A 230,686-nucleotide genomic window follows, 5' to 3' on the forward strand; every position below is an offset into this window, starting at 1 on the left:
CGGTTTACAGGCAATGGTTTAAAATGTCTGTTAAATAAATTCTGAATTAATCTTTTCCATTTTGCCAGGACGTTTTACCGCAATGAAAAAAAAGTGTCAATTAAATATAAACGGCAATAATAATTTTTGCCGTCCGGCTGGGGCGGTTTACAGGCAATGGTTTAAAATGTCTGTTAAATAAATTCTTAATCAATCTTTTCCATTTTGCCAGGAAGGTTTACCGCAATGAAAAAAAAGTGTGAATTAAATAAGCGGCAATAACAATATTTGCCGTCCGGTTGGGGCGGTTTACAGGCAATGGTTTAAAATGTCTGTTAAATAAATTCTGAATTAATCTTTTCCATTTTGCCAGGACGTTTTACCGCAATGAAAAAAAAGTGTCAATTAAATATAAACGGCAATAATAATATTTGCCGTCCGGCTGGGGCGGTTTACAGGCAATGGTTTAAAATGTCTGTTAAATAAATTCTTAATCAATCTTTTCCATTTTGCCAGGAAGGTCTACAGCAATGAAAAAAAAGTGTCAATTAAATATAAACGGCAATAACAATATTTGCCGTCCCATCGGGACGAATCATGGGTAGAAAAAAAATATATGTTTTTTTCGTTCCGTAGGAACGTTTGGTAAGTGGTAGATTTATTTTTTTGTAAACGTTCCCCTGGTAAAACCCTCGCCAATTAAGGTATGGTCATCCCTGATCAATAGCATAATGGTGTTTTGCTGATCGTATAATTTGATCATATCACCATCAATTACATATTTAGAGGTAAAGATTGAATCCTTATAAGCATCGGCAACCGTTACAGAATCTTTCGATTTAAAATTGAAGGTTTTGTATTGTATGTCTTCAGTGCTGGCAAAGGTGCCCGAAACTATTTTCTCTTGTATAAAGGTGATGAAACAGAAATAACCGATTACCAGGATCACAATAACCGCAAAACCGATTAGAAATTTATTTCCACTCGCATATTTGATCGAAAAATATAATATTGTGATCAGTATTAAGGCAACAACGGCAAAAAAGATAATGTTGGTATAACTCTTGGTTTGTAAAGGTACCGATGCGGCAACTGTTGTTTTATCTGCGGGTTTAACTACAGGAGAAATTCTTACTAAAAACTCTTTACTAACCCATCCTTCGCCATTGGTTACTTTAATTTTATAGAAACTTGTGTTTGATGAATCGATAACAGCAACATTTTCATCTTTAGGCAGGTGTCCAATAATTTTGCTTTTCGGATCTGCTTTTTCCCTAACCCGCAAATCATCGGTTGTCGTGCGGTACATATCATTGCTTGTAGCTGTTGGAGTGGTGGCACTTGGCTGCGGTGTATTGGCTTGCGGAGTAGTTGGTTTAGCTGCCGGAGCAATTTTTTCTAAGAAATCTTTACTGGCCCAACCTTCGCCGTTTTTTAATTTTACTTTATAAAATTTAGCATCACTAGCTTCTAATACAGCTATATTTTCATTTTTAGAAATCGATCCAATAACCTTGCTTTTCGAATCTTTAGTTGCCCTAACACGTAATTTATCGGCGGTAACTCGGTACATATCTTGCGCATTTACGCTGGTAGAAAAGATAATGAGGGCAAAAAATAGGAATAAGATTCTAGTCATGTTGTTGTTTTTGATAGATGCTTTAACAGAGCGTTAACTGCATAAAAGGCATCAAATTAAGATGCATAACGAGCCATTATTATGCCAAAAATAGAAATTCTTTTAGTAATGGTTCCAGAAGATGGGAAAAGATTTTTTTTATAATTTTTATCCTACACCAGATCAGGCGTTAGAAAATGACTGATCATTATTTTCTTTTAATCTCATAAAGTCCGTTTCCACCACGGTCGCCTATATTTGTTCCATAAGAAAGGATAATAAAAGCAACATCCGATTTATTTTCAAATGCCTGTGGTACCTGATATAAATCAAGGTTAATTTGTGGTTCAGTAGAAAATCCAACGTCTTTAACCGCAATTTCTTTAAACCGGATTGATTGATTTTTATGTTTTAATGTTAAATAAGCGTCGCCACCCCAGGTTTGAGGTAGTCCTGTATATGGCGCCCGGCCCTGTAAGTTCTCCTTTTTAAAATACTTTAAATTGATGGGGTTTTTAGGGTCTTTCCAGTTGTATGGGCTATTTTCTCCCTCATTTCGATTTTTGTAGCTCAATAATGGGTATTTTCCGGTCATACTGCTTTTTAAAGCAACAAATCGATTTCCTTTAACCGGATAACCCTTAAAATCAAGTTCATTTTCCGAACCCATATCCTGATAAATCCGCTCATCATTTTTGAGGGTATTCATGGCCAGCCAGCCTTTCTCCGTTTTAAAATAAAAAGTTAAAGAATGCCAGTCTTTTGATGGTTTATAAGTTACTGCAGTTGCATTTTTGTAATTGGCTTCAAAAATTTCTTCCCATACCTTTTCATCCATTTTAAAATCATGGTTCAAAAAATCAACAAAAGGCTGTCTGTTTTTATTGCCCGATGTACACCAATCGATAAAATAATCTTCGCCAAAAACTACGCCTTCGTTATGAAAGGTGTGAATGGCACTACTATCGTTAACCAGTGAATCTGTTGCATTTCCCTTTGCATCGAGTTTATGGTATACTTCGAAATCCTGGTTTACATGTGCCGTGGTAATGATAAAATTACCTGTTTTGGTATCGTAATCTATATTTGCCGGATCGTAGAAAAGATAATCCACTTCAAAATTTTCTGATTGGGCGCCTTGATTCAAATAGGGGTAATGTTTAAGACGGCCAGGGAATGATAGATTAGATAGCGCTACATTAATAGCCGTAAACTTAGCCAGATAGATGACGAGCAGAACAACGAATATGGCTAGTGTGATCAAAATGTTTTTCCTGGTCATTTAATTTGAGTTAACACTACCAGCTTCCGCCTGTACCACCACCACTACTGCTTCCGCCACCCCAGCTACTGCTTGATGAAGAGGAAGAGCTGCTGCTACTGCTTGAAGAAGAGGACGATGAACTGGATTCGACCAGCATGGCCAGTGTAATCCACTTTATAAATTCTGTTTTTTTGCAAAAACTACATTCATTTATCAGTTTCGCCTGCCCCTCATGACTATAAGTAGCCTGTTTTGTGGTTACGCGTTTGTTGAGTTGGTAGGTTCTAAAATAACAATCTGGGCATTCAGTGTAGCTGTTATAAGCTTCGGCGGGCCATGCTTTAATGATATGTTCCTTATGGTCTGTACTTTCCCAAATATCGTAATCATAGGCTTTTACTATTTCCTCTTTGCGTTGCCCTCTTGTTAAAAAAGGTTCACCCTCAATATTTAGGTCGCGGTCTACACGCACCATTTCCTGATTTTTGCTATCCAGAACTGGTTTAAAGCGACTGATATTTTTAACCCTTTTGAATAAATAGGTAATAATGGTAATCAGGACAAGTGGAGAAAAAATAATCAGCCAAAAATTCTTTTTGTTAAAGGTGCTTACCGAATTAAAGAAGTTTTTATCGTCATTGTGCATTTTCCGCAATGCTGAGATGTGGAAAAGGTACCTGCCGAAAAGTACAATAGCCAGAATAACATATAAAATAATTGGAATATCTTTCAGCCTTATTTTTTCAATTAATTCAAAGCCCCTAAAAAAGAAAAATATAAAGCAAGTTACAAAAGTGATCATCATGGCCACTGCACAGCCTTTACCAATCTTATCATATTTGCTATTATCTGCTTTGGGTGTTATGATTGTATTTTTAGCCTGCCTGTTCACAATTTTAAATACTCCCCAAAAAAGCAGGCAGATTACCCCGGTAGGTAACCAGAAATTTTCTAAATTATTACTGTTGTCGTGTTGAGTGAAAAATTGATTAAGCTCCGATTTATTCTCCGGGTTTAAAATAATTTCACCAATGGCATTAATGGTATTGGTAATTCCGGTGGCAAAATCGTTTTCTCTAAATGCCGGTAAAAGCTGCTGCTCAGCAATATGTTTCAGTTTTACATCAGGCAAAACACCTTCAGCACCAGTACCTGTAATAAACCGGTATTTTCGGCGCTCTTTCGAAATAAATAATAGCAGGCCATTATTACTGGTCTTCGAACCTATTCCCCAGGTGTTAAACAACTCGTAAGCAAAATCGAAATCCTCTTTATCGTGGTCGAAATCTTTAACCACCACCACTGCCACCTGAACATTCGTTTTTGTTTCGAAGTCTGCAATGGTACTATTAAGATGCGAAACGGCATCGATTCCTAAAATGCTATCAGGGTCGCTAACATAACCTCCGCCATTATTTTTAGGATCGGGAATATCTTTTACCTGATAGGCTTTTTGTGCAAAGGCAATGTTGGCAACAAAAAGAAAGAATAATAGGGTAACGCGTTTAAATAAAGGGATATTGAGCATCGTGTAAATTTAGGTGTAAGGTTTTTACATCATCATTTAACAAATGAGTACCGATATGGTTTACTCTTTTAATATTTTAGCCAATACTTTATCCAGCTTTGCTTTATCTTTCATATAAGCTTCTAAATCATAAAGTTGTACCGTTTTAAATTCTATCGGATGACTTTCGCTTTGCAAAGAAATATAACCAGAAGTTAAAGGTTTACCATCAATTTTAACTTTCGGATCGAAATTAGAAACATTGCCGCCACCAATCTGAGGTTTGGTATATTCTAATACCACTTCGCCGGCAATGATATGTTTAACAACCGAATCGCCCAGTACTAAAAATTCTGCTGTTACCCATTGGTCGCCTGCATAGGTTTTCGATTTAGAATCTAAACAATGTGGCGTAAACAATTTTCCATTATAATTAATCAGCGTTCCCGGTGTACATACATTACTGGTATGGCGCTCGTGTTCGCCATCTCCACCTAAAATCTGCCCTTCGATAGAAATGGGGAAATCCTGGTTTTTTAACATCGTTGCCGGATCCTGGCAGTGCAACATGGCGCCGCTGTTACGGGTGGCCCAGCCTTCGCCGCCTTTAGCCTGTTCGCCAACAAAACGATAAGTTACTTTTAAAAGATATGCTGAAAAAGGTTTTTTGTAGAAAATATGTCCGTACTGCTGGTCAAATTCTTTGTAGCCATCATAACTCACTTTCATTACACCGTTTTCTACACGGAAAGTGTTGGCATAATTTTCTTTATAGTCGTGTTTTGCAATTTTAATGTTCCAATCTTTTAAATCTTTTCCATTAAACAGGTTGATCCAGCCTTTTTGGGCATTCACATTTAAGATAAAGAGGGATAGAAATAATACGGTAAGGTAAATTGATTTTAATTTCATAGCAACATTTGGGTTAGGTGCTAAAAATATGAATTTTTTTCTGAAGTCAAAGGTCAATAGTCTGATGGTTCACGGGTGATAGTTAGGTAGCCGATCAGTTTGGAGTTGAGCGTTTGGAGTAAATGAAATATAGGGTCGATGGTTAGATAGTTAATGGTTGATCGTCTGGTGGTAGATAAACTGACTAAAATAAACAATCAGCTATTTCCTCGGTATGTCACCCTGAGCGGAGTCGAAGGGCTGCTAGTTAAGTCCGGTAGCATAGCTCGGGTGTCGGTTAACCGATTTAAACAATTAACCAAAATCTATTTTAAGATTCTTGGCACTTCAGAATAATGAATTGGGCCATTAACCATCAACTATTAAACCATTGACCATTGAACTAATGAACCAAAAACGGCTGCACCCTTTCCAACGCAAAATCCAATTGTTCTTGTTGGGTAAGATCAGTATTATCCAGTATCACGGCATCGTCGGCCCTCACTAACGGACTTTCTTTACGGGTGGTATCGGCATAATCGCGGTGGGCAAGGTTTTCGAAAACTTCTTCCAGGGTAGTTTCGTTATTGCCTTTGCTTTCCAGTTCTTTAAACCTGCGTTCGGCCCTGATTTTTGGATCAGCCGTCATAAAGAATTTTACCGGTGCATCAGGAAAAACAGTGGTGCCAATATCACGGCCATCCATTACGATGTTTTTAGATTTACCCATACGTTGCTGTTGTTTCACCATTTCATGGCGTACAATTTTATGTGCCGAAACTTCGCTTACATTTTCAGAAACAGGCATTAAACGGATTTCATCAGAAACTTCTTCGCCGTTAAGGGTAATGTGCGATTCGTAATCGCGGGAGTGGAAATTCAGTTCAATGTGCTGTAAAGCATCAACAACTTTAGCGTCATCAGCAACATCAATATTATTTCTTAAAAAATAGAGCGTAACGGCACGGTACATCGCCCCGCTATCTACATAAATGAAACCTAATTTTTTAGCCAGTGCCTTTGCTAATGTACTTTTTCCGCAAGATGAATAGCCATCTATTGCTATTACCAGGTTTTTCTTCATCGTAGCACAAAGGTAAAAAATAGAAACAGAATGCTGAATTTTTTAAGGATATAAAGATAGATTCTAAACAAGATAATGCTAAAACATTGATTTACCGGATGTGTTTATAGTTAAATTAAATACACCATTATGTTGTTATCAGAAAAAATGCAGGCGGCCCTGAATAACCAGGTTAAACTAGAAGCCGAATCATCACAAGTATATTTGGGCATTGCCTCATGGTTGGAAACACAACCCGGTTTAGAAGGTTATACTGAGTTTTTCTACCGCCAGAGTGATGAAGAACGCCACCACATGCTTAAACTGATCCATTATATTAACGACCGCGACGGACATGCCATTGTGACGGCTTTAGATATGCCCAAAAACTCTTTCGGACAAGTGATAGAAGTTTTTCAGGATTTTCTGGATAATGAATTATTGGTATCGAAGAGTATTAACGATCTGGTAGAACTTTCGCTAAACGAAAAAGATTACCTCACCTTTAAATTCCTTCAATGGTATTTAGATGAACAGTTGGAAGAAGAAAAAATGGCAAAAACCATGTTGGAAAAACTGCAATTAGTGGGCAACGACAGGGGAGGAATTTACCAGTTGGATAAAGATATTGTTGGCCTTAGAAGTAAAGTTAGCGAAACCAAAGAAGGAGAGTAAGTTATTTTTATTTCCAAATTCTTACTTTTGCAGCATGTTGCCTACAAAAGAAGAAATTTTACGGTCAGTTACTTTCAAAACTTCCAGAAGTGGGGGCAAAGGGGGACAGAATGTAAATAAAGTTTCGAGTAAGGTAGAGCTTATTTTTAGTATTGATGCTTTCGAACACTTTAATGAGCAAGAGAAAGCACTTTTAAAAGAAAAACTTCAGCATCGCCTTGATACTGAAGGACTTTTGCACATCGTTTCGCAGGAAGACAGGAGCCAGCTGTTAAATAAGGAAAAAACCATTGTAAAACTGATCGATTTATTAAAAAGATCACTTGTTGTACAGAAAAAACGAAAACCAACTAAAATTCCTAAAGGTGTTATCGAAAAAAGGTTAAAAAATAAAGCTTCAACGGCTGAGAAGAAGAGAAATAGGAAAATAATTGATTTCTAATGTTTTAGTTGTCTTTTTCTACTACTTTTTTTTGGTTTAATTTGTCTTTTGGAAAAACATAGCCAAGTTTGAAATTTGTGGATGTCAATGGCATAAAAATTGACGGTACTGGGCACACACACAAATATTAAACCAAATGAAAAGAACTATTTTAGCGCTGGCCCTCATGGCCACACTTGCCGCCTGCAAGAAAAACTCCGAAGAAATTCCAAATCCTGTTCCCGAAGAAAAACTATCGCCCGATATTGCCTTTACCGTTAAGGGAGCAACACAGGATACCCAACCTTTGTACCCATCATCAACAACCTTTAATTTTTTAGGGTTCGGATATGATGTTACAGACAAATTTAATGATCTATCTTCTGTAAGGGCCAATGTAGTCGATATTTCTGCTTATGATGCCGACAGAAAATATAACGTTGTATCCATAAGAGGTACGGAATCTTCCTGGAGGACTATTCAGGCAGAAAGTGCCGTTGATTTATCAACAAAATTCTCTAATTCATATAATACAACAAAGGGCTTAAAACTCTTTGGAAACACCATTAATCAGGTATTCCCGGGAACAGATGCTACTGATAAAAAGTATGTTTACGGACACTATTCATATTACATGATCTGGAAAGTATATAAGTTTTATTACGAACAGTCGGTAAATAATTTTTTAACTGCTGATTTCAAGAGGGATATTACTTTATTATCTGCTCAGGAACTTGTTAATAAATATGGAACACATGTTTTAACAAACATAAAAATAGGTTCTAAATTCGACGTTGTTTACCAGGCAGAAGCACCTCAGAACGAGAGACGGGGGGCGATTATTATGGAAGGATTACGTTATACGTTAAAAAGGACATTTGGCTTGCCTACCGGCTACCTGGATGAGCCTATCCTACGCAATTTAAATGATAATACTTCTGCCCAGATTTATTATAGTTCAACAGGAGGTGATATTAGCAAATTAAAACCCGAAACCATAAATAACAGGGTTATTGTGAATCTTAACAATTGGGTGGCTTCCACTACAGAAGATAAAGCAACTTTTATAGGCGCTTCAGATGACGGTTTGGCTCCGCTATATAGTTTTATTGATAATGCCGCTAAAAAAGCTGAAGTAAAAGCTTACCTCGATCAATATTATGCAGCTAAAACAGTAAAACTCACAAATTAGTAAAAACAATAAAGGGCGATTTTAACCGCCCTTTATTGTATAACCTATTCTCTCAAATCCAAAATAAAATTTAAGGTCTGATGTCTATTTTAGTGCCGATTTTTACGGCATAATACAATTCATCTACTTCCGTATTGGTTAAAGCCATACAGCCATTAGTCCAATCAAAAAGCCTTTGAAATTTACCAATAAAACCCATATGGTTTCTGATTCCATGTATTTTAATGTCGCCACCAGAATCCTTGCCTAGTAATTTGGCTTTTTCTACATCTTTTATATTTGGATAAGATACGCCAAGATTTTTGTGGTAACCGCTGTTGGGGTTTTTGGCGTTGATGGTATAAACTCCCTCTGGGTTTTTTTCGTCACCTTCATATTCTTTATGTCCAATAGGACTATTGCCTAATGAAATTTTATAGGTTTTAACCAGCTTTTGCTTTGAATAAGCCAATAATTGCCGGTCAGATTTTTTTACAAGGATATAATCAATTTCCGCATTGGCAGGCAATTTCATTTCAGGATACAAATTATAGATAAACACACCGAGTATGAATAATAAAATTGTACAGAAAATCACTTTTTTCATAGTCTGTAATTATCGATTAACCAGTTAAGCAATTTAAAAAATTAACCTTTATCAGGGTCCAATTATCAGTTAATTACCAATTAACCAATTAACCTAACTCTTCCCAAACCTGTAATATAAGCTCAAACCACCGTAATTCTGTGCTTTTGCAACGCTTTTTACCTCTTTTGTTTTAAAAATCACATTAAAATCAGCTGTAAAGCGTCTGGAGCTATAATTAACCCCGAACTGTTGCTCATAAACAATCGGTTTTACGCCAAATGTAACCGGACTGTTATTATTAAATAGACTTCCCTGTATCGTAGCATCATAAGCCACAAAATTAAGCTGTGGTTTTACGTAAAAGAAAAATTCCGATTTATTTAAACTTTTTGTTTTAGAATTTCCGATTACGGCATTGTGGTAAGCACTGTTGAATAATTGATTTAATTTACCAATCCTTAAAAGTGCTGATGCGCCCAAACCTGAAAAAGTTGTGCCTAAATTGGCATAACCCTGTCCGCTGATATCAAAAATAGGGTCCTCTGGTCTGAAAAGCAATTTGCTATAATTGGCCGCGAAATTTACAGCTACTTCATTTTTAATCTGATAATCCCAGCCTGCAGGCGTATAAAAGCCTACTGTTTTGTGCAGAAAACGTTGCGCATCCTGGGCAAGTGAATTTGGTCCAACCGTCCCCAATTCTATACTGGTTTTTAAAACACTTTCATTTTTATAAAAAACAGAATAGGCACCACCTGCATACAGGTAACCTGCAAAAGGCCTGTCCTGATCTGCTTTGTTGGGCACCTGCCCCCAATAAGGCGTGTACATTTTCTGTCCGGCAGAAATTTCGTAGGTTTTTTTCTCTATTTTATCCGATAATTTTTCGGTATTAATTGTATGGCGGAAATAGATAAACAACCCATTGGTATAATAACGGTCGTTTAAAGTAGCCAGATAAGCATCGTTTTCGGTTTTAAAACCAAATTCGTTTTTAAAAGATTGGGCAAAACCGGTAGAAACAACCAGGCAAAAAATTATTGTAGTTAAAATTGATCTCATAAAAAAAGTCCCGATGATTATCGGGACTATAAAAGTATTTATTGTAATTGGATTTTTGATTGTTAATCCAAAAGATTTACCAATTAGTTTACAATCGGAGCAATTTTAACGCTTAAATCTAATGGTTTTTTAACCTTATTCTTCGTAAGGGCTAAATCGATTACCTCGCTCATTTCGGTTACATAGTGGAATGTTAAATCTTTAATGTAACTCTCTTTAATCTCTAAAATATCTTTACGGTTGCTTTTGCAAAGGATAATTTCTTTAATATTTGCCCTTTTTGCAGCCAGTATTTTTTCTTTTATACCACCTACCGGAAGCACTTTTCCACGCAAGGTAATCTCACCTGTCATGGCTAAATGTTGTTTTACTTTACGTTGTGTAAATGCCGAAGTTAAAGCAGTAAGCATGGTTACACCTGCTGAGGGGCCATCTTTTGGCGTAGCACCAGCCGGAACGTGAACGTGAACATCCCAGTTATCAAATAAAGTATAATCTATGCCAAATTCTGCCGCATGGGCACGTAAGTAAGCTAAAGCAATCACTGCCGATTCTTTCATTACATCACCCAGGTTACCCGTTAAAGTTAATTTCCCTTTTCCAGGACTTAAACTCGACTCGATGAATAAAATATCGCCACCAACACTTGTCCAGGCTAAACCTGTTACTACACCAGCAACTTCATTGCCTTCATATAAATCCTTATCGTAAATTGGTGCACCTAAAATACGCTCTACATCATCGTTGGTTAAATTTGCTTCGTAGGTTTCTTCCATGGCAATTTTTGTAGCTACACCACGCACCAACGAACCTATTTTTTTCTCTAAACCACGAACGCCCGATTCTCTTGTGTAATCTTCAATCACTTTCTCAATCAACGCAGGTTTAAGGCTGATATCCTTAGTTTGCAAGCCATGATTTTCTTTCTGTTTAGGCAACAGGTATTTTTTAGCAATCTCTATTTTTTCTTCAATGGTATATCCGTTTACCTCAATAATCTCCATACGATCTAATAAAGCAGGTTGTATGGTGCTTAATGAGTTTGCTGTGGCTATAAACAAGATGTTGGATAAATCGTAATCCACCTCTACATAATGATCATAAAAAGCATTATTCTGCTCAGGGTCTAAAACCTCCAGCAAAGCTGATGATGGATCGCCACGGTGATCAGTACCTACTTTATCAATCTCATCTAAAACAAAAACAGGATTATCTGCCCCAGCTTTTTTGATTGAAGAAATGATACGGCCTGGCATTGCACCAATATAGGTTTTACGGTGACCACGTATTTCAGCTTCATCACGGATACCACCCAAAGCCATACGTACATATTTACGGCCTAAAGCTTTTGCGATTGATTTGCCTAAAGATGTTTTACCAACTCCCGGAGGGCCAACCAAGCATAAAATCGGCGCTTTCATATTACGCTTTAGTTTTAGTACGGCCAGGTATTCGATAATACGTTGCTTTACTTTTTCTAAACCAAAGTGATCTTTATCTAAGATGCGCTGTGCTCTTTTTAGGTCGAAATTATCTTTTGTAAACTCACTCCACGGTAAATCTAAAAGTAGTTCCAGGTAATTTAACTGTACCGAATAATCAGGAGCAGCAGGGTTCATTCTACCCAACTTATCTAATTCCTTATCAAAATGATCTGCAACTGCCTGAGCCCATTTTTTCTTTTTGGCTTTTTCCTGTAAAGCATCAAACTCCAAATCGGCAGAATTACCACCCAGTTCTTCCTGAATGGTTTTTAACTGCTGATTTAAGAAATAATCACGTTGTTGCTTATCAAGATCGGTACGCACTTTAGATTGGATCTGGTTTCTCAGTTCCAGCATTTGCAGCTCAACCATTAAAAGCTCCATTACTTTTTGCGCCCTTTCCTGCAATTTATCCATTTCGAGGATTTTTTGCTTATCGGCCATTTCGGCATTCATGTTTGAAGAAATAAAATTGATCAAAAATGAATTGCTCTCTATGTTTTTAAGCGCAATACTGGCCTCACTTGGGATATTTGGAGAAAGCTGGATAATCTGTGCAGACATCTCGCGGATAGAAGCGATCAACGTTTTGAACTCTTTATCTGCCTTGTGTTTCTGCTCTTCAAACTTTTTAACAACTGCTTTAATATAAGGCTCGTTCTGTACCTCTTCAATCAGGCTGAAACGTTGTTTACCCTGTATAATTACAGTGGTATTTCCGTCAGGCATCTGCAACAGCTTAATGATGTTTGCAACGGTACCAACAGTGTTAAGTTGCTCAAAAGTAGGATCTTCTATCGAAACATCCTTTTGAGATACCACTCCGATAATTTTATTTCCCTTGTAGGCTTCCTTAATTAATTTAATTGATTTATCTCGCCCAACCGTAATGGGAATCACTACACCCGGAAATAAAACTGTGTTGCGCAAAGGCAATATGGCCAACGTTTCAGGTGTTTCCTCATTGTTCATTTCCTCTTCGTCCTGTTGAGACATTAAAGGAAAAAACTCAGTATCTTCATTGATGATTGGCATTGCCGTATGGAAATCAAATATATCTTGTTTACTCATTATCACATTTTTCCGCTAACGACAAACTGGCAGTTTAATCGTATTCACTTTGTTTAATTTTTGTATTAAGTTAATAAATTCAACTCTTGTGCCAAAGTGAAAATAGTATTAATCTTATGTTAAAAAGGCAGAGTAACATAAATATTTCCGTTAATATCATATAAAGCTGATTTTAGCGTTAAAGCTAATGTTTGGCGCGTTTGGTTTTGAATGAAAGAAAATTAAAAACTTTTAAATTATCAGAATAGAATTATATTGCGAAAAAATTCTCCTATAATTTTAATAGGCGTTTGATTTGTTAAACTTATTACTCATACATGAACTATTTTAAAAAGGCAATTTTAGGACTCATTATTTTTTCATCAACGGCTAGTTTTGCACAAAGCAATTATGAAAGAAGTATGCAGTCCATGATGAAAGGAGACTATAAAACTGCCGCTGCGCAACTTGAAAAAGCCGATGCCAAAACGCCTGATAATGCACAGGTTTTACAGATGCTTGGATATTCGTATTTTCAGAACCGCGAATATGAGAAATGTATTGCTACTTACAGCCGTTTATTAACTGTTAAACCAACCGAGGTTTCAGCTTATTATTACCGCGGAATTGCAAGATTAAAAATTGCTAACGACCCAAAAGAATCGTTAAATACAATGCGTGAAAACTTTTATCTGGCATCTCTCAAAGATTTTACAAAAGCAATCGAGATTAATGGAGATGAGGATGCCCAGATGTTTCAGAACCGTGGCTTAGCATACAAGGACTATGCGATTTTTAAATCTTTTAAAGCCAAGAAAAAAGAAGAAAAAACAGCTTGTGTGGCATTATTCAATAACTCTATAGCAGACTTTCAAAAGGTATTGACTTTGCAGCCGTTAAGGAAAGATATTATTGATTGGGTTACTTATGATAAAGCGCAGATTGCGAGTTTGAAATAAAATTTAGCCTAAGATGAAAAGGGGATCCGAATATTTTTCGGGTCCCCTTTTTTTATTTCAGCTTTCCAATAATGGAATATTTCTTTTCGTTTAAAAGCTTTATTTTCTGTTTCTTTTTGATGGCATATACACTATCGGGATAATAAGTTAAAGTGTCCTGCGATTGATAAAGGATATTTTTATTGTCGATAATGATCTCTATTTTATCCACCTGCTGTCCATGCTGTGTTACAGAAATTTTCTTGATCGGGATTTTCTTACTGTCAGAGGTATACACATCAGTTCCATTCTGTTTAACCGTTTTAAAACTTCCCTTCCATGAAGTTTTATTGATGTCGGCATTAACAAAAATGGCTAATTCTTTGTTCCAGTCCGCAATTTTAGACTTTTTGTTTTCTGAAGCTTCATTTATGCTAACGGTTTTGTCCACATCGGGGTTTAATTGCTGCATACGCGAAATTTCTTTCCCGAAATAGCCTTTTATATCGAAATATTTAAAATCAGTATTTGCTTCGGCTTCTTTTCGCTGGTTACAGGAAAATAAGGCCAAAGCAAATACCAGGATATAAGGTTTTTTAGTCATTATACTAAAACGTTTCCTGTCATTTCTGCTGGAATGGCAACACCTAATATTTTTAAAACAGTAGGGGCAATGTCGCCTAATTTACCATCAGCAATGGTTTTGTAATCATTATCGATTAAAATGCAAGGAACCAAATTGGTGGTATGTGCGGTATTGGCAGATCCATCTCCATTTACCATAAATTCAGAATTTCCATGATCAGCCAAAAGAATAAAAGAATAACCGTGTTCTAAACCTTTTTTTACTACTGTTTCAGCGCACTTATCGGCAGTTTCAACTGCTTTAATTACAGCTTCGAAAACACCTGTATGGCCAACCATATCCGGATTGGCAAAGTTTAAGCAGATGAAATCAGCCCATCCTGTTTCCATTTCTTTGGTAATGGCATCAGTAATTCCTGCAGCACTCATTTCTGGCTGAAGATCGTAAGTAGCCACTTTTGGTGAAGGAATTAAAAGGCGTTTTTCGTTAGCAAATTCGGTTTCCCTACCTCCAGAGAAAAAGAAAGTTACGTGCGGATATTTTTCAGTCTCGGCAATGCGGATCTGGTTTTTATTGTTATTGGCCAATACTTCGCCGATGGTTTGGGTTAAATCATCTTTGGTGAAGATAACGTTTACCTTTTCAAAACTTTCGTCGTAAGTTGTCATGGTAACATAATACAATGGCAATTTGTGCATTTGCTGCTCAGGGAAATCTTTTTGGGTTAGGGCAGTAGTAATTTCACGACCTCTATCGGTACGGAAATTGAAACAGATCACCACATCGTCATTTTGAATGGTAGCAACCGGAGCGCCGTTATCCTGCGTTAATACAACTGGTTTTAAGAATTCATCAGTTATGCCATCAGCATAAGATTTTTTAATGGCAGCCAAAGCATCCTGAGTTTTCTCGCCAATGCCATTTACCATAACATCATAAGCTTGTTTAACACGCTCCCAGCGGTTATCGCGGTCCATTGCATAATAACGGCCAACTAGGGTAGCCAATTTGGCATTGGTGTTTTGAATGTGGTTTTGAAGATCGGTAATAAAACCTAAACCCGAATTTGGATCCGTATCACGGCCATCTAAAAATGCGTGAACAAAAGTATTTGGTACGTTTGCTTCATTGGCCGCATCGCATAAAGCTTTTAAATGTTCGATATGGGCATGCACACCACCGTTTGATACCAGGCCTATAAAGTGTACCGCTTTATTGTTTTGTTTAGCATAATCGAATGCGCTCAGCAGAATAGGGTTGTGGTGTAATTCTCTGTCGGTAATTGATTTATTGATTCTTCCAAGTTCCTGGTAAACTACACGGCCGGCACCTAAATTCATATGGCCAACTTCTGAGTTACCCATTTGTCCTGCTGGCAAACCTACAGCCTCACCAGATGCTTCAAGCTTAGAATTTGGGTATTTTTGTAATAACGAATCGAAAAAAGGAGTGTTGGCAGCATAAGCAGCATCAGAATTGTCTTGTTTTCCGTAGCCCCAACCATCAAGGATTATCAGCGCGAGTTTTTTATCGTTTACCATCTTTATTGTAAAATTTATTGATCCACATTAAAACATTTTCATGTATAACATGTTTTAGTGTTTTGTTTATATGGCAAATATAACTTTATTGATGCTTATACAAATTAAGAAATCCTTTTTTTGATATGCTAATGGCATAATTTTAGCTGTAGGGTTCTGTATAAAATACAGAAATGATCCGGAGCTTATTTTTATTCATTATTAGTTTGTCATCGTTATATAGTTCTACAGCCTTCCAGGCTGATATTATCGATGATTTATCCTCGTATTTTAAAGCTGGCAACGCTAAAGAGATTGCTAAAAGTTTTGCATCTACTATAGAACTAATCATAGTTGACGAAGAAGATGTCTACTCAAAAGCACAAGGTGAACAGATTTTGAGAGATTTTTTCGTGAAGCACCCTCCGGTTAAAACAAGTATTTTTCATAAAATTAATACCAATCCAAATTATCGTTTTGGCGTAATTATCCTGAATACCGCTAAAGAAACTTTTAGGGTTTCCATCACGATGAAAAAATTTAATACCAGCTTTTCGATCACAGAGCTAAGAATTGAACCTGTTAAGGACTAAGGTAAATCGGAATTAAGCAAAGTTTTGCCAAATAATTCTTATTTTTGCGGCATAAAGCCTACGTTTTGGATATTCAACTTATACATCAATTCATAAAAAATGCCCTTACCGAAGATGTTGGTGATGGCGATCATACTTCACTTTCAACCATTCCTTCCGGCACTCAGGGAAAAGCAAAGCTGATTATCAAAGAAGACGGTATTTTAGCCGGAATTGAATTGGCTATTGAGATTTTTAATGAAGTTGATGCTAATCTAAAGGTTGATATATTATTGAAGGATGGTGCAGCAGTAAAAGTTGGCGATATCGCTTTAACCGTTTCTGGAAGTACACATTCTATTTTAATTGCAGAGCGTTTGGTTTTAAATTGCATGCAACGCATGAGTGGCATTGCTACCAAAACCCATCGCATTGTTTCTCTGCTAGAATCTACTAATACCAAAATTTTAGATACCCGTAAAACCACACCCGGACTTCGTTATTTAGAAAAATGGGCCGTGAAAATCGGTGGAGGTGTAAACCATCGGATTGGTTTATATGATATGATCCTGATTAAGGATAATCATGTTGATTATGCCGGAGGTATTTCAAACGCCATTACAGCTGCTCAAAAATACCTTGCCGATCAGAATAAAAACCTGCAGATTGAAATTGAAGTCCGGAATTTAGAAGAACTGAAGCAGGTTTTGGCCATCGGTGGTGTAGACCGAATTATGCTTGATAACTTTAGCTTTGAAAATCTCAAGGCTGCAGTTGCATTAATCGACGGTAAATTTATTACAGAAGCTTCCGGAGGAATAACCGAAGAGAATGTTGTAGAATATGCTGCCTGCGGTGTAGATTTTATCTCAATGGGTGCGCTTACACATTCTGTGAAAAGCCTGGATATGAGTTTAAAAGCATACTAAAGTGATTTGCTATAAAATTAAAAGCTTATTTTTTGTATCATTGTAGGCTATGGTTACGGTTTATTCTCTCAGCGCGCTATTAATTGCTTACCTTTTTGGATCTATACCAACAGCTGTATGGCTTGGTCAGGCCTTTTATGGGGTTGATGTAAGGGAATACGGAAGTGGCAATGCTGGCGCAACCAATACTTTTAGGGTATTGGGTAAAAAGGCCGGAATTGCCGTTATGATCATCGATATTGCAAAGGGTTATACCGCAACCAATCTGGCCTATTTAATCGGCATGTCGGTAACCGGACCACAAAATTCAGTTGTTTTTGTTAACTATCAGCTTGCCCTTGGTGTAACCGCGGTAATGGGACATTTATTTCCTGTTTTTGCAGGTTTTAGAGGGGGAAAAGGAGTGGCTACACTTTTTGGAATGGTTTTAGCAGTTAACTTCGAAGCATCTATGCTTTGCGTTCTGGTTTTCGTGGTGGTATTGTTATTAACCAAATATGTTTCATTAAGTTCTATCTGTGCAGGCTTTACATTTCCGCTCAGTGTAGTCTTTTTGTTTCAGGTATCGATCAAATCTGAAGTGCTTTATGGCATGGTAGTTTGTATTTTAATCCTGGTAACTCACCAAAAAAACCTCGAAAGATTGCTGAAAGGCAAAGAATCCAAAGTGTACTTGTTTAGGAAGAAAACTAATTAATTAAACAAAACACATTTCATTAAAACTTATTTATTGGCTCACTGTTTAATCTTCGGTTTTGCTTATACGTACTACTAATCATTTAAAATCGCATTTATGAAAAAGTTATTTTTAACAGCAAGTGTTGCTGGTATTTTATTATTTAACTCATGTTCTACCGTTCCTCTAACAGGTCGTAGTCGATTTGATTTAGTTAGTAACGATCAGGTTTTGCCAATGGCATTTCAAGCTTACAGCACTTTCTTAACAGAAAATAAATCTACTGTTTTACCCGCATCAAATGCACAGGCATTAAAGGTAAAAACCATTGGAAGCAGGTTAATTACTGCGGTAAAATCATATATGAACAGCAATAACTACGGTAATTTGATCGCCGATTACCAGTGGGAAGTTAATGTGGTGCAGAATAGTGAAAAAAATGCCTGGTGTATGCCGGGAGGTAAGATTGTTGTTTACACAGGTATTTTGCCGGTAACACAGGATGATGCTGGTTTAGCAACTGTAATGGGCCACGAGATTGCACATGCTATTGCTGGTCACTCGGCAGAGCGTATGTCTCAGGAAATGGTTGCACAGGGTGTTGGTGCAGCAGCAGGAGTTGCTTTATCTAAAAATCCTAAAACACAATCTATTTTTAATACATTATATGGTGTGGGTACACCAGTGGCGATGTTGAAATTCAGCCGTAACCAGGAGTTGGAAGCCGATCGTTTGGGTTTGATTTTTATGGCGATGGCTGGATATAATCCACAAAGTGCCACCGCTTTCTGGAATAGAATGTCAGCTGCTTCTGCCGGAGCACAAAAACCAGCCGAATTTTTAAGCACTCACCCAAGTGATGCTACACGTATTGCGCAGATTCAAAAATATTTACCTGAAGCACAACAGTATTATAAGAAATAAGGGAGAAGACTGAAGGTGGAAAGGTGGAAGGTTTTGCACAACGCAGAAAATTCCACCTTTTTTATTTTTAGGATGTTCATTTAAGGAACTCGTCCTGGTCTTAGCGTCTCGCTAAGACCTTTTTATTTGAATAATAAATTATGAGTAGTGGTTTAAGTCGTAGCGAGACGCTACAACTAGGATAGGCAAGAAGATCCTGAAATAAATTCAGGCTGACGGATCGCTTAGGATAATTGAACTAATGACTAATGAACAAATGGCGAATGAACTATCCGCCTAAAACTTTCAAAATGGCACTGGCTTTCAATAAACACTCTTCATATTCTAAAGCCGCATCACTTTGATAAGTAATCGCTCCTCCAACCTGAAAAGATAGATATTTTGATTCAGCGTTATATAAAATGCTCCGGATAACCACGTTAAAATCGAAATTTCCATCAGGGCTAATGCAACCGAAAGAGCCTGAATAAATACCTCTTTTGGTCACTTCGTGTTCTTCGATCAATTTCATGGCTTTAACCTTTGGTGCACCTGTCATAGAGCCCATTGGGAAGGCATTTTTTATGGCATCAATGAAATGGATCTCAGGATTTAGCTCACAGCTAATCGTAGAAATCATTTGGTGTACCTGAGGGAAGCTGTAAATGCCAAATAGCTCATCAACCTTAACTGAACCTTTAATTGCAGATTTAGTGAGGTCGTGGCGCACCAAATCAACAATCATTACATTTTCTGCCTGCTCTTTAATGTCGTTCCTCAGTTGCGATTTTATGGCTTCATCTTCTATAACATCTAAACTTCTTCTGGCTGTGCCTTTTATCGGTTGAGAAATAAGTTTTGAACCCCGTTTACATAGAAACCTTTCTGGTGTTGCGGATAAGATATATTGATTATGTACTTTAAAATAACCCGCAAATGGGGTAGGGGAAACGGTATTGAGCAGTTCGAAAGTTTGGACCGGATCTATCTCCGCATTTTCAGCAAAAAACTCCTGGCAGAAATTAACTTCATAGATATCGCCCCTTAAAATATGAGCTCTTAGTGCTTCTACTTTGTCTATGTATTGATCTTTTGATAATCTTTGTGAAATCTGTAAAGATCCCGATTGTTCCTGTTTTTGCAGTTGAAAGAATTCAATTTCTTTTAAAACTGATTCCTTACCGAGTAATACTTCAGCTTGCCCATCTTTAAAAGCAATTAAATATTTTGGAACAAAAAAGTATAAATCCGGGAAGTTTAAACCGTCAGCATTATTAGATTGAAGATCTTCTATTTCGTTTTTTAAATCGTAGCTGAAAAAGCCGAAAATCCATTGTTTATGCAAAGCATAAAAGCTTTTTAATTCATCAAAAGCACTTTCTGTATTACATTTTAATTCATGCGTTACATCTGCAGCAATAATAAAATCGTAGGCCGAATAGGCATCTTTGTATTCATTTGAATCAAAGAAACAGCAAACTTCGAACTGGTTGGCCCAGTGTAATGCTTTTTGTTTGAAATCGGATATGTTTTGCGGGGTTTTCAAGTTGCCGCAAAGGTAAAAATAGAGATGATAATTGTAAGAAATTAATTTTTATCTTTTGGAAGAGTATATAGTCCTCGTTTGTAAAGAGGATTAGTTAGAAAAGTGATTTTATCGCTAATTCATCTTCTCACATTGCAAATGTGAATCTCTGGCATCCTGGTTACAAACGAAGACGATTATAAAATAATAGAGTGGAATCAATGTTTTTTAGGATTCATTTTGGTATGCCTGATCCTTAGTATTCTTATTATCTGATTTTCGTTTCGATAAGATACCCGAAAATGATGTTTTTCAAAGGCACGGAAGAAAATTGGCTTTTGGCTGATTTAGTCCATACAATTTCAAGATATTTGGTTACCAACTTTTAATCTCATTTAATAATTCGTCATGAGAGATATATTTACCACTTTTAAACTCATTTTCACCAGCTAAAAGTTCATTATTATACTCTTCTATAGTAACATTTGAATTTTCCTTTTTTCCATTTATAAATGCTTTGAGCATTCTCACAACAGAAGTCTTTTCGGCATCGTCTAGCTGGGTAAAGTAATTAAGCATTTCACTTTCTAAGATAGTTGCCATAATAAATTGTTTATACTCAAAAATAACTAAATTGAAGATGGGAAACAAGTGTTTGTATTATTGTTTTCTTTAGTAAAGTAGACTATTGAGAAAAGTAATTTTTGTCGCTTAATTCATCTTCTCAAATTGCAAATGTGAATCTCTGGCATCCTCGTTACAAACCAAGACCATGAGGTGACGTAGCGCAAGATTAAAGACTTCTAAATCCTGTTACATTAAGATTCCCGCCTGCGCGGGAATGACGATCGCCTTATTAATTCGTTAATGATAGCGCGCCGAAAAATCTGTAATAGGTCATTCCACTTCGCTTTGCTACGGTCGAGATGACGATTTTTTTTATGATAAGTAACTAAGAAACAAAAAAGCAACCCGTTATGGATTGCTTTTTTATTATAGATCTCTCCATTTCGCTGCGCTGCAGTCAGGATGACGATACTAATTTTTAACGTAACTCTAAAGTTTGTGCCCTATCTGGTCCTACAGAAAGGAATTTGATTGGAACTTCCAGTTCTTTTTCTAAGAATGCAATGTATTCCATCAATTTTGCAGGGATTTCATCTACAGAAGTAATTTTGGTTACATCAGTAGCCCAACCGTCAATAGCTTTTAATACTGGTTTTGGTTCGATTGAAATAATGTCGTAAGGCATATAATCGATCGTTTCGCCATTATATTCATAATGTGTACAGGCATAAATGGTATCGAAAGTATCTAGAACATCGGCTTTCATCATAATTAATTCGGTTACACCGTTTAACATGATGGCATATTTTAAAGCAGGAAGATCGATCCAGCCACAACGACGGGCACGGCCTGTGGTTGCGCCAAACTCGTGACCTAAAGCACGTAAGTTCTCGCCAACTTCATTATCTAATTCAGTAGGAAATGGACCACCACCAACACGTGTGCAATAAGCTTTGAAAATGCCATAAACTGCACCAACTTTATTAGGTGCAATACCTAAACCAGTACAAGCACCAGCGGTTGTAGTGTTACTCGAAGTTACAAAAGGATATGAACCAAAATCTACGTCCAGTAAAGTTCCTTGTGCACCTTCTGCTAAAACAGCTTTTCCTTCTTTCAAGAAACCGTTCACATAATGTTCACTATCTACATGAGGAATGGTTTTTAAGAATTCAATTGCTTCAAAGAATGAAGCTTCTTTTTCAGCCAGTTCGTACTCGAAACCTTCATAGTGAGAAAGGATTTCAGTATGTTTTTCTACCAGTTTAGCATAACGCTCTTTGAAGTCTGGTAGAGTGGTATCACCAACGCGTAAACCGTTACGGCCAGTTTTATCCATATAAGTTGGACCAATACCTTTTAAAGTTGATCCAATTTTATTTTTACCCATGCGTGCTTCGTTAGCAGCATCCAGTAATTGGTGGGTTGGTAAAATTAAGTGTGCTTTACGGGCAATCACCAATTTGCCATCGGCAACAGGATCATGACCAGCTTTTTTTAAATTATCTAACTCTCTTTTTAGGATAATAGGGTCGATTACTACACCATTACCGATCAGGTTCATGGTTTTTTCATTAAAAATTCCTGAAGGGATAGTATTTAAAACGAATTTTTTGCCATCGAACTCTAAAGTATGTCCGGCATTTGGGCCACCCTGAAAACGGGCAATAAGGTCATATTTTGGACTTAGTACATCAACGATTTTTCCCTTTCCTTCATCGCCCCATTGCAGGCCGAGAAGTACATCTACTTGCGTCATTATTTAATAAATTAAGCTGGTTTTATTTGAATTTTGATTTAATTTGCTTCAATTTTTGCAGCTGTTGCTGCACTCTCGTTTACTTTTCTAGCCATACTGCAATCGGAGCAGAAGCCATACAGGTTTAACGAATGGTGTTTCACATCAAATTTTAAAAGATCACCAACCATGGTTTGGATCTGGTGGATTCGGGGATCGCAGAACTCTACTACTTTACCACATTCAATACAGATCACGTGATCGTGCTGGCGGTAACCGTAAGATTTTTCGAATTGTGCCATGTTTTTACCAAACTGGTGCTTGGTAACTAAATCGCATGAAACCAGTAATTCCAAAGTGTTATAAACCGTAGCACGACTTACGCGGTACTTTTGGTTTTTCATGTGGATATAAAGGGTTTCTACATCAAAGTGGTCGTTTCTTGAATATATTTCTTCCAATATAGCGAAACGCTCTGGTGTTTTACGTAGATTTTTGTTTTCTAAATAAGCTTCAAAAATCTTGCGAACGAGCTCATTTGTTTTTTGTTCAGACATAGTATTTAAACTCCATTCAAAGGTAGGTAAATTGTTTGATTGTTCGAGCGTTAGATTGTTGAAATGTTGTCAAAGTCGGAAAGTCAGCAATCGGAGGTCCGAAGTTCAATTTGCAAATAGCTTGTGACTTAGACTCGAAATCTTGACTTCCGGCTCCGGAGTACCGACTTTCGGACTCTCTTATGCATCAAACCTCGTTACCCCGGTAACTCCCCTAACTTTTAATAAATTTTTAATCAGGTTTTCCAGGTGTTCGGTGTCGTTTACAAAAATCATAATCGAACCATCAAATATGCCTTCATTGGTATCAACAGTGATGGAACGCATATTCACCTTAAAATCTGTTGAAATTACCCTCGTGATGTTATTGATTAAACCAACATCATCTATACCTACAATGCGCAGGCCGGTTAAAAAGGTTAATTCCTGCTGTTTGTTCCATTTTGCTTTAACAATCCGGTATCCATAGTTTGACATTAATTGGGCAGCATTTGGACAATTCGTTCTATGGATTTTAATGCCCTCACTTACCGTAACAAAACCAAAAACATCATCGCCAGGAATTGGATTACAACAAGCCGCTAGATTATAATCTATTTTTTGTAAATCTTCTCCAATCAATAAAATGTCGTTTTCAGAGCCCTTCATTTTAGATTTAACCATGTCAACCGTCAGGTTTTCAGGGCGTTCTGGTCCACGGTTTTCTACTTCTTTTTCGCTCGTTAGATACTCTCTAATATCTTTCAGCTCGATTTTCCCGAGGGCTACATTAACAAAAAGCTCTTGTGTTGATGGGAGTTTAAAGAAATAACTAAGTTTTTGAATATTATCGGTATTGTAAGTGATTTTTAACGATTTTAGTTTCCTTTCTAAAATTTCCTTGCCATTTTCGGCAATTTTTCGTTTTTCTTCTTTTAAAGATGATTTAATTTTTGATTTCGCCTTTGCGGTAACCACTACATTCAGCCAATCTTCTTTTGGGGTCTGTTTGCTCGAGGTAATAATCTCTACCTGATCGCCATTCTGCAATTTATAAGAAATAGGAACCAGTTTGTGGTTTACTTTGGCCCCTATACAGGTTGCACCAACATCAGTATGAATCTCGAAAGCAAAATCCAAAGCCGTGGCACCTAAAGGCAACTGGATTAAAGCTCCTTTTGGTGTGAAGATGAAAATCTCATCAGAGAAAAGGTTCATTTTAAAATCGTCAAGGAAATCCAAAGCATTGGCTTCAGGATTACTCAACATTTCACGTACTTTCTGGATCCATTGATCCAGACCATTATCATTGCTCGATTCTTTATATTTCCAGTGTGCCGCGAAACCTTTCTCTGCAATTTCGTTCATGCGCTGGGTACGGATTTGCACCTCAACCCATTGACCGCGTGGACCCATTACCGTAGTGTGCAAACTTTCGTAACCATTTCCTTTTGGAGAAGAAACCCAGTCGCGTAAACGGTCTGGATTGGGGCGGTATAAATCGGTTACAATGGAATAGGCTTTCCAGCAATCAGCTTTTTCATTTTCGGGAGCCGAATCCAAAATAATCCTGATGGCAAAAAGATCATAAACCTCTTCGAAAGGAATATTTTTCTTTTTCATTTTATTCCAGATCGAATGGATCGATTTTGGTCTGCCGTAAACATCGGCTACCAAACCTTGCTCGTGGACAATTTCATCAATCGGTTCGACGAATTTTTTTATGAAAAGCGCCCGTTCTGCTTTTTTTTCATTTAATTTTTTAGCGATAAACTTATAGGTGTCCGGATCAAGATATTTCATGGAAAGATCTTCCAGCTCCGATTTTATCGCATATAATCCCAAACGATGGGCTAATGGTGCATATAAATAAATGGTTTCTGACGCAATTTTAAGCTGTTTGTGGCGCGGCATAAAATCCATCGTACGCATATTGTGCAAACGATCGGCGAGTTTGATCAGGATTACCCTTACATCATCAGCGAGGGTAAGTAGCATTTTACGGAAGTTTTCTGCCTGTAGAGAGCTATTGGTATCAAAAACACCCGAAATTTTGGTTAAGCCATCTATAATTTTAGCGGTTTTTTTGCCAAATTCGCGTTCAATATCTTCTAAAGTGATGTCGGTATCTTCCACCACATCATGCAGCAGGGCGCATACAATGGAGGTTGTTCCCAGGCCGATTTCTTCAGCAGCAATCTGCGCTACAGCAATAGGATGATAAATATAGGGTTCGCCAGATTTACGGCGCATATCTTTATGGCTTTCGAGTGCCATATCGAAAGCTTTCCTGATTTCTTTTTTATCTCCCTTTTGCAAGGTAGATTTACTTGCCCGTAATAATGCCCTATATCTTTTTAGAATTTCCTGCTTTTCCGCCTCTAAATCAATCACTAACTCTGTTTTCATTTGTATTTTTTGCGTAAAAATTGCGTCTTATTTCTGAATAAAACTTATATTAGTTTTGTGAAACAACTAATATATGAAATAACACCTAACTTTGTAAAAGTATAAATTTATGAAATTTAAAGGGCTCTTTTTTCTTTGTATTGTAATGATTTGTAGCTTTTCGCTACAGGCTCAGGATACTGGTGCTCCTGTATTCCCAAAATTGGGTAAAAGCGATACCATAAGAGTGGCCTCAACAAACGATAATGGCGTAATGATTCCATGGATGCAGCTTAATGAAGTAAGCATTTATGCAGCCAGGATCTGGAAATCGCCGGCAGAACAAGCGGCATATAACCGTTTACGGTATAATGTATTAAAAGTAATGCCATATGCGATGTTTGCAAAACGCAGATATGAGCAATTGGAGCAGGATTTAGCTAAAACACAAGAGAAAAAAGAACAGAAGCAACTGGTTAAACAATGTGATAAAGAAATTAAAGACATGTTTAACCGCGAAATAAAGGATTTAACGATTACTCAAGGTCAGATTTTAACGAAACTGATCGACCGCGAAGTGGGCAGAACAACTTATGAAATTGTAAAGCAGACCAAAGGTGGTTTTGCTGCATTTTCTTATCAGATTGTTGCCCGTGTGGTTGGACATAATTTAAAAAGCACTTACGATCCTAACGAGGATAGGGATATTGAATCGATTATCCAAACCTCTGGATTTTATCAATAACATATAATGCAGGAACGCATTCCGAATATTTATTCATTCAAGGTTAAGAAAATTAATGGCGAAGAGCAGCCGTTATCAGCCTACCGCAACAAAGTTGTTTTAATTGTAAATACAGCCTCCGAATGTGGTTTTACCCCTCAGTTAAAAGAACTGCAGCAGCTTAAAGACGAAATTAACAGTCCAGATTTTGAAATTTTAGGTTTTCCAACCAACGATTTTGGAAAACAGGAACCTTTAAATGGCTCCGATATTGCTTCTTTTTGTGAAATTAACCATGGCGTAAAATTCCCTGTTTTTGATAAGATTATGGTGCGTGGCGCACATGCCCATCCACTTTATCAGTTTTTGAGCGATAAGAAACAAAATTCAAAATTAAGTTCGAAACCCCGTTGGAACTTTCATAAATATATTGTGAACAAAAATGGCGAACTGGTCGATTATTTTTTACCATTCACCAAACCATTAAGTTCGAAAATTAAAAAGAAAATTCAGCAGTTGCTGAATCAAAATGCCCAATAATTACATCATGAAGTTAGATATTTTAGTTATAGCCGTGCACCCTGATGATGCAGAGCTTTGCTGTTCAGGTACTATTTTAAAACATATTGCCCTCGGTAAAAAAGTTGGAATTGTAGATTTAACCCGTGGTGAACTGGGTACACGCGGTACTGCCGAAACCAGAGATGGAGAAGCGGCAGATTCTGCAAAAATTTTGGGCTTACATGCCCGCGAAAATCTGGGTATGCGCGATGGTTTTTTTCAGAATGATGAGTTTCACCGTTTGGAGGTAATTAAAGTGATCAGGAAATACCAGCCTGAAATTATTTTAAGCAACGCATTGGAAGACCGTCACCCTGATCATGGCAGGGCTGGTGACCTGGTTTACGATTCGGTATTTTTATCGGGTTTGCCAAAAATCGAAACATCGGTAGATGGTGTTAAACAGGAAGCGCACCGTCCGAGATTATTATTGCAATATATTCAGGACCGGTACTTGAAGCCCGATATTATTGTAGATATCACTGAGCATATCGATAAGAAAATAGAATCCATTAAAGCTTTTAAAACACAGTTCTACAATCCTGATGTGGAAGGATTACAAACTTATATTTCATCTCCCGAATTTTTTGAAAGCATGATCGGTCGAGCCAGAGAATTTGGAAAAAGCATTGGCGCCACATTTGGCGAAGGCTTTACTTCGAGGAAATTGTTGGGTGTTGATAATTTATTTGATTTGAGGTAGCCGTTTATATAGCCGACATTTCTCTCGTTTTAATCAATAAATTTTTTCGTAACTGTAGAAAATAAAAAAAGGCAATCCTATATGGTTTGCCTTTTTTGCTTAAAAAGCGAATGATTATTTATTAGCATCAAAATTGCCCTTTATTTCACCAGCTTTGAACGCAGCTTGTGTTTTAAGGTCATCAACTTTATCTGCAGCTTTATCTGCCAAATCGCTGGCTTTATCTTTCAGGTTTTCGCCTGTAGCTTCTGCATTTCCCTTGGCTTCGCCGGCAGCAAATGCGCCTTTTGTTTTTAGCTCATCGTATTTATCGTCTGCCTTATCTTTTAACTCTTCGGCTTTGTCTTTTACATTTTCCCATGTATCCTCTGCCTTGTCCTTAACATCTTCCCAGGCATCTTCTGCCTTGTCTTTTAATTCGTTAAGTTTATTTTTTGCTTTATCGAAGAAACTTTGTTCCTGGTCCTGATTTTGATTTTCTATGCTCATAGCTAATTAAATTTTTCAAACTAACAACCTAAATCAGATATAGTTTTAAATTTTTGCGGGTGCCTTGCTAATGTCAAAAATTTTAGCACAAAACAACAAAAACACCCTTTATTTGTTATTCTCAAAACGAATAATAATGGCGAATATATTCTCATCTCTCAAAAACGCTTACAATCTTTTTAAACATGTAGATTTCGATAAATTAGAAGCTTTATCGAAAAAAGTCGATTTGCCGAAAATGGTCGAAACCATCTCGAGCCTGGATGATAAACAGATCCAGGGGATGATGAAAATGATGGGTGGTGGATCGGGCAAAAAGAAAGAATTGCCCCCAATTGAAGGTGATTTTTATCATCTGGGCGATGAAGCCTTAAAAGATGAAGACCGTGAACTTCAGTTAAAAGTTCGTGCTTTTTTAGAAAAAGAAGTAAAACCGATTGTGAACCATTACTGGAACAAGGCAGAATTCCCTTTCGAAATCATTCCAAAATTGGCCGAACTTAATATCTGTGGTTTAACCTATAAAGGTTATGGCTGTCCGGGTAAATCTAACTTGATGGAAGGTATCTTAGCGATGGAAATGGCGCGGATTGATACCTCAATTTCTACCTTTTTTGGTGTGCAGAGCGGTTTAGCCATGGGATCGATTTATTTATGCGGATCGGAAGAGCAGAAACAGCAATGGTTGCCACTGATGCAGCAATTTAAAATTATCGGGGCATTTGGTTTAACAGAGCCTGAAGTAGGTTCTGCGGCGGCGGGAGGCTTAACCACCACCTGTAAAAAAGTTGATGGTAAATGGGTGTTGAACGGACAGAAAAAATGGATCGGTAATGCGACTTTTGCTGACATCTTAATTATTTGGGCCCGCGATGAAGAAAGCGGTGATGTTAAAGGTTTTATTGTAAAGAAAGATAATCCGGGTTTTGCGGTAGAAAAAATGCAGGATAAAATGGCCTTGCGCATTGTACAGAATGGAATTATTACTTTAACCAATTGTGAGGTTGAAGAATCCGATCGTCTGCAAAATGCAAATTCATTTAAAGATACTGCCAAGGTATTGCAAATGACCAGGGCAGGAGTGGCCTGGCAGGCTGTGGGTTGTGCCCGTGGGGCGTATGAAAATGCATTGGAATATACGCGCAACAGAAAGCAATTTGGTAAACCCATTGCCTCTTTTCAATTAATTCAAAACCATCTGGTAGAGATGTTGTCAAACTTAACAGCTATGCAAACATTGTGTTTTCGGCTGTCTCAATTACAGGATCAGGGCTTATTGAAAGATGAGCATGCTTCGTTAGCAAAGGTATTCTGTTCGTTAAGAACACGCGATGTGGTGAGTAAAGCCCGTGAAGTAATGGGTGGAAACGGTATTTTATTAGAATATAATGTAGCCCGTTTCGTAGCCGACGCTGAGGCGATTTATTCGTATGAGGGTACGAAAGAAATTAATACGCTGATTGTAGGTAGGGCCATTACGGGGTTTTCTGCTTTTGTTTAGGAGCACTTCGTTAGTTGCTTGTCAGTCTGAGCGTAGTCGAAGACTTATATAGTATGATAAATTGCAGGATTTTTCGGGTTTGGAAATGAAAGTCAGTATTTCATCGGTGCTGTAGTCCTGCCATTCGCTGCAATCTTTTTGCGGGTTTTGAAGTGCTTGAAGTGAAGAGCCTCTGTTTTATAGCTTGCAGATGCTTTCCCGAAATCGGGACAGGAAGTGCCTCAGCATAACAGTATATTAAAGGTTGCTGCAAGCAAAAAGGATTTTCGCTGTTGTCAGGTTTATTGAAGAAGGACCTGTTGCCTGGACTGGGAGCATATATTTTGTGTGTTTCGTTCTGTGAGGACACAGACCGAGGATTAATTGTTAATTTAACCTAGTCCCAATGCCATGGCCTGTGTCTCCACAAGCCATCAAGTTTTTTATCAGGCTAATTATTATATTGGAATTATGGGTGTTTTATCTTGTAAGGGCACAGAACGAGGATAGTAGGGCTAAACTTTGTTTATAAACCCGATTGCAGCGAACATCCCGATTTTTTCTTCGGGATAAAGCGTAAAGCGGGACTGAAAATGCCAAATGCTCAGAACCCTTCATTTCCAAATAAATAAGGCTTTTAGGTGACTAAATTTCCTAATTTTATCTTCTGTTTAATACGGATGTTTATTAAACGCTACCTGGCTCATCGCACTTTTTTCATATAGGGCAATACAGGCTTTGTTAAAAGTTGGATCAAAGTTTACTTCTCCTGGCTGTAATGTATTTGGAACATTTCCATTTTGCATAAAGAAGTAAACTTTCGTATTCCCGTATTTAGTATGCGGCATTAAATTACCATAATCTTCCATTTCTTTCCACACCGAATCTTTAACCGTTACTACATAAATCCGTTGCACTGGGCCAGTATTATTTGCGTTTCTGTATTTCACTATTTCTGTGAAACCGGCTTTCATATCTTCAACCCCAGGCTGGTTAAAAGTATCTCTCACGATAAGGAAAGTTAAAATCAAGACAGCTGCGACGATGATGTAGGAAAGAGATTTTTTCTTCATACCTACAATAAAGGCAATATTTTTTCCATAACCGTCAAGCCTTCGTCAATATGCTTTTGTTCAATGCAAAGCGCCGGACGGAAACGTATGGTTTTCTCGCCACAACCCAAAAACATCACATTGTTTTCCAATCCTTTGCTGATAAAAGCATTCCGCATTTCTTTTGTTGGGAAATCGAAAGAACATAATAAGCCTCTTCCGCGTACATTATTCATTTTATCGAATTGATGTGATAATTTTTCTAAGTTATCTCTTAAATAAGTACCTACTTTCGTCGCATTTTCACACAGCTGGTCTTCTTCTATAATCTGTAAAATCTGCGTAGAGCGTACCATATCTACCAAATTACCTCCCCAGGTAGAATTGATGCGGCTGGGCACTTTAAATACATTGGTTTCAATTTCATCAACTTTATTTCCAACCAGGATACCGCAAACCTGCATTTTTTTACCAAAAGCGATGATATCAGGTCGGGCTTTCTCGCTAAAATGCTGGTGGCACCAGAATTTGCCGGTTAAACCTACGCCGGTTTGTACTTCATCGTAAATTAAAAATGCTTCATTTTCATCTGCCAATGTTTTAAGCTGAATTAAAAACTCCTCCCGTAAGTGGTTATCGCCACCTTCAGATTGTATCGGTTCTATAATGATGGCACAGATTTCATCTTTATTTTCAGCAAAAGCTTTTTTGATCTGCGCCAGCGAAGCTTCTTCAGTTGCGATGGCATGGTTTAAATGATTACCCGAAAGTGGGAATTTAACTTCTGGGACGGAAACCCTCGGCCAATCGAATTTGGCGAACCATTTGGTTTTATCGGGCAGGGTGTTGGTTAAACTTAAAGTATAGCCGGTACGACCATGAAAAGCCCTTTCGAAGTGTAAAACCTTAAAACCTTTTTCTTCCGTATATCCTTTGGCAAAGTTTTTTTGAACCTTCCAGTCCATGGCTACCTTAATTGCATTTTCTACCGCCAAGCCACCACCTGCAATAAAAAAAGCATGTGGCAGGTAATCGGGAATCCCAACTTTAGAAAATGTTTCAACAAACTGTGCATATTGCTGGGTATAAACATCCGAATTTGAAGGGTTGGCCAAAGCAGCCTGAAACAGACTTTTCTTAAACCCTTCATCGTTAATCATTTTAGGATGATTATAACCCAAAGGAACGGATGCGAAACAGGTAAAAAAATCGAGCAAAGTTCTATTATATTTCGAATCGTAAATGTAGGCACCATGACTCTTTTCCATATCATAAGTCAGGTCGAAACCATCGGCCAAAATGTGCTTTCTTAACGATTCGTTAACGCGATCTGCTGGTACTGTTAATTGATACATAAACTTGGATTTGGTATATTTCAAATTTAGTAAAATGTGCCTGGAATCAAAATTTAAGCACTTTTTGTAAGAAATACACAAAAAATAGGTTTAAACTGTTTAAAGTATGATTATAGACAAAATCGGGTTTCGGACTTCACAGATGTGGAAAACTTTTTTGCTAAAAACACTAATCGGAGCGCTTTTCAATACACTTATTCCGGATTCTATTTAGAAATATTCTTGCTTATTTTACCGGTTTCAACTCAGATTTTTATTTGTTTTTGGATTTGTATTTTTTAATAAATCGAAATGAATTTTTGACCTGCCTTTCAATATTTAGTTTTATGAAAAAAATAATTATTAATTTGGCTGTATAATTTAAATCATGAAATATACTTTAACGCTCCTGCTACTTTTTGTAACACTTACTACATTTTCGCAAATACCGCAACCTATAAAAGATACTTATGTAAATGATTTTGCAAAGGTGCTGTCGAAATCGCAAATTAAAAATTTAAACGATTCTATCAATCTGATTGAAAAAAGTTCGGGTGTACAGCTTGCTATTGTGATTGTAAATAAGATTCCAAAGGAATATGATATTGAAGAGTATTCGTTGCTTATTGCGCGCAGATGGAAAGTTGGCAATAAAGAGGACGGTTTAGTTTACGTAGCTGCTGTAAATCAGCGTAAGCAAAGGCTTGAAGTAGCCCGTAACATTGAGTCTATTTTTACTACCGAAAACAGCCAGGATGTATTAACAAAAACCAAAGCACATTTCCGCTTAAAGCATTATGGAAAGGGCATAGCGGCATTGGTATCAACTATTGCTTTTAAACTCGATAGTGCCGGTTATGGTAAAGCGCAGGCAGTTCAACCGCTAGCGGCTGTTAATGAAAAGAATGTTAAAGCACCAGCTCAAAAAACAGATGATTCAAGCCCTTCTGTTAAAGTTATTTTAGGAGTGCTTGTAGGAGTCGTACTTTTCTCCTTTTTTATGGCTTTCAGGTCTGGAGCAAGAAGATATAACGGTTACGGAGGTGGCTATAACAATAGTGGTAGAAGTAGTTTAGGATCATTTGCTTCAGGTGCGGCAACTGGTTTTATCTTTAATGAATTATTAGGCAGGCGTAGAAATAATAATCAACAACAATATCATGTGAATCAAGATAATCATCGCTGGCAAGATGAAGATTCCCAAAGTACAGGCAGTACAAGCGGTTTTGGAAATTGGGGATCGTCCAGGGGCAGTTCTGGAGGTGGCAGCTCATCGTCCAGCGGTGGCAGTTCATCTTCTAGTGGCGGCAGTTCATCTTCCAGCGGTGGGTTTTCAGGTGGTGGAGCCTCATCAGATTGGTAAAACAACAAAAATAGTTTACATTCATACAAAGAATTTAAGGCCTCTCATTTTAATGAGAGGCCTTTTTTATGCTAAAAATTATTTTTTAATCCTGTTCCGGATTTTTAAATGTTAATCTTACGTTTATTTGTGCTGAAATTAATCCTGCCTTAATTTATTTTGTATCTTCGTTTCAACCAAATACCATCCCGTCCCTAAAAAATATATGTTTAAAAATCTTAAGATTTTTCTGATTCTTATAGTTTTTTCTGTAATCCATGTTGATTTGGCCCTTGCCCAAAATAACCTGCTCTCGGTAAAATACATCGGTGTAGAAAAAGGTCTGTCGAATAACATCGTAAATTCCTTGTACCTGGATCATTTTGGTTTTATTTGGATGGGTACCTACGATGGACTAAACCGGTACGATGGCTACGGATTTAAGGTTTTCAGAAATAACTGGGGCATTGAAAATTCGCTGGTAAACAATCACATTACGGCGCTCAATGGCAGTGGATATAAAATTTGGATCGGTACCCAAAAAGGTATTTCTTATTATAACTATTCAGACGGGGAATTCCATAGCCTTAAATACCTTGAAAAAGGTCAGCCAATCAACTTATCTTTCTCCGTTAATTCAATTGCTATTGATAAAAGTTCGAATGTTTTCATTGCTACAGATGAGCATGGATTGTTTATGCTGAAAAAAGATGCGCCACTTGCTGAATATATAGGTTTAAACGGAGGTAAAATACACGCAGTGAAGGGTTTGTGTGTTGATGAACAGCACGATTTGTGGTTTTATGCTAAAGATTACGGCTTATGCAGGTATAATATCCAAAACGAGAAAACCCAGTTAAACAATTCGAAAATAAGAAATGTAACGGCCATTGTTAACGGTAAAAACGGAACACTTTGGATCGGTACCGAGCACGGTTTGTATACTTTTGATAAAGCGGCCAATAGCCTGAAGCAGGTAGATAACTATCCTGTTGCTGATAACATTATGGGGCTGATGCTGGATGGCGAAGGAAAGTTATGGGTATCAACTGATGGTAACGGATTGAGGGTTTACGATACCCAGCTTAAAAGTCTAAATAGTTTGCCTACAGGGCGCAATAAGGGCTTTATATCGAGTAATTCCATTGGTCAGGTGATTGAAGACGGTGAGAAAAGAAAATGGATTGCCACGTTGCGGGGAGGTGTAAACATCATTGATCAGGAAAATGCGCAGTTTCAGACGATCAAAAATGACCCTTTGAACAAAAATTCGCTCATTAATAATTTTGTGCTTTCTTTCTGCGAGGATAGTACCCAAAATATATGGATTGGTACCGATGGAGGTGGTTTGAGTGTGTGGAACAGAAAGACCAATACATTTAAAAATTATTTCGAAAACGATGGTAATGGCGCTTTAAAAAGCAATTTTATCACCAGCATATTGAGCGACGCTGAAAATAATGTTTGGGTAGGGAGTTTTAGTGGAGGTATTGACCGCTTTGACAAGCGATCGGGAAAATTTATCCATTACAGGTGTTACAATAGTGCAAGGGGGTTTGATGATATCAATATCTGGAAGCTCTTTTTGGATAAAAGTAAAAATATCTGGGCCGGTACCACGCGTGGCGGTGCACTGTACCTGTATAATAAAGCTTTAGATAAATTCGAGCTTTTTGATAACAGGCTTAAAGATATCCATACCCTGTTCGAAGATATGGAAGGCAATCTTTGGGCTGGTAATTACACACAGTTGATCAAGGTTGACCGGAAGTTTAAAAAACACATCTATTTTACGGTCAATACTGCCATTAGGGCCATAAATGAAGATGCCAAACACATGTTGTGGATCGGTACGGAAGGTGGAGGCCTTTTGTGCTTTAATCCCCGGACAAAGAAAATTAAACGCTATTTTGAACAGAACGGATTGCCCAGTAATTCTGTCCTCAATATTCTGCCCGATAAAAACGGCAGCTTTTGGTGCAGCACTTATAATGGTTTATCGCAATACAATCCGGTAACAGGGAAGTTTAAAAGTTATTATTCATCTGATGGCCTGCAGAGTAACCAGTTTAATTATAATGCGGCATTAAAATTAAAAGATGGTGCTTTTCTATTTGGTGGCACAGCAGGTTTCAACCTGTTCTATCCCTCAAAAATAAAGCAGAACCGCAGGGTGCCAAAAATTGTACTCACCGATTTTAGGATCAATAATATTCCGCTCAATCAGGATTCTGCCTATAAAAATACAACAGTAGTCAACCTGCAAAAAATTTCGATACCTTATAATGCAGCGGTTATATCTGTTGATTATGCAGCTATTGAGTTCTCTTTTCAGGATCAGATTGCTTATGCCTACTACTTAGAAGGCTGGGACAGGGACTGGAACTATGTAAACAAACTTTCTACGGCTTATTATTCGAGGCTGGATGAAGGTGAATATAAATTGCATATTAAAAGTACCGATACGGAAGGCAACTGGAGCAATAATGAAAAGATTATCGTGATCAAGATTCTGCCGCCCTGGTACCGTACCTGGTGGGCTTATGCGGCTTATATTATCTCGCTTTCTGCTGCGGTTTATGTTTTTCAGACTTACCGCAACAGGCAGCGTAATTTAAAACATGAGGTTGAAATTACGAACCTTAAAATGGAGCGTGAAAAGGACCTTAATGAGAAAAAAATTGATTTCTTTACCAATATTTCGCACGAATTACGGACACCACTTACCCTGATTGTTAACCCGATCAAAGACATTTTGAGCAGTAAGGAAGCCGGACAGGAAAAAAACGACCTCAATGTAGTTTACCGGAATTCGAGGCGCTTGTTGAGCCTGGTAGATCAATTGCTTCTTTTCAGGAAAATGGAGAGTGAGAACGATGCCTTAAACATTGTAAAAATAAACCTCTATAAATTTGCCAAAGAAATATTTTTATGCTTCGGTTATACCGCAAAAAACAATAACATCAATTATATTTTTGAATGTGAAGACGAAAGCATCGAGATTTATGCAGATCGGGATAAACTGGAGATTATTCTGTTCAATCTCCTATCTAATGCCCTAAAATTTACCCCAACGGGCGGAATGGTGAAATTAAGCATCGTTACACATCATAATGGGGTTAAAATTGAAGTGAGCGATAATGGTCCGGGTATTTCTAATGAGGTTGCGGAAAAACTCTTCGATAAATTTTATAAAGCTGCCGGTAAAGAATCTTTAAAAATGGGATTTGGCATCGGTTTGTACCTGGTAAAAAGCTTTGTAGAACTCCATAAAGGGAAAATATACTTTTCGTCGGTTAAAGGTGAAGGTACCACTTTTTCGATAGAGATGCCTTTGGGCGACTCTCCAACCGAACCGGTAGATTGCGCAGATGGCGACCAGTTGCTTTATATAAACGAACTGATGGCACAGGAAGAGGAAAGTCCTGATTTTGTGGAACAAGACACTAAAGGGAACCTTGAACTGCTGATTTCTGATTTGCATAGTATACTCGTTGTTGATGATAATACGGAGATTATCGGCTACATTAAACAGATTTTTCAGGATAAGTTTAAAATTTATAATGCTACAAATGGCCTCGATGGACTAAAAATATGCAAGGAAGTTTTGCCTGATATTATCATTTCGGATGTTAATATGGACGGGCTTAATGGTATTGAACTTTGCCGTGCCGTTAAAGAAGATTCTGAGCTGAGCCATATTCCGGTAATCCTGCTTACGGCCGATCCGAGCGCCGAGGTGCGTTTAAGTGGTATAGAAGTTGGTGCTTATGATTTTATCAGTAAACCTTTTGATAAGGAACTTTTTTCGGCCAAAATTAATGGCATCATCAAAAACAGGCAGAACCTGCAATCGTATTTTTATAATGAGATTACGCTTAAATCAGATGCGCATAAGGTTTCGCAGGAGGATAGGGGCTTTTTGCAAAATTGTATCAACATCATCGAAGATAACCTAACCGAAGAAAACTTTAGCGTAAAAAGCCTGGCCTCTGCATTGGGGATGAGCCACTCTAACCTGTATAAACGGATAAGGGCAACCTCCGGTCAATCGGTAAGTAGTTTTGTAAGGTTTATCCGTTTAAGAAAAGCAGCAGAATTACTGATCAATACCAACCTGAATATTAACGAGGCTGCTTTTAGGGTAGGCATTAACGATATTAAATATTTTAGGGAGCATTTCCAGAAATTGTTCAATCTCACGCCATCAGAGTTTGTAAAGAAACACCGTAAAACTTTTCATAAATATTATAATCTAAATTCGCTCGGTTAAACTTAATTAAGCTGTATACCTGTAATTTTCCTAAATCACCCCCTGTAAAGTATGATTTACCCCCCTGTTGCAAAGCGTAAAAAGTTGCTATTTAGCCAAACCAAATATAAACAGGAATTATCATTGTAAATTTAATATGCTTGTACCAATGGCTTTCCCTAAACTGTTATGATGTTGTATAAATTTAATTCTTATTCTTTGTTTCCCAATTCCCCGGCTAAAATTATAAGCCAAAAAACCTGTTTTTTATTCTTATTTACAGTTTTTGTAATATTGCTTTTGTCTTTTGGTCATTGTGAAGCACAGCAGGTGAAAATTAGCTCAATTGCCAATAACGGATGGGCCAATAATTCAGTAAATGCTGTTATTTTTCGTAAAAACTCGATTGTAACCTATAAAAACACTCAATATGCGGCTTATTATGATGCTGATCAGTTTGTAGTTTTGGCTAAAAGGCAAAGTAAAGCCAAATTCTGGATCTGCAATAAAACACAATATCAGGGTGATGCAACTGATGCGCATAAATCCATCAGCATTGCAGTTGATGGGGCAGGGTACCTGCATATTGCATGGGGGCAGCACAATAACCAGTTAAATTATGCTAAAGCAGTTTCTGCCGGTTCGCTTACCCTTGGCGAAAAAGAACAGATGCTTGGGAAAAAGGAAGAAAAAGTAAGTTATCCGGAATTTTATAAACTCAGCAACGGAGATTTGCTTTTTTTCTACCGCGATGGTGGTTCGGGCAATGGAAACTTAATGATTAACCGATATTCGGTTAGTGCCAGCCAATGGAGCCGTATACAAGACGGTTTAATTGATGGGGAAGGCAAGCGCAATGCGTATTGGCAGGTGGCAACCGATAAAGCCGGTGGACTACATATTTCATGGGTATGGCGCGAAAGTCCTGATGTGGCCAGTAACCATGATCTGGCTTATGCGAAATCAACTGATGGCGGCATGACCTGGGTAAAAAGCACGGGCGAAAAATATAAATTGCCCATCACGGCATCAAATGCAGAATATGCGCTTAAAATTCCCCAAAAAAGTGAATTAATTAACCAGACATCGATGTTTGCAGATGAAAACGGAAGAGTTTTTATCGCAGGATACTGGACAGATAAACCAGATTCCATTCCACAATACCACATTGTTTTTAACGATGGGAGCGGCTGGAAAGTAAATAAACTGGCATTCCGGAATACGACCTTTAGTTTAAGTGGCGGTGGCACCAAGAAAATTCCCATTTCCCGTCCGCAGATTATAGCCTGGCCTTACCAAAAAAGTTATGCTGCCGGAATTTTGTTCAGGGATGCGGAGCGAGGCAATAAAGCTTCTATTGCATTAAACCAGAATATTTACACCAATAACTGGAAAGTGGAAGACCTGACCCAAACCAGTGTGGGCGATTGGGAACCAAGTTACGATACCGAACTTTGGAAAGATCGCGGTATCCTGAATATTTACATCCAGAATGTAACGCAAATCGATGGGGAAGGGAAGGCGGCAATAAAGCCAACAACAGTACAGGTATTGGAGTGGCAGCCCAAAAAACAATAAATAAACTTAAACACACAAAGATTAAACTGAATATGAATTTGATTTCGCGCTTATGGCTGCTGGCTTTTTTAATCCCCTTTCAACTATCAGCACAAAAGAAAACCGCTGCAGGTGAAAAAATGTCGGCTTACCTGTTTGTGTATTTTACCGGAAACAATAAATCGGAAGAGGCCATACATTTTGCCATCAGTAATGATGGATTTACCTACAGGGCACTTAATAACGATCAACCTGTTTTATCTTCGGCAAGCATCAGCTCAAGCGGGGGCGTACGCGATCCGCATATTTTGCGTGGTGCTGATGGCAAAACATTTTACATGGTGGCCACTGATATGGAATCGGCTAAAGGATGGGATTCCAACCGGGCAATGGTGCTGCTAAAATCAACCGATTTAATCCACTGGAGTTCCAAAGTAGTCAATATTCAAAAGAGGTTTAAAGGGAACGACAGTTTAAAACGGGTGTGGGCACCGCAGACGATTTATGATGCGAAAGCCAAAAAATATATGGTGTACTGGTCGATGAAACATGGCAACCAGCCCGATATTATCTATTATGCTTACGCCAACGCAGATTTTACCGATCTGGAAACAGAACCCAAACAACTGTTTTTTAGTCCAACCAATGGTTCTTGTATCGATGGTGATATTATTTGCCACGATGGAAAATACAATCTTTTTTTCAAAACAGAAGGTGAAGGGAATGGCATTAAAAAAGCGGTTTCAAGCGAATTGACCAGTGGTTATGTGCAGGAAGATCATTATTTACAGCAAACCAAAGAAGCAGTAGAAGGTGCCGGGGTATTTAAGCTTAATAATAATAGCGGTTATATCTTAATGTACGATGTGTACATGAAAGGCCGTTACCAGTTTACCAGAAGTACGGATTTAAAAAACTTTAAAGTGGTTGATGAAGCCGTAAATATGAACTTCCATCCCCGCCATGGTACCGTTTTGCCCATTAGCTCGGCTGAAGCGGCACGGCTGGTGTCTAAGTGGTATTCGCCACAGGCAGTATTCGAATCGGCAACTGCTCCTGTTATCAAAACCAATAATATTATGGTCGATTCTACTGAAAACACCGTGTTTTTTCCGCTTAAGTATGGTACTAATTTAAAGGCGGTCAATCCACAGTTTATTTCTTTTCCGGGTATTGAAATTTCTCCGTCCGGACCGATCGATTTCAGTAAAGGAGCGGTAAGCATCAAAATTAAATTAGGAGCTAAAGCAGCTCAAACTTTTACGGCATCGGCTGAAATAAACAATAATCCGGTGTTGCCCGGTTATTTTGCTGATCCTGAAATTATTTATTCAAATCAAACGTCGAAATATTATCTATATCCAACCAGCGATGGTTTTACCGGCTGGAGTGGTACCTATTTTAAAACCTTTTCTTCTACCGATCTGGTGAACTGGAAAGATGAAGGCATCATTTTAGACCTGAACCGCGATGTAAGCTGGGGGAAAAGAAATGCATGGGCGCCAACCATTGCCGAGAAGAAAATCGGAGTTGAATTTAAGTATTTCTACTACTTTACTGCAGCCCAAAAAATAGGTGTTGCGGTTTCTGATCATCCGAGCGGGCCATTTAAAGACAGTGGCAGGGCATTGATTGATCAAAAGCCAAAAGGCATAAAAAACGGGCAGGAAATTGATCCGGATGTATTTACAGATCCCAAAACAGGCAAGAGTTATCTTTATTGGGGAAATGGTTACATGGCCTGTGCCCAATTGAACGATGATATGCTTACTATTGATAGCAGTACCGTAAAAATAATTACGCCGACCAAAAATTTCAGAGAGGGAACAGAGGTATTTTTCCGCAATGGAAAATATTATTTCCTATGGTCGGAAGATGATACCCGGAGCGAAAATTACAGGGTAAGTTATGGTTATTCAGATAATCCAACAGGCCCGATCACCATTCCTGAAAATAACCTCATTTTAGCCAAGGTACCTTCGGAGGGCATTTATGGCACTGGCCACAACAGCGTCATCCAGGTTCCGGGAAAAGATGAATGGTACATGGTATATCATCGTTTTACGATCCCCAAAGGCATTGGTATGGGCAGCGCCGCAGGTTATAACCGTGAGGTTTGCATCGATAAAATGGAATTCAATGCCGATGGTACCATCAAAAAAGTCATTCCAACCAGGAAAGGAATAAACCCAATCAAATAATGAAGAAAATATACATCACACTTATACTGGCAACACTGTTTTCGGTTATTGTAAGGGCACAAAACACAAGGCCAGAAGTACTCCAGATCATCAATAAAGTAAATCGTTACTGGCAAAGTAACAACAAGGCCGAAGTACGTGCTTTTTGGGATAATGCGGCCTACCATACAGGCAATATGGAAGTATTTGCACTAACTAAAGATGAAAACTATCGTAAATATTCAGAAGACTGGGCCAGGCATAACCAATGGATGGGGGCAAAATCAACCGATAAAATCCAGTGGAAATATAAATATGGCGAAACGGACGATTATGTGCTTTTTGGAGACTGGCAGATCTGTTTTCAAACCTATATCGACCTCTATCATTTAGATCCGCAGGAACATAAAATAGCCAGGGCAAAAGAAGTGATGGAGTATGAGATGGCGAGTCCTGCAAACGATTATTGGTGGTGGGCTGATGGTTTATACATGGTGATGCCGGTGATGACCAAACTCTACAAAACCACAGGAAATAAACAATATCTCGAGAAATTGCACGAATACTTTTCCTACGCTAACAGTATTATGTATGATCAGGAAACTGGTCTTTATTACCGCGATGCCAAATATGTGTACCCCAAACATAAAAGTGTAAACGGGCAAAAAGATTTTTGGGCGCGTGGCGATGGATGGGTTTTCGCCGGTTTGGCAAAAGTGCTTAAAGACCTGCCCAAAAACGATCAGCACCGAAAAGAGTACATCAGCAAATATAAAAGAATGGCCGATGCTATTATCAAAAGTCAGCAGGCCGAAGGCTATTGGACAAGGAGTATGTTGGATGCAGCACATGCCCCAGGCCCGGAAACCAGTGGCACAGCCTTTTTTACCTACGGTTTACTCTGGGGAATCAATAACGGTTACCTCAAAGAAAAAACTTACCTGCCTGCCGCCATAAAAGGCTGGAAATACCTTAGCGGAACGGCTTTGCAGGAAAATGGGAAAATAGGTTTCGTGCAGCCTATAGGAGAGAAGGCCATTCCGGGCCAGGTTGTCGATCAAAATTCGACTTCTAATTTTGGCGTGGGTGCTTTCTTGTTGGCAGGATGTGAATATTACAGATTTTTAAAAAAATAAAATGAAAACTTTATACAAAAGCTTATTGGTGATCGCGATTGCTGCTTTAACCTTACCGGTATCGGCACAGAAAAAGAAAAAAATTGCCGAAAACTTAAGCGACAGACAATTTTGGCTGCAGCAGATGGATAAAATGGTAAGGCCGGTTTTGTATAACCTGGCTAAAGATAGTCTGCGCATTGCGATGCCGCAGGTTACCTCTATCCATATTGATAATAAAGAACACCGCATAAAAGTACAGTATGTAGAGGTTTTGGGACGTGTTTTAAGCGGAATAGCACCATGGCTGCAATTAGAAGATGGAGACGCAAAGGAAATTGCGCTCCGCAAACAATACCGCGAATGGGTGTTACAGGGTTTGAAAAACTCACTAGATTCGAACGCCAAAGATTTTATGAACTATGATATAGGCGGACAGCAACTGGTAGATGCTTCTTATGTGGCATTGGCCTTAATCAGGGCACCATGGATATGGGAACATCTGGATGCTAAAAATCAATCGCTAATGATGAAATCGATCGTCACCACCCGTAAATTTAAACCTGTATTTTCAAACTGGCTGTTGTTTTCGGCCATGAACGAGGCTTTTTTGGCTAAATTCGGTTACAGTTGGGACCCTATGCGTGTAGATTATGCCTTACAGCAAATGGAACAATGGTATGTGGGCGATGGCATGTATAAAGATGGCAGCACTTATGCTTTCGATTACTACAACAGTTATGTGATCCATCCATACCTCGCCAAAATAGCCGATATTATCGGTGCCAAGGTAAAGGACTATAACGGCATGTTCGAAAAAATAAAGAAAAGAAACGAACGTTATGCCATTATCCAGGAGCGTTTAATCAATACCGATGGAACTTATCCTGCTACCGGCCGATCTATCGTTTACCGTGGTGGTGCCTTTCACCATCTGGCAGATATGGCTTATAGAAAAGCCTTGCCTAAACAGCTAAGTCCTGAGCAGGTACGCTGTGCGCTCACCGCTGTAATCAGAAAAACACTCGAAAGCCCCACCACTTATAAAAACGGTTGGTTAACCATAGGTTTGTACGGTTCGCAGCCCGATCTAGGTGACTTTTACAATAACCAGGGTAGTCCTTACATCTGTACCAATATTTTTCTTCCCCTGGGTTTGCCTGCCAGCGATCCCTTTTGGTCTAACCCACCTGTAAAATGGAGTGCCCAGCGCATCTGGGCCGGAGAAGATTTTCCGAACGACCACAGTGCCGATTTAAGATAACATATCAACTTTAGCGTAATGTTATTAAGTTGAGAATTTTTAACCAAAGATGCACACAGATAAACACGGATTGATATCTGTGTGTATCCTTTTCATCTGCGGTTAAATAGGGATATACTTATATTTTTTAAAATAAACGTTTTTTAAACGTTTAAAAATCTGTTAATTTTCGTCAAATTGCTAGAAACGGCCCTTTTTTAACAAAAAATCAGAATTTAACCCCCCTTAATTACCGTATTACCCCTCACTGGGGAGGTGATATTTGTGCTTAATTTGTTTAATCCAAATATAAAACTATCCCCACATGTAACTAAATCACCATCACCCGTCATCAGGAAAGTCTCTGATTGACCGCGGAAAGAAAAATGTCAATTATGCTGTAATTGATTTTTACCCCTAATAACTAACCAAATTATATTATGCAAAAAAAATTACTATCATCATTAAAGTATATGGCGCTGCTGGCAATATTCGTTATTGCGGGTGCAGGTCATCTGTTCGCCCAAACTGTTCCAGCAGAAATAAGCGGTACGGTACAGGATGCTAAGGGTGTGCCGATCCCTGGTGTTACCGTAAAAAACTTAACTTCCGCAAAAGTAGTCGTATCAGATGGCAACGGAAGGTATAAGATAGCCGCTGCTAAAGGCGAGAGCTTATCTTACAGTTATATTGGTTATACCACCATTACGCAGGTTGTTGCCAACCAGGCGGTGGTAAATGTAAAACTCCAGGAAGCTGGCGACAAAACATTAAACGATGTGGTGGTTGTGGGTTATGGTACGCAGAAAAGATCGGATGTTACTGGTTCAGTGGTATCAGTACCTAAAGCAAGGCTGTCGCAGTTGCCTGTAACCAACGTAATGCAGGCTTTGGAAGGTGCAGTTGCGGGGGTTAATGTGACCACTACTTCATCAGTACCTGGTAGTCAACCTGCAACGCTGGTGCGTGGGCAGAATTCGATAAACGCCAACTCAGGCCCTTATGTGGTGGTAGATGGTGTTCCGTTGACTAAAACAGGCGGTTCGCTGAATGATATCAATCCAAATGATATTGCTTCGATGGAAATTTTGAAAGATGCCAGTGCAACTGCAATTTATGGTACAAATGGTTCAAACGGTGTAATTTTGATCACCACAAAAAGAGGAACTTCGGGCAAACCGGTAATCCGTTATAGTGGTTATGCCGGATTAGAAAACCTGGCCCATATCTTAACTCCACGCAGTGGCGAAGAATATGTTCAAAAATATGCTGATTATTTAAAACAGACCAATCAGGTGCAACAGCGTCCGGTGCCTAATATCGGCGAACTTCCAGCCTATAATGCCGGTACCACTACCGATTGGGTAAAAGAAGCAACACAACAAGGACAGATGCAAGATCACAACCTGAGTATCTCGGGTGGCTCTCCTGATGTAAAATATTTTATTTCCGGCGATTACCTCAAACAAAAAGGTGTGGTAAAAGGCTATCAGTTTAACCGCGTTGCCCTGCGTTCTAACCTGGATGTAAATGTAACCAGTTTCTTAACGGTTGGTACTTCATTGTTCCTTACCAGCAACAATTATGATGGCGGAAGGGCAAACTTATTGTTCGCTACTGCCATGAGCCCTTACGGACAGGAATATAATGCAAATGGAACTTATGCCATTTATCCAATGAACCCGGAGCAGTTGTATACCAATCCGCTTTTAGGCTTAAACACTACCCAGATCAGCAGAACAACCAATATTAATGGAAACGGTTATGCAGAAATTAAATTCCCTGGGGTGTTGCAAGGTTTAAAATACAGATTAAATGCGGGTTATACCTATTTCCCAAAAAGGGAGGGAAGTTACATCGGTCGTTTAGCTAACGATATGCTGGGTACGGCCAGAAGTTTCAATGCCTCTACAAATAGTTACACAGTAGAAAATATCTTAACCTATTCAAAAGACATTAAAAAGCATCACTTCGATTTTACGGCGCTTTACAGTGCCCAGGAACGTAAATACAATGAAACCACAGCTGGTGGCGTTGGCTTTATAAACGACGAACTGGGTTTAGATAATATCGGGGCCGGTGCAACACAAACCAGTGGTTCTTACCGCGATAGATATGGCCTTAATTCGCAAATGGGACGTTTGTTCTATTCGTATGATAGCCGTTATTTATTAACCTTAACTGCCCGTAGAGATGGTTCATCGGTATTTGGCGCAAACACCACCAAATATGGCGTTTTCCCTTCTGCAGCGATCGGCTGGAACATTTCTAATGAAAGTTTTATGAAAAATGTTTCGTTGGTCAATAACCTGAAATTGAGACTTTCTTATGGTAAAACAGGTAACGAGGCCATTCCGGTTTACAGAACCATTACCACCGACGGAACATCCCGTTCGCCATTTAACGGCATCAGTACCATTGGCGTACAGGCAAGCAATCTGGGTAATACCTCATTGCAGTGGGAAACCACAAAAACAGCTAACATTGGTATCGATTTTGGGATCCTTAAAAACAGGATCAACGGTAGCATTGAGGCTTATCAGAACAAAACCAGCGGATTATTATTGTTAAGAAGCCTGCCGATTATTACCGGTTATAACAATGTTTATGATAATATCGGTAAAACAGAAAACAGGGGTTTAGAGCTAACCTTAAATACACAAAACTTTGTTGGCGATAAATTCCGTTGGGAAACCATGTTGGTATTTGCCACTAACAAAAATAAAATTACTTCATTATATGGCGATGGAAAGGACGATTTAGGAAACAGGTGGTTTTTAGGTCAGCCGATTAGCATTGTTTACGATTACAAAATGACAGGTGTTTGGCAGACTGGAGAAGACGTTTCAAAACAGGACCCAACTGCCAAACCAGGAAGCTTAAAATTTGCTGATTTAAATGGTGATGGAAAAATCACTGCAGATGACAGGACTATTTTAGGTCAGATTGCACCAAAATGGACCGGTGGTATTACCAATACTTTCCATTACAAAAATGTTAACCTGAGCATTTTTATTCAAACCGCACAGGGAATGACGAAAAACAACCCTGATTTAACCTATGGTGATGAAACAGGCCGTAGAAATACACCAGCCGAAATTGGATACTGGACGCCTGAAAACATGAGCCAAACCAGGCCGGCACTATCTTATAACAATACTTTAGGATATGGCTATGCTTCGGATGCAAGTTATACCCGCATTAAAGATATTACGTTGAGTTACGTTTTTGGTCAGTCGGTTTTAGATAAACTGCACCTTGGTAGTTTAACCGTTTATGCCAGTGGCCGTAACCTGCACACCTTTACCAAATGGGTAGGCTGGGATCCTGAAAACAATTATTCTACCCGTGGCTCCGGCGACTGGGTAAATAACTATCCCATCACCAGGACTTTTGTGTTCGGTTTAAATGTTTCATTACGTTAAATTTTATTATCATGAAAAAGAATATAACCATCATAGCAGCATTAGCGGTATTACTTTTTGCATTTTCATCATGTAAAAAAGCATTTCTGGATGAAAAACCCTTTTCTGCATATACTCCATTAACACTTACCGATTCCCTGGGCTTCGAGGCCTCTTTAATCGGTTTATATAACCATACCAGTACCATCTTTTCGTGGTCTGACCAGCAAGGATGGCCAAGTGTTTGGCAGGTGGGTACCGATGTTGCCAATGCAACCAATAACCAGCAGGGCGTAGAAATTCCTTATTATAACTATGCCACTTTAACCCCGACCGATAATGGTTCTGCCCGCACCTGGAACAGGAACTACATTATGATTAATTTAACCAACATTATTGTTGATGGGATCGAAAACCCTTCTGTTACCACGTTAAGTGCCAAAGGGAAAAGCCTGGTAAGTGCCGAAGCTAAATTTTTCAGAGCTTATGCCTATAATAACCTGGCTACCTGTTATGGTGGTGTACCTTTGATTGTTCATGCCTTAAGCGGTCCAAAAACCGATTTTGTGCGTGCACCGCTAGATGATGTAAACAATTTTATTGTGAGCGATCTCATTTATGCTGCGGCAAACTTACCTGATATCGAAGCGGTAAAAACCAATTCGAAAGGTAAAATGTATGGCAGGGCCAACCGTTTTATGGCGATGCAGCTTCTTGCTGAGGTGTACCTTAGAATGAACAAACCAGATTTGGCAGAACAACAGGCACAGGCCATTATTGCCAGCGGAAAATTCAGTTTAATTAAAAACCGCTATGGTGTAAAAACCAGTGTGGCCGGCGATTATTATTCTGATATGTTCCAGTATGGAAATCAGAGGCGCTCACAAGGCAATACAGAAGCCATCTGGGTGTTAGAACAAGAAAATCCAACCAGTGTGGTAGGCGGTATTACCGATAACCCGCAACAGCGTAGGGTATGGGGTGCAGCCTATTATAATATTGCAGGTATGGCATTGGCCGATTCGTTAGGTGGTCGTTCCATTGGCCGTTTGCGTTTAAGTAACTGGGTTTTATATGGCTTGTATAAAGGAAAAGATATCAGAAATTCTCAATACAATATTCGTAGAAGATACTATTACAACGATCCGAACCCTACTTATGCCGCAAGATATGGCAAACAGGTGCCTTTTACAGGACCAGATACCCTGATCAATATTTGTCCGAGTACTACTAAATGGGGTGCTTTCGATCCGAATGATACTTTTGGTTATGCCATGATCAAAGATTTTATCCTGATGCGCCTGGGCGAAACTTATTTATTACTGGCCGAAGCACAGGTAAAACAGGGTAAAACCAATGAAGCAGCAAATACCATTAATGTATTGAGAACGCGTGCAGGAGCAGATCAGGTTTCGGCATCACAAATGACAATGGATTTTATTTTGGATGAACGTGCCCGCGAGCTGATTGGAGAGGAAAACAGAAGGATGACTTTAATGAGAACAGGTACCCTGGTAGAAAGAGCACTTCGTTTAAACTCAAACGATGCTTCTAAACCAATCACAGGATTAACGGCTAAAAATTTATTGTTACCGATTCCATTGGGCGAAATACAACTAAATAAAGATGCCGTTATTACCCAAAATCCAGGTTACTAATAAGTATAGTTGATTATCAGGGTCATCGCTAATTGGTGACCCGATAATTAAAACATTGATTATCTTACTGCATCAAATTTTTTTCAAAACAAAACCTGATTATGCTTAAAACCAAATTATCCCTTGCACTGATTTTATTCTTTATTTCATTTTCGAATAGTTTATTGGCACAGGAAAAGCTGAATGCTTTCTTTCCCGGTAAAATATGGAAAGACAATAATGGTGTGCATATCAATGCACATGGAGGCGGTATTGTAGAATACAAAGGAACCTATTATTGGTATGGAGAACATAAAATTGAAGGCGAAAAAGGAAATACAGCGCAGGTGGGCGTACACTGTTATTCCTCAAAAGATTTATATAACTGGAAAGACGAAGGCATTGCCCTAGCCGTTTCTGATGATCTGAAAAGCGATATTGCTAAAGGATGTATTTTGGAGCGTCCGAAAGTGGTGTACAACAAAAAGACCAAAAAGTTTGTCATGTGGTTCCATTTAGAGCTTTTGGGTAAAGGTTACGAAGCTGCCCGTGCAGGCGTGGCCGTTGCTGATAAAGCAACAGGACCTTATACATTTATTAAAAGTTACAGGCCAAATGCAGGCAAAATGCCATTTTATACAAATGGTACACCTTTAACCGAGCAGGTAAACTGTGATAAACCAGCCAATAAAAGCGATGGTTTCTTCTGCCGCGATTTACCTGGAGGCCAAATGGCCAGAGATATGACAGTTTTTGTTGATGACGATGGCAAAGCTTACCACATCTTCTCTTCCGAAGAAAATTTTACCCTGCACCTTGCAGAGTTAACACCAGATTATTTAAGCCATACAGGAAAATTCATCAGGATATATGTGGGGCATCAAACCGAAGCACCTGCGCTGTTCAAAAAGGATGGAACTTATTACATGGTAGGCTCAGGTTGTACCGGTTGGGCACCCAACCCGGCCAGGTGGTTTAAATCAAAATCTATTTTCGGTCCATGGGAGTTTATGGGCAATCCTTGTGAAGGCGAAAAATCAAATATTACATACGGAGGCCAGAGTACCCATGTGCTGCCTGCCCCGGGTAAAAAAGGCGAATTTATTTTTATGGCCGATAAATGGGAGCCTAAAAATGCAATCGATGGCCGTTATTTATGGTTACCGATCAAATTTGATAAAGGAGATATCAAAATCAGCTGGCTCGATAAGTGGGACCTGAGTATCTTCAAATAAACTAGAAAAAAGCAATAAAAATTAAAAATACAACTTGCGCTGAAAGGCGGGATAATGGATATTTTTTATCCTAAAATTCTATCTATGAATACATTAAAAATAAAAACATACTTGCTCATAATTAGTGCATTGTGTTATGCCGGAGTGGCATTTGCACAGCAGGGCAACCATACTTTTAAACTTGGTGAAAGCGATTTCCTTTTAGATAACAAACCTTTTCAAATCATTTCAGGAGAAATACATTACCCAAGGGTTCCGAAAGAAGCCTGGCGCGACCGTATGAAAATGGCTAAAGCCATGGGTTTAAATACCATTGGCACCTATGTGTTCTGGAACCTGCACGAACCACAGAAAGGAAAATTCGATTTCTCGGGCAATAACGATATTGCAAGCTTTGTTAAAATAGCCAAAGAGGAAGGCTTATGGGTAATCCTGAGGCCTAGCCCTTATGTTTGTGCCGAGTGGGAATTTGGTGGTTATCCTTATTGGTTACAGAACGAAAAAGGTCTTGTTGTGCGTAGCAAACAGAAAGAATACCTGAGCGAATATCGCAAATACATCAACGCGGTGGGCAAACAGTTGGCACCATTGCAGATCAACCATGGGGGTAACATCCTGATGGTACAGGTAGAAAACGAATATGGTTCTTACGCTGCCGATAAAGAATACCTGGATATTAACCGGAAAATGTTTATCGAGGCAGGTTTTGATGGATTGCTGTATACCTGCGATCCTGAAATTGATATTGTTGGCGGGCATTTAAAAGGCTTATTACCGGCCATCAACGGTCAGGATAATCCTGAAAAGGTTAAAAGTGCCATCAATAAATACCACGAAGGCAAAGGGCCATACTTTATTGCCGAATGGTACCCGGCTTGGTTCGATTGGTGGGGCGCTCCACACCATACCATTCCTGCCGAAAAATATACCGGCAAACTCGATTCGGTATTGGCTGCGGGTATTTCTTTAAATATGTATATGTTCCATGGCGGCAGTACAAGGGCATTTATGAATGGTGCAAATTACAAGGATATTTCGCCTTACGAACCGCAGATCAGCAGTTACGACTATGATGCTCCTTTAAACGAGGCGGGTAATGCAACCGAAAAGTTCAGGCAGTTCCGTGCAGTGATCGAAAAGCACCTGCCAAAAGGCACAAAGTTACCGGCCATCCCCGCCGATAAACCTGCAATTGCGATTAAAGCTTTTCAACTGACTGATGCGTCATACATTTTTGATCATTTACCAAAAGGTACTGAGAACGATAAACCGCTAACTTTTGAAGATTTAAATCAGGATTATGGTTATATGCTCTACCGGACCAAAATTGAAGGTGGAAAAAAAGGACTGCTCAAAATCAATAAACTGAGGGATTATGCCCTGATTTTTATCAACGGTAAAAGGATAGGGGTTTTAGACAGAAGGTTAAACCAGGATAGTATCATGCTGGATTTACCTAATGGCAGCCTGCAACTTGATATTTTTGTAGAGAACATGGGCCGGATCAATTTTGGTAAATACCTGTTAGACAATAAAAAAGGTATTACCGAAAGCGTTTTGTTTAATGGTACAGAGTTAAAAAAATGGACAATGTTTAGTTTGCCTTTTAACCATACTGAAGCCATTGATGGCAAGGCGCCTGTAAATAAAGCGAGTGAAGGCCCGGTAATTAGAAAAGGATCTTTTAACCTTGTCAAAACTGGCGATACCTATCTCGATATGCGTACCTGGGGTAAAGGTGTGGTTTGGGTAAATGGACATAATTTAGGGAAATACTGGTCTATCGGTCCTCAACAAACCATTTATTTGCCAAAAGAATGGCTAAAAACTGGTAAAAACGACATCACTGTTTTAGAATTGCTGGATAATAAGCAAACTACATTGGAGGCCATATTTACACCGATTTTAAACAGTTTGAAGAAATAAAATACGCTTGCGTAAAATTCCCGTTAAAGAATTTTTTACCTTAGGTAACTGTAATAAAGATATCAAAATTATCTATTCTTAAATTATTGAACATGAAGTACTGCCTGTTTTTTTTATTGATCTGTGCAAAATTTAGCTTTGCTCAAAACCTGCATGATTATCGCATTAGCCCTGTAGAATTTAATAAGGTAAAACTAACAGATAAATTTTGGTTGCCCCGTGTCGAAACCAATAAAGAAGTAACCATTCCCACTTCATTTGCCCGTTGCGAAAATACAGGCAGGTTAAAAAACTTCGAAATGGCAGCCAAAAAAACAGGGAAATTCTGTACGGCCTATGTATTTGATGATACCGATATTTATAAAACCATAGAAGGTGCTTCTTACTCGCTGGCGGTATATCCGGATGCGAAGCTCGAAGGCTATATCGATTCCCTGATCGTAGTTATTGCCAATGCGCAGGAACCAGATGGTTACCTATATACCGCAAGGACCATTAATCCTGCAAACCCACCATCATGGTCGGGAAAAGAGCGTTGGGTAAACGAAGGGAATATGAGTCACGAATTGTATAACTCTGGCCATTTAATCGAATCTGCGGTGGCACATTACCAATCAACAGGCAAGAAAAACCTGTTAAACATTGCCATAAAAAATGCAAACCTGCTGGTGGCCACATTTGGGCCGGGCAAAAGGAGTGTCGCACCCGGGCATGAGATTGTTGAAATGGCCCTCGTGCGCTTATATAGAGTTACAGCCAATGAAAGTTACCTTAAACTGGCGAAATTTTTTATAGATCAGAGAGGCATAAAGCAATATGATGCAAAGGATAAAAACCCCTGGAAAAATGGCGCATACTGGCAGGATCAAACGCCGGTAATCAACCAGGATGAAGCTGTAGGCCATGCCGTAAGGGCCATGTATTTATATGCGGGTATGGCTGATGTTGCCGCCTTAACCGGAGATAAAGATTACCTGAATGCCATTGATAAAATATGGGCCAACATGTGTGGCAAAAAAATGTATGTAAACGGTGGCATTGGTGCTGTACCCGATGGTGAACGTTTTGGTGATGATTACGAATTGCCCAATGCCACTGCTTATAACGAAACCTGTGCCGCAATTGGCAACGTATACTGGAACCAGCGCATGTTTTTGTTGCATGGCGATTCAAAGTATATTGATTTAATGGAAAAAGTGATGTACAATGCATTGCTTTCGGGGGTAGGCCTGGATGGGAAAACATTTTTCTATACCAATGCCATGCAAATTTTTGACGGCCCTCACCATAAAGATGCCGAACCAGGCAGGTCGGGTTGGTTCGAATGCTCTTGCTGCCCAACCAATATGTCGCGCTTTTTACCATCTCTTCCCGGTTACATTTATGCCCAATTCAAAGATCAGGTGTATGTAAACCTTTTTGTGGCCAGTTCTACTGATTTGAAAGTGAATAATCAATCGGTAAAAATTACCCAACAAAACAATTATCCATGGGATGGAAACCTGAATTTTAATATTGATCCACAAGAAGCAAGTACTTTTAGCCTTAAGCTGCGTTTGCCGGGCTGGGCAATAAACGAGGCGATTCCGTCTGATCTTTACAGCTACAACCAGAAAGGCAAAGCAGGATTTGCGATAAAGGTAAATGGTAAAAATGCAAAATACCACATCGAAAAAGGTTATGTAACCATTCAAAAACTTTGGAAAAAAGGAGATAAGGTCGAGTTTATACTTCCAATGGAAGTGAAAAAAGTAACCGCTAATGCGAAACTTAAGGAAGATGCAGGCAAGATCGCTTTACAGCGCGGACCAATGATGTTCTGTGCGGAAGCGGTAGATAATACAGCAAAAATAAGTGCGATTAAAGTACCTGAAAAAACACAGTTTAAATATTCATTTAATCCAAACCTGTTAAATGGAGTGGCAGAACTGAGCGGTAATGCGGTAACAACTGCAGCTAACGGAAATAATTTAACTGTGCCCCTTAAACTTATTCCATATTATGCATGGGCAAATAGGAGCAAAGGAGAAATGAGTATTTGGTTTCCTGAGCTGTAGGAGTCATCAATGTTTATTTGCCACGGAGACTTATAATTGAAAATCTTCTGAGATTTGTCACCCTGAGTATAGTCGAAGGGTATCCGAGCGTATAATACTACTTCGATAAATCGTCATTCCTAACCCGATAGCTATCGGGTCGATTGGGAATCTTAAATGAACTATGTTTAGGCATTAAGATTCCCGCCTGAGCGGGAATGACGATCTTTCTGGAAGGATCTGCCTATATTAACTTTAAATAACTCAGCTTACGTCTAAAATAATAATCGTTATAATAACGTTTAAAAATGGCATAATTTATCTAAAAAGTGCTTTTAGGCGTGTTTTGTGATGATTTGCCCCCTATTATTTACCATATTACCCCTCACGAAGTGCAGGTTTTTTTTAGTTATTTGTTACATAACCAGATATAAAACCAACCACTATGACAAAAAGAAAACTACGCAAACTCCCCTAAAAAACATTAAGATTTTAGCATCCAGGTAACAGGATGCCGCCGCAACACCAGCGTTAAATTTTGCTTGTTTACCAAAATAAGCAAAGCACCATGGTATGCGCATGAAATGAATATGCCATCATGAGATACTAACTATATCCGTGGTGATGGTATGTTATTGACCAAACTAACTAAATAACTAATTTCTAGCCTGAATTAAAAAATGAGAAAAAGCTACAAAAAGTCAGCTCATGTAATCCGCTATTTATTTTCGCCAAAACTGGTATTCCGAACGGTTTTGGGATTATTGATGCTGATCTGCTCCTTAAATGCCAATGCCCAAACGGAGGTAACCGTTAAGGGTATGGTAAAAGATACCGTAGGTGGACTGCCCGGTGTAAACGTTAAAGTTTCCGGAACCAACCGGGGAGTTTCGACAGACGAAATGGGAAGGTATAGCATTAAACTTCCAAGATCTGGAAAATTGCTCTTCTCGTTAGTGGGGTACAAACCTCAAAATAAAACCATTGCCGATTACGACCGCGGTGCTGATGGAAGTTATACCATTAATGTAACGCTTTTGTCGGATGCCAATTCACTTGATGAAGTAGCCGTAGTGGGTTTCGGAACGCAAAAGAAAACCAGTGTAATCAGTTCGATTACCGCCATTAATCCGAAAGAACTTAAAGGACCAACAAGTAACCTTACCACCATGATGGCGGGGCGTGTGGCTGGTATGATCGCTTACCAAAGAAGTGGTGAACCTGGTGCCGATAATGCCCAGTTCTTTATCAGGGGGCTCGGTACTTTTGGTGCGGGCAAGCAAGATCCTTTGATTTTGATTGACGGGGTAGAATCGACACAAAATGATATGGCCCGACTACAGCCCGATGATATTTCTTCGTTCAACGTACTTAAGGATGCTACCGCTTCTGCCGTTTATGGGGCCAGGGGAGCCAACGGGGTGGTGCTCATCCTCACCAAGTCTGGTCAGGCAGGTTTGACTAAATTTAGCTTCAGGGCCGAATCGTCATTATCTTCCAATACCAAAAATTTCAAGTTTGCAGATAACGTTACCTATATGAAACTCGCAAACGAAGCTGCATTGACCAGAAACAGGCTTGCCATTTTACCTTACCTGCAAACCAAGATAGATGCTACGGCTGCGGGCGAAAACGGACTGCTTTACCCAAATAATAACTGGATTGAACAGTTGATCAAAGATTATACAGTTAACCAAAGGTACAACCTCAATATTTCAGGAGGGGGAACCAAGGCCAGTTATTATATCGCTGGTACCTATAATATCGATAATGGGGTGCTTAAAGTGGCCGATCTCAACAATTTTAACAGCAATATCAAACTGAAAAATTATTCGGTGCGCTCTAACATCAATATCAATTTAACCAATACTACCGAGGCCATCCTTAGGGTTTACGGGCAGTTTGATGATTATACCGGGCCGGTAGGCGGTGGCGGTGCCACTTTTAACCGCGCAATATGGTCTAACCCGGTGATGTTTCCGGCCGTTTACCCGGCCAGTTTATCGCCTTACAGCAACCACCCTTTATTTGGTAACGCGGTATCGCCAACAGGCGCATTATATATGAATCCTTATGCTGAGATGGTAAAAGGTTATCAGGACAAAAATGCCTCTACTTTACAAACACAAATTGAGATTAAACAAGACCTGAAATTTATAACCCCGGGTTTAACGGCCAGGATGATGAGTTATGCACGCAGGTACTCATATTTCGACATTTCGCGGGCCTACAATCCATTTTATTATTCAGCAACAGAACAGCCTGATAAATCAATCGGTTTAACGCTGATCAATGGTGGGGGAGCATTATCAATCGGTCCGGTAGGAACGGAATACTTAGGTTACTCTGAAGGTAAAAAGGACCTGAACTCTACCTTTTATGCCGAATTTTCTGGTAATTATAGCCGGACTTTCGCACAAAAACATGCAGTAAGTGCCATGTTAATCACCACCATGCGCAATTACCTGGCGGCAAATCCGGGAAGTTTACAGCTTTCTTTGCCTTCGCGTAACCAGGGAGTTTCGGGTAGGGCAACCTATGGCTACGATAACCGGTACCTGGCCGAGTTTAACTTTGGTTACAATGGTTCTGAACGTTTTGCGGCAAATAACCGCTTCGGTTTCTTCCCTTCCTTCGGTTTAGGTTACAACGTTTCTAACGAGAAGTTTTTTAAACCCTTAACCAAGGTAATTACCAGCCTGAAACTGAGGGCAACTTATGGTTTGGTGGGTAACGATCAGATCGGAAATGCAGACGACCGTTTCTTTTATCTTTCTGAAGTAAATATGAACAATGGTACCTATGGGGCAAATTTTGGCGAAGATGGCCTTTATTACCGTAATGGTATTTCGATATCGCGTTATTCAAACCCATTGATTACCTGGGAAAGATCGAAACAGATTAACCTGGGTATGGATATGACGCTTTTCAACGACCTGAGCCTGACCTTTGATGTTTATAAAAACGAACGTTCCAATATCTTAACCGACCGGACTTTCATTCCAAGCACCATGGGTTTACAGGCTGCAATCAGGGCTAATACCAACAAAGCAGAGAGCAAGGGTGTCGATTTTTCGGCCAGTTATAACAAGTCTTTCAGCAACAGTATGTTTTTATCGCTCCGCGGAAACTTTACTTATGCCACCAATAAGATTTTGATTTACGATGAACCTTCTTTTAATGCGAATGAAGCATACCGTTATCATGTTGGTTTACCTACAACACAGGCCTTCGGTTTAATTGCAGAGCGTTTGTTTATTGATGATGCCGAGGCTAAAAATTCGCCGGTACAATTTTCGGGCGTACCCGGTGTAAATTATGGTGGTGGCGATATCAAATACCGCGATGTAAATGGTGATGGGATCATATCAGATGCCGATCAGGTTCCGATTGGTTTACCTACAAGCCCTGAAATTGTTTATGGATTTGGTGGAACATTTGGTTTTAAAGGATTTGATATCTCAGCTTTCTTTCAGGGCTCTGCAAGGTCATCTTTCTTTATTAACCCGGGCAATATTTCTCCATTTGTACTCAATAAGGAAGAAGGAAATCCAAATGCAACCCAAAATGGATTGCTGGAAGTAATTGCTGATAGCCACTGGTCTGAACAGAACAGGGATACCTACGCTTTCTGGCCACGCTTAAGTTCCAACTTTGTAGACAATAATACACGTACCTCTACCTGGTGGATGCGTAATGGCGCTTTTTTAAGGCTAAAGAGTGTCGAAGTGGGCTATAACCTGCAAAACAAACTGCTCAAAAGATTGGGCCTCAACAGTACAAGGGTTTATGTTAACGCCACCAACCTTGGTGCACTAAGCTCCTTTAAACTTTGGGACCCAGAAATGGGCGGAAATGGCTTAGGATATCCTGTCCAAACCGTATACAACATAGGTGCAAGTGTATCCTTTTAACGATTTAGCTGAAAATAAAATATGAAGACCAACTATCATTTATTTCCAAAAAATATGGCAAAGCCCGCTTTGGCAACATTGGCACTCGGCCTTTTGTTAAGTGTACTATCCATCACTTCCTGTAAAAAATACCTCGATATCGTTCCCGATAATGTGGCCACGATAGACAATGCCTTTACTTTAAGGAACGAGGCCGAAAAATATCTTTTTACCTGTTATTCCTTTCTTCCAAAGGATGGTGACCCATTATTGAACGTAGGTTTTATGGCCGGGGACGAAATCTGGACCTCTTTAGATGAGCGTGAATTTATCTCTTATGGCTGGAGGGCAGCCCGGGGAGGCCAGGGTGCAGAAAATCCATACCTCGATGCCTGGAACGGCCGCTACCAGGGTGGTGGTGCCGGCGATAACTTTGGCCTTTTCAAAGCAATCAGAAACTGTAATATCTTTTTAGAAAATGTGCAGGATTTATCCAAAATTCCTGATTTGAGCATATCAGAACGTGAACGCTGGATCGCTGAAGTAAAATTTTTAAAGGCGTATTACAATTTTTACCTGATGAGGATGTACGGTCCCATCCCCATTATTGATACCAATTTAGGCATCAGTGCCAATGAGGATGAGGTAAGGGTAAAACGCGCACCATTTGACGAATGTGTCACTTATGTAGATGGTTTACTCGATCAGGCAATACCAAACCTGCCGCAGATTATTACCGATAAAAGTACCGAGCTGGGCCGCATTACCAAACCCATTGCATTGGCCATTAAAGCAAAACTATTGCTTACTGCAGCAAGCCCTTTATTTAACGGCAATGCCGATTATAGTGGTTTTGTAGATAAAGACGGTGTAAAATTGTTCAACACCACCTATGATGCCAACAAATGGAAAAAAGCTGCAGATGCCGCAAAAGCCGCTATCGACGCCGCTGAAGCTGCCGGTTTTAAACTTTACCAGTTTCCGGGTACTACTTTTAAACTTTCTGATACGACTTTAAGGCAGCTGACCATTAAAGGTGCTGTAACCGAACGTTTTAATGTAAACCTCGAACACATTTGGGCAAACCCCAACAGCCGTACAGGTAATCTGCAGCGTACTGCCATGCCACGTTTGGCCACTACGGTTGTAGTAGGTAGCGCAAGGCAACAACTGGCACCGCCATTAAAAATTGCCGAAATGTTTTACAGTAAGAACGGTGTGCCCATCACTGAAGACAAAACCTTGGATTTTACCAATAAGTATACACTCCGTACTGCGGTAAAAAGCGAGCGCTTTTACATCAAAGATGGCTACACCACAGCCAGGATCAACTTCGATAGGGAACCAAGGTTTTATGCCGATTTAGGTTTTGATGGTGGCGTTTGGTACAAATACGACAGTCCGACCAATTCTGATGAAGGTACCTTCTCTGTGGAGGCGAAATCGAACCAGGTGGCGGGTGCCAATAACTTTGGCTGGTATAACGAAACCGGGTATTTTGTGAAAAAACTGGTAGACTGGAACATGATCAATGGCTCTAACGGTGCAAGCTACAGGGATTATCCCTGGCCGCAGGTGAGGTTGGCAGATCTTTATCTGATGTATGCCGAAGCACTGAATGAAACATTGGCAAGTCCATCTGCAGATGTTTACGAATACCTGAACAGGATCAGGGCAAGGGCCGGACTTGCAACCGTACAAGTCGCCTGGACTAATTTTTCAAACAACCCCGGGAAGTTTAGTAACAAAAATGGCATGCGGGAAATTATCCAGCAGGAAAGATTGATCGAAATGGCTTTCGAAGGCAGTCGTTTTTGGGACATCAGGAGATGGAAACGTGCTGCAGAGGTACTCAACCAAGCCATCACCGGATGGAGTGTGTACCAGCCGACGAACTCAGAGTATTATCGTGTAAGGACCATTTTTAACCAGAATTTTGTTTCACCACGCGATTATTTATGGCCTTTAAGAACTTACGATTTAACTGTTAACCCTAAACTGGTACAAAATCCAGGTTGGTAATATCAATTTTAAAAGCATATCAAGATGAAAAAAATAAATAAAAACCTGTTATTGCTGCTTTTAAGCACGGTTGCCTTTTTTTCGGGCTGTAAACAAGATACCATTGGCCCATTGGAAAATAGTACCGCCATCCCGGGTCAGGTATCCAATGTTTCGGTAACCAATGGTCCCGGTAATGCAACACTTACTTTTAGCCTGCCTAACGATAAAGACCTGCTTTACGTAAAGGCTATTTACAACTTATCTAACGGTCAGGAGATGGAGGTTAAATCTTCTTATTATGGCAATAGCCTGCTGGTTGAAGGTTTTGGCGATACCAATGAACATGAGGTGAAAATTTATGCGGTAAGCAGGAGCGAAGTGGCTTCGGCACCTTATGTAATCAAGGTGAAACCATTAGAAAATCCAATCTGGGGTGTATATAGAAGTTTAAAAGCTGTTGCCGATTTCGGTGGACTTAATTTCAAAGCGACCAATCCTTCCAAGGCAGATTTGTCTATCGAGGTATTTGTCCAGTCTAAAGGCAAATATGTTCCAACCTCTAAAAATATTTACACCGCTGCCATTGATATTGATCAATCGGTTCGCGGTCTGGATACGTTGACACAGAAATTTGCCATCAGGATCAGGGATAGGTGGTTAAATTATACCGATACCATATTTGCCACATTAAAGCCCTTGTATGAAACTACAATCCCAAAATCTACCTATAAAGAAGTGATTTTACCTGGCGATAGTCCGCAGGAATATACTTCTACCGGCGTTTCGAAAATGTGGGATGGCAATATTATCGATTGGCCAAGTGTATGTTTAACCAAACCAGGTGTATTGGTACCGCAATGGGTAACCTTTGATCTTGGAAAGCTCGCTACGCTGAGCCGTATCGTGATCTGGAACTATCCAGAATACCTGAATGCTGGTAGAACTTATTATTACGGAGGTAATTTAAAAGAGTTCGAAGTATGGGGAACTGATAATCCACCTGCAGATGGAAGTTATAACAACTGGGTATTGTTAGGTAAATACAATTCGCAAAAACCATCAAAGAGTGCCTATGGCGTACAAACCAGCGAAGATTATGCTTTTGCCAATGCAGGGATAAGCTACAATTTCGCGGTAGGCCTTAAAAAGGTCAGGTACCTGAGGATCAAATCGATCAACAACTGGCAGGGAACCACTTTCATGAGTGTATCGGAAGTACAGGTTTACGGCGATCCGAGATAAGGCATTTACTTAAAAGAAATTTAGAAATGAACAAGCAAAACATATATAAAAGCAGGTTAACATTAACTTTTCTGGCCCTGGCAGCAGTTATTTTTAGTGCCTGTACAAAATCAGACGAGTATAAAAAGTTTACGCAGGGCGGCGAAATTTCTTATACCGGAAAACTGGATTCCATTAACATCAAATCGGGTAATAACAGGGTATTTATACAAGGGCTCTTCCTGGCAGATCCGAAAGTTACCCTGTGCAAAATTTTCTGGAATAACAAAGCAGATTCGGTGGTGATTCCGGTAAAGAAAAAATATGCTACCGATACCCTGAAATATTTTGTAGAGAAAGTGACCGAAGGGGTACAGAATTTTATAATCTATACTTACGATGCCGCAGGCAATAAATCGATCCCGGTTTATAAAACAGGCCGGTCGTACGGTGCGAGGTATCAGGCCTCACTCTTTAACAGGCCGATCGAATCTGCTTTTACAGATGCATCTGGCGCAACCAAAATCACCTGGCTGGGTATGGACCGTTTAACAGGGGTTTTTGCAACTGAGATTGAGTATACCGCACTGAGTAATGTGGTCAAAAAAATCAGGACAAAGATCGACGAAACCACGACATCCATTGCTGATATTAAGCCGGGTACAGGAATCAGGTACCGTACTTTATTTTTGCCCGATACCATATCTATCGATACTTTTTCTACCGAGTTTCAGTCTCAACGTGTAGGAGCAGATATTACCGCAGCCTATTTTAAAAATAGTGGTAATCCTTTTTTGGCTGCAGCCAGCGGAGGCAGGTGGCGTAACATTGCCGATTGGACGGTTACCGCAAACATTAAAAATCACGGTGGTTTGGGCGGCTGGTGTTCGGATTCAGGAGGCTGTTTAGCTATGGAAATGGGCTGGGATGGTACGGCTAAAATTGTAAATGGTAAAATTTATCAAACCTTTACACTACCTGCCGGTAATTACAGTTTTGAAATTGTGATGGCCAAAAACGAGGCCCTCGATCCGGTGTACATTGTAGCAGCCGCCGGAGATACACTTCCTGATGTGGCGGATGTAACAACATCATTAGGTTACACCAATTTTGCCAATAACAAATTTCAGTTTAGCCTGGCGCAACCTACAAAAGTTTCAATCGGTTTCCTGGCCTCTATGACTACGGGTAACCAGTTTTGGATTGTAAAATCAGTTACGCTGAAATCACTTTAAGCCAATGAAAAACAACAGCTGACAACATTAAAGACATTTTCTGTTAATCGGTTTTAACCGGAAAGAGCGTTTTACGAAACATTCTTTCCGGTTTTTTATGCTACCATAATCTTTAAGATTCCCGCCTGCGTGGGAATGACGACCATTCTTTTTTATTTCGCTTTTTTCACTCCTTCACTTGTCATTACAATTCTTTTGATCGTTCCATCACTGTTGTAGTTTAAATAATCAATGCAAACTGATCTTCTAAAGCTACCGCCATCGGTATTAATTGCTCCGTTATGGTAAATAAAATACGATTTTCCTTTAAAATCGATGATGGCCTGGTGATTGGTATTTGAATTTCCGGCAATTTCATTTAAAATGCCTTTATATTCCCATGGGCCGTTTACATTCTTGCTCATGGCATAAACAATCTTTTCGGGGAAACCTGATGCATAAGATAAATAATACCAGTTTTTGCGTTTGTGAATCCAGGGTGCTTCCGTAAATTCGGGAACGTTTACTTTCTGAATGGGACCATCCAATTCGATCATATTTTTTTTCAATTTGGCATAATAGCATTGTTGATTGCCCCAAAATAGATATGCCTGTCCGTCATCATCAATAATTACCGTTGGATCAATATCATCCCAGCTAATTTTTACATCAGTGGTCATGTCGTTGGTAATCAAAGCTTTTCCAATCGCATCTTTAAAAGGACCACGCGGGTTATCGGCTACGGCAACACCAATTGATTTACCATGCATCGTGCCATGCTGGATGGCCACATACCAATAAAATTTTCCATCACGTTCAATGACCTGCGAAGCCCATGCATCATCGCTGGCCCAAGCAAAACTTTTTACATTTAATGGCGATTGATGCTCCTTCCAAGTCACCATATCGGCCGATGAATAACATAACCATTCGTGCATTTCATAACGTTCCTTGCCTTTGGGTGCAACATCGTGTCCGGTATATAAATAAACCGAATCACCATAAACTAAAGCTGCGGGATCAGCAGTATATTTGTCTGTAATAATCGGGTTGCCTTTCGAAACAATGGTTTTCTCTTGTGCTTTTGCTGCTAATAAACTAATTGAAAAACCTAAGAGCGATAAGAATATTTTTTTCATGGTTATTGGGTTAATAATAAAAGTAGATCAGTTTTTTCATGTTATTCTATCACTAAAACAAATCCTCCATGTGGTTTCATGGTAATTTTAATATTTGCATTTGAAGTAAGTTCACTTTTAACAAAAGAAAGGTCTTCGTTTCCATCTGTAATTAATGTGGCTGTTTTTCCTCCAAATTTACTGCCATCGAAGCTGATTTCTTTTGCCATAGTTTCTCCGTTTATGCCACCGATATACCACTTGTTGCCCGATTTTCTGGCCATTACCACAAACTTGCCCGGATAACCGTCAATCAGTTTCGTATCTGTCCAGCTTGCCGGAAAATTTTGCAAAAATGTTTTAACGTATGCAGGTACTTTAGCCATTCCATCAGGCGTTTCTGCCAAATGCTGCACACCAGACTGGAAAATTACAGGTAAGGCGAGTTCGAAACCATTTGTGGTGTTACGGTTTATTTTTGGGAGTTTGTTCAACGTCATTGGTGTAAAATCCATCGGGTCGAACACATTTCTGGTAAAAGGGATGGTAGTGGCATGAAGGGGCTCTTCATTTGCATTTTCCTGTTCGAAAGTAATAAACTCCATTCCTTTGATCGATTCCATGGTAACCAGGTTAGGGTAGGTACGTTGCCAGCCTCTTGGCAAGGTGGCCCCGTGGCAGTTTACACTTAAACCGAATTTAGCGGCATCTTCAAAAATTTCAAGATAATATTTAATCATCGATTGGCCATCTCCACCAAAAAAGTCGACCTTAATGCCTTTAATGCCCATTTTTTGGAGCATTGCAAATTCTTTTAAGCGGCTTTCTTTAACATTAAGTTTGTTTCTGGGTGTGTATTTTACGGTATTCCAATCGCCTGCAGAATTATACCAAAGGATTAAACCCACATTTTTTGATTTAGCATAATCTGCGAGTTCCTGCATTTTATCAAAACCGATTTTGGTATCCCAGTCTACATCAATCAGGCAAAATTCCCATTTCATGTCTGCAGCAAAATCGATGTATTTCTTTTGAACATCATAAGTGATGGAGTTATCCTTTAAAATAATCCAGCTCCATGAGGCCTTGCCCAACTGAAATAAATCGGGGTTAATGTTGCTTTTAGCAGGATAAGCCAGATCGGTCCCCAGGGTAGATCCGGTGATGGTTTTTAAACTGCCGATGGCAATAATGCGCCAGGGTGTGTACCATGGCAATTCAGATTCGGGGTTTACATTTTGCCCTGTAAAAGCTTCCTTTTGATCAGGAAACCCAACTTCATAATTTCCATCGGCTGAATTTTGTTTAAGCCGTGTTGCGCAATAACTGCCATCCAGGCCACTTTCTGAAATTAAAAGCCAGGTATCTTTATAGTTGAACAAAGCCGGATAAACCCAGCCTGCATTTGTTGGGGCAGGGGTACCCACATTAATTTCCTTTTTGTAATATTCTTCGTAAGATGGGTTTGTACTTTCCCAGCCTGTTTTAGCGACAGACATGGGCTGCATCCAGGCTTTAGCATCTTTAAAAAAATGAAAAGAGGTTTTTTCTTCCGCTAACTTTTTAATTTTTGCATCACGATCAGGAAAATAATAACGGAAGGCAACACCATCATCAGATACCTGGAAGATGACATCCATTTTCTGCTTCGATGGTGTTTGTAAATGGATTATTCTTTTGTTAGCGGCATAATTGTTAAGTAAGCGCTTTGCATTTTTTAAAGTATAGCTGTCTTTAACCAGTTCGTTTTTAGAAACTGATAAAATGGAAAGTTTTTTTGAAAAATCTTGGTCAGTGCGAATCAAACCCAAACTGGATTTATTAAGCACTTCAGCACCATTTCGGCTGATGGAATAAGATAATTGCTGCTGCGCTAAAACAACAGTAACCTTAAGGCTTTTATCAGGACTGCTGATCTCGTATCTGTTTTGCGCATGTAGCGTTTGTATGGTGGCAATTATTGAAAATGCCAGGACAAGGGCTTTATGTTTCATCACGGGATTATTTTAATTCGAGTACAACAACAGATTGTGCAGGAAGCTCCACTTTCAACGTATTTCCTGATTTTTTGGCTCCGGTAAATTTTGCATTGTGCACTTTATTGGTATCGGTAAACGTATTTACATCAGTAAGTTGTGCCGATGTTAAAATCTGGCCGGTAACGGTTTTCCATTTTAATTCTCCAAGATCTGTGTTTAAAGCAATTTTATTTTTTGGATCGAGGTTAACCAGCGAAATATGGATGGCACCTGTACTATCCTGCGATGCTGAAACATTCAACGCCGGGATTTTTTTGTCCCCTAAACTATAATCAGGACTTGTGAAATTAATGGGCAGGTATTTGGCATCCATGTGCACCTTGTATAGATCGAAAACATGATAAGTGGGGGTAAGCACCATTTTATCTTTTTCAGTTAAAATTAAAGCCTGTAATACATTAATGGTTTGCGCCAGGTTTGCCATTCTTACACGGTCAGAATGATTATTGAAAATATTCAGCGTTGTTCCGGCAATTAAGGCATCGCGCAGGCTATTCTGCTGGTAAAGAAAACCAGGATTTGTGCCAGGCTCCACATCAGTCCAGATTCCCCATTCATCAACAACCAATGCTACTTTCTTTTTTGGATCGTATTTATCCATAATAGCCGAGTGTTTGCTCACAATTTCTTCCATACGCAAGCAGTTTTTCATGGTGTTGAAATACTGCTCTTCATCAAATTTGGTGGCCGAACCTTTGGCGCTCCAATTGCCTGTAGGCAGGGTATAATAATGTAGGGTCAATCCCCACATTCTACCTGGGCCAATGTTTTTCATACAGGTTTCTGTCCAGCGGTAATCTTCAGAATTAGCGCCACTGGCAATTCTTTTTAAAGGCGCACCAGCATAATCTCTGGCATAAGTGGCATATCTTCTGTACAGATCGCTATAATATTCAGGAGTCATATTTCCTCCACAGCCCCAACTCTCGTTACCAACGCCCCAAAAAGAAACTTTCCAGGGTTTATCCATACCATTTTGTTTGCGGATGGCTGTCATTGGGCTTACGCCGTCAAAATTGAGGTATTCTACCCATTTGGCCATTTCCTCAACGGTTCCGCTGCCAACGTTGCCAGCAATGTAAGGTTCGCAATCGAGCATTTTACACAGATCCAGAAACTCGTGTGTACCAAAACTATTGTCTTCAGTTACGCCTCCCCAGTTGGTATTCACCATTTTGGGGCGTTCGTTTCTTGGGCCTATACCATCACGCCAATGGTATTCGTCGGCAAAACAACCGCCTGGCCAGCGCAGGTTAGGCACTTTTATTTTTTTTAAGGCATCCACCACATCTAATCTGATTCTACCTTTATTCGGAATGGTGGAGTTTTCACCCACCCAGAAGCCATCATAAATACAGCGGCCCAAATGCTCGGAAAAATGGCCATAAATGTGTTTGCTAACAATTTGATTTCCTGCAGGTTTAACGCTGAGCAAAGTTTCGTTTTGCGCATGGGCAAACAGACCGCTGCAGAGCAGAGCAATAGAAAAGAATAATTTTTTCATCGTTTATATGGGTTTCGTTGGTGTGGTTCTCGGTTTTAGTTAAAAGGGATTTTAATCACGCTGAAAGAATAGGGTTTTAGGCTGGTATTTAATTTTTTGCCCTTTAAATTTATCGCAGAAACTTTTGGACTTAAGGCCTGGGGATTATCGAATGAATTTACCTGGTTGAGGTTCGAATCAGCCAATTCTTCTATTTTTCCGTTGCTTTTTAATTTGGTTTTTCCATCTATTTCAAAATCAATTGATTGGCTTTTATCTGTGTTGTTGGCAATTTTGATAATCAGTTCTTTTTTGTTTTTATCGAGTACAGAAGAGGCATACAATCCATCCTGCCCGATGATATTTTTATCATCCAAAGTGATTGAAACCACGTCAGTTCCTTTATTGGTGGCAAAAAGTTTTTGCACATAATAATCGGGTGTACCATAAACATTCAGGTTATCCACCCAAATCATATCCGGAGCCCACTGCCAGGCATCAATATGTGCAAAAAGCGGTGCGTAAGAAGCCATTTGAACCACATCGGCGTTGCGCTCCAAACCCGTCATAAAAGCCGCTGAAGCCAATGCACTTTGCCAGTTATTACGGTTGCTGCCAATGAAGTTTTTATCGGCATGAACTGCGTATTCGCCCACAAAAACCTTCGATTCGTTCCGTGGATAATTATCATAGCGTGATGCATTTTTCAAAAACCAATCTGCCGGGCGATAGTAATGTTCATCTATAAAATCGGCCTTGTTTTCTCTTAACGAAGTATTAAGCAGGTTAAAACGGTCACCCTCCGGATCAGTGCCCGAACTGTTGATGAGTTTAAAATCAGGATATTTTGCTTTAATGGCCTTGGTGAAAATGGCTAAACGTTCCAGGTATTGAGGTCCCCAGTTTTCATTTCCAATGCCCATCATTTTTAGGTTAAAAGGTTTCGGGTGACCCAAATCTGCCCTCATTTTACCCCATTTGGTATTTACATCGCCATTGGCAAATTCGATCAGGTCAAGGGCATCCTGTACATAAGGATCAAGCTCATCCAGGGCAGCCACTTCCGCTGTATTAAACTGGCAGGCCATGCCGCAGTTTAAAATGGGCAGGGCATCTGAACCGATATCTTCTGCCAGTTGGAAATATTCGAAAAATCCCAAACCAAAACTCTGGTAATAATCTGGTGCTGAGCGGTAAGCAAATTCAGTATTCCACCGGTTGATGATCAATTGCCTGTCTTCAATAGGGCCTATTGTTTTTTTCCATTGATAGCGGTTTGCCAAATCGGTACCTTCTACAATGCATCCTCCGGGGAAACGGATAAAGCCAGGTTTCATATCAGCCAAAAGCTGAACCATATCTGCTCTTAATCCTTGCTTGCGACCTTTCCAGGTATCACTGGGAAAGAGCGAGAGCATATCTAAATCAATCTGGCCTTTCCCTTCAAATACGATGGCAAATTTTGCTTTTGGATCTGTTTCTGTGGCGATAAAACTGGCCGATTGTTTTTTCCAATCGCCGCCGCTTTGCTCTGGAACAAGATTTCCTTCTCCAATAACTTTGTTGTTTGCACTTAACAGCTGCAGGTGCAGGGTTACACCCGGGCTTTTCTGACGGTACATTACCGAGAAATCATATCGCAACCCTTTTTTTACGCCTATGCCTTTAAAACCCTCGTTGGTGATGCCAAAAGTGCCGTTTTCGTTGTTGATTTGTAAGTAACGCGGGTTGGCTGTATTTACTTCCTTACGGTTAACAATCAAAATTTCGCCTTCATTGGCTTTTTTTCGCTGAATGCTCCAGCCCATCAAGGGTTTGGTAAACTCGAACGACCTGTTTTTGATCAGTTCAGCATAAATTCCGCCATCGGCACCAAAGTTGATATCTTCAAAAAACACACCCCACATATTTGGCTGAACCTTAGCAATGGATTGATCTAACTTAATTTTGACCACTTTCGGGCTTTGAGCTTGCAGCAACAGTGGGATGGCTGTAAAACTTAGCGAAGAAGCAAAACAGGCGTTTAACACGCTTTTTTTAAGGGCGTTTAGTTTCATTGGTTTTAATATTTGGTCGATTCTAATTGTAAAAGTAAAATATTTAAAATAATAAACGTTATTTGTACGATTATTATTTTGAAATAAAATAATCTACAATGTTATCACGAACAGAAAAATAAACTGGATTTATAAAAGCAGTATAAATTTGGCTGAAAGAATTAAAAACTGCTGATTGGTAAATGATCGCCATTTAATGGCTTTAATATTTACTATAGCATATTAACATGGAAAAATATAACAACCAAAAATATTTCGGGTATGTTGCCATGAGATGGAAAATGTAATAATGGAGATATTCCTATTGGGGTTTATATTACTTAATTGATTCTAAGTATGGATAAAAAGTAATATCTGGTCGTAAGCATTATTAGGTAACTTTATTGACCTGCGTATTTTTTAAAAACGTGAACCAGGCTTTCCGCAATTATTTTATTGCCTTTATCAGAAGGGTGCAAACCATCATAGGTCATTTTTATCGCATCTAATGGGTAAGGATAATCATCACTTTTAGGTTGGTAGGGGATAGAAGCCGATTCGGGATATTTATAGTTTTGGTACACACCCGTAGATGGATTTTTTAACCTTTTAAATTTGACTGATTCTTCGACTTTAAGCTTTTGATTGTGATAAAGATCAACCACAGGAAAATTTTCATGTTTGCCAATTTCGGCAATTGCGTTGGCAAACATTTCTAAAGTTTGGCCGTTTTTTGCTTTATACGATCCGAAGGCATTGTTGTTTGCATCGGCTACATACACAAAATCGTTTCGTTGCATTGGTGTAATGATTACAATTTTAGCATTGGGATTTAAACTTCTGATTTTATCGATGATGATGCGGTAAGCGCCACAGGTAGTGCCTGTTCCGGTGTTATTGATGTAATCGTTAATTGATCCTACCGGAATTCCTGACCACCAATCGTTAGTGCCCAGAAAAACAGAGTATAAGTCTGATTGAACAATCCCCAGCTTATCAATTTCTTTTGCGATGCCAACGGTTGTCCAGCCATTATGCCCTTGGTTGATATAATTGATATTTGGTAAACGGTCTTTTACCCGATCCAGATAACCTTTTTGTACACGGTTTCCGGTTTCTTTTAAATGGTTGTTGAGGTAGGTGATGGAATCGCCAATGGCCGTCCACTTGATTTCTTTTGCAGGAATAAACGAAAAATTCATTGCAGTAATGAATAAAAATACGATAGTGAATCGTTTATAGTTTTTGCTCATAAAAGGTTTCTTAAAATGATCTTAATTCATCCTGAAATTGAATGGCGATGAATTTAGGAAGAATATTTTAAGTTTTTTTGATAATGATTTATACCTGAAAGAAAATAGATGTATGATATGGTATCAAACATCTATTTTTTTAGGACATTGATCGATTTTTATTTCATTTTAAGTTGAGGCATCATATATTTACCTGAAGCAACATATCGATTACAGGTTAAATAATTTATTGGGGTTCCTTAGCAATAGGGAACCTTTTTTATTCCCCTCCGATAATATTGATCAAATAATTTAAAGCATTGGTAGAATGAAGTGCTTCTGTTGATTGCATCGTCATATCGGCCGTTTTCGAAGCCCTTTTCAACATTTGTTTTTCATATGCTGAAACTGCCTCTTCACTATTTTGAAAACGATTATCCTTAAAACATTGACTAAGTTCTAAAGCATCGAGCATGGCCATATTTACGCCCTCGCCTGCATAAGGTGGCATTAAATGTGCAGCATCGCCAATCATGGTTAAATTTGAGATGGTTTCCCAACTTTGATCCAGTGGCATGCAATATTGTGGTCGCGGAACAAAAGCAGCAGATGCATTTTCAAATAATTCCAGCCAAATCGGATCCCAGTCTGAAAACTCATTTTTAAACCAGTTTATAACCTGGTTTTTATCAGAAAAATCGATGCCTGATTCCTTGGCCCAGGCCTCCGGTGTATTGCAACCAGTATAGAACACTAAACTGCCATCACCTTTTGAGCTTACAATCAATGATTTTTCACTTCCCATGGCAAATATTTTTCCACCATTTAACAAGGCATGCATTTTCGGTATGGCAGTTGCTGATGAATAAACAGCACCTTCTACTATGGTAATGCCCGAATAAAATGGTTTAATAGGGGTAATGTAAGGACGGATTTTAGAGTTTGCGCCATCAGCAGCGATAACAATATCTGCCTGTACAATATCTCCATTCTTAAACTCAATCAGCCACGAACCACTATTGGGTTTAAGTGATACGAAGTGACTATTCCAGATTACAGTATCCTTTTCTAATGAATCTAAAAGAATCTTTTGTAGCGGACCACGGTCTATTTCAGGTCGAAAAGCTTCTCTGTTATCCGTATCATTATCCTCAAATACAATATTGCCTTGCTGATCGACAATACGGGTGCGGTCTGCTCCGGGGCGATAATTGGCCATAAATGCATCCATAAGTCCGGCTGCCTGGAGCGCAGCCAGTCCCGATTCTTCATGTAAATCCAATGTAGCCCCTTTTGGCCGTGCATTTTCGTCAGTGTCGCGTTCGTACACGTTTATATTAAAGCCATCCATTTGTAGCAAACGGGCTAAAGTTAAGCCACCCGGACCAGCACCTATGATGGCAATTTTTTTATTTTTAATGTTGTTCATTGTTTTTTTGATTGGTTATTCCTTTAATAACGATTTCACAGCAGGTTAAAATCACCTCTTCGGTAATAATCTGTACGGGACGATCTAAATGATCGAAATATTCGGCTACCAGATCCTGAATGGGTGAGAACAATAATGCCCGGTGCACATCGTGTGGTAAATCGGGTATTAAGCCAGTTTTAACATGTATTTTTAAAAAAGTATGGATCGGTGCAAAAAACTCACCTTGCCTGATGTTTTTCTCTTGAAAAGCCTTGTTTAACAGGGGAGAAGATTTACCATATTGGATGAGTGAAAAAGCAGGTTTATTGTTTTTGAGGTAGCTAAACGTATTTAACCAGAGTTTTTTCATTCCTTCAGTAAAACCCATTTTAGGATCGAAATTTTCCAACACTGCTTTTTCATAAGCACCGAGCACTTCTTCGATAAAAAGTTTTACCAGCAAATCTTCCTTGTTTTCGTATTTGATGTAAATGGTACGGGGTGATATGTTAGCCGCTTTGGCAAGCTTTTGCATGCTGAGGTTTTCCAATCCCTCCTCAGAAATAATCTGTAGGGCAATCGATCGGATGGCTGCTTCTTTCTCTAAACTTTTAGGCCTCATTATGTTTTATTATTTAATATACATCAAAAGTAAGTAAACGTTTGTTTACTTTTAAATTTAAAATAAATTTTGACAAATGGATTAGTTTCAGGTATGATATTACGTGAGATAAGCACTGTGGATATGAAATATTAATCTATTGATAAACTGATAGAATCGTAATGTATAGCTTTAAGATTCTCGTATGCACGCGAATGAAGATTCGCTCTTTATATCACTAATCCCTGGTTTATGCCTCGACAGGCCGGTAATCAGAATTTATTAAAACTTATCCTTCATCCCAAAAAGCCCCATCAATCCTCCGGTATGAATAGCCAGGACTTTTTCATCCTTACTAATGTTTCCTTGTTTCTGAAGGTCTGTAATGGCATAAAACATCTTCGCCGTATAAACAGGGTCTAACAGCAATCCGGTTTGGGCAGTGAAGGTTTTAATAAAATTGATCAGTTCGGGGGTGGTTTTGGCATATCCACCAAAGTGATAATTGAGGTGTAACGTTAAATGATTGGAAAGGGGAGTATACTGTGCAATTTCATCCTCAATAAATGAACCACCTTTTAACACCAGTATAATGTGTAGTTTGCTGTTTAATTGATGTTGCTGTATCCCTTTCAATAAACCTGCTGCGGTGGTTCCCGTTCCGGCAGCACAGAAAATATGATCGTAAGTTTCGGTTAACTCACCAACTATTTCTGCACAACCTATTGTAGCTTCGGGCGAAGCGCCGCCTTCATCAATAAAATAGGCCTGTTCATCATTGGCAAAATGTTGTTTAAATAATTTGTGTTTGTCCCTGTAACTTTCGCGGTCAACAAAAATAAGTTCCATACCAAATAAACGGCACAACAATAACATTTCGTTTTTTACTTCTTCTCCCCGGACAAAAGCGGTTGATTTTAGTCCTGATCGCGACGCTGCAGCTGCAGTAGCCACAAGGTGATTGGAATAAGCCCCGCCAAATGTGACCAAATGTGTTTTGTTTTCTGCGTTGGCCTTAGCTAAAATGTATTTGAGTTTACGCCATTTATTACCTGAAATGTAGGGATCAATCAGGTCATCACGTTTCACAAAAAGATTGTTAAAAGGTGCAAATCTTATTTTTTGTACCGGGCTATATATTTCTTCGAACACGCGTAAAAATAAGCAAAGGCTGTATTATTAAGTTATTTTGATTAAAATATGTCACTTTGAGCCTGTCGAAATGTTTAAATACATTTAAAAGGTCCTTCGACAAGCTCAGGATGACAATTCTACCTTGATGATATAAGCGCTTTAGGTAATTATATCTAATGATTGACTATTTACCAATTCCAAAACCAAAACCTGCGTTAACCATGCTGTATTTTGCTTGTGTATATGAGCCATAAAATTTAAAGAAACCAAATTTCAACTGAAAGCCTAAACTTCCGCGAACGCCATCAATATCGGTCTGTTTCACCGAAATCGGATCAACATAAGTTGCTGAAGTGGTTGCGCTGGTTGCGAAACGGTAAGTACCCAAAGCTTTTAAATTGGTGTTAGAAGTTTGATAACCCACACTTGCAAATGGCGTAAAAAAGAGAATCTTTTTAGAAACAATGGCATCAAAGTTTACCCCGTTAAATTTCGCATCAATATGTTGGTCTGAATTTGCCACATTATCAATATTTAAAGGTAAAGTATATTTATACTGTGTAAAACCACCTGCAATAGCAATATCTACCGGAATCAGTTTCTCTGTGGTTGAGCCCATAAACAAAGGTAAAAGTTCAACTTTTGCACCGAAACCAATCATTGATAAACTTCCCAGGTCGCTACCCAATTTTATTTTAGGCATGACTCTTAAAGTAACATCAATATTTTTTGGTAAACCCAGGGTAGCCTGTATCTGTGCAGATGGCACTACATGGAAACCCACGCCCTGTGGCAGATTGAAAAATTTACCAGTGGGGATACCGTTGCTGGTGTACACTTCCATTTTACCCCCTTCCCGGTCATCACCAAAAGCAGTAGGACCTATTGAAGAAGCACCAGGGGCAGGTTTAATATTACTTAAACCCAGCGTATTTACATCATAACTTCTGCCCGATTGTGGAACAAAAGCAGCAGAGGCTGATACCCTGACATCAAATTTTAAAAAACCTTTTGATTTTGCAGTGTTCGACCATCCATCAGTCAATCCTAATCCTAAGCCTTTGTACAAAGGATCGAAATAAGCATTAACCAATTTGGTTGCATCTGCAGGCCCGCCTACAAACAGGCCTCCAACATCTTGCTGCGCACTTGCTTTTTGAGCCATTATCAATAAAAAGAAGGCCGCTAAAGCCTTTAAAGAGTAGCATTTTTTCATATAAATGATTTAGGATGATTTGATTGTATTAAAGATAAGCCTCTTTTTCCGAAAACTGCAATCATTAAAAAATTCTTGGAGTTAAAAGTTTATTTTTGTCCCATGGAAAATGTGGTCGAATTGCAGGAGTCAGAAGAGCAGGAATTATATGAACATTTAAAAATCATTGTCGATAAAGGGCAGTCTTTGCTGCGTATTGATAAATTTTTGATGGTGCGTGTAGAAAATGCCTCGCGAAACCGTATTCAAAATGCAATTGATGCCGGGAATGTCTTGGTGAACCAGAAACAGATTAAAGCAAGTTATAAGGTTAAGCCTTTTGACGAGATTTCAATTGTGCTGCCGCATCCGCCACGCGATACCGAAGTTTATCCTGAAGATTTGCCACTTGATATTATTTATGAGGATAGTGATCTTTTAATTGTAAATAAAGCTGCCGGAATGGTGGTGCATCCCGGATTTAACAATTATACGGGTACCCTCGTAAATGCTTTGGCATTCCACTTCGAGCAATTGCCTCAATTACCGGGTAACGATGGCCGCCCGGGTTTGGTACACCGCATTGATAAAGATACTTCAGGTTTACTGCTGATCAGTAAAAATGAAAAGTCGATTACACATTTGGCCCGTCAGTTTTTCGATCACAGCATTACCCGTAAATACATTGCTTTGGTTTGGGGCGATATCGAAAATGATGGTACCGTAACCGGTTACATTGGCAGGAGTGCGAAAGACCGCCGCGTGATGGATATTTACGATGATGAAGAAAAAGGGAAATGGTCGGTAACGCATTATAAAGTGTTAAAACGTTTAGGATATGTAACTTTAATCAGCTGTGAGCTGGAGACTGGTCGTACCCACCAGATCAGGGCACACATGCAGCACATTGGTCACCCGCTTTTTAATGATGCCATGTATGGTGGTGATAAGATTTTAAAAGGCACTACGTTTAATAAGTACAAACAGTTTGTTGATAACTGCTTTGAGTTGTTGCCCCGTCAGGCTTTACATGCACAAAGTTTAGGTTTTATTCATCCCACCACCAAAGAATATATGTATTTTGAATCGCCATTGCCGCCCGATTTTAAAGCCGGTTTAACCAAATGGGAAAATTATATCGTTACATCATAAAATATGCTTCAGGAGTACCTTTTATTTAATGATGAATTTCAGGCGGCTGATGTTCCCTTTTTAACGGCTGCCAACAGAAGCTTTAAATTTGGCGATGGTTTGTTCGAAAGTATGCGGATGATCAACAATAAGCTGCAGTTTGCCGATTTACATGCCGATCGCCTTACAGCCGGCATGAAAGCACTTAAAATTGATGGTCATGCTTTAATGGACGATTATTTTTTGCGTCAAAAAACGGCAGATCTTACTAAACGGAACAAATGGAACGGCAATGTTCGCTTCCGTCTTTCGGTTTACAGGGGAGGGGCCGGCGTATATACACCTGAAACCAATAAGGCTGGTTATGTTCTGGAAGGGATTCCCTTAAAATCATCAGCATATGAGCTTAACAGCAAAGGTTTAATCATTGATGTGTTTGATGAGATGACCAAGCCTGTTAATAAATTATCGAACTATAAAACGGCTAATGCACTGCTCTATGTAATGGCCGGACTTTTTAAAAGCCAGAACCGCCTGGACGAGGCCATGATACTCAATCAATACGGTTTTCTTTGCGAAAGCATCAGCGCCAACGTATTTGTGGTATATAATAAGCAGATTTATACCCCATCACTTGCCGAAGGCTGCGTAAGTGGTGTAATGCGTACAGCGATTATGCAATTGTGTAAGATGAACGATATGCCTTTAATCGAAGCACAGATTAATCCAGAGATTTTAAAAGAAGCAGAAGAAGTTTTTATTACCAATGCCACACAGGGTATTCAGTGGATAATGGGTTACGGCAGAAAGCGCTATTTTAACGAAGTATCGAAGTTTTTAAACGATAAATTGAATTCAGGTTAGTTTACTGGTTCATTTGCCATTGGTTTATTCGTCAGGTTAAGCGGTTAATTTATGCCAAACGTAAAATTACAAGCCGTCATTTCGAGCGAAGTGCAACGAAGTCGAGAAATCTGTTTAGATAGATCTCTCCACTCCGCCATGCTCCGGTCGAGATGACGACGCTTTTTTGGCATTTATTTGACTGCAGACTAAGGACTTTGGACTAACTTACAACCTCATTCCCCGTAAAAAATCTTCGATCAGCATTCTTTTTTTGCCTTCGTACTGAATATCCAAAAGTTTAATAAAACCATCTTTTGCCGCAAATTTTAAATACGTTTTACCATCAGTTAAGAAACCTCCGGCAGCAATGCCTGGTTCTTTATCTTCTATTTCAGCCTTAAATACCTTTAAATTTTTATCATTAAGCGTAGTGAAAGCAGTTGGATAGGGGCTTAAACCGCGAATTAAGTTATGGATCTGCTGTGCAGAATTGTTCCAGTCGATTTTACAATCTTCCTTAAAAATTTTTGGTGCGTGTTTTAAATCATCGCTTTGTGGCTGTGGCTGTTCGGTAACTTCACCTGCTTCAATGGCGTGGAGGGTTTTTACCAAAAGCTGAGCACCTATGGCCATCAGTTTATCGTGTAAATCGCCAGCCGTTTCATCATCTGAAATAGCAACGCTGTCGCTTAGGATTATATCGCCTGTATCAATTTCTTCTTTTAGGAAAAAGGTAGTTACGCCGCTTTCTTTCTCCCCGTTGATGATGGCACGGTTAATCGGCGCTGCGCCACGGTACTGGGGCAATAGTGAGCCGTGTAAGTTAATGGTTCCTTTAGCTGGCATGCTCCAGACCACAACGGGTAACATCCTAAAGGCCACTACAACCTGCAGATCGGCCTGGTACGATTTTAATTCCGCTATAAATTCAGGATTTTTTAATTTTTCGGGCTGTAAAACAGGAATTCCTTTTTCTACAGCATATTTTTTCACCGCACTTTCGTTCAGTTTCTGGCCACGGCCTGCCGGTTTATCTGGTGCAGTAACCACCGCAACAACATCGAAATTGGCTTGAACTAAGGCATCTAAAGAGGCTACAGCAAAATCGGGCGTACCCATAAAAACTATTTTCATAAAGAAAGTGTTGTGTTTCTAAAAATAACGTGGATACCCACGCTAAAGTTTTGCAAAATAACTAAAAATAAACCCATACTTATAGGCAAAAATGGTACAAGGCAAAGATGTTGTAAAAGCAAGTGGATTGGTGTACGTAACCGACGGCATGCCTGGGATTTACCGAAAAGGCAAACCGGGTAAATTCCATTACGAAGATAAAGATGGACATAAAATAACCGAAGAGAAACACCTCGAGCGGATCAAAACACTGGTTATTCCGCCCGCATGGCAAAATGTATGGATTGCCAATAAACCCAATGCCTACCTGCAGGTTACCGGTATTGATGCTGCCGGCAGAAAACAATATAAATACCACAGCAAATGGACCAGCCGCCGGTCGGAAGATAAATATTTCCGTTTGCTCGAGTTTGGAAAAGCCTTGCCCAATGCAAGAAAAAACCTGGAAAAAGACCTCCGAAGAAAAGAATTAGATGAACGAAAAGTATTGGCCATTTCGGTAGATGTATTGCAAAAAACACTCATCCGGGTGGGTAACGAAAGTTATAAACAGCTTTATGGTTCTTTTGGACTCACTACGTTGCGTGATAAACATGTTAAAATCAACGGCAGTAAAATTACCATGGATTTTATAGGTAAAAAAGGTGTTCAGCAGAAAGTAGAACTGAACGACAGATCTTTAGCCAAACTGGTCAAAAAATGCAGGGATATTCCCGGACAGGAGTTGTTTCAGTTTTACACCAATGGAAAAGAACATAAAAGCATCGATTCGGGCAAAATAAATAACTATATCAAAGAAATTACCGGCGATGATTTTACAGCAAAAGATTTCAGAACCTGGGGTGGTACACTAGAAGCATTGCGCCAGTTTTCGAAATGCAGCGCCGATGAAAGTTTTAACTTAAACACTAAAAAGGCTATTGTAAGCGTTTTGGATTGTGTTGCTAAAAAACTAGGAAATACAAGAGCTGTATGTAAAAGTTCTTATGTATATCCGCTATTACTCACTGCCTACGAGAATGACGAGCTTGGTAAATACATGAAAAAGATGAACAATAATAAAGTTATCGGGAAATTGGCTTTAGCGCATGATGAGAAAGTGTTATTGTCGTTTTTGAAAGCGAATAGTAAATAATAACTGTGTCAAAAGAGCCGTCATTTCGAGCCGAGTGCAACTCAGTCGAGAAATCTGTCTAGATAGATCTGTCTTCCAAAAGTTCGGAACTACGCTACAATCAATGTGACGACTTGGAGCGGAAATATAAAATATATAGTGACTACTTCGCTGTAACTCCTTGCAATGCGGCTTTTTTTATAGGGTTGTCATCCTGAGCGTAGTCGAAGGATCTTTTCAAGAACACTGCAATCGATGTAGATCTCTCCGCTCCGCTATGTTCCAGTCGAGACGACGGGACTAAATTTATTCTTTAGGTGCTTTCTTAATCGAATGCACGGGCTGTTCTTCCTGCTCCCGCTGTTTAGCCGGATTATTGGTTTTAGGTGCTTTATTTGGCGTGCTGTCGTTTTCTTTTCTTACCGTTTTATGATCAACAGGTTCCCTGCCTTTAGGTACTTCTTCCTGGTAATTACTTCCTGGTTTATCGCTCTTAACTTTTGGACCGCTCATAGTTGTAATGATTGAATAAATAAATTTTGAATGAGTGAATGAAGATTGAATGAAATCTCTATTCGTTTTAAATATAACAAAGCTCAATCTGTTAAGTTTGAAATAATCTTCAAAGTAGGGTTCCCCATTCTATAATTCAATCCCTCTCATTCAATCCTTCTCTCATTAATTATACAGCAAATATTTTTTACGCATGGTTTTATAGGCACTTAATCCCGGTTCCCAGCTTGCCCTGATTTCTGCTTCGCTTTTTCCGTCAATTACCTGTTGTCTAAAATCGGCCACGCCAACCAATCTTTCAATTGTACCCATTTCTTTGCTCAGTTTAGTGTTAAAGAAATCTTCTTTCCTTGGTGATGCTTTGTACAGTTCGATTAACCAGCTGATGTTTACCTGTTTCGATTTTATTAATTCGGCAGTATCGTATTTTCTTAAATCTAAGCCATAACAAACCTGATCCTGGAATAAAGGTGTTTCCGACATGCCTTTTATACTTTTTGGCGTAAAACTGAAATCAAATTTACCTTTAAGGTACGGCGCCCCAACAATGGTAAAAGGAAACATTGTACCACGGCCATGGTTTAAATAAGTACCCTCAAACAAACAGGTTGATGGATAAAGTAAAATCGCTTGCTGTGTATTAAGGTTTGGAGAAGGTTTAACGGGTAAAACATACTCCATGTCATGATTGTAATTGGCATTTTTAATAATCGTGATTTTGCATTTCACCCTATCTTTTAACCAGCCTTCGCCGTTTAACATTTGCGCATATTCGCCAACGGTTAAACCATGTGCAATTGGGATGGGCTGTACACCAATGCCCGATTTAAATTTAGGATCTAAAATTGGTCCGTCTATTAAATAACCGTTCGGGTTTGGGCGGTCTAAAATCAGCAGTGGTTTGTTATTCACCGCACAGGCTTCCATTACATGCTGTAAAGTATTAATGTAAGTGTAAAAACGTACGCCCACATCCTGGATATCAAAAACCATAATATCAATATCAGCCAGATCTTCGGCCGTAGGTGTACTGTGCTTGCCATAAAGCGAAATGGCCTTAATGCCTGTTTTCGTATCTACATCATCATTAACCGTAACACCAGCACTGGCATTGCCCCTAAAGCCATGTTCAGGACCAAATATTTTCTGAATTTTGACGCCACGTTTTAACAAACTATCAACCGAGGTTTGCTCACCGATAACCGAAGTAGGATTAACCACCATGCCCACGTGTTTACCTTTTAATAAAGGAAGGTATTTTTCGGTCTGCTCGGCACCCGTTTTCAAATTTGAGGGCAGTTTGGGTGTCCTGATCAATAGTTTTCTGTTTTCCAGGTTTTTACCCTTTCCAATCTCTTGTTCAAGCGGTTTTGGCTGTCCACAGGCCGATAATGCAATTAAACTGGTTAAAGCAAAGCTGATGTATTTTTTCATTTTCGGTATTATTCTAATCTTCCGGTAATTTCAACAAAACAATTTACCCGGTATTTTGATTTATGCTATTGGTATTTGTTTGAGCTGATCTTTAAAGTTGGTTATTTATTTCCGAAAATGCCATTTTTAAAAAGGAATTGAGCATTTTTGTTACTTAACAAATTGATTAAATTGAATTTCGAATATTTCATAGCAGGGCGGATAGCCATTAAATCTGAGCGTACTTTTTCTAAACTTATTGTCCGCATTGCAATAGCAGGCGTGATGCTGAGTCTGGCTGTTATGATCCTCTCCATTGCCATTATTAAAGGCTTTAAAACAGAGATTCAGGATAAAGTGAGGGGATACCTGGGGGATGTACAGATAACCCGCTACGACCTGAACAATTCTTTCGAACATTCGCCCTTTGTATTGGATGCAGAAACCCAAAAAATGCTCAAAACCAATCACGATATTGAATTTTATTATCCTTTTGCTACAAAACCTGCTATTCTTTCGGCCAATAGTGAAATTGAGGGCATCAATTTTAAGGGCGTAGATAAAAGTTATCAATGGGATTACATCAAACAGCATATTATTAGTGGTACGATTATCGATTTTTCAGACAGTACGGCGGCGATGCAGGAACTGTTGATCTCGAATTATACGGCCAAACGTTTGAAACTCAAAACCGGCGATGATTTTATCATGTATTTTGTGCAGAACCAGCTACGCCCGCGTAAATTTAAGATTGTTGGTGTTTACGATATCGGGGTAGAGGATATTGATAAGGGCTTTGTTTTGGGCAACCTGAATATCATCAAACGCTTAAACAACTGGCAGCCTGACGAAATTGGCGGCATCGAAATCCGGATTAAGGATTTCAACAAGCTAAAGCCGGCTGCGGATAATATTTTCGAAAAACTGCCGCCGAATTTACGTTCCTATTCCATTGAAGAAAACTTTCCGAATATTTTTACCTGGTTGGGTTTACTCGATGTAAATACAAATGTGATTCTTAGTCTGATGCTGATTGTTGGCGTAATTAACATGGTTACTGCATTACTGATTATGATTTTAGAACGCACCAACATGATTGGGATGTTAAAATCTTTTGGGGCCAGCAACTGGAGCATCATGAAGATTTTTCTTTATAACTCGGCTTACCTGGTTGGAATTGGCTTGTTATTAGGCAATATTTTAGGCCTAGGACTTGGTTTCTTACAGCAATCAACACATATATTTAAGCTTAACCAGGCATCGTACTTTTTAGCTTATGCACCGATAGAATTTCACTTTATGGATGTATTGTTGCTTAACGTAATTACGGTAGTGGTATGTTTAACCGTTTTGATTATCCCTTCGCTTTTAATCAGCAAGGTTTCTCCGTTAAAGGCCATCAGGTTTAAATAATTTCAGTAAAAAACTTGGGTCACCAGGCAGATCAAAACCCGGTGCCCAAGCAAACCTAAACCTAAGCTCTTGTTAACTCAATTTATATTGGTGTTAATTGGTTCTTTTTAAAATATATTCGTAACTCATTGTAGCGTACGATGTAGCCGGATCGATGTTGGTTTGGGGTTTCGATTTTCTTTTTAATGTTAAATCTATACCACTGCTTCTAATATCATATTCGCCGTTTAAAATCATATTCCAGTCGAAATCCGCTGTCCAAACACCTTCATCAGCAAAATAGCCGGTGCCGTTTTTAAAATTATAAGTGCCTTTGCCACTCAATGATTTTAGGGTAGAACCAACATCAGATGTAACATTAAATTTGCCATCTTTTAAAGAAACCGAAATCTGACGGGTTACCGGAACCGATTTAGCACTATTGCTTATAACCAATACGCCGGTGTAATTGCCCTCCATTAAAACGTCAACACTTGTTGGTTTTTTACAGCCGAAACACAGACAAATGGCAAATAAGAGAACACAGATTTGAACTTTCATACCTCTTAAACGGAGGTCAAAACCAAAACGCTACAGTTAAATTTAAATCCAGTCTGTTTCTTGTAACCGCTGGATAAATTCGGTGCGTGGCTCGAGGTTAAGATAGGGGTAAGTAACCTTCGAAAGGTATAAGCCTGTTGGATGGGCGGGCAATGATAGTTTGGAGGGGGTTAAGCTGATCAGTTCACTTTCAAATTCATCAAGGCTAAGTTCTCCTTTACCAACCATTATTAATTTACCCATAATGATGCGGATCATCTTGCCCAAAAAGCGGTTACTGGCAATATGAAACCTAAATCTGTTGCCTTTGGGGTTTACAAATAAACCGGCTTCCATTACGTTACAAATGGTATGCTCGTATTTATCCGGATGCGTGCAAAAAGCCCTGTAATTTTTGTATTGGGGTAAGAGTTTTACAACGGCTTTCATTTTATCAAAATCAAGATCGTTTAACTGATAAAAGGAGCTTTGCGTACTTAAAAAGGGATCTTTATAGGTGTGTACAAAATAATCGTATTTCCGCTGTACGGCATCGAATCGCGCATGTGGCTTTCCTTCCATTTTAATAATGTCGAATACCGCAATATTATATGGCAAAGCTTTGTTCAGGATGTAGAGCAGGTCGAAATCAATTTCTTTTTCAATATCAGCATGAAAGAAAAACTGACTTGCGTGTACGTGCGCATCTGTACGGCCACAGCCATTAATGGCAATGGGCGATTTTAAGATTTTAGAAAGTGTTTGCTCAATAACTTCCTGAACGCTTTTAACCCCGGGTTGTTTTTGCCAGCCACTATAGTATTGACCCTGATATGCAATATGGAAGAAGTATCTCATTATTTCGGTGCAATTTTACGGAAATTTTAGCAGCAGGAATATTAAATCCTATTTTTGCACGGTAAAATTTAATCATGGATTTAATAAATTGTCCCTGCGGAAGCGGTTTTACCTTTCAGCATTGTTGCCAGCCTTACCATTTAAGCTTGAAAACTGCACCAACTGCCGAAGCTTTAATGCGATCGAGATATTCGGCATTTGTGATGGCCGATGCCGGTTATCTTTACGAAACCACCCATAGCAGCAAAAGAAAAGACCACTCGAAAAGCGCTTATTTAAACAGTGCAAAAAATACTAAATGGCTTAAGCTCGAAATTGTTTTTTCTGCTTTTGATGTGGTGGAGTTTAAAGCTCATTACCTGAATAAAAAGTTTCAGACAGAGGTACTGCACGAAAAATCCAATTTCAGGTTAGAAGATGGGCGCTGGTATTATGTAGACGGGGTTTTTTACGAATAATGCCTAAATCGCAAAATTCATATAAATTTTGCGATTTTACTCCTTAGCTATAATTTTTTTGCTTCATTCCAATATATATCCATTTCTGTAAGTGTCATATCTGCAAGGGCTTTACCATTTTCTTTCGCTTTGGTTTCGAGGTACTGGAAACGTTTGATAAACTTCTTATTGGTTTTTTCTAAAGCGTTCTCAGGATTAATATTAATGAAACGCGCATAATTAATCAGCGAAAAAAGCACATCGCCAAATTCTGATTCTGCTTTTTCTACATCAATGGCGGTATTATCTACAACATTAAATTCGGCTTTAAATTCCTGCAGTTCTTCTTCTACTTTTTCCCAAACCTGGTTTTTATCTTCCCAATCGAAGCCTACACCACAGGCTTTTTCCTGGATGCGTGCAGCCTTAACCAAAGCTGGTAGCGAAGAGGGTACACCAGCCAGAACCGATTTATTGCCTTCTTTTAGTTTAATCTGCTCCCAGTTGCGTTTTACATCTTCCTCGTTCTCAACTTCAACATCGCCGTAGATATGTGGGTGACGGTTAATCAGTTTATCGCAAACACCATTTAATACATCGGTAATATTAAAATCGTTGGTTTCTGAAGCAATTCTTGAATAAAAAACCAGATGCATCATGACGTCTCCAAGTTCCTTTTTAATTTCGTCCAAATCACCTTCCAGGATGGCATCACTCAACTCATAGGTTTCTTCTATCGTTAAATGACGTAAGGTTTCCATGGTCTGTTTTTTATCCCAGGGACATTGCGTACGCAACGTATCTAAAACAGTAAGTAAACGTGTGAAAGCATCGGCAGGATTATTTGCAGTGGCGGGAATCGGGTTGTTTGGCATGTTTAATTATTGAGGTAAATTATCGGAGGCTAAAATACCAAACCCAGGCGATTAAGAAAAGCTGAAAAGGTATTCTGAACCATAAATATTTTGGTCCGGGGCCGGGTTTATACAGGTCTTCGTAATTAATACGGTGTTTTGCCGCGTATATATTGCTCGGTAAAATGGCAATGTAAAAGATAATCAATACAATTCCTATGTAATATCGGGTACTTTCTATACATAAGCCTATGGCAAATAAAATTTCCAGCACACCTGTAAAAAGTACAATTTCTACCTTTTTAGGAATAAATAATGGAATCATGGCCGCCATGCTGGTTTTAAACTTAAAATGGCCAATAGCTGTAAAAAGCAACATCACGCCCATAGCAATATTACCTGCAAAAACATTTCCTTTATCAAACGTAGTGTGACCGCCAAATGCTAAAAGTGCCACATATACAAAGAGCAATACAAATAAAGGTTTCATTAAATTATTTTATCAGATTAAATGCAATTAAGATAGTTGCTACGAACAGTATCACCAGGCCTGATAAAAATATAAAATCTGCTGTTTTTTCGAGCCGCTGACTAGAAGTTTTTACCCTTCTCATTGAAATAAAAGATAAAATACAGCTGGTCATAAAAAACATCACCGCTGCTACGGCGAACTCATCAATCAGCGAACCATCTGTAAGTGCCAGCTTTTTTAGAGAAGTTAGCACGATGAAGCAGATTCCCAATAAGTTTGCAGAAGTACTTAAAATATGTGGCGATCTGTTTTCGGCCATTTTAATCTTTTTCCTCTAATTTAATCTTTTTAGTAATCCGGTAAACGCGTTTCTTTTTATCGGGCTTATGTTCTTCGCCCATTAAAATACCCCAGGGTTTGAGGTTATCTACCCGGTCGAATATTATTTTTAGCATAGCCAGGTAAGGGATACATAAAAACATACCTGAAATGCCCCAGATCATTTCGCCAACCACAATGCCAATAAAGGCGAATAAGGCATTGATTTTTACCTTTGAGCCTACCACCAGTGGCATCAACACATTTCCGTCTACGGCGTGCACACCTACAAAAGCAATTAACACAAGCAATACCTTACCAGCCCCGGCTGTTGCGAAAGTGATTAAACAACTTACCAATAGTGCAAAGAATATTCCCAGGTAAGGAACCACGTTAAAAATACCCGCTACCAAACCCAGTAAAACAGCATATTTAACGCCTAATAAACTAAGTACAGTAATCATTAATACCGTAACAATCAGCATCTGCAGGAATAAGCCAATGATGTATTTTTTGATGATATACTGGATCTGACTTACAATTTCTGTTACTTTTTCTTTATGTTCTTCTCTAAAAACCGAGGTTAAGAAGGTAAATAAAACCCTGCGGTAATTTAAAATGAAGAAAGTAAATAATAGTGTAAAACCTAAAAACAACAGAGTCGAAGATAGGGTAGCCAGGGTTGTGGCTACAATTGCCGCGCTTGTGGCCAGTGCTTTTTCCGTACTATCATTTAAATAATCGAGTTGTTTCTGCGAGTTTACACCAAAAGTATGCGAAATCCATTTCTGCAGTTCGTGGTACGAAACATTGGCTTTTTCTTTTAATAAAGGCCAGTCTGCCCATAAATCACTCAATTGATTGCCAAAAAAGTAAATAATGCCACCTATTACGGCAATCATCAGGATTACTGAAATCAGCGTTGATAAGCTCCTCTTAAACTTTAACCTGCGTTCTAAAAAATTACCAACAGGCAGTAGTAAAATCGCCATTAAAAATGAAAAAAGTAAAGGTGCCAACAACGATTGGCCTAAAATGGCAATGTAGGTTAAGCTGATTAAACAGAAAAGGACCAAAGCCAGTTTGGGTAGAAATGATAGTTTTTCTTTCATATATTTTAAAATCCTGTTTAATACAAAATGCCCGAGTAATTGTTTGATTATTCGGGCATTTAAATATAAGAGATTATTTTTTAATATCTACTCGCCTGGTCTAAAAGTGAAATATCTTCAGGTGATAATTTTAGGTTAGCCGCATCGGTGAAAGATTTTAGCTGAATTAGATCGGTAACACTTGCAATTGGGGCCGTAATTGAGGGGTGATAAATTAACCAGGCCAATGCTACAGAAGCGGGTTCAACATGGTGTTTATCTGCAACCTGATCCAGTGCTTCTAAAATCCTGAAGCCACGGTCGTTCATAAATTTTTTAACACCGCCGCCCCGCTGACTTTTCTTTAAATCATCTTCGCTGCGGTATTTTCCCGTTAAAAAACCACTGGCTAAAGAATAATATGTAACTACACCCAGACCATGTTCTAAGCAGATTTTTTCGTGTTCCTGTTCAAATTCTTCTCTATCGTAAAGGTTGTAGCCAGGTTGGCAAACCTCATAACGTGGGAGGCTATGCTCGCTTGAAGCAAGCAGCGATTCTTTTAACCGATCTGCAGAAAAATTCGAAGCGCCGATCCAGCGTACTTTTCCGGCTTTAATTAGTGTTTCATAAGCACCTAAAGTTTCTTCAACCGGAGTGCTTTCGTCATCAAAGTGAGAAAAATAAAGGTCAATATAATCGGTTTGTAAACGGGATAAAGAATGTTCCACTTCATTAATGATGTAATCTTTCTTTAACGATTTCCCTTGACCCATATCTGAGCCAACTTTTGTGGCAATAATGATATCGTGGCGTTTGTTCTGTTTTTTGAGCCAGTTGCCGATGATAGTTTCCGATTCACCGCCTTTATTTCCCGGTACCCAGCGAGAATATACATCGGCAGTATCGATAAAATTAAATCCGCTTTCTACAAATTGGTCTAATATCTTAAATGATTTTTGCTCGTCGATGGTCCAGCCAAAAACATTTCCTCCAAATACAATGGGTGCAATATTTAAATCGGTTTTTCCTAAGGTTCTTTTTTCCATGATATGAATGTTGATGTTATCCTAACAAATTTAGGTTGTACTGGTTTTTGTAGGTGGTCTAAATTATGTCAAAATGATATCTATGTTTTTAACCGCAAAGGCACGAAGACACAAAGGTGAACGGGAAGTGGTAAAAAGTTGGGAGACTATTCTTTTGAAATTTTATCTTCGGACTTTCGAACTCCCGACCCCGGACTTTACCCATCATCCAGCTTATATTTTCCGTACTTTACATTCCTTTAACCGCTCTCAGCATTTCTCTTTTTCCTGGTGCACCTGGTAATTTTTCAATAGTAAATCCGTTGGCTTTAACCGCCCTTTTCAATTTTCCTGTAATGGCATAGGTTACAAAGATTCCCCCTGGTTTTAAAAAACTGCAGGCATGTGCTATAATTTCATCGCTCCACATTTCAGGCTGGTGCTGAACAGAGAATGCATCATAATAAATGATATCAAACTTTTGGTCGGTTTTGTATTCGGCCAGGGTAGTGTGCGGAATTTCCAATGTACAAAGCGACGTGAGTTTTTGAGGTGCTGTTAATGCATTGGGATAATTGGTGATGAAATCCCCCCAGATTGTCTCTGAAACATAAGCCGAATAAGCAGTTTGTTCGATTACCTCGCTCGTAAGCGGAAAGGCCTCTATACTGGTATAATTAAGGTTAATCTTGTTCGCTTCACAATATTCGAAGCTTAAAATAAAGTTCAGTCCGGTTCCAAAACCAACTTCTAAAATTGAAATTTCTGACTGATCAACTGAAGCGAATTTCAAACCTGCATCTATAAATACATGTTTACTCTCCTGTAATGCGCCATGTTTACTGTGGTAATGTTCGCCTATGGTTTCGTTATAAAGTGTATTAGAGCCATCGGCAGTAGGGGTGATAATATTCATGGGCTAGGATTTTATTAATTTTTTAATGTAATGTTGCAAATATAGGAACAGGATTAATATGAATTTTGAATTTCCAGGATCATAGGAACAGGATTTATTTGATTTTAAGATTTCCATGATAAATGCACAGTTCCAGGATTTAATCATTTAAGGATTAACTAGTCAAGATCAGATTTGTCTTTATACTTATGTCTTGCTACTTGTGTCTTACTACTTCTGTCTTTAGTCTTTCCGCTTTCACCTTTAATTTTTTGTTACTAGCTTTGATCTTACCTTAAACCCTAAATATGGATATCGAATCTTTCAGAGAATATTGTTTAAGCTTGCCGGGCACCACCGAAGGCATGAAATGGGAACATTTATGTTTTATGATAGAAGAGAAGATTTATATCATCATTGCTATTGATGAGGGTAATCGTTTCTCCATAAAATGTAATCCCGATGAATTTGAGGAGCTTGCGGCCAGAGATGGCATTGCACAGGCCTATCACTTGGCGAAAGGGCAATGGATCCAGATCGAAAATTTGGAGGTGCTAAACGATAGAGAATTAAAAAGCAGGGTAGCTGATTCGAGAGCGATGGTTTTGGCTAAATTACCGAAAAAAACGCAGGCAAAATACGTTTAGGCATTATACCAATTTCTTTAATGCCATGATGTAACCAATGTGCATCCCTTCGTGGAAGGGTACAAAATTTATGGCATCCTCTATGGTGTTTAATTTCATGCCGTAGCGTTTATCCCATGGATCGAATTGTATGAAAATACCATTTGCATAATCTGCTGCCAAACGATCCATACTGTTTAAAAGCACCTCGAAAATCAAATCAATTTCTTCTTTTTCGATAAAATGATCTGGTTTTGTTCCGCTTAAAAATAGAGAAAAGTAATTTTCTTCAATAGTTACGGCTAAACCTGACCGTACATAACAAAGGTTTTGCTGGGCCGCGGTGAGGTGTGCAATATTCCAGATGATGTTATTGTTAAAACCCTCAGGAATTTTATTCAATTGTTCAGTGCTTAAATCTTTTACGAGTGTTAAAACGAAAGCCCTGGTGTTTTTGATCTGGGCGATGGTAGCTAATGTATCGGGCATTTAGATTATTGTTTCGGCGCTTGCTTTTTCATTTCTTCCTCATTCTTAAACTCTTTCGATTTCATGATATTGAATTTGTACATATCTTCAGTGTTAACCAGTTTTCGGGTACATTTTTCAATATCGGTACCTTCCTGCCACAAATACGGGCGAAAACTATAAGTTTTGGATCCATCTAAATTACCAATATACTGGTTCCAGGAACTCCAGCGCAGGCCTTTGTAAAATTTAGAAAGGTCGCTATCGAAGCAAAAAACAAGAAATTCGCCGTAACCTGCACCCAGTGGCTGCCAGGTTAAACTGTTTGGTTCAAGGTAGTATACATTTTTAATGTCTTTACCCAAACCGCCATAATTAATGGCAAAGAAACCGCCAACCGCGTCATCGGCAATTAACAGGTAGGGCATATTATCTCCATATTCCTCAAGCGTTTTTCCTTTGTTCCATTCGGCAATGTTACGGTTCAGTTTTTCGCTGCCCGAACCTAAAATCCTGATCCAGCCATTATCTACTAAAATGCCGCCTGTATTATAAATTACCGATCCCAATGTGGCATAAGTGGTCATTTGTGCGTGATATAAAACCTCTTTTGCCTTAGCCGAATCGACTGGTAATACTTCAACCTTGTTTTTTGCAGAATCGATCCATTTTTTTACCAGTGGCCAGGCAGGGTCTGTTTTATCGATTAATTTTTCAATACTGATCAATTTATTCTCCTGAGCAAAACCTGTGAAAGAAAATAAAGTTAAACCGAGGATAAAGAGAGATTTGATTGGGCTTTTCATTGAAGGATACTTATGTTTTTTCAAAGATAGAATGATAATTAAGAATTGTAGAAAGGAGTAGGATTAATTTTTGATACGGTAAAAGTATTGAGTTTAATTGTTTATTCGTGGGGACAAGAACCAAGGCGCGTAATTGTGTTAGAGAATGTAACCATTTCTGATTCGTTTAATCGAGCAGTCGGATGTTACCATCTGACTGATTCTTCTAATATCTATAGATAATTGATACTTTCAATAAGTGTCAGATGTTACATCTGACACCACAGCGAGATACTATTTATAAAAAACGCCCCGAAAAAAATCGAGGCGTTCGTAATATAGGGATGATATAAATAATTAAATTTTAAAGCTGTGGGGAGAAAAGCCTTTCACCCTCCACCTTCCAGCCTGCCACCCTCAAAACTACCACATTCTAATCCTATCTTCTGGTTTTTTATATAATTTATCACCAGGTTTAACATCAAAAGCATTATACCAGGCGTCCATGTTAACCGGAGCACCAATGGTACGGTATGGACCTGGAGAGTGTGGATCGGTTTTAATTAACTGAGCAGCACTTTCTGGTAAAATATTGCCTCTCCAAACCTGTGCCCAGGCTAAGAAGAAACGCTGATCTGGCGTGAAACCATCAATTTTCTCGTTGCTCTGACCTTGTTTAGTCATTTTGAAAGCCGTGTAAGCAGCATTTAAGCCACCTAAATCACCGATATTTTCGCCCATGGTTAATTTACCAATTACGTGCACAGTGTCTAATACAGTGTAACCATCAAACTGCTCGCCTAAAGCTTTGGTTTTAGCATCAAATTTAGCTTTGTCTTCCGCTGTCCACCAGTTTTTTAAGTTACCGGCAGCATCGTACTGGCTTCCGCTATCATCAAAACCATGGCTCATTTCGTGACCGATTACAGCACCAATACCACCATAATTAACCGCATCATCAGCATTTGGATCGAAGAAAGGGAATTGTAAAATCCCCGCAGGGAAAACAATTTCGTTTAAAGTTGGACTGTAATAAGCGTTAACGGTTGGAGGCGTCATACCAAAACGTTTACGGTCAACTGGTTTACCCAATTGATCAACCATTTCGTTGTAACCCCAAACACTTGCATTGCGTAAGTTTTGGAAATAGGTGCCTTTATTGATTGTTAAACCATCGTAGTTTTTCCATTTTTCAGGATAACCTACTTTAGGTGTAAATGCGTGTAGTTTAGCCAATGCTTTTTGCTTGGTTTCAGGGCTCATCCATTCTAAACCATTAATCCTGATTTCAAAAGCTTTACGAAGATTCACAATCATCTGGTTCATACGCTCCTTCGCTTCTGGTTTGAAATATTTAGCCACATAAAGCTGACCCAATAATTCGCCAATAGTGCCATCAGTTAAAGATGACATGCGTTGCCAACGTGGAGTTTGTACTTTCTGGCCAGTTTGAGCCTGTGTGAAAGCAAAACTTGCCTTAACAAAAGGAGAACTTAAGCTTGATGCCGAACCTTTTAAAATGTTCCATTCCAAATAAGTTTTCCAATCTTCAACCGGAACCGATTTTAACATGCCATCTAAACTTGCCATAAATTTAGGTGAAGAAACCAAAACCGTATCCTGACTTTTAATTTTGAATTTAGGTAGATAGGTAGTCCAGTTAATATCCGGTGTTTTTTTGTTTAATTCAGCAACAGTAAGTTTGTTATAAGTTGCGTAAGGATCACGCATCTCTAAACGACTCATCTGTGCCTCTGCAAATTGTTTCTCAATTTTATAAACCGTTGCAGCTTTTTGTTTGGCCTCTTCAGGAGAACTTCCTGTTAAGGTAAATAAAGTAACCATGTAGGTATTATATGCCTCACGGATTTTAACACTACGGGCATCATCTTTCAAATAATAATCACGGTCGGGTAGGGTTGTGCCGCCCTGACCAATATTAACCATGTATTTATTTGCATTTTTGCGATCCTGGCCAACACCTAAACCGAACATCCCGCCGCCTAAACCATTGGTTCTCATATAAGCAACCTGATCTAGAACACCTGGAATATCTTTAATTTGTCTCACTTTCGCTAAATCAGCTTTTATCGGCGTGTAACCTAATTTTTCAATGGTCACGCTGTCCATGGCAGCCGTGTAAAAATCGCCAACCCTGCGTTTTACTGAGCCTGCAGGTGCAGATTTATCTGCAGCAGCATCCTCTACCAAAGATTTTACAGCATTGATATTGAAATCGCGAAGTTCGTTAAACGAACCCCAACGTGTTTCTTTAGCAGGAACAGGATTGTTTTTTACCCACGCACCACTTGCGTAGGTGTAGAAATCATCGCCTGGCTTAACGGATAAATCCATGTTGGCAGGATCGATAAATTTTTTTGTTTGTGCATTTGCAGAAAAGCCAGCAGCGACTATACCCAGTGCCGCAAAATATCTTTTCAAATTTTGGTATTTCATTCGCTTAATAAGTTAGTATTTACTGCGAAATTTATGAAATACTAATCAATACTGAAACAATATATTAAGAATATTACTTGTTAAACCAGTAGTAGATTTTTGCTAAGCCAAGACGTCTGATGAGTTCGGATGCTGAAAATGGGATTTTAATAGATTTCATGATTTTTAAATCTTTTATACACTATTAACATTTTTTAACAAATTTTATTGTGTGCTTGTAAAAATTATTGCTATTAAGAATGATTCGGGATAAACCATTTAATTTTCCATAAATTTGAATTTTAAAGGTTAGAAAATGAGTGTGCAGCGCTCCATCGGGTTTTTTAGTCCCGCCATTCGCTGTAGCCCCGATGAAAAATCGGGGGCTGTCGCTGCTGTCGGGTTTATTAACAGCATTTAAGGCGTTTGGCTTTTGATTACTAATCCCACAATAAATAATGTTTTAGCATATAATATAATGAGCCATTCCCACGATAAAGAAGATAGCTGTTGCAGCAGTAAAGCACATGCTGCACCAAAACATAACCACGATCATGCACATTCGCACGATGAGGGTGACGATCACGACCATGACCATGGTGGAGACCCATCTTCATTTAAAACCTATCTGCCAGCCATTATAACATTGGCGATGCTGTTGATCGGAATTGCTTTCGATAATCTTTTTAAAGTTCCGGCATTTCAGATCATCAGACATTACTGGTACATTGTAGCTTATTTACCTGTAGGTATTCCGGTTTTACGTGAGGTTTGGGAAACTTTTAAAGCCAAAGATTTTTTTACCGAGTTTTCACTAATGTCTATCGCTACCATTGGTGCTTTTGCCATTGGTCAATATCCTGAAGGTGTAACGGTAATGCTTTTTTATACCATAGGCGAACTGTTTCAAATGGCTGCGGTAAACCGTGCAAAAAGAAACATCAAAGCTTTGCTCGATGTACGGGCCGATGTTGCGCATGTATTCCGCAATGGAAAATACGAGGCTATTAATCCTGAAAAGGTAGAAATCGGCGAAACCATTCAGGTTAAAGCAGGAGAGAAAATTCCTTTGGACGGTGAACTTATTAGCGATAAAAGCAGTTTCAATACGGCTGCATTAACGGGTGAGAGTAAACCGCGTACCATTAATAAAGGTGAAGCCATTTTGGCCGGAATGCTCAATCTGGATAAAGTAATCGAAGTGAAAGTAACCAAGGTTTTTGCCGATAGCGCCTTATCGCGCATATTGGAAATGGTTCAGAACGCCACTACACGTAAAGCTAAAACCGAACTTTTTATCCGCAAATTTGCAAAGATTTATACACCGATTGTTTTCTTTTTGGCGCTGGCACTGGTTACCATCCCGATTTTGGTTTTGGGCAGCGAATATCACTTTCAAACTTGGTTGTACCGTTCGCTGGTTTTTCTGGTAATTTCATGTCCCTGCGCTTTGGTTATTTCTATTCCGTTGGGTTATTTTGGCGGCATTGGTGCTGCATCGGCAAACGGCATTTTATTTAAGGGCTCTAATTTCCTCGATCTGATTACCAAACTCAATACCGTGGTAATGGATAAAACGGGTACGCTTACCAAAGGTGTTTTTAGTGTACAGAAGATAGAAAGCAGTATTGATGAAAAGGAATTTTTGAACCTGCTAACTGCTGTTGAAGCTAAATCGACACATCCGATTGCCAAAGCAATTGTTGATTATGCTGGCAATAAAGAAATCCATCCCGCAGATAATATCGAAGAGATAGCCGGAATGGGCTTAAAAGGAACCGTAAATGGTAAGGTTGTTTTAGCTGGAAATGTTAAACTACTGGAAAAATTTAACATTGGTTTTGATGCTAAAATCAAAAATATTGAAGAAAGTATTGTCGTTGTAGCCGTTGATCAACAATATGTTGGTTATGTTTTAATTGCCGACGAGGTAAAAGAAGATGCTGCCGAAGCCATCAAACAGTTGCATGAAAACGGAATAAAACAGGTGGTGATGTTGAGCGGCGATAAAACGACCATTGTTAAAAAAGTAGCTTCAGGTTTAGGTATCGATACTTACTATGGCGATTTACTGCCCGAAGATAAAGTGGCCCGGTTAGAAGAAATCAAAAAAGATAAAACAAAGGTGGTGGCATTTGTAGGCGATGGCATAAATGATACCCCTGTTTTGGCCATCAGCGATATTGGTATCGCGATGGGTGCAATGGGAAGTGATGCTGCTATTGAAACAGCTGATGTGGTCATCCAAACCGATCAGCCTTCTAAAATTGCAATTGCCATTAAAATTGGTAAAGCCACCAAAAATGTGGTTGTCCAGAATATTGTATTGGCATTCGCGGTAAAAGCAATCGTCTTAATTTTAGGTGCAGGGGGCATAGCAACCATGTGGGAAGCTGTTTTTGCCGATGTTGGTGTAGCACTTTTGGCTATTTTAAATGCAGTAAGGATACAGAAAATGAAGTTTTTTTAATGGGTTAATTGTTTAAATTGATTAACTGATATAGGAGCATTCAAACTAAAGCGTTGATTTTATTGATCATTAGTTCATTAGCCATTGGTTGATGTGCTAGTTGCTTATTGTGAGCTGGTTCCGGATGATGTTTTGAGGATGTGTAAAATAATTTATCACTTTCAATACTAAGCAATTTAGTATATTTGGTTATGTCGAAAAAAACAGTTCCATATCCAGTCCTAGATGAAATCGATGAACCTGTTAGGCAGTTCAATGAACTTGATGCTTCATTAACTTACAGCTACGCTAACTATTTAAACTGGCTTTTCCCTGAAAGGGTAGAGCTAATTGCAGGTAGAATCTTTAAGATGAGTCCTGCGCCATCAAGCGTTCATCAAGTGGTAGTAGGTAATATATTTCTTAAATTGGGTAACTTTCTTGATAAACAACCTTGCAAAGTCTTTATTTCTCCATTTGACGTTCGCTTTCCAAAGGAAAGTAACAGCGATAAATCTATTTTTACCGTTTTACAGCCCGATATCTTTGTAGTCTGTGATAGAAACAAAATTGATGCCCGTGGTTGTGTAGGCGCACCCGATCTTGTTGTAGAGGTTTTGTCCCCAGGCAATACCAAAATGGAGCTGCTTCATAAATACCGTGTTTACGAAGAATTTGGTGTTAAAGAATATTGGGTGGTGAGCCAAAGTGATCAGAATATTTTAATTTACACCTTAAATGATATCGGTAAATTCCAACCCTCTAAAATATTTACCCTAAGCGAAAAAATTACTTCAACTGTATTGCCCGGTTTTGAACTGGCATTAGATGATGTATTTGAAGATGTGTAAAATAATTTATCACTTTTAATACTAAGCAATTTAGTATATTTGGGTATGTTGAAAAAAACAGTTCCATATCCAGTACCAGATGAAATCGATGAACCTGTTAGGCAGTTCAATGAACTTGATGTATCATTAACCTATAGCTATTCTAACTATTTAAACTGGCTTTTCCCTGAAAGGGTTGAGCTGATTGCAGGTAAAATCTTTAAAATGAGTCCTGCGCCATCAAGGGTGCACCAAGGAGTTTCTATTAATTTGTTAAATCCAATAATCAATTTTTTAAAAGGTAAACCCTGTAAGGTTTATGCAGCGCCTTTTGATGTCCGTTTTCCAAAGGAAAGCAAAGCGGATAAAGATGTATTTACGGTTCTCCAACCAGATATCTGCGTGATCTGTGATAAAAGCAAACTTGATGCGCGTGGCTGTATCGGTGCGCCTGATCTGGTAGTCGAAATCTTATCACCAGGCAATACCAAAATGGAACTGCTTCATAAATACCGTGTTTATGAAGAATTTGGCGTTAAAGAATATTGGGTGGTGAGCCAGAGCGACCAAAATATTTTGATTTATACCCTAAACGATATCGGTAAATTTCAGCCCTCTAAAATATTTACCCTAAGCGAAAAAATTTCGTCAACAGTATTGCCAGGTTTTGAACTGGCTTTAGATGATGTTTTTGATGACGTAGAGTAAGCGTTTTATGAAACTGTACGTTGATTCTTGTCTTGCACGAACTAATGTTTCTAAACCTGATTGACGTAGTAGTTCCTACTTCACGTCGGTACTACAATCAAAAAGCAGGACTAAATAAAATGAAATGCTGAATCTGCTTTCCAAAAAAACCAACACCCCTTATCTTCCAAATACGCTGATTGAAGTTTGGCTGCTTTAGTCTTTAAGCTTGCTTGGCTTTGGTCTTTCAGCTTAATTAGCTATTTTTGAACTTTTAATACATTCATGAGCATATCCACCAAGTACAATCCTGCAGAAACAGAAGATAAATGGTATAGCTATTGGCTATCTAAAAAGTTTTTTCATTCAGAACCCGACGAGCGTGAACCTTACACCATCGTAATTCCGCCACCAAACGTCACAGGTGTACTGCACATGGGCCACATGCTCAACAACACTATCCAGGATGTTTTGATCCGCAAAGCCCGTATGCAGGGTAAAAATGCATGTTGGGTACCTGGAACCGATCACGCCTCTATTGCGACCGAAGCAAAGGTTGTGGCGATGCTAAAGGAGCAGGGTATCAATAAAAAAGACCTTTCGCGCGAAGAATTTTTGAAATATGCCTGGGAGTGGAAAGAAAAATACGGTGGTATTATTTTAGAACAGTTAAAAAAACTGGGTGCAAGCTGTGATTGGGACCGTACCCGTTTTACGATGGAAGAAGATCTTTCTGAAGCGGTGATCGATTCGTTTATCCACCTTTACAAAAAAGGATGGATTTACCGTGGTATCCGTATGGTTAACTGGGATCCGGCTGGTAAAACAGCAGTTTCTGATGAAGAAGTAATCCGTAAGGAAGTAAACCAGAAATTATATTATATTAAATACCTGATTGCTGGAACTGAAGATCAGTTTTTAACGATTGCAACCACGCGTCCGGAGACAATTATGGCAGATGCGGCAATCTGTATCAACCCCAATGATGAGCGCTTTACGCATTTAAAGGGTAAAAAGGTTTTTGTGCCTCTGGTTAATCACGAAATTCCGGTTATTGAAGATGAATATGTAGATATCGAATTTGGTACAGGTTGTTTAAAAGTTACACCAGCGCACGATCTGAACGATTATGAACTGGGTGTGAAACACAATTTGCCGGTTACCGATATTTTAAATGATGACGGTACTTTAAACGAATTAGCGGTTATTTTAGTGGGCGAAGACCGATTTGTTGCCCGTAAGAAAATTGCCAAAATGCTGGAAGAAGCTGGTCATTTGGATAAGGTGGAAGATTATAAATCGCAGGTTGGTTTCTCTGAACGTACAGATGCCGCCATCGAACCAAAACTTTCGATGCAATGGTTTGTGAAGATGAAAGAAATGGCTCAACCTGCTTTGGATGACGTTTTGAATGGTGAGGTAAACCTGATCCCGAATAAATTTGAGAATACTTACCGCCACTGGATGGAAAATGTTCGCGATTGGAACATTAGTCGCCAGTTATGGTGGGGACAAAGAATCCCGGCCTGGTATGACGATAAAGGAAACTGGGTGGTAGCCAAAACAAAAGATGAAGCTTTAGAAGAATTCTGGAAGAAGAAACATCTCGACGAAAGCTGTTCTGATGCTGAAAAGGCTGGATTTAAACATCAGTTGGAGCCATTTTTAAGACAGGATGACGACGTGATGGATACCTGGTTCTCTTCATGGTTATGGCCGATTTCGGTTTTCGATGGGTTTAAAAATCCTGATAATAAAGACATCAACTACTATTATCCAACCAACGATCTGGTTACGGCTCCAGAGATTTTATTCTTCTGGGTAGCACGTATGATTATGGCGGGGCATGAGTTTATGGGCAAAAAACCATTTACTAATGTGTACTTAACGGGGATTGTTCGCGATAAATTAGGTCGTAAGATGTCTAAATCGCTGGGTAACTCACCTGATCCAATCGGATTGATAGAGAAATATGGTGCTGATGCGGTTCGTGTTGGGATGTTAATGTCGTCGCCAGCCGGAAACGATTTAATGTTCGATGAAAGTTACTGCGAGCAGGGACGTAATTTCGCCAGCAAAATCTGGAATGCTTTCCGTTTGGTAAAAGGGTGGGAAGTGGATGAAAATCTTGCAAATCCAAATACGCAGGCCATTTCGTGGTTCGAAAACCGTTTTAACGAGGCTTTGGTAGAAATTGAGGCTAATTTTAAACAATACCGTTTATCAGAAGCTTTGATGATCACCTACAAACTGGTTTGGGATGATTTCTGTGCATGGTATCTAGAAATGGTTAAACCTGCTTATCAACAGCCGATTGATGCCGAAAGTTATAAAGCTACAATTGCCTTTTTTGAAAATATCATCAAATTATTGCATCCCAATATGCCTTTCATCACAGAGGAATTATGGCATGATGATCTTTTCGCCGATCGTGGTGAACTTGATTGCTGTATTGTAGCCGAATTCCCTAAAGGTGGTACTTTCGAAGAAAAATTGTTGAAAGAAGCAGAGGTAATTAAAACAGTTATTGCCGAAATCAGGAATGTGAGGAACCAGAAACAGATTTCGCCTAAAGAAGCATTGCCATTAAATATTAAGGTGAATTCTGACTTAGATTACGAAAAATGGTTAAATATTGTTTTCAAACTGGCCAATGTATCAGAAGCGGAGATTGTAAACGATAAAATTGTTGGAGCAACTGCTTTTATGGCCGGAAAAGATGAATTTTTCATCCCGCTAACCGAAAATATTGATGTAGAAGCAGAACGCGAACGTTTAAATGCCGATTTAGTATATTTACAGGGCTTTTTAAAGTCGGTTGTTTCGAAATTAAGCAACGAACGTTTTGTACAGAATGCAAAGCCTGAAATTATTGCCAATGAACGCAATAAAAAAGCCGATGCTGAAGCTAAAATCAAAATTATTGAAGAAAGTTTAGCGGTTTTAGGATAATCATAATCTCACAAACCTATAAGGTTTTTAAAACCTTATAGGTTTTAAATAATCCCTTTAGAATTTTTTCTAAAGGGATTTCTCTTTTTCATCCATTCCCCATCTTACCTCTTAAATTTTCCATCTTCCTTTGCCTTTCTAAATTGTTACCTAAGCTCATCCTTTTATTAAACTAAAAATCCTAATTTGGATTCTGTTAAACATCTTATAAATCGTTTAACTCATAAGCTATCTAACCTTATTTAAACCGTTTTATTCTATGGAAAATTCCAGAAGAAAATTCATCAAACAATCAGCAATATTTGCTGCGGCAACCTATGCCGGTACCATGGGCATGAGTGCCAAAAGTTATGGCCGCATTATCGGCGCTAACGATAGGGTACGTGTAGGTGTTGTTGGCTTTTCTGACCGCTTTAAAGATACCCTTTTACCTTGTTTCCTGAACCACAACAAGGAGCTGAATTTCGATATTGTTGGCCTTTCCGATCTTTGGAGTTACCGTAGGGATCTGGGCATTGCGCATTTAAAGGCAAAGTTTGGACATGATATCAAAGCTTGTCGGAATAACGATGAACTTTATGCCACAAAAGATCTTGATGCCGTAATTATCAGCACAGCCGATTTTCAGCATGCTTTACATACCATTGAAGCGGTAAAAGCCAATTGTGATGCTTACGTAGAAAAACCTTTTGCTGAAACCATGGATGATGCCAAAGCTGCATTTAAAGCAGTAAAGGCAAGTAAACAGATTGTACAGATTGGCTCGCAGAGAAGAAGTGGAGAGAATTATACCAATGCTGCCAAATTTATCCAGGACGGAAAGTTTGGACCGATTACCGCAGTAGACCTGGTTTGGAATGTAAACCAGCCGGGTAGATGGCGCAGGCCAGATTTAGTAGCTAAATTAAAAGAAGAAGATATTGATTGGAAAAGGTTTTTATTAAACCGCCCCAACGAGGCCTTTGACCCAAGAAAATATTTAGAATACCGCTTGTTTTGGCCATATTCTTCGGGCATGCCCGGACAGTGGATGAGCCACCAGATTGACACTGTACACTGGTTTACCAATTTAAAACATCCTCGCAGTGTAGTGGCCAATGGTGGTATTTATACCTGGAAAGATGGCCGTAGAAACTGGGATTCGATGGTTGCCGTATTCGATTATGGCCAGCCAGATTCAACTGATGGTTTCCAGGTAACCTTTACTTCGCGTATGCAGAATAGCGTGGGGGATGTAGGTGAGGTTTACTATTCAAATGGTGGTGAGCTGAATTTAATTATAAATAAAGTATCGCCAAAAGGAGGATTAAGGCAGCAGGAAGCCTCAGCAATGGGCATGAAAGCCAATCTCTTACCAGAATTTGATCTAAGTAAAACCGAAGTTAAAGCTGCAACCGGTGCCAATATGGGTGGTGATGCACTAACTTCAGGCCACATGCGCAACTGGATGGAATGTGTGCGCAGCCGTAAAACACCAAATGCCCCTGTAGAAGCGGGTTATTCGCACTCTATTGCCAACATCATGACCAATGCTGCGGTAAGAACAGGTGCAAAAGCAGTTTTCGATGAAGGCAAACAAGAAGTAATTGCAAACGGAAAAGTATTTAAATATTAGCGTACCGTCATTGCGAGGAAGAATGACGAAGCAATCTTTTTTGCAGACAAACTGTTTTCCCGAAGTTTGGAATAAACAGCCTCTGTAATAATTAAAGACTATAAAATCTTATAAAACTATCATGTTAAATATCAAAAAATATAGTATCCTGGCTCTTTCCCTGATCAGCCTTTCAGCCGCTGCCCAAAAAGCGAAACCTTTGTTTGATGGTAAAACACTAACGGGCTGGAAAGCCGTTGCAGGTGCAGCACCATACAAAGTTGAAGATGGAATGATTGTGGGCACTATGACCAAAGGCACGCCAAATTCGTTCCTGATTACCGAAAAAGAATATGGCGATTTCATTTTGGAACTGGATGTGAAACTCGAAGGTGAAACCACCAATTCTGGCATCCAGACCCGTAGCCATATTAAACCAGAAGGAAATAACGGTAAAGGTTTGGTTTTTGGCAGGCAGGTAGAAATAGACCCTACGCCTAGAGCCTGGACGGGTGGAATTTACGACGAAGCCAGAAGATTGTGGTTATATCCTTTAGAACTTAATCCAGCAGCAAAACCTTTGTACAAAAAGAATGAATTTAACCATTACAAAATAGAATGCATCGGCAACGAACTTAAAACCTGGGTAAATGGAACACCGGTTGCTTATGTGATCGATACGCTTGATAAATCGGGTTTTATCGGTTTACAGGTGCATGGCATAGGCAATAACCTCGATAACGATGGCAAGAAAGTTTATTTCAAAAACATCAATATCCAAACTGAAGGTTTAAAGGCTAAAGCTTTTCCAAAAGGCATTTATACCGTTAATTTAACGCCCAATACTTTATCTGCTTACGAAAAATCGGAAGGTTATAAACTCTTGTTCGATGGTAAAAGCAATGCAGGCTGGATCGGTGCTTATAAAACGGCTTTCCCTGCAAAAGGGTGGAAAATTGCCGATGGCGTAATCAGTGTGGAACCTTCTGGCGGTGCAGAATCGACCAATGGTGGCGATATTGTAACCAAAGATGAATACGCAGCTTTCGATATGTCGTTCGAGTTTAAATTAACACCAGGAGCCAACAGTGGGGTGAAATATTTTGTTACCCTGAGCGAAAAAAATACAGGCTCAGCCATTGGTTTGGAATACCAGGTTTTGGACGATGAACTGCACCCTGATGCTAAATTGGGCAGGGATGGGAACCGTACCTTAGCTTCTTTATATGATTTAATGACAGCCAAAAAAGAAGCCCGTTACCTGCGTCCAATCGGTAGCTGGAACAACGGCCGTTTGGTGGTTTACCCGAATAATAAAGTAGAACACTACTTAAATGGGGTTAAAGTTCTGGAATATACACGTGGATCAGAAGAGTTTAAAAAACTCGTTGCCATTAGTAAATATAAAGATTGGAAAAACTTTGGGGAGGCTCCAAAAGGACATATCCTGCTACAGGATCATGGTAATAAAGTGGATTTCAGGACGATTAAAATCAAGACTTTATAAGTTTTTGATTTGAAAATGGGTATAGAGGAATAAATTGTATTAAGGATTTTTAACCACAGATGTACACAGATAAACACAGATTTTATCCTTGAGCATCCTTTCCATCTCCCGACAACCGGGATAAGTAGTGGTCGATGATGTTACCCCATTTAGCACTGAAAGAAATTAAATAGCCCCGACATAAGCGGAAATACTTTTTGTTGCATTTCCGCCAGATATAGCAGATACCGGCAACAAAAAGATTGAAGCATTGGCGGGACTACCACTTAATAGCAGTATTATCCTGGCGCTCCAAATCATAATTTTAAAGAAAATAAAATATTAACATATCATGCATCGTCGGTCTTTTGTAAAGCATACTACTTTGTTAGGTTCAGGGCTATTGGTCGGGAATCAGGTTTTTGCTGATTTATATTCCGATCAGGTATATAATGTAGCCATGGTCGGTTGTGGCGATCGTGGCAAAGGTGTGCTGTCGGTTATTAAATCCATGCCGGCTAAATATAATATCAAAGCTTATTGCGACTTACTCGATTTCAGACTCAAAGAAGCCGAAAAGTATGTTCCAGCCGATGCAAAAGCTGTGAAAGATTACCACAGGGTTTTGGATGATAAAACCATTGATGCGGTTTTTATTGCCACGCCTTTAAGCGAACATTTCAAAATTGCTAAAGATGCTGTGCTTGCCGGTAAACATGTGTATGTAGAAAAGACCATGACTTACAATATTGCTCAGGCGCTGGAGCTTAAAAAACTGGTTAAAAAATATCCCAATCAGGTTTTTCAGGTAGGATATCAATACCGTTATTCGCCGCTTTATTTTAAGGTGAAAGACATGATCCAAAGTGGTTATTTAGGTAAAGTTTCGCAGATCGATTGCCGTTGGGACCGTAATGGGAACTGGCGCAGAGCTGTTCCTGATCCGGCTTTGGAACGAAAAATTAACTGGAGGATGTATAAGGAATATTCAGGTGGATTAGCCGCTGAACTGCTCTCACATCAGATCGATTTTATCAACTGGGCATTCGAAACGCAGCCTGATGAAATAATGGGATCGGGTGGAATAGACGTTTTTAAGGATGGTCGCGAAACTTATGATAATATCCAGGCCATTCTCCGCTATAAGGAAAAAGGCATGATTGGCAACTTTGGTGCCACCTGCGGCAATGCGCACGATGGTTACTTGTTTAAAATAAAAGGGACTAAAGGTTCGGTTTCTTTGCTTACCAATACTGGTTTATTTTATCCTGAAGAAAGCACCAGAAAAGAGCTTGGCATTGTTGATGGAGTAACCGGAGCAACAAAAATCGTAGTCAACAAAGACGGCGGAATCCCGATTTTGGATAAGCCTACCATTGATGGTACAAACTATGCGCTGGACGAATTTTATAAATCGATAACTACTAAAAAAGAACCTGCATCAAATATCAATACCGGAACACAGGCCACTATTTGTGTGGCCATGTGTAATGAAGCGATTTATAGTGGTAATAAACAGGTTTGGAAGCCAGAGTATAGTTTATAGTATTTATCATTCTGAGGGATAAATATTTCATAAAATCAATATAAAAGACAGATCTTTTTGGCAAAATGGTAGCTTGTGCGAGATCGTCATTCCCAACTCGATTGGGAATCGTAATGCAAGCGTTTTAAGATTCCCGCATGTGCGGGAATGACGACCGCAATACGAGGCACGAAGCAATCTTAAAGCGATCGCTACCAGCAATAGTTGTAAGATTGCTTCGCCGGCTGAAAAAGCCTTCTCGCAATGACGACTTCATTCAGAACTCACCTATATAGATGATTCATTACATCCAATAGCTATCGGATCGGGATGAAAGAATGGGACAACTCCGTGTTTTTCCGTGTCTCTGTGGCTATTCCATCTATAACCCCAAATATTCAGGCATTTCTTCTACAAAATTAAAACTGCCCCTCTCCAGGTCCATTTTTGCATAAACATGCTGTAAACCGTTGGTTAACACGATCCATTTGGCCTGATGGATGGAATTATACCTAGCTGCCTGATCAAATACCGATTGTGTAATCTTAACCTTTGGCGCTTTGCACTCAATCAGCATTAGTTTTTCACCTGAGGTATTGTAAACCAAAATATCGCTCCGTTTTTGCAGTTGATTTAACACCAAACCGCCTTCAAGCTGGATCAACGTCCTCGGGAATTTCTTCTCTGTAATCAGGTTCTGTATAAAATGCTGCCTCACCCATTCTTCTGGCGTAAGCACCAGGTGTTTCTTTCTAAGTTCATCGAATATAAAAACTACACCATCCTTTTTACTGATTTTAAACGGATAAGGCGGAAGGTTAAGCGGGGTAGGGGTGAACATTTTTCAGTTTTCAGTTGGCAATTAACAGTATTCAGTTGGCAATTAACAGTATTCAGTTCGCAGTTGGAGGTTTTCAGTTAACCAATTTCAACAATTAACCATTAAACAATAAAACAATTGGTCAATTACACTCCAAAGTTAATTAATTTTACGGCACGCACGGAAATCTCACATCTAACTTCTCAAATCTCTTAACTTATAAACATTTACTCAAATCCTTAAACCTAAATCGTAATTTTACGGCAATGACTGCTGCCGAAATTATTAAGGACATCAAAGCCCGTAAATTTAAACCCGTGTACCTTTTACATGGTGAAGAATCTTACTATATCGATCAGGTAACCGATTATATTGAGGATAAATTGCTAAGTGATGCCGAAAAAGGCTTCAACCAAACGGTTTTATATGGCAAAGATACCGATATGGCTACTGTTTTGGGTGCTGCCAAGCGGTATCCGATGATGTCAGACTATCAGGTAGTAATTATTAAAGAGGCACAGGATTTAAAATGGGGCAAAGAAGATAGCTCAAAAGAGGGCGAATTTGTGCTCAATTACTTCGAAAAACCGTTGCCAAGTACCATTTTGGTCCTGGCTTATAAATATGCCAATTTCGACAAACGTAAAAAAATCTATAAGGCAATCAATAAAAGTGGAATAATTTTCCAGTCGGATCCTGTACGCGATTATAAACTGGTGCCGTGGATCGAAGAATTTATCAAAGAAAAAGGCTATAAAATCGATCAGCAGGCATCAGCATTAATGGCCGAATATTTGGGAACCGATCTTTCTAAAATTGCCAATGAGATTGAGAAGTTAATGCTGAATGTTCCGAAAGAAATGACAATCAGCACCGATCATGTTCAGAAAAATATCGGCATTAGTAAAGAATACAATGTTTTCGAACTTCAAAAGGCTTTGGCTATCCGTGATGTATTAAAATGTAATAAAATCATCAATTACTTCGCCAGCAATCCAAAGGCCAATCCAACAGTGATGGTTTTGGCCAATTTGGGCGGTTATTTCACCAAACTTTTAAAATATCATTACATCCCCAATAAGGCCGATGCCGCATCTGCATTGGGTGTTCCGCCCTTTTTTATCAAAGATTACGAAGTGGCTGCCCGCAATTACAATACTGGCAAAGTTTTTCAGGTTATTGGTTTGCTCCGCGAATACGACTTAAAAAGCAAAGGTTTAGATAGTACCGGGAACGTAGATGATGGCGAGCTGTTAAAAGAGCTTGTTTTCAAGATTGTGCACTAATCTTTTATTAGCAGAAAAGTATTCTATATTACCTGTCAAACGTTTGCGCAAATTTTCAGGATTTTAGTCTCGTTAAATATCATTATTTTAGAAGTTGATACCTTTTACGGTTGCTAACCATTTCTAAACACAAATGAAAACTAAAATCTTTTTACTGTTGATGCTTCAGTGCATGAGTAGCTTTATTTATGCTCAATCCCTAAAACCTTATAACCTTTCCTTTCCCAAACTGGCCAATAAATGGGATGAGGCCATGCCTTTGGGCAATGGCATGCTGGGCGTCTTAATCTGGGAAAAGAACAATAAACTCCGCCTTTCTTTAGACCGTGCCGACCTGTGGGATGAACGTAAAGCCCTTGATATATCGAAACTTAATTTTAAATGGGTAGAGGAGCAGGTACATCAAAATAATTATGCAGCTGTTCAAAAAATAGGCGACGAACCTTACGATTCAAGCCCTTATCCTACCAAACTGCCTGCTGCGGCAGTGGAATTTGATATTTCAAAGCTGGGGAGGGTTAAATCAAACGAACTGGACATTGAAACGGCCCTAAACACGGTGAAATTCGAAGATGGAACCATTTTTAACTGCTATATTCATGCTACCGGGGCGCAGGGGTATTTTAGTTTTGAGAACCTTAAATTAACTGTAATTTTGCCTGATTTAATCGTTCATAATTATAACAATACTCAAACAGAAAAAGGAGATAATAGCCATGCCGGAAGTGGTTTGCAAAAACTGGGTTATGCAAAGGGAACGGTTACCAATACAAGTAATAGTATCCGCTATCATCAGCCTACTTACCAGGGACATTATTACGAGGTGTTGGTGCAATGGAAAAAAATGCCGAATGGTAATGTAATTGGCTCGTGGACCATCAGCAACGATAAAACGGCAACATTAACTGCAATTTCTGCTACTGCGAAAGAACCTACAGGCTGGGTTAGCCATACCAAATGGTGGAAAGATTTTTGGAGTAAATCGAACATTAATGTTCCAGATCAACTCATTCAGAAACAATACTATTTAGAAATGTACAAGCTGGGCTGCGTGGCGAGAAAAGGGGCACCTGCAATTACTTTACAAGCCGTTTGGACAGCCGATAACGGCAGTTTGCCACCCTGGAAAGGAGATTTTCACAACGATTTAAATACCCAACTGAGTTATTGGCCAAGTTATACGGCCAACCATTTGGCAGAGGGGGCAACTTTTACCGATTGGTTATGGAAAATCAGGGAGCGGAATCTTACTTATACCAAACAGTATTTTGCTGTGGAAGGTTTAAATGTTCCCGGGGTAATTACCTTAAACGGTGACCCAATGGGTGGGTGGATCCAGTATGCGCTTTCGCCAACTGTTAGCGCATGGACCTCGCAGCATTTTTATTGGCAATGGAAATATAGTATGGATGATACGTTTCTTAAAACCAGGGCTTATCCGTATATTCATGACGCAGCAACCTATCTGGAGAATATCACAAGATTAAAAGAAGGAAAAAGGATGCTGCCGCTGAGCTCTAGTCCGGAGTATAATGATAACAGTATCAAAGCCTGGTTTTTAAACTGGACCAATTTCGATTTGTCATTAGCTAAGTTTCTGTTTAAAGCTGCATCCGAAGTAAGTAAGGCCAATGGCAAAATAGACGAAAGCAAACATTGGACGGAAATACTCAGTCAGTTGCCTGATTATGAAATAAACGAAACGGGTTTTACCATTGCGCCAGGATCAAATTTAACCAGTTCGCACCGGCACATGTCGCAATATATGGCCATTTATCCCCTCGATTTGTTAGATGTTAACCATGAAAAGGATAAAACCATTATCGATAATTCTTTGAAGCGTTTAGAAGAAATTGGTACCCGTGCCTGGTGTGGTTATTCTTTTAGCTGGATGGCTTCCTTATATGCCCGTGCCTATCAGGCCGATAAGGCCGTAAAACAACTCGAAATTTTTGCATCCAATTTCTGTTCGCCAAACAGTTTTCATTTAAACGGCGATCAAAAAGGAGGGCAGTACTCCGGTTTTACCTACCGCCCTTTTACCTTAGAAGGAAATTTTGCCTTTGCACAAGGCGTTCAAGAGCTTTTATTGCAAAGCAGGAGCAATTATATTCAGGCTTTTCCAGCTACACCGCAAAGCTGGAAAGACGTTTCTTTTAATAATTTGCGCGCGGAAGGTGCTTTCTTAGTAAGTGGCGTCAAAGAAAACGGCGTTCCAACCCAGGTGAAAATTTATGCAGAAAAAGCTGGCTTATTAAGAATTAAACTACCCTTTAGAACTTATGTTGTCAAAAATTTTCCGGCTGGGTTTGTAAAAATGGATAATGATGGCATTATTGAAGTAAACCTGAAAAAGCAGCAAAGCATCACTTTCGAAAATGGTTATGAATAATGTTTTAAGCAATCATAATGATCCGAAGGCATGCTAAAATTTTAGAAAATAAAAAATAATGGCTCAGGAATTATTCCTGTGCCATTACTAATTAACTTAAATCACAACATTAACAAAAAAGCAGAGGGGGTAAATCATCCCGGAACCCCCCTCTTATGGTCATCTTTAATATCACAGTTAGATAATAACTATTGAGTAGGTACAATATCCCTATTTTCCTAGCTCGAGGTGTTTAGTTACCTGTGTATATTAAATTATATGATTACACAAAAATATCTTACAAGAAGGTGTGCTGAAATAGATAATAGGTGAAAAGGTACAATTGCTCCATGAATGATGGATTAGCTTCCATGAATCAAATTTGCTTCCGTCACGATTTACCTTAATCTTTTAAAAATAATAAGGTGTGAAATTTAATCAGATCAACTATTTTTTCTGGCCTGATACGATGATAAATGGCCTGCTTGTTTCCTTAGCATCTTTATCCGTTACGGTTTCCATCATTTCCTTTACTTCAATATTTACAAAACCCGATTGTTTGAAAAATGATTTTACTTCATCAATTTCGTAAAATGTAAAATCGAGCTGTGTCCAGGGCAGGTCTCCACCAAAGTTTTTTTCAACAAAGGCAAGGTTCATTTTTCCTTTTGGTTTTAATACGCGGTACACTTCTGATAAGTACTGTGAAGGATCCGGCCAGAAATAAATGGTATTGGCGGTAAAACAACAATCGAAGGAAATATCTTCGAAATCGAGCTTGTTATCCGCTATTTTGGTCAAGTGTATTGCATTATCTTCAACTTTATATGTTGAAAAGGCATCCCTTATTGCGGATTCATTATTATATGCACCCGAATAACTGATGTTTTCAGCTTTTTTAAAAAGATAGGGGAGGTGTTCGGTACTGCCTGGGCCGATTTCTAATACTTTTGCTTCAGTTTTAAGGACTAAATGATGTACTAATTTAAAAATGATGTTTTTTTTGGGTGGGAGAACGTCGATTTTAGGGTTTAGGGTTAATGTATTAAGGTCTGCTTGCTCCTCCATGATATTGGTTATTAATCTCTCGCGGTTCATTTCGCAATTCGGGCAAAATTGAAAAATACCTCCTGTACACTTTTACATAAAAAGGATTTTCTTTTACAGAAAATCGAATTGTTGATAATCCCATTACATTAGTTCGGCTTTTTTTTTGATAATTGCCATTATGGGAATCAATGTAGGTAAGGATTACGGGGCCTGGAAAAAGGTTGGGGGGAGCTTTGATGAGCTTCCGGTTCAGGGAGGATTGGTTACGGAGCGGAAGGAGAAATACAATTTTTCTTTTAGTGATGCAGAATTGGTACAGATCAATATCCCCGATATTTACATCGTATATGGCGACATCATGTTTAAGCAACAACAGATGTATTTTAGCCCTACCAACGATGTACCCGATATGATTAAACTACGTTTTACCTTGTCGGGCAATGGAACCATATTTAACAGGGTAAATAAGCAGAAATACATTTTTAATTCCAACCAGCAGAATATCATTTATATGCCCGAACTGGATGGTACAGGAGAATATGATACCGGGCACAGTTACCGTTTTTTTGAGGTGCATTTTGCTAAAGAAAAGTTTTTGCAGCTGGCAGAAAACTCGACCAGGGCATTGCAGATACTGGCAGACTATGCAGATACAGGCCGTTATGCACAGATAGCAGATGAGAACCTTCCCATTTCATGGGCAATGCAGCACTGCATCAGGGATATTCTTGATTGTGATTATCCCGAAGGGTTGAAGCGCATGTTCATTGAGTCGAAATGTATAGAATTACTTGTGCTCCAGGCCGAAGCTTTTGAACGGGCAATCAGCCAAAAACAGCCTTTGGCTTTACATTCTACTTACGACAGGGATTGTATTTATCATGCAAGGGATTATCTCATCGCGAATTTCCACCAGCCACCATCGGTTGCTGAGCTGGCCAAATTGTGCGGTATTAATGAATTTAAACTTAAACAGGGTTTTAAAGGGCTATTTGATAACAGCATATTTGGTTATTTAAGCGATTACAGGCTTAACCACGGAAAAGAATTGCTCTTGGAAGGCCGGTCGATAAAATCTGTGGCATTTATGCTTGGTTATTCATCAGTACAACACTTCAGCAATGCTTTTAGAAAGAAATTTGCGGTAACACCGGGTAAGTTGAAGGGTTGATCTGATGAAATACAAATATTCAATATAGTTTAGGCATTTTGCTAACCAACTTTAATAAAACACAGATTTTACCGAAGCACGCCTGTCAATCCCAAGGGCCGGGAAATCAAAAAAACAGCAGCAAAACAGTACAAATGGCACTATCAAACCTAAAACGCAGTGGTTTTGTGTTTCATGTTTGCAAAAACCTTTCACTTAGCACTAACAAACAAAACAAAGTGCCGCTGTTTTTTTGATGTGTATAAGGATTGTGTAAAAGGCCCATTGCTGGATTGACGAAGCATTTTTGCATACTTTTGATGCCTCAAAAGTTTGATGCCGTGCGGCATAGAGCACTAAAATAATTTCAGTGTTAATTTCTACATATTGGACTAAAAGGGGGGAAAAATAATTGTTAATTTTAGGTGATATCTGATCAAAAATTCCCACATACTATATAAAGCATAGTAATCATGACAGCAACATCCATCAAAGAGAAGCCGAACCACCGCGAAGCGCTTTTTATGAAACTCTATCAGGAGGCCTTTCCTTTGGTGGCCAGGCACGTAAGCAGGATGGGCGGATCATTTGAGGAAGCAAAAGACATCTTTCAGGATGCACTGGTTTTATATTACGAGAAAGTACAGGTTTCAGGCTTTGTACCGAAGTATCAGGAAAAAGCCTATTTATTTGGGATTGCCAAATATTTATGGGTCAGGCGTTTTAAAGAAAACAACAGGCAAGTTACCCTTGATGTTCAGGATTTTATTTTTAATAAAGAAATCGATCTAACAGATGTTGAGTATGAGGAAATTTCTTCACGAAAACTGATGAATTTATTGGAGCGCGCCGGGCAGAAATGTATGCAGTTGCTCAGTGCCTTCTATTATGAAAAGCTGGATATGGAAACACTGGCAGGGCGATTCGGTTTTTCAGGCGCACGGTCTGCAACGGCTCAGAAATTTAAGTGCCTCGAAAAAGTTAAAGAAACGGTTAAAGAAAAATCCTTAAAATATGAAGACATCGTTGAATGAGCTCCGTTTAATAGAACATTATCTGCTGTCGGATGCTAAGGATGGAGAAAGTTTCCTGTTCGAAGCCAAAATGATCCTGCAGCCCGAACTGGAGCAACAAGTGTACTGGCAAAATAAAACCTACAATACAGTGCGTGATTATGGCCGGAAACAGCTGAAAAATGAAATCAATAACATACACGAAACGCTGTTTAATACCGCTGAGCATCAAAGCTTCAGGCAAAAGGTAATGCGTTTGTTCCGCAAATAAACAATTAAGATAATATATAAATCATGCGCCATTATCGGGGCAGGGGCATCGCTATGCCCGAAATTTAAAACCAACACGATGGATATTAACAAAGAATTCCGCCTTTATGCGGTAAAACACCAGCGCTTAAACAGCCTTTACGTAGATCAGTACATGGCCAGGACGCCTGCCTATACCACGCCTGTTGCAATGACACCCTATATTACAGAAGAACGGCAGTTGAATGTAGCACAGATGGATGTTTTTTCGCGACTGATGATGGACAGAATTATTTTTTTAGGTGAGGCAGTTGATGAGCGAAATGCAAATGTAATACAGGCACAATTGCTTTTCTTGCAGTCTGTTGATACACAAAAAGACATCCAGTTGTATATCAATTCGCCTGGTGGTTCGGTTTATGCCGGCTTTGGTATTTATGACACCATGCAGTTTATTGCGCCGGATGTAGCCACCATCTGTACCGGCATTGCGCTTTCCATGGGTTCGGTGCTGTTGTGTGCCGGTGCTGCCGGCAAGCGTTCGGCCCTGCAGCACTCCAGGGTAATGATCCATCAAACCTCCAGTGGGGCAGAGGGAACCGCCATTGATATGGATATCAGGATCAGAGAGGTATTAAAAGTCCAGTCGGATCTGTACCATATTTTGGCGAAACATAGCGGACAAAGTTATGAACGGATCAATGAAATTGCCAGTCGCGATTATTGGATGAGTGCCATCGAAGCAAAAGAATTTGGAATGATAGATGAGGTGCTGACGCGTGAGGGTTAGAGGTTTGTTTGATTTCAATATGAGTTTTAAATAGATCTGGCGCAAGTCCGGCCCTGCTAGAAGCTAGGGGGCGGACTTGTATTTTAGAATAAATCTCAAGCACGAGTCATATAGCTCTTGGTCTAAACGCTAAGACTTGTGCTTATACTGGGTTATTCTAAATCCTCTAATTTATAATCACATTCTGTTTGCAAATCTAAATCGTAAAGTCTTTTAAGTATTGCTTTGTCTTTGCCACCATATCTAATGCCTGAAATACATGACACTTGCATTGCATTAATTGCGCGGTCTAATTCGTCAGTGGTTGTAGGTTGTTTCTTAAAATAGCAGTGTCCATATTCAATTTTAGAATGTTCCATTAAGTCTGGTGCTTCTGCCTCAGGTGCACCACAGGCAATACAAACCTGGTTCTCTACATAAAAATCTCCCATCGAATTTTCAGGATACCTTTCTGGTAACGGTATATCATTCTCTTTTGTCTTTTTTGAAAAGATCTTTTTCAGGAATTCCATTTAATATTATGATTTTGTCACTACCAAAACTTCCACCAAGGCTTATTGTCGTCAATCGTCTCTTGCTTCTGTTGTTTAAATTGTTCAAGTTCCTTTTTCATTTCGTCATTATATGCAAGTTGTTTAACGGTATAGGTAAGTTTATTTTTTCCTTCCAAATCGATCCCAAATTTGCCTGCCAGCTCTAAAATGTCGTCAGAAAAAATATTCTCGTTAATGTTCAAACCATTTTCTTGTTCTAAGGGAAAGCCTGAATTATCAGTTACCTCTCCATCAGAAACAAAAAATTGTCTTTTGATGTTGTCGTTATATACAGTAAAGCCAAATGAGTTTGAAGTAGTTTGAATCAGGAATGTTATAATGTCGGTATCTAGAACTCTTGAAAGCCCTATTAAAGCTTCATCATCAACCGTATCCACCATTTCAGGGTCGTTAATTATTGTCCAGCCATTGTCTGACCAAATTCCTCTGATTGCCGTTTCCTTATTTGCAAGCTCAAAATAATTATCAAATAAATAATCGTTGAATTCCTGCCAGTCGTTAAACTGTTTGTCTTGATTGGTGTCAACGTATTTAAAAATTTCAAAGATTTCGTTTGCTTTGTCGAAGAAGTTACCTTTAATTGCGATGAAACTGCTTGTCATGTTTGTTATTCTTAGCTATTCCGATCGCTGGCGCACGCGTGCCGCGTGTGAAAATATTTCCTTATGCTTTGTACAAATATAACCCTTAGTATTTAAAATTCCAGCACTTATATTTGACTATTTAAGCTTATACCACTGCAGAAGAGGTCGATTTGGCCGCATCCACACTCAAAAGCCTGGTTTCAGGTGCCGGGTACAAGACGGTATTCCCTGTAGCGCACTTTGAAGCAAAGGAAATTATATAAAGCTATAATCCCTATAGGTTTTATATATTTGCATGCCTATAGTTCTATTTGGCATTGGCCATGTAGCTTTATTGATTTGCTTTTGAAAATTAAATGATAAGATTAAATAATATAACTAAAACATTTGTACTTCGCGACAGGACAATAACCGCGCTGTCAGGTGTTTCGATAAATGTACCCAGGGGTAAAATATTTGGGGTAATAGGGGCATCGGGAGCGGGAAAAAGTACCCTCATCAGGTGTGCAAACCTGCTGGAGCAGCCAACATCCGGAGAAGTGTATATTGATGGTAAAAATCTGATGGAACTCTCAGGCGCTGAGCTGGCCAGAGAACGCAGGCAAATCGGAATGATATTTCAGCACTTTAATCTGCTCTCTTCCAGAACAGTTTATCAGAACGTGGCCTTTCCACTCGAGCTGGAAGGTGCCTCAAAAACAAAGATCCGGGAACGGGTTTCTGAACTATTAAATTTTGTTGGCCTTGCGGATAAACATGCAGATTATCCGGTAAGTCTTTCGGGTGGACAAAAACAGCGTGTTGCCATTGCGCGCACCCTTGCTGCCAGCCCAAAGGTATTGCTTTGTGATGAGGCCACCAGTGCACTTGATCCGGAAACAACCACTTCCATTTTAAAACTTTTAAAAGATACCAACGAGAAATTTGGCATTACCATATTGCTCATTACGCACGAAATGCAGGTGGTAAAGGCGATCTGCGATGAAGTAGCCATTATTAGCGGGGGTAAACTTGTAGAACAAGGCGCAGTAAGCGAGATATTTTCACATCCTAAGAGCGAACTGGCCAGAAAATTCATTTCATCTTCCATTAAGGTAACATTGCCAAAGGAATATGAAGCACGCATTAAATTAAATACTGCCGGATCAGGTAACCCGATTATCAAGCTCACTTTCAATGGCGATTCTGCTGATAGTGCAGTGTTATCAGAGGTTGCAGGGCTTTTTGGCGTAAACAACAATATCATTACTGCCCAGATTGAACATGCAGCCGGGATAAAATTCGGGACCATCCTGGTAGAGGCGCAGGGAAATGCGGAAAACCACAGCAAGGCAATCAACTATTATAAAACTTTAAATATCGGTGCGGAGGTGCTTGGTTATGTCTGAATCAATGATTAGGCTCTTATTGAGCGGCACGTTAGAAACCATTGTAATGACTTTTGTTTCGGGTTTCTTCGGCTTTGTTTTGGGACTGCCTACCGGTATATTGCTTTTTATTACAAGAAAAGGGCAGATTTTGGAGCATCCGTTATTAAACCGTGTCTTAGCCGTTCTGGTGAACATTTTCAGGTCCATTCCATTTATTATTTTAATTGTCTGGATGATTCCTTTTACCAGGGCATTGGTTGGTACTTCAATCGGTGTAAAGGCGGCACTTGTTCCATTGAGTATAGGTGCAGCACCTTTTATTGCCAGGATGATTGAGAATAGCCTGCTGGAAATTCCATACGGACTTATCGAAGCGGCCAGGGCATTAGGGGCAAGGCCCATGCAGATTATCAGAAAAGTTCTTCTTCCGGAAGCTTTACCGGCAATTATCAACAGCGCATCAATTACACTGATTACCCTTGTTGGCTATTCGGCAATGGGCGGTGCTGTTGGTGCAGGCGGACTTGGGCAGATTGGTTACCAGTACGGCTATATCGGCTACGATGTTTTGGTGATGAATACCGTTTTGGTATTGCTCGTGATCATCGTTTTCCTTATCCAGTTCGGAGGCGATCGCCTCTCAAAATATTTTGATCACAGAAAATAAAATCCTATAAAATGAATATCACTTTCAAAAAACGTTTTCATTCAGCGTTAATATTATCCATAACTCTTCTTGCGGCCTGCAGTGGCGGGGCTAAAAAAAATGATCCCAACCACATTATTGTCGGCGTAGAATCCGGTCCCGAATATACCATTGCACAGGTTGCCCAGAAAGTAGCCAAAGAAAAATACAATCTTGATGTGGAGCTGGTACAGTTTAACGATTATGTGATGCCTAACGAGGCGCTTCATCAGGGTGATATTGATGCCAATGCTTATCAGAATAAACCTTATCTTGATGTACAGGCGAAGCAGCGTGGTTACAAATTTGCCATCGTTGGCAATACCTTTGTTTATCCTATTGCAGGTTACTCCCGGAAAATTAAAAGCCTCAAAGAGCTTAAAGATGAAAGTACCATCATTATTCCAAACGACCCCACCAACAGTGGCCGTTCGTTATTATTGCTTCAAACAGCAGGACTTATAAAACTTAAAGCAGGTGTTGGCCTTTTACCAACCCTTAATGATGTAGCCGAAAACCCTAAGAAACTGAAAATCCTTGAGCTTGAAGCACCACAGCTTCCAAGATCGCTGGATGATGCCAATGTAACCATTGCGGTAATCAACAATACTTTTGCAGCACCTATTGGTTTGGTTTCTACCCGTGATGGCCTTTTTATAGAGGACAGTAAATCACCCTATGTAAACGCCATTGTTGTCCGCGAAGATAATAAGGATGACGATAAGGTTAAACGTTTTGTAAAAGCATACCAATCACCCGAAGTGGAAGAAGCGGCAAAGGTTGCTTTTAAAGGAGGAGCGATAAAAGGCTGGTAGAAAAATAAATATTCCCCCTGTAGTAAGTGCTATTGGGGGAATTTTGTTTTGTGCTGATTCTTTATTATAAATATTCCATATCTGGCGCAAGTCTCAACGCCCGGCCATGAGATGGATCTCCTTTTTAGCGGCGGTTGAGCGGTTACTTATTTCTCCGTTAGCTTCGTTAAACTGTTCAGGTTATCGCTTATTTCAGTAATACGGTATTCATTTGGCATTATTATTTTATTATTGGAGTTCAAGAGAAACACTGCTGGTATTGCGGTGATATTGTACTTCCTGTTGATGTCATTGTTGTTGCCTGGTAAATTTGAAATGTTTGTCCAGGGCATGGCTTCAGTTTTAACGGCCTTTTTCCAGGCTTTCAGATCATGATCGGTAGAGATGCTGATGAAATTAATTCCTTTGGTTTTGTAGCGGGCATATAATTTTTTTAATTCTGGTATTTCTGCCCGGCACGGACCGCACCAGCTCGCCCAAAATATAACCAGTGTCCCCTTTTTCCCTTTGACATTATCCAGTGAAATTGATCTCTGATTTACGTCTCTGAAATTAAAATCAGGAAATTTGGCACCCGTAACTAAAGATCCGCTCTGCCGCTGGTAACTGGACAGTTTTAGCCCTGTTGTGGTGTTCATCACTTCGTTACTGAAAATTCTGCTAATATCTGCCAGTTCAGTTGGCGTGAACATCTCTGCGTTTTGGTAGATGTTAATCATAGCCATCCAGCTCCATGGGTTTTCTTTGGCTATTGATAAGAGCTTGTTTTTAAATGATATCAGGCTGTCGTTTTTGAATTTTACAGCTTCGGCAAGTTTACCGGTATCCTTGATTTTTTTTAACGAGTCTATCTTAGCGGTCATTCTGTACAAGCCGGCAGAAGGCAGTCCATAGCGATACAACATTTCGCTTTCGGGAGATCCGGTCAGATATAAATCCCCATTCATGTCACCTTCTATTTTTATATTGGCATTTTCCAGTATGAAGTTTCCCTGTTTGATTTGAGGATTGTATTTGTTTACGAAACTGAGCAGCTTCTTTTCCTTCGTTTTTTCGTCCACGTAATAAATATTCGTATTATAGGATGGCTCCAGCAATATTGTATCCCTATGAAATTTAAATCTGCCATCCAATATGATTGCCGAGTCGATTATGGGCTGGCTTAATGAATTGTTCCCGGATCTTTTCATGGTAACCATGTAGATTTTTGCTGGAGGGATATTTTTAATATTTCCCGTTATTTCGTACGATTTGCTGTTCTGTGCCTTTGCAGAATATACCGTAAAGATTAGAAGTGAGATGATATAGATATTTTTCATATTTGGCCGATAATAAAATTACAAAATAAAACTCGTTAACTCACTGTGATGATGATATGAAAATGCGCACGCGATACGCGTGCGCCAGCGGGGCATTTTTTTTTTGATGTTCATCAAATTATCCCTCTATTTATTTTGGATTATCAATAGAAAACTCATTATCATAATCCATAGATTATGGTTTTGATATCTTCTCTGCTAGTGCAATAAGCTCATTCTGTGTGCCTTGATCTGCTTCGTTTGATAACAGAACAATGCCAGAATTCAAATCAGGGTAAAATACCAAATAACTACTATAGCCTAAACTACCTCCGGTATGGGAAATGCTGCGCCTACCCTGATCAGTTTTTCTTACTTTCCAGTTAAGTGCGATAGCACCATCTTCAACATTTCCAAAAGTTGGCTTGTGACTTAATTTTACATCGGTATTTCCTTCATTCAGTTGAAATGCCATATATCTTAACATGTCAGCGCTTGAAGACGCTATACTTGCTGCCACCTGTAGATCATCCCAATCAATAACCGGCATAATACGCCCCTTACTATCATAACCCTTTGCCATACGTGCAGGCAGTTTTCCTCTTTTTATTAAGAATGTGTTTTTCATTTTAAGTGGATTGACAAAATACGTTTTCAAGAGGTTGTCGTAAGTGTTTTGATAAACATCCTCCATAATATAACCGAGCAATTGAGCGGCTGTGTTACAGTGGCGGGCAACACTTCCTGGTAAAACCTTTAATTCAACATGATGTAAATCACGGTAAAAGTCTTGCCTGCTATATGTTGTGTGAACTGAATCTAAAATATAAGGGATAGAGTCTGGATTTGCTTTTCCAAATATATCCTTGTCTGGCATCCAATTTGGTAATCCGGAGGTGAGGTTGGCCAGGTTGAGTAAAGTGATAGGAGTTCCGTTATAATTCAAATTTGGATAATCTTCCTTCAGGTACTTACGTATATCATCATTAAGATTTACCTTTTTATCTAAAACAGCTTTTGCAAGCAAAGTTGCCCCAAATGTTTTGGTAATCGAGGCAAGTTCATAAACTGTATCTCCCGTAGGTAATTGTGATTTTTCCTTTTCAGTTGATCCATAATTATAAATAAACGACTTTCCATCTTTAATGATTCCTATTGAAATGCCAACCCTGGAATTGTTATTGAAAAATGCCAAAACAGATTGATCTACCAATGAATCCAACGCAGTTTTCAATTTGTTATCAGTGGGAACTTTAATTTTATTTATTTGTGCAGAGCAGAACAGTGTGTACGTTAGAAACGATAAAAGAAGGGATAGTTTTTTCATATATTTATCATGTTTTTAATTAGACGTTAAACAAAATAAAACGTTGCATTAACTCTTCATCGCCACGCTGGCGCACGCGTTTTTCGTGTGCAATGTATTACAACTATTTATACTTTATTTAGGTGCCACTATTTCATCTATCTCTAAAATAACAACCCTTACCAAAAATTTTAACAAAATATATTTCCCTTCGCCTTCATTTTTCTTATATTTAACTCAGTATATCCCACAATAAAAACCACTATCCCGCCAGCTATCCCATGGTAAATGGTTAATTCATCCCAAATTTAGAGGAGTGCCAATTAACATTAATATTTAATTAAAAACCATTTACCATGAGTTTAAACAACAGGATTTCGATCGAAATCACCGCAGACCAATCAGCAGCCATTACCGCTGCATTCGAACAATTAAAAACTGCCTTAGCACCAGTTTTAGTGATTAATTTAACCGCTGAAGAGCGGAAATCTATGCTTAAAATGGGCGATAAAACCCTCGCTTTTGTAAACAAAACACTAGAGTATGCTGCACAGAACCCAAATCTGGTGCCCAGTTATGTCGATTTGGCCGAAGCCAGGAAAGACAATGAATTAACTGCCGATATCTATGGCATTTTCCAGCAACTCAACACCCTGTTGCGGGCCATGGAAGATACTGGTATGGTTGCCGGAGGCGAAGCTTACGAAGCCGCTTTGGTGATCTATCATTCTATAAAAGGAGCCAGCCGCTCCAACATTCCAGGTATCCAGGCCATTTATGATGACCTGAAACAACGTTTCCCGGGACGTGGCAAACAAAATATAACGCCACAACCATAAGCATGATGACCAAAAAGGGCTTTATTACCATTTAAAAGTACTTCCGAAGACCAATTTGGTGTTCGGAGGTACAAAAAGGTCCTTCGGAAGTAGAAAGAATAACTTCGCAACTAGAAAAAGGTAGTTCCGAAGACTAATTTGGTGTTCGGAGGTACAAAGAGGTCCTTCGGAAGTAGAAAGAATACCTTCGTTACAACAAAAAGGTCGTTCCGAAGAGCAATGATGGTGTTCGGATGTACAAAAAGGTACTTCGGAAGAGGAATGAATAGCTTCGTTACAACAAAAAGGTCTTTCCGAAGGCAAATCATGGTATTCGCAGGCAGAAAAAGGTACTTCGGAAATAGAAAAAATAGCTTTTAGATCAGAAAAAGGTTGTTCTGAAGTAAAAAGAATAGCTTCGTTCGCTGCGGCACGCTTGCCGGGTGGGCAATATATTAAAGAATTCACGCATAGTAATCTGAAAGGATTGATTGATCTCCGCTTTAGAAAAAGAAATGCTTTCAATAGTGTAAGTATCAAAGAATTGAAGGAATGAGCCGTAAATATAAATTCCATATTTTAAAGGATATCAGTCTGGCAGCATAACAATAAACCGTAAGAATGATGCAGTACTGCAGTTATTGAGCAAAAGGCAGATTACTTGCACGACAATCCGGTTGTATCAGGTTTTGTTAACGAGGCCTGGCATTGGAAATATAGTAGCGCAATTGATTATAGCGGAGATAGGGCTAAGCTCCAAAATTTTTATTAATATTAAATTATAGTAAATTGCTAATTAATAATTAGAATTTGGGTTTCAGGTATATTTTTGAGAATATTAATAAATATTTTGGCACAGAAGAATTATTCTTTGGATTGGCAACAATTGTGTCGGTGGTTGATTCATATCACTCTATAGTTCCAGCAATTAGCACTTTGTTATTACTGGCTTTTTATTACCTTTTTTTTGGTTGGTTTATGTTTCGCCATGAAAGGAAGACCAATTTCTTGTTTTCTATAATTGGAGGTATCGTTTATTCTGTTTGCCTCACGAGTATGGCCATCATTGTTATCGGTGATTTCTATAAAATGTTCTTTTATTTTATACAGTTTCCAATGTTAGGGTTTTACTATATTTATTTAAGTAGCATAAAAAATATAGGATTCTACAGGCGCTCCCATTGCATTCGTATAGGAATTATTGCCGCGTTAAACCTATATATATACATAATTAAATAGTGTAATGGAGTTTTTAGATACGATCAAGTCTAATCCGTTCTGTTAGTTTTGAACTTTAAATAAAGAAATACAATGAACCATTGGTTAGTAAAATCAGAGCCTTTTAAATACAGTTGGGAAAAGTTTAATGAAGATGGCCGTAACTTTTGGGATGGCGTGCGCTGTTTTTGAAGCTTCTGTAAGCATCTTGCGAACTGTTAATTTTTGATCGTTCTGTAATGTTGTAATTTGATTTGTAGCTTACTTCGACTTCAGCCACCTTGAAAGGATTTTGTTCTTGTACCATATCATTTGAATTAATTATGGTACAAGGCAAGCTTTAATCGCATCTAAGCAAAGAAGCAACGCAGTAAAATGATAATGCGTTGCCTCATGTATTTATGGCTTAAGTTCTCTCAGTGGAATGAGAATACAAACTCAGATTTGAGGAATATTAGTCATTCAACTCATTCATCGCATCATTAATAGTATCCGCACCCGTCGTTGTTAATTTAAGCATCCAATTTATAACAACTTGGTCTAAAATTGGTAGACTTTCAAAAATAGCCATGACCTCGGGGAATAGTTTGATGTAATCCGAAATAAATTTACTCACAATAGCAGTTAGGGTCTTAACATTGAACATAGCCATTTTAATATGATCATCTGCGCCAGCAGTAAATAGGTTGCGGTACTGGAAAACACTCACATTAGAAGGGTGGGCGTATAGTGATAAGTAAGTGTAAAGTGAGCCAGTTAAGTCCGGCTTGAAGCCCATAAATTGAATTATCTCTTGCCAATGCACTTTTATAGCATCACCATTAACTAGTTTTATTCGATAGTCCTTGTCACCTATAACTCGATTAATTAATGCCTTTTTCGCTTCTGTAAGAGCCAAATATGGTTGTGATTGATGAATGGATTGAATTGTCGAATCTATCTCAGCGGCTTCTGTTGCTGCCTTTGCAATGTTTTCTGGTGAAGAATTTTGATCAACAAACCTTTGACGGTACTTTAAGCCAGCAATAACCCACATCTTATACAACATATCTCTTTGCTCTTCAGAATATTCTGATCTATACACGGTGTGAAATGTTGAGGCAAGCTCAACAATATTTCGGACCCCTGATGCTATTATTGTTGGATCAATAAAATTATGTAGCCCATTTGGGCCATCTGCATAATTAAGTCCATTTAATAATTGACGTAGATTTAATAGTTTTGTAAACACCATTTGCAGTACTAGTTTTGCTTCCCCTCTTAACTGACTAACAACTGGATTTGTGTGTTCATTAATTACTTTGAATAGGAATCCATTGTAAATGTCTAAAACTGCCTTTGAATCATTCAATTCATTTGCAAGTAGAAGACGTTGGGCATCTTCTTTTAATTGTTCTTTACTCATATATGATTGCGTTTAACAATAAAGATAAGATTTACATTGTAGTTGCGCAATGTAAAGTATTTTGTTCTGATAAGGCTCGAGGCTTTGTGATGCTGATTCCAGTAGCAAGTTTGGGATTGAATTTGATGTTTTTTGAGTTTAAATTGCACACATGATCTTGTTTTTGTCCTTGAGATTTGCTATGTTATCCATTTAATAATTATAACGAATGAGAATAAGTAAAGTTATTGATTTAGAATATTACAGAGATCAATTAGAAGATGTTATTGTTAGTGATGATGGACTTACCGAGTTTAGATTTACATCTAGAGTTCAAGCTAATCCCGATATGGATTTCCCAGAGGAATATGCTAATATTGGGTCTGTTATTATTAAAGATGTTACTAAAGGCGATATTTATCATGCCAACTATATCTTAGTTGATTTTGGTATGCGTATTGATTTGGATATTACTTTTAAGGATTTCCGGATAATATTATCCTCTTTTCCTTTGTGGGAGATAGTCTCTGGCAATCAAGGTCAGTTATTGGGCAGATTTGATCATGTTATGGAGCTGTTGCATAGTTTTCCAATTGATTCTGTAAGAATTAATAGTGTGGCTTAGTGTTGTCTCGATTTTCATTGTACTCCTTAATCGCCACTTCAATTATTCTATCTCTGATAGCATTATGCAGGGCATACAATTCAATAAAATGCGCTGGTGGTTCATTCATCTTTTTTAGTTCGTCCATTATCTGACTAAGCAAATCTTTTAATGGGTTAAAGTCAAAATCACTTTCAAGACTATAGTAATATGTTGGAATAGAGGCTCCAATAAATTCCCAGCTAAGAGAACCTTCAATATCTCGCAGCACATCATTGTAGATGAAATTTTCTAAAATAAGCCCCTGATTACGGTCTATTTTATCTCCATAAGCGTTAAGAGCCAACTTTTCATGAATAATTTGAAGTTGATAATGTAGGTTACGAAATCTTGATTCAGTTGACGGAGTAGAGTTAGGGTCACTTAAAACATCCCTGAGTTGTGATTGCTGAGATTCAAAGTCTCGAAGTTTAGTATTGAGATCAGCTGTATCTCTACTATATCTTTCATAAGATTTAATTAGAGATGAGGTTTGCTCAATCTCTTTATTCACTTTAAGAAACTTTTGAATATTCTCATATTCTTGATCATCTTTCATCCTATATGGTCATTAAAATTCTTATTATTGAGGCTTTATAGCAACTATTGCTTTCGGTTAATCCATTATGCGCATAGCATCATCAATAGCTTTTACAATATCTGATATGGCTCCTTCAAGTTCTTTTGGAAAGTTCGACCAGTCGAAGTCATCTCTGTCAGACCCTGAACTTGATATTTGAGTAAAAGTGACTTTTTGATTTCCGACAAACCCACTCCAATGAATTGGCGGACTCCATGTTGTATAATTAAATCCTTGGTCGGCGTTTAGGTAGAAATGGCTTTTTAATCTTGAATTACCGTAATCTGTATATTCTCCTGTGACTTGATACATTGTTTAAAATTTAAATACAATATAGTAATTGTCACTGATATTTAAGCTCACCGTCTGCGAACTGAGAAAATGTGTGAGAACTGGTAGCTGTATAGCAGCGAGGTTCGATCTATGTTTTAACACAAGCGTTAGCGCAGCATTTTCGATTACGCAGGTGAGCTGAGAAGTGGAATGCGATTAGATTTATTCAGGATAGAGCGAAGCACTCAATCTCCTTATATTTCCCCATTCTTTTCAACCTATTTTCTAATCCGTTCTGTTTTGTTAGTTTTGAGCTTTAAATTAAGAATAAAATGAATCATTGGTTAGTAAAATCAGAGCCTTTTAAATACAGTTGGGAAAAATTTAACGAAGATGGCCGTACCTTTTGGGATGGTGTGCGTAATTATCAGGCGAGGAATAACCTGAAAGCCATGAAAGAAGGCGATTTAGTGCTTTTTTACCACAGTAACGAAGGGAAAAACGTAGTGGGCATTGCCAAAGTGGTAAGAGAATTTTACCAGGATCCCACTACTGATGATGCCAACTGGGTAGTGGTCGATTTATCGCCGATAGAAAGCCTGAAAAATCCGGTTTCTTTAGAGCAGATCAAAGCTGAACCAAGTTTAACAGATATCTCTTTGGTGCGCCAGGGCCGTTTATCGGTAATGCCACTTAAAGCTGAAGAATTTGATAAGATTTTGGAAATGGGGGCTTAGTCTTAGTCCAAAGTCCTTAGTCGAAAGTCAGGAGCCTGTTGAACGAGGGGTTATGGTTGTAATAAAGTTTGGAGTTGGGCGTTTGGAGTGGATTGATTGAATTTAGTCCGAAGTCTTGAGTCAGCAGTCTTTAGTCGATTTTAACAATTAACCGATTTAAACAGTTAACCGATTAACCAATCTAAACAATTAACCAACTAAACCGCTCTCGAATGAAAATTTTCTTTTTATCGCTCTGTTTCTTTATCAGTAATCTGTTTCTCAACAGCGTTAAAGCGCAGGAATTTATCAATTACCAGGTAAAAGTGGTTTCTGATTCTTTACCTGTGGTAAAAGGTACCATAGAGAAAATTTCTCCTGAAGGTGTCGCTGTGAATGATGGTTATGGGAATTACATCATGCTCCGCGCTAAAAATATCATCAGCATCCGCTTAAAGAAAAAAGGCATTAATACTGGTAAAGGATTTCTGATCGGGACGCTTGCCGGCGCGGCAATTGGTTCTTTGGCATTTACAGATAACAACAATGCATCTGGCAACGAGCAACTTGTGGCATTTTTGGCTGCTACCACTCTGGGGGCTGCAGTAGGTACAACTTATGGCCTTATTGCCGAACTTAAGGCTAAAAAGATGTTTTTGAAGATCAATAAAGATGTAAAATTGTTTGCTACTGAGTATAAAAAATTGGAAATCTATTCCAAAGCTCACTATATTGATAAACCTTAGGCGCCAGTCGTATTTAGTCCAATTCCTGAGCCGGTAGTCTTTAGTCGATTTACTGGTTTGAAGTTTGGTCTCAGTTAACCAATTAACCGATTAACCAGTTTATACAATTAACCAAATGAACCAATAACATCATGAAGTCTATCTATGTTGCCCTCCTCTTTTTCTTCTCCCTAAGCTATGCCATGGCGCAAAATGTGAAGCCCTATATTGCTGTGATTAAAACTGAAAAAGGCAAACAAAAAGGAATTTTATATAAAGTAGATTCGGCAAGCGTAATTCTAAATCACGATGGCGAATTTATTACCGTTCCCTTAAATGATATTAAAACGGTACAGATCCGAACAATTAAAAAAGGTTATAAAGGGATGAACCTGATAAAAATAGGTACACAGGACCCCGATCAATACAAAATAGATAAGCGCGGCAAATTAGTTGATAAATGGGGCAAAGAAGCACCAACCTTAGAAGAAGAAGCTGGAATTACTTTTTTCTCTGTTATTTTTACCGCAATTGCCAACGCTGTTGCGCTACCCATCCATGCCATTAACCCAAATGTAGCCAGGTTTAATCTCGATCAAAAAGAAGCCAATAAAATAAACGAGCTGAGTTATTATTCCATTTATTACCAGGCCAATCCAGATGTTTTGGCAGAACTGCAGCAGTTGAAATCTATTTCATCTACGATTAGACGTTAGGCGTTGGGCGTTTGGCGTCGAATGAAGCTAAATCTGTCTAGATAGATCTCTCCATTTCGCTGCGCTACAGTCGAGATGACGATCATTCTATTGGAGTTTGTCAATGGTAAGTATTCATGCATTGCTTCGTAGGTCTTCTGCGTTCAGAATGATAAGCAAGTTGAAGTTGTGGCCTAGTGGCAATTAACCATGATCTATCAACCAATAAACCATTAACCAGCTTATAAGATTAACCCAATGAACTACTGAACCACATTATTTCTTTTACTCAGCGTAATTCCCAGCGTCATTACAATACTAGAACCCAATACCACAAGGAACAAAAATGGCGTACCCACTTCCTGTATTTTTAGCGATGCAGGCAGGTTGAAATAAAGTAAAATGCTGATCAGTCCGCGGGGGGCGATGTATAAAATCGGGCCTAAATTATCCTTTTTAAATATTTTAAGGAAGAGCATCCTGATAAGGTATATCGTGATCAGAATGAAAAAACCATTCGCCAATACAATCTTGTTGTTCAATTCGCCAATGTTCATTGTAAAACCGAAAATAACAAAGAAGAAGGTTCGTAAAATAAAGGCACTTTCGGCCGATAACTGGTAAAGCTGCGATAAATCGGCTGTTAAATTCTTGTATAAAAAGATGCTCCTGAACCAGGCGTGCTGGATGGTATCGGCATTGTTCAGGAATAAACCCGTACTCAAAATCAGCACCAGCGAAGATAGGTGGTAGGATTGACCGATGGCATAAACCAGAATAAGTATGGCAATAATCAGGAAAAATTTGATGTGGTGTACCAACCTGCCCATAATATATAATAGCACCACACAGGCAATGGCCGATAGTAAAAGGATGAGAAAAGTACTTAAACCCAGACCGATAAATGCGGAGGTATTGACTGAATGGTTGGTAATGGTGAAATTAAAAATGATGATCCCCAGGATATCAGAGAAAGACGATTCGTAGATCACAAACTCTTTATCTTTATTGTTTAAGGCTGCGGCCGATGGAATGGCAATGGCCGAACTGATTACGCTAAAAGGGATGGCATTGGCAATGCAGGTATATAAATCGTGGTGCGAAATCTGGTAAATGATGGTCGTAATTACGCTGATGGTACCGAGCAAAATGGTTAAAGCCGAAAAAAAAGCGCTTTTAATGATCTTGTTTTTTTGTTGATCATATTTAAGTTCGAGGGAGCCCTCAAAAACAATCAAAATTAAACCTACTGTACCTAAAGTAGGGAGGATAGATAGAAAATTAAAAGTCTGTATTTTAAGATAATCGACCAGGAAACGCAAACCAATACCCAATAAAAGCAGCAATAAAACCGATGGTACTTTGGTTTTACTGGCCACTAAATCAAACAGATAAGAAAAAATAACTAATCCGCTTAAAATAATAAGAATGGTATAAGTTGTCATATTTTTCAGCGTAGGTAAGCCGCTAAAATAAAACAATCAAGCCAAGCAAGAAGGAATTTAATGTAAAAATTATGCTTTAAAGAAAAGTGCCTTTAATTCACTGGCATCATCCGGGTTCATTTTTCCACCCAAAACCAGGCGCAATTGCCTGCGGCGCAGGGCACCATCAAACAGATCAGTTTCTTCGGGTGTTTCTGGTATCAGCTCCGGCACTGGTATGGTCCGCGCACTCTGATCTACCGCAACAAAAGTATAGTAAGCCTCATTACTTTTTTGGCGGGCACCGCTTGGGATATTCTCGGCCCAAACATCCAAACGCACCTCTACAGAGGTATTAAATGCCCTGGTTACCTTAGCCTCAATGGTAATCACATCGCCTAATTTAATGGGATGTTTAAAAGAAACGTTATCAACAGAAGCTGTAACTACAATGCGGTTACAGTGTTTTTGAGCAGAAATAGCAGCCGCAATATCCATCCAGTGCAGCAAACGGCCGCCCATCAGGTTATTTAACGTATTGGTATCATTTGGCAGTACCAACTCGTTCATGATGGTAAAACTTTCTTTGGCGAATTTCTTTTTAGGGATCATTTGAACGCAAAAGTAACAAAAATGTATGTTAAATCTTACCTTAAATGGATTCCGGTAGATTTTAATGGGATTTTGCTGATGATTAAATACATTTATGAAGATTGTAATTTGTAGGTAAGGAGAAAAATTAGTGGCAATCAATCAAAAAACAATTCAATGCGAATCCTGTTGTCATAAAAAATTAAATTAATGCAGAACCAGACACTGATCCAGTTTTTTCATTGGTATTATAACGAAGAGCAAAATTTATGGACAAAAGTGGCTTCCGAAGCCGCTCATTTAAAAGAAATAGGGATTACTGCGGTTTGGCTTCCGCCGGCTTATAAATCGAACAATGCCGCTTACGATGTGGGCTATGCCACTTACGATTTATTCGATTTGGGTGAATTTGACCAAAAAGGCGGTGTGAATACCAAATATGGCTCTAAAGATGAATATATCAAGGCTATTGAAGCGCTGCATGATAATGGCATAAATGCCTTAGCCGATGCCGTTTTTAACCATAAGGCTAGTGGCGATGAAGTGGAAAAAGTGAAGGTGAGAACGGTAAACCCTGATAACAGAAACGAATTTACCAGTGATGTTTTTGAAATAGAAGCCTGGACAAAGTTTACCTTCCCGGGGCGAAAAGGTAAATATTCTGAATTTATCTGGGACCACAATTGCTTTAGCGGGGTAGACTGGGCCGAAGACCTTAAGAAATCGGCCATTTATTCTATCCAGAATAATGTAGGTGAAGGGTTTGAAGAAGTTCCTTCTACCGAGCTGGGCAATTACGATTACCTGATGTTTAATGATATTGATTACCGTAACCGAGCCGTAGTAGAAGAATTAAAATATTGGGGCGAATGGGTGGTAGAAACCACTAAAGTTGATGGCTTTAGGTTAGATGCGGTAAAACACATTAATCCTGGTTTTATAACCGAATGGATTGACCATTTGAATCAGAAATTTAACCGCGAGTTTTTTATTGTTGCCGAAGATTGGAATGTGGTAGATATAGCGGGACAATTGGAATACATTGAGCTTACCGGAGGCCGTACGCAGATATTTGATTCGCTTTTGCACCATAATTTTTTTGTGGCCAGTAAGGATGAGAGTTTCGATATGCGAACCATTTTTAATGATACTTTGGTCCAGATTAAGCCCGAACTGGCGGTTACTTTTGTGGATAACCATGATTCGCAACCATTACAGGCATTAGAATCTTATGTGGATTTTTGGTTCAGGCCGTTGGCTTATGCCATGATTTTATTGCGTTTACAGGGCATTCCTTGTTTGTTTTTCCCTGATCTATATGGCGGCATTTACGATGATCAGGATCAGGAAGGGAATGAGGTTCACGTAGAATTGGTAGCGATCGCGGCAGTAGAAACCATGAGTAAAATTCGTACTACCTTAGCTTATGGTGAGCAACGCGATTATTTTGATCATGGCAATTGTGTAGGCTGGACAAGGGAAGGGGATGAGGAACATGAAAATAGCGGACTTGCGGTATTGTTAAGTACAGGCGAAGAAGGATATAAAAAAATGGAAATAGGCAAACGTTTCGCCGGAAAAACCTTTGTTGATGCTTTAGGCTACAGGGAGCAGGAGGTAATAATCGATGAAAACGGCTGGGCAGAATTTCATTGCAATGCGGGCAGTGTATCGGTTTGGGTGTTAAAGGTGGGCGTATCATTAAGTTAAGGTTTTTAACCACAGATGTACACAGATAAAAACGGATTTTACATCTGTGTTCATCCTTTTTATTTGTGGTTGAATTATTTTCACCCGTGCCGATGGCTTAACTTAATGACATTGGGTAAGGTATTTTATCCAATCCTTGGTCTGTATCCTCACAGACCGTTTATGATGATTTTAGATATTGGGTGTATTGTGGGATATTACGCAGTGTTCTGTGGGGACACAGACCATGGTTATCGGATCTTAATTGGTGTTTAATGGAGATGAATTCTCTAGACGTATCGTCATTCCCAACTTGATTGGGAATCTTAATGCAATAAGCTATAAGATTGACTGAGCAATAGTGGTCACTCCCTGAGTCTGTATTATAGGTACAATTAATTATAATATTCTTCTACCCCCTCAATCCCGGCCTCAGCAATGACGACCACACTAACGAACTATGCATTATGTAGATTATTGGCGTCAGCACGGAAATGTCTAATAGTAGCACTGCCCTGAATTAAATAAACCTGATCGGAACGAACATCCCGGTTTTTGATTCGATCAAATCAGTACGAACTTACATTGGGATAAAATGTAGAGCAGGACTACCGGAACCGAATCTGTAGAAACCTGCTTTCCAAATCATTTTAGTTTTAAAGCTCTGTTAAGCCCATGGTGTGTGTCCTCATAGAACATATCGGATTGAAATTATAATTAGATAGAGGGAAACAATCTTTATAATAAAGCTATAAGCATGAAAGATTGCTTCGGCTCGCTCAATCCCGGCCTCGCAATGACGACCACACTAACAGAACGTATCAGATTGAAATTATAATTAGATAGAGGTCTGTGGGGACACAGACCTCGGCAAGGGGATCTTATTTGAGTTTTCTAAAGGAGATTATCCTTAGAGGTATCGTCATTGCGAAAAGGCTTTTTCAGCCGACAGCCTGCCCCGATTTTCGGGGAAGCAATCTTTATAATAGAGCTATAAGCATGAAAGATTGCTTCGGCTCTGTTCATCCATGGTCTGTGTCCTCACAGAACATTTATCGAACGTATCGGATTGAAATTATAATTAGATAGAGGTCTGTGGGGACATAGACCTCGGCAAAGGGATCTTACCTGGTGTTATAAACGATATAAATTCCCTAACCTGCTACAAAAAATTATCCTCAGCCCTGTATGCTGAAATAACCGCCAATTCTCCTTCTTTTCCGCTTTTAGAATTGCCATGCTCCATACCCATTACGCCCTTATAACCTTTTTGATGTAGATGTTTAAACAGGTTTTTATAATTGATTTCTCCGGTTGTTGGTTCTTTCCGGCCAGGGTTATCGCCAATCTGGATGTAGGCAATTTCATCCCAGCAGCGATCGATGGTTTTAATTAAATCGCCTTCGGTACGTTGCATGTGGTAAATATCGTACAGGATTTTACAGGAAGGACTTTTAACGGCCTTGCAAACGGCATAAGTTTCATTCGTTTTTTGTAGGAAAAGCTCTGGTGTATCGCTCAAAGTTTCCAGTACCATAATTAATCCGTGAGGCTCGAAAATTTCGGCACCTGCACGTATGGCATCAATTACATTGGCAAACTGGTTGCCGTAAGGTAAATTACGCTCATAAAAACCCGGAACCACCGTAAGCCATTTTGCATTGCAACGTTTAGCCGCTTCGACCGATTTTTTACAGGTTTCGATAAATTTATCTTTAAACTCTTTTTTGCCAGTGGTTAAGGAGGTTTTCCAGTTATCGCCCCCGTCTACCACGAAAACTCCCATTCGCATCCCCAGTTTTGACAATAGATTGCCTATTTTTTCCTGTTCTTCAACAGAGCGGCCGAGATAGCCATTATCTTCTATAGAACGGAAACCTTTATCGTACATGAACCGGATCTGATCTAAAAAACTTTTGCCGGCATGGTTTTCGAACATACCCTGATGCGGCGCATAATCGAGGTTAAAAGTTTTATCGCTTAATTTATCATTTGGTTTTTCAGCAGCAAAAGTATTGGTAAATCCTGTTCCTGTAGTAATGGCACCGGCAGTGAGCAGGCTATTTCTTATAAATTCACTTCTTTTCATCGGTTTGGTTTTAACAGATATTAGCGTGTAATTAATTTTTTAAATCCTGTAGTTAGCGTATCGGCTACTTTGCCATCTTTTTGATGATATACAAAATAAGCCTCGAGGTTTTTCCGGCTTTCTACAAAGGCTATGGCATCTTTAAGGTGCATGGCCATTAAGGCATTATCGTAGCCATCGGCAGTAATGGCATCATTAGCATAAACCGTAACGCTGATCATCTCATTGTCTAAAGGATAACCGGTTTTAGGATCAATCAGGTGCGAAATTTTCTTCTTTCCGCTTTGATGGAATTTGCGGTAGTTGCCCGAAGTGGTAATGGCTCCGGAATTAATTGCGGCAATATGTCTGATTATGGGCGTTCCGTCTTTATCCGGACCCTCGATACCAATTTTCATGGTTTCGCCATTGGGTTTGGGTCCAGATATCCTGATTTCGCCACCCAGTTCGGCTACATATTGTTTAATTCCTTTTTGTTCAAGATAAGCTGCAATTAAATCGACGCTGTAACCTTGTGCAATGCCATTTAAATCGATGTGTACGCATGGTTTTGATTTGATGAGCCATCCATCTTTTAACTTCAGGTTTTTCATGCCCACGCAGCTGAGGATCGATTTGATGGTAGCCGGATCGGGTTCTGATTTAGCCTCTTTTGGGCCAAATCCCCAGGCCTGAACCAAAGGTGCTACGGTGATGTCGAAAATGCCTTTCGTATCTGCATTGATCTCAAAACTTCTTTTGAGCACATCGTTCATAAAACGATCGGTTTTGATTTCCTTTTCGGCGGCGTTAAACTGATTTATCAATGTTCCCTTTTTGTAAAGCGACATCGATAAATCAATTTCATTTAATAAACTGTCTATGCCCTGTTTGGTTACCAAACTATCGGTGGCATAATACATTATAGCGTAATCGGTCCCCTGTGCATAACCGTTAATTTTGTATTGCCGGATTTCTTTTTTCAAAGAAAAAGCCAAAATCGGCGGTAGCAGTAGCAACAAAAATCTATAACGCATCTTAAATAGTTAAAGCACTTTTGCCTGTCCTGGCATAGCGATAGGGTATAAGCCATTCGCATCGGGCATTAGGCGTGGATTGGCATCCCATGCAAAACGCTCTGGCAATAAACTGTTGTTAGCGGCCAATGCTTCATCCCATTTAATGGTTTGACCAGAGTAGGTAGCATAACGGCCAATAATGGCAGAGAATGTGCTGGTTGCAGCGTAGTCTACGTTACTAAATTTATATTCTCCTTTTGAAACCGCATCGAACAGCTCATCGTGTTCGGTTTGGTAAGGATTTGCGTTTCCTTTGGTATTGTGGTTATAAAGTTCTTTGCCTTTATAATCTTTCATAATGGCCTGGTTACTTCCTGAAAGATAAATTTTACCTTTTGTACCTTGAAAAGATTCATCTACACGGTTGCTGATGCCTTCAAAATGCCTGCACTGGCTGTTAATTACCGCACCATCGGCATAAGTTAATTCGATAGAGTGGTTATCGTAAATTTCGCCATAATCTTTACCGGTTCTCCAGGCACGGCTTCCTGTTCCCTGTACTGAAACCGGGTGTGCATTTTTGATCCAGTTGGCAATATCGATATTGTGTACGTGCTGCTCTACAATGTGATCGCCGCATAACCAGTTAAAATAATACCAGTTTCTCATTTGGTATTCCATTTCGGTTTGGTTTGCTTTGCGTGGACGAACCCAAACGCCACCGCTGTTCCAATATACCTGGCCCGACATAATGTCGCCAATGGCACCATCGTTAATGCGTTTCATCGACTCGCGGTAATTGGTCTGGTAACGTCTTTGTAAACCCACTACCACGTTTAATTTTTTCTTTTTGGCTTCTTCGGCAGCGGCCAGCACCTTTCTAATCCCCGGAGCATCAACAGCAACAGGTTTTTCCATAAAAATCTGTTTATTTTGTTTTACCGCTTCTTCGAAATGGATAGGACGGAAGCCCGGAGGAGTGGTTAACAGCACTACATCAGCCAATGGAATGGCTTTTAAGTAAGCATCAAAACCTACAAACTGACGCTCTTTAGGAACATCTATTTTTGCGCCAAATTTAGAGCTTAAAGATTGGTAACTGCTATCCAAACGATCCTGAAAAGCATCGGCCATAGCCACCAGTTTAATATTGAATTTGGTGCTTAAGGCCTGGAAAGCTGCTCCTGTACCACGGTCGCCACAGCCGATTAAAGCTATTTTAATAGTATCTGAGCCTGATGCGTAAGCTCCTGCCAATGGAATGCTGCTTAACATGGCACCACCCGCAAGCATGGCAGTTGCCTTTAAAAAATCGCGACGATCTTGTTGGTTAATTGGTTTTTTCATGTGTTTAGTTTTTATTTTGGTTAGATAGGGTTTTTAAAAGTCTTTTATAGGTTGTTTGTTGTAGTAAGCATCGATTTCTTCTTTTGATGGTGTTTTAGCTGGTCGTACTAAACGCATGCCTACAAATGGTGCTTCAGGGAACCACCAATTACTTTTCGGAATCTGTGGGTCCAATTGTTTCCATGATGGATCGGAAGCCAATCTAACCGTTGAGGTTAAATTGCCGGGTATTTCATCATAAGAGCCACCACGCACAGCATTTGGATAAAGTTTTTCGGGTTGGGCTATCGGATTTTCGCTGATTTTATCTTTGCCCTGGTTATAAAAATCGGCCAGGTATTGGTCGTAAGTCCATTCACTAACATTTCCGTGCATATCGAACAAGCCCCAGGCATTTGGTTTTTTTAGCCCTACCTGATGGGTTTTATTGTTGCTGTTGTCTTTATACCAGGCATAATCGCCCAGTTTAGACACGTCGTTGCCAAAAGAATAATTGGTTTCTGTACCGGCTTTACAGGCATATTCCCATTCTGCTTCTGTTGGTAAGCGATAAAATACGCCGGTACGCACATACAGCCACTTACAAAACTGTATGGCATTATATTGGGTCATGGCTACTGCGGGTTGATGTTCTTTGCCCATGCCAAAGGTCATATCCAGGTAAGGTTTTGTAGGGCGGGTTACGGCATCAACTTCAGCAGGGATAGCGCCTTCACTGGCTTTTTTTTCGTAATCGCGGTAAAGGAAAGGTTCGAAAATATCCCAGGTTACTTCATGTTTTCCGATCCAGAAAGCATCGAGTTTAACTTCATGTACAGGTTGTTCATCAGGTTTGCCTGCTTTACTTCCCATTTTAAATTTACCTGCCGGAATGGCCTGCATATCGAATTTTAATTTGGTTCCGTTAATGGATTGGGTGTACGAACCGGTTGAGTTTTGTGCAAAAATATGCACACAGGGACTGATGATTAATGCAGCGGCAATTAATTTTTTAAACATAATTATTGGTTAGAAACAATGTTTTCTAAGTATTTATCTGGTCACTTTCTGAAATACTAAAGTAAATAACCACATTTAAAACAAAGAAAATTAATGTAACAATAAAGGTAAGTATTGTAACATTAAAAGTCAAGTTGACAATTAATATTGCTTTAAGAAAGATGCTTATCTTCTGTCGGTTACCTTATTGCTTAAATTGGTAAAACCGATTAATGTATCCCAACGGGCACCAGGACGGCGATAATAAACAAAAACCTGATAGCTGTTTTCAGTCTGGAAGAATGTACCTTCGAAAAACCGGGTTTCCATTACCTTCGTGTCTTTATTAAACCAGGCATATTCATAGTCATAAAGGCCTTGTTTAAGCATCACATTGCCATAAAATTGCTTTCTGTTTGCGTCGTACAGGAGTTTGTTTTCATTGCTCATGGTGTAATTGTTAAAGCGGCCCACCACGTAAGTATCTCCATTTGTGCTTGGTGCAGGAGCATTTAAAGTAAACAGCACACCCATGTATTCCGATTCTGTTTTATCATCCCGTCCGTCGGTATTGCGGATAAAGAAGTTTCCGTTTTCATCGTACTGGTTAGCGAAAGCGCCTGCCGTTCTTGGTGCATCCTGAAAAAGCATGACGTTAACCGATTCGTTATCACGATAAATATCTTTAACGTTATCGGCTTTATACCTTAAACTGCGGGTATCAAATTTCCTGAATTCATTATCTCCCCAAAAATCGTTGGTGTTAAGGTCGTTATAAACCAGTTGATTTGGTCTTACAAACGATGGCTTTGTATTCAGCTGAATGGTATTGGCATTGAAATTCTGCATCACCACAGCTTTTAAATCCTGATAAGGATTTTGGATAGGGAAGGTATGGTTAATCGTGAAATTGATTTTCTGCTTGTAATTCCTGTTTTCTACCTGTAGCGAGTTGGTTACTTCTGCTGCCACGGCCACCTGACTATCGAGCACATAAAAGCGCTGTGAAATCACAGGTTTATTTTTGTCGCCATCCAGGTATACTTTTAATACATAATTGCCGCCAATTTTAGGTTGAATCTGTGTATTGGGTAAGCTGATTTCGTAATGTGTATATTTCCGGGTGGTATTGGATGAATAGCGGTAATTAAGGATGCGGTCGTCATTAAAACTACCTAAATAATCAATGCTTGAAATTTGTGAAGTTTGCCATTCTGCATTACAATGCTCAATGGTGTACCAGTAATTTTTGGTTCCGGCAAGCAGGTCATCAAAAGAAAAAGTAATGGTTTCTGACGAATTAAGCATAATCACCGGGATGCTTTGCTCTTTATTACTATTGTAGCAAAGCACTGTTTTAATATTTGGAAGATAAATCTTATTCTCGTTGGTAAACTTTTGATCGTTTTGCGCAAAAGTGAATGTAGAGATGAAAAATAAAACCGGAATTAATATTTTCTGCATGGTTAAAAGTAAAGTTTTATTGGGAAGTGGCAAAGTCTGTTATTAAGTTTAGCCTCGGATGCGCGGGTTAACACGGAGAATTTTCGGCGTATCGTCATCCTGACCGTAGCGGAGGGATCTGTCTATGAAGGAAATAATTTCCAATAATGCAGTGATTTTTTCTGCTCACCGGAACCTTGAATACGCTGTCATGCTGAGGCACGAAGCATCTGCAACCTATGAAACAGATGCTTCGTGCCTCAGCATGACATAACCAAATATTAATCTCCGTGTTAATCTTTGTCTCCGTTGCAAAAAAAAAATATGGCAAAACAAAAAAGCCGTCCCGATGTAAATCGGGACGGCTTTATATCTATATTACTTAAGTTAACCTTCCAGCTCCATAATTTCAGCAGCCAGCGTTTCCCATTTAGTCTGATTGTTGTCCAAATCGGCTTTAGTTGCTAAATAACGTTTGTTGGTTTCAGCCAGTTTATCTGCTTTGCCATAAACATTCTCATCAGCCAGTTCTGCTTCAATGTTTTTAACATTTTGCTCCAGCTCAGCAATCAGTTTTTCTGTTTTTTGTAGCTCGTCATTCAGCTTTTTTAACTGATTAACGGTATTTGGTGTTGCAGGTTTTGGTGCTTCCTTTTGTTTTTCTGGCATTTTAACCGGAATAGGTTTAGCCACAGGAATGATGCGTTTGCTGTTCCACTCTTCATACTCGGCGTAAGTACCAGGATATTGTTTGATTTTTTCGCCTTCAATAAACCAGATTTTGTTGGCCACATTATCAAGGAAATACCTGTCGTGTGATACGGCAATAAAAGTACCTTCAAACTGCTGTAAAGCCTGTATCAGGATATTAACCGATTGGATATCCAGGTGATTGGTCGGCTCATCCAGAATCAGGAAGTTCGAATCTGTGGTTAATGATTTTGCCAGCGCCACACGTGATTTCTCACCTCCTGAAAGCACTTTGATTTTTTTGAAAACATCATCACCTGTAAACAGGAAACAACCTAAAATACTACGTAATTCGGTATCAGTATGTTTGGGTGCAAAAGCCTGTAACTCCTCTAAAATAGAGTTTTCAAGGTGTAGCGATTCTAACTGGTGCTGTGCAAAGAAAGTGGTGGTAACATTATGCCCCGTTTCACAAAAACCCTCAAATTTTTCGGCACCTGCAATCATCCTCAACAAGGTAGATTTACCTTTACCGTTTGCTCCGATCAAGGCAATTTTATCACCTTTTTCGATTACTCCTTCTGCATCATCTAAAATGTGCACATTCGGATAGCTCTTGTTGGCGTGCTCAATGCGTACCACGTGCCTGCCTGATGGCTTAGAGAATTTAAATGCAAAGTTTACCGTTGGGTTATCGTCATCCACGTCATCAATGCGCTCCATTTTATCTAAAGCTTTCATACGCGATTGCGCCATTTTTGCCTTAGAAGCTTTGGCCTTGAAACGCTCGATTAAACGCTCTTCCTGTTTGATTTTAGCCTGTTGATTTTTAAACTCGCCTTTCTGGATTTCTCCACGTAAAGCTTTTTCTTCTACATAAAAACTATAGTTACCGGCATAAACAGTCAGTTTGCCTTTGCGCGATTCGACTGTACGGTTTACAATTTTATCTAAGAAATACCTGTCGTGAGATACAATTACTATCGCTCCTTCAAAACCCATTAAATAGTTTTCCAGCCATTTAATGGAAGGTAAATCCATGTGGTTGGTAGGCTCATCCAGTAAAAGGATATCAGGAGTTTGCAATAAGATTTTGGCCAGCATTACACGCATACGCCAACCTCCGGAGAAGGTATTTAACGGACGTAACTGATCAGCCGTACTAAAACCTAAACCAGCCAGGATTTCGTTTGCCCTATATTCAATATTATAACCGTCTAAAGCTTCAAATTCCTGTTGTTTATCACTCAGTTTAAATAAAACCTCTTCACTATAATCGGTTTCGATTTTTTTTAGCAGTTCTTCAATTTCATCGTGCAACTGGTTTTGGCGCTCAAAAGCCTCCATGGCCACATGCAAAATGCTATGGTGTGATTCATAAGAGAGTAAATCCTGGTTTAAGTAACCTATTTTCAAGTCTTTCGACATCGAAACGGTACCCGAAGTCGGAGCATATTCGCCTACAATTATTTTTAAAAGTGTTGATTTTCCTGTTCCGTTGGCACCGATCAAACCTGCTCTATCGCCAGGTTTAATATGCCAGTTCGCATCATCGTACAAGGCCCTTGAGCCAATCAGGAATGTTAAATTATTTATTGAAATCATTTCGGCTGCAAAAGTACGAAATTTAAAGGCTTTTTTCAGTTGGAAAGTCAAATAGAAAAACCATGTCATTCTGAGCTCGGTGAAGAATCTGCTGATATGGAATTATAAAATAAATTTTGATTTCAATAAAACCTTCTTACCTTTGTACTGTAATAAAAATAATTACAGAATGAGCAGCAGCCGGTTTCCCATTTCCTTAAACATTTTAACCTTATTAAATGAGGCGAAAGGAAGCGTTGTGAGTTCTGAATATTTGGCAGGAAGTATTAATATTAATCCTGTTTTAGTGCGTAAAGAAATCATGAATTTACGTAAACATGGTTTCGTTGATAGTAAAGAAGGGAAGGGCGGGGGATCATTTCTGGCTAAGCGTGCAGCTGATATTAATTTGGGTGATGTTTATAGGGCCGTTAGAAACAGCAATGTTTTGGGCCAGAGTAAAAATGAACCAAACCCGAAATGCCCGATTGGAAGACAGATCAACCAGCATTTAGATTCACTTTATAGTGATGCAGAAAATGCATTAATTGATAATTTATCAAAACAGACATTGGCAGATTTTGCATCAAAATTTGAATAAAATTTTTTGTTAAAAACTGTAATAAAAATTATTACAATTTAAAATAGATTTATAAATTAAAAATTGAATAACATGAAAGTAGCATTAATTGGAGCATCAGGCTTTGTAGGTAAAGCCATCTTAAACGAATTGGTAAACCGCGGAAATGAAGTAACCGCCATTGCACGTGATACCGCTAAAATTGAAAACAGTGACGCAAAAGTAAATAAGGTAGCAGCAGATGTGTTGGATACAGAAAAACTGGCCGATGCTGTAAAAGGTACTGATGCAGTGGTAAGTGCGTTCAATGCCGGTTGGACTAATCCCAATTTGTACAACGATACTGTACAGGGTGCAGAAGCGATACAGAAAGCCGTAAAATTAGCAGGCGTTAAACGTTATATTTTTATTGGTGGGGCAGGTACTTTACAGATTGATGGTCACCAAATAGTAGATGGACCAAATTTTCCGGCAGAATATAAACCAGGAGCAACTGCAGTAAGAGATTACTTTAACACCTTAAAACAGGAAACCGAATTAGACTGGTTGTTTTTTAGTCCGGCGATTGAAATGCACCAGGGGATTACTACCGGCCGTACAGGGAAATACCGTTTAGGTAAAACCAGTCCCGTTTTTAACGAAGAAGGCCGTTCTATTTTATCAGTTGAGGATTTAGCTATCGTAATTGCTGATGAACTGGAAAGTAACGCGCACCACCGGGAGCAGTTTACGGCAGCGTACTAGATAGGTTTGTTCATTGGTTGATGGGCGGGTTGCCTAGGGTTGATGGTCTGATAGTTCATGATTGATGGTTGAAGGCCGAGTTGACTAGGGTTGATGGTTTGATAGTTCATGGTTGATGGGCGGGTTGCCTAGGGTTGATGGTCTGATAGTTCATGGTTGATGGCCGAGTTGCCTAGGGTTGATGGTTAATAGTTTTATTGCTCGTAGTCGATAGCACGCTGGGTTATACCTCATGGCTATCAAACCATCGCCCATGAACCATCAACCTAAATTGGAAGGTAAGAGCTATCAAACCATCAACCAATCAACATTTAACTATTTAACCTTTTTTCCATAATTACCATTAAGTTCTTATCTTCGTGGCATGTATCGCCTTATTAAACCACTATTCTTCAAATTTGACCCTGAAAATGTACATTATTTTGTAGTAAAGCGGTTAAAATGGTTTAATGATAAGTTTCCTTTAGGTAAAACCATTATCAGGAGCAGCTTTGATGTTCATATTAAAGGTTTAGAACGAGAAGTTTTTGGCATAAAATTTAGAAACCCTGTTGGTTTGGCGGCTGGATTTGATAAAAACGGCGAATATGTGGAGCCACTCAGCAATTTAGGCTTTGGTTTTATCGAAGTAGGTACGGTAACCCCAATGCCCCAGCCTGGCAATGATAAACCCCGTATGTTCCGTTTACCCAACGATGAGGCTTTGATTAACCGAATGGGCTTTAACAATAAGGGAGTAGATGTAATGGCCGAACGTTTACGCTTGCTAAAAGATAAACATCCTGATATTGTTGTGGGTGGAAATATCGGTAAAAATAAGGCTACCCCAAATGAAGATGCGGTGAGTGATTACATTAAATGTTTCGACCGTTTGTTTGATGTAGTAGATTATTTTGTGGTGAATGTAAGTTCGCCGAATACCCCGGGCTTACGTGAGCTGCAGGAAAAAGAGCCGCTTAAAAAAATCCTTAATACCTTACAGCAACGCAACCGTAAAAATGATATTTCGCGCCCGATTTTATTAAAAATAGCACCCGATTTAACTGATGCACAACTGGATGATATCATCGAAATTGTTGCTGAAACCAAAATTGCAGGTATCATTGCTACCAATACCACCATTAGCAGAGAAAATCTGGCTACTGAGAAAGATTTGAAGGCGGAAACAGGTGGCCTAAGCGGTAAACCTGTTAAAGAACGCTCTACCGAGGTAATCCGATATCTTTCTGAGAAATCGAATAAAGCCTTTCCTATTATTGGTGTGGGTGGAATTCATTCGGCTAAAGATGCCAAAGAAAAATTAGATGCTGGTGCTTCTCTAGTGCAGTTATATACTGGCTTTATCTATGAAGGGCCAGGATTGATCAAAAGTATTTGTAAGGAATTGGTCTAATATAGTTGTCACCCTGTCCCGATTTTACATCTGGATCATGGTTCTAGCTTAAGTTTCCTATTTTATTTAACCCCAAGCCACCATTGTTTAAACAGTTGTTGCCTGTTGTTAAGATATACTACTTCGCCAATCATTGGGCTGGCTAATGAAATGTTGTTCGCTTTGGCAAGTTCCGAAATCCTGATCAAAGGCTCGTCCCAAGGGTGTTTTCCTAATGTAAATTTAGAATTATGAACAGGTAATATCCGTTTGGCTTTTAAGTCTTTTGCCGCCTGCAGCACATCTTCGGGTAAGTTATGTACCGAACGCCACGCTTTATCGTATTGCCCGTTTTCGATAATAGCCAAATCAATCGGACCAAATTTTTTACCCGCCTCGGCATAATGGTTATCATAACCGCCATCTCCGCTGTAGTATATTTTCATGGATGGAGATTGGATGATGTACGACATCCAAAGTGTTTTTGCACTACGCAAGCCACGACCAGATTCGTGATGGGTAGGGGCGGTGTAAATGGTATAATTCGAGTCTATGTTAACTCGCTCGTTCCAGTCTTTTTCGATCAATTTTTCTTCCGGATAACCCCAATATTCGAAATGCGCACCTACACCCAGCCCGCAGATCACATGTTTTACCTTATCTCTTAGCGCTACTACCGTTTGGTAATCCAGGTGATCATAATGATCATGCGAAATGATGAGGTAATCAATAGGAGGAATATCCGCTGCAGTATAAATATTGCTCCCTTCGTAGGCTTTTGGGCCCCATGGCAGTGGCGATGCACGTTCGCTAAAGACAGGGTCAATCAAAATTCTTTTGCCATCCAACTGGATGAAACATGAGGAATGACCAAACCATACCAGCACATTCGAGTCTAAAGGTATATTGAAGAGGTTTGTTTTGATAGAAGGAATACGATCTACAGGACTTGTTCTTGGGTGGCTTTTAAACAGTGAAGAATAAATTTCCCCTGCAATACTATAGCCTTCCGAAATGGTTGGTTTTTCTATCTGGTTGTGGAATTGTCCATTTTTGTAATGAGATGATTTTTCTATCCGGATCAATCTTTCTCCTGCAGGTTCAGCACCAAATTGCGGTTGTCGCATATAAAAAAAGATGACAACAGCTAAAATCGCTATGATCGCAAGTAAAGAAAGAAATGTATTTTTTATTATTTTTAAAAAACGACGCATTTTTGATCTCATTTATTTTGCAGCCAGTATTTTGATGTCTTCAATCTCTAAAACCTGCTTCTGATAGCCCTTTTGTACCGCATTGATCATTGCCTGTGCTACCTGTTTAAGCGTTAGTGATATTTTAGGTAACAGGATAGGGAAAAGCCATATAACAGGTTTAAATAGTGCTTTTACATTTTTTTGCTGTTTAAATGGTTTCATAAAGCCAGGACGGAAATTATACTGCGCTTTAAATGGAAGCTTCATTAAGGCATTTTCGGTTTTACCTTTGATGCGTGCCCACATTATTTTGCCTTTTTCGGTGCTATCTGTATGTCCGCCAGAAACAAAGTTGAAAACCATGTTAGGGTTCCATTTTATTAATTGCCCGGCGAAAGCCATGGTAGTTTCGTAAGTGATGTAATTGTATTTTTCTTCGTTCATGCCTACAGAGCTGATTCCGGCACAATAAAAACAGGCATCATAATCTGATAACTGATTTTCAAAAGTTTCGAGTTTCGTAAAATCATTTACAATTAACTCTTTTAACTTAGGGTGCTGAAGATCGTAATGCCTGCGGTTTACAATCAATACTTCTTCTACAATCGGGTTTTCTAAACATTCGAACAAAACGCCTTCGCCAACCATTCCGGTGGCCCCTGTAATAATTATCTTCATTTTATGATATTAATGGTTAAAACTGCCTAATTAATATACAATTACGGCTTTTATCAGGTTAAAACAAATTATTTTTTGTTTACCAGTTTTTATAAACGAAGATCGTTGTTAAAAGTAATCAAAGCTTTGTTGAAAAGTTCAATTTTGCTTTGCTGAAAGGCTCAGGAGGAATTTGGTATAAGGTTTAAATAAATATCGGCAAGGGTATATTTTATTTATTAATGTTAAGTGGTTAAGTGTTGCCAGGATAACATGATAGAAATTAATACCATTAAGGAGTTAAGAAAATTAAGGGAAGATAAGTCTTAATGTTCTTCACTTCTTAATGGTCAGAAGAAACTAATAGAATTGTTATATTACAAAATCCTAAGCATTAATAAATCGATTACTTTTTATGCTTTAGTTTTAATTCAAGAGATTTTATCTTTTGATTTTGGCTTTTAACTTTTTTATTTAGATCAATTACATAAAGGGTCATCTCTTCCATTTTTTGTAAAAGTTTAAGCTGAAAATCTTTCATGTTTAATCCATCATTAATCATTTCCTTTTCTGAAGCAACTTCAGGAAGATGCTGTTTAGTTGTTACAAATTTCTCTAAGTCTTCTAGCTTCATTAGCTTATAATCATCATTGAAAACAAAATCGCAGCCCTGATTTATACATACTTTTACTTCCTGGGCTCTAATTGTCCCACTTACATCCAGTTTTACGGTTGGATTGGCCACACCTACACCTACATTTCCATCACCACGAATAATAAATGGAATGTAATTGCTCGCTCCAATATCTCTGACTTTAAAGAATGAACTTCTTAAAGCATTTTCGCCGGTGCCAAAAGAATATACATCAATAGTTAGTCCATTAATTTGATCTATACTGCCTGGAATATTTAAAAGTAATTTGGAACAATCCAATGTTTTAGCACTAAAATCAGCATTTGTATTGTTTAGATTCCCTGAATGCCAAATCCTGTTCCAGCCCTTCCATGAATAATCCCAGCGACCGAAATAAAGTTCGTTTGTAGAAATTGGATTAGTAATACTCATGTAGTTGTTAATGTCAAATCCAAAATTTAACCCTTGGTAAAAATTGGACCCAAGTGTATTGTTTGTTGGATTAACTGCCATCCATTGGCCATTAATAGTTGAAAACGAATTTTGGTTAGTTTCTACGTTTTCTTTAGAGTATTGCGCTTTTACTGTTAATGAACTGATTAAAAAAACAATAATAATTGATAGCTGGTGTCTTGTAGAATTCATGTTTTGAGTCATTAATTTGTTTGAAAATATAAATTTAAGATAGGAAAAAAAAGAATTTAAAAATTGATATTAAAAACTTGATGATCTTAGTCGTTTAGCGGTAGGATAATTGTCGGAGAAGCTATAACTAAGATGGTTGTGTGTCGCCAGCTTGATAATGAAAATAATACCATTAAGGAATTAAAATAATTAAGAGGGATAAGTCTTAATGTAGATTTTAGCGCATAAAAAAAGCATCCTTTGATCAGAAGGATGCTTTAAAAATTTTTAGTTCTAAAAACTATTTTGCTAAACCAGCCAAAACAGCATTGTTTTTAGCTAATTGATCGTTTTTAGGTTGTGCAGAACGGCTACCTAACTCGATGTTAGTTGCTCTCTTTAAAAATGCTACCTCCTGGTGAGCTGTATTTTTATTTCTTCTGTCTTTTCTTTTTAATCTGGTAACTGCCATGGTAATAACCTTTTATTATATTTTATTTGTACAAATGGAGGTCGAGAGCGGATTCGAACCGCTGTAGAAGGTTTTGCAGACCTCTGCCTAGCCACTCGGCCACTCGACCTTTAAATTCAAGGCTGCAAAAATAGCAATTATTAGTTAGCCCGCAAATAATATCTCAATTTAATTTCGAACTCGCACTAACTCAGCGCAAAAGATTGATGCACTTACGGCCACGTTTAACGATTCAGCTTCGCCAATCCTCGGAATGGTAACCGGTTTATCTATTTTTTTAATCACTTCTGGTGATATTCCTTTCCCTTCATTACCCAAAACTACCAATCCTTCACTGCCCCATTGGGTTTTATAAATCGATTCGCCATCTAACAATGCTCCAAATACAGGGATGGTATTATCAGCTAAAAACCCAGGTAAATCAGCTTCGAAAACATTTACCCTTGCCAGAGAGCCCATGGTGGCCTGTACTGTTTTGGGATTAAACACTTCCACACAATCAACCGAGCAAATGATATTTTTAAATCCAAACCAATCTGCTGTACGAATAATGGTACCCATGTTGCCTGGATCCTGCACGCCATCTAAAACCAAAGTAAACTGATTTTTCAACTCTTTTTGATCTAATTCCTTGTTTTTAGGGATGTGAACAAGTGCTAAAAAGCCCTGTGGAGTTTGCAGCGTACTAATCTTGTCTAATTCAGCGTTCTTTACTTCAAATAAGTTTATATTTGCGGGCAATTTGGGTAACAAATTGTATTGTTCGCTGTTGTAAAATATGGTATGAATGTGGTAACTTGACTGAATAAACTCTTTTATAGATTTTATGCCTTCAACAATAAATAAACCATGCTCTTTACGGTATTTTTTTTGATGTAACGACTTTATAAAACTAATCTGTGATTTTGAAAGCATACCAATACTTAATAAATATTAAACTGAAAAGCACTGCAATATTACTATTTATTATTGTTTTAATTCAGGCCTGTTCATCAACAAAATACATTGCAGACTATCAATCGATCGTAAAAAAGGTTACTATTGATAGTGTTGATGCGAAATTTGAAGAGCAAGCTTATAATTATGTTCAGAAAGATCTCAGGCCTGCCTCTAAGCTCAGTATCCAGGTACCATTATATAACTTGTTTAATACCAAAGATGGAAGGTATAAAACGAGTGATATTAAACCATTTGGCACGCCACCAGCCATTTTAGACAGTACTTTGGTCGAAATTTCGAGAACCCAGATACAGAAATTCTTAAAAAGTAAAGGTTACCGTCAGGCAGAAGTTACTTCTTCCATAAAAGTGGCTGATAAAAAGGCAGAAGTTATTTTCAGCGCTAAACCTGGACCAGCGTATTTTATCGATAAGCTAACCGATTCCATTCCGAATGCAAATATTAAAAACCTTTACGAATCGAATAAGGCGAACATCACCCATTTACACAAAGGCATGCAATATGATGAGGACTCCCTAACTTACGAAAGGGAACAGATTTACCGCATCATGAAAGAAAACGGTTATTTTTATTTTTTAAGGCCTTATGTAAATTTCGACGTGTATGGTGCAGAGGCGAGTTCGAAAACCAATAAAATTGACTTGAACCTGAATGTAACTGATCCGAACGAAGGCCCGCACAAGCAGTTTAATATCGGATATACCCACATGATTATCGCTCCAAATCCTGATGGTTTTCCTGATTCGGTGCGTTACAAATTAAATAAAGATACTGTCAATGGAATCATATTTACCGATTTCTCTAAACGTTACAGGAGAAATCCGATTGTAAGGTATGATTTCTTAAAACAAGGCGAACTTTACGATATCCGCAATGAAAACCTGACATACGATCGTTTATACGAATTGAATATTTTTAAAAACGTAAAGATCGATTATTTTAGAAGGGATAGTACCTCGAATAAAGTTAATGCCGTAATCCAGCTTATTCCACAGAAAGTAATGAGTAACCGGATAGAGGGTGAGGTACCGTTTAATGGTGGTACAGTTGGCTTTAACTTAAGTAATACCTACACCAATAACAATATTTTTAGAGGTGCGGAGCGGTTCGAACTTCAGGTAAAAGGTGGTTTGCAATCCAGAATAGGCAATGGAGCTAAACCTTTCAGTGACATTTACCAGCGTGATTTTTCGATCAGTGGAAGTATTACAGTACCAAGGTTAATGATTCCTTTTTATAATCCTACTTTAGGAGGAAATGGAATGCCTCATACTACTTTTTCGAGCAGTTATATTTATGCTTTACAGAAAGATGTTTCGGTGAGGAGGATTTTTATCAATTCCATTACTTATGATTGGGTAGAAACGAAATCTAAGTTGCACTCTTTTACGCCTTTAAACTTTGAATACCGTTTTGGCTATCTGGATCCTAATGTAGATGCACAAACCGTATTAAATAACCTTTATTACTCTACATTATTGGGCCGTAAAGATTTAACCCTGGGTATGAAATATACTTATACCTTAAATGCGAATAAGCTAAATGAATACCGTTCTTTCGTTTATTTAAGGGCAGGAATGGATATTGCCGGAAATATGCTACAGGGGATATCCAAATTAGCAGGCTCTAAGCACGATCCTGCCAATGGTGATCCGGCTAAGATTTTGGGTTTACCATTTAATCAATATATGCGGCCAGAGGTTGATATAAGGTGGTATAAACACTTAGGAGGTGAAAGACAGTTTGTTGCACGTTTAAATGCCGGCGTGGCTTACGCTTACGGAAATTCGGTTTTAACTGGTATTCCTTTTGAAAAACAGTTTTTTGCAGGTGGATCTAATGGCGTGAGGGCCTGGCAGGCGAGAACCATCGGTCCTGGAAATTATGACAGAGGACTTTTAAGGAGTGATACCTTGCGTAAAGCATTTTATGGACTTGATCAGCTTGGAACCATGCGGATTGAAACCAATTTTGAATACCGCTTTACTGTGGCTAAGAAATTTTTTGGGGCCACTTTAAAAGGAGCGGCCTTTGTTGATGTTGGTAATGTATGGAATCTTCGTAAAGGCGAATCGATTCTTCTTGCAACTCCGGCGCTTGATGAACAAACCGTGTTTAAATTAAGCAAATTTGCCCAACAATTAGCTGTGGGTACCGGCTTGGGGTTAAGGTACGATGTGCAATATTTTGTATTTAGGTTCGATGTTGGCCTGAAACTTAAAGATCCTCAGTTTACGGGCTCCGATCAATGGGTAATCAGTAAGTTTTTCTCTGGCGCTAGAGATTTTAAAAATAATTATAACTCAACACACGGTCCTGATACCTATCGTTTCCTTCAGTATAATTTTGGTATTGGTATGCCGTTTTAATTAACCGAAAAGGCTTAATGCTTTAGGTTTTGTAGCGGGATCTTTAAAATAAAATTCTTTGTAAGGTTGCCATCTTTTGTCCTGGTGTTTATAAACAGAAAAAGAAGCAACGTGGAATTCGCGTTTAAATTTTTTGTCTCTAAACTCCTCGGTAATCTGTTTAAAAACGGGAGACTTAAGATCTTTAAAAGCCAGCGTTAAATGTGGGTTAAATTTATTGGTGTCTCTTTTCTCTTGCAATTTTAAAGGCAGTAACGCAGTTCTGATCTGTTTTCCTAAGTTCATTATGCTTTCGTTTTTTTCTACATCAAGGAAAAAGGTATGTTCGGGGAAGGAACTGAAATTTTTTAATACCTGTGTAAACGGAATATTGAATGAGGCTTCTTCCAACACTTTGAAAAACCTGCTTTCTGCTTCAAACGATGATAATTTAACTGGTGGATACAAAGTAATATGTGCCGGTCTTTTTAGGGATTCGTGCACATTAAATTTCTCAGAAATGTAGTTTCTGATCTCATCAATATCTTCTACAATAGAAATGGGTGGAATTATACATACTAAAAATAGATTTTCCATAAACAAATTTACTAAAAATATTAGTATAATGAAAGTGAAAAATCATTAAAATGATTGGTTATTGCCCTACTCGCTAGAAACGGGCGAGAGCGTGAAGATCTGACTACCCAACTCCGTGATTCCTGTCTTTACGAGCCATTTATATTTTTGCCACGGAGTCACGGAAAACACGGAGGAATTTATAACTCAGATCGGTGTTGCCTTGGTTGGTGTCTTTACGAGCCATTTATATTTTTGCTACGGAGGCATGGAAAACACGGAGGAATTTATAACTCAGATCGCTATTGCCTTGGTTCCTGTCTTTACGAGCATTTATATTTTTGCCACGGAGGCACGGAAAACACGGAGGAATTTATAACTCAGATCGCTATTGCCTAGGTTCCTGTCTTTAAGAGCCATTTATACTTTTGCCACGGAGGCACGGATTAGCACGAAAAAATTGGATGGCTTAGTACCAGTGAGAATTGTGGATTTTATGGCGATTATGCTATCGCCGTGGTTCGTGTCTCTACTTCCTTGGTCTGTGTCCTCACAGACCAATTATTTTTGTTACGCCAATGGAAGCGAAAAGTTTGCCATGGATTAACACGGAGAAGCCTATTAAAATATCCGGATAAATTTTGGATTTCGTGTGATTGTCCCATGTTCAATAAACCTGACCGACAGCGTTATCCCGATTTAAGTTCAATTTATTTTATCGATCTTTTATCGGGATTAAGCAAAGGGCGGACTGGCAGAACCGAAGAATCACCGAAATTGCTTTTCTGAAAAATAAATAAATTCTGCAACTACAATCAATCTTCGTTTCTCTTTTTTACGCTTTGCTTAACGATTTGTATACCTTGGAATAAGATTGCTTCGCCGGCTGAAAAAGCCTTCTCGCAATGACGATTTACGCTAATGATTCAAAAACATCAAATGAGGTTTTTCAAGCCATCAAAAATACTTTCGAAAAAAGTAGAAAGGTTTAAGCCGTTGCTATGGTTAAAGTAAACAAATACCAGGAATACGATCACCACAAATATGATGAGTTTACGGAAGGCAAAGGCAATAATGATGAGTACAATCGGGATAATAAAAAGCTACTTCCTTGGTCTGTGTCCTCACAGACCATATATTGTTGTTGCGCCAATGGAAGCGGAAAGTTTGCCACGGATGCACGGATTAACACGGAGAAGCCTATTAAAATATCCGGATAAATTTTGGATTTCGTGCGATTGTCCCATGTTTAATAAACCCGACCGACAGCGTTACCCCGATTTAAGTTCAATTTGATTTATCGAAAACTTATCGGGGTTAAGCAAAGGGCGGGACTGGCAGAACAGAAGCACCACAGACACTGCTTTTCTAAAAAAATAAATCATGCAACTACAAGCAGTCTTCGTTTCTCTTTTTTACACTCTGCTTAACAAATTCCCAAACCTTACAGTAAAGATTGCTTCGCCGGCTGAAAAAGCCTTCTCGCAATGACGATTTACGCTAATGATTCAAAAACATCAAATGAGATTCTTCAAGCCATCAAAAATACTTTCGAAAAAAGTAGAAAGGTTTAAGCCGTTGCTATGGTTAAAGTAAACAAATACCAGGAATACAATCACCACAAATATAATGAGTTTACGGAAGGCAAAGGCAATAATGATGAGTACAATCGGGATAATAAAAAGCCATAAACTGTTTATGGCATAAGGACTTAAATCGGTATCTTTTTTATACACATAAACCAGCTTACTGTGCGTACCAGTATCGTTCTGGTGTTTGATGTAAACAAATGTCGATTTATCGATGGGTAATGGCAGCACAGCAATGCCATCGTTAAACTTTAATATTTGTGTAAAACCACTTACGCTAAAGGTGTAAGTTCCATTGATGTTCTCGTTGGGCGTATTTAACGAATCGGCAGCAATAATGGCCAGTTTGTTGTTTTTAAGCAGATTTTCTTTTACGAGAAAATTGTTGATTGCCGCATTTTGAGCAAAGCCAAAAAAACCGGTTAAACACAAGGATAATAAGAGTAAGATTCGTTTCATTCGATAGAACGTTTATTGTAAATTAAATAACCGATATGCAATAATACACCATTTCTTTTAATCGCATCATTATATAAATTATAACTTAAGCTTACAGGGCCAAGCGGAGAATGATAAACTAAACCTGCCGTACCTGCGTAACGTAATTTGGTAATGGCTTTTGCGTAATCTACATCCTGGAAACTGTTCAGCTCAAACTCTTTATGAGGCAAAAATAAATATCCTTCCAATCTAAAATCAAGATTTTTTTTAACATTATAAATGTTTTTTATTCCACCGGCAGCATAAGTGGTGGCCCTGAATTTATCCAGGAACAGGGATCTGCTGTCCTGTAACGGATAAAAGGCCGGAGCAGTTAACAAGGTAGCGTAATAATTGCTAAATAAAGGCTGATTGGAAATAACCCCCTCTATGATATAACCCAAAGTATATTTCTTGAGGTGTAAAAAATAATTTTCCTGCGTGAGTTTTATACTGCCCCAATGGTGCAAACGACTAAATTCGGGACTTTTTACAAAACCAGGGGTATTGCGAAAAATATTGCCGGGATCGTAATTTTCGCGACCTGTAGTATAATTAAAACTTAACGAAAAACTCTGTCCGTTTGTGGCATATTGCTTTCGGTTGAGCGAATTCTTTTCAAAATTTAATGAACCTCTAAAGCCATTAAAAATGGTTTCGTCCAATACGTCACCAACGTTGAAGGTATTATTTGGGCTATAGTGGTCGCTATTGTTGATAAAGGTGGAGTGGAGGACAATTTTACTATTGTAATTTAAAGGCATCCCCACCATCAGATCGATTTTCCGGTCAGATTGTTCAATATAAATGGGGCGGGGATTTTCGATAAAAATCTGACTGGTGTTATAGTAATTCCAGTGGTTATAAGTTAATTCTGCAGCGAGGAATAATGGCAGTTTGGTTGGATAATCCACTCGTCCGTTTACCTGAACGGATTCGTAAAAACGGCCTGAATAAAAACTGGTACCAAAAGTGTAAGATTTCCTGTTGAGGTAATTATATTGTGCACCGAGAAAAACATTGCTGATTGGCCTGGTGGAAATATTTCCGCCCAGATCGAGTTTAAAACTTTTCTTGGGTTGTGCCACTACCTCGAAAGTATAACTATCTGTTGCTGCCTGATAGGATATTTTAGGATAAACTGTTTCGAAAGTCTGGTCGGCAACTAATTTGTAATAACCACGTCTGATATCTTTAAGGTTGAAAGTGGTTTTGTCACTTTTAAAAAGCCTTTCTACATATTTCTTTTGTTGTGCGTTAACACCTGATACAGTAACATTGCTAAACTTTAATTCAGGTTTTCTTGCATTAAATTTTTCTCTTCTTTTTGCCAGTTCGTCGTCGTTTACCCGTTTGCTGATCAAAGCTTTAATTCTCGGCATATCGGCCATTGTTGCATAGTAGCCCTTTTTAATTAACTCTGCCACTGGTGCAAAGTTGGTTACGCTGTAATTGGCCAGATCAGGCTGGATGTAAACCCCATTTTTGCCGATCATGGTAGAATCTGATTTGGAAAGAAACATATACACCAAAAAACGGTTCATCAGGCGGTCGTCGATGTTTTTGGGATATTCGTTATAGGTTTTTGAAGAAACGTTGGCTCCGATTACATAATCGGGTTTAAAATCCCTTTCCATTACGTCAGCAGGGAAGTTATTGTACAAGCCACCATCAAAAACATATTTTCCATCCAGTTTAATAGGGCGGTAAACAATGGGTACGGTCATTGTAGCCCTTACTGCTTCGGCCAAACTGCCTTTGCTTACGGTGATGCTTTTTTGCGACAGTACATCAGCAACCATACAACGGTAGGGTACAAAAAGGTTATCGAAATTATCTTTAGAAACCGCTGATGCCTGAGAGAAAAGCTCTAAAAAGGCAAAATTTAAGGGTATATCGTTAATGAGGTTAGAGCGGAAACTGAAATGGAAACCCGTATCAATAGCTACTTTTGCGGTAAGCATAGAGGCATTTGGGGCATTTTTCTGAAAATAATAGGTGTAATCGCTGGTATACCGCCCGTTTACCCAATTTTGGAAATCGTTACTGAGCGCTATTTCTTCGATCTGTTTCGGGCTATAACCTGCAGCATACATGGCCCCAACAATACCGCCCATTGATGTTCCCGTAATATAATCGATTGGGATATGGTTTTCTTCGAGGGCTTTTAAAGTGCCAATGTGCGACAATCCTTTTGCGCCACCACCACTAAAAACAAGGCCAACTTTTTGCGCCTGCAATTGGTTACAGCACAGAACGAAAAGGATCAGCAAAAATCTTTTAAATGTTACCACCCCTAAAAATAGGGGTTTTTCTTTTAAAATCAGTTCAATATAAAAATGTTGTATGTTAAAAATGATGCAAAACTTACCCAAATAAAATATGGAATAAATATTAATCCTGCCCATTTATTGATTTTGTAAAAGGTTGTGGCATTGATTACAATAAACACGAGCAGTAAAATGATTTCGGCCAGGGCAAAACCCACTTCGTGCAGGTAAAAGAAAATGAAGGACCAGGCTAAATTTAAAATCAATTGAATGAGGTAAATGGCTACAGTACGTGGAAAATGCACGATTTTATCGCGTCTCACCCAAACCAGGTAAGCCGCAATACCGATTAATACATAAAGGGTAGTCCAAACAGGGGCAAAAAGCCAGTTTGGAGGATTAAATGAAGGTTTGTTGAGTGTTGGATACCAGGTTTTAACTGATTGGGCTGTTGCCCATCCGCCCAGGGCACCAACACCCAGCGTAATGGCTATATTAATGATAAAAGCTACCGGTTTAAATTTCATGCCGTAAATTTGAGTTTAAACATTGGCAAAACCTAAAATGTTTTTATCTGCCAATGCCCGGAACAACGGCTAAACTTTCATTGTCTTCGTTTCCAACACTTTGTACAGCAAATAAATAATTGTCTTTACTGTAAGGCAACCTTAATTCGGTGGCAGAAGTGAAAAATTTCTTTTCCCAAACGGGGCTGCTGGTTTCGCGCATCAACACATAATAGCCTTTTACCGTGCCGTTTGCAGGTGCTTTCCAATATAAATAGGTAGAGTTGCTCAGGTTTTTGACGTCTACTTTTACTTCGGTAGGAACAGATGGGGCTTTTGCCAGATTGGCCAGAACGGCAATATTTACGCCTGTATTTTTGCGCAGGTATTCGAAATCCATAAACTCCTGCAAATCGCCATACCTGATGCCTTTTTCGGTTCTGAGATCCTGGTGCTGGTGATCGAAATTTTCGTTCATTTCGGTAATGCGCACCGCTGTAAAACCATTTTCTACAAATGGGGTATGGTCGCCACCACGTAGAAACCTGTCGTTCCTGTAAATCAGTTTTACTTCGAGCTGATCTACATAACGCTCGCCGATTTCTTTAACGTAACGGGCCAATTGACGGCTTTTTCCATCATTTTCCAAACCAAACTGGCGGATGCTTTTCGCATTTTTATCCAGGTCGAAGCTGGGCAATCCCTCGCTAAATACCCTTAATCTTGTATTGTCTATAATCTGCGTTTCGCTACTGTTATTGCTGCCAATCATGTCGTTATTCAGCATGGCATCTACATTCCAGTTTTCTTTTTTTGCTTTTGCAGCCATAAAGCCAGATCCCAATAAAGATTGTTCTTCTCCGCTTACGGCTACAAATATAATGGTGGCAGCAAATTTATATTGGCTCATAATCCTGGCCGCTTCAATTACACCTGCTACACCGCTGCCATCATCGTTAGCCCCTGGCGCATCGCTGGTTCTGTTCATTACATCGGTAACACGGCTATCGAGGTGACCGCTCACCACATATACGCGTTTATCGTTTGCATCGGTACCTTTTAACACAGCAACAGCATTACCTAATAATGTGGGCTGATCTACTCTTTTGCCGTCGGGGTTAAAAGTGGTGGTATCTAAATAGGCGGTTAACCTGCCATCACTTTGCTTTGCAAACTGGTTAAACTTACTCACCACCCAATTTCTGGCTGCACCAATGCCTTTAGTTTTGCTTTTAATATCGCTTAATGTATTTCGTGTGCCGAAAGCAACCATTTTTGAGATATACGACTTTAAAGAATCCTGATTAACTGCTTTAACCATTTTATCGATATCCTGATTGCGGATGACTACGGTTTGCGCTTTTATCGATAGACTTATTGAAGTAAAAAGTATAATTGAGTAGATTTTTTTCATCTGTATCGCCAAAAATTAATTAGATAGCTAATATATTGAATGATAAACTAAAAAATCGGACAGAAATGCGTTTTTCTGTAACATTTTAAGCATAAAAAAAGCCCTTTGAAATTAATCAAAGGGCCACATTTGTTTGGTTTAACATTATTTTGCAGCAGTTGAAGCAATTTCTTGTGTTTTGCTCCAGTTACCAAAAGCTTTTTTAGCTGATGATTTTGCAGCACTTAATTCTACATCACCTGCAATGGTTAAAAATGTTTTCTCAGGAGAAATCTGGCTGTAAAAACTTTTTACATCAGCTAAGGTTAAAGCATTGATTGAAGTTTCATTTACCGATTGATCATAATCATAATCGTGGGCTTTTAAGCTGGTAATCAATTTAGCTTTTGCTGTATTGAAAGTTTTTTGATCGATTGTTGCATTTTGGATCAAAGAAGCCATTTCAGTTAAATCTTTATCCAGATCAGCACTGGCAGTAGCCAGTTTGCCGCTGTTATCTTTAAAACTGATGTTTGTGTTTTTGTTAACATTTTCGTTTAATACAGCATTTAATAACTCAACTACTCCATCTTTTTTACTGTCGAATGCTTTAGCATCCAAGGTAAAGCTTGAGTAAGCTTTTGGCGATCTGTCATTTTCAGAAATGATGATGTTCATGCCATTTTTAAGTTTGTAGCCCACCGGCTCTTTAAAGGTTTGTGCTTTAGCAGTATAAACCGAAAGGATGGATAGGGTTGAAAGTGCAATTGCTTTAATGGTGTTCATTTTATTTTTTTTAAATAATAGGGTTAACTTTTGTTGGATAATGTTGAACAAATCTAGGGCTGATTGGCTTCTTGGCCAATATCAAGGCGTTAGAAAGGCAGGAATCATAGACGAACGGGCGTATATACGTGATGAAAGTAGGATCGGATTTCTGCAAATATAAATTTTATTCATTTTGTTCATTATTTATTCGTTGAAAATATTCCTGTTGGTTATGCTTAGTTTTATTTGTGACGTTAATCTGATATTATGAATTGCTTAATCGTTGATGACCATGTAATTGCAAGGAATACCATAAGTCATTTTTTGAAGATTGATCCTTCTTTGAAATTGATTGCCGAGTGCGAAAATGCAGCAGATGCTTATCAAAATTTAGCTATCCATAAAATAGACCTTTTGTTGCTGGATATTGAAATGCCAGGAATATCGGGAATAGAGCTGGTTAAGGGATTGGGAGAAAAAAGACCGTTAATTATATTTATCAGCTCGAAAAAAGATTACGCTGCAGCAGCATTCGACCTTAATGTTGTTGATTTTATAGCCAAACCAGTAACGCCCGACCGATTTTTAATGGCAATTAACAAGGCAAAGGAAATTTTTCACCTGAGTAACCTGTTTATTGGCAACAACCCGGATGACTTTGTTTTTATCAGGGATTCGGGGGTAATCAGGCGGATCAAACTGGATGATATTAATCACCTGGAAGCGCAGGGCGATTATGTGAAAATTTATATGGCTGAAAAAACGTATTCTATACACTCCTCTTTAAAATCGATCGAAGATAAACTTCCTGTTAAAAATTTTGTCCGCGTTCACCGGTCTTTCATTATCAATATTGGCAAAATAGATACCATAGAAGGGAATACTTTAATTATACATAAGCAGTTTGTTCCAGTATCAGATGCCTATAAATCTGTTTTAAATAAACGGATGCATATATTATAGCGGTTTATGGAGGTAAATGATGAAAAACACCAGGCACCGGATATTCAACTTGATGTATTGGTTATTGGTGTGGCGGATCATAAACAGTTATCCGGTTATCTTGAAGAGTACGATGTAACTTATAATATTGCGGCAAACAGAGCGGAGGTAATTAAAAAACTTAGTGATTTTACTTTTAAGCTTATTTTAATCGATATGGAGTCGCCTGAGCTTGAGGGGAACAATATAGTAGAACTGATTAAAAACGATTTACTTTTAAATATACCGATAGTGGCCATTATTGCAGATGGCGAGGAGAAAATAAAAACAGGATTTTTTAATAAAGGGATCAGTGGCTGTTTTACCAGGCCGATCTCAAAAATTGAATTAGTTGGTATTTTAACCCAGTTTTTACAAAAAGAAGTTTCATCTTGTGAACATATTCAAACCAGGGCATACGAAACCATCGATTTAAGCTATTTAAGAGAAATTAGTATGGGTGACTCTGATTTTGAGCGTGAAATGGCCGAAAAGTTTATAACAATTATTTCTGATGAGTTAATCCATTTAGTTAATAGCCTGGAAAAGGAAAATTACGAAGAATTAAAGCGTACAGTACATAAAATGAAATCAACTGTTTATTTAATGGGTTTAAGGCCAAGATTAAACTTAGCTCTTGAATCTGTTGAATATGATAACCTCACTCAGGATGAGTTTAAGCATCATATAGATTTGATTGTATCCGTCTGTAAAAAGGCCAAAGAAGAGGTTTGTGTATTTTTGGATCATTCAATATAACAATCTCTTCTTTGGTGTTGTTGTTCTTGCTAAATCTTATCAGGCATACAGGTGACCAGATGTGGGGATTGACTTTGAATCGCCAATAAATTCTTTTATTTCTTTGATGGTTTCTTCTGGTGCGCTAATGTGCGGAAAGTGGCCGGTAGCTTTCATAACCACCAAAAAGTTTTCGGGAGTGTTTTTGTAGATAAATTCGCCAGCTGATAACGGAGCCATAATATCGTTTGAACTCTGTAGTGTTAAACTTGGTACTTCGAGGTCTTTTAATTTATCCCTGTAATCGGCTTTGAAGGTGGCCATTGCAAAAGCCAGTGCCACGCTCGGATCTGTTGCTTCGAAACACTCCTGTAAAAAATCAGAGAGTTCTGGTTTGGATGGGGTATCCATCACCACAGGGGCCAATTGTTTACTCCAGCCAACATAATCTTCAGCTATGTGTTCAAAAATGGTTTCAAGATCTCCAATATTAAAACCGCCGATATAATCGCGGTCGTTTAAATACCTCGGCGATGGTCCGATAAATATCAATTTTTTAAATGCTTCCGGTAGCTGTAGTGCGGCAATCATGCCGATCATGCTACTTACCGAGTGGCCGATAAAGATAACATTGGAAAGCTCGAGGGTTTCGATAATATCGATTACATCACAGGCGTAACCTTCTAAAGTAGCGTATTTGCGTTTATCATATTGGCTGAGGTCCGAATCGCCAGAGCCTACGTAATCAAATAATATTACCTTATAATCTTCCAGAAAAGCATCTGTAATGTATTTCCAGGAACTTTGCGCACAGCCAAAGCCGTGGGCTAACATGATTACCTGGCTACCTTCGCCAAGGATTTTTACATTATTTCTGATGAGTATAGGATGCAAGATGTTTAATTTTTAAATTCTGATTCAAGTTAAACAATGTAACGGTTTTTTTATAAAAAAATAAAAAATGAACAAAACGCACTGCGGGGGTCTGTGAACAGGCATTACGACTTTCTATTTTAATGTTCTTAATTCCTTAATGGTCAATTATTTGTTGGGTTTTATTATTACGAAATTAAGGGCTTTAAGGTTTTAGAAATGAAAAATTAAATGCTGAAGATCATTAACTCAATACTGTAAAAGCACACATTTTGCTCATAATCATTATCTTGCATGTAATCAGCTAACCGAAAAAAACTAATATCCCTAATGAAAAAGTTCGTCCCAATTTTTCTTGTTTCATGTTTATTCTTTATAAATGCACATAGCCAGGTTAATTTAAAAGCTTTTAGACCCAATGGAACCACTGTTTCGGCGCGGCAAAAAGAACTGGTGCTTAACTGGCCGACTGGCAATGGCGGTATTGGTAAAATGGTTTTGAACCTCGATAATGCGAAACCCTTATTCAGCAGTTTACAATTGGGAAAAAAGGGTGCTTTAAAAGAGATCGCAGCCAATCTTGATCCTGCATTTGTTTTGAGGGTGGGTAAGCGTACTTTAAGTCCGGAAAGTGGAGGGTGGGATGTATTTTTTGATCGGGTACCCACACGGCCTTACACTACAAATGTTGTAAAATTCGAAAAAGGAAGTGTCAGTGTTTCTACGCAGGGTTCTCAGACTATCGTAAAAATAGCAGGTGTAAAATCTGAGTCCTTTAACGGTGTTTTAGAAATTACCCTTTATAATGGAAGTCCCTTGTTCAACGTGGCCGCAGTGGTATCTACCCAAAAAGATTCTACAGCAATTTTATACGATGCCGGATTGGTAAATAAAAAAGAAGTATGGACCAATGTGGCCTGGAGCGATGTAAAAGGAAACCTTCAGACGGAAAAAGGAACTAAAACCGATCCTGCTAAAAACCTCGAAGTAAAATACCGTACTGTTATTGGCGAAAATGCTGGTGGAAGTTTAGCTGTTTTTCCGGCACCACACCAGTATTTTTATCCATTGGACGAAGCCTTTAACCTCAAATTTACCTGGAAAGGCAGTAATTATTTAAATTTATTACCCGATTATGGAATTGGCATCCGTCAGGATCCTTTGGGTGATAAACGTTATGTGCCCTGGTTTAATGCGCCACCAAATACCAAACAGCGTCTCAATTTTTTCTGTTTATTGAGTACCGGGAAAGCAGATGCCATTTTAACCGAAGTAAAGAAGTTTACGCACAACGATACTTATGTGCCATTGGCGGGTTACAAAACCATGGCAAGTCACTTTCACAACGAGTTTATTTCTGACGTGGTGTTAAGTGGAAAAACTATTCCCGAAAAACCCGAATTTGTGGAGGTGCTGAAGAAAACAGGATTAAATATTGTGAAGTTGGCAGAGTTTCATGGTCCTGGGCACCCAAAAGGGCCAGATTCTATACGGTTAAATGAATTGGATGCACTGTTTAAGCAAACAAACAGACTCTCAGATAATGATTTTCTGTTATTACCGGGTGAAGAAGCAAATAATTTTTATGGAGGGCACTGGCTGGCCTTTTTTCCAAAACCGATTTACTGGATCATGTCGCGCAAAAATGATCTTCTTTTCGAAAGCAACGATCCAAAATATGGTAAAGTGTACCGTGTAAATGATAAGGTTGAAATGCTCAAGTTATTGGAACAGGAGCATGGCCTGGCGTGGACGGCACATGCCAGAACGAAAGCTTCAACAGGTTATCCGGATAAATATAAGGAAGAAGATTTTTTCAAATCGGAAACCTTTATGGGGGCTGCATGGAAGGCTATACCAGCAGATCTTTCATTGCCAACCTTAAGTAAAAGGGTGCTGAACCTGATGGATGATATGGCCAATTGGGGTTTAAAAAAACATGTGATTTCGGAGGCTGATATTTTTACCATTACCGAACAGAATGAAATGTATGCACATTTAAATGTGAACTATTTGCAATTGGATAAAGTGCCGAATTATGCCGATGGCTGGCAACCTGTTTTAGATGTAATTCGAAAAGGTAAGTTCTTCGTGTCGACAGGAGAAGTGTTGATCCCTGCATTCAATATCAATGGAAAAGGTGCAGGAGAAACATTAAAAATTGATGTTGGTGGTAAAGCAACGGTAAATATGCAGCTCAACTGGACCTTCCCTTTAAGTTTTGCGGAAATTGTATCAGGTGATGGTGAAAAGGTGTACCGTAAACGGATTAACTTAAGTAGTACAATGGCATTTGGTAAAAAAGATTTTAGCTGGCAGATTGATTTAAAAGGCCGCAAATGGGTTAGGGTAGAGGTCTGGGATATCGCAACCAATGGTGCATTTACGCAGATGGTATGGTTGGAGTAGTTTTGCTGTCACTCTGAGCGATGAAACACAGAAAATCTATACGATTGTCATCCTGAGGGATAATTTATTTTATAAAAATCAATATTGATGACAGAAAAATCCTAGCGCAATGATAAGCCGCCAAATTCGTCATTGCGAGAAGGCTTTTTCAGCCGACGAAGCAATCTTACAACGATCGCTACCTCGCGTCGCATTAAGGTTATTCATTTTTGCAGTTGTTTTTAAAGGCATTCATGAGCTCACTTCGTTCGGTTAGCTTCGTGCCTCGCAATTATGACTCTTTTCATTTATTCTGTCAATGGTAGCGTAATCGAAGGGCATTCGAGCGTATAATGCACTTTGGTAAATTGTCATTCCCAACCCGATTGGGATCTTAATGAACCATGTTTTAAGCATTACGATTCCCGCCTGCGCGGGAATGACGACCTTTTTAAGGATGGAGCCTACGCATTTGCCACGGATGCTCTGAATACACGGAAAATTCCCCGCGGTTTATCACCCTTAGCATTATATCGTCCTCATCTCGAATGCAGTGGAGATGACGACCATTCTATTGAAATCTGTCAATGGTAGCGTAGTTAAAGGATCTTTACTACGCAATTTACTTAGCGCTATTATTTTATTCGGTATTTACAGCATAAGTTGTTTGATGTTTTTTGGAGCGCAGTGCCAGTAGTGTGTAGGATAAGTTCCGTCCTGCTGTGCGTTGCTCCCGAAGAAACCTGTGAAACAAGCAAGCACACAATAAAAAGTAAAAACTAGTGCTTAAATCGGGATCCACTTCCATCAGGGCTATTTAACAACGGACTGTTAGCATATTAACCACAGATGAAAAAGATGCACACAGATAAAAATCCATGTTTCTATGTCTCCGGGGCAAAAAAGTAGTTTTATTGTTTTTGATGGGACACCAAACAATGAAAAGAATAATGGTTGTTTTAGGTGTTGTTGTCATTCTGAGCGCAGCGAAGAATCCCTGAGTGATGAAGCAGAACTTTTAACATGCCTCTAAGTAAAGTTGGTATGTTTATTAAACAGTAGTGCTGGTATGAAACAGATTCTTCACTGCGTTCAGAATGACAATAAGTTTCACTATGCTGCATCAATCTTAAACCTCCTGATAGCCAGATAAAAAAAGGTAATAGAATATAAACCCGCCAACAATCCTGCGCATGCAGCGGATGGAGTAATCCCGAAATCGTGGTCAGGCGGGAAAGAGAAATGTAGCGTAAGCATCAGGGCAAATACAATTGCAATGCTATACAAACCGTTTAGGCCAGCTTTTTTTAAGATGAAAGGATAACCCGAAATTTTATCATCCACCTTAAAGTTAATTGCACCTGAATGTTGCAGCTCTTTTATTTTTTTCAAAATATCGAGGGTAATCATAAAGGGAAGCAGTAAAGACATGGGCAGTAAAAACCTGGCCAAATTTTGCTCACCGCTGAACAGGTGCACCGAATTTTGGGCTTTAAATGCAAAATAAGGTATTACCGTATTCAATACTGTGTTTGGGATAAGGTGTAAAAGCAGGTTTTTGCGCACAAACTTTCGCCAGTTCGATACTTTTATCTCTTCATTGTGCTCCACGTAATCAGGCATTGGCCAATTCGTTTAAATTTTCCTTAATCAGTTCCATGGCCCTGTCTTTGATCTGCCAGGCTTCAAATTCCCTTAAAAATGACTCGTTCGACATGAAAGAGAAATCCAGTTGTCCGTTAAAAGTGCTGCACACTAAAGTATTGGCATTTTTCCATGGAAAGGCAACGGTTGGGCTATAAATGGTTTCTATGGAAAAATCCTGATAATCCTTTGGTATATTTAAAAGCCCCATGTTGCTTAGAGTTACATCGTGGGTACCTTTTGTTGTTTTTAAGAAACCGATCATTTTATTTACCGACGAGTGGAAATACTCGCTGATGTTTAACAGGTCGTAAACTTTCATTTCGGCTATTTTTGCATCCAGATCGTTTTTTAACACCTGAGCTTTGGTCCAGAATCTATTTTCTATTTGATCGAGTCTAAGCTCCGCAATGGGCGCAAAGGCAAACATGGTGTCCTGTTTAATGGCTTCTACAAAACGCCTGATATCAACCGGACAGATCACTTTGCCATGAGCTTTAGTGCCTTGAACATGTTTGAAAGCTTCCATAAAGGCCACACAGATGGCAGCATGCACCGTTGTGTTTTCTTCCTTGCATTTCTGCAATAGTTTTTTGGTGTTTTCGACACTAATTTTCCAGTGAACGGCATAATTGTTCCGATCTACTTGATTGTTGGAAGTGGCTTTAAAAAAGAAAAACAAGCGACCCAGGGCTGCAAAAATCTTTCCTTTAAAGTGACCGAGTTTGGAGATGGAAAAATCTTCCGGCATCAGATCGTTTACTGACAAAAACGAAGGATAAGGCGCCAGATTTTGTTGGGGATTATCGATCAATGTCATCAGTTCGCGCATCAGATTTAAAATGGTTGTTCCATCACAGATGCAATGCGGAAGTACGAGTAAAAGATCTGATTCGGTTTCGCCTTTTAGCCAGACTAATCTTGCCAATGGTTGGTTCGGGGAATCAAAAAGTTTATACCATTCAGTTTTAGATTGTATTAACCAATCTTCATCTGTTAAACGATCGGTAATCCTGACCGGTATTTTACTGATGTTTTCATGATGTACGAAATAGGGTGTTTTGCCTGTAGCATCGATATTCATCTGCAATAGCGGATGTTTCTGCTGGATTTTCTGCAATGCCCTGTGCAGGTTTTCTTCATTGATCTGGCCAGAGATTTTGGCGCCAAACACACAGTTTAATGGTGTTTTAGCATCCACATGCATAATCCTTTCTCCTAAAATTAATCTTCTTTTCATGCGGTTGCGTTTAAAATTTCAACGGGTTGCTCTACCTGGCTTTTAAGGATGGAAATCATCTTTTCTTTAATGGCTTCGGCTTCTACAAAAGGCACATAACCTTCGCTGGCTACAAATGTGAAATCCATTTGGTTGCGATAAGTGGACACAATCATCGTAGTGGTGTTACCCAAAGGCCCCATTACCGAAGGGCTAAATATGCTTTCTACTTCAAAATGCTGGTATTGATGTGGGATATCGATTTTACCAAGGTTAGAAAACATACAATCATTACTTGATTTGCCGTATTTTAAGAAATTGGTGAAATTATGAAGTGCCGGATGGCAGGCTTCCATCATCATCATCAGGCTGTAAGGATTCAGTTTGGAAGATTTGTCATTTACATCTTTCTGTAGAGCTTTAACGTTCTCTCAAAAGTCTTTCTCTGGCAGCAGGGAAAGTACAATCATTAATCCGAAGGCGAAAATGTGGTCTTTTTTAATAATTGGGTTAAAGTTCCTGATATCAACCGGAAGTGAGATTTTGTTAAAGGCTTTTTCTTTTCTTACTTCTTTGAAAGCGGTTAAAACGGCGGCACTTAAAAGTGTATTTACCGTAAACTGATTGCTTTTGCAAAAGCGGATAATATCTTTTGTCAATTCCTGATCAAATCTCCAGTGGAACATAAAATCTTTTTTACGCTCTACAGCTACTTTTTTGATCGGGATGATCCAAAGGGCGAGCGTGGCAATTTTACCAATCAGTCCGTTTTTGGTGCGGTTGCGGTAACTGTTCAATACTTTTGCAGGAATGACATCTTCCACACCCATAATCGGGATTTCCCTGCCGATATCGGTATCAGGATCATCCAAAAGCTGCAGTAGTTCTGTTAAAATAGAAAGGGCAGCAGTGCCATCACAAAGGCAATGGTGGTATACCATCAAAAATTCGGATACCTCTTTTCCTTTTAGCCAGGTAATGCGGCAAAGCGGTGCAGTTGTAGCATCAAAAACAGTTTTCCACTCATGGGTAGATTCCTGCTCCCAATGATCATCACCTAAACGCTCCACAATGCGAATGGGTATTTTAAAGGCTTCGTTAAGGTTGGTTACAAACCAGGGCTTTTTGTCTTCATCAAAACGTATTGCTGCAGTTAACCAGGGGTGTTTTTTCTGGATTTTAAATAAGGCAAACCTTAAATCATCTTCCTTGATTTCTCCCCTGATTTTGAAAGGTATTACAATGTTAAACGGATTTTTTCCATCTCCGTATAACATTCTTTCGCCGAATAGCAGTTTTCTTTTCATTTAGGTTAGTGTTGTAATGCGTTCCGTCATTCCCAACTTGATTGGGAATCGTAATGCAATAAGCTTTAAGATTCCCACCTACGTGGGATCCGATAGCTATCGGATGACGATCGCTTTTTATAATTTACGCCTGTAAAATCGCCATCAAACCGTTTCCACGGCCTGTGCTGTTTTAGCAAAATCCTCCAGCAATTGCACCGCTTTATCATTTCCACCCGCCTCGATAAAGGTTTCTTTTATTTTTTGTGCGGCCTGGCGGTATTTAGGATTTTCTAAAAGCTTAAAAACAGTTTCTCTTAAGTCGCTGATGCGTAATCGTTTGTAACGGATGCTTACGCCACAACCTGCCTGTTCAATTAATTTAGCAGTATGAAAATGATCGTAGGCAATAGGTGTGATCAACATCGGTAAACCATTGGTGAAGGTATCGTTTACGGTATTGAAACCACCGTGACAGATTACAGCATCCATGTGCGGCATCAGCTCTGATTGTGGCACAAAACCACTTACGATAAAATTATCAGGCCATTTTTCAAAAATATCGGGATTGGTTGCGGCCACAATGGTTACGGGCTGGTTTTCGAAAGCAGTAATCAGTTTCTGGAAAAATTCCTTACGGATATCAACCAGTAAAGTACCCAATGAGACAAATATTTTTGGCGTAGTGGCCTGGCTTAAACGTTCCCAATCAAAAGGGGCTAAATTTGGCCGGCCTTTTACCGGGCCAACAAAATGCATGTGCGATGGTTTTTCTTCAAAACCTGCAAAAGCTTGTGAAGTGAAAACCATATTTAGCTCGTGCGAATGGATGTGGATATCGTCACTATAAATACCCACTTCTCTTTGTAAACCTTTAATCAGGTTTTGTTGCCATTCGAATATTTTAGGGGCGCTGGTTGCCGTATCGCCCATTACATCTGGTGGTACAGGAGTGGTGGTAACCGAGGGAATGCCTTTTAAATGAGCGCTTAATGCACCAGCGAAAGTAATACAATCGTTGATGATGACATCTGGTTTCCAAACATCTACAAAGTTGTTCAATCCTTTCATCATCATTTTGGCAAAAGGAACATAGGTTTCTTCGAGTGCCAGTTTCATCACCTCTGGTCCAGAGCAAGCCGGGCCGTCATCCTGACGTTTTAAAATGCGTTGTATTTCATCAGCATACTCGGCCAGATCTTCTTCAGGGTAAATAAATTCGCCACCTTCGGGTAAATGTACCTGAGCAAGCGGGGTAATGCCAAGCCACTTTACTTCATGGCCGCGGGCCAGTAAACTTGCGCCAATGCTTAAAGTTGGACTGATATGGCCAAAAAAGGGCGGGACAACGAAAAGGAATTTTGACATAGTGTATAATTTAACTGATGAATACGTTTGAGGTTTTGTTGCTTAAAGCTTCCAGTAAATCGGCGGCACTTTCTGTTCCGCCAGCTTCTATAAAGGACTGTTTAATTTGTTCGGCAGCTATTTTATAACTGTCGTTATGCAATACTTTGTTTACCGCTTCTTTAAGGTGACTGGCTTTAAAACGGTTAAAGTTTAAGCGTTCTCCGGCACCAACCCTGAAAACACGTCCGGCTACATGGCTTTGATCGTAGGCAATCGGGATCACTATCATAGGCAGTCCGTTCATTAAAGTTTCGCAAACGGTATTGTGTCCTCCATGGCAAACCACGGCATCAAGGTGTGGCAAAAGTTCCAGTTGTGGTACCTGGCGCTGCACGGTAAAATTAGCAGGCCATTCTTCGAATAGTGCCGGATCGGAAACCACCACCACATGCATATCTTCATCGGCAAAAGCCTCGATTACTTTGGCAAAAAAAGCTTTTTTATGTTCGTGATCGAAGGTGGTACCAATGCTTACCAATATTTTAGGTTGGCTGGTGTGAAATGCTTCCCAGCGAAAAGGAATGGAGGTTTTGCGGCGGTTAAAAACAGGCCCTACAAATTTAAAATGCTCGGGTAAATCCATTTCCCCGAAAAAATCTCTGGAGGTAAATACCAATGTGGCAAGATCGGAGCAGGCAATGGAGCCGCTTGTAGTGATGCCGAATTCTTTTTGCAGTTCCACAATCTGGTTTACTTCCCACTCGTGTACTTTTGGCAACTCATCCATTACTTTTATAGCAGCAGGAGCGGTAACAGAAGTAACGTAAGGGTAGTTTTTGTTGGTTGCCGCAATGGCACCGGCAAACATCTGGTGATCGGTAATCACCACATCGGGCTTAAACTGATCGAGTAAACTGGCAATACCTTCGTAACTGTGTCGGTTAAGCGGAATTAATACCTCTTCGTATAAAAATTTAATACTATCGATGCCATAAACAATCTTTTTGGTGATGATGTCGAGGTATTTTTCGGAATCTTTTTTCTGCTGGTCGTTCTGGTCGTAACTGATCACGAGGAGTTCGCCTCCCTCAGGAAGTTTTTCGCCCAGTGATTGGTCTAAAGTAATCCATGCCACACGGTGGCCTCTTTCTAATAAAGCGGCACCCATACTCAAAGTTGGGTTGATGTGGCCGGTTAGGGGAGGAACAACGAATACAAGTTTTGCCATGTGTTTAATTTTATGTTTCCTGGAAGAAGTTTAACAATGTTTCAGCAATTACCAATGGTTGTTGGATCGGGATATTATGATCGCCCAGTACAGCAATTAACGATGCATTTTCGATCAGCCCATCAAGGTATTTCCCTGCATTTAAACAATTAGAATCGGTACCATATAATAATAGGGTAGCTTGTTTTATGGTTGCAATTGCCGGGCTGCCGAAAAAGTCTTTTTCGAGCTCCATATCAGTTTTAATCGAAGTTTGATAAAAAAGGTACTCGTACATGCGGTGGTTGCGTTCCATTTGCCTTTTACCCATTTTCACTTTGGTGGTATCGGTAAAATTTTCGACGTAATGCTCCAGAAATTCGCGGCTGTACTCATCAATAATTCCCCTGGTTTTATCATCATTCGGATCCGGTGCTTCAATAATGGCCAGTTTGTTAATGCGTTCCGGAAAGCGGATGGCCATTTTTAAGGCAATCAATCCACCGAAACTATAACCGCCTAAATGAGCCTGCTTAATGTTTAATATCTCCATTAAGGCAAACAGATCGTTGGTCATACTTTCTAAATCGTATCCCTCCAAAGCCTTTTCGCTCATGCCATGACTTTTTAAGTCGTACAGTACGACATGATATTTTGTGGCCAACAATGGCGCGATATTAAAATAATAGACAGAAAGGTTACTGAACATCCCGTGAACGAGCACGATGGTTTCAGCAGCGCCTTTGTTGAGCTCCTGAATGTGAACCGATTTGCCGCTTACGGTTATGACTGGCATTCTTCGATATAAGAAATGATCATGCCCAGGTTTAAATTGATCAGCTGATCTAAATCCATTGATGATAACCAGCCCGTAAAATCGATCTGCTCACCAAAATGTGCTTTGATTTTTTCGGAGAAGGATACGATTTCGATGCTGTCCATTTCAAGGTCTTTGGTGAAAGAACTTTCGGGTGTGATATCCATTTCTTCAACAAATTCTTCGCCGATTACTTCAGTGATAAATTTTTTCATGAGGTCGAAAATTTCTTCGCTGCTCAGTTTCTTAGTTGTTATACTGTCCATCCGATGATATAGTTTTTATGTTTGATTGTTTTTATTGTAATGTTATTAATGCATAATTCTTCGCCGTTTACTTCTGCTACGGTATAGGCTTTCGGGTTACCCTGTAAGCCTTTACCCAGGTATTTTCCATAAGCTTCTTTGGCTACCCAGAAACGGGTTGCCCATTCAATTTTATCGCGGTTTTGAAGCAGCTCTATTTCGTGATCGTTAAAAACGAGATCAAAAAAGCCTGGGCTGCGTTCTTCAATGTGCTCGATATCGATGCCAACCGGTTCGTTAAAACGGGCTATGCCAACGGAATCGGTGCCTTTATGCGCAATGGAAATGTTGATATTATCTGTTAAACCACCTTTAACATAAGGTTTGCGGTGTTCGTCTGAATAAATTTCGAAGGTAATCGGATAACAGGCCTGGTTTTTCTGCGTGTTCAGTAAATTCCGAACGGCATCTTTTGCTGCAACGCGACTGATCATCCAGGTTCTTCTTTTATTGGGCAAAAGGTTGTTATGGTGTTTCTTTTCTGTTTGGTTGAAATATCTTTTCAGGATAAAATCCCACGATACCACACGCGAATAAGCATTTCCGAAAAGAAAAACGCCAGGGGCAACCTCTTCTGATAAACGGTTGTGGAGCGGAGACATCGACACGTTCCAAAGCGGTTCGTCTATTTCCAGTCTGCGGTTCTGCCAGCCAGAGATAATGAGCCACGTAATGCCACCTCTTTTCATCACTATATCGGCCGTAGCAAATTCGTCGTTGATTTCGGTAAGCACACAGGTACATTCGAAAGTACCTTTCTGATCGGCCATATCGCCAAAGAATTCAATCTCCTGGATCTTAACAGGGAAAGCTATCCGATCTTTTTCTAAAGTGAGCTGCAACCACAAACCAAACAATTGACCAGCATTATCGAGCAATGAGCCTTTTCCGCCTGATGCTTCGATGATGCCTGTAATTCCTTTTTCGCCAACTGCAACCAGTTTTTTGATACCCTGATAATCTGGTCCGTGGAACATGTGGGCATCGTAAATCTGTGCAGAAGTACGGTCGATATCTAGTAATTTGCCAATATCGAAAGTTCTGTTTGGAGCGGAGTTTAACTGCGTAGCCAACTGTACTTCTGCATTTGCAAAACGTTCGAGGTTAAGGTAAAACCTTTGTTCATCTTTCCACTCGCCGGTTACGGTTTCCTGAAAAGGTTTAACCACATTCATCCATTGGAAAACGCGCATATTCATAATTTTGTGCACTTTTTCCTCTGGCGATTGCGCATTTGCAATTTCGGCAAACACTTCAAAAATCATGGTCATCGGGATCACCGGATCCATATCTTCTACCGTTGGCCAGCCTTTTGGCTGTCTTAATAGCGAGTGATCGATGAGATAGGGACAGTTCTCCAAACTCACATCCAGCGTTTTGCTAAAGGCTTGTCTAACGGGTTTTACCGGTGCGGCCGGCGCCCAGTTAACCGGCTGATCAACCTGGAAGGCTGCATTTTCGAAAAGTTCGATCATTTCGCTCTGCATGTTGATCATTTCCACTACATTCTCGTTAAAAGCCTGTAAAACGGGGTGTTTGGCTTCTACAAAAGTTTTAGGCTGCACAGGTTGATTTTGCTTAATGGTTAAACCTTTAAGTGTTTGCAGGTTATGGATAATCGGCGAGCCGAGTTCGAGTTTGATGCCTTTGTTTTTTTGAGGCGGCGTTGATTTAATGTTGCCCAGGTAATTTAGGCCGATTTCTTTTCCTTCGACAAAAAGTGCAGCCAAAACCCTTTGCAACTGCGTAATACCCGAACGGATAGGCACGTTGGCGCTAATGGTGCTAAAATCTTTCCCCCTTAAAGTATCGTCGATAAAACCAACTAAACCACCAGAACCAACCTGGATAAATACACGTGCGCCCTCGGCATACAGTTTTTCGGTAAGCTCGCGGAAACGCACCGGTTTAATCAGGTGTTCGGCACTTAACTGGCGAATGGCTTCGAAACCTTCTGGATAAGTTTCTAAAGTAGTAGCCGACCAAAGTGGTGTAGTGGTTTTCCTGAACTGCATGTCCTGCATGCCCTCGAGGATCAATCCCAGTTTATCGGCCACAAATGGTGAATGGAAACCCGATTGAAAAGGCAGAATCTGATGAAAAATCTGTTTCACCTTTAATATTGGTACCAGCTCATCAAGCGCGTTTTTACTGCCACAAAGAATTACCTGTTGCGGACAGTTATCGTTCGAAAGGTACAAATCGGAAATACTTTCTATAATGGGTTGAAGGGTAGCTAAACCGGCACCAACGGCAATAAAGCGCGAATCTTTGAGTTCAAAAGTTTCGGGGTTAAGTACATTCAGTAAATTCATTACCGAACTTTCTTCTGCCAGTTCCGAAGATCTTGCTGCAAGCCATTCGCCGAGGCTGTGGCCTGCGTTCATGTCAGATTTAACACCTAATTGTTTTAAAGCCTGGTCTAAAACGCTGCTTTTGTTCAGGATATTGAGCGCTTCGCTCAAAAGACCATCCTGTTTTTCGTTTTCTTCGATACTGATGTTGAAATAATCGGCTACCGATTTAATTTCGCCATCGGCAAGCCCGTCTAAACCCGGAAAAACGAAGGCTATTTTGCCATCGTTGGCCAATAACGGCGAATTGGTATACCAGATATCCTGTTTATTTCTCCATGGAGCATTTTTAGCTACAATTTTAAGTGCTTTTTTGATCCTTTCTTCACTTGGATTGAATAATACCAGACGGAAATTGCCTTGTCCGGTGCTATAATCGCCGTTTTCGAGCGATTGAATCAAATTTTCGTGACTTTGCCTGGCAATTACCAAAACCTTATCTTTTTTAGGTGTATGGTAGGCAGTTAATACCACATGGGCATTAATTCCACCAAAACCAAAGGCATTTACGGCCGCTAGTTTTGGTAAGCCCGATTGATTCCAGTCTGCAGCTTTCTGCACCGCCGAAAAACGGGTTTCTGCTAGTTGCGTAACGGGTTCATCACAATGTAAAGTAGGAGGGATGATGCCATGATACAGTGCCAAGCTCGATTTAATTAAGCCGGCAATTCCTGCAGCAGGCATCGCATGGCCGATATTTGATTTAACCGAACCGATACCCGCTTTTGGCAGATCTGCATCCTGACCAAAAAACTGTTTCAGGGTTTCTACCTCGATTTTGTCGCCAAGCGGTGTACCGGTACCATGGGCTTCTAAATAGCCGATATTTTTACTTTCTAATTCTGCATTTTTCCAGGCTTCGGTAATGGCTTTTAACTGGCCTTTAACCGACGGGCTCATTACACTGGTGCCGCTGCCATCGCTACTGATGCCCACACCTTTAATTACTGAATAGATTTTATCCTGGTCGCGGATGGCATCTTCGAGGCGTTTGAGTACAACAAAACCACAACCTTCGCCAATAATCAGTCCATCGGCATTCTGATCGAAAGGTTTTATTTTTTCTTGTTTGGATAAAGCACCCAATTGAGAAAATATGCTCCAAAAAGCAGCATTCTGACCTAAATGTACACCGCCTGCAATAATCATATCGCAACGGCCACTATTTAGTTCCTGCACGCCATGATCAACCGCGATGAGTGAACTGGCACAGGCAGCATCCAAAGTAAAAGCCAGTCCGCCTAAATTAAGGCGATTGGCTACCAACGAAGCCACTAAATTAGGGATCAGACCCATAGCGGTATCAGCACTAAAACGGCCTTTGCGCAATTGGAATTCGTGTTTTACCTTTTCAATTTCTGCATCAGTAAGTTGCGGCATTAAGTCTTTTAATACACTCGAAATTTGCTCGCCAGTTCTTACAATTTCGATGGCGCGGGTTGCCCCAGGCCCCGCATAATTGCCTTTGCCAATAATGATCCCAGTTTTATCGAGGGAATATTTTTTTTCGAATACAGATGCATCCTCTAATGCCTGGTGAACCAGATCTAAGGTTAACAGATGATCGGGTTCGGTACCTTCAACAGCTAAGGGTAAAATCCCGAAGCGCTGCGGATCAAAATGATGATCGGGAATAAAGCCTCCTCGGTTGCAATAAAAACGATCTACCCCGCTCACTGCTTTGTCGAAATGCACAGGATCAATCCGATCAGCCGGAACCTCTTGTGTAGAATCTACGCGGTTGATAATATTCTCCCAAAAGGCCTGCAAATCTTTCGCACCCGGAAAAATGCATGACATTCCAATAATTGCTACGTCGCTTTTCTTCATCTGCTGTTTGGTTATGCGATTTTCTATGTCCAGGTGTTTCCAGCCATGATTAATACCTGGCTTTCTTTACCATATTTTAGTTCGTTCAAGAAAGTTTCCATTCCATCCTGTAACGGAATCAATGCAATTCCTCTGCGTTGGTATTCTTTTTCTAATGTTGGCGAAACCATACCCGCACCTTTCCATGGGCCCCAGTTAATTGCCATTACCTTGCCTTGAATCTTCTGTTTTAAGGCCCAGGCATATTTGTCCATTACACTGTTTGCTGCGGCATAATCGGTTTGCCCACGGTTTCCGTAAACCGAAGCGATACTCGAGAAAAGGATCACAAATTGAGTTTCTGGTCTTAATTGCTCAGCTAATACCCTTAATGGGGTTACTTTGGTGTCGAAAACACGTCCGAAAGATTCGGATGTTTTACTGTGGAACAATTTATCTTCCAGTAAACCTGCACCATGCACTATACCATCTATACGGCCATAATCCTCATAAACCTGAGTGATTAAACGGGTTAATGCTTCTTCGTCTTTAAGGTCTAGCGATTCGTAAACTACAGTAGAACCACCTTCTTCTAAAGTTGCAATGCAACGTAAAATCTGGTTGTTTTTATAAATCCGGTTGGTTTCCTGTTCTATCTCGGCTGGTTTTTTAATTTCTCCCTGTTTAATCAGGTATTGCCTGATCTCATCTTTGGTTTTTAACGAAGAACTGGCTTCATTTGCCGATGCGATCGGGTTTGCCGAACGGCCTACCAAAATGTATCTGCAAGGATAATCTTTCGCGAAATGAATCATCAACTCGGCTGTAATGCCTTGTGCACCACCCAAAACCATCACTACTGCATCTTTATCCAAATGGATGTGCGCATCGGTTTCGGTACTTAATTGATGCGGTACAAGTTCCATAATGTGTCTTTTATGGTCGTTGTAAATGATTTCCGAAGGTTTATCCGGATTCAGGATTTCGTTTAAGGTAATGTTGGTGATTTCATCAGGTGTCATTTTGGTTTCCAGGCTGATGAAACGGCATTTGGTATGTTCGTATTCGCGGTCTAAACTTTTAAAGAAACCGGAGTAACCCTGATAATGTCTCAGGAAAGAAATATCCGATTGATCGTTAAAATATTGTTTGGTATCTGCAATCAGGTACACCCATTTTACAGTATCAAAGTTTAGTTTTTTTATGGTGGCGAAATGATCGAGAATGCCCACTTTTTGCTGTGCTTCGAACATGTTCAGGATAATAAGGCCCTGGTAGCCATCCAGTGAATCTTCAAAGTTCACCAGATCGGCAATGGCACCATGTTTCTCCAGCACTTTTTTGATTTTAAGTGCTTGTCCGCCGCCGTCATCGGTTAAGGCAAAACGCTGTCCTTTTAGTATGGCTGCTTCGGTAATGGTCAATGCAGCAGGAGTTAGCTCAAATCTCAAACGCGATAATTTTTCTTTAACGGTTTGATCATCGATGCTCTCCTCAATAAGCTTTTTTGCTTCTGTAAGCACCTCCGAGCTTTCCGCTTCAACATCGGCGATCCAGTTTACCAGCGCATTTAAGGTTTTAATTGCAGCCAGTTTTTCCATTAAATCATCAGCTTTTTCACTTTGTGAGCCAAAACCGATTTTTTCTTTAAGTGAGGCAATAATTTCCATTCTTTTGATTGAATCGATGCTTAAATCAGCTTCAAGATCTAAATCCATACCCAGCATTTCTTTTGGATAGCCCGTTTTTTCACTTACAATTTCAAGAATGGCCGATTTTAACTGGTCGATGGAGAATTTTGCAGGCTCAGCCTGGCTTGTTGCTACTGGATTAGGGGCACTAATCTCTTTTGGCTGTTCAGTATTTTCTGTAATCCAGTTTACGAGAGTAGCTAAAGTTTTAAGTCCGGCAAGCTGCTCCATAATTTTATCTTCCGGAAGGTTTAATTGAGAAAAACCACCCAGTTCGGTACGTAAAGCACCAATAATTTCTACGCGTTTGATGGAATCGATACTTAAATCGGCTTCCAGATCCATTTCCATACCTAACATTTCTTGTGGATAGCCGGTTTTATCGCTTACTAGCTGCAAAAGCACCAGTTTTATGTCTTTTTGTGCAACAACAGGTGTGATTACTTCGATTGTTTGTGCCTGTGGCACTTCTTGTTTTGCTGTGATCTGATTTTCGATGCGGACAGGCTGAGGTGCCTGATATGATGTTAAAGGCTGGTTCATGATTTGCGAAGGCATTGCGGGAGCCTGCCCCAGGAAGGAAAGCATTACATCGCGTTGTGCCTGAATCAGCATTTTCATGCTATGCAGGTACTCCTGCATCATCAGATCTTTGGCCGAGCCATTAACCTGTTGATTTTCGGTTAGGGTAGAGGTGTTGTTCATAAGGATAATCGGTTTAGTAATAGGTGATGCACCATTTGCCGGAAGTTTACCTGTTGATGGAACAGCGTGTTGACCGTTAACGTACCAGATAGCCGGACTTTTTTTATAGATAGAAAGTTCATCCAGTTTGATGGTTTTAACTGAACGGCCTTCGAATAGCTTTTCTAGTTTGATTTCGCGGCCAGTAGCCATATAGCCAGCTAGTGTGCCCAATAAATTGCTGAGTTTGTTCTGACCTTGATCTTCGGTGTGTAAAATCACTTCGTCTTTGCCGATGCAGGATTTGGTTAAGCCGCTTAGCACCTTGCCAGGGCCAACTTCTACGAAAACCCTGGCTCCGGCGGCATACATATCCCTAAGCTCATCAACAAAAAGGACAGGTTTTATCAAATGGTCGGTTAAACGTTCTTTTACAGCGGCAGCTTCAACAGGGTATTCTTTTGCAGTGGTGTTAGACCATACCGGAATTTTTAGATCATTAAAGTTTACTCCAGAAAGCACTTTTTGGTAAAGTCGTTTCGATTTAGCCACCAATGGGCTATGGAAAGCGCAGGCTACTTCAAGCGGACGGAAAGATATTTTAGCTTCTTTTAAAAGCGCGGCCAATTGGCTAATGGCTGCAGTGCTACCTGCAATTATACATTGCGTTGGTGCATTAAAGTTTACCGGGTAAACATCTTTGATATTGCCCAGGTATTGTGTAAGGTCTTCCTGTTTTGCGCTCACGGCAAGCATCGTGCCCGGATCGCCGTTTTCTACCGCATTTAAAATAGCTTTTGCTCTTTCTGCACTCAAGTGAACCAAAGCTTCTTCTTCAAAAGCACCAGCAAAGCAAAGTGCTGGCAATTCTCCATAACTGTGGCCCGCAACCATATCAGGTACAATACCCAATGATTTTAAGAAATTGGCAATGGCCAGATCAACAATACCCAATAGCGGTTGCGCCATGCGGGTATCTTTTATGCGTTCTTTTTGCGCTTTTGCATCGGCATCATTAAATACGGTATTCGGGAAAAGGATTTTTTCGTATTCAGGATAGGCTTTCAATAGTTTTCTCATTTCAGGGAAAACCACGAAAAGATCTCTGGCCATGTTTACGCGTTGGCTTCCTTGCCCTGGGAACATAAAAGCAACTTTGCCATCCTGTTTTTGAGTAAGGTAAGTGTCTTTGCTTTCTACGCCTGATAGAACAAGATCAATTTTCATTACCAGATCTTCGGCATGATTGGCTACGATGCTTAATTGAACAGGTTTGGTATCAGCAGTTGCTAAGCTATAGGCAATATCTTTCAGTTCGATCTGATCGTTCAGTTCTAAAAGGTTTTTTACCGAAATAATACTTGCTTTAGCTTCTTCATACGTATCACCTCTGAAAACAAAAAGTTCAGAAGGCCATGATTTTAAGATCGAATTTGTGTTTTCTATATTTTGCGCACTTTCCAATACGGCATGGAAGTTGGTTCCGCCGAAACCAAAGGCACTTACACCCGCATATCGTTTTTCTTCCATCCATAAACCAGCTTCCGTATGGAAAGCAAATGGACTGGTTTGAGCATTGTAGAAACTATTTGGTGTTTTTAAATTGATGGTAGGTGGTTTAATGCCATGGTAAACTGATAAGGATGCTTTGATTAAACCCGCAATTCCGGCAGCACATTTGGTATGGCCAATCTGTGTTTTTACAGAGCCTAAATGTGTCTGCCCTACGGTTGCGCCTGATTGGTTGAGCATATCGGTTAGTGCGCTGATTTCTGTTTTATCACCAACTACGGTACCCGTACCATGTGCTTCTACCAAACCAACCAGTGATGGTGTAATTCCAGCCTGACTGTAGGCTCTTTCTAAAGCATTTACCTGTCCGTTTTTGCGTGGTGCAGTTAAACCAAGGCTTTTGCCGTCGCTTGAGCCACCTACACCTTTAATAATCGAATAAATCGTATCACCATCGCGTAAAGCATCCTCGTATCTTTTTAATACGATCATGGCAATACCTTCGCCAAGGGCAATTCCATCGGCTTCGGCATCAAAAGTGGCACATCTTCCTTTTTTAGAGAGGGCGTGTGTGCTCGAGAACATGAGGTAATCGTTAATGCCGTTGTGCAGATCTGCTCCACCGGCCAAAACCATATCCGATTTCTCTAAAAATAACTCCTGACAGGCCAGATCGATTGCTGCCAAAGATGAAGCGCATGCCGCATCAACGGTATAATTTCTGCCGCCTAAGTTTAACCTGTTGGTGATCCTGCCCGAAATTACGTTTGCCAAAATGCCAGGGAAAGAATCTTCAGTGGTTTTTGGCAATACGGCATCTACTTCAGCTGGCATTTCGCCGAAAACTTGTTTGTAAAAGCCCCTAAAACTGTAGCTGTTAGCCAGATCGTTTCCACCTTCGGCACCAATAATTACCGAAACATTTTCGTTATCCACACCGCCATCGGCATAACCTGCGTGCTGCATGGCCTGTTTGGCTACCATTAAGGTAAGCAGTTGGGTAGGTTCTATGGCCGCAAGCGACTGCGGTGGAATACCAAATTCTAAGGGGTCAAAATCTATCCTTGGGATAAAACCGCCCCATTTAGAGTGCGACATATCGCCATCAGTAGAATCGGGGTTATAATAGAGTTCTTTGTTCCATCTTTCATCCGGTACTTCGGTTACCGAATCCTTACCCAAAATAATATTGCGCCAGTATTCTTCGAGGTTTTTAGCCCCTGGAAAGATACAGGCCATTCCCACAATGACCACATCAAGGGCTTTCGCTTTATTTTGTGGGGGTATTGGGAGTGTGGCATTTAATATGTGCGTATAGTTATGGGCGGCTACATCCTGATGCAAATCAAGCAGCGACATTACCTCTTTATGCATAGGGGCAATCTGACCAATCATGTACATACCCAGATCAGTTTGTTCTGCCTCGTCGATTTTTACCAGATCATCGCCACGTCTTTCAATTCCCTTTGCAGCAATTCGCAAACGGCCAACATTAAGCGACTCGAGTTTAGCCCAGATTTCTTTTTTATCCATTCCTTCTGCCTGAAGTTTCTTTTTTTCTTCATTAAAGAAAGTGGTAAATGAAGAATTTAAACACCTGGTTTCATGTCCTGGAGCGGTTTCAAGCAGTACAGTTTCGTTTGCCAGCATGGCTTCCTGCTGGAATTTGTTTAAAATGGCACCAGTACTTACCGCTTCTTTGGTATATAAGTATGCAGTGCCCATTAATACACCGATTTTCATTCCTTTGGCAGCCAAAGGAGCAGCCATTACCGAAATAAAAGCGGTAGAAAAAGCATCATGAATGCCGCCGGCAAAGAAAACACTAATACTTTCCGGATTTTCTTCTTTTAATAAACGTTCGATCTGTTTTTCCCATAGTACCATGCTTGATAGGGGGCCAACATGACCGCCACATTCGCGGCCTTCGAACACAAAACGTTTAGCACCTTCTTTTAAAAACATGTCTAAAAGAGAGGCAGAAGGCACGTGTAGGAAGGTTTTTATACCAGCTTTTTCAAAGGGTTTAGCCTGCGAAGGTCTGCCGCCTGCAATTAACAAAACAGGTGGTTTAGCTTCTAAAATATATTCCTGTTGCTCATCTCTCAGTTCTTGCGGCGCAAAACCTAAAATACCAACGCCCCAGGTTTTTTCACCCGCCAGTTTTTTGGTGTCTTCGATCAGGTTTTTTGCCGATACACCTTTTAATAAGGAAAGCGCAATAAATGATAAAGCTCCAGCTTCCGAAACGGCATCAGCAAAGGGCGCTACATCGCTTACCCTGGTCATTGGACCTTGCGCAATAGGATAGGTGATGTTCAGATCTTGTGCAAGTGAGTTATTCGCTTTTATTACATTGATGGCTTTTGCTTGTTTTAAATGACCATAAATGGCTTCTTTTATGCCGAAAACCAATTTATCAAGCTTTTTATATTTGGTAACCAGGTCAATCGATAACGCAATATCTTGACCCATTGGAAGATAATTGCTTTCCAGATCGTAACCTTTAAAATATTGCTGAAGACCATTGTAATCTGTATCTTCTGCCAATGCCGGTGAATTTGGACGGGCCAATACGCGGCAGTTATCAATCAGTTTAGTTTCCGTTCCACTTAATTTGCCGCAAACCGCTTTTAAATCTTCGGGTGCGGAACACTCGGGGAACAAAGCCAGTTGACTATCAAAAATAATGCCTGCTGCGCCCTGAGCCATTAAAGAGGCAGCAGTATGGATGCCCACACCGCCCTGAACCCAAACCGGAATGTTAACTGCTTTAATAATGCGTTGAAAAAGCACAAAAGAAGATTCGTAAGCCACACGTCCGGCGCCTTCATTTCCTTTTACGATAATTCCATAAGCGCCGTTTTTTTGTGCAGCTATAGCCGATTTAAGATCGAAAACCTGATGGATGATTTTTGCGGTAGTTTTGCTTTTTAGCGAAAGATCATAAGGCGCAATTACTAAACTTACCTGTTCAGGAAGGGTGATATTGGCCATTTCAACTGAATTGATACTTACACCGAAATTGGATATGCCGGAGGCGATAAGTGATTCGATAGCATGTTTAGCTTCAATTAAACGATGTCCAAGGCTGAGAACCGGAAAGCAATCTGCTTTTTGTAAATTGGAAACCAATCTTTGATCTGGGATTTCGAATGGAGTTACTCCAATAATGGCGTATTTGTTCATGGCTTTAGATTTTAATCTTTCTAATCTGTTTGGTGGATTTTTCTAAGCGAAACATAATGGTTCTTTATGCCTGCCGTAATACACAATAAGACAGCTTTTTAGCGCCGCTATTAGTGTGTATGATTAATTAGACCAAGATACGAATTGATTATGGCAGATTGTTTTAAATAAAGGGGAATGAACGAACTGAACGGGAGGACTCCTTTAAACCTATTCATGAACAAAAATGAATTTTATGAACAGATAAGTCCTTGTTATTATGATTTTTTATTGTTTTTTAGTAAGATAAACTGTTAAAACAATTAAATGTTAGCTGGATATTAAGATCAAATTAATTTTTTAAATCTTTAATTTATAAAAAAATTGATTTATAGTGTTTTATAACGAATTTTTTAGTTTTTAATCTGTTTTAAGCTTTATATTTTTATTGTTTTTCAATAAAAAGGTGTTTAAGTACTTAACAATGATAAAATTGGATATCTGTATTTTATGTTGAATAAATATTTTAAATTTTTAATAAAAATAGTTATGTATTTTAAATTAGTGTTATTTGTAGTTTAAATTAATTAATATTGCAGGGTTTTTGTTTGTAGATATTTGAGAATTATCCGTGGTGTAAGATGTTACCATCTTACGCCTGATCAAATCTTTTAGAATAATACGCTAAGTCGGGTGGAAACACCTGACTTCACAAATCCCGTCGATTAACATGATTTACGCTGAAATGAAATCTGCGTATTTCGCGTAATCTGCGGGACAAAATATTAGAATCAATAATCTTTAATGCTATCTATCCGTGGTGTGAGATGTTACCATCTTACACTTAATCAAATGTTCCAGAATAATACGCTAAGTCAGGTGGAAACACCTGACTTCAAATCCCGCCGATTAACATGATTTACGCTGAAATGAAATCTGCGTATTTCGCGTAATCTGCGGGACAAATTATAAGATTCAATAATCTGTAAATGCTATCTATCCGTGGTGCGAGATGTTACCATCTTACACTTAATCAAACCTTTTAGAATAATATGCTAAGTCGGGTGGAAACACCTGACTTCACAAATCCCGCCGATTAACATGATTTACGCTGAAATGAAATCTGCGTATTTCGCGTAATCTGCGGGACAAATTATTAGATTCAATAATCTTTAATACTATCTATCCGTGGTGTTAGATGTTACCATCTTACACTTAATCAAATCTTTTGGGATAATACGCTAAGTCAGGTGGAAACACCTGACTTCACATCAAAGACTAGGATCTGTTGCATTCAGTTAATTCTATCTCTAAAAACGGTTTGCCTTTCTAAAATTAAAAATTGAAATAACCATTAAAATAGAGGCAAACAGTACTATCGATAGTAGATTGATCCAAACAGATGGTACTTGCTGCCGGATATATTTTTCGGGTTTGTAATTTTTAATATTGGTATCATTTACGCCCTGGTTGAGGAAAATGTTAGGATAAAAATGCAGCCTGATCTGTTCGTGATATTTTCTAACTGCATCCTGAAAATCCAGGTGATTATCCAGGTCAGATCCTGCCATTTTATTGATCCCCAACTGGGTTTGTATGGGAGGGAAGAATAAAGCAACCATTTGGGTAAAGTGTTGTCTGGATTCGAGTTTATGCTGAATGGCCAATCTGCTTGTCAAAGCCTGGTCATCGCCCATTTGCTGCATGGCATAGTACCAAAACCAGCTAAATGTTTTTTTCTGCGGGAAAGGATATTTTTTAAGTTGTGGATAATGTTCGAAAAAAGGTTTCATGGTTACTTCTTTTGCCATATCCCACTTTTCGTGGTAACCCTCGCGCTGATTGATTACATTTTGTAAAGCTTCTGGTATCGGATATTTCCTGGTTAGGAAAAGATTGAGGGATGCCGGGATAACGATGCAGATGAGTACCCAAACTGCCACCATTGCCGAAGCATTAAAATTAGAAGATTTGTTGAGCGAAATGAAAAAGAAAGATACCGCAAACCAAAAAAACAGATACAAAATGGTTAAGGCAAATACAGCTAAAAAAGTAAAATCGACCGGTAGGTTTAAATAAAATTTAGCGACCATAAGTAATATAATAGCTACCCCAATAATGACCACTACCCTGATTGAAAATTTTCGCCTGATAATGACAAACGATTTCCCCGTTTGCGATTTTAACAGCGACCAAACACCACTTTCCTGCTGTTCGGAAAGCAGGTTGTAAGTGAAAGCGATAATCACCAGCGGGAACAGGAAGATAAAAACAAAGCTTAGGTCCATATTGCCCATGAGCAAACTGACCGGATTATTGATGTCGGTATCGTAAAGTTGTCCTTCCAAACCCAGCATAGTTACTAAAATCAGGTAAGGATTTACATCTCTTTGTCCGTTTGCAAAAGCCGACCAGGGATCCGGTGTATTGACCACTGAGAATTTATTTTGGAAAAAAAACAGGCCAATATCTTTACCAAAGTGATCGATATTATTGAGGGTGTTTTTCTTTTGCAAAACAGCTGCTTTTTCAATTACTGCCTGTTGTTTGGCTATAAATGTTTTGCCAAAATACAATCCGGCAAAGCCTGTTACGAGCAATACAATAATCCCGATCCACGCCTGGCTATTTCTGAAAAAGAGTTTAAATTCGAGTTGATATATACTTTGTTTCATGTTAAGATATTGTTTTAATCCATCTGGTGGCATATTGGAGCAAGAAAATTGTGGTCAGGAGCCAAAAGCTTAAAGCGCTAAGTGCCAATAATTCATTTGAAATTACGGTGTGCAATTTCCCGAAACGGTAATTAAAATCGGGCTGCTCTGCCCAGTTTTTCTTACTGATGGCCAAAGGTTTTTCGTTTTCACCGGGCGCAATGTTGCTGATCTTTTCGATCTGCAGTTTATTCATCTTTTGGGCAAGCTGGTAACGATAGGCTTCTGCCTGGTTCTGAAAATCGACAAAAGTGTTGAAATCAGATGCGGTTAAAGCCATCGAAATATGCTTTAATGCCAGATATGGATTAAAGAAACCTGCCACTGTAGTAATTTCGTTCTGTTTTTCGAAAGTTTTGTTCAGTGTTTTCTGGTGATTGCTGTAAATTTTAGAAGTAATCTTTTCTCCTTCGGCCATAATATAGCCACCATAATTAAAAGGAAGTTTTTTTACATCATCAACACCATACATCTGGAGCAGGGAATCTTTAATGGCAGCATAATGCGAATCATCGGGATTGTGGCTATCGCCCTGTTTACTAATATCGCTCGCAATGGCATCGGCAAATTCTATTTTAGCTGGCGAAGGGTGGATTTTTACACCAACAGCCTGGGTTATTCTTGGCATAATTACCATAAAAAATATCCAGCAGGCCAATAAGGTAATTAAAGCTGCTTTAGAACTGCGGGCAAAGGCCGAAACTAAAACGGTAAGGGCTGCAATAATGAAAAAATAAACCGCGTAACTTAAAATGAGCATCAATAAGCGTAAACTGGAATCAGTACTAATCTGCCAATGGCTTAAAGATGACCACAGTAGGATGGTAAGCAGGATGAGCGGAAGAAATATAGACAGGCATACTCCGATGATCCCCAATGTTTTGCCCCAAAGCAATTGCTTCCAGCTTACATCTTGGCATAACAGGATTTTTAGGGTTCCTGATTCCCGTTCAGCGGAAATGCTGTTGTAGCCCATAAAGAAAATCAATAGAGGTACCAGCAGCTGCAACACCATGGCCACACTGATTTCGCCAAAACGCAACATGCCGTTAGAGAAACCCGCTTCGCTGAAATTTACGGTGTTCTGTTTGTGTGCTTCTAAAAAGATCGATACACCTGCAAAACTTTCGATCCCAAAATCGAAGAAACTCAGTTCGTGTTTTTCGCGGAAGGCGAGGTAACCGTAATGTGCCATCCGGTGCGGGTGTTTATCGGGCTTTGCCAGCCATTGCTTCCTTACCAATTCTTTATAATGCAGGCGCTGATTGTTCTGTGTTTTATAATTTTGCCAGCCAATATAAGTGGCCAGGCAAAGCGATAAACCCAATAAAAGGGTTAGGGCCAGGGTGCCTTTATTATTAAAAGCTGCTTTAAAGGTCTGTTTGGCTATCGTAATAATTCTATTCGGCATTATATTTTATACATTACGTTAAACATTACGTTTCTTGGCGTGCCTGGAAAAAGGCGGAGGTAATTTTGGGCACCCACCCAATAGGTTTTATTGAGGATGTTGTTCATATTTACAGCCAGCTGAACTTTAGCGCCTGCAGGCGAATAATAAAGTGCGGCATCAAAAAGAGTATATGCTGGAAGTACAAAATCCCTGATGTACAATGGAAGTTTATTGCCGCTGTATTGCACACCTGCACCAAGACCAATGCCCTTTAACTTTTGTATTTCAAAATTATAGCGTGTCCAAATACTGGCACTGTGTTTTGGCGTATTCTGTACCCGTTCTCCAATTAAGGCAGGATTAAAATCATCTTTGATAATGGCGTCCACATAACTATAACCTGCATTAAACTGCCAGTTCGGTCTGATAAAACCGGATGCTTCCAGCTCTACACCCCGGCTGCGCTGCGCACCGCGCTCAATTAAACGGTTTACATCCAGAGGATCGTTGGCATTCATCAGCAGGTTTTTTTGGTTAATCTCGAAAATTGAAACATTTACCATCAGGTTTTTATTCAGCCATTCTGATTTTGCACCGATTTCTTTTAAATCACTTTCTAAAGGTTTAAAATTGCTGCCTGCTGGCGGAGGTACAATAACCAGTGTAGAAGTATTGCCCTGTGGCTGGTAACCCTGTAAATAAGTTCCATATAGGTTAATATTTGGGTTGATGGCATAAGTAATTCCAATCCTCGGTAAAAGTTTATGCTGGTCAACCCTTTTTTCGGTAGCGAGTTTATAATTGCTGTAATCTTCGTACCATTCCTGTCTCAGGCCCAGCGTTAACGTCAGCTTTTCATATTTGATCTGATCTTGCAGATACACCGCATTGATTAGGTTGTAGGCTGGCGGAATTTCTGTTTTCGTAAAAATATAATCGCTTAAATTCTTGATGGTATAGGTTGGATTGGCCAGGTTAAAGTGCTCTACATTGGGCACTGGCGCATTTACACCATTTACTACTTTAAACTGATAGAGGTCTTTTTTGGTGGGATCATATCTTGCGGCGATGGTACCATCTTTTAAGCGGTATCCCTGGGCCGAATTTTCGCCACCACCGCGCAGTTTCTGGGTGTTGATCCTGTCGTAGCCTATAACCAATTTATGGTTTAATCCAAAAGTATTGGCATTGATGCTAAAATAGCTGCTCAGGTTATCGGTACGCCATTTTTGTTGTCTCTGAACCGTACGCATGGCCGCCAGGGTAGGGATAGGCTGGTTATTTTCATCCACTCCAAAGGCATTGGTGGTTCGGTGTTCTAACAGATCTTCTGTCCAGTTTTGCTTCATGTAAGCCACATTAAATACGATATCATTAGTAAGGCTATGCGAAAAATTGGTCATCAGCATTAAATCCTGACTGTTAAAACGGTCGTTGCTGGCGCCCATGTTAAAACTGATTGGTGTACTTTTTAAATCCGTTTGTCCGGCGATGGCTCCGAAAATAGCCTGACCGCGATCTAACCTCGAATTACTGTTGTTCATCACCACCTCCACATTTAAACTGGTACGGTCGTTAGGGATGTAGGAGAAGGAAGGCGCGATAATATAACCTTTTCTATATTGCAGGTCTCTGAAACTTTTGCTGTCTTCGTATCCCAGGTTAAGGCGGTAAAGCAGCGTTTTCTCTGTATTTAGCGGTCCTGTAAGATCTAACGCGCCACGGATAGTGCTGAAACTTCCTGCCGAAAGGCTGATCTCTTTGCGGTCTTCGGTGAGTGGCTTTTTAGTCACCAGGTTAATGCTTCCCCCAGGGTCGACGCTCGAAAAGGTGGCACTTGCCGGACCTTTTATCACTTCTATCCGCTCCAAATTATTCGTTAAAGGCTGGTTAAAATAATACTGATGGGTACGCATACCGTTAATAATGGCCCCTTCTTCGTTCTGGTTAATCCCCCTAATGGAAAATTGATTGTAATAACTGCTCTGCGATACACTTGTGACGTTTTTTACTGCATCAGCAAGTACCGCGGCCTGCCTGTCGGCTATTAATTCTTTAGAAACTGAAGAAATGGCCTGTGGAATATCCTTGTTTAAAGTAGCCGTTTTGGTAGCAGAAAATGAATAATTGCCATAATATTTTTTGCCGTTGGTACCAATTACTTCCACCGTTTGCAATTCTTCATTGCTGGGTTGAAGCATAATGGCATCCAGTTTTAAATCATTGGTATTAATAGTGTAAATCTGGCTAAAACTGCTGTAACCGATGGCACTTATCGTGAGGGTATAATTAGCCGTTTTAGGTAAAATAAGGGAAAAATTACCAAGCGAATCGCTGCTGGTATTCAATTGATCTTTGCCGTTCCTAAATTTAACGGTTGCTTTGTAAATGGCCTGGTTTTGGGCATCGGTTACCCTTCCGCTTACCTTCACCTGAGCGAAACCGAATAGGCAAATTGCATTAAAAAGCAGTAATAAAGCAAACTTATGGAAAATAGAAAAACCTCTATATGTTGGGTTCATGAAATGAATTCGTTTTTTAAATGGTTTGTAAGTATAATTCCTGGAGATCGGCAGCACTGATTTCGCTGGCTTTTAACGTATGGATCAGTTCGCCCTGTTTCATAATACCGATATGCGAACCCACGTTTACCGCATTAAAAATATCATGCGTTGCCATTAAAATAGATTTGCCTTCTGCGGCCAGCTGTTTAACCAGTTGTGTAAATTCGGCCGTCGCTTTAGGATCCAGTCCGCTGGTGGGCTCATCCATTAAAATAATCTTAGCATTTTTGGCCAGTGCAATGGCGATGCCTACTTTTTGACGCATGCCTTTGCTAAAGCCCGATAAATGTTTGTTGTGAGCAGTTTCCTGTAAACCGCATTGATTTAAAAAATTGATTAAACTTTGGTTATTATAGCTGAATCCGGCCAGCTTAGAAAAATAATCGAGGTTTTCGATGGCCGAAAGGTTTCCGTAAAGCATCACCACTTCGGGGATGTAGGCCAGGTGTTTGCGGCGTTCATCATCGTGTGAGGAAATTTCTTTGTTGTCGATTAAAATTTTTCCCGCACTGGGTTCGATAAAACCTAAGAAAAGATTAATGGTAGTGGTTTTTCCTGCGCCGTTTTGACCGAGCAAACAGAATACTTCACCAGGCTTAACGGTTAAATTGAGCTGATTTAAGGCCTGGTAAGATTGATAATTTTTTGATAAGGAAATGGCTTGAAGCATAAAAATATAGGCTTAGGCACATACCGGACCGGACTGCGCATTAAACAAAATGAATTGAATTAAAGAATAAAAAGAAAATCCCGACTTGGCGGATTAAGCTCTTAAGCCTGGCGGACCTTTATTGGTACAGGATAGGAGGTAGGCAGAGGTATGCTGCTCGAAGTAAATACAAGATTTAACTTCAGGTTTAACAATAGATAGAGCGAATGTTGTAGGAGCTGGCAGATCGAAAAAATGGGAGTGGTGTTTTAAAACCTCGCACAGTTTACATTTTAACTTTGCCGAATCTAACTGCTGATGAGCAAAACCAGAATTTTGCTTGCAATAACTTACTTTTCCCGCCACATGGTGATGCAGGCTTTCAATCAGTGTCGCATTTAAAAATATCGCCAATAGCAAAAGCGCCCATATACGGGCAAATATTTCATTACGATATTTATAGACTGCATAATTCAATGCAACAAAGTTACATTTAAAAATCGAAAAACAAATTGTTTATGAGTATGGTTAATTGTTTAAATCGGTTAACTGACTCCAAACGCGAGACTTGTTCATTAGTCATTAGTTCATTGGTCATTGATTAATCGGTTATTTCTTTAAATCGGTTGATTGACTCCAAACGCCCAACTCCAAACGCCTAACTCTACTCACAATTGCTTACTTTTGTTATTAACCAGGCGCTTAATTAACAACCTCCTACACTCATCTAAATTTGCGACTTAAATTTTAACTAAAATGAAGTAAATTGTCGATAGTATCCCTTTTTGCTGTTGTTTTATGTTAAAAAAGTTTAACAAATAGATAACTATCATTAAATATTTTCTTTGGTTATTATACAATTTTGGCTAATTAATTTTCCTGTTACAAGCATCCCTATATTAAAAGAAAATGACAGCTATACCCACCGAGTGGAAAAATGACTATGAGCTTTTCGAGATTATAAGAACAGAACTTTATACCGCTGTAATAGGCGATATTATGGATAAAATGGGACTGCTTCATCAGTTTCTGCCTCCTCAGATACAGCCATTACATCCTGATATGTTTATTGCAGGCAGGGCCATGCCCGTGCTTGAAGCCGATGTATTAGAATGCGGGCCTTACGAAAGCAGTAATCCGGTTCTGAAAAAGCCTTTTGGTTTAATGCTGGAAGCATTGGATGACCTGAAAAAAAATGAAGTATATATTTGCACAGGTGCATCCCCTGATTATGCGCTCTGGGGCGAATTAATGAGTACAAGGGCGCAGATTTTAGGCGCTGCAGGTGCAGTGGTAGATGGTTACTCGAGAGATACCAAAGGCATATTACACCTCAATTTTCCTTCATTTTCTTATGGTAATTATGCGCAGGATCAGGCACCGCGGGGTAAGGTTATCGATTTTAGGGTTCCTATCGAAATTAAAGGCGTATTGATTAATCCCGGTGATATTGTAGTAGGTGATTTAGATGGCGTTTGCATTGTGCCGAAACAACATGAAGCCGAAGTAGTAAGTCTGTCGCTTGAAAAGGCCAGGGGTGAAAAAATGGTGCAGAAAAAAATACTCGAAGGGATGAGTGCGAAAGAAGCTTTCGAGAAATATGGGATTATGTAAAGGGGAAATTCAAAAAGTAAATCAAACACACAAATGAAACTATTTTATAGAATTTTTACAGTTTTAATGTTTTTCGCAATCGCGGCACATGCGCAGATACAAAAAATCACCTATAGCACAGCCGATAAACAATTACTAAAACTCAACCGCATCTCGCCAGCGGCCTCAAAACAACCAAATAAAATCGCTTTAGACGGAACCTGGCAATTTTCAACAGATATTAACACATTACCCACCGATAAAAATATTCAGGTTCCTGGCGAATGGGTAATGCAGGGTTTTGAAGTAAAAAATTCGGTTTACGCCGGTTATAAAAAGAACTTCGAAATTCCGCAAAGCTGGAAAAACAAACGCATTAAACTCCGTTTTGATGCGGTTTACAGCGAAGCAGAAATTTGGGTAAACGGAAAGAAAACCGCATCACATTTAGGCGGTTTCACCCCTTTCGAAATCGACATCAACAATGCGGTAAAATGGGGTGCTGGCAATGAATTACTGGTTAAAGTGAAATCAGAAAGCAAAGCCGATTCTTTAGCCAGCGCATCAACCTATGCCGTACATCCGTTGGGCGGTATTTCACGAAAAGTATATATAATGGCCCTGGAGCCCGTAAATTTTGCTTACGCAGATGTCAAAACCATTTTGGATCAAAACTACGAAAACGCCACTTTAAGTGCCGATGTCATTATTGCAAACGAACAAAGCATAAAAACAAACCAACTGACGATAAAAGCGGAACTTTTTAAAGCTGATGGAACCACGAAAGTGGCCGAAAAAACGGCTATGGTTGATCAATCTATCGCTAAGAGTGAGTACTTGCAGCAGAACATCAGTTTCGATGTTTTAAAACCGGCTAAATGGGATCCGGAACATCCCAATCTGTATGTGTTAAAACTGAGTATTTTACAAGATGGAAAAGCCGAAGATGTGATTACCAAAAATATTGGTTTCCGTCAGATTGAAGTTCGTGGGAATAGGGTTTTTGTAAATAACATGCCGATTAAACTGCGCGGCATCTGTCACCACGAAACCATGCCTTTGCGGGGCCGCTCGGTTGGTGATAATATGTGGGAAAAGGACGTCGAACTGTTCAGGGAAGGCAATGTAAACTATTTCCGTACTTCGCACTATCCTCCGGCTGAAGAACTGATTGATGCCTGTAACCGCCTGGGGATGTTTTTAGAAGTAGAAGCGCCTTTTTGCTGGGCCGAAAATACCGAGGTACCCGCAGGTACCGAAATTTACCAAACCTTAATGGTCGATCAAACTTTAGATATGGTTAACTATTTCAGGTCTAACCCTTCAGTACTCACCTGGTCAATCGGTAACGAGAGCGGTAAATATGCGGCATATTTTAAAGAAACGGCTAAGTTGGTCAAACAGTTTGATCCAACCCGTCCGCGTAATTTTAGCCAATACGGACCAGATGCAGATGAGGGTGATCTCGAAATTACCAATCATCACTATCCTGGTCCAACAGGTCCGCAAACTTACCGGAATTACAAACGTCCGATCGTTTTTGATGAGTATGTTCACCTAAATGCTTATAACCGTTTAGAACTGGTTACCGATCCTGGTGTTCGTGATGCCTGGGGAATTGGCTTTGAGGCCATGTGGGAAAACATGTACCGCACCGATGCAGTTTTGGGCGGTGCAATATGGGCCGGTATAGATGATACTTTCTTTTTGCCAAACGGAAAAACGGTTGGTTATGGTACCTGGGGACCGCTTGATGGCTGGAGAAGGCCAAAACCAGAGTACTGGCACATGAAAAAAATCTATTCACCGGTAAAAATTAAATTGGCCGGTAATTGGAATAACGGCATAGTAGCCATTGAACTGGAAAACAGGCTGCTTTTTAGTAACCTGAACGAATGTAAAATTGAATGGAATCTGGCTAACGAAACTGGTCTGATTACCGCTGATCTAAAAAGAAACGGTAAAACAACGGCCAACGTTATGGTGAGTAAAAAACCGTTGCCAACTGATAAAATGACGATCAAAGTTTATGATCCCCGTGGCGTACTGATTGATATTTATCAGTTCGCCATTGTACCAACGGTTACAGATTTAACTGCAGCACCAAAAGCAGCCTGCCAATCCTGGATTTATAACCAATCGGGCAATACCTTAACTGCCAAAAGCGGTAGCTTAAATGTTCAGTTTAACCTGGTGAGTGGCGATGTAGAGCAGGTAAGCAATAATGGTAAACCGGTTTGGAATACGGGCACAAGGTTAATGGTTTTACCCTTAACTGGTGAGGGCAGGGGAACGCAAATGACAGGTGAGCGCCAGCAATTCGATCCCTTTACCGATGTATGCAAAAACAGGATTGTAAAGGATATTAAATTTAATAAAGCCAAAAATGCCTTTACGTTAAGTATCACCGATGCCTATAGCGAAGCCAGTGGTACTACTAGTTATGTGTTTTCTGCTGATGGCAACGTTAAAATTGATTATAAGTACACCATCAAAAAAGAAATTAATCCGCGCCAATGGGGATTAGTGTTCGGTTTGCCCAATAGTTTCCAGGAGTTAGACTGGAACAGAAATGCACAGTGGGATTATTATCCTGCCGAACATATTGGAAGGCCAGTTGGCAAAGCCTTGTTAACCTCTGCCAATCAGGTTTCAGGTCCGGCAGGGCCTGCTAAGTTACCATCTACGCCCTGGAGCTTAGATCGGAATGATTTGGGTACAAACGATTTCCGTTCCACAAAGATGTACATCAATTCTGCCCAATTAAGCAATGGAACTTCTTCATTTAAAGTAGCCTCCAACGGTGAGCAGCACATCAGGGCCTGGAAAGAAACACAGGGCATTAAAGCTTTAATAGCAGGTTACGGCAATATGGGTGCTGAACGTTTTTTTAGAGGACATGCAGAAAAAATGGATCGTCCTTTAAAAGCAGGTGATATTATACAGGACAGTGTAATGCTTCAGTTGAAATAATAATAGTATCGTCATTTCGACCGTAGTGGAGAAATCTTTATCAATAAAGTTTCAAAGATTTTTCACCCTAAAGTTCGGGATTGTGATCCAGGCTGATAATTGTACTCGTTTGTAACGAGGATACAAGAGAAACACATTTTTAATGTGTGATAAACGTTAGGCGATACAATCGCCAATTTCACGAATCCTCGTTGCAAACGAGGACTATGAAACTTAGAATAACAAATAAGAAATGATAAACAAAATTTACAATTACAAGGCAAGGCACAAAATATGGCTTATCCTGGCTTTGGTAACGGGTACAGCTTTCCAGCTAATGGCACAGAACAGTGGCATCGCCAGTACGCTTTCGCCAATCCCGTCAATTGTACAAAACAGTAATAAACCGGTTATTTCTTTAAATGGCGAATGGAAATTTGAACAGACCGGTAAAAAAGGTACGATTAAAGTTCCGGGCGAATGGGTAATGCAAGGTTATACGGTTAATACCGGCGAAACCGCAACTTACAGCCGCGAAATCAACATTCCGGATGGCTGGAAAGGAAACCGCATTAAACTCCGTTTTGATGGCGTAAGTTCGCATGCAATAGTTAAAATTAATGGCAAAAAACTGGCCGAACACGAAGGTAGTTTTGTTCCCTTCGAAGTTGATATTACCGATGCGCTTAAAACAGGCGAAAACCTGCTACAGGTTGATGTGCAGGCCAATACCATCAGCGATATTTTAGCCTGTACCTCGCAATATGCCGTACATACTGTTGGGGGTATTTTGCGTAATGTAACTTTGTTTGCCTTGCCCGAAGTAAACCTGGCTGATCTAACCGTGGTTACCAAACTGGATAAAAATTACAGCAATGCCACACTCAACCTTAAGGCATTGATCAATAACCAGGGGCAAAATGCAACAGCTGGTCGGGTACAGTATACTTTGGCTGATGTCAAGGGGAAAATCATTGCCAACGTAAAAACGCCATTCCCTGCAATATCCGGAAAAAAATCTGCTTTGCTCGACACCCATATTGCAGTAAAAAATCCCATCAGATGGAATACCGATAAACCTTATTTATATACTTTAACCACAGCTTTGATTACTAATGGTAAAATAACAGAAAGCCATCATCAAAAAATAGGATTTAGGCAAGTTGAAGTAAAAGGCAACCAGGTTTTTGTAAATGGAATGCCAGTTAAACTCAGAGGGGTAAACCGTCACTCCGTACATCCACTCACCGGACGCGCCATCAGCGATGAACTGGAATTAAAAGATGCCGAATTATTTAAACAGGCCAATTGCAATTACATCCGTACATCCCATTATCCGCCAAGCGAAAGGTTTTTGGCCATAGCAGATAGCATTGGTTTGTTTGTAGAAAACGAAAGCTCATTAACATGGATCCAGCACGGTGCCTCACCCATCTGGAAGTTATGGAATTATAAAGACGAGAAATTTTATCCTTACATGCTGGCCGCCAACATTGAAAAAATGCAGGCGGGTAAAAACCATGCCTCGGTTATCATCTGGAGTTTAGGTAACGAGAGTTATTGGAGTCCGCTGTGGGATAAAGTGTATCGCGAAGCTAAAAAACTAGATCCCACAAGACCAATTTCCTTTCACGATCAATGTTGGGGCGGTTTCAATAATGGAGGCAACAAAGTAGATATTGCCAATTACCATTATCCGGGCATCAATGGTCCGGCGGCTACCGATACCATGAAAAGGCCTACCTTATTTGGCGAATATGCCCATATAAGTACCTATAACCGCCGCGAATTATTAACTGATCCAGGCGTAAGGGCTGGTTATGGTCCTTCATTGGTTAAAATGTACGATAGCATGTACGTGCATAAAGGCAATTTGGGCGGTGCCATATGGAGTGGTATCGACGATACTTTTCATTTGCCAGATGGTAATATCGTGGGTTATGGTCCTTGGGGACCAATTGATGCCTGGCGCAGGTTAAAACCGGAGTATTGGGGCATGAAAAAAGCCTATTCGCCCGTTGTGGTCAAAAATGTGTATCAGCCTACCATTAAAAATGGCAAACTGCTGCTGGAAATTGAAAACCGCCACGATTTTATCTCCCTCAGCGAGGTAGAAATTAATGTAAAAGTTGATGGAACGCCTATTCACCTAACATCAGCCATTAAACCACATGGACAAGGAGTGTTGCAAGTGCCCGTAAAAGAAGATACAAAAGAAGTGTACATTTCCTTTAAAGATCCATCAGGCAATGTCGTAAATGAAGAACTGATTGTTTTAAAACAGACTGAAGAACCCATTGATACAAAAAAGCTTCCGCTAAGTTATACCGAAAATGAAATGGCTTATTTTGTAGCGCAGGGAGCGGTAAATTATACCATTAACAAAATCACAGGTGTAATATCAGGTGCCACAAACAGTGGTATAAAAGTTTTAGAACAGGGGCCTGTATTTAGTGTAGTTGCCATGAACAGCGAAGATGGGGGTAAACCCAATGTAGCTGGCGAAACTTATCAGAACAATATCCATCCGATTAAAAATTATCCGCTGTACACCATTTTTGCCAATGCGATTAAAGTAAACCAAACCGCCGATTCCATCACCTTTATAATCAAAGCAACCTATACCGAAGGAGAGGGCAATTTAACCTATACTTTTTCTGCCGATGGAAACACGCGGGTAGATTATGAGGTAAAAACCACTTTAGAAAAACCTTATCAGTATGGCATGCTTTTCCAGTTGCCTAAAACTTTTGAAACCTTAAGCTGGAAACGTAAAGGTGAATTTACCCTATATGCAGCAGAAGATATCGCCCGCAATAACGGAACGGCTAAGCTGAATGCCAAATGGTTAGCTGCTGTTGAAGAATTTGGAAAACCCGGTGCGAAACTCTGGAAAGATGATGCCAACGAAATGGGATCGAATGATTTTCGATCCACTAAACAAAATATTCTGCAGGCAAAATTAAGCGATGGTGATCAGGAGATCGTGATCCGTTCCAATGGCAAGCAGGCATCGAGAAGTTGGTTGCAGGATGAAAAGATACAATTGCTGGTAGCAGATTATTGGAACAATGGTTCTGAACCTTTTTACGGTTCACCATTTACCGATGGAAGGACAAATATTAAGGGGAAAATGCTTAAAGGAAGTGTGAATTTTAGGGTGCAATAAGCCTCGCGTACTCCATTCGTTACGTCATTCCCAACCCGATAGCCATAGGGTCGATTGGGAATCTTAAAGCTTATGCCTAATCCTAAGATTAGTGACTCACAAACCTGATGAACAAATAGAAAATAATAAATTAAAAATTAGCATAAACACCAACACAACAAGATAAAAACACCAACAAAATGAAAATAACAGATGTAAAAGTATGGCTGGTTGAGGGTGTAAAATACAACTGGACATTATTAAAAATATATACCGATACCGGGCATACAGGGGTAGGTGAGGCTACAAACTGGCCGGGCAGTCCGATCGTTTTTGAAGCCACCAAACATGTTGGTCAGCGCATTATTGGTTTAGACCCTATGAAAACCGATTTTATCTGGACTAAACTTTACAGGGATTTAAACTGGATGGGGCCATTCGGTGCCAGCATGTGTGCCATTAGTGGTATAGATATGGCACTGCTCGATTTAAAGGCAAAAGTATTGGGTGTACCCTGCTACGAGCTTTTAGGAGGCGCTTTCAGGAAAGACATCCTGCTTTATGCCAATTATTGGTTTACAGGGGGCGGTCATAATACCGAAGATTATGCCGAACAGGCAAAAAAGGTAAAGTCAGCGGGTTTTACCGGTTTAAAATTCGACCCCTTTGCGCACACCAATTATTTATATGGCGAAGATTTATCATCGAACCTGCAACTTACCGCTGCCCAACAAGATTTGGCTTTTAACGTAAGTAAAGCCGTGCGAGATGCTGTGGGTCCGGAGTTTGATATCATGATCGAAACCCATGCCATGTTAAATTATCGCGTGGCTGTAACCATGGCGCAAAGACTTTCGGAACTGAACATTACCTGGTATGAAGAGCCTGCCGGACCAGAAAACGCCAATACCCTAAAAGCGATGAGAGACCGGATTCCTTCAAATGTTTCCATCTGTGTAGGCGAGCGTCATTATACCCGTCACGGTATACGAGATGTGTTGGAAAAACACATCTGCGACATTATGATGCCAGATATTACCCGTTGCGGCGGACCATCGGAAATGAAACGTATGGCGACCATGATGGAGGCTTATAATGTGTTATTGGCGCCACATAACCCAAACGGACCGCTCTCTACGCTGGCTTCGGCACAGGTTTGTGCTTCAGTGCCCAATTTTTTCAGGCAGGAGTTTATGTTTAACGATGTGCCCTGGCGTGATGAAGTGATTTCGCATCCGATAGCAGATATGGTCCAAAACGGACATTTAAAATTGAGCGACAGGCCAGGTTTAGGCGTCGATTTAATTGAAGCGGAAATGGAAAAACACCCTGGTATTTTAACGCCAAGGGCAGGATTTTATGTTTAGTATCAATACAAACCTCGCAGGTTTAAATTAGATTTTATGGCATTAACAATAGATTTAAGTGGAAAAATAGCCCTGATAACCGGAGTTACTTCAGGTATTGGTTTAGGAATTGCCAAAATGATGGCTAAAGCCGGATGCACCGTAATAGGTTGTGCCGAACATAGTGAAGTAAGTGATGTGGCCCAGCATTTTTTGTCGGAAATGAAATCTTTTGATGCTCCAACCGATTATTTTAAAGCCGATATGACCTCAACTGAAAATATTGAAACACTGGTTGCAGACATTAGCAATGATTATGGAAAGCTGGATATTTTAGTTTCCAACGCGGGTCAGAATGTGTTTAAGGGTTTAGAAAACTGCTCTGAAAATGACTGGCAGTTTAATTTGGATTTAAACCTCTCTGCACATTGGCGACTGGCTAAAAGCTGTAGATCCTTATTATCAGCAAATAACGGAGTAATTATCGTAATGGCCTCTAACCATGCTTTTGCCAGTATTCCGGGTTGCGCACCTTACAGTATTGCTAAAACAGCCTTAACAGGTTTGGTGAGGAGCCTGGCAATAGAGTGGGGACCTGCTATCCGGACGGTTGGCATTGCGCCGGGTTTTATCGATACGCCAGGTAATCAGGAATGGTTTAATTCTTTTGCAGATGCTGATCAGGAAAGAGCACGTACGGTAGCACTTCACCCGGTAAAAAAATTGGGTACCATAGCAGAAATAGGAGGCTGGTGTGTGTTTTTATCGAGCGAATATGCCGCTTTTGCATCGGGAGTTACCTATTTAGTTGATGGAGGACGGAGTGCGATGATGCAGGATAGTTGAGGGAGGTGCGGGATTTGAGACATGAGATGTGAGACATGAGATGTGAGATTTGAGATGAAAAAAATAAACGCCATAAATTTAAACTGTAAATGGATATTTGGAAGCCAGACATACTTTATAAAGCAGACCTGATTTTAGGTGAGGGTGCGCGCTGGCATGCTGAATGGCAGAAATTCTTGTTTATCGACATTAAGGGTAAACTGATTGGCACCTGCGATCCTGAAAATGGTAAGCTTATTACGCATAAAATATTGGATATGCCCGGCATGTTGGCGCCTGCAGATAATGATAAATTATTGGTGGCACTACAGGGCAGCATTGCGTTAATTGATCTGCAAACCAAGGAAACCACTACTTTGGTTAAATTTAAAGAAAGTACCCAAAACCGCAGCAATGATGGCGCTTGCGATGCTTTGGGCCGACTTTGGGTGGGTACAATGAATATCGATGCCGAACATTATGCTGGTAACCTGTATTGTTTTAACGGTAAACTAATCAAAAAAATTAAAGGTACAAGTGTATCGAACGGGATTTGCTGGTCGCCGGATAACCGCATTTTATATTATATAGATAGTTTTTTGTACCACATTAAAGCTTTCGATTACGATTTGGCTACCGGCAATATCAGCAATGAGCGGATTGTAGTGGAGATAACCGAACCAGGTACTGTAGCCGACGGTATGTGTATCGATAGCGAAGGAATGCTTTGGGTGGCCATTTGGGGCGGCAGTTGTGTAAACAGGTATAACCCACGCAACGGAAATTGTATAGGCAAAATTGAAATTAATGCTCCCAATGTAACCAGTTGTGCCTTCGGTGGTAAACAAATGAACCAAATGTTGATTACCACCGCAAAAGATGGATTAAGTGAAGAGGAATTAAAACAATTTCCACACAGTGGTTCATTATTTATGATCAAACTAAACGTAACCGGATTACCAACGGCTGCTTACAAACAAGCCTAACTATTTTTATAGATTAACTGATTATTGCTGTTTATTTCTTCGTTTGCGCTCGTTTCCAAACGAGCGCGTAAATAACATTACGATTTTATCGTTAAAATATCACTCTTTCTTCTAATATTCGAGGTAGCAATCTGTGTATTTAGCCCCGGGCGCAGCGGCATCCCCGTAGCGCAGCGCAGGGATACAGCGCAGCACGGGAACAAACCTAAATAATTGCACAGGCCTTGCGCTTCAAAAAATAACTTGAGTAAACCCTATAGTTTCTTGTAATTTTACCTCCATTCTTAAATTAAAAAAGCCTGTTCCATAATATGGAGACAGGCCTTCTGATTGCGTATTATTTTGGATTAAAATCCTTTTACTGTTCTGATCAGATAATCCTTAGTAGAACCATTTGCTGCGGTTACCCGATACTTACGGTCTTTTGAAAAATCTCCCGGACCGCCCAGTTTTGGCGAATCATCTAAAGAAGCTACAGTAGCCACGTCCGAAACGGTTACATATACCCATAGTTTACTCAATTGCTCCGCTTTAATCAGTTTATCAAATTGGGCATAAAGCATTTCTTTGGTTACCGAACCTGTTGGGCCGGCTTTTAATACCGAGTTAATATCGTAGGTTAAGGTTGTTTTAAACACATCTATTCCATTTTCATTCAGCGTAGCGGTTTGTTTTTTAAAAAGTACCTCACAAACCCGGTCTTTTTCTATTTCCTCTTTGCTGGTGCCCTTTTGGATCGTATCGGTATATAAAAATCTATAGGTATAGTCTACGGTCGACATTACTTTTAAGCTGGAATTATTCAGGTCTTCCAATCCTTTTTTCAAACAGCCTGTAGATAAAAAAGTTAATCCAAGTGCTATGATGCTCAACAGGGGTTTTATCGTTTTTTTCATTTCTATTTAAGTTAAATTAAATTAATCCCAGCCTGGGTTCTGATTGATGCCTGATTTTAAACGGAAGGTTTCGTTTATTGGTAATAAATACCGCTTAGGTGTAAACCTTGCTTCTCCAACCACATTATTGTCGGTGAAGAAAGAATAGGATTTTCCATCCCTCGCAATGCGGATACCGCGAAGGGTACCTTGTAATGCAGGAATAACAAAGCCACTTGTGGCATATTCGCCATTTTTAACTCCACCAGATGTTCTCATTCCCCAGCGTAGCAGCGACCAATAACGGTCATTATTCTCATACACCATTTCTACATTTCTTTCCCTTTTATAGGCTTCGAATAAAGAATTGCCCCATACATTACCGCTAAGTGAAGCGAGATAACTACTTGCTTTACTTTCGTCAAATCCACCATGTTTGACCATGGTAGGCACCATATATCTTTTTGCATTTTCAAAATCCCCTTTCATCAGGTAAGCTTCGGCCATGTTTAAATATGCCTCGCCATAACGGAGCACCGAAAAACAATAATCTAATTTTTGATCTCCGGGATTTGGCAAACTGGAAATCTGATCATAAAAATATTTGATCATCGAGTAACCGGTAGAAGAGTTATAATTTTCGGTGTTTCCCGCGCTATAACCATATTCTGCTGCAGAACCTTCATTAATTTTGCTGTTTGCATTACTCACGTTACCATCTCTCCTGAAAAATACCCTTACCTGATTGTTAAAATACAAACAGCTGTCGTAGGCAACAGTGGCATAAAACCTTAAATCCCTCTTTTTTGTGTCGCTGAAGTACATTTTCTGGTCTACATTGGCACCTGTTGTTGCATAAGAAGCATTCTCCCAGTATTTAAGGCTGCCATCAGTATCCTTAACTAAATAATCGTCAACCAGGTCCTGGGTAGGCCAGGCACCGCCGTCCATGCCCCAAAAGTTCATGGTAACGTTTATAGGGAAATGTAATTTTGCATAAGCCGAAAACTTACCTGTTGACCACATGCCCTGGTATTGCATCGGAATATCGTAAAGAGAGGTATTTGTTTTAGAACGTTCTCTGATCAGGATATTTTCACTGGCAGCAATGGCCGTTTCATACTTTCTGAACAGATCTGCGTAAGGGCTGAGTTGCGACCCTGAAGAGTTGAGTCCTAAAGCTGTTCCAGCTGTGATCACTTTATCATAATAAGCACTATTAGGTGTACCGCCATCTACATAAGCTGCTGCCTGTAAAGCCACCCGCATAGATAGGGCGTAGGCTGCACTAGAAGAGGCTCTTCCTCTTTCTGCAACAGCAGGAAGTGAGCTTACCGCCTTATCCAGGTCGGAAAGGATAAAATCATAAGTTTCTTTGATCGATTTTCTTGGGATCTGCAAATTTTCATCCGGGCTGAGTTCGCGATCGATAACCTGTAAACCACCGTATAATTTAGCGTAGATAAAATAATGCGCCGCCCTCAGAAAATACAATTCTCCCAAAGCGCGTTTTTTATAAGTTTCAGAAAAGGTTGCGCTTGCCTGGATGTTTTTCATGGCGGTGTGTATGCGCCAGAGCAGACCATAATCTAACCAGCCGTAATCATCATTTTTGGTCATCAGCTCTGCACGGTCTTTTGACCAGTATGAACTGTTTAATGTACCTGTCATGGCATTTTTAGTAACACTTTCTGAGCGGGTAGAATAATTGTGTGCATAACCTGATAACCAGGAGTCGCTTGCCAGTACATCCTGGTAGATCTGATAAATGAAGGCAGTAGAAAGGTTTTCACTATTCCAGGTCTGCTCACCGGTTATTTTATCGTAAGGCTGCGTATCCAGAAATTTTTTGCAGGAGGTAAGGCCGATAACGATCAAACCTAAAATCCAGATTAATTTATATTTTTTCATTTTTATGTATGTTTAAAAACCTAATTGAAGACCTGCTGAATATGTTCTCATCATCGGGTAGGAGTAACCATCAAAGTTGTTTGCTTCAGGATCGCCATATTTTACAGATGGACCAACCGCAAATAAATTTACGCCGGAGGCAAAAACGACAAGGTTGCGTAACCAGTTTTGTTTATCAAGTATGGAATATTTAAAATCGTAAGATATGGTGGCAGATTTTAACCTGATATAATTCGAATTACGTGCCCAGAAATCAGAAGAAGCATAATTGTTATTATCATTTAGTGATGCATTTCCGGCCCTTGGCATGGTTGCATTAGGGTTGTTTGGTGTCCAGTTATCATTTTGGAAAGCAAAATCCAATCTTCTTTCACCTTCTGAGCCCATGGCTACATTACTGAAATAGGTTTGTCTGGCACCTGTACCCTGGATGGTAGCAGCAACGGCAAATCCTTTATAACTTGCTCCAAGATCGATACCAAATACAAAAGTTGGAGAGGTGTTGTGCCCATACCTGGCCTGATCCTGACCATCTATTTTACCATCTCCGTTTACATCCTGATATTGAAGATCTCCGGGCCTAAGGTCTCTTGATGTAATTCGTTTTGGACTGTTTAAGATGTCTTGTGGATTGGTATAAAATTTAGCACCAATATAACCTGTTCCAACATAAAATTTCTCGTTTCCTTGCGAGCGTAAACGTGGGTTAGCTAAAGTTATACTGTCTTCATTGGTTTTAAAAGCAATAGATCTGTAGTAGGTAAAGTTGAAACCGGCGTTAAAATTTACCCTCCCAATTTTGGTGTTATATTTTAATGAGCCATCTAAACCTTCAATCCTGTCTTCTGCTTTAGAAACCACCAGTGGAAGTGCGTATCCTATCGGATCCGTGTAGCGAAACACGTCAGGCGATAAAAATCCTTTTGTGGTTTCAAAGAAATAATCTACTGTACCTTCCAGTTTACTGCCAAACATAAAAAAATCAATACCCGCATCGTATTTGGTACGGTCGTACCAGGTGATGTTAACACTTGGCGTTGGTCCAGGCGTTACGCTGTTTTGTAACTTGCCATCAACCACATAAGCATTCGAGTTGTAATCGTAAGTTGGCAGATAAGAATAAAGGTAATGGTCTAAATCATTTACGCCGATTTGTCCGTACGATGCCCTAAGTTTGAGGTAATTCAATACTTTTTTGCTTTTTATGCCTTCGAAAAACTTCTCTTCAGAAATGGCCCATCCGCCTGATACCGATGGAAAGAAACCCCATCTTTTCCCATCCGGAAAGTTATCGGAACCATCGTACCTGCCTGCAAATTCGACCATGTATTTTCGGTCGTAATCGTAGTGTAAACGCCCTACATAACCCATCCAGGCCTGTTCGCCTTCTGTGTTAGAAGCCGTAATTAAGGTTGCATCTCCTTTCTGGATCTGTTTAATTTCCGTGGTATTAAAACCTCTTGAAGCTGCAGTTAAGCTGTTGGTATAATAATGCTGTCTGGTATGTACCAGCGTAGCCTCTACATTATGTTTGTTTAAAAAGCTTGTTTTATAATCTGCCCTGAAGTTAAAATCGTATTGGCTGGTCATATACGATGAGCGGCTGATGCCTATATTGGCCGGATCTTCTTTGGTGGCATTGCCCTGATCATCATAATAGGTTGCCGTTTGTATCCAGTCTACACGATCCTGGGTAGTGAGGTTATAATTTCCGTTAAAACCAAAAGTAAGTCCCTTTACTTTAGGCACCGCCCAGTTTAATGCACCGGCAACCTGGTTGTAAACCGTTCTTAGTTTAATATAACCCGGACTTTTTAACTGTAGCGCTGGGTTGTCGAACTGATTTGAAATGTTACCGTCTGCCGTAAAGGGTTTCTCAAAAGGATTTCTGTCCCTTAGGCGCGAGTAGATGGTAGCTGCACTTGCAGGGGGATATTTTTCATCCAGTATGGAGCCGTTTATATTTAATTCGACGGTTAAGCCTATTTTATCAAAATAGCTGCTCACATTTGACCGGTAATTATAACGGTTATAATCTAACGAATTAAATTTCATGATGCCCTCTTGCCCTAAAGTATTCAGGCTACCAAAAAACTTCAAACGGTCTGTTCCGCCATTTACAGATATGGTGTGTTCTTTTTGTGGCGCATAATTGCGTAACAATTCGTTTTCCCAATTGGTATAATTGGATAAATTATTACTGATTTCGGTCATTTCTGCCGGCGTTTTAAAAGCATTAATGCCTTGTCCCAGTGCCTGGTACAGGTTGTTTAAAGCCGTTGCATATTCAAATGCATTCATGCGCTTTACAGGATAAGAAGGCGTATTAAAGGCAAAGTTATTCTGATAATCAAAACTTAACTGCCCGGCTTCGCCTTGTTTGGTTGTAATTACTACAACGCCATTACCCGCATTCATACCGTAAACCGCTGTAGATGCCGCATCTTTTAAAACCGTTAGCGACTTGATCTCCGCTTTGTTTAATGTTAAAAAACGCTGCCGGTTTGATACAAAACCATCAATAATATACAAGGGCTCTCCGTTACCGCGGATAGAAATACTGGCCCCATTTTGGCCTGGCTCTGCAGAACCTTGCTGCACGATAACACCGGCAATCCTGCCCTGCAAAGCCGATCCCATATCTCCAACCGGTACATTTTTAATCGATTCGGTATTAAGGGTACTTACAGAAGTGGTATTCTTCCGTATGCTTGTTGTACCAAAGCCAACCACCACCACATCATTCAGTGCATTTTTTTCATCCTCTTTTAAGGTAATGTTAAAACCTTGTTCACTATTGGCCGCAATTTCTATGGTGGTATAGCCAACTAAACTAAATCTTAGTTTTGCTCCCGCTGGTTTGGGAATTTGGATACTGAACTGGCCATCTTTGTTGGTTGTTGTAGCCACGTTCTGCCCGATTACCCCCACATTTACACCTGCGAGGGGTTGTTGTTCTGCGTTTCGTACCGTTCCTTTTACAATGGTTTTATCTTGCGAAAAAGCCAGCGCGGATAGAAATAGCATGAAACAGATTAGGAAAATTTTCTTCATACAGTTTATATAGTTTTTTGGTTAAAAAAACATTTGAAGGGATTTTAGTGTATACTCCATATAATCAAATGTTTACTTATACTAAATTACGTCTGGCTTAAATTGCTTTGTAAAACTATATTTGGAAAAACTTAAATTTTTTTACCCTTAATAACTACTATTCCTTATTTATCATTAATTTAGTTTACTTATTTAGGTTTTTTTGTGATATTTTATGAGGTCTGAACTTATCAATGTTAACCATTCAGGAAACAAATCCGTCCGTATCAAACACATTGATAACAATAGGCTGATCTCTTCTTTCCACTTTCACGATATGTGCGAACTGGTGTGGATTGAGCGGAGCCAGGGTAAGCGGATTGTTGGCGATCATATCGGGAATTTTGAAGATGATGACCTGGTATTGATGGGACCAAACCTGCCTCATATCTGGCAGAACGATAAAAGTTATGAAGACCTTGAGGATAAACTGGTAAAGTCTACCGTGATTTATTTCAGTATTGATTTTTTTTCATTGCTAACCGACGATCAAAGCGTTTTAACCTTAGTTGAAGACCTGGTTTCGAGGGCTTCAAGAGGGCTGGCTTTTGAAAAAGATACCAGTAGAAAAGTTAAGGCGATTTTACTCGGTTTGGAAGATAATGATGGTTTCGAAAACATCGTTGCCGTAGTCGAAATTATTAAGATACTCGCCAGGGCAAAAGATTTTAAATACTTATCAAGCATTACCTTTAAAAATCAGTACGATGAAAAGGACAGCAACCGGATTAATAAGGTGTACCAGTTTTTAATGAAAAATTTTCACAACGATATACACCTTAATGAAGTAGCTGAATTGTGCAATATGACCCCAAATTCTTTTTGCCGCTTTTTTAAAATGCGGTCGCAGAAGTCTTTAACCCAGTTTATCAACGAAATAAGGGTGGGGCATGCCTGTAAATTACTTCAATCGGAAGATTACTCCATTGCCGATGTGTGTTATGCCAGCGGATTCAATAATCCAACTAACTTTAACAAATTTTTTAAGGCGATTAAAGGAATGAAACCATCGGACTACAGGAATAGGCTAAATAGTTAGAGTTCATTGGTTCATTGGTGATTAGTGTGGTTAATCGGTTAATTGTTTAAATTGGTTAACTGGTGCTAAATGCCAAACTGGTTAATAGTTTATTGGTTGATGGTTCATGGATAATTGCCGGCAAGGCCCCATCCTCTCCCTATTTTGTCATTCTGAACGCGGTGAAGAATCCCTTAGCTAAGAACCACTGGCTTTATCATCACACTGAATACAGTAAAATTTTTTATTAGATCTTCATTACGTTCAGGATGACAATTTTGCGCGTGGATCGCTAATACCTTAATTTTCTTAACTTCTTAATGGTCAACTATTAAATTTGCGTTGGTTAATTTTTAAAAAAAAGTTAATTTGACTAAAGACTCCCGACTAAGGACTTCGGACTAAATAATCCGTAATTAACTCCCAACTCACTTAACTCTCACATTGTCCTTAGCTAACTTAACCGTTTCATTAATCCTGGCTAATCTTGTTTCTTCGCGTTTTGCTTCCGAAATCCATTTTAAGATTGCTTTTTTAACCGATTTTGGAAATTTTTCCCAATGGGCAAAGGCAGTAGGATTGGCATCAAATTCTTTTTTCAGATCGGCTGGAACAATCAGGTTTTCAACATCATTTAAGGCATCCCACATGCCGTTAGCTTTAGCTGTTTCGATGGTTTTTAGTCCTGCAGGATGCATTAGCCCCTTTTCGATCATGGCTAAAGCCTTGTTTTTATTGATGGCGCTCCAATTGCTTTTCGCTTTTCTTTTCGAGAATAACTGGTAACGGCTTTCTTCGTCGCGTTTAACCGTTAAGCTATCTATCCAGCCAAAACAGAGTGCTTCATCAACTGCATTGGCATGTGGAAGACTGCTTGCTGATGCATCTTTTTTATAGATGACGAGCCAGACAGATATTTCTTTTTCATGGTTTTTTTCGAGCCACTGGCGCCAGTGTGCCTGCGTTTTGGCATAAAATGCACCAATGCCGTTTTTTGATTCTTCCATAAAAATGGTCGTAAATTATTTTACTGTTTTGTCTGATATTTCAAGATAGTGTTTGTTATACATAGTTTCCGAAATTTTACCAAAATGATCAATAACAGATTATTGCTTTTTTTGATACTAAATGATTATTAAGCTGTTACATTTACTTTCATTTCTTACCAGCCTTAACCAATAGAATATGGATAATCAATCTTCAAGAAATATATGGGTAGATTATTTACGCGCTACCATCACCGTTTTAGTGGTTGCACATCATTCGGCATTGGCTTATACCTCTTTTTCTGTATTTAATAAAGATGCCTATATTCTGTCGACCCATGCCGTTGTAGACAATAAAAGATGGTTTTTACTCGATTATATAGTAGGGTTTAATGATACCTTTTTTATGTCGCTCATGTTTTTAATCGGCGGACTTTTCTTTTTTACCACCATTAATAAAAAAGGAGTCTGGTTATTTATTAAGGATAAGGTTTTAAGGTTATTGATCCCTTTTCTATTACCGGGTACTTTATTAATGCTTCTGGCTTATTTTCCCTCATTTTATCTGGCTAAAAACAGTACTAATATTGAGGCTTATGTTAAAGATTTTTTTACAACCGAGGCCTGGCCAGTTGGACCTCCATGGTTTTTATGGTTGTTATTTGTATTTAATTTTATAGCGGCATTAATTTATCGGTTATTTCCTGCAAAATATGGCTTATTATTATCGGGAGTTTTTAATGAAAAAAATAATTTCTTTAAACAATTCCTGATCCTTTTTTTAATTGGATTGCTAGCTTATCTGCCTATGGCTGGCTATTTTGGTCCTTACAGCTGGACCGGTTTTGGCCCTTTCGATTTTCAGCTTAGCCGTTTGAGCCTTTATTTTGCTTATTTTGGAGTAGGCGCAGTTATAGGAAGGTTAAGTCTTAATGCAGGAGTTTTTTCTAACAATTCACCGGTTGTAAAGCAATATCGCTTATGGTGTTTATTGGCTATAATTGTTTTTACATGTACCTTATTTTTAAATCAGGTACTTAATATACAACAGTTTAATAATATGCTATTTGTACTATGCTGTACGTTAATATGCATCGCTTTTATCAGTGTTTTTAGCAAATTCCTTGTGAAAAGTATTTCTTGGTGGGATGCTTTAAGTAAACATGCTTATTTAATTTACCTGGCCCATTTCGTATTTGTAACCTGGATCCAGTTTTGGCTTTTGCACTTTGATTTACCCGTCCCAATTAAATTTTTAACTGTCTTTTTATTGTCGTTTGCCTTAAGTTGGATAACAGCATATTTATTGCGGAAGATCGCCATTGTTAAAAAGTACTTGTAGGTTCTATGGTTGTTAGTATGGTTAATTGTTTAAATTGGTTAGCTGAATACAAGCGCCTAACTCTTAACTGGTTCATTGGTCATTAGTTCATTTGTTGGCTCCAAACGCTCAACCCCAGACTATAAAACCCGCTCGATACTAAAAGCACGATCTTCTTTATTAAAACCCACTTTTGGATAATAATCAAAAGCGGCAGGTACCGATAATAATAAAAGCATGCACTGCGGACCAATTTTCTCACGGGTTAGGGCAATCATTTCTTTCCCGATTCCTGATTGTTTAAAGCCTGGAAATACAGCAATATCTGCCAAATAAGCGCACCAAACCCAATCGGTAATGGTTCTGCAAATGCCAACAAGTTTATCATTTTGCCAGGCTGTTATCAATAAATCTGCATTTTTCAACATCAAAGCAATCCTTTCAGGCTCAGTTGGTCTTTTAAGTTCCGCTTGAATAAATAATTCAATCACTTCTTCAGCATCGGGGATAATATCTGTTTTATAACTAATGTTCATATCTTCTAAATTACAAAAGATAAATGATGGTAAAAAACTTCATAGTTTATGTTAATTCGTTAATTGACTCCCAACCAGTTTGTCATCCTGAACGCAGTGAAGGGTCCCTAACCAAAGAACCACTGGCTTTATCATCACACCCGGTACAGTAAAAATTTTAATTAAATCCTTCACTGCGTTCAAGACAACAATTTTGCGAGTGGATCGCTAATACCTTAATTTTCTTAACTTTCTTAATGCTCAGCTATTAGATTTACGTTGATTAATTCAAGACGACTTAATTTGACTAAAGACTCCCGACTAAATTAATTGCCGCTCTCTCAGCTTTTTCGTATTATTGAATATATGACATCCCAAAGGTTACTTTTCTTTTTATTGATCAGCATATTCTCTCTTGGTAGCATAAAGCTTTGTGCCCAGCAACATGATTCTTTAAAACGCACTGTTGTTGATAGCCTGCCCAAAAGTTTTGTAGACCGGATGCAGCAATTTGCAAAGAAATCATCAGAAGAAAGTCGCTCGGATTTTGATGCCGACAAAGCCACCATTTCACAGATCAAAATTTTTGATGAGATTAAGCGGGTATTGCAAAAAGCAAAAATCTACCTCAAGAAAAATCTGGATACTACAGGAACAAAAACGGAACTGAAAGAAATAGAATCGGATTTTAAGATTGCAGGCGATGGTGTTTTTGTTAATCGCGGAACGGCACAAACCTTCCGGAATTTGACGGCTACTTCTAAAATCCTTTTCGAACTGGAAAATAAGGCAAGTAAGCGGAAAGCCGGTTTGGATGCCAGCCAAACTGCACTAAACAATTTTCGCTACCAGCTCGATTCGCTGTCCAGTATTCCTGCATTGTTCAAATTTCCAAAAGATTCTGTTAGCCTGATGCGCTACCTGAAAAAGATTGTGGTGATTGCTTACGAAGTTAAACCCATTGATAGTGCACTTAAAGAAGCAAATGGTAATATCCAAACCTTAATCAATCAGGTTAACCTAACAGTTTTTAGGTTGCAGAGCAGTTTAGAAGAAATAGAATCATATCAAAAAGCTATGGCTGAGAATGCCTATCGACGTGATTTTGGAAATATTTGGGCCCGTGAAGGTTATTACAGGCCGTTTAATGAGATTTTATCACATTCAATGGTGAAAGGTTTACTTACACTTAGTTTTTATGTGGAAAATAACCAGGGCAGGATGGTTATTTTGCTATTGCTGATCATCACCTGTTTTATTTACCTGCGTTCGCTGAAAAATATCTACCTCGAAAGGTCACTCTTAAATCTTGGTTTTGAAAATCAGCTTGTTTTAAAATATCCATTGCTTTCTGCACTGCTGATTATTATGAGCCTGTTTCAGTTCATTTTTATTTCGCCGCCGTTTATTTTAAATGTAATGTTGTGGTTGGTTAGCTGTATTTGTGTAAGCTTTATTTTTAAGCAGTACATTAGCGGATATTGGATGCGGATCTGGCTCCTGATGGTGCTGTTTTTCTTTTTTGCTGCCTTTGGTAACCTGGTGCTGCAGGCATCGAGGATGGAAAGGTGGCTGATGCTGGGCGGTTCGCTGATTGGCTGTATTGCCGGAGGACTTGCTTTAATTTTAGGGCCAAAGAACGAACTTAAAGAAAAATGGATCACCTACTCAATTGGCTTAATGGTGGGACTGGAAATGGCCGCTACTGTCGCAAATCTGTTCGGAAGGTATAACCTTGCAAAAGCGTTGTTTATCAGTGGTTTTTTAAATGTGGTTATTGCCATCCTCTTCCTGTGGACGGTTAGGCTGATTAATGAGGGCTTATCGCTTGCATTCAATGTATATTCTAGCCCAAACCGGAAATTGTTTTACCTCAACTACGAAAAGGTGGGCAGCAGGGCTCCTGTGCTGTTTTATGTGCTTCTGGTCATTGGCTGGGTTATCTTGTTTGGCCGTAATTTTCCGGCATTTGCATACTTGTCCCGTCCGCTAATTGAGTTTTTTACCGAAGACCGCACCATTGGCAATTATACCTTTAGCATCAATAATTTAGTGCTGTTTTTTGGTATCATGGCTATCTCTGTGATTGTTTCTAAGATTGTATCTTTTTTTGCTTCCGATTGGCATTTGGATAAAGGACATGGCGATAAATCAAAAAAGCAAGGCATTGGAAGCTGGCTGTTATTGGTCAGGATTTCGATATTGAGCCTTGGGCTTTTCCTGGCTGTAGGCGCTGCAGGTATCCCAATGGACCGTTTTACCATTGTTTTAAGTGCTTTGGGCGTTGGTATCGGTTTTGGATTGCAAACATTGGTAAATAACCTGGTGAGCGGTTTGATCATTGCTTTCGAAAAACCGGTAAACGTTGGCGATATTGTTGATGTGGACGGGCAGGGTGGTACCATGAAATCGATCGGTTTTAGAAGCAGTATCATTGCCACCTGGGATGGTGCCGATGTGGTCATGCCCAATGGCGATCTGCTCAATTCACATTTAATCAATTGGTCGCTGGGCGGCAACAGGAAAAGAATTTCGATTGTAATTGGAATAGCTTACCATACTGACCTGGAGAAATGCAGACAACTGCTTAAAGATATATTGGAAAGCGAAGAACGTATTTTAAAAAGTCCTGCTCCGATAGTCCAATATGAACAATTTGGAAACAGTGCCATCGATTTAAAGATATATTTCTGGACAAAATACATTGCTGAAGCTTTACCCACGCGTAGCGACCTGATTATAGCTATTAATAAGGCTTTTAAAGCTAATAATATCGATATTCCATTTGCACAACAGGATATACACTTGCATTACCCTGAAAAGGATAAAAACGATAATGGCTAGTGTTGATTTCTAAATGGAATAAAACAAGTTATTATATATCGTTAATAAACGGTTAAAAAAAAGCAAATTTGTGTAAGACTATCTAAATCGTTATTTATATGTTTGTAAACAAAGTTTACAAATACTATTTTTAAAGGTTTTTGAACTGGCGTTGTAAATAGTCCCTAACCGATACAAATTGAATAAGTGATGGAGCCTAATTCTGTACAGCCGAGCAACCAATCTGGCTTTGAGGCCCTTGATATCTGTTGCAGGATTATTGCCCGGAAAATGGACTCAACAGCAATCCAAGAATGGCGTGTATCTGATTATAACAGACTGAGCAGTCAGTTAGGCAAACAAACCAAGGTATATTTAAGTGTAAATACACTTAAAAGATTGTTTGGTCAATTGAAAACGCCACAAAGATATTTTCCACAAAAGGCTACCCGGGATGCCCTGGCGCAGTTTATTGGTTACCGCGATTGGCAGGAATTTGAGCTTGTAAATTCAGTGCAACCTGTTGAGGCAAAGCCAAAACCGGTTATTTCTCAGTCTGAAAAAGAAATTTCGCCCAAAGCACCGCAAAAAAACCGGAGAAAATATATTTATACAGGCATTGCTGCTTTTTTATTGCTCGTTTTGATTGGTGGCTTTTTTATTTTGAAATCAGTAGATACGGTTTCCGATACAAAATTGATCTGCGAAAATCCTTTCGGTAATGTGCCACATACTGCCGTATTTAAATTAAAGTCGAAGTTACCGCAGGATAGTGATGAAGAATTTAAGATCGACTTTATGGACGAAGCACTTCAGTCGCCCATAAGTGGTAAAAAAGAAATTGCCAAGTTTTTCAGAAACCCCGGTGTAGTATATGCCACACTTTTATATCACGATAAGCCGATAGATACCGTTTCGGTTTATATGCAAACAAAGGGATGGGTAGCCAATTCTGGTAACGATACCTCAAGGGCATTCCCTATTGCCGGACTTAAGGCTTTAAACCCTGAAAACATTTATGTTTCGAAAGAACAATTGGATTCTGCCGGATTAGCGACCAATAAACCTTTTTTAGTGGGTTTTAGTAATATAAAACCTTCCAATATCAGTGGCGATAATTTTTCTTTTACCTGTCGGGTTTTTTCGGAGCAGAGCCGCCCGGGCACACAGTGTGTAGAAACCACGGTTATTATTTTGGGCGAAAAACACCGTCATCTTCTAACGCTTAACAGAAGCAATTGTGTGGCTTTTTCTCAGTATAAATTTTCGGAGAAAAGGGTCATCGGGGCTGAACAGTTTTTAGGCGCATTGGCTTTTGACCCAAGTAACGGAGGTGATATAGAAATCAGGGTGGTTAATAAAAAGGCTTCGGTAATGCTGAACGGTAAAAAAGTACTCTCTACCGGCTATGAAAAATCTATAGGTAAGGTGATGGGTATCAAAATTTTATTTAGCGGTATTGGTAAGGCTGTTTCCCCCAAATTACAGGATTTATCTACCAAAGAAATTTTCTGATTATTTTCCTTAGTTATTTTAGATGAAACCATAATTCTTTTATTAGTTAACTTGTTATTTGTCCATTATTTTTAATTTTTTATATAATTGCCTGATTTATAATTTATTAAGTGTTCGTGGTTTTGTTTTCTATTTGTATCGGTTAAAATATAATTCTGTATTTGTTGGCCTTAACTTAGGGTGTCTGAAAATTTAAAAATGTTAGGGCTATAATTTTTTCAGGAAAAACTAAAACGAACCAATCTACCAATGAAAAAAACCACAACCCTTTTAACTTTACTATGCGCTGCATTACTTTTTGCATCATCATGTAAAAAAGCAGTAATTGCCCCCGAAGGGGGCGAAACCACAGGGCCAAAGAAAACGGCTACTACTTCTTCAATTATTACGCAGACCAGGAATCTGGCTATCGTTTATTTTATTCCGTCCGATCTGGATACGCTGCCCAACTGGAAAAAACGTTTGAGCGATGTAATGTTATACGCCCAAAACTGGTATGGAACGGCCATGAACAATGCGGGCTATGGCTTTAAAACCTTTGGCTTAAAACAGGATGGAACAACCGGAAATGCAGAAATTGTGCTGATCAGGGCTGCCAACCCGAAAGCAAGTTATGGCACAAACGGTTCGGCCTATACCACCGAGATTGATGCCTATTTTGCTTCCCATCCCGGATTAAAAACCAGTAACCACGTACTCATTTTAGTGCCTGCATTTGGCTACGATAACAATAGCACCGAAGGCCCGCAACCATTAGAAGGGGTACAGCCTTTTTATGGCTATGGCCGTTACTGCTTTGCTAACGATAATCCTTATATGAACATGGCTTTAAAAGGGGTGTTAAATACTGGCCGAAACAACTTTGCCAAATGGGTTGGCGGGATGATGCACGAGCTTGGCCACGCCTTTAATGCGCCGCACGACAGGCAGTGGGTTTCGCAGAATATTTATGCAAACGGTACCAACACCAATTATAAAATGCCGATGATGTGGCTGAGCAATTATTATTTAGAAGTTAGGCCAAGTTTCCTGACTGATGCAGAAGCAGCTATATTTAATGCCTGCGAAGCATTTAACAACGATAGTAAAAGCTATTATGGCGCAATAACCTCTGCAGTAAAACGGATTTATGCCAGTTACGATGCTGGTTTAGGGGCTATTGTGGTGTCTGGAAAATACACCAGCAGCGGTACGGTAAACAAGGTGCTTTACTATAACGATCCAAACGAAAATAACGAGGGTACAGGTACCAATAAAGATTATAATGCCATTACCTGGGCATCTTCACCAATTGGAACAGATAGTTTTAGGGTAGTGATGCCGATAGCCGAACTGGAGAATAAAACAAATGGAATTCCATACGAACTTAAAGTAAAACTGGTACACGATAACGGGATCATCAATGAAACGGTGTATGCCTATACCTTTCAAAATGGTATACCGGTGCTCGATTTTTCGACCAAAACTGAATTGTCAAAAACAGGCTGGTCTGTTGCAGGTTTCAGTTCACAGGAAACCGGTGAAGATGGTAAAGCCATCAATGTAATAGATGGGTCAACCTCAACCTTCTGGCACTCACGTTGGTCGTCCAATGCGGCAAGCTATCCGCATTACCTCACCATCGATCTGGGATCAGCTAAAACAGTAAACGGCGGATTATCGCTTACCCAAAGAGCGGGAGCCAGCAGGGCCATCAAAGATTTCGAGTTATTGATCAGTAGTGATGGAACTAATTTTACCAGTGTTTTCAGCAAACAGGCTGCCAATAACAGTGCTACGCAATATTTTGGTTTCGGTTCACCTAAAACCTTCCGCTATTTTAAAGTTATTGCCAATAATGCCTGGGATGGAACGCAGTACGCAGCCTTATCTGAACTGGGTTTGTATTAAATTCTATTCAATAGAGGTTGTGTCATAAAACTTTTTTTTCTAAAATTGTCACGTTTAGCCTGTCGAAATGCCTTAGATGGTGTTTTGGCAGGTCCTTCGACAAGCTCAGGATGACAATTCTATATTTATGATGTAGTGCCTTTTTTTAAATGCTATTTATTCCTCGCTTTTTTAGCACGTTCAGTTTTTGAAATATCCTGAAAATCAGTATCATTTACCCATCCCCAGCGTAATGTAGTATCTTTTTTTAAGTATCGGTCGTAAAAATTTACACCTCTTTTGTTCGCATATTTATATTGGTCAAATTGGCTGCCTTTGCCAAAAACGCGGGGGTCTGCCTGTTCTTTTAACAGGCTCAATAATTTATTTTTTAGTTGGGCCGATCTGTTTTTTTACGAAGGAACCGTTATCAGATTATTTAAACAGGCACCCTTAGTAATTAATCATTAATTTTTTAGTTTAACGCCTGTACTTTTAACACCACACTTGTTCTGTAGGCGTTAACTTCGGGATTAAAACCAACTTTCATTAAAAAATCACCAGAATACACTTTAGCGCTGTCAATTGGCGATTTGGTGCCTGGATAAAGGTTGATTTCTTCTATTTTGTATTTTTTAGCCGGATCAAGACCCTTCAATTTGATCGGTAATATTACCCCATTGGTAAAAAGCGTAGCTACATGATAATTAAAAACAATCGCCTGATCTTTAGCATCGTTTATATATGCAATTGAGGCAATTTTATTTTCATAAGGATCCTGCAAACGGTACTGTTGGCCATGCCAAACAATATCTTTAAAGCTATTGTAGGTTTTTACGGCATTCTGGCTAAAGAGTAGGTCGTTTTTACTCAGTTCATTTACGCGTACATCGTAGCCCAGTTTGCCCATCATGGCCACATCCGTTTTAAATTTAATGGGTTGTTTACCCATGTCGGTAATGTGGTTGTCAACTGCCACAGAAGGGAAGTAATAAGAATATTCCCACTGAATAAAGATACGGTCGTAAGGATTGGTATTATCGCTGGGCCAAAATTCAGTAAAGTATTTAAGTGCGGCATAATCAACCCTCGAGCCTCCGCCTGCACATAGCATCATCGGTGTTTTAGGGTATTTTTTTCTGATCCTTTCCAGCACACTGTTCAATCCCCTGATGTATTCGATGTAAAAATGATCCTGGTTTTTTAAGGTAGGCGAGTTGGCATTGTAGATCAGCGAATTGCAGTCCCATTTAATAAAGGCAAGTTCCGGCACCTCCTTAAAAATATCATCAACGGTTTTATAAATAAAATCCTGAACCTTCGGGTTGGTTAAATCGAGCACCAGTTGGTTGCGCATGTAATATTCTTTTCTTTCCAGCTGCCTGATGATCCAGTCAGGATGATTTTCGTAAAGTTCACTTTTGGGATTAACCATTTCCGGCTCTATCCAGATCCCGAATTTTACACCATTAGCGGTGGCTTCCTTGCCCAAAGTGCTGATGCCGTTTTTCAGTTTTTGCCTGTTATACTGCCAATCGACCAAACCCGAAGTTGAACCGTTACGCGGGTATTTATTGCCAAACCAGCCATCATCCAATAAAAAAACATCAACACCCAATTTTTTAGTGTCTTTCGTCAGTTCATTCAGTTTCTCATCATTAAAATCGAAATAAGTGGTTTCCCAATTGTTTAAAATGGTAGATCTTTCACCCTTTCCATTCAATAACTGGTAGTTTCGGGCCCAGTTTTGCAGATTCCTGCTCGCCAAACCTTTTCCTTCTGATGAATAGGTATATACAAAACGCGGAGTGATAAAATTTTCACCTGCTTTTAAGGTATAATCCGACGAAAAATTGTTGATGCCTGCAGTAATCCTTAAATAGTATTCATCAAAAGTTTCAAAATCGAGTTTAAAATTTCCTGTCCAGGCCAGTGAGCCTGCAATTACTTCGCCCATATCTTCGGTAGCGGGCTGATCAATCGAAACCATAAAAGAAGAGGAATGGAGCAGGTTTGTTCGGGTACCCAGTTTCGAATCGATGGTTTTGATGCCATGGAGCAACTGTTGTTCTTCTGACCGCATTTCGCGTGTGGCACCGCTATATTGGTTTTTTAGAAAAAATTTCCGGCCGCTCAGGGTAAGGTTTGCCGAAGCATATTTGTACAGCACAACGTTTCCTTTTTCGTGATGCTCAATTTCTGCCCATTGTTCGATTACGTTTTCGTTAAAATAGGCCAGGTATTTTAAAGTCACCTGAAATTTATATTTCTGGTCTTTTAGCACAATGCTGGTTAATTTCCTGTTCTGATCGAGCTGTTCGGTTTTTACTTCAGAGAATGTAAGTACTGTTGATTTATTTCCATCGGCATGACTTACTGTTAATGCCGGTTCCATGAGGTTTAGCGATCCTGAAGCAATATAAGCTTCGCGTTTATTCAAAAGGTCGTCAGACCCCGGTTTGTATTTATCTAATGCCTGGATGCCAGGATATTCAGCTGTATTTTCAAGCTTTTTGCCAATATAGGTTGATAGGAGCGTATTATCTTTATCAGTTTCTAAAATAAGTACATTGTTTTTGGTGGCAATTTCTATGGTTTGTTGGGCAAAGCTGCTTAATCTCACAGCCATGAACAGGAGAGAGAATATAAAATGTTTTTTGGTCATTTATTGGGTTGGTTAAAAGTTGTTGACTTTTATAAAAATAATCATAAGATCTTAACCTAAACAAGAAGCTGCCATACAAAAGGAGTGTAAATTTTTGTACGTCTAAAGTGCTTTAATATAGGTGGATATGTTGATTTGTTTTGTTGGTATGTACAGGTTAAAAATAAAAAAAACGACATTTTATGACCGGATTAATGCAATCTACTATTCTGCTTGTAGTGTACAGGAAAAATAACCCTTTTCTGTAAACCAGGCAGATTTCTGATTTAATGGCATTCTTTAGATAAATGATATTGATAACAATTATTTTACCATTTGTTTAATATAAATAAACAAATGTTTAGTAATTATGTATGGTAATTTATTTTAAGGATGATCAGATGGTCCATTTGGATACCAAGATTTAATTAATCATTTGTATATAAGCTGATTTGGCTATACAAAACTTTGGTTAAACTTTGCGTAGCGCCATAAACTACGGTTTGATGTGCTCTGATTTATATTTACCATACCAATTTATATCAGGAGATTTATTTATGAGAACAATTTTTATCAAAGTGATGGTGTTATCCCTGCTGTCATTTTCGGCTATGGCGCAACGCAAACAGGTACATGTATTAATTATTGGCCTGGATGGCTTTAGTGCAGAAGGTTATAAAACGGCAAAACATCCTAACCTGGATAAGTTATTTGCAGATGGTGTACTTTCTTTAACCACCAGACCGGTTATGCCATCGGTTACTTTACCTAACTGGACGAGTCATTTAACCGGTTCGGGTCCTGAGGAACATGGTATCACAGCGAACGACTGGACATTGGAAAAACACACTTTACAGCCTTTAGAAACCGATCAGGATGGTTATTATCCATCGATATTCAAAGTATTGAAAGAAACCATACCTTCAGCTAAAACAGCTTATTATTACAACTGGAAAGAACTGATCAATCCCATTAACAAAAAGTACCTTGATGAGGTATCGTTCGAAGAAAAAGACGAATACAAAGACAATTACCAGAAAGCTTTCGAATTTATGGTAAAGAATAAGCAAAACCCTACACTTACCTTTTTATACAGTGTGCACACCGATCATGCCGGCCATGGTTTTGGATGGATGACTCCCGAATACATTAAAGCAATTGAAGAAGCAGATATTGCAATAGGCGCATTAATTGAAAAATTAAAGGCCGACGGAATTTATAAGGATATGCATATCCTGTTGATTACCGATCATGGAGGAATAAATAAAGGTCATGGTGGCATATCGATGGCAGAAATGCAGGTGCCCTGGGCCATTACGGGACCTCAGATCAAAAAAGGAGGATTAATTACTTCTTTTAACAGTAACAAAAATACAAGCTTGGTTCTGGCCAAAATTTTTGGCTTAACTAAACTACCGGATGCATGGACGGGAGCAGTACCGAAAAATGTATTTAAATAGATTTTAAGAAGAATGTTGGCGAAATAGGTTACCAAAATATTAAAACGGGCAATGGATATTTCCATTGCCCGTTTTAATTACCAAATTATATTGGGATTTTAATTCTAACTGATCATTTAAGGCGTTGCTAAAACCTGTCCGTTTACCTGGAAATCATTAACACCAACACTGGTGTTTCCACTGGTTGCGGTAGCCCCATAAGCATATAACCTAAAGGTAACCGGTGTAGTGATATTGCTAAGCACCGATGCATTGAATGATATCGATGTTGCTGTAGTCGTACCACTAATGGTAACTGGGGCTGAAATATTGGTAGCGAAATTATCTACGCTGGAGCGGAGCACAAATGTATTAGGATGTGTGGCGCCGCCCCTTAGTACAGTGAATTTAACGTCACTGAAATTAAAATAATAACCACTTTTAGGCTCTAAATAAAATTCATAGTATTCTGTCGGGTCAAATGCTGACGGTGTTGTTGCTGATGTCGCATTTGCCCAGCCCGCCACCAGGTAACGCCCGCCCGGGCCAGGTGCACCACTTGATATACCCGATGCCGACAACGTTGAACGTGAAAAATCAGAACGTGGCGTACCCACAACATTATCAGCCGGGTTTGGCGCAGGACTGGTACTGTTAACATATACAATATTTTGAGAAGCCTGGTATTTGATCTTGGGATGGATATAAACATGGCTGGTATTGTTGTAAGCAGTAGGATTGGTCAAATTTGATGCAATGGTGTAGGGGCCATCTAAATAGGCTGGATTAGCATCAGGAACGCTGTTTCCCCATATCAGCCCGGTAGCAGTGGGTGCCTGATTAAGATTAATGATCCTGATATCATCATGATAAACGGTACGGGTACTGTTGGGTGGCACTACATATAAACCCCATTTAATGTAGCCGAAGTTGCCGTTGCTCACGTCGCCTGTAAACGAAGCGTAGTTTGTTTTTTCATCTACCAAAACAAAATCGCTTTGGCCCGGCAGTTTCATATAAGTTCTCATATAACCGGTAGTGGTGGTGGCCCATAGTACATCTATTCTAAACTGGATCCATTGGTTTACGTAGGGCTGCAGGTTGGTAACAATATCTTTAGTAGATACATCCTGATACCTAATGCGTATAGCATTTCTTTGTGCACGTATCATTAAAGGCACATTTTCGCCGCCAGATACTTTGAGCTGAAAAACATTGCTTTCATTGGTGGGATCACCCTGATTCCAAACCGGCCAGTCTTTCAGCAATACGCTGAACTCATATCGGCGTTCATCGCCGGGGAAATAACGCGCAGCGATAATCTGTTGGGCATCACTTTCACTTCTCCAATTGCCGTCAGAATTATAGCCCGAATCACCATATACTACTTTGTGTGCTATTCCATGGTTTGGCGTTGTAGCGCCTGGTGATATAATATAAGCTGCATCTGATGCGGTTGCGTTGGTTGGGTTTATGCCTGTGATGCCAGAGTTGAGCGCCCCGTTTTCGTATGTAACGTTCAAAATCGTATCGCCATAGTTGAGGTTTGCCGACGATATGGTAGCGATTTTTGGAACTGTAAAGCTTTGATCTCCGGTTTGGCTGGATAAGCCATTCTCCATTTTACTGCAGGCGGACGCCAAAAATAATACAGCGATAGCCATATATTTTGGTAGGTGAAGTGATCTTTTTTTCATGTGGTTCTTTTTGGTTAGTAAATAGTTGATTGGGATGAATTTCCTTTGCTTACCTGCTATTAAGGAGTTATTTAGTGGTTATTTTAAATACATAAACAGGAATTTCAGTTTTGGCTAATGTGGGTAGGTTAATAACCAGGCTATCGTGCTGCAATTGCCATTCTATTTTTTTCATAGAACCTAAAAGGCTAATGTTTTTAATGTTTTTCACCTGTGCTAAACTTTTTGAGCTAATGGTGGTTGCTGTCCAGCTTCTCGCAAAAACGTAAATATTTTTTTCTTTTTGATTGAAATAGAGGTCCGCGGTAATTTTTTTCGAGGTAAAATCATTGCTCGATTTTCCCATGACATCTTCTTTTACATCGGTTATACTTGCCGCAAATTCGTTTACAGTATTCCAGGGTCTTGTCCCATAAATGGCTTCCTGATTTATTTTCATCCAACTGCCAATCACCGAAAGATTTTCAATGCTTTTTTCGGGCAGTTCTCCAAGACTGTTTGGCCCAACGTTTAAGAGAAAATTACCGCCTTTGCACACAATTTCAACCAAATGACGTACGAGTAATTCGGGCGTTTTCCATGATTTGTCAAATTTGCTAAATCCCCATTTTCCACTCATTGTAATACAGCTTTCCCAGGGTTTTAATTCGGTATTGGCAATAATTTTCTGTTCCGATACATCATAATCACCAAAGCCGTTACCAATCCGGCTATTGATAATGCAATTGGGTTGGATAGAAAGGATGAGTTTTCTGATGCTTTCACTTTGTGCAGGTGTAGTACCTTCAGGTGTATCGAACCAGATTACTCCTATTGGGCCATACTGTGTAAGCAGTTCTTTCAGCTGCGGTTTTACCTTATCCTCGATGTATTTATTATTGTCCTTATCTTTTTCATTCGGGAAATCCCAGGTATTGCCTGCTTTGCTTCCTACTTTTGCCCAGGTAGATTGCGGGCTGGCCCAATCTCTGCCTAAAGAGTAATAAAAGCAGAATTTAAGTCCATATTTTTTACAGGCAGCGGCTAAATCTTTCATCGGGTCATGATGAAAGGGAGTGGCTTGTACAATGTTGTATTCATCACTGGGAGAATTAAACATTGCGAAACCGTCATGATGTTTGGCCGTAATCACTATATATTTCATGCCTGCATCTTTGGCACTTTTTACCCATGTATCGGCATTAAAATTTTGTGGATTGAAGGTTTTTCCGATCTGCGCATATTCTTTTAAAGGAATCTGTTCACCAAACATAAAATGTTCATTGGATTTTTGAGGTTTTCCTTTCCACTCGCCGATGGAGTAAAGCCCCCAGTGTATGAAAAGGCCAAATTTACCATCCTGCCACCATTGCATTTTATTGCTTTGGGCATAGGTTGCTATATTATTGGCAACAATACAATAAATAAGCAGGGCAAAGGTTAATTTTTTGTTCATGATGTTTGGTGAATATATTGGCAGCCATATGCTGCCAATAGAGTTGATTTTTGTTTGTTTATTACAATGGCAATTGAATCACACGGATATTATCATGGTAAGCAATACGCGTTACTGGAGCGGCAGATGTTGCCTTGGCCTCGCGGTATATACCCCATTTAAGATAACCATGCTGGCCACCTGTACCTGTTCCATTGTAGGTGATACTATTTGGAAAGGATTGTTTTAAGGTATAACTGTATTCTCCCGGCAGGCAGACATAATAATTGATGTAACCGGTATTGTCTTTTGCCCATTTTACATCAATCCGAAAATCAATCCACTGATTGGAATAGGGCATCACATCGCTAATCAACTCAACCTGCGGATCATTTTGTTGCCACAGGTAAAGCGTGTTGCGCTTTACGCCCAATCTAATTGTTGAGCCTGCAGTTTCTTTTAGCTGGAAAATATTGTCAGTAAATGCGGGATTGGGAGAGGTATACGATTCCCAGTCTTTAAGCAGCACACTAAATTCGTAACGGCGTTCTTCACCAGGTAAATAGCGTGCATTGGTTACATTATCGGCATCAGCCTCACTTCTGTAAGCACCTGCCGAGTAATAGGCGGAATCGGTTCTGTTTACTTTGTGGGCTATAGCGTACGTACCAGGTGAGCCGGTCATATAGGCTGCATCACTTGCGCTTGCGTGTGTGGCAATTATGCCCGTAATATTGGAATTGAGCGTACCGGATTCATAATTAACATTTAATAGCGTATCGCCATTGTTAAAAGTCAGGTTTTGATGAGCATTTTCAGCCGTTTTTAAGCTGTTTGCGTTTTTGTCTTGAGCCTGGCTGGCTAAGTTGTAGTCATTTTTGCTGCATGCGGTAATAAAAAAGAATACAGCAATGACAACGCATTTTTGCGTGAAAATTGATTTTTTCTTCATGTGGTTTTGGTTAGTAGGTTAGTGGAGGATTAATTGTTTTTTTATTTCATAATCATTGTTTTTGTGTATAAATAAAAAGCGGCAATGTTTGATCATTACCGCTTCTTTTGTTATTTAATTGATGTTTTAAGCTCGCTTTTTTTGCCGTCAATTGTTAGTGTTAAATTGAGATAGCCTTTTTCATAATCGTTGCCTGTATTTTCTTTAATGGCAATTTCTGGAACATTATTGCCATCGTATGGATAAACGATGCTTACAAATTTTTGCATTCCATTATCTTTTTTAGTTTTTTCGAATACAAAAGCCGGACGCGGCATTTCTTTAGCGTACACATACGATACTTTGCCTGCTTCTTCAATAAGGGTAACTTTATCCGCGTTTAAAGATTGTATCAATAAATTATTCCCATCGGCATAAGTGGTATAAACTTTATTTTTTGTTTGATCGAAAACCGGTTTGCTATCTTCTTTCAATTGAAAGTGCACGCCAAGGTTTCCGGTGGCTTTTCCAATCGCCTGATCAATAATCAGGAAATATTTCTGATCAACAAATAAAATCGTGCGCTGATGGTTTAATTCGGCATAACTCGGATTGGTGTATGTTAGTATATCAAGATTTTTACCCGTTTCCCATTTGTTTTGCTGCGCTTTGGTAATCACCATGTTCTGGTTATCTAAGGTGAGCGTACTGTGTACTTTGGTTTGACGGTACCAATCGCGTTTTTTATTGATCTCTGCATCGCCACTGTACAGGTAACAACCGGCATCAGGCGTAAAATACCTGCCTTTTACCCAAAGTTCGAAAGTGCCATTATCGGGTTGCGCATGGAATTCTCCGGGAGGACTGGCTTTTAATATCATCACCGTCGATTTGTCGTTCCAGCCATTTCTAAAAGTGTAAAAACCCGCCGTGGTTAAGCCATGCGATAAATAATTGGGCAAAGCACCTTCCTTTCCATCAGTGGCAAAATATTTGATTTCTTCATTGGCAGGAAAAGTTTTAGACCATGCAGCAAATGCTTTTATCCTTGATGCCTTTTCAATAGGCCATGAATCGCCAAACATGGGGTTGTTATAATCAGGAAACGACATGTTCGCGGTAGCAACCACCATATTTTCAATGGTTTTGACATAACTTTCAGGAAATTCTTTTTCTGCCCCAGCCAATTTAGCTGAATTGTAAGCTTTAAGGAAAATATCAATAGAGGCAACATGGTAGGTTGGAGAAAGTTCCCATTGCATGCCATCAGGGTATACCTGTTTTTTAATTTCGCGGTTAAGCACTTCTATACCGCTTTTGCGCCAAACCGAAGCCAGTTTAAGCTCTGGGAAAATACTGCCTGAGCCTAAAACACGTTGTGCCTCGAACAAGAGGTGATTGCCTTCCTCGCTATAATTTTTGGTGATGTAGTCTGCCTGTTTGTTAAAAAGATTTAAAAATTCCAATAAAAAAGCGGGTGTAAAGTTTGGAGAGCTTACAAATAAGTTAAAAGTACCAGGCAGGCTCTGGATGCGCTCTGATACTTCTAATGGTCTCCAGGCGTAGCTGTCGTTTTCTTTCGATTTGCCTAAAGGATTTTTCCTGGCCCAATCCCTAAACTGAAATATCCATTCTTTAGCGTATTTTTCATCTCCACTGCTTCTATAGGCCATACCCATAGGTTGCCACCAGGTAACACGATGTAATTGCCAACGCACCTCATTATCTTTTACAGGCCAAAAATCCCAGTTGATGTCAGCACCATAATCGTAATAGCCATAACCTTTTTGCGGCTGGAATTTGTGCTCTAATGCATTATCTGCCTTTACCTGATTGGCTTTTCCGATATCTTTGCCCCTGAAACGGGCCTCATCACCTACATTAAATTCGGGATGTTTTACCGTTTTTCGGTTACGATAATAATTTAAGAGTTCTTTGGCAGCATCATCGTACTGTGTTGCCTGATACAGTTTATTTACCTTTTCAAGCCCTGGGTAGCTTAGGTTGATTGCACTAAAGCTATTTTTGTTAATTGCAGTTTCCTGGGCTTTTATACCTAAACAGGCTAATAACAGGGTAAATAAGCCTATGGTGTATTTTAATTTCATTGATTTGGGATTAAGATTTTAGCAGATCTTTTAAGTCTATTTTTTTAATATCTACATATCGTTTTAATGCTTCCAGGTAATAATAATCGGCATAATCTAAGGGCGTATCAATCTCCGAATTATATAGGAAAGCACCTACACTGTGTTTCAATAAAAAATACTGGTTTTCTCCCGGACCAGCCAGGTAAGCATCAGATGAAAGCGATTTTAAAATATCTTCGGCGTAATCAACATACTTTTTACCATCTTTTACCTGTGTACTCAGATCGAGCAGGGCAGATGCAATTACTGCAGCGGCAGAGGCATCTCTTGGGGCTGGTTCTTCAACTCCGTTGGCATTGTGCACATCAAAATCCCAAACCGGAACTTTATCTTTTGGCATTCTCGGGTGGTTCATAATAAAAGCTGCAATGTGTTCGGCCTGAGCCAAAAATTGAGGGTTTTTGGTATTTTTATAACAAACGGTGTAACCATAAAGCCCCCAGCCCTGGCCACGTGCCCATGCCGATTCGTCAGTAACCCCCTGATGTGTTCTTTTTGCAAGTACCTTACCCGTTTTGGGGTCATAATCTACCACATGATAGGAACTGTAATCTTTTCTGAAATGGTTTTTCATGGTAGTTAAGGCATGTGTGGTGGCCGAATGTGCATAATCAGGTTTATTAAACGTTTTTGCCCCCCAATACAGGTATTCGAGGTTCATCATATTGTCTATAATAACAGGGTAGTGCCACCAGGAAAAATCCCAGGAGCGGATAGCGCCAACCGTAGGACTAAAACGTGCATTCAGATTGGCAATGCCTTCTTTTAAAGCAGGAAGATAAGTTTGATCGCCGGTAATGCGGTAGGCATTGCCATAAGAGCAGTACAACATAAAACCCAGATCGTGCGTGTTTTTAATGTGGCGCACAGAATCTAAGGCCAGCGTAAATTTTTTTGCTTCTGTAGCCAGATTTTTATCACCTGTAAGTTCATATCCGTACCAAAGGCTTCCTGGGAAAAAACCTGTAGTCCAGTCTGTTAATCCAGCTAATCTTACCGTTCCGTTAGGATTTATCGATCGCGGGTTTAAACCCGGTTTATAGGTAGCAGTGGCTTTGTTTAACTGAAATGAAATAATATCGGTAGTTTTTTTTAGCCATGTTGGCGGCGGGTTATGCTGTACTTTACTGGCATAACAATTTAAAACAAGTGTAGCGGCAAGTACTGCTAAGCAGAAAGCTTTTTTCATTGTGTTTAGGATTGAAACTTTGGTATGAAATGATTTTGTTGTTATAACTGTGAAATTAAGGCGATAGAAAGAAAAACACTTTTGATTATTATCAGAAATATTTTGAATTTGGTTAATCTGCGTTTTATTTAAGCAGGTATTTTCTTATGTTTATGCGTGTTATGACTTTTTTATTCCATTTTTAATCAATTTTTAAAGGTTTTAGGCTGAAACCTAATCCGACAGAAGGAAATACAACCTATTTTAGTGTATTAAATCAAACAGCTATAAAATTTACGACTCAGCCTTATATATGGCTACCTTAAATAATATGAACATAGAAGAATCATACGCCATCGGCATCGACGTTGGAGGCTCATCGTTAAAATGTGGCGTAGTAAACCATGAAGGCGAAATTTTATATTCGACCATTATATCGCTCAAAAATGCAAAAACTCAGGGTGCCATCATCGCGCTTATTGTAGAAGCCATTCAAAGCTGTGCTAAAAAGTTTAAAAACCCTATTCTGGGGGTTGGAATTGGTTTCCCGGGCATTATTTATAATAATAAGATTATTGCTGGTGCCGATAACCTGCCTGGTTTTAAACAACTGGCCCTGGGCGAAATTCTGCAGGAAGTAACCCGCCATAATATTGTGATGGATAACGATGCGAATTTAATGGGGCTTGGCGAAATGACTTATGGAGCCGCGAAAGAGTGCAGCGATGTGGTGTTTCTTACCGTTGGTACCGGAATTGGCGGCGCGGTAATGATTGATAATAAACTTTATGGTGGTTTCAGAAACCGGGGCACCGAGCTTGGACATATCATTGTACAACATAACGGAGCGCCCTGTGCCTGTGGAGGAAAAGGATGTTTGGAAACTTATGCTTCGGTAACCGCCCTGATCAATTATTATAAAATGATCCACCCAAATCCACCCGAAGAAATTGATGGGAAATACATGGTAGAAAGATACCTGGCCCGTGAGGACTATGCGGTAACGGCAATGGAACAACATTTCGATTACCTGGCTGCGGGCATTATTAGCTTTATCAATATTTTTAGTCCACAAAAAATTGTAATTGGCGGCGGCATAAGCGAATCAGGAGCTTTTTATGTAAGGGAAATAGAACGTCGCATCAAAACCCTGGCCGTTCCCATTTCTTCAACTCATGCATTGGTAGCTTCAGCTAAGCTCGGCAATAAGGCTGGTTTATTAGGCTGTGCAGCCAACGTTTTTCAGAAATTTAAGGCATTTGATTATGTGGTGAAATAATTTAAGTTGGAATTATTTCAGACATAACCAGTAAAATGGTAGCTAAACTCGAACCGTAAACTTAATTATCTGGAGGTTATAAGGAAAACATAAAAAAACACACCAATCGGTGTTTAGAAAGATAGAATATGCCGTAAATGAAGAAAATGAGCGGTATTATCACCGCTCATTTATTTAATTAATAGTTAGATATATTTTTATGAGAAATCGGTAATTGAAATCGTTCTATCCTGCTTAATCATCCATTTACCATTTTCTTTTTGTAAAAAATACACAATACTTGTTGAGGCTCTTCCGAGCGTATTGATTAATTTCAATATTGAAATAGCTAAATTACCATCAGCACTTAAAATAACTGGTGCGAAAACTAAAATATGTTTCGGTTTCCCTATATTTCTAAACCATGGCTTTCCAGCAGTGGACAGTGAATAGTTAGAAATAACTGACGTATCTACGCTGTTTAGAAAGTTTTTCCATTCAGCCCTTTTCCAGATATTTGATGCAGATGTATCAATACCATCTGGGTTTTTGAAATCGAAATTTCGGATTACATTTTTTTTTGTGCTACCGTAGACGGTATATTTTCCTTCTGACGATAAGCTTTGCTGCAAAAGCTTGTGGATTTTATAAAGCTCATTTTTATCTGTTTGCCCGTGAGCCTGTATTCCTATAATGGATATTAGCAGGCATGTTATAAATATTTTCATTAGCAATCTTTTTTAGTGGTTGATCCTTGCGAGTGTTGTGCTTCTTTAAGTACATTAGATTCAATCCTTGATTTATTCGGTGCAGCACGGTAAGCTTTAGTTTTCATCAAGCCACCCCATGCAAGATCTTTACAATATTCATCTATAGTTAAAGACGCATCTGGTGATGTAATATTGTTTATCCGAGCATAAAAAGCCAACATACCTGCTAATTGTTCGACATATTTCTTCGCAATTAGCTCATGCTGTGCTTGTTCTTTATCTTTTACTTCACCTCCGTCTTTCTTATATAGAAGGTCATTAGCTTCAACAAAAGCAGCATATCCTGGTTCATTTGCTTTTGCCATCCCGTAAAGGAAATATGCATGCATACTTTCATGGATCATCGTTCTTGCAATTGAAAGGTTAGTGCCGGCATTCAATAATGTTTTGTTAAAATCTATGTGTACACTTCCGTTAAGTCCATAGGTGTCTGCATTCGTCTGTGTGATGATACCGGTATAAGGATCTTCCTCATCCGGAATTTCTTTTTCTCCGATCTTAACATTCCATCCTGGGGTAGTAGCAACCTTTTCAAATATTGCAGATACATTATTCATTCCTGTTTCATAGTTAAAGATTTTTTTCAGGGAAGAAAGAACATTCGCTGATGCCTTTAAATCTAATAATATGCTTTGTAAACAAGGTCTTGCAGTTTTGTCCAATGTAGCCTCTGGAAATTCATAACTGTCTTCCCCAGAGGTGTTGCCGCCAGTGCCACCCCCCGAACCACCACCATCTCCATTTCCGGTTCCAGTACCTCCTCCATTATTTCCACCAGGCAGAGCGATAGGGTTTACTGGGAAAGCTGGATCGCTAGGAGTTGTTGGCGGCGGAGGAGTTCCATGGATCGTTACCTCCTCCAGATCAATACCACCACCGTCTGCCATAACTCTGTTCATAGGAGTCAAGCTCTGTAAGGTCGCTATCTTTAGCTTCGGCTGTTTCATTACCCCCCGATCGGAATCGTATGCCCCAGATGTAATTATATTTCCTGTACTTGAAAATATCTTTACATCAAGCTTATATTGGTCGTTTCTATGATACTTTTTAATAACACCATAAGTTTTTCCCTCAATCAAGACTACATTCATTTCGATATATGAAGAATCGCTAAAGAACATTGGCACACCTATTACTTTTTGATGGTTGGAGTTGTTCCGGTACCGCGCCTTTGCCCACATTGGATTATACTCCCTAATATTTAAATCACTTGGTAATGCAGCCCTGACAACTTTAAGCTGATCCTGCCTCCATTGTTTTGCTGCAGCTAGAAGATCGGAGTTAATTGGCTGCTCAGCCTTTACTCCGGAAGAATCTTTCCGGCAGGCATTGATGCCTAAAAGTAAGGCAATCAAAATGCTAAATAGCAAATAAAATTTTGATTTGTTTTTCATTTTTTTTGGTTTTTGTATTTAAGTACAGACGATTGTGTTTCTTTTTTTATAAAAAATGCTTCAGGATTCTTTATCTTAACTGGGGTATCTTCGATTTCTTTGGCGGCATCAAAGTATCTTTCCCAGTTTCTTGTTTTCTCATACAGCTTAAATAGAGCAAATTTCTGGCTTAACATTCCTGGAACCATATTGGTGGCTCTTTTGAAATGTGTTTCAGCTTGTTTATAGTGTCCTATATTTCCGTAAGCCTGGCCGAGCTGATTATTTACCAAAACATTGTCCCCCAAACTCCTACATTTAGTTAAGATATGGATTGCCTCTACCGTATGGCCATGCCGCAATAATTCTGCACCGTAATTGTACATAAATGCCCAATTGTAAGCCAGATCAGTAGCCACGCGATTATATCCTTTTAGTGCCTGGTATTCATTATAATTCCACATAGCACTTGCAGCCTTCCACTGTTTTATTGAGCTAATCGAACGGAAAGTCGGCATGGATAGAAAAATGTAAATAGGAAAGATTACCCAGCTTACATTTCGAGCAATCGATTCTACGTAAATAGTTTTAGTGGGTATAAGGCCTAGCAGTGCAAAAAACACACTGCAGTTTGTATGTACGGTAAAAGGGTATGAAAATATTGAAAATATTAAAATCGAAAATATCGAGAGATATAAAGGGATGAATATCCGTTCCGCATAACGTATAGCCCTTATTAACTTAAATATGATCAAACTAAAAAGAAATATGCCAAAAACACCACCTTCAATCAATATTTTTAAAAATTCATTAAATGGGGTATACACCGTTCCGGCCAACAGTTTTTCCCTTGATGTTCCAAATGATGATTGAAAATATTCACCCTGGTATGTGTTGTAGCTTGACATAAAAGATCCTGCACCATGGCCAAAAAATGGTCTTTCAAGA

The 230,686-nt window shown here is 39.3% G+C and carries 175 protein-coding genes, 1 tRNA gene and 1 pseudogene (1 of these 177 cut by a window edge); 76 read left to right on the forward strand and 101 right to left on the reverse strand.

Annotated features, from left to right (window positions below):
- Nucleotides 1-637: 637 nt before the first annotated feature.
- The 5 genes from U859_RS0112185 to cmk form a co-directional block, all read right to left on the reverse strand.
- The gene (locus tag U859_RS0112185; RefSeq protein WP_084153061.1) at nt 638-1,618 is read right to left on the reverse strand and encodes an SH3 domain-containing protein; all 981 of its coding nucleotides are present in this window, start codon (nt 1,616-1,618) and stop codon (nt 638-640) included.
- Nucleotides 1,619-1,805: 187 nt separating this feature from the next.
- Complete coding sequence (locus tag U859_RS0112190) at nt 1,806-2,879, reverse strand: hypothetical protein (RefSeq protein WP_025143648.1); 1,074 nt, start codon at nt 2,877-2,879, stop codon at nt 1,806-1,808.
- Nucleotides 2,880-2,895: 16 nt separating this feature from the next.
- The gene (locus tag U859_RS31075) at nt 2,896-4,389 is read right to left on the reverse strand and encodes a TPM domain-containing protein (RefSeq protein ID WP_025143649.1); all 1,494 of its coding nucleotides are present in this window, start codon (nt 4,387-4,389) and stop codon (nt 2,896-2,898) included.
- 60 nt (nt 4,390-4,449) lie between these two features.
- Nucleotides 4,450-5,280 carry a DUF1080 domain-containing protein gene (locus U859_RS0112200; RefSeq protein WP_025143650.1) on the reverse strand — a complete coding sequence of 277 codons (831 nt, stop codon included), beginning with the start codon at nt 5,278-5,280 and terminating at the stop codon, nt 4,450-4,452.
- A gap of 382 nt (nt 5,281-5,662) precedes the next feature.
- Entirely contained in the window at nt 5,663-6,343 is a 681-nt protein-coding gene (gene cmk / locus U859_RS0112205; protein ID WP_025143651.1) for a (d)CMP kinase, read from the reverse strand.
- A 129-nt stretch (nt 6,344-6,472) separates the two neighbouring features.
- On the opposite strand from cmk, the gene U859_RS0112210 reads away from it, so the two are divergent.
- The 3 genes from U859_RS0112210 to U859_RS0112220 all read left to right on the forward strand — a co-directional run bounded on the left by U859_RS0112210 (nt 6,473) and on the right by U859_RS0112220 (nt 8,610).
- Nucleotides 6,473-6,997, forward strand: coding sequence for a ferritin (locus U859_RS0112210; RefSeq protein WP_205314390.1), 525 nt, complete (start codon nt 6,473-6,475; stop codon nt 6,995-6,997).
- 34 nt (nt 6,998-7,031) lie between these two features.
- Nucleotides 7,032-7,439 (forward strand): alternative ribosome rescue aminoacyl-tRNA hydrolase ArfB, encoded by a 408-nt coding sequence (gene arfB, locus U859_RS0112215; protein ID WP_025143653.1) that lies wholly within the window; start codon nt 7,032-7,034, stop codon nt 7,437-7,439.
- A 136-nt stretch (nt 7,440-7,575) separates the two neighbouring features.
- Nucleotides 7,576-8,610, forward strand: a complete 1,035-nt coding sequence (locus U859_RS0112220) for an MAC/perforin domain-containing protein (protein WP_025143654.1) — start codon at nt 7,576-7,578, stop codon at nt 8,608-8,610.
- A 70-nt stretch (nt 8,611-8,680) separates the two neighbouring features.
- Here U859_RS0112220 and U859_RS0112225 read toward each other — a convergent pair whose 3' ends face one another.
- The 3 genes from U859_RS0112225 to lon all read right to left on the reverse strand — a co-directional run bounded on the left by U859_RS0112225 (nt 8,681) and on the right by lon (nt 12,795).
- The gene (locus U859_RS0112225) at nt 8,681-9,196 is read right to left on the reverse strand and encodes a murein L,D-transpeptidase family protein (RefSeq protein ID WP_025143655.1); all 516 of its coding nucleotides are present in this window, start codon (nt 9,194-9,196) and stop codon (nt 8,681-8,683) included.
- A 93-nt stretch (nt 9,197-9,289) separates the two neighbouring features.
- On the reverse strand, nt 9,290-10,240 hold the full coding sequence (locus tag U859_RS0112230) for a lipid A deacylase LpxR family protein (protein WP_025143656.1): 951 nt from the start codon (nt 10,238-10,240) through the stop codon (nt 9,290-9,292).
- Nucleotides 10,241-10,323: 83 nt separating this feature from the next.
- Nucleotides 10,324-12,795 (reverse strand): endopeptidase La, encoded by a 2,472-nt coding sequence (gene lon, locus U859_RS0112235; protein ID WP_025143657.1) that lies wholly within the window; start codon nt 12,793-12,795, stop codon nt 10,324-10,326.
- Between the two features lie 317 nt (nt 12,796-13,112).
- Here lon and U859_RS0112240 point away from each other — a divergent pair, with 317 nt between their 5' ends.
- On the forward strand, nt 13,113-13,733 hold the full coding sequence (locus tag U859_RS0112240) for a tetratricopeptide repeat protein (protein WP_025143658.1): 621 nt from the start codon (nt 13,113-13,115) through the stop codon (nt 13,731-13,733).
- A 52-nt stretch (nt 13,734-13,785) separates the two neighbouring features.
- Here the strand turns inward: U859_RS0112240 and U859_RS0112245 are convergent, their stop codons facing one another.
- Both U859_RS0112245 and gpmI read right to left on the reverse strand, forming a co-directional pair.
- Entirely contained in the window at nt 13,786-14,316 is a 531-nt protein-coding gene (locus U859_RS0112245; protein WP_025143659.1) for a hypothetical protein, read from the reverse strand.
- A complete protein-coding gene (gene gpmI, locus U859_RS0112250; protein WP_025143660.1) occupies nt 14,316-15,839 on the reverse strand; it encodes a 2,3-bisphosphoglycerate-independent phosphoglycerate mutase in 1,524 nt (507 codons plus the stop codon). The genes U859_RS0112245 and gpmI overlap by 1 nt, the downstream gene beginning before the upstream one ends.
- A 173-nt stretch (nt 15,840-16,012) precedes the next feature.
- On the opposite strand from gpmI, the gene U859_RS0112255 reads away from it, so the two are divergent.
- The 4 genes from U859_RS0112255 to U859_RS0112270 all read left to right on the forward strand — a co-directional run bounded on the left by U859_RS0112255 (nt 16,013) and on the right by U859_RS0112270 (nt 18,919).
- On the forward strand, nt 16,013-16,411 hold the full coding sequence (locus U859_RS0112255; protein ID WP_025143661.1) for a DUF4783 domain-containing protein: 399 nt from the start codon (nt 16,013-16,015) through the stop codon (nt 16,409-16,411).
- Between the two features lie 65 nt (nt 16,412-16,476).
- Nucleotides 16,477-17,319, forward strand: a complete 843-nt coding sequence (gene nadC, locus U859_RS0112260; RefSeq protein ID WP_025143662.1) for a carboxylating nicotinate-nucleotide diphosphorylase — start codon at nt 16,477-16,479, stop codon at nt 17,317-17,319.
- A 49-nt stretch (nt 17,320-17,368) separates the two neighbouring features.
- Nucleotides 17,369-18,016, forward strand: a complete 648-nt coding sequence (plsY, locus tag U859_RS0112265; RefSeq protein WP_025143663.1) for a glycerol-3-phosphate 1-O-acyltransferase PlsY — start codon at nt 17,369-17,371, stop codon at nt 18,014-18,016.
- A 96-nt stretch (nt 18,017-18,112) separates the two neighbouring features.
- Nucleotides 18,113-18,919 (forward strand): M48 family metallopeptidase, encoded by an 807-nt coding sequence (locus U859_RS0112270; protein WP_025143664.1) that lies wholly within the window; start codon nt 18,113-18,115, stop codon nt 18,917-18,919.
- Between the two features lie 268 nt (nt 18,920-19,187).
- On the opposite strand, the gene U859_RS0112275 is transcribed toward U859_RS0112270, so the two are convergent.
- The 5 genes from U859_RS0112275 to U859_RS0112295 form a co-directional block, all read right to left on the reverse strand.
- Nucleotides 19,188-20,444 (reverse strand): anthranilate synthase component I family protein, encoded by a 1,257-nt coding sequence (locus tag U859_RS0112275; protein WP_025143665.1) that lies wholly within the window; start codon nt 20,442-20,444, stop codon nt 19,188-19,190.
- 354 nt (nt 20,445-20,798) lie between these two features.
- Entirely contained in the window at nt 20,799-21,026 is a 228-nt protein-coding gene (locus U859_RS0112280; RefSeq protein WP_025143666.1) for a hypothetical protein, read from the reverse strand.
- Between the two features lie 442 nt (nt 21,027-21,468).
- Nucleotides 21,469-22,749 carry an adenylosuccinate synthase gene (locus tag U859_RS0112285; protein WP_025143667.1) on the reverse strand — a complete coding sequence of 427 codons (1,281 nt, stop codon included), beginning with the start codon at nt 22,747-22,749 and terminating at the stop codon, nt 21,469-21,471.
- Nucleotides 22,750-22,787: 38 nt separating this feature from the next.
- Nucleotides 22,788-23,285: a Fur family transcriptional regulator gene (locus U859_RS0112290; protein ID WP_025143668.1), complete on the reverse strand. Its 498-nt coding sequence runs from the start codon at nt 23,283-23,285 to the stop codon at nt 22,788-22,790.
- Between the two features lie 180 nt (nt 23,286-23,465).
- Nucleotides 23,466-25,673: a RelA/SpoT family protein gene (locus U859_RS0112295; RefSeq protein WP_025143669.1), complete on the reverse strand. Its 2,208-nt coding sequence runs from the start codon at nt 25,671-25,673 to the stop codon at nt 23,466-23,468.
- A gap of 109 nt (nt 25,674-25,782) precedes the next feature.
- Between U859_RS0112295 and U859_RS0112300 the strand changes: the two genes are divergently transcribed.
- Genes U859_RS0112300 through bshB1 form a run of 3 tightly spaced genes read left to right on the forward strand, consistent with a single transcriptional unit; the run spans nt 25,783 to nt 27,640 of the window.
- The gene (locus tag U859_RS0112300) at nt 25,783-26,397 is read left to right on the forward strand and encodes a DUF4294 domain-containing protein (RefSeq protein ID WP_025143670.1); all 615 of its coding nucleotides are present in this window, start codon (nt 25,783-25,785) and stop codon (nt 26,395-26,397) included.
- 6 nt (nt 26,398-26,403) lie between these two features.
- Nucleotides 26,404-26,916: a glutathione peroxidase gene (locus U859_RS0112305; RefSeq protein ID WP_029985702.1), complete on the forward strand. Its 513-nt coding sequence runs from the start codon at nt 26,404-26,406 to the stop codon at nt 26,914-26,916.
- 7 nt (nt 26,917-26,923) lie between these two features.
- Complete coding sequence (gene bshB1, locus U859_RS0112310) at nt 26,924-27,640, forward strand: bacillithiol biosynthesis deacetylase BshB1 (protein WP_025143672.1); 717 nt, start codon at nt 26,924-26,926, stop codon at nt 27,638-27,640.
- Nucleotides 27,641-27,754: 114 nt separating this feature from the next.
- On the opposite strand, the gene U859_RS31080 is transcribed toward bshB1, so the two are convergent.
- Entirely contained in the window at nt 27,755-28,129 is a 375-nt protein-coding gene (locus tag U859_RS31080) for a YtxH domain-containing protein (RefSeq protein ID WP_025143673.1), read from the reverse strand.
- A gap of 136 nt (nt 28,130-28,265) precedes the next feature.
- Here U859_RS31080 and U859_RS0112320 point away from each other — a divergent pair, with 136 nt between their 5' ends.
- Nucleotides 28,266-29,630: an acyl-CoA dehydrogenase family protein gene (locus tag U859_RS0112320; RefSeq protein ID WP_025143674.1), complete on the forward strand. Its 1,365-nt coding sequence runs from the start codon at nt 28,266-28,268 to the stop codon at nt 29,628-29,630.
- 650 nt (nt 29,631-30,280) lie between these two features.
- Here U859_RS0112320 and U859_RS0112325 read toward each other — a convergent pair.
- Together U859_RS0112325 and lat are read right to left on the reverse strand one after the other, a co-directional pair.
- Nucleotides 30,281-30,682 carry a hypothetical protein gene (locus tag U859_RS0112325; protein WP_025143675.1) on the reverse strand — a complete coding sequence of 134 codons (402 nt, stop codon included), beginning with the start codon at nt 30,680-30,682 and terminating at the stop codon, nt 30,281-30,283.
- Nucleotides 30,683-30,684: 2 nt separating this feature from the next.
- Nucleotides 30,685-32,016 (reverse strand): L-lysine 6-transaminase, encoded by a 1,332-nt coding sequence (lat, locus tag U859_RS0112330; RefSeq protein WP_025143676.1) that lies wholly within the window; start codon nt 32,014-32,016, stop codon nt 30,685-30,687.
- A 367-nt stretch (nt 32,017-32,383) separates the two neighbouring features.
- On the opposite strand from lat, the gene U859_RS0112335 reads away from it, so the two are divergent.
- The 15 genes from U859_RS0112335 to U859_RS0112405 all read left to right on the forward strand — a co-directional run bounded on the left by U859_RS0112335 (nt 32,384) and on the right by U859_RS0112405 (nt 62,275).
- Nucleotides 32,384-33,358 carry a TPM domain-containing protein gene (locus U859_RS0112335; RefSeq protein ID WP_025143677.1) on the forward strand — a complete coding sequence of 325 codons (975 nt, stop codon included), beginning with the start codon at nt 32,384-32,386 and terminating at the stop codon, nt 33,356-33,358.
- A gap of 205 nt (nt 33,359-33,563) precedes the next feature.
- A complete protein-coding gene (locus U859_RS0112340) occupies nt 33,564-37,610 on the forward strand; it encodes a hybrid sensor histidine kinase/response regulator transcription factor (protein ID WP_025143678.1) in 4,047 nt (1,348 codons plus the stop codon).
- 309 nt (nt 37,611-37,919) lie between these two features.
- Nucleotides 37,920-39,167 (forward strand): BNR repeat-containing protein, encoded by a 1,248-nt coding sequence (locus U859_RS0112345; protein ID WP_240183044.1) that lies wholly within the window; start codon nt 37,920-37,922, stop codon nt 39,165-39,167.
- Nucleotides 39,168-39,199: 32 nt separating this feature from the next.
- On the forward strand, nt 39,200-41,347 hold the full coding sequence (locus tag U859_RS0112350) for a family 43 glycosylhydrolase (protein ID WP_029985706.1): 2,148 nt from the start codon (nt 39,200-39,202) through the stop codon (nt 41,345-41,347).
- Nucleotides 41,347-42,462, forward strand: a complete 1,116-nt coding sequence (locus U859_RS0112355) for a glycoside hydrolase family 88 protein (protein ID WP_025143681.1) — start codon at nt 41,347-41,349, stop codon at nt 42,460-42,462. Before U859_RS0112350 ends, U859_RS0112355 begins: the two co-directional genes overlap by 1 nt.
- Before the next feature lies 1 nt (nt 42,463).
- The gene (locus U859_RS0112360; RefSeq protein WP_025143682.1) at nt 42,464-43,705 is read left to right on the forward strand and encodes a DUF2264 domain-containing protein; all 1,242 of its coding nucleotides are present in this window, start codon (nt 42,464-42,466) and stop codon (nt 43,703-43,705) included.
- A gap of 419 nt (nt 43,706-44,124) precedes the next feature.
- Complete coding sequence (locus tag U859_RS0112365; RefSeq protein ID WP_025143683.1) at nt 44,125-47,109, forward strand: SusC/RagA family TonB-linked outer membrane protein; 2,985 nt, start codon at nt 44,125-44,127, stop codon at nt 47,107-47,109.
- Nucleotides 47,110-47,120: 11 nt separating this feature from the next.
- Nucleotides 47,121-48,746 (forward strand): RagB/SusD family nutrient uptake outer membrane protein, encoded by a 1,626-nt coding sequence (locus tag U859_RS0112370; RefSeq protein ID WP_025143684.1) that lies wholly within the window; start codon nt 47,121-47,123, stop codon nt 48,744-48,746.
- 101 nt (nt 48,747-48,847) lie between these two features.
- Nucleotides 48,848-49,960 (forward strand): glycoside hydrolase family 43 protein, encoded by a 1,113-nt coding sequence (locus U859_RS0112375; protein ID WP_025143685.1) that lies wholly within the window; start codon nt 48,848-48,850, stop codon nt 49,958-49,960.
- A gap of 84 nt (nt 49,961-50,044) precedes the next feature.
- Complete coding sequence (locus U859_RS0112380) at nt 50,045-51,886, forward strand: glycoside hydrolase family 35 protein (protein WP_025143686.1); 1,842 nt, start codon at nt 50,045-50,047, stop codon at nt 51,884-51,886.
- A gap of 92 nt (nt 51,887-51,978) precedes the next feature.
- On the forward strand, nt 51,979-53,943 hold the full coding sequence (locus U859_RS0112385; protein WP_025143687.1) for a glycoside hydrolase family 127 protein: 1,965 nt from the start codon (nt 51,979-51,981) through the stop codon (nt 53,941-53,943).
- A 659-nt stretch (nt 53,944-54,602) separates the two neighbouring features.
- The gene (locus U859_RS0112390) at nt 54,603-57,836 is read left to right on the forward strand and encodes a SusC/RagA family TonB-linked outer membrane protein (RefSeq protein ID WP_025143688.1); all 3,234 of its coding nucleotides are present in this window, start codon (nt 54,603-54,605) and stop codon (nt 57,834-57,836) included.
- A 54-nt stretch (nt 57,837-57,890) separates the two neighbouring features.
- Nucleotides 57,891-59,837: a RagB/SusD family nutrient uptake outer membrane protein gene (locus tag U859_RS0112395; protein ID WP_029985710.1), complete on the forward strand. Its 1,947-nt coding sequence runs from the start codon at nt 57,891-57,893 to the stop codon at nt 59,835-59,837.
- A 24-nt stretch (nt 59,838-59,861) separates the two neighbouring features.
- Nucleotides 59,862-61,061 (forward strand): DUF5000 domain-containing lipoprotein, encoded by a 1,200-nt coding sequence (locus tag U859_RS0112400; RefSeq protein ID WP_025143690.1) that lies wholly within the window; start codon nt 59,862-59,864, stop codon nt 61,059-61,061.
- Between the two features lie 26 nt (nt 61,062-61,087).
- Nucleotides 61,088-62,275 carry a DUF4998 domain-containing protein gene (locus tag U859_RS0112405; protein ID WP_025143691.1) on the forward strand — a complete coding sequence of 396 codons (1,188 nt, stop codon included), beginning with the start codon at nt 61,088-61,090 and terminating at the stop codon, nt 62,273-62,275.
- Between the two features lie 152 nt (nt 62,276-62,427).
- Here U859_RS0112405 and U859_RS0112410 read toward each other — a convergent pair whose 3' ends face one another.
- From U859_RS0112410 to U859_RS0112455, 9 genes are all read right to left on the reverse strand, one after another.
- The gene (locus tag U859_RS0112410) at nt 62,428-63,393 is read right to left on the reverse strand and encodes a glycoside hydrolase family 43 protein (RefSeq protein ID WP_029985711.1); all 966 of its coding nucleotides are present in this window, start codon (nt 63,391-63,393) and stop codon (nt 62,428-62,430) included.
- Nucleotides 63,394-63,434: 41 nt separating this feature from the next.
- Nucleotides 63,435-65,366, reverse strand: a complete 1,932-nt coding sequence (locus tag U859_RS0112415; protein WP_025143693.1) for a glycoside hydrolase family 97 protein — start codon at nt 65,364-65,366, stop codon at nt 63,435-63,437.
- Between the two features lie 7 nt (nt 65,367-65,373).
- Complete coding sequence (locus tag U859_RS0112420) at nt 65,374-66,915, reverse strand: alpha-N-arabinofuranosidase (protein WP_025143694.1); 1,542 nt, start codon at nt 66,913-66,915, stop codon at nt 65,374-65,376.
- A 35-nt stretch (nt 66,916-66,950) separates the two neighbouring features.
- Nucleotides 66,951-68,951, reverse strand: a complete 2,001-nt coding sequence (locus U859_RS0112425; RefSeq protein WP_025143695.1) for an alpha-L-arabinofuranosidase C-terminal domain-containing protein — start codon at nt 68,949-68,951, stop codon at nt 66,951-66,953.
- Nucleotides 68,952-69,331: 380 nt separating this feature from the next.
- The gene (locus U859_RS0112435) at nt 69,332-70,183 is read right to left on the reverse strand and encodes an SGNH/GDSL hydrolase family protein (protein WP_025143696.1); all 852 of its coding nucleotides are present in this window, start codon (nt 70,181-70,183) and stop codon (nt 69,332-69,334) included.
- A 259-nt stretch (nt 70,184-70,442) separates the two neighbouring features.
- Complete coding sequence (locus U859_RS0112440) at nt 70,443-71,591, reverse strand: FAD-dependent oxidoreductase (RefSeq protein WP_025143697.1); 1,149 nt, start codon at nt 71,589-71,591, stop codon at nt 70,443-70,445.
- Nucleotides 71,578-72,195 (reverse strand): TetR/AcrR family transcriptional regulator, encoded by a 618-nt coding sequence (locus U859_RS0112445; RefSeq protein WP_025143698.1) that lies wholly within the window; start codon nt 72,193-72,195, stop codon nt 71,578-71,580. Before U859_RS0112445 ends, U859_RS0112440 begins: the two co-directional genes overlap by 14 nt.
- 261 nt (nt 72,196-72,456) lie before the next feature.
- Nucleotides 72,457-73,326, reverse strand: a complete 870-nt coding sequence (locus U859_RS0112450) for a 1-aminocyclopropane-1-carboxylate deaminase/D-cysteine desulfhydrase (protein ID WP_025143699.1) — start codon at nt 73,324-73,326, stop codon at nt 72,457-72,459.
- A 166-nt stretch (nt 73,327-73,492) separates the two neighbouring features.
- Nucleotides 73,493-74,524: a DUF6588 family protein gene (locus U859_RS0112455; protein WP_025143700.1), complete on the reverse strand. Its 1,032-nt coding sequence runs from the start codon at nt 74,522-74,524 to the stop codon at nt 73,493-73,495.
- Between the two features lie 102 nt (nt 74,525-74,626).
- Between U859_RS0112455 and U859_RS0112460 the strand changes: the two genes are divergently transcribed.
- A complete protein-coding gene (locus U859_RS0112460; RefSeq protein WP_025143701.1) occupies nt 74,627-75,655 on the forward strand; it encodes an RluA family pseudouridine synthase in 1,029 nt (342 codons plus the stop codon).
- A gap of 3 nt (nt 75,656-75,658) precedes the next feature.
- Entirely contained in the window at nt 75,659-76,498 is an 840-nt protein-coding gene (locus U859_RS0112465) for an aminotransferase class IV (protein ID WP_025143702.1), read from the forward strand.
- A 207-nt stretch (nt 76,499-76,705) separates the two neighbouring features.
- Here the strand turns inward: U859_RS0112465 and fmt are convergent, their stop codons facing one another.
- Nucleotides 76,706-77,614, reverse strand: coding sequence for a methionyl-tRNA formyltransferase (gene fmt, locus U859_RS0112470; protein ID WP_025143703.1), 909 nt, complete (start codon nt 77,612-77,614; stop codon nt 76,706-76,708).
- Between the two features lie 91 nt (nt 77,615-77,705).
- Between fmt and U859_RS0112475 the strand changes: the two genes are divergently transcribed.
- Nucleotides 77,706-78,749: a DNA topoisomerase IB gene (locus U859_RS0112475; protein ID WP_025143704.1), complete on the forward strand. Its 1,044-nt coding sequence runs from the start codon at nt 77,706-77,708 to the stop codon at nt 78,747-78,749.
- A gap of 285 nt (nt 78,750-79,034) precedes the next feature.
- Here U859_RS0112475 and U859_RS0112480 read toward each other — a convergent pair whose 3' ends face one another.
- Nucleotides 79,035-79,241, reverse strand: coding sequence for a hypothetical protein (locus tag U859_RS0112480; protein ID WP_025143705.1), 207 nt, complete (start codon nt 79,239-79,241; stop codon nt 79,035-79,037).
- A gap of 165 nt (nt 79,242-79,406) precedes the next feature.
- A complete protein-coding gene (locus U859_RS0112485; RefSeq protein WP_025143706.1) occupies nt 79,407-80,675 on the reverse strand; it encodes an exo-beta-N-acetylmuramidase NamZ domain-containing protein in 1,269 nt (422 codons plus the stop codon).
- Nucleotides 80,676-80,837: 162 nt separating this feature from the next.
- Between U859_RS0112485 and U859_RS0112495 the strand changes: the two genes are divergently transcribed.
- Nucleotides 80,838-82,067 carry an ABC transporter permease gene (locus tag U859_RS0112495; RefSeq protein ID WP_316931569.1) on the forward strand — a complete coding sequence of 410 codons (1,230 nt, stop codon included), beginning with the start codon at nt 80,838-80,840 and terminating at the stop codon, nt 82,065-82,067.
- Nucleotides 82,068-82,160: 93 nt separating this feature from the next.
- Here U859_RS0112495 and U859_RS0112500 read toward each other — a convergent pair whose 3' ends face one another.
- Together U859_RS0112500 and U859_RS0112505 are read right to left on the reverse strand one after the other, a co-directional pair.
- Nucleotides 82,161-82,607 carry a hypothetical protein gene (locus U859_RS0112500; protein ID WP_025143708.1) on the reverse strand — a complete coding sequence of 149 codons (447 nt, stop codon included), beginning with the start codon at nt 82,605-82,607 and terminating at the stop codon, nt 82,161-82,163.
- Nucleotides 82,608-82,649: 42 nt separating this feature from the next.
- Complete coding sequence (locus U859_RS0112505; protein ID WP_025143709.1) at nt 82,650-83,444, reverse strand: tRNA pseudouridine synthase A; 795 nt, start codon at nt 83,442-83,444, stop codon at nt 82,650-82,652.
- A gap of 74 nt (nt 83,445-83,518) precedes the next feature.
- Between U859_RS0112505 and U859_RS0112510 the strand changes: the two genes are divergently transcribed.
- Nucleotides 83,519-83,902: a YchJ family protein gene (locus U859_RS0112510; RefSeq protein ID WP_240183045.1), complete on the forward strand. Its 384-nt coding sequence runs from the start codon at nt 83,519-83,521 to the stop codon at nt 83,900-83,902.
- Nucleotides 83,903-83,949: 47 nt separating this feature from the next.
- Here U859_RS0112510 and mazG read toward each other — a convergent pair whose 3' ends face one another.
- The 6 genes from mazG to mnmD form a co-directional block, all read right to left on the reverse strand.
- A complete protein-coding gene (gene mazG, locus U859_RS0112515; protein ID WP_025143711.1) occupies nt 83,950-84,756 on the reverse strand; it encodes a nucleoside triphosphate pyrophosphohydrolase in 807 nt (268 codons plus the stop codon).
- A 19-nt stretch (nt 84,757-84,775) separates the two neighbouring features.
- Nucleotides 84,776-85,225 (reverse strand): hypothetical protein, encoded by a 450-nt coding sequence (locus tag U859_RS0112520; RefSeq protein WP_025143712.1) that lies wholly within the window; start codon nt 85,223-85,225, stop codon nt 84,776-84,778.
- A 4-nt stretch (nt 85,226-85,229) separates the two neighbouring features.
- Entirely contained in the window at nt 85,230-85,526 is a 297-nt protein-coding gene (locus U859_RS0112525) for a hypothetical protein (protein ID WP_025143713.1), read from the reverse strand.
- Between the two features lies 1 nt (nt 85,527).
- Complete coding sequence (locus tag U859_RS0112530; protein WP_025143714.1) at nt 85,528-86,637, reverse strand: AI-2E family transporter; 1,110 nt, start codon at nt 86,635-86,637, stop codon at nt 85,528-85,530.
- Nucleotides 86,638-86,717: 80 nt separating this feature from the next.
- Nucleotides 86,718-87,665, reverse strand: coding sequence for an aldo/keto reductase (locus U859_RS0112535; RefSeq protein ID WP_025143715.1), 948 nt, complete (start codon nt 87,663-87,665; stop codon nt 86,718-86,720).
- Nucleotides 87,666-87,894: 229 nt separating this feature from the next.
- On the reverse strand, nt 87,895-88,560 hold the full coding sequence (mnmD, locus tag U859_RS0112540) for a tRNA (5-methylaminomethyl-2-thiouridine)(34)-methyltransferase MnmD (RefSeq protein ID WP_025143716.1): 666 nt from the start codon (nt 88,558-88,560) through the stop codon (nt 87,895-87,897).
- Between the two features lie 287 nt (nt 88,561-88,847).
- On the opposite strand from mnmD, the gene U859_RS0112545 reads away from it, so the two are divergent.
- Nucleotides 88,848-89,186, forward strand: coding sequence for an MmcQ/YjbR family DNA-binding protein (locus U859_RS0112545; RefSeq protein ID WP_025143717.1), 339 nt, complete (start codon nt 88,848-88,850; stop codon nt 89,184-89,186).
- A gap of 3 nt (nt 89,187-89,189) precedes the next feature.
- Here U859_RS0112545 and U859_RS0112550 read toward each other — a convergent pair whose 3' ends face one another.
- The 3 genes from U859_RS0112550 to U859_RS0112560 all read right to left on the reverse strand — a co-directional run bounded on the left by U859_RS0112550 (nt 89,190) and on the right by U859_RS0112560 (nt 92,875).
- Nucleotides 89,190-89,654 (reverse strand): DinB family protein, encoded by a 465-nt coding sequence (locus tag U859_RS0112550; protein ID WP_025143718.1) that lies wholly within the window; start codon nt 89,652-89,654, stop codon nt 89,190-89,192.
- Nucleotides 89,655-89,659: 5 nt separating this feature from the next.
- Complete coding sequence (locus U859_RS30410; protein WP_029985713.1) at nt 89,660-90,439, reverse strand: DUF2625 family protein; 780 nt, start codon at nt 90,437-90,439, stop codon at nt 89,660-89,662.
- 402 nt (nt 90,440-90,841) lie between these two features.
- The gene (locus U859_RS0112560; protein WP_025143720.1) at nt 90,842-92,875 is read right to left on the reverse strand and encodes a M13 family metallopeptidase; all 2,034 of its coding nucleotides are present in this window, start codon (nt 92,873-92,875) and stop codon (nt 90,842-90,844) included.
- 457 nt (nt 92,876-93,332) lie between these two features.
- Here U859_RS0112560 and U859_RS0112565 point away from each other — a divergent pair, with 457 nt between their 5' ends.
- The 7 genes from U859_RS0112565 to U859_RS0112595 all read left to right on the forward strand — a co-directional run bounded on the left by U859_RS0112565 (nt 93,333) and on the right by U859_RS0112595 (nt 104,398).
- A complete protein-coding gene (locus tag U859_RS0112565) occupies nt 93,333-95,324 on the forward strand; it encodes a heavy metal translocating P-type ATPase (RefSeq protein ID WP_025143721.1) in 1,992 nt (663 codons plus the stop codon).
- Between the two features lie 191 nt (nt 95,325-95,515).
- A complete protein-coding gene (locus tag U859_RS0112570; protein ID WP_025143722.1) occupies nt 95,516-96,154 on the forward strand; it encodes a Uma2 family endonuclease in 639 nt (212 codons plus the stop codon).
- Between the two features lie 45 nt (nt 96,155-96,199).
- Nucleotides 96,200-96,841 carry a Uma2 family endonuclease gene (locus U859_RS0112575; RefSeq protein WP_029985716.1) on the forward strand — a complete coding sequence of 214 codons (642 nt, stop codon included), beginning with the start codon at nt 96,200-96,202 and terminating at the stop codon, nt 96,839-96,841.
- 264 nt (nt 96,842-97,105) lie between these two features.
- Nucleotides 97,106-99,772: a valine--tRNA ligase gene (locus U859_RS0112580; protein ID WP_025143724.1), complete on the forward strand. Its 2,667-nt coding sequence runs from the start codon at nt 97,106-97,108 to the stop codon at nt 99,770-99,772.
- A 259-nt stretch (nt 99,773-100,031) separates the two neighbouring features.
- Nucleotides 100,032-101,387, forward strand: coding sequence for a Gfo/Idh/MocA family protein (locus U859_RS0112585; protein ID WP_025143725.1), 1,356 nt, complete (start codon nt 100,032-100,034; stop codon nt 101,385-101,387).
- 121 nt (nt 101,388-101,508) lie between these two features.
- Nucleotides 101,509-102,873, forward strand: a complete 1,365-nt coding sequence (locus U859_RS0112590) for a DUF1080 domain-containing protein (RefSeq protein WP_029985717.1) — start codon at nt 101,509-101,511, stop codon at nt 102,871-102,873.
- Between the two features lie 331 nt (nt 102,874-103,204).
- A complete protein-coding gene (locus tag U859_RS0112595) occupies nt 103,205-104,398 on the forward strand; it encodes a Gfo/Idh/MocA family protein (protein WP_025143727.1) in 1,194 nt (397 codons plus the stop codon).
- 361 nt (nt 104,399-104,759) lie between these two features.
- Here U859_RS0112595 and U859_RS0112600 read toward each other — a convergent pair whose 3' ends face one another.
- Entirely contained in the window at nt 104,760-105,218 is a 459-nt protein-coding gene (locus U859_RS0112600; RefSeq protein WP_025143728.1) for a type I restriction enzyme HsdR N-terminal domain-containing protein, read from the reverse strand.
- A gap of 245 nt (nt 105,219-105,463) precedes the next feature.
- Between U859_RS0112600 and holA the strand changes: the two genes are divergently transcribed.
- Together holA and U859_RS0112610 are read left to right on the forward strand one after the other, a co-directional pair.
- Complete coding sequence (gene holA, locus U859_RS0112605; protein ID WP_025143729.1) at nt 105,464-106,483, forward strand: DNA polymerase III subunit delta; 1,020 nt, start codon at nt 105,464-105,466, stop codon at nt 106,481-106,483.
- 133 nt (nt 106,484-106,616) lie between these two features.
- Nucleotides 106,617-108,875 (forward strand): glycosyl hydrolase family 95 catalytic domain-containing protein, encoded by a 2,259-nt coding sequence (locus tag U859_RS0112610; protein ID WP_025143730.1) that lies wholly within the window; start codon nt 106,617-106,619, stop codon nt 108,873-108,875.
- Between the two features lie 426 nt (nt 108,876-109,301).
- Here U859_RS0112610 and U859_RS0112615 read toward each other — a convergent pair whose 3' ends face one another.
- A complete protein-coding gene (locus tag U859_RS0112615; RefSeq protein WP_162799924.1) occupies nt 109,302-109,922 on the reverse strand; it encodes a class I SAM-dependent methyltransferase in 621 nt (206 codons plus the stop codon).
- Nucleotides 109,923-110,082: 160 nt separating this feature from the next.
- On the opposite strand from U859_RS0112615, the gene U859_RS0112620 reads away from it, so the two are divergent.
- The 4 genes from U859_RS0112620 (at nt 110,083) to U859_RS0112635 (ending at nt 113,106) form a co-directional block, all read left to right on the forward strand.
- On the forward strand, nt 110,083-111,075 hold the full coding sequence (locus U859_RS0112620) for a helix-turn-helix domain-containing protein (RefSeq protein WP_025143732.1): 993 nt from the start codon (nt 110,083-110,085) through the stop codon (nt 111,073-111,075).
- A gap of 452 nt (nt 111,076-111,527) precedes the next feature.
- The gene (locus tag U859_RS0112625; protein WP_025143733.1) at nt 111,528-112,088 is read left to right on the forward strand and encodes an RNA polymerase sigma factor; all 561 of its coding nucleotides are present in this window, start codon (nt 111,528-111,530) and stop codon (nt 112,086-112,088) included.
- Nucleotides 112,069-112,338, forward strand: a complete 270-nt coding sequence (locus U859_RS0112630; RefSeq protein ID WP_162799925.1) for a hypothetical protein — start codon at nt 112,069-112,071, stop codon at nt 112,336-112,338. The genes U859_RS0112625 and U859_RS0112630 overlap by 20 nt, the downstream gene beginning before the upstream one ends.
- A 78-nt stretch (nt 112,339-112,416) precedes the next feature.
- Nucleotides 112,417-113,106, forward strand: a complete 690-nt coding sequence (locus tag U859_RS0112635) for an ATP-dependent Clp protease proteolytic subunit (RefSeq protein ID WP_025143735.1) — start codon at nt 112,417-112,419, stop codon at nt 113,104-113,106.
- Nucleotides 113,107-113,258: 152 nt separating this feature from the next.
- On the opposite strand, the gene U859_RS0112640 is transcribed toward U859_RS0112635, so the two are convergent.
- Together U859_RS0112640 and U859_RS0112645 are read right to left on the reverse strand one after the other, a co-directional pair.
- Nucleotides 113,259-113,618, reverse strand: coding sequence for a ferredoxin (locus tag U859_RS0112640; protein WP_025143736.1), 360 nt, complete (start codon nt 113,616-113,618; stop codon nt 113,259-113,261).
- 20 nt (nt 113,619-113,638) lie between these two features.
- On the reverse strand, nt 113,639-114,262 hold the full coding sequence (locus U859_RS0112645; protein WP_025143737.1) for a hypothetical protein: 624 nt from the start codon (nt 114,260-114,262) through the stop codon (nt 113,639-113,641).
- Nucleotides 114,263-114,600: 338 nt separating this feature from the next.
- Here U859_RS0112645 and metN point away from each other — a divergent pair, with 338 nt between their 5' ends.
- The 3 genes from metN to metQ are packed head-to-tail and all read left to right on the forward strand — an operon-like array spanning nt 114,601 to nt 117,114.
- Nucleotides 114,601-115,632, forward strand: coding sequence for a methionine ABC transporter ATP-binding protein MetN (gene metN / locus U859_RS0112650; protein ID WP_025143738.1), 1,032 nt, complete (start codon nt 114,601-114,603; stop codon nt 115,630-115,632).
- Nucleotides 115,625-116,281, forward strand: coding sequence for a methionine ABC transporter permease MetI (locus U859_RS0112655; protein WP_025143739.1), 657 nt, complete (start codon nt 115,625-115,627; stop codon nt 116,279-116,281). Before metN ends, U859_RS0112655 begins: the two co-directional genes overlap by 8 nt.
- 11 nt (nt 116,282-116,292) lie before the next feature.
- Nucleotides 116,293-117,114: a methionine ABC transporter substrate-binding lipoprotein MetQ gene (gene metQ / locus U859_RS0112660; protein WP_051584689.1), complete on the forward strand. Its 822-nt coding sequence runs from the start codon at nt 116,293-116,295 to the stop codon at nt 117,112-117,114.
- Between the two features lie 146 nt (nt 117,115-117,260).
- Here metQ and U859_RS0112665 read toward each other — a convergent pair whose 3' ends face one another.
- Both U859_RS0112665 and U859_RS0112670 read right to left on the reverse strand, forming a co-directional pair.
- Nucleotides 117,261-118,433, reverse strand: coding sequence for a TlpA disulfide reductase family protein (locus U859_RS0112665; protein WP_025143741.1), 1,173 nt, complete (start codon nt 118,431-118,433; stop codon nt 117,261-117,263).
- A gap of 175 nt (nt 118,434-118,608) precedes the next feature.
- Nucleotides 118,609-119,739 carry a serine hydrolase domain-containing protein gene (locus U859_RS0112670; RefSeq protein WP_029985721.1) on the reverse strand — a complete coding sequence of 377 codons (1,131 nt, stop codon included), beginning with the start codon at nt 119,737-119,739 and terminating at the stop codon, nt 118,609-118,611.
- 335 nt (nt 119,740-120,074) lie between these two features.
- On the opposite strand from U859_RS0112670, the gene U859_RS0112675 reads away from it, so the two are divergent.
- The gene (locus tag U859_RS0112675) at nt 120,075-120,557 is read left to right on the forward strand and encodes a hypothetical protein (protein WP_025143742.1); all 483 of its coding nucleotides are present in this window, start codon (nt 120,075-120,077) and stop codon (nt 120,555-120,557) included.
- 1,290 nt (nt 120,558-121,847) lie between these two features.
- Nucleotides 121,848-121,937 (forward strand): annotated as a pseudogene (locus U859_RS31610) (EVE domain-containing protein); the annotation flags it as partial.
- Nucleotides 121,938-122,208: 271 nt separating this feature from the next.
- Here the strand turns inward: U859_RS31610 and U859_RS0112685 are convergent.
- Nucleotides 122,209-123,159, reverse strand: coding sequence for a hypothetical protein (locus tag U859_RS0112685; RefSeq protein WP_025143743.1), 951 nt, complete (start codon nt 123,157-123,159; stop codon nt 122,209-122,211).
- Between the two features lie 208 nt (nt 123,160-123,367).
- Between U859_RS0112685 and U859_RS0112695 the strand changes: the two genes are divergently transcribed.
- A complete protein-coding gene (locus U859_RS0112695) occupies nt 123,368-123,763 on the forward strand; it encodes a hypothetical protein (protein ID WP_025143744.1) in 396 nt (131 codons plus the stop codon).
- Here the strand turns inward: U859_RS0112695 and U859_RS0112700 are convergent.
- Together U859_RS0112700 and U859_RS0112705 are read right to left on the reverse strand one after the other, a co-directional pair.
- Nucleotides 123,747-124,340 carry a hypothetical protein gene (locus U859_RS0112700; protein WP_025143745.1) on the reverse strand — a complete coding sequence of 198 codons (594 nt, stop codon included), beginning with the start codon at nt 124,338-124,340 and terminating at the stop codon, nt 123,747-123,749. The genes U859_RS0112695 and U859_RS0112700 overlap by 17 nt on opposite strands.
- Before the next feature lie 57 nt (nt 124,341-124,397).
- Complete coding sequence (locus U859_RS0112705) at nt 124,398-124,673, reverse strand: hypothetical protein (RefSeq protein WP_025143746.1); 276 nt, start codon at nt 124,671-124,673, stop codon at nt 124,398-124,400.
- 293 nt (nt 124,674-124,966) lie between these two features.
- Here U859_RS0112705 and U859_RS0112710 point away from each other — a divergent pair, with 293 nt between their 5' ends.
- The 3 genes from U859_RS0112710 (at nt 124,967) to U859_RS0112720 (ending at nt 126,791) form a co-directional block, all read left to right on the forward strand.
- Nucleotides 124,967-125,371, forward strand: a complete 405-nt coding sequence (locus tag U859_RS0112710) for an EVE domain-containing protein (protein WP_025143747.1) — start codon at nt 124,967-124,969, stop codon at nt 125,369-125,371.
- 212 nt (nt 125,372-125,583) lie between these two features.
- Nucleotides 125,584-126,096 carry a glycine zipper family protein gene (locus tag U859_RS0112715; protein ID WP_025143748.1) on the forward strand — a complete coding sequence of 171 codons (513 nt, stop codon included), beginning with the start codon at nt 125,584-125,586 and terminating at the stop codon, nt 126,094-126,096.
- A 131-nt stretch (nt 126,097-126,227) separates the two neighbouring features.
- Nucleotides 126,228-126,791, forward strand: coding sequence for a hypothetical protein (locus tag U859_RS0112720; RefSeq protein WP_162799926.1), 564 nt, complete (start codon nt 126,228-126,230; stop codon nt 126,789-126,791).
- Nucleotides 126,792-127,033: 242 nt separating this feature from the next.
- Here the strand turns inward: U859_RS0112720 and U859_RS0112725 are convergent, their stop codons facing one another.
- Together U859_RS0112725 and U859_RS0112730 are read right to left on the reverse strand one after the other, a co-directional pair.
- The gene (locus U859_RS0112725) at nt 127,034-128,215 is read right to left on the reverse strand and encodes a cation:proton antiporter (RefSeq protein ID WP_025143750.1); all 1,182 of its coding nucleotides are present in this window, start codon (nt 128,213-128,215) and stop codon (nt 127,034-127,036) included.
- A 69-nt stretch (nt 128,216-128,284) separates the two neighbouring features.
- On the reverse strand, nt 128,285-128,806 hold the full coding sequence (locus tag U859_RS0112730; RefSeq protein ID WP_029985722.1) for an acyl-CoA thioesterase: 522 nt from the start codon (nt 128,804-128,806) through the stop codon (nt 128,285-128,287).
- A gap of 189 nt (nt 128,807-128,995) precedes the next feature.
- Between U859_RS0112730 and U859_RS0112740 the strand changes: the two genes are divergently transcribed.
- Nucleotides 128,996-130,495, forward strand: coding sequence for an alpha-amylase (locus tag U859_RS0112740; RefSeq protein WP_025143752.1), 1,500 nt, complete (start codon nt 128,996-128,998; stop codon nt 130,493-130,495).
- Nucleotides 130,496-131,636: 1,141 nt separating this feature from the next.
- Here the strand turns inward: U859_RS0112740 and U859_RS0112745 are convergent.
- The 6 genes from U859_RS0112745 to U859_RS0112770 form a co-directional block, all read right to left on the reverse strand.
- A complete protein-coding gene (locus U859_RS0112745) occupies nt 131,637-132,563 on the reverse strand; it encodes a hydroxypyruvate isomerase family protein (RefSeq protein ID WP_025143753.1) in 927 nt (308 codons plus the stop codon).
- A gap of 20 nt (nt 132,564-132,583) precedes the next feature.
- Entirely contained in the window at nt 132,584-133,579 is a 996-nt protein-coding gene (locus tag U859_RS0112750; RefSeq protein ID WP_025143754.1) for an FAD:protein FMN transferase, read from the reverse strand.
- 9 nt (nt 133,580-133,588) lie between these two features.
- On the reverse strand, nt 133,589-134,908 hold the full coding sequence (locus tag U859_RS0112755) for a Gfo/Idh/MocA family oxidoreductase (protein WP_025143755.1): 1,320 nt from the start codon (nt 134,906-134,908) through the stop codon (nt 133,589-133,591).
- A 33-nt stretch (nt 134,909-134,941) separates the two neighbouring features.
- Nucleotides 134,942-135,907, reverse strand: coding sequence for a formylglycine-generating enzyme family protein (locus tag U859_RS0112760; RefSeq protein WP_025143756.1), 966 nt, complete (start codon nt 135,905-135,907; stop codon nt 134,942-134,944).
- Between the two features lie 165 nt (nt 135,908-136,072).
- Nucleotides 136,073-137,350 carry a DUF5103 domain-containing protein gene (locus U859_RS0112765; protein WP_025143757.1) on the reverse strand — a complete coding sequence of 426 codons (1,278 nt, stop codon included), beginning with the start codon at nt 137,348-137,350 and terminating at the stop codon, nt 136,073-136,075.
- Nucleotides 137,351-137,716: 366 nt separating this feature from the next.
- Nucleotides 137,717-139,624: an ABC-F family ATP-binding cassette domain-containing protein gene (locus tag U859_RS0112770; RefSeq protein WP_025143758.1), complete on the reverse strand. Its 1,908-nt coding sequence runs from the start codon at nt 139,622-139,624 to the stop codon at nt 137,717-137,719.
- Between the two features lie 169 nt (nt 139,625-139,793).
- Here U859_RS0112770 and U859_RS0112775 point away from each other — a divergent pair, with 169 nt between their 5' ends.
- The 3 genes from U859_RS0112775 (at nt 139,794) to U859_RS0112785 (ending at nt 142,320) form a co-directional block, all read left to right on the forward strand.
- Nucleotides 139,794-140,204 carry an Rrf2 family transcriptional regulator gene (locus tag U859_RS0112775; RefSeq protein ID WP_025143759.1) on the forward strand — a complete coding sequence of 137 codons (411 nt, stop codon included), beginning with the start codon at nt 139,794-139,796 and terminating at the stop codon, nt 140,202-140,204.
- A 72-nt stretch (nt 140,205-140,276) separates the two neighbouring features.
- A complete protein-coding gene (locus U859_RS0112780) occupies nt 140,277-140,927 on the forward strand; it encodes an NAD(P)-dependent oxidoreductase (RefSeq protein ID WP_025143760.1) in 651 nt (216 codons plus the stop codon).
- Between the two features lie 364 nt (nt 140,928-141,291).
- Complete coding sequence (locus tag U859_RS0112785; protein ID WP_025143761.1) at nt 141,292-142,320, forward strand: quinone-dependent dihydroorotate dehydrogenase; 1,029 nt, start codon at nt 141,292-141,294, stop codon at nt 142,318-142,320.
- A gap of 62 nt (nt 142,321-142,382) precedes the next feature.
- Here U859_RS0112785 and U859_RS0112790 read toward each other — a convergent pair whose 3' ends face one another.
- The 6 genes from U859_RS0112790 to U859_RS0112815 form a co-directional block, all read right to left on the reverse strand.
- Nucleotides 142,383-143,426 carry an MBL fold metallo-hydrolase gene (locus tag U859_RS0112790; RefSeq protein ID WP_240183046.1) on the reverse strand — a complete coding sequence of 348 codons (1,044 nt, stop codon included), beginning with the start codon at nt 143,424-143,426 and terminating at the stop codon, nt 142,383-142,385.
- Between the two features lie 99 nt (nt 143,427-143,525).
- Nucleotides 143,526-144,173, reverse strand: coding sequence for an NAD-dependent epimerase/dehydratase family protein (locus U859_RS0112795; protein ID WP_025143763.1), 648 nt, complete (start codon nt 144,171-144,173; stop codon nt 143,526-143,528).
- 385 nt (nt 144,174-144,558) lie between these two features.
- Entirely contained in the window at nt 144,559-145,431 is an 873-nt protein-coding gene (locus U859_RS31085; RefSeq protein ID WP_025143764.1) for a hypothetical protein, read from the reverse strand.
- Between the two features lie 280 nt (nt 145,432-145,711).
- Complete coding sequence (locus tag U859_RS0112805; RefSeq protein WP_010602219.1) at nt 145,712-145,882, reverse strand: hypothetical protein; 171 nt, start codon at nt 145,880-145,882, stop codon at nt 145,712-145,714.
- Between the two features lie 35 nt (nt 145,883-145,917).
- A tRNA-Cys gene (locus U859_RS0112810) sits at nt 145,918-145,991 on the reverse strand.
- Between the two features lie 59 nt (nt 145,992-146,050).
- A complete protein-coding gene (locus U859_RS0112815) occupies nt 146,051-146,797 on the reverse strand; it encodes a TrmH family RNA methyltransferase (protein WP_025143765.1) in 747 nt (248 codons plus the stop codon).
- On the opposite strand from U859_RS0112815, the gene U859_RS0112820 reads away from it, so the two are divergent.
- Complete coding sequence (locus U859_RS0112820) at nt 146,782-149,211, forward strand: BamA/TamA family outer membrane protein (RefSeq protein WP_240183047.1); 2,430 nt, start codon at nt 146,782-146,784, stop codon at nt 149,209-149,211. The genes U859_RS0112815 and U859_RS0112820 overlap by 16 nt on opposite strands.
- Here U859_RS0112820 and U859_RS31090 read toward each other — a convergent pair whose 3' ends face one another.
- The 6 genes from U859_RS31090 to U859_RS0112860 form a co-directional block, all read right to left on the reverse strand.
- The gene (locus U859_RS31090; RefSeq protein ID WP_025143767.1) at nt 149,212-149,787 is read right to left on the reverse strand and encodes a 2'-5' RNA ligase family protein; all 576 of its coding nucleotides are present in this window, start codon (nt 149,785-149,787) and stop codon (nt 149,212-149,214) included.
- Between the two features lie 1,496 nt (nt 149,788-151,283).
- Nucleotides 151,284-151,814: a hypothetical protein gene (locus U859_RS0112840; RefSeq protein WP_025143769.1), complete on the reverse strand. Its 531-nt coding sequence runs from the start codon at nt 151,812-151,814 to the stop codon at nt 151,284-151,286.
- Entirely contained in the window at nt 151,811-154,075 is a 2,265-nt protein-coding gene (locus U859_RS0112845) for a patatin-like phospholipase family protein (protein ID WP_240183048.1), read from the reverse strand. The genes U859_RS0112840 and U859_RS0112845 overlap by 4 nt, the downstream gene beginning before the upstream one ends.
- Before the next feature lie 83 nt (nt 154,076-154,158).
- Nucleotides 154,159-154,632, reverse strand: coding sequence for a TspO/MBR family protein (locus U859_RS0112850; protein WP_025143771.1), 474 nt, complete (start codon nt 154,630-154,632; stop codon nt 154,159-154,161).
- 43 nt (nt 154,633-154,675) lie between these two features.
- The gene (locus U859_RS0112855) at nt 154,676-156,025 is read right to left on the reverse strand and encodes a M28 family metallopeptidase (RefSeq protein ID WP_025143772.1); all 1,350 of its coding nucleotides are present in this window, start codon (nt 156,023-156,025) and stop codon (nt 154,676-154,678) included.
- A 144-nt stretch (nt 156,026-156,169) separates the two neighbouring features.
- Entirely contained in the window at nt 156,170-156,790 is a 621-nt protein-coding gene (locus U859_RS0112860; protein ID WP_025143773.1) for an insulinase family protein, read from the reverse strand.
- Between the two features lie 249 nt (nt 156,791-157,039).
- Between U859_RS0112860 and U859_RS0112870 the strand changes: the two genes are divergently transcribed.
- Together U859_RS0112870 and U859_RS0112875 are read left to right on the forward strand one after the other, a co-directional pair.
- Complete coding sequence (locus U859_RS0112870; RefSeq protein ID WP_025143774.1) at nt 157,040-157,735, forward strand: LytR/AlgR family response regulator transcription factor; 696 nt, start codon at nt 157,040-157,042, stop codon at nt 157,733-157,735.
- A gap of 6 nt (nt 157,736-157,741) precedes the next feature.
- Complete coding sequence (locus tag U859_RS0112875; protein WP_025143775.1) at nt 157,742-158,512, forward strand: response regulator; 771 nt, start codon at nt 157,742-157,744, stop codon at nt 158,510-158,512.
- A 39-nt stretch (nt 158,513-158,551) separates the two neighbouring features.
- On the opposite strand, the gene U859_RS0112880 is transcribed toward U859_RS0112875, so the two are convergent.
- A complete protein-coding gene (locus U859_RS0112880) occupies nt 158,552-159,385 on the reverse strand; it encodes an alpha/beta fold hydrolase (protein ID WP_025143776.1) in 834 nt (277 codons plus the stop codon).
- 309 nt (nt 159,386-159,694) lie between these two features.
- Here U859_RS0112880 and U859_RS0112885 point away from each other — a divergent pair, with 309 nt between their 5' ends.
- Entirely contained in the window at nt 159,695-161,773 is a 2,079-nt protein-coding gene (locus U859_RS0112885; RefSeq protein WP_025143777.1) for a hypothetical protein, read from the forward strand.
- Between the two features lie 1,092 nt (nt 161,774-162,865).
- Here the strand turns inward: U859_RS0112885 and U859_RS0112890 are convergent.
- The 15 genes from U859_RS0112890 to U859_RS0112955 form a co-directional block, all read right to left on the reverse strand.
- Nucleotides 162,866-163,375, reverse strand: coding sequence for a hypothetical protein (locus U859_RS0112890; protein ID WP_025143778.1), 510 nt, complete (start codon nt 163,373-163,375; stop codon nt 162,866-162,868).
- Entirely contained in the window at nt 163,368-164,636 is a 1,269-nt protein-coding gene (locus U859_RS0112895; RefSeq protein ID WP_025143779.1) for a condensation domain-containing protein, read from the reverse strand. Before U859_RS0112895 ends, U859_RS0112890 begins: the two co-directional genes overlap by 8 nt.
- Nucleotides 164,633-164,980, reverse strand: a complete 348-nt coding sequence (locus U859_RS32190) for a hypothetical protein (protein WP_205314391.1) — start codon at nt 164,978-164,980, stop codon at nt 164,633-164,635. The genes U859_RS0112895 and U859_RS32190 overlap by 4 nt, the downstream gene beginning before the upstream one ends.
- Nucleotides 164,981-165,046: 66 nt before the next feature.
- Nucleotides 165,047-165,922, reverse strand: coding sequence for a condensation domain-containing protein (locus U859_RS30420; protein ID WP_205314392.1), 876 nt, complete (start codon nt 165,920-165,922; stop codon nt 165,047-165,049).
- Nucleotides 165,923-166,066: 144 nt separating this feature from the next.
- Nucleotides 166,067-167,269: a glycosyltransferase gene (locus U859_RS0112905; RefSeq protein ID WP_029985727.1), complete on the reverse strand. Its 1,203-nt coding sequence runs from the start codon at nt 167,267-167,269 to the stop codon at nt 166,067-166,069.
- A gap of 10 nt (nt 167,270-167,279) precedes the next feature.
- The gene (locus U859_RS0112910) at nt 167,280-168,479 is read right to left on the reverse strand and encodes a glycosyltransferase (protein ID WP_029985728.1); all 1,200 of its coding nucleotides are present in this window, start codon (nt 168,477-168,479) and stop codon (nt 167,280-167,282) included.
- A gap of 10 nt (nt 168,480-168,489) precedes the next feature.
- Nucleotides 168,490-169,254 carry an alpha/beta fold hydrolase gene (locus U859_RS0112915; protein WP_025143780.1) on the reverse strand — a complete coding sequence of 255 codons (765 nt, stop codon included), beginning with the start codon at nt 169,252-169,254 and terminating at the stop codon, nt 168,490-168,492.
- A complete protein-coding gene (locus tag U859_RS0112920; protein ID WP_025143781.1) occupies nt 169,242-169,541 on the reverse strand; it encodes an acyl carrier protein in 300 nt (99 codons plus the stop codon). Before U859_RS0112920 ends, U859_RS0112915 begins: the two co-directional genes overlap by 13 nt.
- Nucleotides 169,529-173,764: a type I polyketide synthase gene (locus U859_RS0112925; protein WP_025143782.1), complete on the reverse strand. Its 4,236-nt coding sequence runs from the start codon at nt 173,762-173,764 to the stop codon at nt 169,529-169,531. Before U859_RS0112925 ends, U859_RS0112920 begins: the two co-directional genes overlap by 13 nt.
- Nucleotides 173,765-173,787: 23 nt before the next feature.
- On the reverse strand, nt 173,788-180,819 hold the full coding sequence (locus U859_RS0112930; RefSeq protein ID WP_025143783.1) for a type I polyketide synthase: 7,032 nt from the start codon (nt 180,817-180,819) through the stop codon (nt 173,788-173,790).
- A 1,289-nt stretch (nt 180,820-182,108) separates the two neighbouring features.
- Nucleotides 182,109-183,473 carry a DUF3526 domain-containing protein gene (locus U859_RS0112935; RefSeq protein ID WP_029985729.1) on the reverse strand — a complete coding sequence of 455 codons (1,365 nt, stop codon included), beginning with the start codon at nt 183,471-183,473 and terminating at the stop codon, nt 182,109-182,111.
- Between the two features lies 1 nt (nt 183,474).
- Complete coding sequence (locus tag U859_RS0112940) at nt 183,475-184,923, reverse strand: ABC transporter permease (RefSeq protein ID WP_025143785.1); 1,449 nt, start codon at nt 184,921-184,923, stop codon at nt 183,475-183,477.
- A complete protein-coding gene (locus tag U859_RS0112945) occupies nt 184,923-187,427 on the reverse strand; it encodes a TonB-dependent receptor (RefSeq protein WP_051584691.1) in 2,505 nt (834 codons plus the stop codon). Before U859_RS0112945 ends, U859_RS0112940 begins: the two co-directional genes overlap by 1 nt.
- Nucleotides 187,428-187,443: 16 nt before the next feature.
- Nucleotides 187,444-188,139: an ABC transporter ATP-binding protein gene (locus U859_RS0112950; protein WP_025143787.1), complete on the reverse strand. Its 696-nt coding sequence runs from the start codon at nt 188,137-188,139 to the stop codon at nt 187,444-187,446.
- Between the two features lie 93 nt (nt 188,140-188,232).
- Nucleotides 188,233-188,595: a hypothetical protein gene (locus tag U859_RS0112955; RefSeq protein WP_162799927.1), complete on the reverse strand. Its 363-nt coding sequence runs from the start codon at nt 188,593-188,595 to the stop codon at nt 188,233-188,235.
- Nucleotides 188,596-189,027: 432 nt separating this feature from the next.
- On the opposite strand from U859_RS0112955, the gene U859_RS0112960 reads away from it, so the two are divergent.
- The 6 genes from U859_RS0112960 (at nt 189,028) to U859_RS0112985 (ending at nt 198,968) form a co-directional block, all read left to right on the forward strand.
- Complete coding sequence (locus U859_RS0112960; protein ID WP_029985730.1) at nt 189,028-189,732, forward strand: RraA family protein; 705 nt, start codon at nt 189,028-189,030, stop codon at nt 189,730-189,732.
- A gap of 33 nt (nt 189,733-189,765) precedes the next feature.
- Nucleotides 189,766-192,684, forward strand: a complete 2,919-nt coding sequence (locus tag U859_RS0112965) for a glycoside hydrolase family 2 TIM barrel-domain containing protein (protein ID WP_084153063.1) — start codon at nt 189,766-189,768, stop codon at nt 192,682-192,684.
- Between the two features lie 232 nt (nt 192,685-192,916).
- The gene (locus U859_RS0112970; RefSeq protein ID WP_025143791.1) at nt 192,917-195,832 is read left to right on the forward strand and encodes a glycoside hydrolase family 2 TIM barrel-domain containing protein; all 2,916 of its coding nucleotides are present in this window, start codon (nt 192,917-192,919) and stop codon (nt 195,830-195,832) included.
- 179 nt (nt 195,833-196,011) lie between these two features.
- Nucleotides 196,012-197,178 (forward strand): mandelate racemase/muconate lactonizing enzyme family protein, encoded by a 1,167-nt coding sequence (locus tag U859_RS0112975; protein WP_025143792.1) that lies wholly within the window; start codon nt 196,012-196,014, stop codon nt 197,176-197,178.
- A gap of 36 nt (nt 197,179-197,214) precedes the next feature.
- Nucleotides 197,215-198,003: an SDR family NAD(P)-dependent oxidoreductase gene (locus U859_RS0112980; protein ID WP_025143793.1), complete on the forward strand. Its 789-nt coding sequence runs from the start codon at nt 197,215-197,217 to the stop codon at nt 198,001-198,003.
- An 89-nt stretch (nt 198,004-198,092) separates the two neighbouring features.
- Nucleotides 198,093-198,968: an SMP-30/gluconolactonase/LRE family protein gene (locus U859_RS0112985; RefSeq protein ID WP_025143794.1), complete on the forward strand. Its 876-nt coding sequence runs from the start codon at nt 198,093-198,095 to the stop codon at nt 198,966-198,968.
- A gap of 347 nt (nt 198,969-199,315) precedes the next feature.
- On the opposite strand, the gene U859_RS0112990 is transcribed toward U859_RS0112985, so the two are convergent.
- Genes U859_RS0112990 through U859_RS0113000 form a run of 3 tightly spaced genes read right to left on the reverse strand, consistent with a single transcriptional unit; the run spans nt 199,316 to nt 204,808 of the window.
- Entirely contained in the window at nt 199,316-199,864 is a 549-nt protein-coding gene (locus U859_RS0112990; RefSeq protein WP_025143795.1) for a DUF5018-related domain-containing protein, read from the reverse strand.
- Between the two features lie 21 nt (nt 199,865-199,885).
- A complete protein-coding gene (locus U859_RS0112995) occupies nt 199,886-201,754 on the reverse strand; it encodes a RagB/SusD family nutrient uptake outer membrane protein (protein ID WP_025143796.1) in 1,869 nt (622 codons plus the stop codon).
- Between the two features lie 12 nt (nt 201,755-201,766).
- Nucleotides 201,767-204,808: a SusC/RagA family TonB-linked outer membrane protein gene (locus U859_RS0113000; RefSeq protein WP_084153064.1), complete on the reverse strand. Its 3,042-nt coding sequence runs from the start codon at nt 204,806-204,808 to the stop codon at nt 201,767-201,769.
- A gap of 214 nt (nt 204,809-205,022) precedes the next feature.
- Between U859_RS0113000 and U859_RS0113005 the strand changes: the two genes are divergently transcribed.
- Nucleotides 205,023-205,886 carry an AraC family transcriptional regulator gene (locus U859_RS0113005; protein WP_025143798.1) on the forward strand — a complete coding sequence of 288 codons (864 nt, stop codon included), beginning with the start codon at nt 205,023-205,025 and terminating at the stop codon, nt 205,884-205,886.
- Nucleotides 205,887-206,293: 407 nt separating this feature from the next.
- Here the strand turns inward: U859_RS0113005 and U859_RS0113010 are convergent, their stop codons facing one another.
- Nucleotides 206,294-206,872, reverse strand: coding sequence for a YdeI/OmpD-associated family protein (locus U859_RS0113010; protein WP_025143799.1), 579 nt, complete (start codon nt 206,870-206,872; stop codon nt 206,294-206,296).
- A 178-nt stretch (nt 206,873-207,050) separates the two neighbouring features.
- Between U859_RS0113010 and U859_RS0113015 the strand changes: the two genes are divergently transcribed.
- A complete protein-coding gene (locus U859_RS0113015) occupies nt 207,051-208,193 on the forward strand; it encodes an acyltransferase family protein (protein ID WP_025143800.1) in 1,143 nt (380 codons plus the stop codon).
- Nucleotides 208,194-208,312: 119 nt separating this feature from the next.
- Here U859_RS0113015 and U859_RS0113020 read toward each other — a convergent pair whose 3' ends face one another.
- Nucleotides 208,313-208,708 (reverse strand): GNAT family N-acetyltransferase, encoded by a 396-nt coding sequence (locus U859_RS0113020; protein ID WP_025143801.1) that lies wholly within the window; start codon nt 208,706-208,708, stop codon nt 208,313-208,315.
- A gap of 345 nt (nt 208,709-209,053) precedes the next feature.
- Between U859_RS0113020 and U859_RS0113025 the strand changes: the two genes are divergently transcribed.
- The 3 genes from U859_RS0113025 to U859_RS0113035 all read left to right on the forward strand — a co-directional run bounded on the left by U859_RS0113025 (nt 209,054) and on the right by U859_RS0113035 (nt 214,915).
- Nucleotides 209,054-211,531 carry a mechanosensitive ion channel family protein gene (locus U859_RS0113025; RefSeq protein WP_025143802.1) on the forward strand — a complete coding sequence of 826 codons (2,478 nt, stop codon included), beginning with the start codon at nt 209,054-209,056 and terminating at the stop codon, nt 211,529-211,531.
- A gap of 189 nt (nt 211,532-211,720) precedes the next feature.
- Nucleotides 211,721-213,025: a hypothetical protein gene (locus U859_RS0113030; RefSeq protein ID WP_025143803.1), complete on the forward strand. Its 1,305-nt coding sequence runs from the start codon at nt 211,721-211,723 to the stop codon at nt 213,023-213,025.
- Nucleotides 213,026-213,274: 249 nt separating this feature from the next.
- Nucleotides 213,275-214,915, forward strand: a complete 1,641-nt coding sequence (locus tag U859_RS0113035; protein ID WP_025143804.1) for a discoidin domain-containing protein — start codon at nt 213,275-213,277, stop codon at nt 214,913-214,915.
- Between the two features lie 152 nt (nt 214,916-215,067).
- Here U859_RS0113035 and U859_RS0113040 read toward each other — a convergent pair whose 3' ends face one another.
- Together U859_RS0113040 and U859_RS0113045 are read right to left on the reverse strand one after the other, a co-directional pair.
- Entirely contained in the window at nt 215,068-215,274 is a 207-nt protein-coding gene (locus U859_RS0113040) for a hypothetical protein (RefSeq protein WP_025143805.1), read from the reverse strand.
- A gap of 95 nt (nt 215,275-215,369) precedes the next feature.
- A complete protein-coding gene (locus U859_RS0113045; protein ID WP_025143806.1) occupies nt 215,370-217,559 on the reverse strand; it encodes an alpha-galactosidase in 2,190 nt (729 codons plus the stop codon).
- A gap of 536 nt (nt 217,560-218,095) precedes the next feature.
- Between U859_RS0113045 and U859_RS0113050 the strand changes: the two genes are divergently transcribed.
- Nucleotides 218,096-218,998 (forward strand): alkaline phosphatase family protein, encoded by a 903-nt coding sequence (locus U859_RS0113050; RefSeq protein WP_025143807.1) that lies wholly within the window; start codon nt 218,096-218,098, stop codon nt 218,996-218,998.
- Nucleotides 218,999-219,114: 116 nt separating this feature from the next.
- Here the strand turns inward: U859_RS0113050 and U859_RS31095 are convergent, their stop codons facing one another.
- The 5 genes from U859_RS31095 to U859_RS0113075 all read right to left on the reverse strand — a co-directional run bounded on the left by U859_RS31095 (nt 219,115) and on the right by U859_RS0113075 (nt 226,358).
- A complete protein-coding gene (locus U859_RS31095; protein ID WP_025143808.1) occupies nt 219,115-220,674 on the reverse strand; it encodes a heparin lyase I family protein in 1,560 nt (519 codons plus the stop codon).
- A gap of 67 nt (nt 220,675-220,741) precedes the next feature.
- The gene (locus tag U859_RS0113060) at nt 220,742-222,109 is read right to left on the reverse strand and encodes an alpha-L-fucosidase (protein ID WP_025143809.1); all 1,368 of its coding nucleotides are present in this window, start codon (nt 222,107-222,109) and stop codon (nt 220,742-220,744) included.
- A gap of 61 nt (nt 222,110-222,170) precedes the next feature.
- Nucleotides 222,171-223,040, reverse strand: a complete 870-nt coding sequence (locus U859_RS0113065) for a heparin lyase I family protein (RefSeq protein ID WP_025143810.1) — start codon at nt 223,038-223,040, stop codon at nt 222,171-222,173.
- A 110-nt stretch (nt 223,041-223,150) separates the two neighbouring features.
- On the reverse strand, nt 223,151-225,127 hold the full coding sequence (gene hepC / locus U859_RS0113070) for a heparin-sulfate lyase HepC (protein ID WP_025143811.1): 1,977 nt from the start codon (nt 225,125-225,127) through the stop codon (nt 223,151-223,153).
- 10 nt (nt 225,128-225,137) lie between these two features.
- The gene (locus U859_RS0113075) at nt 225,138-226,358 is read right to left on the reverse strand and encodes a glycoside hydrolase family 88 protein (protein WP_025143812.1); all 1,221 of its coding nucleotides are present in this window, start codon (nt 226,356-226,358) and stop codon (nt 225,138-225,140) included.
- A 310-nt stretch (nt 226,359-226,668) separates the two neighbouring features.
- Here U859_RS0113075 and U859_RS0113080 point away from each other — a divergent pair, with 310 nt between their 5' ends.
- Complete coding sequence (locus U859_RS0113080; RefSeq protein WP_037505447.1) at nt 226,669-227,616, forward strand: ROK family protein; 948 nt, start codon at nt 226,669-226,671, stop codon at nt 227,614-227,616.
- Nucleotides 227,617-227,813: 197 nt separating this feature from the next.
- Here U859_RS0113080 and U859_RS0113085 read toward each other — a convergent pair whose 3' ends face one another.
- The 3 genes in view from U859_RS0113085 to U859_RS0113095 are tightly spaced (each overlapping or abutting the next) and all read right to left on the reverse strand, a layout consistent with a single transcriptional unit that may run on beyond the window.
- On the reverse strand, nt 227,814-228,323 hold the full coding sequence (locus tag U859_RS0113085) for a hypothetical protein (RefSeq protein ID WP_025143814.1): 510 nt from the start codon (nt 228,321-228,323) through the stop codon (nt 227,814-227,816).
- Nucleotides 228,323-229,759 carry a hypothetical protein gene (locus tag U859_RS0113090; protein ID WP_025143815.1) on the reverse strand — a complete coding sequence of 479 codons (1,437 nt, stop codon included), beginning with the start codon at nt 229,757-229,759 and terminating at the stop codon, nt 228,323-228,325. The genes U859_RS0113085 and U859_RS0113090 overlap by 1 nt, the downstream gene beginning before the upstream one ends.
- Nucleotides 229,756-230,686: the 3' portion of an O-antigen ligase family protein gene (locus U859_RS0113095; protein WP_025143816.1), read on the reverse strand. It continues 674 nt past the right edge of the window; only the last 931 of its 1,605 coding nucleotides appear in the window; its start codon lies off the right edge, out of view; its stop codon occupies nt 229,756-229,758. Before U859_RS0113095 ends, U859_RS0113090 begins: the two co-directional genes overlap by 4 nt.

It is taken from the genome of Pedobacter jeongneungensis (genome assembly GCF_000633455.1).
Taxonomy (GTDB): domain Bacteria; phylum Bacteroidota; class Bacteroidia; order Sphingobacteriales; family Sphingobacteriaceae; genus Pedobacter; species Pedobacter jeongneungensis_A.

Excerpts from the sequence above, each read along its gene's own strand:
- U859_RS0112550 (WP_025143718.1), bottom strand. The coding sequence starts at position 89,654 with ATGCCCGATACATTAGCTACCATCGCCCAGATCAAAAACACCAGGGCT.
- U859_RS0112355 (WP_025143681.1), top strand. The coding sequence starts at position 41,347 with ATGAAGAAAATATACATCACACTTATACTGGCAACACTGTTTTCGGTT.
- mnmD (WP_025143716.1), bottom strand. The coding sequence starts at position 88,560 with ATGAATATTATCACCCCTACTGCCGATGGCTCTAATACACTTTATAAC.
- U859_RS0112545 (WP_025143717.1), top strand. The coding sequence starts at position 88,848 with ATGGATATCGAATCTTTCAGAGAATATTGTTTAAGCTTGCCGGGCACC.
- U859_RS0112995 (WP_025143796.1), bottom strand. The coding sequence starts at position 201,754 with ATGAAAAAATATAAATTAATCTGGATTTTAGGTTTGATCGTTATCGGC.
- U859_RS0112645 (WP_025143737.1), bottom strand. The coding sequence starts at position 114,262 with ATGACAAGCAGTTTCATCGCAATTAAAGGTAACTTCTTCGACAAAGCA.
- U859_RS0113020 (WP_025143801.1), bottom strand. The coding sequence starts at position 208,708 with ATGAACATTAGTTATAAAACAGATATTATCCCCGATGCTGAAGAAGTG.
- U859_RS0112220 (WP_025143654.1), top strand. The coding sequence starts at position 7,576 with ATGAAAAGAACTATTTTAGCGCTGGCCCTCATGGCCACACTTGCCGCC.
- arfB (WP_025143653.1), top strand. The coding sequence starts at position 7,032 with ATGTTGCCTACAAAAGAAGAAATTTTACGGTCAGTTACTTTCAAAACT.
- U859_RS0112750 (WP_025143754.1), bottom strand. The coding sequence starts at position 133,579 with ATGCGTTATAGATTTTTGTTGCTACTGCTACCGCCGATTTTGGCTTTT.
- U859_RS0112925 (WP_025143782.1), bottom strand. The coding sequence starts at position 173,764 with ATGAAGAAAAGCGACGTAGCAATTATTGGAATGTCATGCATTTTTCCG.
- U859_RS0112890 (WP_025143778.1), bottom strand. The coding sequence starts at position 163,375 with ATGCCTGATTACGTGGAGCACAATGAAGAGATAAAAGTATCGAACTGG.
- U859_RS0112625 (WP_025143733.1), top strand. The coding sequence starts at position 111,528 with ATGACAGCAACATCCATCAAAGAGAAGCCGAACCACCGCGAAGCGCTT.
- U859_RS31090 (WP_025143767.1), bottom strand. The coding sequence starts at position 149,787 with ATGGAAAATCTATTTTTAGTATGTATAATTCCACCCATTTCTATTGTA.
- U859_RS0112270 (WP_025143664.1), top strand. The coding sequence starts at position 18,113 with ATGAAAAAGTTATTTTTAACAGCAAGTGTTGCTGGTATTTTATTATTT.
- U859_RS0112905 (WP_029985727.1), bottom strand. The coding sequence starts at position 167,269 with ATGTCAAAATTCCTTTTCGTTGTCCCGCCCTTTTTTGGCCATATCAGT.
- U859_RS0112325 (WP_025143675.1), bottom strand. The coding sequence starts at position 30,682 with ATGAAGAAAAAATCTCTTTCCTACATCATCGTCGCAGCTGTCTTGATT.
- U859_RS0112875 (WP_025143775.1), top strand. The coding sequence starts at position 157,742 with ATGGAGGTAAATGATGAAAAACACCAGGCACCGGATATTCAACTTGAT.
- U859_RS0112635 (WP_025143735.1), top strand. The coding sequence starts at position 112,417 with ATGGATATTAACAAAGAATTCCGCCTTTATGCGGTAAAACACCAGCGC.
- U859_RS0113075 (WP_025143812.1), bottom strand. The coding sequence starts at position 226,358 with ATGAAAAAAGCTTTCTGCTTAGCAGTACTTGCCGCTACACTTGTTTTA.
- U859_RS0112505 (WP_025143709.1), bottom strand. The coding sequence starts at position 83,444 with ATGAGATACTTCTTCCATATTGCATATCAGGGTCAATACTATAGTGGC.
- U859_RS0112340 (WP_025143678.1), top strand. The coding sequence starts at position 33,564 with ATGTTTAAAAATCTTAAGATTTTTCTGATTCTTATAGTTTTTTCTGTA.
- U859_RS0112790 (WP_240183046.1), bottom strand. The coding sequence starts at position 143,426 with ATGCGACAACCGCAATTTGGTGCTGAACCTGCAGGAGAAAGATTGATC.
- U859_RS0112245 (WP_025143659.1), bottom strand. The coding sequence starts at position 14,316 with ATGACTAAAAAACCTTATATCCTGGTATTTGCTTTGGCCTTATTTTCC.
- U859_RS0112575 (WP_029985716.1), top strand. The coding sequence starts at position 96,200 with ATGTTGAAAAAAACAGTTCCATATCCAGTACCAGATGAAATCGATGAA.
- U859_RS0113060 (WP_025143809.1), bottom strand. The coding sequence starts at position 222,109 with ATGAACAAAAAATTAACCTTTGCCCTGCTTATTTATTGTATTGTTGCC.
- hepC (WP_025143811.1), bottom strand. The coding sequence starts at position 225,127 with ATGAAATTAAAATACACCATAGGCTTATTTACCCTGTTATTAGCCTGT.
- U859_RS31075 (WP_025143649.1), bottom strand. The coding sequence starts at position 4,389 with ATGCTCAATATCCCTTTATTTAAACGCGTTACCCTATTATTCTTTCTT.
- U859_RS0112425 (WP_025143695.1), bottom strand. The coding sequence starts at position 68,951 with ATGAAACTAAACGCCCTTAAAAAAAGCGTGTTAAACGCCTGTTTTGCT.
- gpmI (WP_025143660.1), bottom strand. The coding sequence starts at position 15,839 with ATGGTAAACGATAAAAAACTCGCGCTGATAATCCTTGATGGTTGGGGC.
- U859_RS0113025 (WP_025143802.1), top strand. The coding sequence starts at position 209,054 with ATGACATCCCAAAGGTTACTTTTCTTTTTATTGATCAGCATATTCTCT.
- U859_RS0113000 (WP_084153064.1), bottom strand. The coding sequence starts at position 204,808 with ATGAAGAAAATTTTCCTAATCTGTTTCATGCTATTTCTATCCGCGCTG.
- U859_RS0112225 (WP_025143655.1), bottom strand. The coding sequence starts at position 9,196 with ATGAAAAAAGTGATTTTCTGTACAATTTTATTATTCATACTCGGTGTG.
- U859_RS0112615 (WP_162799924.1), bottom strand. The coding sequence starts at position 109,922 with ATGGAGGAGCAAGCAGACCTTAATACATTAACCCTAAACCCTAAAATC.
- U859_RS0112525 (WP_025143713.1), bottom strand. The coding sequence starts at position 85,526 with ATGGCCGAAAACAGATCGCCACATATTTTAAGTACTTCTGCAAACTTA.
- U859_RS0112500 (WP_025143708.1), bottom strand. The coding sequence starts at position 82,607 with ATGAAAGTTCAAATCTGTGTTCTCTTATTTGCCATTTGTCTGTGTTTC.
- U859_RS0112985 (WP_025143794.1), top strand. The coding sequence starts at position 198,093 with ATGGATATTTGGAAGCCAGACATACTTTATAAAGCAGACCTGATTTTA.
- U859_RS0112475 (WP_025143704.1), top strand. The coding sequence starts at position 77,706 with ATGGTACAAGGCAAAGATGTTGTAAAAGCAAGTGGATTGGTGTACGTA.
- U859_RS0112970 (WP_025143791.1), top strand. The coding sequence starts at position 192,917 with ATGATAAACAAAATTTACAATTACAAGGCAAGGCACAAAATATGGCTT.
- U859_RS0112675 (WP_025143742.1), top strand. The coding sequence starts at position 120,075 with ATGAGTTTAAACAACAGGATTTCGATCGAAATCACCGCAGACCAATCA.
- U859_RS0112655 (WP_025143739.1), top strand. The coding sequence starts at position 115,625 with ATGTCTGAATCAATGATTAGGCTCTTATTGAGCGGCACGTTAGAAACC.
- U859_RS0112945 (WP_051584691.1), bottom strand. The coding sequence starts at position 187,427 with ATGAACCCAACATATAGAGGTTTTTCTATTTTCCATAAGTTTGCTTTA.
- U859_RS0112295 (WP_025143669.1), bottom strand. The coding sequence starts at position 25,673 with ATGAAAACAGAGTTAGTGATTGATTTAGAGGCGGAAAAGCAGGAAATT.
- U859_RS0112240 (WP_025143658.1), top strand. The coding sequence starts at position 13,113 with ATGAACTATTTTAAAAAGGCAATTTTAGGACTCATTATTTTTTCATCA.
- U859_RS0112485 (WP_025143706.1), bottom strand. The coding sequence starts at position 80,675 with ATGAAAAAATACATCAGCTTTGCTTTAACCAGTTTAATTGCATTATCG.
- U859_RS0112700 (WP_025143745.1), bottom strand. The coding sequence starts at position 124,340 with ATGAAAGATGATCAAGAATATGAGAATATTCAAAAGTTTCTTAAAGTG.
- lon (WP_025143657.1), bottom strand. The coding sequence starts at position 12,795 with ATGAGTAAACAAGATATATTTGATTTCCATACGGCAATGCCAATCATC.
- U859_RS0112435 (WP_025143696.1), bottom strand. The coding sequence starts at position 70,183 with ATGAGCAAAAACTATAAACGATTCACTATCGTATTTTTATTCATTACT.
- U859_RS0112720 (WP_162799926.1), top strand. The coding sequence starts at position 126,228 with ATGAAGTCTATCTATGTTGCCCTCCTCTTTTTCTTCTCCCTAAGCTAT.
- U859_RS0112465 (WP_025143702.1), top strand. The coding sequence starts at position 75,659 with ATGCTTCAGGAGTACCTTTTATTTAATGATGAATTTCAGGCGGCTGAT.
- U859_RS0112520 (WP_025143712.1), bottom strand. The coding sequence starts at position 85,225 with ATGAAACCTTTATTTGTATTGCTCTTTGTATATGTGGCACTTTTAGCA.
- U859_RS0112405 (WP_025143691.1), top strand. The coding sequence starts at position 61,088 with ATGAACAAGCAAAACATATATAAAAGCAGGTTAACATTAACTTTTCTG.
- U859_RS0112565 (WP_025143721.1), top strand. The coding sequence starts at position 93,333 with ATGAGCCATTCCCACGATAAAGAAGATAGCTGTTGCAGCAGTAAAGCA.
- U859_RS0113065 (WP_025143810.1), bottom strand. The coding sequence starts at position 223,040 with ATGAAGAAAAAATCAATTTTCACGCAAAAATGCGTTGTCATTGCTGTA.
- U859_RS0112785 (WP_025143761.1), top strand. The coding sequence starts at position 141,292 with ATGTATCGCCTTATTAAACCACTATTCTTCAAATTTGACCCTGAAAAT.
- U859_RS0112300 (WP_025143670.1), top strand. The coding sequence starts at position 25,783 with ATGAAATTTAAAGGGCTCTTTTTTCTTTGTATTGTAATGATTTGTAGC.
- U859_RS31095 (WP_025143808.1), bottom strand. The coding sequence starts at position 220,674 with ATGAAAAAAAGATCACTTCACCTACCAAAATATATGGCTATCGCTGTA.
- U859_RS0112375 (WP_025143685.1), top strand. The coding sequence starts at position 48,848 with ATGCTTAAAACCAAATTATCCCTTGCACTGATTTTATTCTTTATTTCA.
- U859_RS0113005 (WP_025143798.1), top strand. The coding sequence starts at position 205,023 with ATGAGGTCTGAACTTATCAATGTTAACCATTCAGGAAACAAATCCGTC.
- U859_RS0112255 (WP_025143661.1), top strand. The coding sequence starts at position 16,013 with ATGATCCGGAGCTTATTTTTATTCATTATTAGTTTGTCATCGTTATAT.
- U859_RS0112360 (WP_025143682.1), top strand. The coding sequence starts at position 42,464 with ATGAAAACTTTATACAAAAGCTTATTGGTGATCGCGATTGCTGCTTTA.
- U859_RS0112365 (WP_025143683.1), top strand. The coding sequence starts at position 44,125 with ATGCAAAAAAAATTACTATCATCATTAAAGTATATGGCGCTGCTGGCA.
- U859_RS0113085 (WP_025143814.1), bottom strand. The coding sequence starts at position 228,323 with ATGAAAATATTTATAACATGCCTGCTAATATCCATTATAGGAATACAG.
- U859_RS0112765 (WP_025143757.1), bottom strand. The coding sequence starts at position 137,350 with ATGCAGAAAATATTAATTCCGGTTTTATTTTTCATCTCTACATTCACT.
- U859_RS0112510 (WP_240183045.1), top strand. The coding sequence starts at position 83,519 with ATGGATTTAATAAATTGTCCCTGCGGAAGCGGTTTTACCTTTCAGCAT.
- U859_RS0112415 (WP_025143693.1), bottom strand. The coding sequence starts at position 65,366 with ATGAAACATAAAGCCCTTGTCCTGGCATTTTCAATAATTGCCACCATA.
- U859_RS0112840 (WP_025143769.1), bottom strand. The coding sequence starts at position 151,814 with ATGAAACGAATCTTACTCTTATTATCCTTGTGTTTAACCGGTTTTTTT.
- U859_RS0112290 (WP_025143668.1), bottom strand. The coding sequence starts at position 23,285 with ATGTCTGAACAAAAAACAAATGAGCTCGTTCGCAAGATTTTTGAAGCT.
- U859_RS0112745 (WP_025143753.1), bottom strand. The coding sequence starts at position 132,563 with ATGAAAAGAAGTGAATTTATAAGAAATAGCCTGCTCACTGCCGGTGCC.
- U859_RS0112685 (WP_025143743.1), bottom strand. The coding sequence starts at position 123,159 with ATGAGTAAAGAACAATTAAAAGAAGATGCCCAACGTCTTCTACTTGCA.
- U859_RS0112860 (WP_025143773.1), bottom strand. The coding sequence starts at position 156,790 with ATGAACACCATTAAAGCAATTGCACTTTCAACCCTATCCATCCTTTCG.
- U859_RS0112585 (WP_025143725.1), top strand. The coding sequence starts at position 100,032 with ATGGAAAATTCCAGAAGAAAATTCATCAAACAATCAGCAATATTTGCT.
- U859_RS0112850 (WP_025143771.1), bottom strand. The coding sequence starts at position 154,632 with ATGAAATTTAAACCGGTAGCTTTTATCATTAATATAGCCATTACGCTG.
- U859_RS0112370 (WP_025143684.1), top strand. The coding sequence starts at position 47,121 with ATGAAAAAGAATATAACCATCATAGCAGCATTAGCGGTATTACTTTTT.
- U859_RS0112420 (WP_025143694.1), bottom strand. The coding sequence starts at position 66,915 with ATGAAAAAATTATTCTTTTCTATTGCTCTGCTCTGCAGCGGTCTGTTT.
- U859_RS0112210 (WP_205314390.1), top strand. The coding sequence starts at position 6,473 with ATGTTGTTATCAGAAAAAATGCAGGCGGCCCTGAATAACCAGGTTAAA.
- U859_RS0112390 (WP_025143688.1), top strand. The coding sequence starts at position 54,603 with ATGAGAAAAAGCTACAAAAAGTCAGCTCATGTAATCCGCTATTTATTT.
- U859_RS32190 (WP_205314391.1), bottom strand. The coding sequence starts at position 164,980 with ATGATGATGATGGAAGCCTGCCATCCGGCACTTCATAATTTCACCAAT.
- metN (WP_025143738.1), top strand. The coding sequence starts at position 114,601 with ATGATAAGATTAAATAATATAACTAAAACATTTGTACTTCGCGACAGG.
- U859_RS0112285 (WP_025143667.1), bottom strand. The coding sequence starts at position 22,749 with ATGACGCAAGTAGATGTACTTCTCGGCCTGCAATGGGGCGATGAAGGA.
- U859_RS0112870 (WP_025143774.1), top strand. The coding sequence starts at position 157,040 with ATGAATTGCTTAATCGTTGATGACCATGTAATTGCAAGGAATACCATA.
- U859_RS0112670 (WP_029985721.1), bottom strand. The coding sequence starts at position 119,739 with ATGAAAAAACTATCCCTTCTTTTATCGTTTCTAACGTACACACTGTTC.
- mazG (WP_025143711.1), bottom strand. The coding sequence starts at position 84,756 with ATGCCAAACAACCCGATTCCCGCCACTGCAAATAATCCTGCCGATGCT.
- U859_RS0113030 (WP_025143803.1), top strand. The coding sequence starts at position 211,721 with ATGGAGCCTAATTCTGTACAGCCGAGCAACCAATCTGGCTTTGAGGCC.
- U859_RS0112885 (WP_025143777.1), top strand. The coding sequence starts at position 159,695 with ATGAAAAAGTTCGTCCCAATTTTTCTTGTTTCATGTTTATTCTTTATA.
- U859_RS0112695 (WP_025143744.1), top strand. The coding sequence starts at position 123,368 with ATGAGAATAAGTAAAGTTATTGATTTAGAATATTACAGAGATCAATTA.
- U859_RS0112230 (WP_025143656.1), bottom strand. The coding sequence starts at position 10,240 with ATGAGATCAATTTTAACTACAATAATTTTTTGCCTGGTTGTTTCTACC.
- U859_RS0112710 (WP_025143747.1), top strand. The coding sequence starts at position 124,967 with ATGAATCATTGGTTAGTAAAATCAGAGCCTTTTAAATACAGTTGGGAA.
- U859_RS0112630 (WP_162799925.1), top strand. The coding sequence starts at position 112,069 with ATGAAGACATCGTTGAATGAGCTCCGTTTAATAGAACATTATCTGCTG.
- U859_RS0112730 (WP_029985722.1), bottom strand. The coding sequence starts at position 128,806 with ATGATCCCTAAAAAGAAATTCGCCAAAGAAAGTTTTACCATCATGAAC.
- U859_RS0112770 (WP_025143758.1), bottom strand. The coding sequence starts at position 139,624 with ATGATTTCAATAAATAATTTAACATTCCTGATTGGCTCAAGGGCCTTG.
- U859_RS0112190 (WP_025143648.1), bottom strand. The coding sequence starts at position 2,879 with ATGACCAGGAAAAACATTTTGATCACACTAGCCATATTCGTTGTTCTG.
- U859_RS31085 (WP_025143764.1), bottom strand. The coding sequence starts at position 145,431 with ATGAATTCTACAAGACACCAGCTATCAATTATTATTGTTTTTTTAATC.
- U859_RS0112935 (WP_029985729.1), bottom strand. The coding sequence starts at position 183,473 with ATGAAACAAAGTATATATCAACTCGAATTTAAACTCTTTTTCAGAAAT.
- U859_RS0112915 (WP_025143780.1), bottom strand. The coding sequence starts at position 169,254 with ATGCCAGTCATAACCGTAAGCGGCAAATCGGTTCACATTCAGGAGCTC.
- U859_RS0112725 (WP_025143750.1), bottom strand. The coding sequence starts at position 128,215 with ATGACAACTTATACCATTCTTATTATTTTAAGCGGATTAGTTATTTTT.
- U859_RS0113045 (WP_025143806.1), bottom strand. The coding sequence starts at position 217,559 with ATGACCAAAAAACATTTTATATTCTCTCTCCTGTTCATGGCTGTGAGA.
- U859_RS0113050 (WP_025143807.1), top strand. The coding sequence starts at position 218,096 with ATGAGAACAATTTTTATCAAAGTGATGGTGTTATCCCTGCTGTCATTT.
- U859_RS0112760 (WP_025143756.1), bottom strand. The coding sequence starts at position 135,907 with ATGTTTAAAAAATTAATTGCCGCTGCATTAATCATCAGTCCCTGTGTG.
- plsY (WP_025143663.1), top strand. The coding sequence starts at position 17,369 with ATGGTTACGGTTTATTCTCTCAGCGCGCTATTAATTGCTTACCTTTTT.
- U859_RS0112965 (WP_084153063.1), top strand. The coding sequence starts at position 189,766 with ATGAAACTATTTTATAGAATTTTTACAGTTTTAATGTTTTTCGCAATC.
- lat (WP_025143676.1), bottom strand. The coding sequence starts at position 32,016 with ATGTATCAATTAACAGTACCAGCAGATCGCGTTAACGAATCGTTAAGA.
- U859_RS0112400 (WP_025143690.1), top strand. The coding sequence starts at position 59,862 with ATGAAAAAAATAAATAAAAACCTGTTATTGCTGCTTTTAAGCACGGTT.
- U859_RS0112530 (WP_025143714.1), bottom strand. The coding sequence starts at position 86,637 with ATGAAAGAAAAACTATCATTTCTACCCAAACTGGCTTTGGTCCTTTTC.
- U859_RS0112665 (WP_025143741.1), bottom strand. The coding sequence starts at position 118,433 with ATGAAAAATATCTATATCATCTCACTTCTAATCTTTACGGTATATTCT.
- U859_RS0113015 (WP_025143800.1), top strand. The coding sequence starts at position 207,051 with ATGGATAATCAATCTTCAAGAAATATATGGGTAGATTATTTACGCGCT.
- U859_RS0112780 (WP_025143760.1), top strand. The coding sequence starts at position 140,277 with ATGAAAGTAGCATTAATTGGAGCATCAGGCTTTGTAGGTAAAGCCATC.
- U859_RS0112895 (WP_025143779.1), bottom strand. The coding sequence starts at position 164,636 with ATGAAAAGAAGATTAATTTTAGGAGAAAGGATTATGCATGTGGATGCT.
- U859_RS0112455 (WP_025143700.1), bottom strand. The coding sequence starts at position 74,524 with ATGAAAAAATGCTACTCTTTAAAGGCTTTAGCGGCCTTCTTTTTATTG.
- U859_RS0112385 (WP_025143687.1), top strand. The coding sequence starts at position 51,979 with ATGAAGTACTGCCTGTTTTTTTTATTGATCTGTGCAAAATTTAGCTTT.
- U859_RS0112200 (WP_025143650.1), bottom strand. The coding sequence starts at position 5,280 with ATGAAATTAAAATCAATTTACCTTACCGTATTATTTCTATCCCTCTTT.
- U859_RS0112410 (WP_029985711.1), bottom strand. The coding sequence starts at position 63,393 with ATGAAAAAAATATTCTTATCGCTCTTAGGTTTTTCAATTAGTTTATTA.
- U859_RS0112815 (WP_025143765.1), bottom strand. The coding sequence starts at position 146,797 with ATGCTTTCAAAATCACAGATTAGTTTTATAAAGTCGTTACATCAAAAA.
- U859_RS0113035 (WP_025143804.1), top strand. The coding sequence starts at position 213,275 with ATGAAAAAAACCACAACCCTTTTAACTTTACTATGCGCTGCATTACTT.
- U859_RS0112185 (WP_084153061.1), bottom strand. The coding sequence starts at position 1,618 with ATGACTAGAATCTTATTCCTATTTTTTGCCCTCATTATCTTTTCTACC.
- cmk (WP_025143651.1), bottom strand. The coding sequence starts at position 6,343 with ATGAAGAAAAACCTGGTAATAGCAATAGATGGCTATTCATCTTGCGGA.
- U859_RS0112535 (WP_025143715.1), bottom strand. The coding sequence starts at position 87,665 with ATGGAAAAAAGAACCTTAGGAAAAACCGATTTAAATATTGCACCCATT.
- U859_RS0112560 (WP_025143720.1), bottom strand. The coding sequence starts at position 92,875 with ATGAAATACCAAAATTTGAAAAGATATTTTGCGGCACTGGGTATAGTC.
- U859_RS0112640 (WP_025143736.1), bottom strand. The coding sequence starts at position 113,618 with ATGGAATTCCTGAAAAAGATCTTTTCAAAAAAGACAAAAGAGAATGAT.
- U859_RS0112950 (WP_025143787.1), bottom strand. The coding sequence starts at position 188,139 with ATGCTTCAAGCCATTTCCTTATCAAAAAATTATCAATCTTACCAGGCC.
- U859_RS0112320 (WP_025143674.1), top strand. The coding sequence starts at position 28,266 with ATGGCGAATATATTCTCATCTCTCAAAAACGCTTACAATCTTTTTAAA.
- U859_RS0112350 (WP_029985706.1), top strand. The coding sequence starts at position 39,200 with ATGAATTTGATTTCGCGCTTATGGCTGCTGGCTTTTTTAATCCCCTTT.
- metQ (WP_051584689.1), top strand. The coding sequence starts at position 116,293 with ATGAATATCACTTTCAAAAAACGTTTTCATTCAGCGTTAATATTATCC.
- U859_RS0112395 (WP_029985710.1), top strand. The coding sequence starts at position 57,891 with ATGGCAAAGCCCGCTTTGGCAACATTGGCACTCGGCCTTTTGTTAAGT.
- U859_RS30410 (WP_029985713.1), bottom strand. The coding sequence starts at position 90,439 with ATGAAAAGCCCAATCAAATCTCTCTTTATCCTCGGTTTAACTTTATTT.
- U859_RS0112305 (WP_029985702.1), top strand. The coding sequence starts at position 26,404 with ATGCAGGAACGCATTCCGAATATTTATTCATTCAAGGTTAAGAAAATT.
- U859_RS0112610 (WP_025143730.1), top strand. The coding sequence starts at position 106,617 with ATGAAAACTAAAATCTTTTTACTGTTGATGCTTCAGTGCATGAGTAGC.
- U859_RS0112920 (WP_025143781.1), bottom strand. The coding sequence starts at position 169,541 with ATGGACAGTATAACAACTAAGAAACTGAGCAGCGAAGAAATTTTCGAC.
- U859_RS0112960 (WP_029985730.1), top strand. The coding sequence starts at position 189,028 with ATGACAGCTATACCCACCGAGTGGAAAAATGACTATGAGCTTTTCGAG.
- U859_RS0112595 (WP_025143727.1), top strand. The coding sequence starts at position 103,205 with ATGCATCGTCGGTCTTTTGTAAAGCATACTACTTTGTTAGGTTCAGGG.
- fmt (WP_025143703.1), bottom strand. The coding sequence starts at position 77,614 with ATGAAAATAGTTTTTATGGGTACGCCCGATTTTGCTGTAGCCTCTTTA.
- U859_RS0112600 (WP_025143728.1), bottom strand. The coding sequence starts at position 105,218 with ATGTTCACCCCTACCCCGCTTAACCTTCCGCCTTATCCGTTTAAAATC.
- U859_RS0112480 (WP_025143705.1), bottom strand. The coding sequence starts at position 79,241 with ATGAGCGGTCCAAAAGTTAAGAGCGATAAACCAGGAAGTAATTACCAG.
- U859_RS0112620 (WP_025143732.1), top strand. The coding sequence starts at position 110,083 with ATGGGAATCAATGTAGGTAAGGATTACGGGGCCTGGAAAAAGGTTGGG.
- U859_RS0112380 (WP_025143686.1), top strand. The coding sequence starts at position 50,045 with ATGAATACATTAAAAATAAAAACATACTTGCTCATAATTAGTGCATTG.
- U859_RS0112910 (WP_029985728.1), bottom strand. The coding sequence starts at position 168,479 with ATGGCAAAACTTGTATTCGTTGTTCCTCCCCTAACCGGCCACATCAAC.
- U859_RS0113010 (WP_025143799.1), bottom strand. The coding sequence starts at position 206,872 with ATGGAAGAATCAAAAAACGGCATTGGTGCATTTTATGCCAAAACGCAG.
- bshB1 (WP_025143672.1), top strand. The coding sequence starts at position 26,924 with ATGAAGTTAGATATTTTAGTTATAGCCGTGCACCCTGATGATGCAGAG.
- U859_RS0112855 (WP_025143772.1), bottom strand. The coding sequence starts at position 156,025 with ATGAAAAAAATCTACTCAATTATACTTTTTACTTCAATAAGTCTATCG.
- U859_RS31080 (WP_025143673.1), bottom strand. The coding sequence starts at position 28,129 with ATGAGCATAGAAAATCAAAATCAGGACCAGGAACAAAGTTTCTTCGAT.
- U859_RS0112440 (WP_025143697.1), bottom strand. The coding sequence starts at position 71,591 with ATGAACAACATTAAAAATAAAAAAATTGCCATCATAGGTGCTGGTCCG.
- U859_RS0113090 (WP_025143815.1), bottom strand. The coding sequence starts at position 229,759 with ATGAAAAACAAATCAAAATTTTATTTGCTATTTAGCATTTTGATTGCC.
- U859_RS0112715 (WP_025143748.1), top strand. The coding sequence starts at position 125,584 with ATGAAAATTTTCTTTTTATCGCTCTGTTTCTTTATCAGTAATCTGTTT.
- U859_RS0112445 (WP_025143698.1), bottom strand. The coding sequence starts at position 72,195 with ATGAGGCCTAAAAGTTTAGAGAAAGAAGCAGCCATCCGATCGATTGCC.
- U859_RS0112755 (WP_025143755.1), bottom strand. The coding sequence starts at position 134,908 with ATGAAAAAACCAATTAACCAACAAGATCGTCGCGATTTTTTAAAGGCA.
- U859_RS0112335 (WP_025143677.1), top strand. The coding sequence starts at position 32,384 with ATGAAATATACTTTAACGCTCCTGCTACTTTTTGTAACACTTACTACA.
- U859_RS0112570 (WP_025143722.1), top strand. The coding sequence starts at position 95,516 with ATGTCGAAAAAAACAGTTCCATATCCAGTCCTAGATGAAATCGATGAA.
- U859_RS0112795 (WP_025143763.1), bottom strand. The coding sequence starts at position 144,173 with ATGAAGATAATTATTACAGGGGCCACCGGAATGGTTGGCGAAGGCGTT.
- U859_RS0112740 (WP_025143752.1), top strand. The coding sequence starts at position 128,996 with ATGCAGAACCAGACACTGATCCAGTTTTTTCATTGGTATTATAACGAA.
- U859_RS0112775 (WP_025143759.1), top strand. The coding sequence starts at position 139,794 with ATGAGCAGCAGCCGGTTTCCCATTTCCTTAAACATTTTAACCTTATTA.
- U859_RS0112805 (WP_010602219.1), bottom strand. The coding sequence starts at position 145,882 with ATGGCAGTTACCAGATTAAAAAGAAAAGACAGAAGAAATAAAAATACA.
- U859_RS0112580 (WP_025143724.1), top strand. The coding sequence starts at position 97,106 with ATGAGCATATCCACCAAGTACAATCCTGCAGAAACAGAAGATAAATGG.
- U859_RS0112705 (WP_025143746.1), bottom strand. The coding sequence starts at position 124,673 with ATGTATCAAGTCACAGGAGAATATACAGATTACGGTAATTCAAGATTA.
- U859_RS0113080 (WP_037505447.1), top strand. The coding sequence starts at position 226,669 with ATGAACATAGAAGAATCATACGCCATCGGCATCGACGTTGGAGGCTCA.
- U859_RS0112975 (WP_025143792.1), top strand. The coding sequence starts at position 196,012 with ATGAAAATAACAGATGTAAAAGTATGGCTGGTTGAGGGTGTAAAATAC.
- U859_RS0112930 (WP_025143783.1), bottom strand. The coding sequence starts at position 180,819 with ATGAACAAATACGCCATTATTGGAGTAACTCCATTCGAAATCCCAGAT.
- U859_RS0112980 (WP_025143793.1), top strand. The coding sequence starts at position 197,215 with ATGGCATTAACAATAGATTTAAGTGGAAAAATAGCCCTGATAACCGGA.
- holA (WP_025143729.1), top strand. The coding sequence starts at position 105,464 with ATGACTGCTGCCGAAATTATTAAGGACATCAAAGCCCGTAAATTTAAA.
- U859_RS0112590 (WP_029985717.1), top strand. The coding sequence starts at position 101,509 with ATGTTAAATATCAAAAAATATAGTATCCTGGCTCTTTCCCTGATCAGC.
- U859_RS0112460 (WP_025143701.1), top strand. The coding sequence starts at position 74,627 with ATGGAAAATGTGGTCGAATTGCAGGAGTCAGAAGAGCAGGAATTATAT.
- U859_RS0112940 (WP_025143785.1), bottom strand. The coding sequence starts at position 184,923 with ATGCCGAATAGAATTATTACGATAGCCAAACAGACCTTTAAAGCAGCT.
- U859_RS0112280 (WP_025143666.1), bottom strand. The coding sequence starts at position 21,026 with ATGGCAACTATCTTAGAAAGTGAAATGCTTAATTACTTTACCCAGCTA.
- U859_RS30420 (WP_205314392.1), bottom strand. The coding sequence starts at position 165,922 with ATGAAAAGAAAACTGCTATTCGGCGAAAGAATGTTATACGGAGATGGA.
- U859_RS0112990 (WP_025143795.1), bottom strand. The coding sequence starts at position 199,864 with ATGAAAAAAACGATAAAACCCCTGTTGAGCATCATAGCACTTGGATTA.